The following is a 230,686-nucleotide window of genomic DNA, read 5'->3' as shown; positions in this document are numbered from 1 at the left end:
CTCCGCTTCACTGGTCACCTCAATCGTACCGCCGAGTAAGTCGAGCAGACTCTTGACGATGGAAAGCCCCAGTCCACTGCCGCCGTATTTGCGCGTCACACTGGAGTCGGCCTGAACGAAAGGATCGAATAAGGTGTCGAGTGCGTCTGCACTCATGCCCACCCCTGAATCTTGCACTTTTATCATCAAGCAGTGCTGAGCCCCCTCCATTGGGGTAAGTTTGACTTCAAGCGCCACATTACCCTGATGGGTAAACTTCACCGCGTTACTCATCAAGTTAAACAGTATTTGGGTCAAGCGTGATTGATCAGAGCGTATCACGGTGTCGTCTGCGAGGTTAGACTCAATAATCAGTCCAATACGCTTACTTTCGCATAGCGGCGTATAGATGTTTTCTACCGTACTGATGATATCGTGCAAATAAAAATCACCGTACTCGATGGTCATCTTACCTTGCTCAATTTTGGAYAGGTCCAAAATATCATTCAGAACAGTCAGTAAGTGCTCACCACTTTGGTACAAACTTCCCAATAGCTCGCTCTGCGCTTTATCTTCCACTTTATCGCTGAGTATTTGGGTAATGCCCAGAATGCCATTGAGCGGTGTCCGGATCTCATGGCTCATCTTAGCGAGGAATTCTGATTTTGCTCGGGCGGAGGCTTCTGCCGCTTCTTTGGCACGTTGGCTTTGCTGCTCTGCTTCAATCAACGACGTAATTTCCTGCCCTTGCCCGATGACAGCTTTGACTTGATTATCGACCATCAAAGGGGCAAGGTTCCAACGATACACGCGGTTATCGATATGGATATTGACGCCTTTAAGAATGGTACCATCGACGGCACGCTTGAGATACGGCGAGATAGCGCGCATAAACTGCATGTACATCCAGCTCGTTTGCTGCGCATCGGCATCATAATTCAGTTTTAATTTGGCCGCCGGGTTAATACGCGTAATCGCAAAGTCGGTATCCCAAACAATAATTGGTGAGAGCGCATAATCAAACAAATCCTGCAATGACCGCTCTTTTTCGTAAAGGGCATCAAATGTCGATTCGAGTGTCTGACCGATGTGATCAAACTCTTCAATATCAGAGCCCGCAAAAGGCAAGGTTCGCTGGCGTGAGGTCGCGCCCAAGGTATAACGCATCAATTTGTCGAGTGAACCGGCGATACGGGTTTTTACAAACCGGTTGACCCAAATAGCCGCCACTAAAATCACTAACGTGGTAAGTAAAAGGTTGATCCCCATCTGGCGCTGTAACGCGAGTACATTGTCATTGCGTTGCGCCGAAAGTACGGCGATGTTTGAGTTTTCCCCTTCAATACGCAAATTAGCGTGACTGATAAGATAGTTGCGGAACGCTTGGCTACTCCCCTTAGTGGGTAAGGTGAGTTCGTTAGCGAAATTATCATCCCCGGTCAGTGTGGAAGCGAGCGTTAACTCTTTGACCGATAACCAAACGGCTTGCGTACCACTGGCTCGCTGCAGGCTTTTGACAAAAGAAAAGTTGCCATTGAGCATCACCGCAACATACAGGTAACCGCCCAACTTACCACTAGCTTGAAAAACGATCGGGGTTTTACGCATAAGCACATACCCCTGCTCCATCTCGGTGGTAATGGTGGTCAGTGTCCAGCGGTTGATATCTCGCAGCTGCGCGCGCAAGCGCTCAAGCCCTTTGTCATCAATGCCATGAAAAAGGCTACTACCGTCGTGCCATAGCAACTCGCCATCACGGGCAATAAAACGGAAATCAGGGGTATTGGCGGCATCTTGCTGCTCTTGCTCAATGAAATAGTCATCGAGAGCAATCCGATCGCCTCGTGCCACCAAGGCTTGCAGCGTCATACTGGATGCATTGGTGTTTTGGTGGATCTGCAGCGAGTCTAGGCGGCTGTCAAATACATTCTGTAACAGGCGTGACGTTTGTGTCAGCGTGCGCGTCACTTCCTGATTAATGCCCGCCAGCGTCAGCTGATAACTCTGGACATAAACGCCCACAGTCACAAACAAGAAAAACACCACGATAAGACGTGTAAGCAGCTGTGAAAGTGAGAGTTTTTTGGAACCTGACATAGTCATGATGCGCTAATCCGAGTATCTGAAAGCCTGCTTCTTAAGCGCATTAATGCGCTCAGGACTGTCCTCTTTCGTGACAATTTCAAATCGGCCGGAGTATACCACGGGCACAGCCTGATCCTGCAGATCGCGTTTGATCGCCTCAGCCATTGCTACGCCTGTGTCATCATTCATTCGCATCACAGTAACATCTAAGTCGCCACGTTGCAGAGCATCAAGCTCTGCTGAACCGCCGCCCCAGCCATTGATCACGACCTCATGCCGATTCAACGCATCAAGCGCATTAATTGCACCGAAGGCGACGTCTGTGGCGCACGCGTAGATAAAATCAAGCTTCTCATTATTGTTGAGCATCGCTTTAGCCGCTTCATAGCCTGACGCTTGGTCACCTTTGGTGTAGTAAGCGGACAACAGGTGATTGTGACTGTGGTTATTCATCGCATCAATAAATGTATCGCCACGCGCATCACTGAGATAGCCTTGAGAAAAATACAGCACCGAATAAGAGGCGCCTTGCGGATAGCGGGCATTAAAATAATCTGCTAACGCTAAACTGCCTTCTTGGTGGTCAAAGCCAACATAAAGAAACGGTTGATTATCCTGCCACGCTCTCACTGGTGTCGTGATATTTTGTAGGATCAGCTTGGTTTTGTTTTGCGACAATACGTGGTTAATAAATTTACGATGGCGAACACTGTTGAGAGTAAAAATCAGGTAGTCTGCGCCATCACGAAGTGCAGCGAACAATGAAGCACTTTGCTCGCGAATATCGTTGTTAGGTCGTGTGGTCACTTGCTCCAATTCATACGGGATATTCAGCGCTTGCAGCCGACGTTCCAAAGCGAGGATATTGCGCTGCCAGTAATCAGAAATCTGCTCACCCGGCACGACGACCGAGATCTTAATCGTTTTCGGAGACGTCTTAAGCGGCTCCGGCTCTGCTTGCACTTGGCTATCAAGTTGCTCCGTCAGCGCATTTTGCTCAGGATGAAGACGGAGGTATTCACTGTAAGACMAGTAATCATTAAGGGCAGCCAGCGCGTTAGGCGTCATCATCCAGATAATGACGCCACATATTGCTCGAACAATATTGAGATGTGTGGGTTGCCGCTTGCTCAATTTCACGTTGGGTCTCACTGCCTTATCACTTGCCAGATACCTATCAGCTTAGCGAATACCAGCACATTGCGCAGCGCCGAACTTCAGAAGCGTGCTTCATTAAGCAAAAAAGCTGCAATCACGCATACTCCTTCTCGCAATTTATCCAACAATCAAGACAGGATGAATTCTGTCCCGATCTTGGTAGCAGATGAAATAGCAAAGAAAGAGAACGGTAGTACAAAAAAACGCCACCGTCAGGTGGCGCCTTGAACGTCTACTTTTTTATATCCGATGTGCACCTATTTCTGCAAAGAAATTAATCTACACGCAAGGTTTGTAGCATCGACTCGGGTAGCGACAGATCATCGTTCTTATTCACTGAGATCCCAGCATCAATGATCGCGCGTGCAATATCCTTCGCCTCAGAGAGCGAATGCATTGCATAGGTGCCACATTGGTACTCATTCAGCTCAGGGATTTTATCTTGCGACGGTACCGTCAATACATCTTCCATCGCCGCTTCCCAAGCGCGACCCACATCACTTTCTTGTGGTTCACCAATCAAGCTCATATAAAAGCCAGTTCGGCATCCCATCGGGGAGATATCAATGATTTCAACATCCTTGCTGTTTAAGTGCTTGCGCATAAAGCCTGCAAACAAGTGTTCCAACGTATGGATGCCTTTTTCCGTCAAGATCTCTTCATTGGGTCGGCAAAAGCGCAGATCGAACACGGTGATCGTATCACCACCGGGCGTTTTCATCGTTTTAGCCACGCGCACTGCAGGTGCATTCATACGGGTATGGTCGACCGTAAAACTATCCAATAACGGCATTTTGCCCTCCTTTAATTCGTCACTGTGGCTTAGAAAGGCCACCAGCTCAGATTGTCCTCTAAACGTTGCCGACAGCCTTTAAGCTGCCAGCCATAGTCCTTGGCTTGCTGCTCTACTTTTCGCGCGACGCGTTTGAGTCCGGGTTTACGCTCAAAAGAGCCGCGCTGAAAACCGCCGCGTCCTTCATGGTAAGCCAAATATTGTCGGTACACATCCCATTTAGACACACCGAGTTGACGATAGGTTTCGTTGGTGTACCAACCAATAAATTGCAATGCATCATCGAAGTTGGTGCGCGAGCCGCCATTACCGGTTGCCTTTTGATAGTCCGACCATGCTGGGTCTTGCGCTTGTGCATACCCATAGGCACTACTCACTCGTCCCCAAGGCAAAATGCCTAGGACATAATCGCGAGGCGGCAAAGCATCATGGACAAACGCACTCTCTTGTTTCACGAAGGCCATCGCGACTTGGATGGGTGTTCCCCACGTCTTTTCCATCTCCACCGCCGCTTCAAACCAATCTGGATTCTGATCAAAAATCGCACATAGGTTATTTGGATTATCCGGCGGGGGCGTTGCACAGCTAGACAGCAATAATACCGCCCCTGGTGCCGCGAAAATTCGGCTAAAACGCACCCAAGTCATCCTCCGATTTACCAGCTTTCTGCCATTGGCACATCTTTGAAATAGTCTTTCAAGAAGGCCTCAAAGCTGAGAGTGTCACTGGCTTCGACATCTTTTTGACGGGCGATACTGGCATCTGCTTCTTGCAAAAATTCCGCATCACTGTGGACACGATAGTCATCGCCTCTAAGCGCTGTCTTGTGCGCACTGGCTAACCCTAAGCCCACATTACCAATACCACCTTGGGCAATAATATCGGCAAGCAAGCGCCCAGAGAGGGTGAGTTCTGGGTTGTCAAAACAGGCCATCATTTTATCACAGACGGTTTCGTAGCGATTATCACCCACCGCTCGGTCCATCACGACAGCCAATTGTTTGAGCTCAGCCATCACTTGTAACCCCCACTCCGCTTGTGTGCGCTGATGGCCGTCACATCCGGTGGTCAGCAATAAGCCTGGCTTACGTCCCTCAATCACGATCTTGTTCCAGTTCTCGCGCCAGCAGTTGAGCTCCGCATCCGTCATCGGATCTGACGGTGAGAGCGCACACCAACTCACAAAGAGATCCAAGAAATGGATTTGGTCTTGTTCAATGCCAACCGGACTGTAAGGGTTAACATCTAGCGAGCGCACTTCAATGTACTCCACACCGGCACGATCTAGCGCTTCTGTGGGCTTTTCGCCACTTTGTGCATTGCGTTTCGGGCGGATAGGCGCATAGAGTTCATTCTCTATCTGCAAGACATTGGTATTGAGCTGGCGATAGCTGTCACCATCACGGATCCCAAGTTTGGCAAACTCGTGCGAAGGGGTGCGAATTGCACTGCGCAGTCCTTCCAAATATTGCTCAAGGGTATTAAAGCCTATTTTTAGCTCGGCTTGTGCGTTGTTGGTATAGCCTAAATCACTGAGACGCAATGAGGTTGCATACGGCAAATAACAGGTGCCTGAGGGCAAATGCTCAAACGGCAAGCGGGTTTGTGCATGCTTGATAAAGGTGCCACACAAGGCAGGCGATGCGCCAAACAAATACGGGATCATCCAACCGTGACGGTAGTAGTTACGGATAAGATCAAAGTAGCCTTGCGTCACTTGAGCTTGCGTCACAGAGCCCGTGTGGTAAAGGTGCTGCCAAAACGTCTCCGGGAGGGAGATGTTAAAATGTACCCCAGAGATCACTTGCATCACACTGCCATAGCGATGTTTGAGCCCTTGGCGATACAGTGTTTTCATCCGGCCGATATTCGAGCTGCCATATTGTGCCAAGGTAATATCGTCTTCAGAGGCGACCACACATGGCATAGACATGGGCCATAGCTGCTCGTCACCCATTTGCTTATAAGTAAAACGGTGAATGTCTTGCAGCTCATCGAGCATTCCGTTGACCGATGTATTGACAGGCGTAATAAATTCCAACAAAGACTCCGCAAAGTCCGTGGTGATCCATCGATGCGTTAGCGCTGAGCCAAGTGCATCTGGATGCGGCGTCTGAGCCAAGTGTCCGGTCGGCGTGATCCGTAAGGCTTCACGCTCCAGTCCTCGGCCAATCCCCTTTAATGCTTCTGGGTTTTGCGCCAAACGCGCTAACCGCTGGGTGAAATCAGTCAAAACGTTTCTCTTATCTTTGTGCTGCGTGACGGGTTAGGATAAACAAGCTATCACTCAAAAGCCATCACGCAGCGACGTGTGTTTACTCGAGGCGGCGTTAGCGATACTCAAGCATAAGCGGTTTCACCGGCAAACCAAGCGCTTTCAGCTCTGGCGCAAGCTGTTCGGCATCTCCAACGACGATGATTTGGTAGTCATTCGGATTAAACCAACGTCTCGCCGCCTGATTTAAGCGTTCAAGATCAATCGTTTGAATGATCGCTTGCTGCTCATCGCGGTAGTTGTCGGGCAAGCCAAATTCCTCAACATGGGCAATTAAACCTGCCTTTTCCCACGGAGTTTCATAGCTCAGCGCATCTTGTTGCCCGCTCGATTGGCGCAGGTAAGCGAGCTCTTGCGGTGTGAAACCGTTTTCCGCCGAATTGGCCATTTCCTGCCAAAGCTGGTTGATTGCATCAACCGTCGCGTCCGCACGGACATCAGCATCAAACTCAATGGTGCCGAGTTGACGCCCACTGTACACACCGCCACCGGCGCCATAGGTATAGCCTTTATCTTGGCGCAGGTTCTGATTAATACGGGAGTTAAAATTGCCGCCAAGGTTAAAGTTGGCCAGACGCGTGATAAACATCTCGCCGGTCGCATCATAAGGCATACCGTGGCGCACCATACGGATACTGGTTTGCGGCGCTTTCGGTTTATCTACAAGCCAAATTTGTGGCTGTTTTTCATCCCGAGGAACCGCGCGGGCGATTTGAGGCTGCGAACGAGGCGCCTCTTGCCACGGTGTCATTTGGTTCGCCAACGTCACGGCTTGATCGCGTGACACATCCCCCACGACCACGAGCTGGCTGCCTTTCAATACATAGTGTTGGCGATAAAACGCACGTACATCATCGATGGTCAGTGCCTCAATATCTTCCATTACGCCACCTCGTGGTGACCGGAATACCGCGTCTTGGAACAAGAGCTCTCGAGTAGCTTGGTCTGCAAGCCAGCTAGCATCATCGGCACGCGAGGCCATCCCTTCCAGCAGTTGCGCTTTCACCCGCATGAAGTCTTGCTCGGAGAAGGTAGGCGCACTTAACGCTTTGTGAACCAGTTGCAGGGTTTCATCCACATGTTTTTTGAGCGCGGTAATCGTGATATAGGTTTCATGCTCATCGGCTTCAATACTCGCCTGACTCCCCAATTGCTTCAAAGCTTGGGTTAACTCAGCCGCGGTCATCCCCGCCCCACCTTCGGTGACCATCTGGGCAGTAAGGTTGGCGAGACCACGCTTGTCATTCGGCTCCATTAAGGTGCCGGCAGGCAGGGTCATATATAGGGTGACAGTAGGGGTTTCGCGACTCTCCGTACCAGCGAGATGAATGCCATTATCGAGGTCCGCACGATAAATTTTCGGCACGTTCACCGTCACACTACCGGACGTTGGAGGCACTTGGGTGCGATCGATATTTTCCGGCGTACGACGGGGTGGCAGCTTCTCTTGTGAAGGCGCGACGCTTTGTGCGTAGTCGGGGCGCTGATACACAAAGTTAGCTGGCTTCGCCACCAAATCCGTGCGCTCATAAGGCACGACACTCAGATACACGGCAGGCTTACCTTTCACCCAGCGGTGGAAACTTTCCATCACGTTTTCAGGGGTCACCGCCTCAAGACGCGCTAAACGTGCTTCTAAGCGATTGGCATCACCAAATAAACTGAAGTCGCTGGCCAACTGCTCGACTTTACCGTCCACACTTTGCAGAGCGAAAATGTCATCCGCTTCAGTCATGGTTTTGATGCGGGCAATACTTGCCTTCGATACCCCTTGTTGTTCAAAGGTCGCAAGCGCGTCCATCAACAGGGTTTCAACCTCAGCCAATGATTGCTGCTGGCTACCTACACCATAAAGTTCAAACGTACAAGCAAGCTCACCGCAACGGTGAGAAGCGCCCGCGCTCAACAGCTTACCTGACTGCACCAAGGACTGATAAAGCAGGCTATCTCGATCTTGTCCAAGCACGCTAGCAAGCACACTCAAGCGGGTACTGTTATCTGTGTCTGGCGTGCCGGTTGGGAAAGTGATGACCAATACCGGTTGGGAGATTTGATCTTCCAAGGTCACATAGCGGTCCGCCTCGAGCGTGACGGGTTGTGGTTCAGGGTCAGCCACTTCTGGGCCAGCAGGAATATCACCGAAGTATTTGTTCACCCATGCCAGCGTTTGTTGTACATCAATATCTCCACCGATGGTCAAAGTGGCGTTGTTTGGTCCGTACCAGCGTAGGAAAAATTGTTTCAAATCGCCCACATCGACGCGATCAAGATCCTCGACATAGCCAATCACAGGCCAAGAATAGGGGTGTCCTTCAGGATAAAGCGCTTGATTAATGGTTTCATTAACACGGCCATAGGGCGCATTATCGATACGATAAGCGCGTTCGTTTTTCACCGTATCACGCTGCACTTCAAATTTACGTTGTGAGACAGCTTCTAGCAAAAAGCCCATTCGGTCCGACTCAAGCCATAGCACGCGCTCTAACTCATTGGCGGGAACGGTTTGATAGTACTGGGTGGTATCGCGATCGGTCGAGCCATTGTTATACCCCCCTACTTCTTTGATCCGTTTTCCATGATCATCTACATGCTTGGAGCCTTCAAACATCATGTGTTCAAAGAAGTGTGCAAAGCCCGATTTGCCTGGCTCTTCACGGGATGAACCGACGTGATAACGCATATCGACTTTCACCAAAGGATCGGAGTGGTCTTGATGCAACAGAACGGTCAGCCCGTTATCGAGACGAAACTCTTGATAAGGCACCTGTGCGCTGCCCTCAGGCGGCGACACGGTTTTAATCCAAGTAATACCTTCAGGGGTTGGCGTGGCTTGAGGGCCAAGTAACTGACACCCTGTCAATGAGGCAAGAACAAAAAACGAGACGAGCAATAAACGTTGCATATGATAATTTCCTACCCGGCTACCCAATGATATGACAAGACAAGAATAAGGTAGCGCGCTGTTTTTGCAGAAAAAATAACTAGCCAGCACCAAGACTGGCGTAAACGTAGCCACCCGGCGACGACACATAAGGGATCGCCAATGGCGGGCACCCAACTTAACAATAATGCGGCATAACCGTATCGCTTTAACCACGCCTGCGCGTGGCGATCCCAGCGCCGCTTCGGTTGATAGTCAGGTAACCAACGACCAATCGCATAGTTGGTCATACCGCCTAGCGTATTGCCCACACTGGCAATCGCAATAATGACACTTTCGGAGTAGCTATGGTGATGAAGTAAATACACCATATTGGCTTCAGAGCCACCCGGGAGCAAGGTGGCACTGAGAAAGCTGGTTGCAAACAACATAACCAGCGATGACCAATCGCCCATTCGACCGCATACTCCCCTATTGGTTCAGGCGTTTAGGCCCTGAATGACCACTCTTTTTATCCATTTATGCAGACGGCATTTCGAGGACGCGTTTACCACGCGTATGACCGTCTTCAAGGGCAATATGTGCTTGTGCAGCCTCCTCTAACGGATACACAGCCGCAATATCAATCCGTAAATCACCTTGGTCAAGCATGTCGAGTAGGCGCTGAGTTTGCCATGTATTGGGCTCCACCAGCATCCCCGTGGCTTTCAAGCCCCGCTCGGCCGCTGCTGAGGTGATCATATCGCGGGTATTGGTCGGCACGGTCACCACACGACCGCCAGTGCGCAAACTGGCGAGCGCATCAATCCCAGTTTCTCCCCCAACCAGATCAATCAGCACATCAAATTCACCATGAGCGGTCGCCCAATGGGTTTGGTGATAATCAACCGGTTTTGCATCAAGCTGACGCAAGAAATCATGATTGGACGACGACGCGGTCGCGTAAACATTCGCCCCGGTTCGAACCGCTAATTGCACCGCCAAGTGACCCACGCCACCGGCACCGGCCAAGATCAGTACTTTTTCGTCTACCCGTWATTGCGCGTGCTCGAGCGCTTGCCATGCGGTGAGGCCTGCTAGTGGTAAGGCAGCGGCATCTACCATAGGTACACTCGGTGGAACGGTCGAGAGTAATCCTGCGTCAGCTACTACGTACTGGCTATAACCGCCACCATCAGTGGGAAAGCCAATCATACCTGCAACGCGGTCGCCCACATCAAACTTGCTTTCGTTAGTGCCATTAGCCACCACAACACCCGCAACATCATATCCAGGCACCCAAGGCAATTTATCTTGGTTATGCTCTGCGGCCCAGCCGAGGCCTGCACGCGTTTTTGCGTCAATCGGATTCACACCTGCCGCTTTTACCTGAATCAGCACTTGTTCTTCAGACGGGGAGGGAATGGGACGATTAACGGCGGTTAACACCTCAGGTCCGCCAAATTGGGGGATCGCAAGAGATACATTGTTCGACATAAAGACTCCTTTCGCATGCCGTTGCCCGGTTGAGTCACCTGACTCATCGCTTCATAGCAAAGCACTGCGTAATCGCAAAGCGTAAACCTCTAGTCTTAACAAAAACGGCGATAGACACAATGCCTACCGCCGTTTTCTTTTCGCCTTTTCTCGTCACAAGACAGGGCATATTATCCGACCAACGCCAACAAGATACCCGCAGCCACCGCCGAGCCCAGCACACCGGCCACATTGGGCCCCATGGCATGCATTAATAAGAAGTTGTGTGGGTTGGCATCTAAACCAACTTTGTTGACAACCCTTGCCGCCATGGGCACTGCCGACACGCCTGCTGCGCCAATAAGCGGATTGATCGGATCGCGGCTAAAGCGGTTAAGCAGCTTTGCCATCAGCACGCCGGCGCCAGTCCCAATACTGAATGCCACAGCACCGAGTACCAAAATGCCTAACGTCTCAAACTGAAGAAACTTATCCGCTTCTAATTTAGAGCCCACCGCCAAGCCAAGGAAAATGGTGACAATGTTAATCAGCTCATTTTGCGCGGTGCCGGATAAGCGGTCGACAACCCCACATTCTCGCATCAAGTTCCCGAGGCAGAACATCCCGACCAGCGGTGTTGCCGACGGCAAGAACAAGATGGTCATCATTAATACCGCCAGCGGAAACAGCACTTTCTCAGTTTTCGACACATGGCGTAACTGCTTCATCTCGATTTGACGCTCATTTTCCGAGGTAAACAGCTTCATGATCGGAGGCTGAATAATCGGCACAAGCGCCATGTAACTGTAGGCGGCGACTGCAATGGCACCGAGCAAATCCGGCGACAGTTTGCTGGCGAGGAAGATTGCTGTCGGCCCATCCGCACCACCAATAATGGCAATCGAGGCGGCATCCTTGAGCGTAAATGCCATCCCGGGAACCAAGTTGAGCAAAATGGCGCCAAACAAGGTAGCAAAAATGCCAAACTGTGCCGCCGCACCCAATAGCAGCGTACGCGGGTTAGCAATCAGCGCGCCAAAATCGGTCATCGCGCCAACGCCCATAAAAATCAATAACGGAAAGACTCCGGTATCGATGCCGACATGATAGACGTAATAGAGCAAGCCGCCCGGCTCGTTAAATCCGGCATTAGGAATGTTAGCCAGTATCGCCCCGAACCCGATGGGCAAAAGTAACAAAGGTTCAAACCCACGGCGAATGGCCAAAAAGAGCAACAAGCAACCGACGGCGATCATCACAAGCTGAGGCCATTGGAAATTCGCCAAGCCCGTTTCTGACCACAAGATCATTAATCCTTCCATGTTGCCCTCTTACCCTAAGTGCAATAGCGGCATACCTACGGTCACCGCATCGCCTTCTTTTACTTGGACATCCTGAACTGTGCCTGCTTGCGCCGCTCGGACCTCGGTCTCCATTTTCATCGCTTCGAGCACAATCAATACATCCCCTTCTTGCACGTGCTCACCCGGTGATACCATCACTTTGAAGATGTTACCCGCCAAAGGAGCAGTGACGGGTTCGCCTTGTGGTTGAACGGCGCTAGGTTGAGGGGCTGATACCACTGGCGACGCGCTGGGCTGAATGTCCCCTAACGCGCCATCTGGACCTACATCTACGTTAAAGACTTGTCCATTCACACGCACGCTATAGGTTTCAATCTCGCCGCCTGACGTCGGCTTGGTGGCCACAGAGGCAGGCTCTGCTTCACCCGTTGGTGCCGGCTCAAAGGCATCGGGGTTGCCGCGATTTTGTAAGAACTTCCATCCCACTTGCGGAAATAACGCGTAGGTTAAGACATCATCGATTTTGTCGTCTGCCAAAGATACGTTTTCGGCGTCGGCTTTTTCAATCAGAGCCTGCGTGAGCGCATCCAGCTCAGGCGCTAATTTATCTGCAGGGCGGCAAGTAATCGGCGCTTCACCATCCAGCACTTGGGCTTGCAGCTTCGCATTGACTGGTGCGGGCGCTTTTCCATATTCGCCTTTAAGTAGCGCCGCCGTTTCTTTGGTAATGCTCTTATAACGCTCGCCAGTCAGAACATTAATCACTGCTTGCGAGCCGACAATTTGGGAGGTAGGTGTGACCAATGGAATATAACCGAGATCTTCACGTACACGCGGGATCTCATCGAGTACCTCATCCAAGCGGTCGGCCGCTCCTTGCTCTTTAAGCTGGCCTTCCATATTGGTGAGCATGCCGCCCGGCACTTGCGCGATCAGAATACGTGAGTCGACGCCCTTGAGCTGCCCTTCAAACTGCGCATACTTTTTCCGTACCGTTCGAAAATAGGCAGCCACAGATTCCAGCTTATTGAGGTCAAGCTGCGTATCGCGCTCTGTGTTCTCCAGCATCGCCACCACAGTTTCCGTTGGCGTATGACCATAGGTCTGGCTCATCGACGAAATCGCGGTATCTAACACATCGAGTCCTGCTTCAACGGCTTTAATGGCCGTTGCAGTTGATAAGCCAGTCGTGGCGTGACAGTGCAGCGATAAAGGGATATCACACGCCGATTTGATGCGACTCACCAGCTCATAGGCTTCATAGGGTTTTAGCAAGCCAGACATGTCTTTAATACACAGTGAATGACACCCTAAATCTTCCAATTGCTTGGCAAGATCTGTCCATGTGTCCAAGGTATGAACAGGGCTTGTGGTATACGAGATCGTTCCTTGTGCATGTGCCCCGACTTCTACCGCGGCACCGACCGCCGCTTTGAAATTGCGCACATCATTCATGGCATCAAAAATACGGAATACATCCATCCCGTTGGCGTGCGCACGTTCGACAAATTTATGCACCACGTCATCGGCATAGTGGCGATATCCCAGCAAATTTTGCCCACGTAACAACATCTGCATTGGCGTGTTCGGCATCGCCTTTTTCAGTTCGCGCAAGCGCACCCAAGGATCTTCCCCCAAGTAGCGAATACACGCGTCAAAGGTCGCGCCACCCCATGTTTCGAGTGACCAAAAACCAATTTGATCAAGCTCGGCGGCAATCGGCAACATATCGTCCAAACGCAGGCGCGTGGCAAACAACGACTGATGGGCATCACGAAGCACCACATCGGTAATAGCTAACGGCGTAGACATAACAAACTCCTTTTTTATATGTGCCTTACCACTCAACGCTGGCGTTGGCGATATTGCTGAACAGCGACAGTAATCGCAGCAATCACATCCGGGGATGTTCCCGGCTGAGCTTTAACGGGGGTAGACGCGACAGACGATGCTGGCGTAGGCGGGGTAGGATCGCCAAAGCGAGCAAGCTGACGTACCAGAAAAATCAGAATTGAAAGAAATACGAACACCACTGACATGCCGGTGAGCATGAGCATCAGTGCCTGTTCTAAAAGCGGGCCCAGTTCCATGGTTATCGTCCTTGTCACCTATTCCCCTGTAACGATGGTTTGATTCCTCACAGGGTTTAAAGGGGTATTTAATCGTTTGCGGTCAAAATACTAACTATTTGTACAAATGACAATCGATGTGTTGCGTTTTTGTTACCTTACAACGCGCGCCATCACCGCGCTAGACGCGATAACCTTAATTTGACGTTTACGTAAAGGTAAATATATAGATTACGCATTTTACGGTGAGTACTGAGGGTCTATCAGAATTGCGAGCTTGTCTATGCAAGGGCTTCGATGCGGGAATCAAAATGATTGTGCGAATTTTGGAAAAAACCTTTTTCTTCTCCACAGCCAATCGCGTTTAGCGTCTGATAAAAGGAGAAAGCGTTAATGAACGCATCACAAGGGTTTACCAGTAGGAAGGTCACATGAGCGAGAAAAACAGACTGAACGGTCGGTATTTACAATAACGATCGATGAGAGAATAACGCGAACTGCCGCAGTGGTGACGAGTAATAAGGAGAGATGGATTTGGGACTAAAGCAAAGAAATGGCGCGTCCGGGAGGATTCGAACCTCCGACCGCCTGGTTCGTAGCCAGGTACTCTATCCAGCTGAGCTACGGACGCGCTGACGGATTTGCATGATTGAAGATGGCGCGCTCGGGAGGATTCGAACCTCCGACCGCCTGGTTCGTAGCCAGGTACTCTATCCAGCTGAGCTACGAGCGCGTGTCTACAATCGGTTCATCCTGAACATCGTTTGCAATTCTTCCGTGAAGGGTGATGGCGCGTCCGGGAGGATTCGAACCTCCGACCGCCTGGTTCGTAGCCAAGTACTCTATCCAGCTGAGCTACGGACGCACATCAGTCTTACAAGGCAGGCTTGTAAGTCATGGCGGTGAGGGAGGGATTCGAACCCTCGATACGGCTACAAACCGTATACTCCCTTAGCAGGGGAGCGCCTTCAGCCACTCGGCCACCTCACCACAAGTAAATGGCGCGTCCGGGAGGATTCGAACCTCCGACCGCCTGGTTCGTAGCCAGGTACTCTATCCAGCTGAGCTACGGACGCACATCTATCTTGCTTGCAGCAACATGGCGGTGAGGGAGGGATTCGAACCCTCGATACGGCTACAAACCGTATACTCCCTTAGCAGGGGAGCGCCTTCAGCCACTCGGCCACCTCACCGTCGCTGCGGGGGCACATATTACTTTGAGCCACAAATATGTCAAACACTTTTCGGGCAAAAATCGCTTAGCCCCAAACAAATGGACAATTATCACCCAAAGGTCGGCTTTTTTGTTGGTTTATTGGTCGTTTAGACGTAATTATTCTGCAACTTTCTGGCATAAAAAAGGCCGACCTAGGTCGACCTTTTCTGCACTCAATTAGTAGTCGTTCTGACCACCGGCTGGGGTGCCTTTCTCTGCTTGTATACGCATGTAAATTTCTTCACGGTGTACAGAGACTTCTTTTGGTGCGTTCACACCGATGCGAACTTGGTTACCTTTCACACCCAAGACGGTGACGGTGACTTCATCACCAATCATCAAAGTTTCGCCAACACGGCGAGTCAAAATCAGCATTCTTCTACTCCTTGAGTATCAATCTTTTACTTATTCAATCAGTGTCTGAGCCAGATAACCCGCCTGCGTACCGGCCCGCTATCTGTGATCGTATGACCATTTCCCTGCTCGTGATGCTAATGCGACGGTTAAATAAACGCCGCAACACACACTATGGCTGAATTATCAGGCCATATCCAGAAAAGGGCAGAGAAATTTACTGTTTTATCATCATGCCGTTAGCGATGTTAGCGCTTGACCTGAGATAACAGTGTAAGAGAAATCTGTGTTGCACTGGTTGGCAAGGACGTAAAACCTAAGCCATATCACGTCTTCTCGCCAGCGCATTGCCTAAGGCGTTGCACTATACAGAATCAAAAAAAAAGTGCAATTATTAATCTAGATCACAAAAAAGGGTCGCCCATGGCGACCCTCTTGACTTTAACACTTAGCTGTGAGCTCGATTAGAGGCGCTCTGCCAGCCATGCATCGACAGATTGAATCGCTTGCGGTAATGCAGCCACATCACTGCCGCCCGCTTGCGCCATATCTGGGCGACCACCACCTTTGCCGCCGACTTGTTGCGCGACAAGGTTGACTAACTCACCGGCTTTGACTTTGCCAGTCAGATCTTTGGTCACACCGGCAATCAGACCGACTTTACCATCGGCAACGTTACCAAGCAGGACAATCCCGCTACCCATCTGGTTTTTCAAGTCGTCAACCATGCTACGCAGCGCTTTGTTATCTGCGCCATCGAGCTGGCTCACAAGCACTTTAACACCGTTAAGTTCTCGGACTTGATTGATAAGCCCGGCACTCTCTTGCGCCGCCAGTTTTTGCTTAAGCTGCTGAATTTGCTTCTCAAGCGCCTTGGCTTTACCGTGCGCATCGTCAAGCTTGGCTTCATAGTCAGCTTGTTGCTGATACACACGCTCAATCGCATCTTGTCCGGTGATCGCTTCAATGCGGCGTATACCCGCAGCAATGCCACCCTCAGAGGTGATCTTAAACAGGCCAATATCACCGGTACGGTTTGCGTGCGTCCCGCCACACAGCTCGATGGAGAAATCACCCATGGTCAGTACGCGTACTTTGTCATCGTACTTTTCGCCAAACAGAGCCATCGCCCCTTTTTGTTTGGCCGCATCGATATCCATCACATCAGTTTGCACGCTGTGGTTGGCGCGGATTTGCTCATTGACGATTCGCTCAACCGCTTTTAATTCGTCGTGACTGACCGCTTCTAGGTGCGAGAAGTCAAAACGCAATCCGTCTGGGCGAACCAACGAGCCTTTCTGTGCCACATGCTCACCTAAGACTTGACGCAGGGCTGCGTGAAGTAAGTGAGTGGCAGAGTGATTAAGTGCAATTGCTTGACGACGCGCGGCATCAACCTGCGCCTTCGCTGTGCTACCGACAAGCAGTTGTCCTTCTACTAAACTGCCGTAGTGAGCAATGGCCTGACCAACTTTTTGCGTATCTGTCACTGCAAAGCGGCCTTGCTCGGTAATCAGCACACCAGCGTCACCACATTGACCACCCGCTTCGGCATAGAAAGGGGTATGGTCGAGAATCACAACCGCATGATCACCCGATGCGAGCGTCTCAACAGGCGCCCCATCGACAAAGATCTCGGTAATGCTTCCTTCGCCCTCTGTGCCGGTGTAACCGCAGAAGTCTGAACCATGCTCCACTTTGATGGTTTGGTTGTAATCAGTACCGAACTGACCCGCTTCGCGCGCACGTTGGCGCTGTGCTTCCATCGCCGCTTCAAACCCGTCTTCATCGATGCGATAGCCACGCTCACGGGCAACATCATTGGTTAAATCAGCTGGGAAGCCATAGGTATCGTAAAGCTTAAAGACGGTTTCGCCGTCTAGCACATCACCTTGCACTTTATCCAAGGCCTCTTCCAGCATGACCATGCCACGCTCAAGGGTGCGACCGAAGTTTTCTTCTTCGATTTYAAGTACTTTTTCGACCATGGTTTGCTGCTCACGCAGCGCTTCGCCAGCCGTGCCCATAATCGCCGCCAAAGGGCCAACGAGCTTGTAGAAAAAGGCACCTTTCGCGCCCAGCTTATTGCCATGGCGCACCGCACGACGAATGATACGACGCAGCACGTAGCCGCGGCCTTCATTGGATGGCATCACGCCATCAACAATCAGGTACGCGCATGAACGGATGTGGTCTGCTACCACACGCAGCGATTGGTTACCCAAATCGTCGACGCCAATGTTGTCAGCCACTTGTTTGATCAGTTGCTGGAACACGTCAATTTCGTAGTTGGAATGAACGTTTTGCTTAATGGCCGCAATACGCTCGATACCCATACCAGTATCAACCGATGGCTTCGGCAAGTTTTCCATGGTGCCGTCAGCTTGACGGTTAAACTGCATGAAAACGATATTCCAGATCTCGATAAAACGGTCACCGTCTTCTTCTGGAGAACCTGGAGGTCCGCCCCAAATATGGTCGCCATGATCGTAGAAAATTTCAGAGCATGGGCCGCAAGGTCCAGTGTCACCCATTTGCCAGAAATTGTCTGACTCGTAAGGTTTACCGCCCTCTTTATCACCAATGCGCACGATACGATCAGCCGGTACACCGATAGTGTTGTGCCAGATATCGAAAGCTTCATCGTCGGTTTTATAAACGGTGACTAGTAGCTTTTCAGTCGGCAGGCCAATCGTTTCGGTCAGAAACTCCCACGCGTACTGAATCGCGTCTTGCTTGAAGTAATCGCCGAAGCTGAAATTACCTAGCATTTCAAAGAAGGTGTGGTGACGTGCTGTGAAGCCGACATTTTCTAAATCGTTGTGCTTACCGCCCGCTCGTACACAACGCTGCGCGGAGGTGGCGCGTGAGTAGTCACGTTTTTCGATCCCTAAAAAGGTATCTTTAAACTGGTTCATACCTGCGTTGGTGAACAAAAGCGTTGGATCATTGGCAGGCACGAGCGATGAGCTGGGCACAATCTGATGCCCTTTGCTTTCAAAGAACTTGAGAAACGCGGTGCGGATCTCATCAGTGCTCATATACATTGGCTAATCCTGATAATCGAGTGTTGCGTTAGCAACCGGTCGTGGTAATGACGCGATGGTAACATAATTTTATTTGCGCCATTGTAAACAACCGATCGCGTACGGAAAAGAGACAGTGCAGGATTCAGCGATAATTGATGAGGAATTTAGTCGTTGGAGAGCGCGTATTGGATTTGATCGAAGTTAAAGCCCCGTGATTGCAAAAAGCGCATCCGCTTGGCTTTGAGTTTTTGATCCGCCGGTGGGATCACACCATCAATATCGGCATATTTGCGCTGTGCGGTTTCTTTTGCCAAGGCAAACCAATCAATTTCAGCCGCTTGTTCTGCTTGAGAAAGTAACTCGCTATCGACCCCTTTACGCTTGGCATCTTGGCAGATGCGCAACCAGCCATGTTGTTTGCTGACCCCTTGGCGTAATAGGCTCGCCGCAAAACGGGCATCATCTAACCAACCACGCTCTAAGCAGGTTGYCAGGGTGCTTTCAATCGTTTCGCTATCAAAGTCACGCTGCTCAAGCTTTTGACGCAACTCTTGTACAGAATGATCGCGGCGGGCCAATAAGCCCACCGCAATCTCTTGGCACGATGACGACATTACAAATCGTCTTCTGTTTCTGCCTGCGCGTCAGCCTCTACCACTTCGTTATTCAATGCGGTTTGCAATAGCATTTCACGCAATGTGGTATCGAGCTCTTTCGCAATATGTGGATTTTCTTTGAGGTACTTACAGGCGTTAGCTTTACCTTGGCCAATTTTATCGCCTTTGTAGCTGTACCACGCACCCGCTTTCTCGACCAGCTTGTGCTTGACCCCGAGATCAATCAACTCGCCATGCAGGTTAATGCCTTGGCCATAAAGAATTTGGAATTCAGCTTGCTTAAAGGGCGCAGCGACTTTGTTTTTCACCACTTTCACACGGGTGTCGTTACCGACCACTTCGTCGCCTTCTTTGATCGCACCAATACGACGAATGTCTAGACGCACCGACGCATAGAATTTCAATGCGTTACCACCAGTAGTGGTTTCGGGGTTACCGAACATCACACCAATCTTCATCCGGATTTGGTTGATGAATACCATCAAGGTGTTGCTGTTTTTGATGTTAGCGGTCAACTTACGCATCGCTTGTGACAACATGCGTGCCTGAAGGCCCATGTGAGAATCACCCATCTCACCTTCAATTTCCGCTTTTGGTGTCAACGCCGCTACCGAGTCAATTACGATCATATCGACAGCACCGGAGCGGGTCAGTGCATCAGCAATTTCCAGCGCTTGCTCACCCGTGTCTGGCTGTGAAACCAAAAGATTATCAATATCGACACCCAACTTACGGGCGTAAACAGGGTCTAGTGCGTGCTCGGCATCGATAAACGCACAGGTTTTACCCATTTTTTGTGCTTCGGCAATCGCTTGTAGGGTCAGGGTTGTTTTACCCGATGATTCCGGACCATAAATTTCAACAATACGGCCAAATGGCAATCCCCCCGCCCCTAGCGCAATATCCAGAGACAATGAGCCGGTCGATACGGTTTCGATGTCCATGGTACGGTCATCGCCAAGGCGCATAATAGAGCCTTTACCAAATTGCTTTTCGATTTGTCCAAGCGCAGCGGCAAGCGCCTTTTCTTTGTTATCGTCCATTTCAGTCTCCAAGAAATAAAACTCAATCTATGCGACGAGAAAGCTGTCGTTAATGCGGTCAAGTATACTGTCCATTTATACAGTGTCTAGAGCTGATCAGAAAAAATCTGATGTGCCCCACAACCCAAACTCGTTACTGTAGCCGATTTAAAACATGACTAAGCGCGTGCGCAATGGTTTGTTCTCGCACTTGACGGCGGTGACCGTCAAAGTGACAAACTTCGGTCTCGGTTTCATCCTCTCGCCATGCCCACGCAAACCAGACGGTACCTACTGGCTTTTCTTCACTGCCTCCTGATGGCCCGGCCACGCCACTGACGGCAATCGCAATATCTGCGTTTGCATGCTCACGCGCACCCTCAGCCATCGCCGTCACCACAGGCTCACTCACTGCGCCATACTGCTCAAGCGCCATATCAGACACCTTCACTAAACGCTGCTTCGCGTCATTGCTGTAGGTCACGAAGGCTTGATGGAACCATTGTGAACTGCCTGCGACATCCGTCAGGCAATAGGCGATTCCTCCACCCGTGCATGACTCAGCGGTGGTGATGGTCAATTGTGCATCAGCCAGTACATCACCTAGCTGCTTTGCCAGTGAATATAAGTGGTCCACGCGTTTCTCCTTTTTCATGGCACCGAAATCCACATGACGTGGCTTTACCCTGTGCCCCGACATCACGTATTCTAAGCGGCCTTAACGTTCCATTTTGCAGGTCTAGTCGTGACAGTACAAGCGCTCGAAAAACACACGCCCATGATGCAACAGTATCTCAAGTTAAAAGCTCAGCACCCTGAGGAGCTGCTCTTTTACCGTATGGGAGATTTTTACGAACTCTTTTACGACGACGCTAAACGCGCTTCACAATTGCTTGATATCTCACTGACCAAGCGCGGTAGCTCAAATGGCGAGCCCATCCCAATGGCAGGCGTGCCTTACCATGCGGTAGAAGGATACCTTGCTAAGCTTGTCCAATTGGGTGAGCCCGTTGCCATTTGCGAGCAAATTGGCGATCCGGCCACCAGCAAAGGCCCAGTCGAGCGCCAAGTTGTGCGTATTGTCACACCCGGCACCGTTTCTGATGAAGCATTACTTAGCGAGCGAGTGGATAATTTAGTGGCCGCCATCATCGCCGATGATACTGGCTTTGGCTTTGCCACCTTAGATATTACGTCTGGCCGTTTTGTGTTGAGTGAACCACAAACACTAGAACAAATGCAGGCAGAGCTGCAACGCACTCAACCGGCCGAACTGCTCTATCCTGAGGATTTTTCCTACCCCGACCTGCTTTCGGTAAGCAAAGGCGCCCGCCGTCGCCCGATTTGGGAGTTTGACCTCGATACGGCACGTAGTCAGTTGACCGCCCAATTTGGCACCCGAGATCTGATTGGTTTTGGGGTGGAAGACTGCGCGCGCGGGCTCAGTGCCGCAGGCTGTTTGTTGCAATACGCCAAAGATACCCAGCGCACTGCCCTGCCTCATATTCGGGCGATTATCAAAGAACAACAAGACAGTGCGGTGGTGCTAGATGCTGCGACACGCCGCAACCTTGAGATCACCCAAAACCTTGCTGGCGGCCATGATAATACCTTGGCCGACGTACTGGATCGTACCACCACCCCGATGGGAAGCCGCTTGCTTAAGCGTTGGCTACACCAACCGCTCCGCGACCGAAGGGTACTTAATCAACGATTGGATGCGATAGAGACATTGCTTGATACTGGGCTTTATGGCGACCTCGCCGCCGAGCTCAAACCCGTTGGCGATATCGAACGCGTATTGGCACGCTTGGCGATGCGCTCTGCTCGTCCGCGCGATATGGCCCGTCTACGCACTGCGCTTGCACAGCTGCCGGCGATTCAGTCGCAGCTCAGTGAATTAAATCACCCTGCGTTTGCGCACTATGCTAAAGCAACCCTGCCTATGCCTGAGCTTACAGATTTGCTGACGCGTGCCATTGTCGATAACCCGCCGGTGGTGATCCGTGATGGTGGGGTCATCGCCCCCGGCTATCACGCTGAACTCGATGAATGGCGTGAGCTGTCTGACGGCGCATCGCGCTACCTTGAAGAGCTAGAACAGCGCGAGCGTGAAAAGTACGGCATTGATACATTAAAGGTCGGCTACAACCAAGTGCATGGCTTTTATATCCAGATTAGCCGCGCACAAAGCGATCGCGTCCCTGCGCATTACATTCGCCGTCAAACGCTTAAAAACGCGGAGCGCTATATCATTGCTGAGCTCAAAGAGCATGAAGACAAGGTGCTAAGCTCCAAGTCTACGGCTTTGGCGCTGGAAAAACGGTTGTGGGAAGAGCTGTTTGATTTATTGCTTCCTCACCTTGCTCAGTTGCAGGGTGCGGCTGAAGCGTTATCCGCCCTAGATGTGCTGTGTAATCTCGCCGAGCGCGCTGACACGCTCAATTATCACCGCCCTCAACTCAGTGACCAAGCCGGTGTGGAGATTGAAGCAGGTCGCCATCCGGTCGTCGAGCAAGTGATGACAGACCCCTTCATTCCTAACCCGATCTCACTGAGCCCTGAACGGCGTATGCTGATCATTACCGGCCCTAACATGGGGGGTAAGTCGACCTACATGCGCCAAACCGCGTTGATTGCTTTGTTGGCCCATATTGGTGCGTATGTGCCTGCCGACAGTGCCGTCATTGGACCGGTCGATCGCATTTTCACCCGCATTGGTGCGTCTGATGATCTCGCCTCAGGACGCTCCACCTTTATGGTAGAAATGACGGAAACGGCCAATATTTTGCACAATGCAACCGCACACAGTTTAGTCTTGATGGATGAAATCGGCCGTGGCACCAGTACCTATGATGGCTTATCACTGGCATGGGCCAGTGCTGAATGGCTGGCCGAGAAGATTCAAGCTATGACGCTGTTTGCCACTCATTATTTTGAGCTCACCGAACTACCGGGGCAAATGGCTGGCTTGGTGAATGTCCACCTAGACGCGGTGGAGCATGGTGATGAGATTGCCTTTATGCACGCTGTACAAGAAGGCGCGGCGAGTAAATCTTACGGGCTAGCGGTGGCAGGATTAGCTGGCGTCCCTAAACCGGTGATCCGCCGAGCCAAGCATAAGTTGGCTCAGTTAGAACAAAGTGGTCAACAAAAAGTTACTGGCGACACATCTAACAATCATGCCGAGCCAACACAGCTTCCTTTGCTCCCTGAGCCCAGTGAGCTCGATCAGGCTGTTGACGCGCTCAATCCCGATGAGATGACGCCTCGTCAAGCGCTTGATGCACTCTATGCACTCAAAGCCCTCCAACAGTCTCGCTAATCATCCAATAACGTATTAAAAAAGGACGGCACCTTGGCCGTCCTTTTTGTTTATAGCGATTAGTGCCGTTATTGCTCGACATTAAACAAAGATTCAATACTCAGTCCTTGCTGGGTCAGCATATCGCGCAGGCGACGCAATCCTTCTACTTGAATTTGACGCACGCGCTCACGGGTTAGACCGATTTCACGCCCCACATCTTCAAGCGTGGAGGCTTCATGACCAAGAAGGCCAAAGCGACGCGCCAACACTTCACGTTGTTTGGGATTTAGCTCTTGTAACCATTGCACGATCGACTTTTTCATATCGTCGTCTTGCGTGGTGTGCTCTGGACCATCTTGTTTTTCATCGGCGATGATATCCAGCAGCGCTTTTTCTKAGTCACCACCAATTGGGTTATCCACCGAGCCAATGCGTTCGTTCAAACGCAGCATACGATTGACATCTTCGACCGGTTTATCAAGTTGGGCCGCAATGTCTTCGGCAGTCGGTTCATGGTCCAATTTTTGCGCCAGTTCACGCGCCGTACGCAGATAGACATTCAGCTCTTTCACCACATGAATCGGCAAGCGAATAGTGCGCGTTTGGTTCATGATGGCACGCTCAATGGTCTGGCGAATCCACCATGTAGCGTAGGTAGAGAATCGGAAGCCTCGTTCTGGATCGAACTTTTCAACGGCGCGAATCAGGCCTAAATTGCCTTCTTCGACCAGATCCAATAGCGCAAGACCTCGGTTAGAGTAGCGTCGAGAAATTTTCACCACCAAGCGGAGGTTACTCTCGATCATGCGTTTACGCGCCACTTCGTCACCACGTAGGGCACGACGCGCATACAACACTTCTTCCTCGGCGGTCAGCAGGGGTGAAAAACCAATTTCACTCAAGTAGAGTTGTGTGGCATCTAGGGCTTTGGATGTCGCAGCGTGCTGTTGTACAGCCTCTTCAACCTCTTCGGCAACCTCTTCAACTTGCGCATCCAAGGTCTCGAAATCCACGTCTTGATCCAAGCCGTCCAGTTTTTTCGCGGTGTTAGTTTGGCTCATAGCGCCTCCCTTATGGCGTAGCAGCTAAGCAGAGCGCATCTCTGCTTTCACCGGCCCCGTCACACTGGTGGCTTGACGATATCACGCCTTTGTAGCGCTATCGCTTAGGCAAATAATGCAACGGATTGACCGATTTTCCTTTGTAGCGAATCTCAAAATGCAACCGAACACTGTTTGTACCTGTACTGCCCATTGAAGCTATTTTCTGCCCCTTTTTGACAGACTGGCCTTCTGAAACCAAAAACCTGTCATTATGTGCATACGCACTCAGGTAATCATCATTGTGTTTCACTATTATTAATTTGCCGTAACCTCGAAGCGCGCTTCCGGCGTACACGACCTTTCCATCTGCCGCTGCCTGAATGCTTTGTCCTCGTTGTCCAGCAATATCTATGCCTTTATTGCCTCGCTCAGTGCTAGAAAATCGCGACACCATCCGGCCTTTGCTTGGCCATTGCCAGCTTATCTGTTGGTTGGATGAGCTAGCGGTCGACTTGTTAACAGCTTGTTTACTTTTTTGTTTAGTTCGACTGTACTCCGAGGCTGATTGGGCTTCAACTGCTTTTTGCTGCGAAGTCGTCGTTTTTGCCTTCTTTTCTTGACCGAATTTACCATTTTCGGTGTTTTTACTAGAAGATACTGCTATGGCAGCAGATTTTGCAGCTGAACTTGTGGCAGAGGCCACATTCGTTGCCCCTGAGGTGGACTTTGCCACGTCCGGGCGCTGATAAGCAGGCTTCCACAACGCTAAGGTTTGACCCGGATAAATGGTGTAAGGCGGTTGGAGGTTGTTATGCTTGATGATGTCGTCAATATCACGATCGGTGATGTAGGCGATATAGTAGAGCGTATCGCCTTTCTTCACTTCGTAGTAGCTACCGCGGTAGCTGCCTCTATCGACACTGGAGTAGTCAGGCGTCACACTAGATACGGGCGCCGGGCCATGCCAAGCACACCCAGAAAGTATGACTACTGATAAAAGAAAAAACGCGATTTTCATCTGTTTTTAGTTTCTACTCCATAGATAGCGTAGTTAGGCCAGTTCACCGGCAACAAGAGGCACAAAACGCACCGATTCAATCGTTTCGGTCAGAAACTCTTCGCCCTGCCTTGTCACCTTGATAAGCGTTTGCTGGTGCTCTCCAACGGGGATTAACATCACGCCGCCTTCTGTCAGCTGTTGGCATAATGCATCTGGAATACGCTCTGCCGCCGCGGTGACAATAATCCCATCATAAGGGCCTTTCGCCGGCCAGCCTTGCCAACCATCGCCGTGCTTGGTGGCCACATTATAAATATCGAGCTGCTTGAGGCGTCGCTTGGCGAGCATTTGCAGCTGCTTAATCCGTTCAACGGAATAAACCTGATCCACCAGCTGAGCAAGAATCGCCGTTTGATAGCCAGAGCCGGTTCCTATTTCCAAAATGCGACTGTCGCGTCGCAAATTGAGCAATGTTGTCATCTTAGCCACAATATAAGGTTGTGAAATAGTTTGTCCCCACCCAATCGGTAACGCATTGTTTCCGTATGCTTGGTGAGTCATGGCTTCAGAAACAAACAGGTGCCGAGGCACGGCTTGCATTGCATCTAGAACGCTTTGGTTATCAATACCTTGTTGCTGCAAAAATTGAATAAGTGATTGCGCTTGACTCAACGTCTGCTTCCTTTATCACTGAGTATTAATCGAACGAAATAGGCTGGCGCGTTAAGTTCGCCAGCCTGTTTTCAGCAGTTATTCCGCTAACCACTGAGAAAACGCTCCGAGCGTGTCGTGAGCGGTAAGATCCACTTGAAGCGGCGTAATAGAAACGTATTGCTCCGCTATGGCGTGAAAATCCGTGCCCGGCCCAGCATCTTGCGTTTTTCCGGGCGCACCGATCCAGTATATGGGTTTCCCACGCGGATCGCCTTGTTTTATCACATCTTCGGCATGATGACGGGCACCAAGACGAGTCACTTTCCATCCTTTTAACGCATCAATCGCCACATCCGGCACATTGATATTAATCAGACGGTGACTGGGCGCGGCATGGCGTTGGTTTTTAGCCAAAAACTGCTTAACCACATGGGCGGCGGTATCAAAATGCTGATGACCACATAATGAAACCGCGATCGCAGGGGCGCCGAGAAAGAACCCTTCCGTGGCCGCGGCAACGGTGCCAGAGTAAAGCACATCATCGCCCAAGTTTGCACCGTGGTTAATTCCAGTGATCACGAAGTCAGGTTGCCACGGAACCAATTGATTCAGAGCTAAATGTACCGAGTCAGTGGGCGTACCTTGCACCGCAAAACGCCCGGGACCTAGTTCACGAACCCGCAGCGGATTTTCAAGCGTTAATGAATTCGACGCGCCCGAACAATTTCGATCCGGTGCAGCGACCACCACCTCGGCTATCTCACTCAATGCATGAGTGAGCGTTTGGATCCCTTGCGCGTGGTAGCCATCATCATTACTGATCAGTATGCGCATCCTGCTCTCCTTGTTCTTGTTGGCTAATCAGCTCACGCATCACTGTGGTGGCGAAAGCGCCGGCAGGCAGAGAAAAACGCACACACACGCTGTCTGTATCTAGTTCCCACGTCATGTTTTGCGGTAGCAAGCAGATCTCTCGACGGTCATGGCGCATGCGGTTATTGCGGATCACCGCCAGCAGGTCCGGCTCTTTATCGAGAATCGCCTGCTCAAACTGCTGTGCATTGTCTGTGGTAGGCAGTGCGTTGTCACCGGTCAGAGGGGCGGTAATACGCATCCCTTCAACGCCGGCTTGGTTGCAGGCGACCAGTTGGTCGGCATCGTCAACGCACAGATCACCCGCCAGTGTTTGGCTAAAACAGCCTGCCTCGAGACGTGCTGAAACCACGTGATTAAACAGCAATGAACGCGCCGCAGAGAGGTAAAAACTGCGCTTACTTTTATCTTTTACCTTGCGCTCACCGCGTCCCCATGCTCTCGCTGCGTCAAGGTTGTTCCCTTCTCGGCCGAAACGCTGCTCACCAAAGTAATTAGGTACGCCTTGGCTTGCAATCGCCTCTAAGCGCGGCACCAACGCACTCGGATTGGCCAGGGCGCGGATCTGTAGTACAAAATCATTCCCGATAAGATCACCGGGCCGCAGTTTTTGATGGTGGCGAGCGGTCGCTTCAATGCTCAGTACGCCGGGATGCGTGGCGACAAACTCGTTCAAATCAGGATCGGCTTTGCCCGGTAATTGTACGCTGAACCACTGCTCGGTCACCGCATGCCTATCTTTCAGGCCCGCCCAACTTACTTGTCGTGATGGCACACCGCATGCTTTAGCCAGCTCATTGGCCACATAGCGCGTATTCTCGCCACGCTTTTTGATTCGCACTAGGAAGTGTTCACCGGCTCCCGACGGGGTAAAACCGAGGATTTCCGAGACGTAAAAGTCGTCTGGCGAGTGTTTGATTTGGCCGGATTGAGTCGGCTGGCCATGCATATAAGCCAAGGGAGCAAGTACGTCTGTCATAGCGTCTCTTTTGTTAATAGCACAACGGCTTCACAAGCAATGCCCTCTTTACGACCGGTAAAACCGAGTCGCTCTGAGGTGGTTGCTTTTACATTAATGGCATCGATGGGGGCTTTTAGATCATCAGCAATCGCCGCACACATGGCAGGTATATGTGGGCCCATCTTGGGCGCTTGGGCGATGATAGTGATATCTGCATTGCCCAAACGATAGCCTTTGTCTTGTACTTTGCGGTAAACGTCGCGCAGCAACATACGGCTGTCCGCGCCTTTCCATTCATCACTGGTATCTGGGAAGTGCTGGCCAATGTCACCGGCCGCAATCGCGCCCAACAATGCATCACACAGGGCGTGCAGTGCCACATCACCGTCCGAGTGCGCAAGCAACCCTTGCTCATAAGGCACAGCGACACCACCAATGATCACCGGGCCATCACCACCAAATTTGTGTACATCAAACCCATGTCCAATTCGCATCATGATTTGCCTTCTTGTTGCGATAAGTAAAACTCGGCCAGCACCCTATCTTCAGGATGCGTCACTTTAATATTGCTGGCACTGGCAGGAACTAATAGCGGATGGCCGCCCGCCGCCTCAATCGCCGACGCGTCATCGGTTACCTGATCACCTGCGCTTGCCAATGCCGCTTTTAAGTGCAGGGTGGGGAACATTTGAGGCGTCAAGGCATGCCACAGTGCCTGTCTGTCGACAGTCTGTGCAATACAGCCATCCGGCTGTGCCCGCTTCATGGTATCGCGAACCGGAGCAGCTAAGATTGCGCCGTCAGAATGGCTTTGGGCAGCGTGAATCAACGCATCGATGTCATTGTGAGTGACGCAGGGACGTGCTGCATCATGCACCATCACCCAACGGGTCTGTACCGCCTCAAGCCCTGCTTGTACCGATTGCGCGCGCGTCGCTCCGCCTGTGACGACGGTAATATCCGGATGTTCACCCAGTCCGGTCTCAGCAAAATAGCCATCGTTCTCACCGATCGCGATAATCACGCGGTCAATCGCAGCATGGCTTAGCAGGCGTTCAACGGTGTGGGTGATTAAAGGCTTACCTGCAAGGTGTAAATACTGCTTTGGACAGTCAGCCTGCATGCGACTGCCTACCCCAGCGGCGGGCACCACCGCTGTAATTCCTGGTTGCAAAGAGGCTTTTTCTACCACGCGTTTTCTCTTTGATTAGTCCGCGAGCGTGCGGATGATGGGTTATCGCGTTGCGTCGACTAAACGAAAAAAGGTTTCGTCAGGTTTAATCATGCCCAACTCATTACGGGCGCGCTCTTCAATCGCTTCTTGTCCACGTTTGAGATCCGCGATTTCGGCATACATTTGTTGGTTACGCTTCACCAGTTTTTGGTTCGCTTGTTGTTGCACCACGACGTTTGCCTGAGTGTGCCAATAATCCATAACGCCATTCTTGCCCAGCCACAATTCATATTGCAGCCACGCGAGAGTGATAAATAGCGCAACAGATAGCAGTCTCATGGTTTCACTCCTTACGTGTTCAGTGGGTCAGCAACGCCAATTATGCTAACCGCATAGGCTAGCGGATCAGGCCGCCGGTGTCATGGTTTTCTGTTTATCTGGCGCATGAAGATGCGCTCAAACGCACCTCTTATCGATTTACACGCCCTTGAATACAAAAAAGCCGCCATAAAGGCGGCTTTTGGGATCAACAGTGAAAGGCAAGGTGCCTTTCCATCACAGCCAATCGGCTGCGACTTTTATTATTGACCTTTAACTTCTTTCAGACCGTTAAACGGTGCTTTTTCACCCAGCGCTTCTTCGATACGGATCAGCTGGTTGTACTTGGCAACACGGTCAGAACGGCTCATAGAACCAGTTTTGATTTGGCCTGCAGCAGTACCAACCGCCAAGTCAGCGATGGTAGCGTCTTCAGTTTCACCTGAACGGTGAGAGATCACGGCAGTGTAGCCGGCGTCTTTCGCCATCTTGATCGCAGCCAAGGTTTCGGTCAGAGAACCGATTTGGTTGAATTTGATCAGGATAGAGTTCGCCACACCTTTGTCGATACCTTCTTTCAGGATCTTGGTGTTGGTTACGAACAGGTCATCACCGACTAGCTGAAGTTTGTCACCCAGCAGTTCAGTTTGGTGCTTAAAGCCATCCCAATCTGACTCGTCTAGGCCGTCTTCGATAGACACGATTGGGTACTCTTCAGCCAGTTTCGCCAAGTAGTGGTTAAACTCTTCTGAAGTAAAGGTTTTACCTTCACCCTTCATGTTGTAGATGCCTTGCTCTTTGTCATAGAACTCAGACGCGGCACAGTCCATCGCTAGGGTGATGTCTTTACCTAGCTCGTAGCCTGCTTTCTCAACCGCTTCTTTGATCGCAGCAAGCGCAGCAGCGTTAGACTCTAGGTTAGGCGCGAAACCACCTTCATCACCAACTGCAGTGCTTAGGCCTTTGGCTTTCAGAACTTTGGCTAGGTTGTGGAATACTTCCGCACCAATGCGCAGTGCTTCTTTCAGGGTTTTCGCACCAACAGGTTGGATCATGAACTCTTGGATATCAACGTTGTTGTCCGCGTGCTCACCACCGTTGAGGATGTTCATCATTGGTAGAGGCATTGAGAACTGACCCGCAGTGCCGTTTAGTTCAGCAATGTGCTCAAACAAAGGCATGCCTTTCGCAGCCGCAGCTGCTTTTGCGTTAGCCAGAGAAACCGCTAGGATCGCGTTAGCACCGAACTTAGATTTGTTCTCGGTGCCGTCAAGGTCGATCATTACCTGATCGATGTCAGCTTGGGCTTTCGCGTCTTTACCTAGCAGTGCTTCTGCGATTGGGCCGTTAACCGCTTCAATCGCTTTCAGTACGCCTTTACCCATGAAACGTGACTTGTCACCGTCACGCAGCTCTAGTGCTTCGCGAGAACCGGTAGACGCACCTGATGGCGCTGCCGCCATACCAACAAAGCCACCTTCCAAGTGTACTTCTGCTTCTACAGTTGGGTTACCGCGTGAATCGATAATTTCACGACCTAGAACTTTAACGATCTTAGACATTGTGATTCCTCTCGTCTGTCATTGTATTCAAAAAATAAAAAGCGGCCGCCCGTAAGGACTACCGCTTCGCATTTGTGTTATAGCTCACCGCGCTGCTTTTTACCTGCAGCCGCAACGAACCCGGCGAATAGCGGGTGGCCGTCGCGAGGAGTCGAGGTGAACTCTGGGTGGAACTGACAGGCCACAAACCATGGATGTGCTGGGTTTTCGATGATTTCTACCAGCTTCTTGTCTGCCGACAAGCCCGATACAAGCAGACCGGTTTTTTCCAATTGTGGACGCAGCAAGTTATTCACTTCATAGCGATGACGATGGCGCTCGTGGATTTGGGTGTTGCCATATAGCTGATGCGCTTTAGACCCTTCAGACAGGTGGCAAAGCTGTGCGCCTAGACGCATGGTGCCGCCCAAATCAGAGGATTCGCTACGCTCTTCCACGTTACCTTCTTCATCGACCCACTCAGTGATCAGACCCACCACTGGGTATTTGCTGTCTTGACTGAATTCGGTGGAGTTGGCCCCTTCCATCCCAGCAACATTACGGGCGTATTCAATTAACGCCACTTGCATGCCCAAACAAATGCCAAGATAAGGCACTTTGTTTTCACGCGCATATTGTGCGGCAAGGATTTTGCCTTCGACGCCGCGATCACCAAAACCGCCCGGTACCAAGATCGCATCTAAACCGTCGAGCAGCTCAGTGCCGCGGGTTTCAAGATCTTGTGAATCAACATACTTGATGTTGACAGTCAGGCGATTTTTCAATCCGCCATGCTTCAGCGCTTCGTTGACAGATTTATACGCGTCAGGCAGTTCGATGTACTTACCCACCATACCAATGGTGACTTCGCCCATTGGATTGGCTTCTTCGTAAATGACTTGTTCCCATTCAGACAGGTCGGCTTCTGGCGCTTGGATACCAAAGCGCTGACAAACCAAGTCGTCCAGCCCTTGAGAGCGGATCAATGAAGGGATTTTGTAGATTGAATCCACATCCTTCATGGTGATAACCGCTTTCTCTGGTACGTTACAGAACAATGCGATTTTTGCACGCTCATTAGCTGGAATTGGACGCTCGCTACGGCAAACTAGGACATCCGGCTGGATACCAATCGATAGAAGCTCTTTTACCGAGTGCTGAGTCGGCTTGGTTTTCACTTCACCCGCCGCTGCCAAGTATGGCACCAAGGTAAGGTGCATAAACATCGCACGCTCACGACCGACTTCCACGGTCAGTTGGCGAATCGCTTCAAGGAATGGCAGTGATTCAATATCACCGACAGTGCCGCCAATTTCCACGATCACCACGTCGTGACCTTCGCCACCGGCGATGATGCGGTCTTTGATCGAGTTAGTGATGTGTGGAATCACCTGAATGGTGGCTCCCAGGTAATCTCCGCGGCGCTCTTTGCGCAGAACATCCGCGTATACGCGACCAGAGGTAAAGTTATTACGTTTGGTCATTTTGGTGCGGATAAAGCGCTCATAGTGACCGAGGTCAAGGTCGGTCTCGGCGCCGTCTTCCGTGACGAATACTTCCCCGTGCTGGGTAGGGCTCATTGTCCCTGGATCCACGTTGATATAAGGGTCGAGTTTCATGATGGTGACGTTGAGGCCACGCGCTTCAAGAATGGCTGCCAATGAGGCTGCAGCAATACCCTTACCGAGGGAGGATACAACACCGCCCGTAACAAAAATGTAATTCGTCGTCATGCTAAACCTGAGAGTTGGATTTAGAGGAAATTAATGGAAATCTGGACGGGAAGTCATGATACCAGACCCCACTCACTCCCACAACGTGAAAACTATCACACACCATACTGTTTTTATTTGTCGCAAATCAATGATGAAACTTACAGCGTGTTGCTTTTTTCCTGCTTTTTGACCTGTTGCCAGGCAGATTCCAGTTCATCTAACTGACATTCTTGAATATTTTTTTCATCATTGCGTAATTGAGTTTCAACTTGACGGAAACGTCGTTCGAATTTTTGATTCGCGTTACGCAACGCGGATTCCGCATCCGTGCCTACATGGCGTGCCAGATTCACCACCGAAAACAATAAATCGCCGATTTCTTCTTCCACCCGCGCGGGGTCGACCGGCGCGATTGCCAGCTCTTGCTCAACCTCGGCAATTTCTTCGCGCACTTTATCGAGCACCGGCGCTACCGCATCCCAATCAAACCCCACTCGCGCACAACGCTTTTGCAGTTTGTGCGCACGCACCAGTGCGGGAAGGCCTAACGTAACGCCGTCTAATACGCTAGTTGGTTGCTCTGACGCCGCCTTGTCGGCACGCTCCTGCGCTTTAATCCCTTCCCAGTCAGGGCCGTGCAGCGCTTCACCTTGGCTGTCTTTAGGCCCAAAGACATGCGGGTGACGACGGGTGAGCTTGTCACAAATCGCCCCCACGACGGCATCAAAATCAAAGCGATTTTGCTCGCGTCCCAATTGACTGTAGAACACTATTTGAAAGAGTAAATCGCCTAATTCATCTTTTAGGTCCGACCAGTGTTCACGCTCAATGGCATCGGCCACTTCGTAGGCTTCTTCGAGCGTGTGAGGCACGATAGAGGCAAAGGTTTGGGCTTTGTCCCAATCGCACCCTTTTTGTGGGTCGCGCAAGGTCGCCATGATAGTCAGTAAATCGTCAATCGACGCCATACTTCGTTATCCTTAAAAAAACGCCCTGTCGATAACAGGGCGTGATGTTTATCTGAGTCGTTTGGCCTCTACCACATCCTTGACTTGCTCCAACCGATTCACAATTCGGCTAAGCGTGTCGAGATCGGAAATCTCTAAATCAAAGTCCATGATAGACATCTGCTTTTTGTAATCGACGCGGCTTTGCATGCCCGCAACGCGGACTTTTTCATTGCTGAGCACGGTATTAATGTCTTTGACTAACCCGGTACGTTCATTGGCGGATAAACGAATGCGCACATGGTATTGCCCGACATGCCCTTTTCCCCAGACGGTGGCGATGATCCGCTCCGGCGCATGGTGACGAAGTTCGTTGAGCTGCTCACAATCCGCACGGTGCACTGAAATACCCCGTCCTTGGGTCACAAAGCCCATAATGTCATCACCCGGTAGCGGCTGGCAGCAACGCGCGAGGTGGGTCATCAGGTTATCAACGCCTTCAACCACCACCGCATCACGATGGGTTTTTCCACCTATGGCTTTTTGTTCGCTTTGCTGAAGTTTTTCCAGCAACTGTTGCTCTTCTTCTTCCAAGCTTGGCTTGTTGATCAGGCTGTTAATGTGATTAACCACCTGATTGATGCGTAGATCGCCACTTCCGACCCCCGCATACAGCTCTTCCAGTGAATTCACATTGAAGCGCTTGAGCGCCAAACTCGCATCTTTACTGGCACCGCCAATTTTTTGTAGTTCGGTATCGAGAATTTCTTTGCCCGCGGCAATGTTTTTATCTCTGTCTTGTTTGCGGAACCAAGCATTGATTTTTGCCCGCGCTCGGCTCGAATTCACAAAGCCTAAGCTTGGGTTCAGCCAGTCACGTGAGGGGTTAGGCTCTTTTTGGGTGATAATTTCAACCTGATCCCCCATTTGCAAGTGATAGGTGAAAGGCACAATGCGTCCTTCTACCTTGGCACCAATGCAACGATGGCCAACTTCGGAGTGAATGTGGTAGGCAAAGTCGAGCGGCGTCGCACCGCTTGGCAGGTCGACCACATCGCCACGCGGCGTAAAGGCATACACGCGATCATCAAAGACTTGGCTGCGCAACTCATCCAGCATTTCGCCTGAGTCTGACATCTCTTCTTGCCACGCCAAGAGTTTTCTCAGCCAAGTGATTTTCTCATCATAGCCACTGCGTCCACTGGCCGAGCCTTCTTTGTACTTCCAATGCGCCGCCACCCCAAGCTCCGCATCATCATGCATTTGACGGGTGCGAATTTGAATTTCGACCGGTTTGCCTTCCGGCCCCAATACAACAGTATGAATCGACTGATAACCGTTAGGTTTAGGGTTGGCGACGTAATCATCGAACTCTTTCGGCAAGTGACGATATTTGGTGTGCACCGCGCCCAATGCGGCGTAACAGTCTTGTAGTTCTTCGGCGATAATGCGCACCGCACGTACATCAAACAGCTCATCAAACTGCAGATTTTTTTTCTGCATTTTGCGCCAAATACTGTAGATATGCTTGGGACGACCATACACTTGCGCATTGATGTGTGAGGCTTCCATCGCCTGCTGCAGATCAGTGACAAACGCGGTAATGTAGTTTTCGCGATCGATGCGCCGTTCAGCCAGTTGCTTCGCGATTTGTTTATAGGTCTGCGCGTGCTGGTAGCGGAAGGCGTAGTCTTCGATTTCCCATTTTAACTGACCAATACCGAGACGGTTGGCCAAGGGTGCATAGATGTTAGCACTCTCTTTCGCCGCCTGCAGACGCACCTCTTCCGGTGCATCTTTAACTTCACGCAGATAGCAAATACGTTCCGCCAGCTTGATCACCACGCAACGGAAATCTTCGACCATAGACAGCAACATGCGGCGAACATTGTCCACCTGCGCGGAGGTCGCTTCGGCATCGGTTTGGGTATTCAAATGACGGATGGCGGCAGTTTGCTGCACGCCCTCAATCAGTTTGACAATCGCGGGCGAATAGCGCTCTTCCAAGGTATCAAGCGCCAGCAATTTGGCTTCCACCACCGGGAAGAAGAGCGCGGCGAGGAGCGTGTCGGCGTCCATACTCAGGGTCACCAAGATTTCAATCATCTCTCGGCCACGCCACAGCGGTTGGCTCAGCGCCGTTTCATCCCCTAACGTACGACAATAGTTGTACCCATCCAGCAGTGCTTGAGCGGTTGAGGCGTCTTGTCCTAACCGCGCAATCCAAGTTTGAAGATCAAAGGCTTCATCTTCATGCAGATGGGCTTCTCGTACCGCAACCATAACTGTTCCTATCCTTATCTTTCGCCTCAGCGAAAGAGGCATATCCATGTTTAACCGCGTGGCTTTAGATGTAGCACATCATTGACGACGCCTAGCGTCGAAACAGTGCCATGGATTCCAAATGCCCTGTTTGCGGAAACATATCAAGCATACTCAAGCGAGTTAGTTGGTAACCCTGTGCCAACAACACGCGACTATCCCGCGCCAGCGTTGCTGGGTTGCAGGACACATAAACAATGTGTGTAGCGCTAGATTGTGCCACAAAGTCCATCACTCCGGCAGCCCCTGCTCGGGCGGGATCGAGCAGGATTTTATCAAATGCCTGCTGTGTCCAGTTCCCATTCAGCGTCTCACCATTGAGATCTGCTTGGTAAAACTGCGCATTGCTTACTTGGTTGGCCTTCGCATTATCCTGAGCTTGCGACACCATCGCCTCAACCCCTTCTACCCCAATCACGGTTTTCGCCCGTTTCGTCATGGGGATGCTGAAGTTGCCAAGACCACAAAAAAGATCCAACACCACATCGGTTGACGCAAGCTCTAGCCAGTTTAGTGCTTGGGCGACCATCTGTTGGTTCACCGCCGCGTTGACTTGGATAAAGTCGCCAGGCTGAAAATAGAGGCGGGTTTGTTGGCTCTCGTAATACGGAGGCTCGCCCACTACTCGTTCAAGCGGCCCTTCAGCTTGCTGCCAATACAACATGCAGTCTGTCAGCTCAGCCCATGCTTGAAGCGCTTGCCTATCTTCTGCATGCAACGCCTTGGTGGTGCGCAACGACGCAATACAGCCATTGTCTGCCTCAATCAAATCAACATGGCCGAGGATTCGGCGTCCTCGCAGCCCATCTAAACAAGGCCGTAAGCTGGCAAGCAGCTGATTTAAGGGTTCACTAAGGACAGGACAGTGGTCCACATCGACAATGGCATTGCTTTGACGAGCGCGAAACCCCATGGTCAGCGCCCCTTTATTGTCGACTTTCAAGCTGATGCGCGCACGACGACGATACTGCCAAGGGCTATCGATGGCGCCATCCGACAGCTCGACCGTCTCGTCTCCGGCAAATTTTTCAATCAATTCTGTCAGCACTGCGCGCTTGTGTGCCACTTGGCCTGAGTGGCTTAAATGCTGCAAACTACAGCCGCCACATTGCTGATACAAAGGACAAGCCGGCTCAATGCGAGTTTCCGCGCGCTGATCGAGTTTAATCAGTTTGGCCCGCGCATACTGACGCTTTTGCTCGGTGAGCTGCACCAGCGCCTGTTCACCGGGCAAGGTGCCCGGAACAAAAACAGGTTTTTTCTGCCAATAGCCGACCCCATCACCGTGGTGGTCGAGGCGTTGAATCGCGAGCAGCTGATGCTTTTGTTCAACGTTTTTTTTCTTCTGAGGCTTAAAAAAGCGCGCCATGGTGGATTCCAGTGTCAAAGTGCTTGTCGTCGCAAGCGAGTCAAAGAGGTCCTGCCAGTGGGAGTTGTGATAGTTCGCTGACTATTTAGTTATTGAATCATGTACACTGGCAGCTAATTACAGCCATTATTTTCCCATAGTTTATCCAGCATGACCAAATATGGACTCCGCACCCGTGTCTCCGTGTTGACCATTGCGCCTACCTTGATTGTTGGCCTCCTGCTGAGTGCGTTCTTTACCAGCACGCGTTATCAGGACTTGGAACAACAACTTACCATCACAGGGTCTGCCATTATCGAGCCTTTGGCGATTGCCAGTGAGGTTGGATTAAAAAACGATAGCCGCGAAAATGTGCGACGCTTAATTGGCTTTGCGCACCGTCAGCACTCCCAGTTTGTGCGCAGTATTGCGGTGTTCGACCGCCACAACGAATTGTTTGTTACCTCCAACTATCACCGTGATTTGGCAATGCTATCGGTCAATAATGGCCAACCTATCCCGACACAGTTACAGGTAAGCCAACAGCAAGAGACCCTAATTTTACGGGCGCCTATTCTGGAAATTGGCCGTTTTACGCCTGGGTTAAACGTCGAGCGTCCCTTAGGCTATATCGCGATGGAGCTGGATCTAAGCTCGGTGCGGCTAAAGCAATATCAAGAGATGATCACCGCATTGGTGATGGTCGCACTCGGCGTGATCCTCTCATGCTTCTTTGCATACCGATTGATCTCAGATGTCACCCATCCTATTGCGAATATGGTGAGCTTAGTCGATAGGATCCGTCGCGGGCACTTGGATGTTCGTATTGAAGGTGAGCTGCTGGGTGAGCTCGATACCCTCAAAAATGGCATCAACGCCATGGCCATTTCGCTTTCCGAGTACCATTTGGAAATGCAGCAAAGCATTGATCAGGCTACCTGTGACTTGCGCGAAACCCTCGAGCAGCTCGAGATCCAAAACGTTGAATTAGACATCGCCAAAAAGAATGCTCAAGAAGCCGCTCGGGTGAAATCTGAGTTCTTAGCGAATATGTCTCACGAGTTGAGAACGCCTTTGAACGGGGTGATTGGCTTTACCCGGCAGATGTTGAAAACAGAGTTGAGCAGTAGCCAACGCGATTACTTGCTGACCATAGAAAAGTCCGCCAATAACCTGTTGACCATCATCAACGACATTCTCGACTTCTCCAAACTCGAAGCTGGGAAACTGCTGCTGGAAAACATTCCTTTTGACTTCCAAGACATGCTGGATGAAGTCATGCGTCTGCTCGCACCCATGGCGCATGAAAAAGGGTTGGAGCTAACCTTACGTGCCGATGCCCGTATCCCTGCTGGCGCGGTTGGTGACCCGCTACGTATTCAGCAAGTGCTGATCAACTTGATTGGTAATGCCGCCAAATTCACAGAGCGCGGCAACATTGATGTCAGTGTCGATTTAAAACAGCTACATGATGAAACCATGGAGCTACAGTTTATGGTCAAAGATACCGGCATTGGCATCTCAGAGCGCCAACAAGCCCAGCTTTTCCAAGCCTTCCGTCAGGCCGATGCCAGCATCTCACGCCGTTATGGCGGGACAGGCCTTGGGTTGGTGATCACCCAAAAATTGGTACAACAGATGGGCGGGGACATCGGCTTTACCAGTCGCCTACACCAAGGTTCTTCATTCTGGTTTACGTTGAAACTCACTCAGACTGATTTACCCGTCTCGCAGCCAATTGACATCGAGCCGTTGGTTGGACGCGATCTGGTGATTGTTGAACCCAACCCTCGTACACGGGAGATCCTTCGTCATCGATTAGGGCAAGTGGGGTTAAACATCGATACCGTCGCCGATGTCGAGATGCTCAGCGATCACGCATACACCTTTGCGCTGTTATGTTTTGACGCCGGAAAAATGCCGGAAATCGAAAGCATGAAACAAGCCGTGCTCGCCTGTGAGCAGCGAGCAAACAGCGTAATTGTGTGTCTGCCGACCACAGAGCTGGAAGCCTCCGAACACTTATTAAAAGCCGGCGTCAGCGCCTGCATTGCGAAACCAATCCCACAACGCAAGCTCCTTGAGACATTACTGGGTTCGCCCGAGCCTACGCCGCTACCACTGCCCAAACCCAGCAGCCATCAAAAAGCGCCGTACACAGTGATGACCGTCGATGATAACCCCGCCAACTTAAAGCTGATCACCGCTTTGCTGGCCGAACGGGTCGAGAAAGTGGTGACCGCCGAAAATGGGGTTAAAGCCTTAGCACTTGCCCACCAGCAAGCCTTCGACATCATCTTGATGGATATCCAGATGCCAGAAATGGATGGGGTCACGGCCTGTCAGGAAATTCGTAAAGCGGGCATGAATCAGCAAACCCCCATTGTGGCTGTCACCGCCCATGCGATGCCGGGCGAGCGCGAGCGCCTATTGGAAGCGGGCATGGATGACTATCTGACCAAACCGATTGAAGAAGCCATGTTAGAAAGCACCCTCACGCGCTGGCTACGCTTTGATGAGCTTTCCGCCGTGACAGTGAGTGATGTGGAACCCGCCCCGAAAGCGGTTTGCACCGATCAAAGTGCGCGCCACCTCGATTGGCAACGAGCGTTAAGCCAAGCCGCGGGTAAAGAAGATCTCGCCAAAGAAATGCTAGAGATGCTGATTGCCTCATTTGCTGGCGTCAAAGCCATCGTGGAGCAAGCATTGGCCGGCACCTGCTCTACCGAGGATTTATGGCAAGCGATTCATAAGTTGCATGGCAGCTGTGCATATAGCGGCGTTCCGCAACTCAAAGCGCTGTGTCATGAGCTGGAAACGCAGCTCAAAGCGGGCGCAGATATCGACACCGTCGAACCGGAATTACTGGAGCTACAAGACGAGATTGCCCATATCGAGCAGCTAGCGCCCCAGTATTTGAAGGACGAGGCGTAAAATACGTCGCGGCCTTAATCCGCCGGTGTGCCCTCAAGGATCACGTGCGCCACCGCATAGGCTTTTTCATCAGAAAGCGTCAGCCAGCAGTGGCTGACACCTCGGGCTATCGCTAGCTGTTGTGCCTTGCCAGACAGGGTCAGCACGGGCTGCCCCGACGGTTGATTGCTCACCGTAAAGTCTTGAAAGCTGACCCCTTGAGCAATCCCGGTTCCTAGTGCTTTCGCGGCAGCTTCTTTCGCGGCAAACCGTTTCGCCAAATAGCGCCCTGGCTGCTGAGTTGCCGCCATTTGAGCCCGCTCTGACTCAGTCAGAATACGATCCGCAAAACGGGCACTGCGAGACAGCGCCGCCTCAATGCGCGCTATCTCAACAATGTCAGTGCCAACGCCTAAAATGGCCATTAGCGACGCGCAGACTCCATAATCGCTTTCATATCCGCCACTGCTTTTTGCAGGCCATCAAACATGGCGCGGCCAATAATCGCGTGACCAATATTCAGCTCATGCATTTCTGGCATCGCCGCAATCGGCGTGACGTTATGGTAAGTCAGTCCGTGTCCGGCGTTCACTTTAATACCCAGATCCGCTGCGTAGCTGGCCGCAGCGGAAATCTTCTTCAATTCAGCTTGGCGGTCATTGTCGTTACTGGCATCAGCATAGTGACCCGTATGCAGCTCGATATAGGGCGCACCACACTGGTGAGCGGCATCAATCTGCTCACGGTCAGCATCGATAAAGAGCGATACTTTTATGCCCGCCTGAGTCAGAGTTTGTGTTGCCGCTTTTACTTTGTCTAATTGACCAGCGACATCTAACCCTCCCTCGGTGGTCAATTCTTCACGCTTTTCGGGAACTAAACAGACGAATTCAGGTTGGGTGTCGAGGGCAATTTTCACCATTTCATCGGTCACTGCCATTTCTAAATTCATGCGCGTTTGTAGCGTTTCTTTGAGAATGCGCACATCGCGATCCGTGATATGACGACGATCTTCACGCAAATGGACAGTGATGCCATCCGCCCCGGCACGTTCTGCCATTTCAGCCGCGTGGACAGGATCTGGGTACGCGGTACCACGCGCATTACGCACGGTGGCAATGTGATCAATATTCACACCCAAGTAAATCTTATTCATGATTATTTCCTTCTAAACAATTCTCTGCTTTTGAGCGGCTTAGGGCCTAAGTATGGCTTAAGCGCAATGCGTGTAAACCGCTTCGCAGCCCGCAATTGGTCGCTGGTGTCAAATTGACGCGTCGCCAGCGCACGCAGATCGTGACCGGTAAACTGCCGTTGTTGGCTTTTCATCAGGGACGCGACAAACCCTTGTTGTTCGCGAAACAGATACGTCATGTTATCGTCAATCGGGTCACCACTGCCAGCGCAATGAAGAAAATCAACCCCATAGCCCAGCGCCTCGAGTAACGCGAGTTCAAAACGGCGCAGTGCCGGCTCGGGATTGTTATAGCGTGCTAGTTGCGTCAGTGCAGTGACATAATCGAGGAAGACCGTCGGGTACGGTGTTTGCGGCTCAAGGACGCGCATTAAAACTTCGTTGAGATAAAAGCCAGAATAGAGCGCATTACCAGAAAGTGGTAACGCCAAACCGGTCGCTTCAGCGCTCCGTAAAGTACGCAATTCACCGCGACCGCCCCATTTTAGCAACAGCGGGGTGAAAGGTTGTAAGGCGCCTTTGAGTGCAGAGCGCTTACCGCGCGCGCCTTTAGCCAGCAAGCTAACTCGGCCCTCGCCTTCAGAGAACACATCAAGGATCAGGCTGGTTTCGCTATAGGGGCGTGAGTGAAGCACAAAACCGCGTTGAAAGCCGTCCACGCCGCCCCTCCTGTGTATGGCTACCGAGTGGGTAACTTAGAGATCGTCAATGTAGCCCAAGCTGCGCAGTGCACGTTCGTCATCTGCCCAACCGGATTTTACTTTAACCCAAAGCTCGAGGTAGACCTTGCGCTCAAATAGATCTTCCATATCGAGTCGGGCCTCACGGCCGATACGTTTGATTTTCTCGCCGCCTTTACCAATCACCATTTTCTTTTGGCCATGGCGCTCGACCAAAATCAGACCATTAATATGAAAACCATCCGTTTCTGGATTGTAATCAAAGCGCTCGATTTCGACGGTCACCGAGTAAGGTAGCTCTTCACCCGTGAAACGCATTAGCTTTTCACGAATGATTTCTGACGCCATAAAGCGTTGTGAGCGATCTGTCACGTACTCTTCTGGGAAGTAGTACTCGCACTCAGGTAAGGCATCGCGAACACGCTGCTCGACCACATCGATATTGGTACCGTGTTTCGCAGACACTGGGATCACATCAACAAACTCCATCTTTTCCGATAAGGTTTGTAGGTGCGGGAAGAGTTCAGTCTTTTCACGCACATTATCCACTTTGTTAACCAAGAGCACGGTTGGCAACTCTGAACGCGCCAGCTTGTTCAGAACCATTTCGTCATCTTTGGTCCAGTGGGTGCCATCAACCAAGAAAAGAACGAGCTCAACATCGGTCAACGAGCTGTTTGCCGCTCGGTTCATCAGGCGGTTGATCGCACGCTTTTCTTCAATATGCAGTCCCGGTGTATCTACATAGACGGCTTGATAGTTATCACGGGTATCTACGCCCATGATACGGTGGCGCGTGGTTTGCGGTTTGCGTGACGTAATCGAGAGCTTTTGCCCAACGAGACGGTTGAGCAAGGTCGATTTGCCGACGTTTGGACGCCCGACAATGGCGATAAATCCGCAGTGCTGTGCTTGTGTCATTGTGCCAACTTCTGTAATGCTAACTCTGCAGCCGCTTGCTCTGCCTTGCGACGACTGCTGCCTTTGCCTATCACAGAACGCTCCAGTCCTGCCACTTGACACTCCACCGTAAACTCTTGGTTGTGTGCCTCGCCACGTACTTTCATTACCGTGTAAGACGGTAACGGTTTACGCTTGCCTTGTAGGTGCTCTTGCAAGCGGGTTTTGGGATCTTTTTGGCTGACGCCTGGCTCAATGGTATTTAAGCGTTGTTGATACCAGTTGAGGATAATGCGCTGCACCGTATCAATATCACTATCCAAAAAGATAGCACCAATCAGCGCTTCTACCGCATCCGCCAAAATTGAGTCTCGGCGGTAGCCGCCACTTTTAAGTTCTCCTGGGCCAAGGCGCAGTACTTCGCCCAGTGAAAACTCACGCCCAATCTCAGCCAAGGTATTGCCGCGCACCAAGGTCGCGCGCATACGACTCATATCCCCCTCATCCACTTTAGGAAAACGGTGGTAGAGATCGTCAGCAATCACAAAGCTGAGAATCGAATCACCCAGAAACTCCAAACGCTCATTGTGGGTGCCATTGGCGCTTCTGTGTGTCAGTGCAAGCTCAAGTAATGCCGCGTTATTGAATTGGTAGCCAATCTCACGCTGCAGTTTATCTGTTAGTGTTGTCATCATGTTCCAGAATTAATTAATACCACCAATACGGTTAAAGCGAACGCCTGTCGGCACCCAAGATGGTAGCCAGCTATCACTGTCACGCTCGAACTCAAAGCTTATCCAGATCGCCACCGCTTTGCCGACTAAGTTGCGTTCAGGGACAAATCCCCAGAAACGGCTGTCAGCACTGTTATCTCGGTTATCCCCCATCATGAAGTAATGGCCTTCCGGCACCACCCAGCTGTTAACGCCCGGACGAGGCTGATAGGCAGCCACGCGGTCATTGCGGGATGGGTTCACGAGGATCTGGTGTGCTTGCGCGCCTAAGGTTTCTTGCGCCTGAATCAAGTTCACACCGCCTTGGGAAAACTCGCTCGGCTCAATATTATCAATGGGCACAGGCTCGCATTGTGATTGCCCTTTTGGCTGGATACACAGTCGTTTTTCTTTGGTATAGACAATGGTATCGCCCGGCAAGCCGATCGTTCGCTTGATGTAATCGATATTCGGTTGTGGTGGATACTTAAAGACCACGATATCACCGCGTTCCGGTTTGCCGGTCTCAACCAGCTCGGTATGAAACGCGGGATCGCGCAGCCCATAGGCAAACTTTTCCACCAAAATAAAATCGCCAACCAGCAAGGTTGGCATCATGGATCCTGATGGAATTTGAAAAGGCTCATAAATAAAGGATCGCAAGACCAATACCACGGCAATGACCGGGAAAATCGATACCGCGTTCTCAATCCAACTGGGCTGAGGCGCCATCTTGGCAACTTGTTCGCTATCGACATCACTGTCAGACACGTTTAGGGTTTTCGCGGCCGCTTGGCGGCGTTGCGGCGCCCAACGGTACTTGTCTAACACCCAAATTATGCCGGTGACCACAGTCACCAGCACCAGTATCAAAGAAAATGTATTGGCCATACTTTAATCCGTTATTATTTGTCTTTGCCCACATGCAAAATGGCCAAAAAGGCTTCTTGCGGCAGTTCGACGTTACCGATCTGCTTCATGCGCTTCTTACCTTCTTTTTGTTTTTGCAGTAGTTTTTTCTTACGACTCACGTCACCGCCATAACATTTAGCTGTAACGTTTTTACGTAGCTGCTTCACGGTTGAGCGTGCAACGATGTGGTTACCAATCGCCGCCTGAATCGCAATATCAAATTGCTGACGTGGGATAAACTCTTTCATCTTCTCAACCAAGTCACGGCCTCGAGGCTGGGCATTATCACGGTGAGTAATAATCGCCAAGGCATCAACACGGTCGCCGTTAAGAAGAATATCTACCCGCACCATATCGGATACTTCATAGCGCTGGAAGTTGTAATCCAAAGAGGCATAACCGCGGGACGTCGATTTAATCCGGTCGAAGAAGTCCAAGACCACTTCAGCCATTGGGATATCGTAGGTTAGCGCCACTTGGTTGCCGTGATACACCATATCTACTTGCATGCCGCGCTTCTCCACACATAAGGAGATGACGTTACCGACAAACTCACTTGGCACCAAGATGTTACAACGGGCGATCGGCTCACCGATGGTATCGATATCGTTGATCGGCGGCAGCTTCGCGGGGCTATCCACGTAAACCACTTCTCCGTCGTTTTGTGTCACTTCGTACACAACCGTCGGGGCGGTGGTAATCAGGTCGAGGTTGTATTCACGCTCAAGACGCTCTTGGATGATTTCCATATGGAGCATGCCAAGGAAACCACAGCGGAAACCAAAGCCCAGTGCCGCTGAGCTTTCTGGCTCATAAAACAGTGAGGCGTCGTTTAAGCTCAGTTTACCTAGCGCATCACGGAAGTTTTCATAATCATCCGAGGAGATAGGGAACAAGCCGGCATACACCTGTGGCTTGACCTTTTGGAAACCTTCAATGCGCTTTTCACAGCCATTTTTTGCATGGGTAATGGTGTCACCCACTGGCGCGCCAAGAATGTCTTTAATGCCACAGATCACCCAGCCCACTTCACCCGTTTTCAGCCCTTGGAGCTCTTTGCGTTTCGGCGTGAAAATGCCGATGCTATCAATGTTCCACTCTTGGCCGGTGCTCATGATTTTGACTTTATCGCCTTTTTTGAGCTCACCTTCACGGATACGCACCAATGACACCACCCCTAGGTAGTTATCAAACCAAGAGTCAATGATCAGGGCTTGCGTGGGGGCATTCGGATCGCCTTCTGGTGGCGGGATAAGACGTACAATATCTTCCAGTACATCATCCACGCCCACGCCGGTTTTCGCCGAACAGCGGGTAGCATCAATGGCTTCAATACCCACGATGTCTTCAATTTCTTGCGCGACACGATCAGGGTCGGCAGCCGGAAGGTCGATTTTGTTCAGAACAGGCACGACTTCCAAGTCCATTTCAATCGCGGTGTAGCAGTTTGCTAGGGTCTGAGCTTCCACGCCCTGTCCAGCATCTACCACCAGCAAAGCACCTTCACACGCTTTCAGTGAGCGTGACACCTCATAAGAGAAGTCGACGTGTCCTGGCGTATCAATGAAGTTAAGCTGATACTCATTGCCGTCTTTGGCTTTATAGTTCAGTGTCACACTCTGTGCTTTGATGGTGATACCGCGCTCGCGCTCTAAGTCCATAGAGTCGAGGACCTGAGAAGCCATTTCCCGGTCAGTAAGGCCCCCACATACTTGAATGAGTCGATCGGAAAGGGTCGACTTACCGTGGTCAATGTGGGCGATGATCGAAAAGTTACGAATATGCTTCATGTGTTAGTGTGACTTACTCGTTATCTACAAGAATGGGATCCTAGGATCAGGTGGGGCGGATTCTACCGAAAATAGTGGCTAGTCGCTATCCTGACGTGCTGCATTTATCACCGCGAGCTCGGAAACTGGCTCTCCCATCACGCGTAATAACTGGGGCTGCTGTTGCTCAGGCGTTCCTACCCGTGCCGCCAAATAGCGTGCAATCAGCACACCGAATGTGCCAAAACCAACACTGGTGGCAATCACGCCAGCCTCGCCGCCACTGGCAAGCTCGGCAAACACAAACTGACCAAGCAGTGCGCCTACCATCAACATTACCAACGGCACCAGATAGACAATTAACGCGGAACGCACCAAGGTGGCTTCCGCAAGACCAATTTCAACCAAGGTCCCGACCGGTAACGCTTTGGGGGCACGCACTTTGACATGATTAACCTTACCAGGCAACGCTTTAGACACGATACCGGTGCCACACTGACTTTGTGATTGGCAACTGCCACAGCTGGTTTGTTGCTGACATGCCAGTGCCAACCAGCCATTTTGATATCCAGTCACTTCCGCAAGCGCTTTAATCATTGTTCAACCTGTTGCGATGCTTTTTCTCCATTATCGGTGATACGCACCGAATTAGCGACACGTTTAGCGGTTTCAGGCGGAATATCACCCACCACGGTAATCTCTGCGTTTCCGCTAATCACACTGTGTAACGTCCGGCGCCCCTGACGGACAATTTGCTCGCGTACCGAGACATCGTCCGCTTTCGCCAAATAAACCGAAAAACTGAACAGGCCGTCGCTAAACATTTGGCTTTCAACCGCACGTTTGGTCATCATCAAGCGATGGCGATTGCTGTACACAGGCTCAAAACCATCCGGCAATTGGGTGACTTGCCAATCTAATGATGAGCGGCTGGTAGTGGGCAGTTTGAGTACAGGTGGGAGCGTGAGTTCTGCCAGTTGCTGCATCGCTTCGCTTATGCGCGGCGTGACCACGAGCGACAATGCGCGATATTGCTCCAGCGGATCACCATCTCGGTCCAATAAATCCGCGCGGACCGGCAGCTTGCTCTCTTCATCAATCCACAAAAGATACGAGTAACGCTCACCATCTTTTGGTGTGATTCGCACCACTTGGCAAGCCATACCCGCTTCACGAGATTCACCCATTGAGACAAAATCATACTGACGTGCAAGGACATCAATATCGGTTTGAATCAAGGTGGGAAGTGGCGCAACGATATGATCGCTGGCAATGGTAAAGGGGTCGTATCCCGGCTCAAAGTAGCTCACTTCATCACCGCGACGGATCACTTCTCGCGGCGGTCCACTGAGGTACATTAAGTGCCCGAATGCATTCTCACCCACACGCGCATGCCGAAAGCGCATCGGCTCTAAACTATTTTTGCCGACCATGATGTAGGACACTTCATAGTCCAATGTGTCGCTTGCGACGTCCATTTGATGTAACAAAGCCTCGGCAGAAGGTTCGGCCGAGGCTTGCGCAGACATCAAACCGACCAGCGCAAGCGCACCGATCAGAGTTTTTTTCATTGATTTGTACTGCTCATCGACGGTGCCAGTGTCTGATTCTCAGACAGCCTATCTTTATTCAAACGAAGCTGCAATTCGTAGTCTTTCAACATCGCATTAATCCGGCGACGTTGCTCCATCAACTGCGCTTCGGTGGGCGTTGAGCGAAAATCATCTCGGCTCAGACTCACCGGTTCTGCAGCACCCGAAAACGGGATGGTTTCTAGCACAGGTGGTTGCGTGGCGGTACTCGCTACCGGTGATGTGCTCTCCAGCTGGTTATACTGCTGCACACCGACAATCACGGCCAATGACACACAGGCTGCCATCCCCACTTGCGTGACTTGTTGAAGCCAGTTGGGCAAATGACGACGGGCTTTTTCCGGCGTCGGCTGCGCTTCATGCATAGGTATCACATCACTGTCGTGATGATGAACAGGGGTATGCACTGGCTCCTTGTCTAACGCAGACGCCACCGCCCCAGCAATATCCCACTGTGCGGCGCTTGGAGTTTCACCTCGCATTACGTCACGGAGGGTCCCGAAACTTTCCCATGTTTGCAGCGCGTCATTATCGTGCTCGAGTTGGTGGATCACTGCGTTATCCACGACCTCACCATCTAACAACGCTGAAATTTGTTCTCTATCCGTCATTCATGTCACCGTCATGCAGCCAGCAAAACACGTTACCGTTTCATCAGTGGTCGGATGCGCTTCTCCACCGCCTCTCGAGCGCGGAAAATACGAGACCGTACCGTACCGACTGGACAATCCATTACCTGTGCAATTTCTTCGTAGCTGAGTCCATCGAGCTCACGCAACGTAATTGCGGTTTTTAAGTCATCAGGCAGTGATTCGATCGTCGAAAAAACTACCTGCTTCAGTTCCTCTGACAACATCAAGTTCTCAGGGTTCGAAATTTCTTTTAGTGATCCGCCGCTTTCAAAATTCTCTGCATCTTCTGCGTCTATATCACTGCCGGGTGGACGACGCCCTTGCGCCACCAAATGGTTCTTTGCTGTGTTCACCGCAATGCGATACAGCCAAGTATAAAACGCACTCTCACCACGAAACCCCGGTAAGGCACGATAGGCTTTAATGAACGCCTCTTGTGCGATGTCCGGAATATCGCCACTGTGTGTTCCCACGTAGCGGGCAATAAGGTTGCACACCTTATTTTGATATTTGACGACTAACAGGTTGAATGCTTGCTTGTCACCATTCTGTACACGTTCTATTAGAACCTGATCGGTTAGCTGCTCGCTCATTCGAGCGTTTACTCCTTGGTTGTTCTTTCCGCCCGATTATCGAAATTCTGTGCCCGACGTTGTCAGAACGCGGTTAAACCCTCTTGCGAGCATTCGCACATACTACGACGAAGTGGCTGGGGAAAAGTTCCTCACCATGTTGGTTTTATTTTGGGTGTCATCACATTACTGTGACGGGATGGCTAAATTATGACAACCTAGCCCGCCCATATTGTCGCCTGAAGGATAGCATGGTTGCAAACTTTCCCCCTCCGTTCACTGTGATTTGATCCAAGTGCGCGCAGGCGTGACAAATTGGTGTAACATGGGCCGCGTAGAAAGAGGACCAGGGATCATGACGACCACAACTCAGGAACATCAATGTGATGTGCTGGTTATCGGCAGCGGTGCCGCCGGCCTATCATTGGCGCTACGTTTGGCGCCCACACATAAAGTGATTGTACTTAGCAAAGGCCCATTAAGCGAAGGAGCCACCTTGTACGCGCAAGGTGGTATTGCCGCGGTTTTTGATGAGCAGGACTCTGTCGAGTCACACGTTGAAGACACACAAATTGCAGGCGCTGGCATTTGTGATACGCAAGTTGTCGACTTTATCGCTCGAAATGCGAAAGATTGCGTACAATGGCTGATCGATGGCGGCGTGCCTTTCGACCAAGAAGATACTGAGAGTGACACGCCGAAATATCACCTCACCCGCGAAGGTGGGCATAGTCACCGCCGTATTCTTCATGCTGCGGATGCCACCGGCATGGCCGTGCAAACCTCACTGCAAGACAATGTACGCAACCACCCCAATATTACCTTGCTCGAACGCCATAATGCGCTCGACATTATTACGCGTAAAAAAATCGGCCTTGGTGGTCCCAATCATGTGTTAGGTGCCTATGTCTGGAACCGCGATCGAGAAGTGGTCGACACGGTACGGACCAATTTTGTGGTGCTGGCGACCGGTGGTGCATCCAAGGTGTATCAGTATACCTCGAACCCAGATGTGTCATCCGGTGATGGCATCGCTATGGCTTGGCGTGCGGGGTGTCGGGTCGCTAATTTGGAATTTAATCAATTCCACCCAACCTGTTTGTATCACCCTGATGCCCGTAACTTTTTGCTTACCGAAGCATTACGTGGTGAAGGCGCCCATCTCAAACGCCCAGATGGGACACGATTCATGTCAGAGTTTGATGAGCGTGGCGAGCTAGCCCCACGTGATGTGGTGGCCCGTGCCATTGACTATGAGATGAAGCGCCTCGGGGCTGATTGCATGTACTTAGATATCAGTCATAAAGATCCTGACTTTATCACCAAGCATTTCCCGACCATTTACGAGAAGCTGCAGACCTATGGGTTTGATCTCACCAAGGACGCGATTCCGATTGTACCAGCCGCTCACTATACCTGTGGCGGTGTGATTGTTGACCAAAACGGCAATACCGACTTGCCGGGCCTCTATGCAATCGGCGAAGTGAGCTATACCGGCTTGCACGGCGCCAACCGGATGGCGTCTAATTCTCTTCTGGAGTGTGTGGTCTACGCGTGGTCTGCCGCTGAACATATCAAAGCGCACCAAGACCATGTTGAGCCGCTTGCTCCGCTCCCTGCTTGGGATGAGAGCCAAGTAATTTGCTCCGATGAAGAAGTGGTTATCCAGCACAACTGGCACGAGCTGCGTTTGTTCATGTGGGATTATATGGGGATTGTTCGCTCCACCAAGCGTCTGGAGCGCGCACTGCGTCGTATTGAACTGCTCAAGCAAGAAACTCACGAGTATTACGCCAATTTCCGCGTGTCGAATAACTTGCTCGAGCTGCGTAACTTGTTGCAAGTGGCGGAACTGATGGTGCGATGTGCAATGCAGCGTAAAGAAAGCCGAGGGCTGCACTACACCATTGATTACCCAGAGCAGTTACCGGACTCTGGACCAACCATTTTGGTGCCGGATCAACCTTGCTAACCATGTGACGGTAATAATAAAGGCCAGCAAACGCTGGCCTTTTCTCATTTAACGAAACAGCACTCAATCTACCGCATTGCTTACTCAGCTTTTAAACTGACTCACCGCGCGCTCTAGGTTCGCCGCCTCTTCCGCCACCTGATGGGCTGCATCACGGTTTTGCTGTGCGCGATCGGTACTGGTTTGGGCAATATCCTGGATGGTATGCACGTTTTGGTTCACTTCTTTGGCAACCGAACTTTGCTCTTCAATGGCGGTCGCGATCTGGGTGCTCATGTCCATGATATGTTGCATATCAGCCATGATTTGCGCCAATTCTTGGGAAGCCGCCTCCACTTTAGATACAGACGTTTGCCCATCTTCGCGGCTTTGCTCCATGCGCTCCGCAACCGACTGAGTTTGGTCCTGCAACGAACCAATGATACCGGCGATTTCATCGGTCGATTCTCGCGTACGGGTCGCCAGCTGACGTACCTCATCGGCAACCACCGCAAAACCACGTCCTTGTTCACCGGCTCGAGCCGCTTCAATTGCCGCGTTCAGGGCTAGCAAGTTCGTTTGCTCGGAAATATCTTTGATGACATCAAGCACCGACCCAATGGTCTCGGACAGTTTACTCAGCTCCAACACTTCGTTGCTGGTATTGCTGAGCGTTTCTGACAGAGTCATGATCATGGTGCGGGTATCATCCACCACTTGCTGACCATTTTGCGCGCGACCCAAGCTGGTACGTGCATTGTCAGCCGCTTGGTCGGTATTGCTGGCAATATCACGAATGGTGCTTTCCATCTCGTTCATCGCAGTTGCAGCGTGGGTGGTTTCATCTAACTGGGTGGTTAGCGCAGAGCTAGTTTGATGACTACGCGACTCGACTTGCTCCGCGCTTTGATGCAGCGCTTGCACCGCAGAACGCACATCCGTCACCATGGTTTGGATGCCAGCCAGCATCTGATTGACATCTTTGGCCATCGCCGCAATTTCATCGCGACCCGCCTCATCGGCCCGCAACGTCAAATCTTTTTGCTGCGTGATCTGGCTCATTTTCTCACTAAAGCTATAAATGCGGCGCTGAATCCCTCGATTCATCCACAAAGAAACCACCGTCATCACCAGCGCTAAAATGATTACGATAGAGCCTGTTAACATCACAGTATCGCGTAACGCTTTATCAATAGCACTTTGGTATGACTCACTGAGGGTTTCAAACATCTCTTCAACTTGGTGGGTCTTGCCACGGATATTGCCCAACAGGCCTTGGTCATGCGCCAATCCCAGTTGCTCTTTTTGCGTTACCACCGCCTTTACCGTCGAGTGGTGCGCTTGGAATAACGCTAACAAATCGCCTTTTAGGTAGGCAGTCAGCTCGTTCATTTGCCGTTGATATTGCTCGATGTGGCTCATATTGCTGCTATTAACGAACAGCTTCGCTTCCGCCACCAATAGGCGCGCGCTGCTTTCCAGCACAATATCGTTTTGAGTCGCCGCGACCAACTTCTCGCTAGCTTGTTGCATATCACCACGCAAACCTTGTCCGGCCTCTAGGCCAAGACGCTGGTAACCTGCGCCAAGGTCACGAAATCCCTGCGCGTAACCCTGCATCGCTGTCGATACTTGACCAATGATTTGCGTATCGAGGCCAAGCGCTTGACTGTCCGTGCGCAGTTCACCGAGCAGGCTATTGAAGGCGTCAACATTGTTATCAAACCGGGAGAGATATTTAGGGTCCATGCGGGCAAGAAAGTCTTTTTCATTACGTCGCAAATTAAGCAGAATCACTTCAAGATCGGACACTGTGGTTAACTGGCGGTGCATGTTGCCAAGCTTGCTTTCCGCTTTCCATGCCACACCCGCCACGGCCAACAGGGCTACCACCGACATCGCGGTTAGCAGCAATAGTTTTTGCTTTATATTCATAGTCACCCTACAACCAAACTCAGAGTTTCAATAGCCCTACACATTGTGTGCACCTTTTACTATCGGCCAAGCTGGGTAAAAGTAAAGCGGCGCAAACACCTCGTCACAAAAATGTCACAAACTATCCCTAACGGCCGTACAGCAGTGACGATAAATCAGACGAAAGTGATAGTCTGGCATCCCGCCTCGCCACAGAAAGATCCGCGACTCCCCTTGAGCATTCTCGAGGACAACCAACCAAGGCGTCGCCCAGACACAGGACATTTTCTCTTTGGATTGGGTGTTCAGCTGGACATAAAAATGGCGGTCAACGGATAAGGTGCCTTGGCTAGCCAGTAACTGGTGGTAGAACCTTCGACCATCACCAATCACGTAAATAATCGCCAGGGCGCGGGCACTCAAAGGAACGGCAAGGTGAAAAGTGATCAGCCATGCCGCTATCACGCCGAACAGGATCAGGCTAATAGCGACATAGCGAGGACAGCGGAGCTGACTATGTACGAAGCTTGCTTCGGTTATGGGCAACAATCTTGTCAACGATAGATTTCATCTTAGGATCGTCAGGTTTACCATGCCCCATCAGCCACGCAAACAAGTCAGGGTCGTCACTTTCTAAAAATGCGATGAAGTCTTGCTTGTCACTGTCACTCAAGGTGTCATAGCAAGCTTCAAAGAAAGGCATAATGATTACATCAAGCTCCAACATGCCACGGCGGCATGCCCAACGGATCCGTGGTTTATCGTCGGTATTTACCATGTTTACCTCAATCACTGATGTCAGTGGATGCATAGTATCAGTGCCAGCGGAGGGCGACTACTTTTCCTCTCAACTCGGCGATTAAGATGAGAGCTATCCCCTGATGTTTATCGATTCAACGTCGGCTTGCCACCAATACCCTTACAATACAAAGGCTGACAAGCTGACAACGCACGATTAGTATACGTGTCATACTCTGTATTTTTCTCAACTGCGAGCGTGATTTCTATGAGCGAATGGTATCAAACAGTCGCCTTTACCCCAGCCGAGCGCAATGCAAATAGCCCACTGCCTGATTTGGCCTTGGTCGCGTTGGATAACTGGTCATTGACGCAAGTAAGCGGCGACGACACTCAAAGCTATCTGCAAGGACAATTGACCTGCGATCTGAGCCAACTCGACAAAAATCAATCGACCCTCGCGGCTCATTGCGATCCCAAAGGCAAAGTCTGGTCGGTATTACGGCTTTTCCACCACGGCGACGGTCTGGCTATGGTGCAGCCAATGTCGATTGCACAAACGCAACTCACTGAGATAAAAAAATACGCCATCTTCTCGAAAATCGACTTTCAGCCTAGTGAAGATGTATTGCTCGGTGTCGTTGGCCAACAAGCAGAGCAAGTGATCGCGGAACATTTCGGCGCTCACGGTGCCGTGCGCCATAGTGAACACGGCACGGCGGTGATGCTCGAGCCAACCCGCTGGTTGCTTGCCATCAGTCCTGCTGCGGCGGACCAACTGGTTGCAGCCTATCAGGAAAGTGCCCTATTGGCTGACCACACGCTATGGGAGCAATGCGACGTCGATGCTGCCTTGCCGCGCATTGAAGATGCCACCAAAAGCGAGTTTATTCCGCAATCCCTCAATCTGCAGGTACTGAATGCGATCAGCTTTACCAAAGGCTGTTATACCGGTCAGGAAACGGTCGCACGCGCGAAATACCGTGGCATCAATAAACGCGCTATGTATAAATTGGTAGGACAAGCCGATCAGGCCCCTAAGCCGGGTGATAAAGTAGAACGAGCGGTAGGAGACAATTGGCGAGCAGGCGGCACCGTCATTGCTGGCGCTGCCTACTCAGACGGTCGTGCAACCGCCTTAGTGGTTTTACCCAATAACTTGGACGACGACACTGCCTTTCGATTCGCGGATGCGCCCGACGCCATTTGGCAGCGCGTCGCACTCCCGTATTCACTCGAAGAGGAAAAATAACCCTTGGTCGCTTCTTCTGCCTCTATGCCACTACACACAGCCGTCACTGCCACGCTTGATATGGCAGGGGTGACCTATGAGGTTTTATGGCAATCGCAAGCTACCCAATCCATCACTGACACAGCGGCAGCGCGCGGGATCTTACCGGCGCGTATGCTAAAAACGCTGCTTTTACGTGATATGGGTAACCAGTACGCATTAGCCTGTGTGCCCGGTGATTGTCAGGTCGACCCACGGCGCGTGCGCGAGCAGTTAGCATGTCGGCGAATGACACTGGCCGACGCAGACAAGGTGCGCGCAATGACAGGTTATACGCTTGGCACGGTCGCTCCCTTAGGATTACCTCGGCCGCTGCCAATTGTGTTTGAAGAGCGCATTTTAGACCACGAAAGTGTCACGATAAGCAGTGGCGATCCGCACGCTGGGCTGTGGGTGAAAGTGACCGACCTAGTGGCACTTTGCCAACCTCTGCGCGCCGCCATTTGTCGCGACGATAACCCCTAGGAGTCAAGGCTAAGGATGGCTCAAAAACAGTGGCGTAAATACGACCTCAACCTGCTCGTAACCTTTATCACCTTAATGGAAACGCGCAGCGTTACCCGCGCGGCTGAGCGTTTGGCCTTAGGGCAATCGGCCATGAGCCATAGCCTGTCGCGTTTGCGTGTGATGCTCGATGACCCCTTATTTGAGCGCCGCGGCCATCAAATGGTCCCCACTGCCCGCGCGATAGATATCGCACCTAAGATTCAGGCATTACTCGATACGCTCTCCAGCGAGGTGTTGGTGCCACCTCACTTTGAGCCGCAACACTACGATGGACAGGTGCGCATCGGGCTCACGGATTATGCGGAGCTGATTTTTGCCCCCGCCTTATTTGATAGCTTTACGACTCATCTGCCTCACGCACAATTAAGCCTTCGCCCTGTCGACAAAAAAAGCTGTCAACAGGCGCTTGAGGATGATGAGGTCGATGTCGTGATTGGCGTGCTTCCAGAGGGGATGGAAAACATGGCCAGTCAGCACTTATATCACGAACAGCATGTCTGTCTGTTTGACCCACAAAGCACAGGGCTGCACGCCCCCATTAGTTTGGCCGATTTTGTCGCAACCCCACACGCGCTGGTTTCCACCCAAGGTCAGTTAACCAGCCCTATCGACCAAACACTGACCAAGTTAGGCTATCAACGCCATGTAGTGATGGGATCGCAGCGATTTCTCACCGTGAGACAATTGCTAAAACAGCGCCAATTACTTTGCACTGTTCCGGAACTGATGGCACGTATCGATAATTTCGATGATACCGACACGCTTGCTCTGAGCGCACCTCCTATTGATGTGCCTGGGTTTGATATTCATCTGGCTTGGCGACAGCAAATCAGTGCCCACCCACGAACCCAGTGGCTCATTGCCCATATCACCGAGACCGTTTTAACCCGAGTCGATGCCCTAAAAGCCGACCCAACCTACGATGGAAAGGAGTAAGCGATGCAGTTTTTACCTTTAACCGATGTGAACATCAATGACGTTGCTGAACTGGTCCGTGAGACCTTTACTCACAGCGAAGGGCCTGAAGAAGGGAAGCTTATTGGCCAACTGATTCATCAGCTGCACGACACCACACCAGAGGGTGAATGGCTTGGGTTTGTCGCGGTCGATAACTCAGTGCTGGCTGGGGCAGTCTTTTTTTCTCGGTTAAGCTATCCAACCATGCCCGAGGCGGCACTGCTTTCGCCGATGGCGGTCCACCCAAGCTATCAAAAACAGGGGCTTGGGCAGTCTTTGATCCAGCATGGCCTTAACGCACTAAAAGAGCAGGGCTATCAGTTGGTGATGACCTATGGCGACCCAGCGTTTTATGACCGTGTGGGATTTGCGCCAATTTCTCCAGAAACCATTCAACCACCGCATCATTTGAGCTACCCACATGGGTGGCTAGGGCAATCATTAACCGATGCACCATTAATTGCACTGAGAGGAAAACCCAGTTGCGTCCCCGCATTTAACTGCGCTGATTTGTGGTAAAGATCCCAAACTGAGGATGTACGATAACGCTGTCATCCCCTCGCCATAAACCCTTTGCACAATCTGCGCCGTTGTATGTCGCTATTTCCCGACATCACAACTATGGTTACCACGTTAAATATGGTTACCACCTCAGAGCCACCATGCAAAGTGGACAGGGCTCAAGGTTTATTCAACTATCCAAGAAGGGTTTATGCGCGTTTTTAATCGCTATGTACCAAGGTTGGTCGCAAAACATGTGGCGCGACTTTTTTCAGGTCGACTTTATATTGCCGGACGAGGACGCTTTGATTTTGAAAACGGTTGGCTAAAAGCCCCTCAAGACGCCACCATCACGCACTACCAAACCGTCAAAGAAGTTAATGCAGTGATACGTGAGGCCTATCAGCAAGCCATGCATGATGAGCCTCAGCCTCACGCGGTCAATACACACCGCCACTGATTCACATTCAGGGCGAGCTTAAACCAACAGGCCCCGCCAAAAGGCAGGGCCTGACGATGACGCAAAGACAGCCAACCTTATTCGTCGTCGTCTTCTTCCCCTAGGGTTTCTTCGTAGCTTTGCGCATCCAAGAGATCATCAATTTCAGACTCATCGGTAGCGCAAATTTGGAATAACCAGCCATCACCATAAGGATCGCTATTCACCAATTCTGGTGAACCATCCAGCTCTTCATTCACCGCAACCACTTCCCCAGAAATAGGCGCATAAATATCAGAGGCGGCTTTGACAGACTCTGCCACGGCACAATCGTCTCCGGCATCAAAACTGTCGCCCTCGTCGGGCAAATCAATAAATACCATATCCCCTAACAGGGCTTGCGCATGATCCGAGATACCAATGGTAAACAAGCCATCGCCTTCTGGGCGCACCCACTCATGCGTTGAAGTAAATTTTAATTCTGATGGGATATCACTCATAGTTTTGTTCCTTGTTGCACCCAGTGACACATCGTCGTTTCAACAGACTTCGTGGTTCACTAATACTTGGTTGATTAACTACACAACAACTAGCACACAGATATCGATTCGCCAATAATCTCAGCTAGACGATTCAGAAAATGTTGCACAGGCGAGCTTGGGTAGCTCGCCACTTAGCCCTAGCGCCCGTTTAATAAATGGCAGTTTAGCGCCCGGCAAATGATTCACAGCCTGCATGCCGACACCACGGATCAATTTTTTGATCGGATGCGCGCCGTCAAACAAACTTCTAAAGCCTTGCATGGCGGCGATCATTTGTGCCGCTTCTGCTTTTCGCCAGCGTTCATAACTACGCAGTGACGCATGCAGGCCAATGTCTTTTTCTTGTTCAGCAAGGTGTATCAGTGTTTCAGCAAGCGCTGCAGCATCCAGCAAACCTAAATTCACCCCTTGGCCGGCCAGTGGGTGAATAGTGTGCGCAGCATCCCCCACCAAGGCCACACGGTCAGCGGCAAATTGCTGTGCATAACGCATGGTTAATGGATAACTGGCACGTGGTCCCACAGCTTCGCAAAGCCCCAGAGTCACATCAAATTGTGCCGTTAAAGCCTGATTAAATGCCGCGTCGTCCATATCCAAATAGTGCTGCGCCAAGCACGGTGACACCGACCATACAATCGAGCAAAGGTGCGGATCACTAAGCGGTAAAAAAGCCAGTGGACCATCCGGCGTGAAGATTTGCCGTGCAACGCCCTGATGGGCAACCTCAGTGCGAACCGTCGCAACAACCGCGTGATGCCCGTAATCGCGTTGCACCAAAGGTAAACTGGCTTGGCCTCGCACCCAAGAGCGCGCGCCATCCGCCCCCACCACCAATTTAGCGGTCACGCCGCCACCAGAGGCAAGCTGTAGCCAGGTTTCTCTCTCACCCATCATCATCGATTGACACTGCTCAGGCATCAGCAACGTCACATTACTTTGCTGTTTGATTTTWTCGAGGAGCGCCAACTGAATGACACGGTTTTCAACAATATGGCCCAGATCACGCTGGCCCAGACTTTGTGCATCAAACGCGATCTCGGCAAAACTGTCTTGCTCCCAAACGTGCATGGCTTGATAACTTGCCATGCGGCGAGATTCAATGCCCGACCAAGCCCCCACGCCGCGCAATATGCGTTCACTGGCGCGGCTTAGGGCTGACACACGGTTATCCGGGATGGTATCCAAGCTGGGCTCAGGGGTTTTCCCTTCAATAACCACCACACGTAAAGCGCTGTGTTCCAACGCTGCCGCCAAGGTGAGCCCCACCATGCCGCCGCCAATGATGGCAATATCTGCATTGATCATCTTCATGTGCGCGCTACCCATCCTATGGTGCGTTGAATAAGAGGTTGTTTAAGACTCGGTAGAGCTGACATCAACCCCAGTCCGAGATTACGAGTGGCTGATAACACCGCATTTTGGTTAGAGAACAGGTGCACTAACCCGGATGTGGTGGCGATGGTGGCCTCTCGGTCCGCTTCTCTATGTTGCGCGTAGCGGGTTAAGACTGGCATTGCGCCCAAATCCTCGCCGTGTGCTGATGCTGCCGTCAGAACCTCGGCTAGCGTGATCACATCCCGTAGACCAAGATTAAACCCTTGACCCGCGATCGGATGGAGGCTTTGTGCCGCATTGCCGACCACCGCCGCACGGTGGCTGACCGGACTCACCACTTGATTAAGCACCAACGGATAGGCATGCCGAGTGCCAACATGAAGAAGTTTACCCAAGCGCCATCCAAAGGCCGTCTGCAAACCGTCCAAGAAGGTCGCCTCGTCACACGTGAGCCAATGGTCGACTTCATCCGGTGACACACACCAGACCACCGAGCACCGTCCCTGCGACATCGGCAGTAACGCCACCGGCCCTGTGCGAGTAAAGCGTTCAAATGCCACCCCTTGATGCGGCAACGCGGTGCTCACGTTGGCAATGATCGCCACCTGATGGAAGTCGTGCTGCTGACGCGCGATCTTCATCTGTTGACAGCATGGTGAGCGTCCGCCATCGGCAGCCACTAGCAGTTTTGCCTGCAAGGTCTCTCCTTGCTTGAGCTTAACGGTTACCGACGCTTGCTCACGATCGATATGTTCGACGTAATCGGGACAATAAAGATCAATGGCGCTGCGATGACTGAGCTGCTGATGAAAGACACGGCCAGCATCCGCAAGCTCAATCACCTGCCCTAAATAAGGAACACCTTGAGCGTTCGCATCAATCTGTGTCTGTCCCGCATGGCCGCGGTCCGAGACATGGATATGCTGAATCGGGGTGCCAAATGGCGCTAACGCCGACCATAAACCCAGCGATTCCAGTGCAGCACAGCTTCCCTGTGCCAAAGCAATACTGCGTGCATCATACCCAGGGTGATTGGCATGATCGGGTAACATCGCCTCAACCACGGCAATACGCAGCTGACCGCCACTTAATGTATCCAGCGCAAGTGCGGCCGTGGCACCGGCCATCGCTCCACCGGCAATGATTATATCGTAGGCTTTCATCCCACCTGTCCCTAATCCCATACTGTATGGGGTCATCGCATGTCAGCGATGTTGATTCATTGATTAATGGAGTGTCTTTGGAGTCTCATCCGCATCCGGACGCGCACCCAATTCAGCATGCACCACCATGCAGCAAACGCGAACATGCTCACAAACTTGCTCAAGCAGCTCCGCTTGTTCTTGCATGTCACCGTCTTCGTCAATGCCAAGCTGGGCAATAGCTTTAAGGTCGCTCAGCGCCTCGGTGACGTCATTGGAGAGTTGACGGCCTTGTTTACCGATCAGCCCCACACCCGCTAAAAACGCATTGATCCATTCAACAAGGGCTTCTGCTCGAGCGACTACGCCAACCTGCTCGTCGTCAGGGACATAGATATCGAGATCTAAGTCGTCCCCAGTCAATTGTGTTTTTAGCTGATGATAGCTTTGCATGGCGAGGGTTTTCGCCTCAGTCGGCCATCCCATACCTTGGTTGGTATAGTCGTAAAGCATGGTGAGCCAGCCCCCATCTTCCAGCGCCATACCTCCACTTAACATACCGGCGATTAAGCCATGCATTTCGGCGGGTGTGACGGCAAGGCTATCTGCCGATAAAGTCGTCGCGGCTTGCGCATAAAGAGGTAAACGGGTATCAGTCACAATCTTGCCCTTGGTCGTGCATGTTATAAAAACCACAGTCTACCATTTCACGCCGCGTGGCTGAATCGCTCCCGTATCAAAAGCACGCAAACACGCTTTGATACCTCTTCCGATACGAAGGCACGGATAAAATCGTTTCATCGTGGCTGGCAGTGTAAATCGACGCGCTGCGCGACGGGCATGACAAAGATCAATTCATACTCGGCTTAGCAACTGGCCATAATAAACTGCGGCTTAGCTCTCATCTGCCAACCTGTCAGAGCATTCATCGCCCGCTTCCATGTCTAAATTGACAGCAGATACACAGCTTAGGTATTTCAAAGTGGTGTATCGCTAAAAATAATTGCTAGAATAGCGGACATTGTTACTGTGTCGTTGGCCCAAGAAGAAGAGGCCGCACGAGGAGCCAGCCAACCATTATGAGCACACAACCGGTTGAAATTAAGATCCTTGATCGCTTTGTTCGGGTCAATTGTCCACCAGGACAAGAACAAGCGCTCAAAGAAGCAGCAAGTGAGTTCGATCAACGGTTGCAACAACTGGCTGAGCGCACTAAAGTAACCAACACAGAGCAGTTAATTGCCATTGCTGCTTTAAATGTTTGCCACGAGCTGAATGAAGCCAAGCAATCATTGGTCGACGTCCAAGATCAGGTTAAGCAACGGAGCGCCCTGATGGCGTCAAAGTTGGACACAGCAATGGCCACGCAAGGACCGCGTAAGTAACCCGAATTCCCTGGGGTGTTTGTCAGCGGATCTACGTCCCTGAGCCGATAAGCAAACCTAAGGGTGTGTTGTTACAAGCTACTGAGCAAGCTCGGCACGTACCGAGAAGCCTACGGTTTGTACTGCCCGCCCGCCTTGAACCAGCGGGTTCAAGGGCCTTCGATCCCGACGGCATCCCGGGGCTCTCTTCCAGACAGGCTAGCATCAAGGACAGTTATGCAGCCCAGACAGCAAATACGTCAACAAGTCCGACACGCCCGCCGGCAACTGAGCGCTGAACAGCAAGAGCGCGCCGCCCACGCGGTCATGACGCGCTTTATGGCCTTGCCGTCTGTGATCGCCTCTCAGCACATTGCCTTATATTTATCGTTTGATGGTGAGCTTGATACCGCGCCGTTGATTAATGCCTGCTGGCAGGCCGGAAAGTCTGTCTATCTCCCTGTTGTCCATCCATTCAGTCAGGGCCACTTACTGTTTTTACATTACACCCCGACTACCCCTATGCAGTCGAACCGCTACGGGATCGCCGAGCCCACACTGGATATTCGTCATCTCTTACCCACCCACCAATTGGAGGTAATTGCCACGCCCTTGGTTGCCTTTGACGACTGCGGTCAACGGCTGGGCATGGGCGGGGGCTACTATGATCGTACCTTGGCGCTCTGTGCACACCCAAATGCGACGGCGGTCGGCCTTGCTCATGACTGTCAGCATTGGGGCCAATTACCCACCGAGCAATGGGACATGCCCCTTCCCCACATATTAACGCCCAGTCACCATTGGCACTGGTCAGCCACGAATTCGCGACCTCTATCCTGACGGCGTCGACGCGCTTCGCTATAATCGCCGCCAAAACCCCCATTAGGAGTGATCATGAACCAAGACGATAAAAAAAGAGCAGCGGGCGAAGCGGCGGTGGAATATGTCAAACCCGGCAGCATTGTTGGCGTAGGGACAGGCTCGACCGTCAACTACTTCATCGATGCCCTTGAGCCGATTAAATCGCAAATTAAAGGCGCTGTTTCCAGTTCAGAAGCATCCACCGAGCGTTTGAAAGCACTGGGCATTGAGGTGTTTGATGCGAACGACGTCGCAAGTCTTGATGTATACGTGGATGGCGCAGATGAAATCAACGCGCGCAAGCATATGATTAAAGGCGGAGGTGCAGCCCTCACCCGTGAGAAGATTGTCGCGGCGATCGCAGACAAATTCATCTGCATTATCGATGACACCAAACACGTTGATGTTCTTGGCGAGTTTCCGCTTCCTGTGGAAGTGATCCCGATGGCACGCTCTTATGTGGCTCGCGAGTTGGTCAAACTCGGGGGCGATCCTTGCTATCGTCAAGGGGTAGTGACCGATAACGGCAACGTGATCTTGGATGTGCACAATATGAAAATCCAAGATCCAAAAGCGCTCGAAGATACCATTAACGGTATCGCAGGTGTAGTGACTGTCGGCCTATTCGCCAACCGTGGTGCCGACGTCGTCTTAACTGGCACTGAAAACGGCGTGCAAAAAATTGCAGACTAAACGCATAACCCATCATGCATAGTCGGTGAGAGGCTCATTCTTGCCCGCAAAAGCCAAACGTTTGCGTTTAGTGTAATCAATAAGTTAAAAGCGCCTTTTTTAAGGTGCTTTTTTTATGGTCTAGAACGGATAATTCTTACCCCTTCGCAAAATTTTTGTTATCTTGGTCACTGTTCTGATACCGGCACATCGCGCGCCCTCCTGCGGCTTCGCGAATGAGATCAGCCTAATGACAGCGCCTCTAGCCGCTTTTTCTTAGCAGACGCGTTAAGGGCACAGGGTCACGATGCGCCCCGGCACTCAGGCGCAACATTGCTACCACTATTGTTTCTAAGGAAGAGAACAGCCCGCATGTCACACTATTCACTGGACAAGAATAAGATCAAAATTCTGCTCCTCGAAGGCGTCCACCCCACAGCGTTAGAGGCCTTCAAGCAAGCTGGTTATACCAATATTGAGTATCACAAAGGCTCCCTCACCGGTGAGGCGCTGGAAGAAGCGATTCAAGATGCTCACTTTGTCGGCTTGCGTTCACGCACCCAGCTGACTGAATCGGTTTTCGCAAAGGCGAAAAAATTGGTCGCGGTCGGCTGTTTTTGTATCGGCACTAACCAAGTTGATCTCGACGCTGCCGCTCAACGTGGTATCCCGGTTTTTAATGCCCCCTTCTCAAATACCCGCAGCGTCGCCGAATTAGTGCTTGGAGAGATCCTGCTGCTGCTACGCGGCATTCCGGAAAAGAATGCCAAGGCGCATCGTGGCGAATGGCAGAAATCCGCCGAACGCTCGTTTGAAGCACGCGGAAAAGTATTGGGGATTATCGGCTATGGCCACATCGGAACGCAGCTGAGTATTTTGGCCGAAAACCTTGGCATGAACGTTTGTTATTACGATATCGATAACAAGCTGTCACTCGGAAATGCCGTACAAGTCAACTCGCTGACCGAATTATTAAACCGCAGTGATGTGATTTCATTGCACGTCCCGGAAACCGAAAGCACCCAAAACATGATTGGCAGTGAAGAATTCGCCCGTATGAAGCCCGGCGCTATCTTTATTAATGCCTCACGCGGTACAGTAGTAGACATTGATGCCCTATGTGGCGCGCTTGAGAGCAATCATTTGTCCGGGGCGGCGATCGATGTATTCCCCGTTGAGCCTAAAACTAATAATGACCCCTTCAGCTCACCGCTGCAGGCCTTTGATAATGCGCTGCTCACTCCCCACATTGGTGGCTCGACACAAGAAGCGCAGGAAAACATTGGCCTTGAGGTGGCAGGCAAGTTGATCAAGTACTCTGATAACGGCTCGACACTCTCTTGTGTCAACTTCCCAGAGGTGTCACTGCCTGAGCATCAAGGGCGTTCTCGTTTACTCCACATTCACGCGAACCGTCCCGGTGTGTTGACCAAAATCAACACCACCTTTGCCGATGAAGGCATCAACATCGCCGCACAATATCTGCAAACGTCCGCAAAAATTGGTTATGTGGTGATTGATGTCGAAACCGAACAGGCTGATAAAGCACTGAAGAAGCTTAAAGCGATTGAGGGCACGATTCGCGCCCGCATTCTTCACTAACTGAAAGCGGAAAAAAAAGCCCCATTGGGGCTTTTTTTATTTAGACACAGCTCTGTGTCGGCAGGGCTGTCGTTACTTTATTGCCAGTGCGTTACTGTTCTTCACGCAGAAAGACCAACTCATTCCCTTTGGAGTGTGCCTCGCTAAAATAGTAGCCGCCAACATCAAATGTCTTGATAGCGTCAATAGATGTCGCACGCTGATCAATCAAATAGCGCGCCATCATGCCACGGGCTTTTTTGGCGTAAAAACTGATCACCTTGTACTGACCATTCTTACAATCTTTAAAGACGGGGGTAACAATGTCGCCATCGAGTTTTTTCTTATTTACCGCTTTGAAATACTCATTGGAGGCCAAGTTCACCAGTAATCGATCACCTTGCTCTGCCAAGGTGCGATTCAATGTCTCAGTGATGATATCGCCCCAAAACTGATACAAGTTATCACCGCGCGATGTCGCCAGCTTGGTGCCCATTTCAAGGCGATAAGGTTGCATCAAATCCAATGGCCGCAATAGGCCATACAAACCCGACAACATTCGGAAATGCGCCTGCGCCCAATCAAAGTCCTGTTCAGACATTGAAGTGGCATCCAGACCCGTATAAACATCCCCTTTAAACGCCAGTATCGCAGGGCGTGCATTATCAGTGGTAAAGGTTGGTGACCATTCGGAAAAACGGACTGCATTCAGACTGGCAATTTTATCACTCACCTTCATTAACGCACCGATATCGGCGGGCGTTAATTGACGACATACCTCGATCAATGCTTGAGAGTGCTCAGTCAGCATGGGTTGGGTATGACGTTGCGTCGGCAATGGTGACTCATAATCCAATGTTTTCGCGGGGGAGACCACAATCAGCATCTTGCTAACCCTTATGTTATCTGTCTGTTGCCAAGACTATCATTCCAGCATAAAAAAGCCACCGCATCACGGTCACTGCTTGGGCAAAGGCCAAGCCTTTTCGTCCAATTGGCTGTGAAGCTCAGGGAAACGGCGACTATCAAACACAGGCACTCGTCCTAACGAACGTTGGGTGTGGTAATCAGCTGCCAAGCGCTTAACAATCCCAGACAGCAATAAGATCGCAATCATGTTCACCAAGGCCATCATGCCCATTGATGCATCCGCTAGCGTCCACACTAAGGGGAGCTCGGCCAGCGCGCCAAACATCACCATGCCCAATACCAATGCTCGAAAATAAGGCAGTGCCGGACGCAAGCGACCATTGATAAACAACAAATTGGTTTCTGCATACGAGTAATTGGCAATGATGGAGGTAAACGCAAAGAAGAAAATGGCCACCGCCACAAATTGCTCGCCCCAATCGCCGACCTGTGCACTCAAGGCTCGCTGCGTCAGTTCAACCCCCGTGACTTCGCCGCCGGGAATATACTCCCCCGATAGCAGAATAATTGCGACGGTTGCGGTACATATCACCAGAGTATCGACAAAGACTCCCAGCATTTGTACATACCCTTGAGAAACTGGATGAGGCGGATAGGGTGTGGCGGAGGCTGCGGCATTCGGCGCCGAGCCCATGCCTGCCTCATTCGAGAAAAGGCCACGCTTAATGCCCTGAATCATTCCTTGCGCCAAGGTGTAGCCCAACGCGCCAGAGGCGGCTTCATGAAGACCAAAAGCACTTTTAACCACCAGCGATATCACGGCGGGTACTTGCTCTATATTGGTCAACATCACATAACACGCCAGCGATAAATAGAGCAGTGCCATCACAGGAACTAAGACCTCAGCCGTGCGCGCAATTTGACGTAAGCCACCGTAAATGATCAACCCACTAACCAGTGCCAGTCCTGCACCGACATAGGCAGGCGGCCAGCCAAAAGCGACTTGGGCAGCCTGTGAAATCGAATTCGCTTGAACCGAGTTAAACACCAAACCAAAGGCAAGGATCAACAGCAACGAGAATAATATCCCCATCCAGCGCATCCCTAGGCCATGCTCCATGTAGTAAGCCGGACCGCCTCGGAAGTAGCCATCCGGATCGCGGACTTTATAGACCTGTGCCAAGGTGCTTTCCGCAAAGGCAGTCGCCATTCCCAGAAACGCCATCAGCCACATCCAAAAAATCGCCCCTGGTCCACCAAGAGAGAGTGCAACCGCCACACCAGCCATATTGCCTGTCCCGACGCGCGCAGCCAGTCCAGTACACAAGGCTTGAAACGACGAAATTCCCGAACTGTCGCGGCGGCGACTATGACGCATCACAGAAAACATATGGGAGAAGTGACGGAACTGAATGCCACCGAGTTTTAGCGAAAAGAAGACGCCACCGCCGATCAGCACATAAATGAGCACCGATCCCCATATCAGATCGTTAATAAAGGTTAAAAGGCTCAAATGACTGTCCCTCGTCGTGTCGTGATTGCTGTCTGCGGCGCAATCTTCGCTTGTCTGACCGGTAAGATCAATTGATGGCCGCCCTTGGCTGTGCTGGTCATCACTGTTTTTAAAAATTCAGTGATGGCGTTCTCATAAAAAGTTCATCAATCTGCCACAAATGAGAAATACTTCAATTTTACGGTAGGGCGAGCTGTGGTATTTAAAACCTAACCGCAAGGTGAACAAGGGGTGACTATGGATAACTTTGCCTTTAACGACATGTTCGAGCAAGACAAGCCACAACGCAGCGGACGCGCAAAACCAGTCAAACGTAAATGGAGAGAAATTGAAGCGCTGAAGGACAAACAGCGACTGAGAAAAGAATTGGAAGAAATCGATATGTATGGCGATTTCTCTCAACTGGACCTTGATTAACTCACCGATAAAAGGATGCGAAAAAGGTGCTCACTGAGCACCTTTTTTATTGGTCAGGTTTTATCTGACCAAGACGGCTTTGCCCCTCAATCACTTGGCTTTCTACGCATCATCCAGTGTGGGTTGCCAATCAATGGGCGCTTTACCTTGCTCGCGCAATAATGCGTTAGTTTGTGAGAAATGGCGGCAGCCCAAGAAGCCTCGATGCGCTGACAGTGGAGAGGGATGCGGCGCGGTTAAAACATGATGGCGCGTACGATCAATCGCTTTGCCTTTTTTCTGAGCATGCGCGCCCCAAAGCAAGAACACCACACCATCACCATGCTGATTGACAGCCTCAATCACTCGGTCAGTAAAGGTCTCCCACCCCAGCTTGGCATGAGAGTGCGCCTTCCCTTGTTCAACAGTCAGTACCGTGTTTAACAATAACACGCCCTGCTCTGCCCAGCTTTTCAAGTAACCATGTGAAGGGATCTGAAATCCCTCGATATCCGTCGCTAGCTCTTTATAGATATTGACCAACGAAGGTGGCGTTTTCACCCCGGGTAATACGGAAAAGCAGAGCCCATGGGCCTGATTGGGCCCATGGTAAGGGTCTTGGCCTAAAATCACGACTTTCACATCACCAAGTTCAGTAAAACGAAAGGCGTTGAATACATCCTCTTTGGGAGGGAAAACCGTGACGCCACTGGCCCGGACCTTTTCCACATAGGCTAGCGTATCGCGAAAATACGCTTGCTCTTTCTCGTTGGCTAGCACCTGCTGCCACGTTTGCGCCTGRGTCATGCTTGCTCCTTATCATCACACTGGCGCCATTTTAACGAGACAAACAGATGAAATCAGTGTGTGGCGCGATCTTTTGTTCTTTCCGTATGGGCATGGTAATGACGCTGGCAACGCCCTTGTACCGCTCGGTTCGGGGTCGGTAAGCTCGCGTGTGAACGTGGCGATAATGTTCTAGTCATGGGTCGCTCCTTATCTGTGCGTGTGCCTAGAACATCATGAAAAATCAATGCCAAGTTTAAATGGTTATATATTTCAAACAATTAAGGAGATTCAGGGAAAATCCCCCACCAAACATGTGCCAACATGGTGCAAAACTGCCTACCCATCGTTCAGTCCCGCTTTAGTTTTTGTAGTAATTTTACAACAAAATAGCACTATAAATACGAATGCTTGTCGCTGCGCGTAGTGCTCTTATCATCAAATTGATTTTGTTCACAATAATATTGATATCAAATAACTATCTTCACGATAAAGACGATTAAATATTGACCCAAATCAAAATAACCCTACAACTAAAGCGGTATATATGAGCTTCGAAAGTGATGAAATCTTACATCACTAAAGTCACTATCAGAAAAAGGGGATAGGCCATGATCACCGGCATTCAAGTAACCTCAGCGGCCAATGATGACCTCATCAATTCTATTTGGTTGATTGATAAAGAAACCGACCAAGCACGCTGTGTCTGCGCAAAACAGGGCTTTGAGGCGGATCAAGAAGTCGCGCTGTCTTCTTTGGGTGAGTTTGACTACCGTGAAGTCAATATCGAAACCCAAGCGGTTAATGAAGGGGGTCAACACCTCAACGTTAACGTGCTGAAACGTGAAACCTTAGAAGATGCAGCCAAGCACCCAGAAAAATATCCGCAACTGACCATCCGAGTCTCCGGCTATGCGGTTCGCTTTAATTCACTGACCCCTGAACAACAGCGTGACGTGATCACCCGTACGTTTACAAGCTCACTGTAAACACACAGGTTATAAAGAAACAGCCCGCTTTGGCGGGCTGTTTTTGGTTAAGCGCTCAAATTAAGAAGGTACGCTCTTAAGACCGAGAAATCGACCTCTTGCTCACTCGACAATAAATCCATCTGCGCATGTTTTGCCAATGGCCCTGGCAGCGGAATATCCTTGTGTAAAATCGCATCGACCGACTCTTTAAACTTGGCCGGATGCGCGGTACACAAGAAAATCCCCTCTTCTTTCTCACTAAGCTGTTGCGCTAACAAGCGATAGGCAATGGCGCCATGCGGCTCGCATAAATAGTCTTGCTCAGCAAGCTGCGTCAAACTTTCTGCGGTTTGCGCATCGTCCGCGTGTCCTGATGCCAATTCGCTCAGTGCCCACCCTTCACGGCGGAAAAGCTCTTCGATACGCGGCCAGTTATTCGGCTGACTCACATCCATCGCATTCGATAACGTTGCGACTGTGGTTTGCGGCTGCCACTGCCCAGTGGCCAAATAGCGTGGCACCGTATCATTGGCATTGGTGGCAGCGATAAAGCGTTTAATCGGCAGCCCCATCGCCTTGGCAAGTAAGCCCGCAGTCAGGTTGCCAAAGTTGCCACTGGGTACCGCGACAACAACTTGGTCTCGCTTGTGCTGAGGGATCTGGGCAAGCGCTTCAAAATAGTAGCAAATTTGTGCCATCAGCCGGCTGATATTGATTGAGTTTGCCGAGTTTAAGCCAATGGTTTGACGCAACTCTTGATCATCGAAGGCTCGCTTCACCATCGTCTGGCAGTCATCAAACGTGCCGTTCACTGCCACGGTGTGAATATTGCCGCCGAGGGTACAGAACAGCTTTTCTTGCAACGGGCTAATTTTGCCTTTCGGATACAAAATCACCACATTGATGTTTTCAATGCCATAAAACGCATGAGCAACAGCGGCACCGGTATCGCCTGATGTGGCGGTGAGAATCGTGATCTTGTTGCCGTCTGACACTGCCGCGAGGGATTGCGCCATAAAACGACCACCAAAATCTTTGAAGGCGAGCGTTGGCCCATGGAAAAGTTCTAGCGCATGAATACGCTCAGTGACGGATTTGAGCGGTGCCTCAAAGGTAAACGCCTGCGCCACCAGCTCATGGATTTGGCTTTTTGGCATTTCGTCGCCAATCAAGGCCGAGAGGATCTCAGTGCTACGCTCGACCAATGGCATCGACAGCAAGGCATCGATATCCTCAAATTGTGGTACGTGCTCGGGGAAAAACAGCCCTTGTCCTCGCCCTAATCCTTGTTTGACCGCTTGCGCGAACGAGACGGTTTCACTGTGATCTTTGATGTTGTAAAGCTTCATGCCTGACTTCCTATTTCTTTTGCGCCCTGTCCATCAATGCGACATACATGAACAAAGCCATCATTATTTTGTACGTAGTGCTCGCGCAGCCATTGTGCGAGTCGCTCGGCAACCTGTAAATCATCACAGATGCTAAACAAGGTCGGCCCAGAGCCTGAAATCCCTGTCGCCAATGCGCCACAGCTTTCTGCATACGTCCGCGCATCAACAAAGCCCAGCAACAGTTTTTGCCGATAGGGCTCTGCAATCACATCACAAATCAAGCTCGCCGCCAGAGCAGGTTGCTGAGTGTGACACGCGTGAATAAAGCCGCCCAAATATCGGCCGTGGGCAATGACATCTTGACGGCGATACTGTGCGGGCAAGATAGTGCGTGCTTCTGCAGTCGATACTTTAATCCCAGGATAAGCCATCACCCAATACCAGTTATCAAAATGTGGTACGGGTTGACTGATCACGCCTTGGCTTTCCAGCATCAATTGCAAGCCACCTAAGTAGCAAGGCGCCACATTGTCATAGTGTAAGCTGCCCGAAATACTGGCTTCCATCTCCCCCATTAGCGCGAGCATGGTGGTTTCATCCAGTGGGTTACCGTGAAAGCGGTTTAACGCATCAAGCGCTGCCACAATCGAACACGCGCTGGAACCCAATCCGGAGCCGATGGGCATATTCTTTTCCAGCAACATCGCCACCGGCTTTACCGCGATCCCCTTATCCTGCAGCGCATGTGCATAGGCTTGGTAGGCCTGATAGACAATATTGTCCTTTTCATCAGCAGGAAGCTTGTCGGTAAATCGCCCTTCACAGCGCAGCGAAAAGGGGCGGTCGCCGCCCGCTTTCACTTCAACCACATCCCCCAGCAAGCTGCCATCGATGGGGCTGACCGCTGCACCTAATACATCAAAGCCCACACTCACATTACCAATTGAAGCGGGTGCGTAAACGCGTACTGTCATCACTACACTCCTAGCTTCCAGCCCAAGGTGCGCATCAAATCAGCGAACACCCCTGCCGCCGTCACGGCGGTGCCTGCCCCATATCCGCGCAAGACCAATGGAATCGGCTGATAATAGCGGCTGTAAAAGGCGAGTGCGTTTTCGCCATCTTTAATTTTGTGCATCGGATCGTCACTGTCTACAGCTTGAATTTTCACGAAGCATTGACCGTCTTCAATACCGCCGATATAGCGCAGCACCTTGCCCTCTTGAGCCGCTTGCTCTGACCATTGCTTAAAGTAAGCATCCGCCTCCGGCAAGCGTGCCATAAAGGACTCCACATCACCCGATTGATCAAAGCCTGGCGGCAACGCGGGCTCAACTTCGACATCTTCCAGCTCTAAATGCATGCCAGCTTCTCGTGCCAAAATTAACAATTTACGCGCCACATCCATGCCAGATAGATCGTCACGTGGGTCGGGCTCGGTGAAGCCACTGTCACGCGCAACCTTGGTGGCATCACTAAAGCTTACGCCTTCATCTAACTTGCCAAAAATATGTGATAGCGACCCCGACAAGATCCCAGAAAATCGTGATAGCTCGTCCCCTGCAGCAATCAGGTTTTGCAGGTTTTCAATGACGGGCAGGCCAGCCCCCACCGTGGTTTCGTACATAAACTTACGATGTGTCGCGCGCGCCGCCTGACGCAGCTGTTGGTAGTAAGCCATGCTACTGGTATTGGCTTTTTTGTTAGGCGTGATCACATGGAAGCCCACACGTAAGAAGTCCGCATACTGATCCGCGACTTGTTGCTCTGCTGTGCAGTCAATCAATACTGGGTTGATGATATGATTTCGCTGCACCAGCTGGATCATACCGGCAAGGCTAAACGGTGAAAGGTGATTAGGCAGCTCATCACGCCAGCTATCTAGGTTAATGCCTTGGCTGTTCAGCCACATGCCTTTACTATTTGCCAGTCCACAGACACGCATCACAATGCCTTGCTGCTGCAGCTTCGCTTGTTGACGGCGAATTTGCTCAATCAACTCGCCACCGACACCGCCCACACCGACGATAAACACATCGAGGTGATGTTGGCTGTTAAACAAGTTTTCATGGCAGGCTTTCACCGCTTCCGAGACACGCTCTGAGGGGACAACCGCCGAGATAGCACGCTCTGATGAACCTTGAGCAATGGCGACGATATTGACATTCACTTCCGCTAGCGAGGTGAAAAAGCGCGCCGCAATCCCTTTTGAGGTGCGCATACCATCCCCTACCAAGGAGACAATCGATAGGTGATCGATAAACTCAACAGGCTCAAGCAAACCATCTTTAAGCTCAAGTTCAAAGTGGGTCCGCAACGCCTTCTCAGCTTTCACTTTATCCTGCGCTTGAATACAGAAGCTAATACTGTACTCTGACGACGATTGGGTGATCAGCACGATGGAAACGCCCGCGGATGACATGGCGCCAAACACACGTGAAGCCATACCAACCATTCCCTTCATCCCCGGACCAGAGATATTGACCATACTCAAATCGCTAAGCGTGGTGATCCCTTTAATGGCAAGCTTATCTTCACCAGTATCATCGCCAATCAAGGTACCTGCGCCTTGAGGATTGGCCGTATTTTTAATCAAACAAGGGATATGGAAGCGAGCAATAGGGGCGATGGTTTTAGGGTGGAGCACTTTGGCACCAAAGTACGACAGCTCCATCGCTTCTTGATAACTTAGCGACTTCAGCAAACGCGCATCTGGCACCAAGCGGGGATCGCAGTTATAGACACCATCGACATCCGTCCAGATTTCGCAGCACTCTGCGCGGACACAAGCGGCCAGCACCGCAGCGGAGTAATCGGAGCCGTTGCGGCCTAAAGTCACCAGCTCGCCTTGCTCATTGCCGGCCATAAAGCCCGGCATCAAGCCAACATGATTAGCGGGAATGGGAGACTGTTTAAAGCGTTGCGAAGAGGTTTCAATGTCTACTTCGGCACTCAGGTAACTGCCAGAAGCGGCAAAATAACTGACCGGGTCAATCTCAAAGACTTGATAGCCACGCGCCGCTAACAACGCCTGCATGGCTGCCACGGACAAACGCTCCCCCTTGCTGACCACCCGCGCATAGGTGCTGTCCGGGCAAAGCCCCAGAAGGTTCATACCGTGTACATATTGACGTAGTTGCCCGAGACTGCGAGAAAGCTTATCGAACAAAGGCTGGGTGTCGAGATTAGGCTGGCGTTCGGCAAGGCCTTGGAACAGCGCGGTGAAAATGGTTTCTAGCTCTTTGAGTGGCAGCTCAGCCTCTCCGTATTTAACCGTGTTATCCACCACGGACACCAGAATATTAGTGACACGCGCTGGGGCGGATAAAACAGCAGAGACGTCACTCTGACCCTGATTGCTAACAATGATGTCAGCGGCACGACTGAATCGCTCTGCATCGGCAAGCGATGTGCCACCAAATTTTAAAACTCGCATCCGTTTGGGACCTCTCTCTTAAGATAAAAAAAAGCCCGTACCGGTGAGGGTACGGGCTTTTCTTGGAAATTCTGTGCGTATCAGCCCGCACCAACACACATTGTGCCAGTAATAATGGTGGTTGTTGTGGTGGTAAGGGTGCTGATCGTCAGTTGCATGTGTGTTGCATTTATCGTTTGTTTTGTTGAGTTCTATTTAGGTGTATCGAATCATGCCGCCGAGGTCAACAAAAAAGTGACACTGATTGCTTTTTCGCCAAAACTCTGAGAGGTTGAAGAGAACAAAAACGGCATGGAAGCAGGGAAAACGAATGACACAGGACGCCATGGCGCAATTGGTCGCAAATACGATATTACAGGGCTCGGATGCCATGTACGGTCGCTTCTTAGATGTGACATCAGGCGCTCAAGAGCGCTTTGAGCAGCAAGATTGGAAAAGCGTGCAGCAGGCATTGAAAACGCGTATTCAATTTTACGATCACCATGTCGGCTTAGTGAGTCAGCAACTGCGCGCCATGCTGGGCAAAGAACACGCCACACGCTCCTTTTTGATGGCAGTGAAAGCGGCCTACATCAGGCTCCTTGATGATTACCCACGCTACGATATCGCTGAGAGTTTTTTCAATTCGGTGTATTGCCGTATTTTCGAACACCGAAATATTCGTCGTGACAAACTGTTTGTGCAAAGTTCACAAGGTGGACGTATTCCCAAGTATCCAACGCCCTTGTTGCGACGCTTTCAATCGCAAGCTGGCATTTATGCCACGCTAGAGCGCATGCTAGACAGCACGCCCTTTACCCTGCCGTGGCGAGATAAAAGTGGCGATCTTAAGCGCATTACGCAAATCCTCCAGCAACGCTTTGGTCCGCAGCTAACCATGAGCTTCACCATTGAAATGGTGCGTCAGCCGTTTTTTCGCAACAAAGGGGCGTACTTAATTGGCCGTCTGGATATGGCGAACCAACGCCGTCCTCTCGTGCTGCCCTTGCTTATCTCAGATGACGGCGAGCTGTATATTGATGCATGTATTACCGATAGCGACGATGTGAGTATCGTATTTGGTTTCGCGCGCTCCTATTTTATGGTGTATGCCCCCGTTCCAGCCGCTTTAGTCGACTTTCTCAATCAGTTGATGCCCAATAAAACCCCAGCAGAGCTCTACACCGCGATCGGCTGTCAAAAACATGGTAAAACCGAGCTATACCGCGAATTTCTCTATCATTTGGATAACTCTGATGACTTGTTTGATATCGCGCCGGGGATCAAAGGGATGGTGATGTCGGTGTTCACGCTGCCCTCATACGGCTTTGTGTTTAAGATCATCAAAGACAAATTCGCACCGCAAAAACAAATGACGCACGCCCAAGTGCGCGAGAAATACCGCCTCGTCAAAGAGCACGATCGGGTGGGACGCATGGCCGACACGCAGGAGTATCGGAACTTTATCTTTCCTCGTCACCGTTTCAGCGATGCATTGATTGACGAATTGCTAAATGTGGCGCCTTCGTGTGTGTCCGTCACTGACACAGAGGTACGGATCCGCCATTTATATATGGAGCGGCGGATGATCCCGCTCAATATTTACCTCGAGCAAGCCAGTCCTGACGCCTTAACCCAAGCAGTACAAGAATACGGTGATGCCCTCAAAGAGCTCGCAGCTGCCAATATTTTTGCCGGTGACATGTTGTTTAAAAACTTTGGCGTCAGCCGCCATAATCGGGTGATTTTCTACGATTATGATGAAATCGCCTATCTCACTGAGGTCAACTTCCGCCGCATACCGCCACCGCGTTATCCAGAAGATGAGCTAGCCGCAGAGCCTTGGTACAGCGTGGGAGAAAATGACGTGTTTCCCGAAGAGTTTCGTACCTTTTTGTTGGTCAACCCTGCACTACGTGATGAGTTTGAGCGCCTACATCCCGAGCTTTTTGAGGCCGAATTTTGGCAGCAACTGCAACATCAGGTCCAAGAGGGCTACTTCCATGATGTGCGCCCCTACAGCGATGCGCTTCAGTTAGTCAAAGCCTAAACAAGCTTAACCTGGCGTCAATTTTGCTTGTTGTTTTATTGTCGTCATCACACGCTGGCGCTTATCAGGTACGTCAATAGCATGACGTTTTTTTAGACAAAGTTGCGACCGCGCACACTTTTTTGTCTACACTGATCATCAGCGGTGACGAAACCGACAAAAATAACAACGCAAAGGAACCTAGAGTGAAACAATTCGGATTGTTCGCACTCGCCTTGCATATAGTGGCAACCCCTGCATTTGGCGAGCAAATGCTATCGTTCGAGACCGAAACGATAGCCGACTCTAATCGCTTTTTTATCCAGTCGATGCCCTCGGCAGGAGACGGATTTGATAGCTGGACCATAGAGTCAGGCTATCGCTACCCCTTGAGTAATCTCTCCGTTTATCTTGGCACGCAAATGAAAAGCGAAACCCAGACAGCCCCCACGCAACGCGGCTTGCTCAGCGGCATTGAGTACCGATTTACCGACAAATTACATGTTTCTAGCCAACTGAGCCACGGCTACCAACGTGATAAAAGCGTTAACCAATGGGGAGTCAGCAGCCGCTACCAATTGAGTGACTCTTTCGATGTCAATGCCGGGCTAGATGTGGAGTTCGATCCTGAAAAAGACACCGAGTCCATTTACCAACTCGGCGTCGGGTTACGCTTTTAACAACGTGTAACGACGGCGTAAATGCTTAATCCACGTCGCTGACCGTACTCAAAGGCTGCGCGCAAACCAGCACACCGTTTTTGTCAGCATACAGGTAGTCACCCGGGGTCACTAGCACGCCTTCCAGCGTTAGCACCACATCTACCTCTCCCCAGTCCCGTTTTTGGGTTTTAATCGGACAGACGCCGAGTGCTTTAATGCCAATAGGCAAGATGGCAAGCGTCGCCACATCCCTCACTGGCGCGGCAATCACCACCCCCGCCCAACCATTGTCGACCGCACTTTTTCCGATCATATCGCCCAATAACGCACGATCCATCGCACCGCCGCCATCAACCACTAAAACCTGACCTTGGCCGGGCGTTGCGAGAAGCTCTTTCACTTTGGAGTTATCGTGATAACAGCGTACAGTGCGTATACGTCCTTCAAAGCCGCTCACCGCGCCAAAATCTTGCCACTGAATGGGTAGCCAACGCACAGCGTCTGGGTGGTTATCGCATAAATCAGGTAGTCTATCGTCCATGATGCTCTCCTCAGTCCAGTGATGAGTTTGTCAATTCCAGCAGTGATGAAAACGTCACGCCTAGTGACTGCGGCGCAAAATCTGTCATCAGTGCAGGCAGTAACCATAATGTATCCTCCTCCACCCAATAAATCGCGTTTTGCTGCCACGTTTTCGCCAATGCAATCGCTTCGTCTTGATTCAGGGCAACCGCAAAGCCCGGCTCAAACCAGCTGCCATCAGGCGCCCCACCATGCATTGCCCAATAGCGAATCCCCGCTTTCTCCATCTCATCCGCGAGTTGACGATTACGTAATTGATTCTCTTTCTCAGATAAAGGTTGGCTGCGAGGGTTAAATGCGGTAAGAATGGCAAAAGAGCGGACACTAGGAGCTTGGGGTGCCCGAAATGCGATCTGCTGGTAAGTTTTCCACAAATCGCTGGCGTTATTCTGATCACACATTATTTACACCTGTTCGTTACTAACATTATGCTTAATTGCTAATTATGCGCTAATATTCATAAAGTTAAACGGGAAGTTGACCCTAATCACCAACAAAGATGCTTTTGATTGGGGTCAATAAAGGATGAAAAAAATCATCAACGTTCACCGTAATATATTGTTAGCGCGCTGTTAAATGAATACAATTAGCGGCAATCAATGGATGTAACAGTGATTGCCTCTGAGGCTTACGAGGGCCGATAACGCCCTGCCTCAACTGGAACACACGGTGCGTTGTCTAGCATCGACACACACCTCTCTATGGATGGCGTGCCATATGTTGATTGCGAGGTTCGCGGAAGGCATCCTCTCGCAATTTTGTAAATTTTTTTCATGGGCTAGTGGAACTAGACTGTGAAGTGCAACCGGATTCTATTTAGATATTAGGTATCGCCAATGCAAACCCCGCAAATTCTGATTGTAGAAGATGAACAAGTCACACGTAACACGCTGAAAAGTATCTTTGAAGCGGAAGGTTACAATGTCTTTGAAGCCAGCGATGGCGACGAGATGCATCAAGTCCTATCCAATCATCAAGTGCACTTGGTGATTATGGACATCAACTTGCCCGGTAAAAACGGTCTATTGCTCGCGCGTGAATTGCGTGAACAGGGCGACATGGCATTGATGTTCTTGACGGGCCGTGACAACGAGGTCGACAAAATCCTAGGGCTGGAAATTGGTGCCGATGACTACATCACCAAGCCATTTAACCCTCGTGAATTGACCATTCGTGCACGTAACTTGTTAACCCGTGCGATGAGTAGCGTGAACGGTGGTGAAGAAAAACGCAACGTTGAACAGTATGTGTTTAATGGTTGGGTTCTTGATATCAACAGTCGCTCTTTGATTAACCCTGAAGGCGAGTCGTTCAAATTGCCACGTTCAGAGTTTCGTGCCCTGCTGCACTTCTGTGAAAACCCAGGCAAAATCCAGACCCGTGCTGAGCTGTTGAAAAAGATGACAGGTCGCGAGCTAAAGCCGCATGACCGTACTGTGGATGTCACAATTCGTCGTATTCGTAAGCACTTCGAATCGCACAGCGACACCCCAGAGATCATTGCCACCATTCACGGTGAAGGCTATCGCTTCTGCGGTGAGCTCGAAGATCAATAAGCTGCACACCCAATATGAATAAGGCGCCTGATGGCGCCTTTTTTGTTTAGTTAGTTGGTGGTGTTTAGGAGGATTGCTCATCTAACCATGCTTTTAACACGGTCAGATCGTGCTGATAGCCTACTTTAATTTCATCAACCCAATCGGCAATATTCTCCCACCACGCCGGTAACTCAGGAGACTGTGCTTTTTGGGCCACTTTTTGTACATGCTTCAAGCCCACTGAGCCCGCCGCACCTTTAATTTTATGCGCTTCCGACACAATGCCATCTTGGTCGCGTGCGGTCATATTCGAATCAAGAATCGCGATGTATTCCGGCATCAATTGTTCAAACATTTCAATACTTTTGCGCACAGGCTCGGTGCCAACTAGCTCGACATAGCCGGTGAGCATGTCCATATCCAACAGCTTTTCCGCTTGCTCACTTGCGACTGGCCGCGTCGACGCACTCTCGTCAGTCACCGCTTCTTGCCCCTCCGCCAACGCATAACGCTCAATCACTTGGCTAAGTGCCGCGACACTAATCGGCTTGCTGATCGCATCATCCATGCCTTTGTCGATGTACTCGCCTTTGTCTTTGATCACATTGGCGGTTAATGCGACAAGTGGTGGTAAGCTCGACTGTGTTTCGCGTAATGTTGCTGCAATATCAAAACCGGTCATATCCGGTAATTGAATATCTAACAGCAGTAAATCAAACGCCCCCGGCATAAAGGTGTTTAGCGCCGACTGACCATCTCGCGCAACGGTCACTTCATGGCCTAGACTTTCCAATAAATTGGTAGCGACCGTGATATTCAGCTCAATATCTTCGACAAGCAAAATTCGCAAGCGGCTATCACTGCGCGTGGGCAGTTGGACCTCATCATCCGCAGGCTCACTCAAAGGCACGGAAACCGTGACGGTAAAGGTACTCCCTTCACCTTCTTCGCTATCGACGGTAATGTCGCCTCCCATCATGCGCGCTAACTGGCGAGACACGGCGAGTCCAATCCCTGTTCCCACAGCATGCAAGTTTTCTTCGCCTTGTTTTACCTGATAGTACATGGCAAAAATTTTATCTTGCTCATCAGCAGGGATCCCCACCCCGCTGTCTTCAACTTCAAAGCAAAGATGCGCGTTGTCGTCCTCCACATCTGCACTAACGGTGATGATCACACAGCCTTGCTTGGTGAATTTGACCGCATTCCCGACCAGATTCCACAAAATTTGCCGTAGTCGTGTCGCATCCACGGCGACAAATTCCGGCAAATCTGTCACCCGTTCAAGCTCAAAACGCAGCCCTTTTTGCTCCGCCATCAGGCCAGAGATGTTTTCAATCTCAGTAACAAATTCACGCAGATCGATGCTAGTGGGGTACAAGGACAGCCGGTTTCGATCGGATTTATCTAAATCGATAATATCGTTGAAAATATTACCCAAAGTGATGGCACTGACGTAAATGGTACGTAAGTAATTGCGTTGATCATCATCCAGCGGCGAGTCCAATAGCATGCGGCTCAACCCGACAATCCCATTAAGCGGTGTGCGCAACTCGTGGCTGATGGTGGAGATAAAGGCGGTTTTATCTCGGCTCGCTTTCTCCAATGCATCTTGATAACGCTTACGTTCGGTGATTTCACGGCCAAAGCCAAGCAATCCCAGATGACGACCGTCTCGCGCAAAGAAAGGGACTTTGCGCAGTTCAAAATAGGCCTTGCGTCCATCTTGATACTCAAGCCATTGCTCGTAGGTAATGGAGACATTGTTATCAAAGACTTGCTGATCGGTCTCCACCACTTTCGCGGCGATATCCTCGCGATAGACATCCCACGGCGTCAGGCCCTTCAGCGCCTTCTCTTTATAGCCGGTCAGCTCTTCCATCGCGCGGTTACAGCCGGAGAACTGCCCCTTGGCATTGCGGTAATAGATCAGATCCGGAGACGCATCAATAAACGAGCGCAGCAATGCGGTTTGCTCGGCCAGCTCTAGCTGTGCTTTTTCCCGCTGATATACCTCGTTTTCTAGATCCTTAATCGCCTCTTGGCGCGCACTCTCAGCTTTTTTACGCTCGTCGATTTCTAAATTCAGCTGCTCAATATTTTCGGTCAATTGCCGGTTAAGACGCATGTCTCGCGCACGCATCTCTTCTAATTTAGACACCAGCTTAGATAAGCGCTGCCGCGATTCTTCCAGCTGATCCACCACCACGGACAAAAAATAAACCGCCCAAGGGGTAATCACCAGGCCGAAGAAAATCGAGCGGATAATGTCGATATTTTGCACCGTGCCTTCCAGCACCAAGGTGATGCCCACTTGCACCACCACGGCCAGTGCCACAAGCGCGAGTGCAAGTAGCATGCTGAAGCGGACAATGCCCAGCTTGACCAGCAAATCAACATAATACTGCGCTAAAACTTTGAGTTGTTTCATAAAGGCTTACTACACGCCAGTTAAGAGTGGAAGTGTTCAGGCTCAGGGCGCAGCGCATCGTTCTCTATAGCGCTAGACGTTGGTCCCATTAAGCTGACTTGATTGCGCCCCAGCCGCTTCGCCTGGTACATGGCTAAGTCGGCTTGATGGATAAGCTCCCCATAATCCCCTTCGGGTGAGGGGATCATACACGCAACGCCGAGACTCGCGGTCATCACCGCTGCGACCGGGGAATACTGATGCGCGATTTCACGCTCGGCCAACGCCGCCCTTGCCCGCTCGGCAACTAAAGCAGCCCCATCAAGCTCAGTGTGAGGCAATACAATAGCAAATTCCTCTCCACCATAACGCGCGACCGCATCAAGTGGTCGATTAATCGCCGATTTAAAAGCATTCGCCACTTGCTGCAAGGCCCAGTCGCCTTGTTGATGGCCGTAATTATCGTTGTAAAGTTTGAAGTGGTCGATGTCACAGAGGATCAAGGCAAGCGGTGTTTGTTCACGGGCGTGTGACCGCCACAACTTGCGCAATTGCTCATCAAAGCTGCGTCGATTCGCCACTTGGGTCAAACTATCCACGAAGCTCATTTCTTGGAATGACATGATCGCATCCGCCAGCTGTTGTTGGGTGTGCTTACGTTCGGTGATATCGCGCGCCATCACCAGTACTGCAAAGCTGTCAGTCACCGGATCATCAATACGCGATTTCGTCACTTCAAACCAAGTTTGCTCGCCGCTGCGCCGCCAAATCACATCTTCATAGGTAACAGTTTCCCCAGTATCCAGTACATGCTGATCGCGCTGGCGATGCTGATCAAAAATATCTGCATCGACGACCTCTTGCGCTGGAGAGGTCTCAAGCGCTTCAATGGAGACCCCGAGCGCATCGGCATAGGCTTGATTACAGGCAAGGTGGTAATAGTCCTGATCAAAGATCCCAATCGGATCCACACTGGCATTAAAAATCGCGCTCAGTAAATTGCTCCGTTGCTGAAGCGCTTGCTCAGCCGATTGGCGATGATGCACCTCGCGTTGCAAACTTTGCTGCATTTGGTGCCAGTCGGTCACATCATGACTGATGCTCAAGGTGCCAACCACCTGTTGCTGATCATTTTTAAGCGCCGTGATATTGGTTTCAAGCAAACAGCTTTCGCCGTTTAACTGCGATGCCCAAGTACGCACCGTCTTTGAGCCAGACAACGGCTGATCGGCATGCCACATAATGCCCTCTTGCTCGCGGCCTCGCCAAAAGCGGTCAAAGGCCGCATTGGTTCCCACCACATTGCCATCGACATCTTGAAAGCAAACCAATTCAGCCAACGAATTAATCACGCTAAGCAAAACACCATGTTCTTGATGCTGTAACTGCCATTGCGCGTGGCGCGCCAGCGGTGCTAGCGACACTAACCATGCTTTTTTACGCCGACAACGAATGGGTAAGCCCGACAAGCGCACGCCAATGCGTACTCGATTCGCGCCGGGCGCTTTGACCTTAGCTTCGACATTAGAGAAAGGACGTGGCCACTGCTGAGCAACAATGAAGGCGCGTACCGCTTGTCGCTGGTGCTCATTGGCCGTTTTAAAGTGGTTTTTGCTGTCCACTAATGAAAATGCCTCCACACAGGCAGCATTGGCATACAAGATGTCACCATCATCGGCGGTAACAATGGCATGGGGCGTATCGAGATCAGCCATATACACTCGCCAATGGGTTAACGCGACGGTTTCTTGTCGCGCACGCCACGCGTAGCCAAGCACCGCACCTAAAACAAGAAATGTAAATAAAATGAAAAATGCCATGCGGCTCCTGTGTGATCACACCCATCCTTGATTCGCGACATCTTTTTCCGTTGCGTCGCTTATAGAAGCGCTATTTTGCCACAATTTTCTCAAAATACATGGCTACGTGCCTCACAGGTTTTTACTGTCAATTGTCATTTTTTTACATCAAATCACAGCGCATCTTGCTATGAAACTGAAGACATAAAACGCACCCTGCTTTATTTCTTTCTTTGGTTAGAATTTATGCTCGAATTTGGCCTTAAATTAATAATTATTTAACAAAACAGCATAAACGCGAATAGCTATTATTCCTGAAAAAATTGACACAAAACCTGAAAATATCAGGTGTTTAATTGACATCACACCAAGCCTCATGGTGCATAAAGGCTGCATAATAAAATTTGACCTTTAACTGCTTTGCCGTTAATTTGAAAGGTCGCTGAATAGCGCTTTCTGGATACGGCAGGCTAGGCATCGCGTTGAAAATCAGTAATTTAATTACTTACAAGCACGCGATTTTCCCGTTAAATAAACACAACATAACGGGTGAGCTGTCACAGTCCTAGACGCTTTCAGAGTGGTCAGGAGGATCACGACAATAAATGCAATCACTGCGAGTGACGCAGTAGCAAGGGAGAATTGCAATGTCGCTGTACAACCCAATGTTGGAAAAGGATAACTGTGGTTTTGGTTTGATCGCCCATCAAGAAGGTGAGCCCAGCCACAAGTTGGTTCGTACCGCCATTTCCGCACTTGATCGCATGACCCACCGCGGAGGGATTAACTCCGATGGTAAAACCGGGGACGGTTGTGGGTTATTGCTCCAAAAGCCCGACCGTTTCTTTCGCCTTATTGCCGAACAAAACCAATGGAACCTGAGCCGTTTGTATGCGGTGGGAATGCTTTTCCTGAGCACAGATCCGGTGAAAGCGCAGCGCGCCCGCGCGGTGTTTGAACAAGAAATTGGTGCCGAAACACTCTCCGTGGTTGGTTGGCGTACGGTACCAACCAACCCTGACGTGCTGGGTGAAATCGCCAAGCAGTCACTCCCCGTTATCGAACAAGTCTTTATTAACGGCCCGGCCGGTTGGCGCGCACGCGATTTAGAACGTCGCCTGTATATTGCGCGCCGCCGCGCAGAGAAAGCGTTAGTTGACGACACAGATTTCTACATTACCAGTCTGTCGACCCAAACCATCGTCTACAAAGGCTTGTGTATGCCGGCAGATTTGCCGCGCTTTTACACCGATTTGGCCGATTTACGCCTCGAGTCTTCGATCTGTTTATTCCACCAGCGTTTTAGTACTAACACGCAACCACGCTGGCCGCTCGCTCAACCGTTCCGTTACCTTGCCCACAATGGTGAAATCAACACCATTGAAGGTAACCGCCAATGGGCACGCACACGGGCATACAAATTTAACTCGCCTTTATTGCCAGACCTCCATCAGGCCGCACCTTTTGTCAATGAATCAGGATCGGATTCGTCGAGCCTAGATAACATGCTTGAGGTATTTTTGTCCGGTGGCATGGATCTCTTCCGCGCCATGCGTCTGCTTGTGCCGCCCGCTTGGCAAAACCATCCGGATATGGATGATGAGCTGCGTGCATTCTATGACTTTAACTCCATGCACATGGAGCCATGGGATGGCCCTGCCGGTATCGTGATGTCTGACGGCCGTTATGCGGCTTGTAATCTCGACCGCAACGGCTTGCGCCCTGCGCGTTATGTGGTCACTAAAGATAAATTCATCACCCTCGCCTCTGAAATTGGCATTTGGGATTACGCGCCTGATGAGGTCGCTGAAAAAGGGCGTGTTGGCCCGGGTGAATTGCTGGTGATCGATACCCGAGAAGGCAAAATTTGGCACTCAGCGGAAATCGATAATGAACTGAAAAGTCGCCACCCCTATCGGGAATGGCTCGATGCTCATGTGCGTCGCTTGACCCCGTTTGAAGAACTTGATGATGATGCCAGCGAAGGCAGCCGGAGCTTGCAAGACACCCAACTGAAGGTTTACCAAAAGCTGTTTGGGATGTCGAACGAGGAAGTCGAGCAAGTCGTCAAGGTGCTCGGGGATATCGGTCAAGAAGCGACCGGTTCGATGGGCGATGATACGCCCATGGCAGTATTATCTTCTCGTCCCCGCTGTGTCAGTGACTACTTCCGTCAGAAGTTTGCTCAGGTTACCAACCCACCCATTGATCCCTTGCGTGAAAACCACGTGATGTCACTGGCCACCTGTATCGGCCGGGAAATGAACGTCTTCTGCGAGACCGATGGCCACGCTGAGCGCGTCGCGTTTAAATCGCCCGTGCTCTTATTCTCAGACATGGTGCAGTTACTCGAGCTCGACGATACCTATTATCGCAACAGTATTCTCGATATTAACTACGATCCGAACGAGAAAGATCTGCAGCAGGCCATCTTAGATCTTTGCGATCAAGCCGAGCGCTGCGTGCGCGATGGCACGGTACTGGTAGTCCTGTCTGATCGCAGTATCAATAAAGACAAACTCCCTATCCCTGCCGCTATGGCAGTCGGGGCGGTGCAAAAGCGTCTGGTCCGCGAAAACTTGCGCTGTGATGCCAACATCATCATTGAAACCGGGAGTGCACGCGATCCGCACCAATTTGCCGTATTACTCGGCTTTGGTGCCACGGCTATCTACCCATACCTCGCCTACGAAACGCTAGCCAATCAAGTCGATATTGGCGCAATCAAAAAGCCCTATCGCGATGTGATGGTGAATTTTAGAAATGGCATCAACAAGGGCCTATTTAAAATCATGTCAAAAATGGGGATCTCGACCATTGCCTCTTACCGCTGTTCGCAGCTGTTTGAAGCGGTCGGCCTGCATGACGATGTGGTAGAGCTTTGCTTTAAAGGTGTCGCAAGCCGCATTCAAGGTGCGAACTTTGATGACTTCCAGCAAGACTTAGTCAATCTTTCGCGTCGTGCTTGGATTAAACATAAGCCGCTAGAGCATGGTGGGTTACTCAAATACGTCCACGATGGCGAGTATCATGCTTACAACCCAGATGTAGTAAAAAATCTGCAAAGTGCAGTGCGCTCTGGGGAAGCGATGGACTACAAAACCTACGCGAAAACGGTGAATGAACGTCCGGTGGCAACCTTGCGCGACCTAATGCGTTTGAAAAAAGCCGACACATCATTACCGCTTGAACGCATTGAGCCCGCCACCGAGCTATTTAAACGCTTTGATTCCGCGGCCATGTCCATAGGTGCTTTGAGCCCTGAAGCGCACGAAGCGTTAGCCATTGCGATGAACCGCCTTGGCGGCCACTCGAACTCCGGTGAAGGGGGTGAAGACCCACGCCGTTTCAATAGCGAGCGTAACTCCAAAATCAAGCAAATTGCATCGGGCCGTTTTGGGGTCACTCCCCACTACCTCACCAATGCCGATGTGTTGCAAATCAAAGTGGCACAAGGGGCGAAACCTGGTGAAGGCGGACAATTGCCCGGCCATAAAGTCACGGCCGAGATCGCCAAATTGCGTTTCTCAGTCCCCGGTGTCACCTTGATTTCGCCACCACCACACCATGATATCTACTCGATTGAAGACTTGGCGCAGCTGATTTTTGATTTAAAGCAGGTCAACCCAAGCGCATTGGTATCGGTCAAACTGGTCTCCGAACCGGGCGTGGGCACCATTGCCACCGGTGTGGCAAAAGCCTATGCCGACCTGATCACCATTTCAGGGTATGACGGCGGCACAGGGGCAAGCCCATTGACCTCCGTGAAATACGCCGGTAGCCCTTGGGAATTAGGCCTCGCCGAAACCCAGCAAGCCCTCGTGGAAAATGGCTTACGCCACAAAATTCGCTTACAAGTCGATGGCGGCCTCAAAACTGGCCTCGATATTGTAAAGGCCGCTATTTTAGGTGCAGAGAGCTTCGGCTTTGGCACCGCGCCTATGGTGGCACTAGGCTGTAAATACTTGCGTATTTGCCACCTGAATAACTGTGCAACCGGTGTAGCGACCCAAGATGACACGCTTCGTCGCGACTACTTTAAAGGCTTACCTGATCAGGTGATGAACTTCTTTAAAGGCTTAGGCGAAGAAGTCCGCGAGCTACTCGCTGAGCTTGGTGTCGAAAAGCTCACCGATCTCATTGGCCGAACGGACTTGCTGGAAGCAGTTGATGGCTTTACCGCCAAGCAGCTAAAACTCGACTTGAGCCATATTCTCGAGGCGCCCACACCCTGGCCGGGCAAAACCTTATATTGCAGTGAGCCCAATACGCCTTTTGATAATGCACCGCTCAACCAAGCCTTGCTCAGCGAACTAGGGGATGCGATTGACGCTAACCGACGAGCCAGCATCTACAAATCGGTACGCAATACCGACCGTTCAGTCGGTGCTAGCCTCTCTGGCGCGATTGCAAAACGCTATGGCAACACAGGCATGGCAGCTAACCCTCTGGATATTCAATTGCAAGGCACTGCGGGTCAATCCCTCGGGGTATGGAATGCGGCAGGGGTTAATATCACCCTTGTCGGCGATGCCAATGACTATGTCGGCAAAGGGATGAGTGGCGGTGAGATCGTGATCCGTCCGCCTGTGGGATCCGCCTTTGCCAGTCATGAGTCCACCATCATGGGCAATACCTGCCTGTATGGTGCCACTGGTGGCAAGCTGTTTGCGGCAGGGAAAGCAGGCGAACGGTTCGCCGTGCGTAACTCAGGAGCCCATGCGATCGTCGAAGGCGCGGGAGATAACGCCTGTGAATATATGACGGGCGGTATCGTCGCGATTTTAGGTCGCACTGGCGTCAACTTTGGCGCTGGAATGACCGGCGGCTTTGCCTATGTGCTCGATGAGGAGGGCGATTTTAACCGCCGCATCAATCCAGAGTTGGTTGAAGCGCTGTCGTTAGAATCTCTGGCCATTCATCAAGAGCACTTACGCGGACTGATCGCGCAACATTTAGAACTGACAGGTTCAGATCGTGCGCAACAACTGCTGGCTGATTTTGACCAATGGGTACACCGTTTCTATTTGGTCAAACCTAAAGCCGCTGATGTCAGCACCTTGTTAGGCCACCAGAGTCGCAGCGCTGCCGAGCTGCGAGTTCAGGCGCAGTAAAGGAGGGATCCATGAGCCAGAACGTATATCAGTTTATCGATGTGCAGCGTATCGACCCGCGAAAAAAGCCGATTGATACCCGCAAAATAGAGTTCGTGGAAATCTACGAGCCGTTCACCGAAAAAGAAGCGTCGGCACAAGCCGATCGCTGCTTAGATTGCGGTAACCCCTATTGTGAATGGAAATGCCCCGTGCATAACTACATTCCACAATGGCTAAAGCTGGCCAATGAGGGACGCATCTTAGAGGCCGTTGAGCTATCGCACCAAACCAATAGCCTGCCTGAGGTCTGTGGCCGAGTGTGTCCGCAAGACCGCCTGTGCGAAGGTGACTGTACACTGAATGATGACTTTGGCGCTGTGACCATTGGTAATGTCGAAAAGTACATCACCGATAAAGCGTTTGAAATGGGCTGGAAGCCCGATATGTCACATGTTGAGTGGACAGATAAAAAAGTGGCCGTAATCGGTGCCGGCCCTGCTGGGCTTGCGTGTGCCGATGTGTTGGTGCGCAATGGCGTCAAACCGGTGGTATTTGACCGCTATCCGGAAATTGGTGGCTTGCTCACTTTCGGGATCCCGTCATTCAAACTGGAAAAAGAGGTGATGCGCAACCGCCAACGGATTTTCACCGAAATGGGCGTGGAGTTTCGTCTCAACACCGAAGTCGGTAAAGATGTGGCCATGCAAACCTTGATTGATGAATTTGATGCGGTCTTCCTCGGCGTCGGGACGTACAAGTACATGCGTGCTGGTCTTGCCAACGAGGACGCACCCGGTGTGTTTGATGCACTGCCATTTTTAGTCTCCAACACCTACAAAGTGATGGAACTTAAGAACGCGCCACCCTTCATCGATATGGCAGGTAAGCGAGTGGTGGTCCTCGGGGGAGGCGATACGGCGATGGACTGTGTCCGTACCTCCATTCGTCAACAAGCCGCCAGTGTCACTTGTGCCTACCGTCGTGACGAAGCGAATATGCCCGGCTCGCGCCGCGAGGTGAAAAACGCGCGTGAGGAAGGCGTGAACTTTATGTTCAACCTTCAGCCTCTTGGCATTGAAGTCGACGAAAACGGCAACGTGCGCGGGGTTACCGTGGTAAAAACCCAGCTCGGTGAGCCTGATGCTGCCGGTCGCCGCCGCCCAGAGCCGATTGAAGGCAGTGAGCATGTGCTAGAAGCAGACGCCGTGATCATGGCGTTCGGTTTCCAACCTCATGCCATGGAGTGGCTGGAGCCCTATGATGTAGCCCTTGACGAGCGTGGTCGCATCAAAGCGCCAGCTAAAGGGGACATCTTATATCAAACCACCAATCCGAAAATTTTTGCTGGGGGTGATGCAGTGCGCGGGTCAGATTTAGTGGTCACCGCCATTGATGAAGGGCGGAAAGCGGCCGAAGGGATCATGGACTACCTCGAAGTCTGATCTTCTCCCATCCCGACTGAATAGAAGTGCCTCAAAGGAGGCACTTTTTTATTGCCTCATGTACACTAACCCCATTCTATGTGCTAACAGGATCATCAAGATGAAAATCGGCATTATTGGCGCTATGGAGCAGGAAATTACCCTGCTGCGTGATAAGCTCGCGAACCTTACCACTCATCACGAAGGAGGCTGCACCTTCTACACYGGCACACTGCAGGGCCGTGATGTGGTATTGCTCCAATCAGGCATTGGTAAAGTATCGGCAGCGGTCGGCACCACCTTGTTACTGTCACAGTTTAAGCCAGATTGCGTGATTAACACCGGATCAGCCGGCGCTTTTGAACCCTCATTAAACCTCGGTGACGTGGTTATTTCCTCGCAAGTGTGTTACCACGACGCGGATGCAACCGCATTTGGCTACCAGATGGGTCAAGTTCCTCAGCAACCGGCTCACTTTGACTCCGACGACGCACTGATGGCACTGGCCGAGAAAGCCATTGATGACGAGACACACGTGGTACGCGGGTTAATCTGCACCGCGGATACCTTTGTGCACACCGATGTACACCGTCAGCACATTCGCACCCACTTCCCTAAAGCTGTAGCGGCAGAGATGGAAGCGGCAGCGATTGCACAAGTGTGCGCCCAGTTTAAGATCCCATTTGTGGTCGTGCGCGCCATCTCTGATGTGGTGGCAGAAAAAGAATCACCGATGACGTTTGAAGAGTTTTTGCCGCTGGCTGCGAAAAGCTCGTCCGCCATGGTTGAAAAAATGGTTGCGCTTTTCGACTAACCCTTCGAACGCTTATCATGGATGATCCTTGCCATTATGGACGCACTGCTTAACCCGCAATATTGGCTAACTATGGCTGCCAACCACCCAAGCTTCTGGGCGCTGTGGTTGGCGCTATTAATCCATTGGTTACTCCCCTTATCCGCCAATTATTCTCCGTTTCAATACTGGCAACAGTACGCGCTAATTTTAGCCGACCAAGTCAACCAACCGACCGACCCGAAGCGGCAGAGAAAGCTCGCAGGGGGGCTGGCACTGGCACTCATGTGTGGCACGCTGGCGATCTTGCTGATTGCCACTCGAGAGCTGGTCTGGTTTCGCCCTTTATTTGATGCGCTACTGCTGTGGCTTGCCCTCGATTGGCGCAATATTGATACGTTTTCCCAAGCATTTGCCGATGCCATTGAACAACACGACAAAGGGACAGCACGCGCACTTTTGGCTAACCGCGTCAACCGAGAAACTGAGTCCTTGTCGATTGTCGGTCTGGGTAAGGCAGGCGCAGAAACGCTATTGCTTGGCACCGCACGTCATGGCGCCTGTGTGATTTTTTATTTTGTGCTGTTTGGTGGTGTCGGCGCCCTGCTGTATGCCAGCTTAGTCCGTCTTGCGCGCGTGTGGTCGCCAAGCCGTCTCACCTTCTACCCATTTGGCTTAGCGGTCGCACGCCTTCTCAACGGGCTCGATTACGTTCCTATGCGTCTATTTACCCTCTTGTTCGCACTGGGTCGTTCCCCATTCACGCACCTTAAAGCGTGTTGGCAACAGGGACAGCGCTGGCGCACGCCGGGGCCGGGCTGGCTATTGGCCTGCGCCAGTAGCCGCTTTCAGCTCTCCCTCGGAGGCCCTGCCATTTATCAAGGCACCAAAACATTGCGCACAAAAATCGGCAGTGGCGTGACACCGGCGTGCTACCACCTTTTGTTATTACGTCAAAAACTCAGAGTGAGCATGCTCATTTGGATCGCCTTTAGCGCATTATGCTTGCTCATCGTGTAAGGATTAAAAAACATGCTCGGTCTCTCTCCTCGCGGCGCCGGACTTTTGGTTGCCGCTTTTCTCTTTACCACGGCCGCTTATGCACACCCTGCCCCACATCGTGTGATCAGTCTGGCGCCTCATGCCACTGAGCTCGCTTACGCTGCAGGCCTCGGTGAACAACTCGTCGCCGCCAGCGCGTACAGTGATTATCCCGAGGAGGCAAAAACGCTGGAACGCGTATCGAACTATCGGGGCATCAAACTGGAGCGTATTGTGGCGCTTAAACCCGACTTAATCTTGGCGTGGCGTGGCGGCAACCCACCTAAACCACTGGAAACATTGGCGCAACTGGGCATTGAAATCCGCTATCTTGATGTCGAAAAACTCGACGACATCAGCCGCTTTATTCGCGAACTAGGCCGTTATGGCCGCCACCCCGAAATCGCGAAGAAAAATGCAGCCGCTTTCGACCAAAAACTGCATGCACTGCATACTCGCTATCAAGATGCGACGTCGGTACCTTACTTTTATTTATTAAGTGGCGCGCCACTGATGACAGCCAGTGATCAAGCTTGGCCAAGCCAGCTTTTTAGGCTATGTGGCGGCGAAAACATTTTTGCCGATAGCCCCGCGGCTTATCCGCAAGTGAATATGGAGCAAGTGATCACCCGCAAACCGCACACGGTGTTTTATACCGGTGGTGAACTGCCTGCCAGCTGGCAAAGTATGAAAGACTTACTCCCCAGCCTTGCTCAGCACTATGCGTTTCAATTAAACCCAGACTGGCTAACACGAGCAACGCCCCGTGCGTTGCAGGCTGCAACCCAAATCTGTGAGGCACTTGATACGGTGCGCCGCGCAACCTAGGACCCATGATGACCCAAACCATGATTTTGTATTTATTTGATTTATTTGGCACCGCAGTATTTGCCATCTCTGGTGTACTCATGGCTGGCCGTTTACGGATGGACCCTTTTGGCGTCGTGGTCCTTGCCTGCGCCACCGCGATTGGGGGCGGAACGGTACGCGATATGGCGATGGGAGCAACGCCCGTGTTTTGGATCAGTGACACACTATATATTTGGGTGATCCTTGCCACCTGTGTTGCCACCATGCTGCTTATTCGCCACCCCCGCCGACTCCCTTGGTACGTATTACCCTGCGCCGACGCCGTCGGTTTAGCCGTCTTCGTCGGCATCGGTGTCGATAAAGCGTTAAGCTATGGGACTTCACCACTGGTCGCGGTGATCATGGGCGTTATTACCGCGTGTGGGGGCGGCATTATTCGTGATGTGTTGGCCAGAGAAGTGCCCATGGTACTGAGAACCGAGGTCTATGCCACCGCATGTATTGCCGGCGGGATCGTTCATACACTCGCGGTTGAAGTGGGTCCAGATGCCGTCACCGCATCAATTGCAGGCATGGTCACCACCTTGCTGATCCGCTTAGCGGCGATTCGCTGGCATTTATCCTTGCCACCCTTTGCCCTTGATCGTTAAGCATAAAAGATTGGGGTTGAAAGTTCGCGCCTCTACCCTAAGGACTGTTAGACAGCCACCAGCAAGGAGCCACAATGTTACGTATCGCGATCATTTATCATTCGGTCAGTGACCACACACACGCACTCGCCACCACGATTGCAGAAGGGATCCAAGCTGGCGATGCCGATCCCCTCGTCTATCGTATTGAGCCTGATGTGATTGAACATGGCCGTTTTATCGACCAAAAGGTCTTTACTCAGCTTAAAGATGTGGATGCGATTATTTTTGGTGCACCCACCTACATGGGCGGGCCAAGCGCACAATTTAAAGCGTTTGCCGATGCATCCAGCCCAACGTGGGAGCAGCAAGATTGGCGTGGTAAGCTAGCTGCCGGGTTTACGGTAGGAAGCCAAACGGGAGGAGAGCAATCAGCGACCCTCAACTACTTCCAAACGTTAGCCAGTCAACACGATATGCTATGGCTTAGCTTAGGTCGTGCCAATATCGGGGTCGAGAACATCAACCCAACCGGCACGACGCATGGCGTCACCGCCCATGAAACCGGAGAAGGACTGAGTGAAGCCTGCTTACAAACCGCCTTCTATCTGGGCCAACACATGGTTCGCGCCTTGAAAGGGGTGTGGCACACTTAATCGCGCCTCACACCGAGCATGATACGCATCAGGATCATGCAGGCATAAAAAAGCCCTCGCATACATAGCGAGGGCTTGTCGATTCAACCAATAATTAGCCGAGCGTCACCCGAGCAAACTTACGTTTACCCACTTGGTAAACGGCTTCGCCCGCCGCTGGCACCAGCTTAGTGTCTTCGACTTTTTCGCCGTCAATTTTCACCGCGCCTTGGCGGATCATACGCAGCGCATCTGAGGTTGAGCTGACCAAACCGGCATCTTTCAAAAGGTTACCAATCGCAATGCCTTGCTCAAAGCTAAAGCTTGGCATCTCGTCAGGCATCGCCCCTTTTTGGAAACGATTGATAAAGGTATGCTCGGCCGCATCCGCATCCGCGTCTGAGTGGAAACGCGCGATGATCTCTTTCGCTAGCAAGATTTTAATGTCACGTGGGTTTTTGCCCGCTTCGACATCTTTCTTGAACTGAGTCACTTCCTCGAGAGGACGGAATGACAACAGCTCGTAGTAATCCCACATCAAATCGTCAGAGATAGACATGATCTTACCGAACATATCATCCGGACGTTCGCTCACACCGATGTAGTTATGGGCGGATTTGGACATTTTCTTCACGCCATCCAGCCCCACCAACAGCGGCATGGTCATAACAACTTGCGGTTTCTGTCCGGCTTGCTTTTGTAGCTCACGTCCCATCAGCAGGTTGAACTTCTGATCCGTTCCGCCCAGCTCTACGTCCGCTTCCAACGCGACAGAGTCATGCCCTTGTAGCAGCGGATAGATAAATTCGTGGATCGCAATTGGCTGGTTGCTGCTGTAACGCTTTTTAAAATCATCACGCTCCAGCATACGGGCCACGGTTGAGCTTGCCGCAAGGCGGATCATGCCATCAGTGCCCAACTCACCAAGCCACGTCGAGTTGAACTCAATGCGGGTTTTAGCCGGATCGAGAATTTTAAACACTTGCTCTTTGTAGGTTTCTGCGTTTTGCAACACTTGCTCACGCGTCAACGGTGGACGGGTAGTGTTTTTACCACTCGGATCACCGACCATGCCGGTATAGTCTCCGATCAAGAAGATGACTTCATGGCCGAGCTCCTGAAACGCGCGCAGCTTATTTAGGATCACTGTGTGCCCAAGGTGGATATCCGGTGCCGTCGGATCTGCACCCAATTTAATACGCAGAGGACGATCTTCTTTAAGCTTGGCAACCAGCTCGTCTTCAGGGATTACTTCATCAACGCCACGTTTTAGTTCTGCTAGCGCGGCTTCCAGGCTCGCCATAGTCTCTCGCTCCTACAAAATAGGCAAAAATGTGATAAACCGACATACTACTCGAATAGCGACAGTTTTTGAAACCAGTTAGACTTATAGCCAGTGTGCAAGGTGTGCACAGTGGCTGCCGGCAACAGATGTTTGTGGCCTTTGTGTTAACCGTGTCAAATTATTATCAGGGCATCATCCCCAATAAACCGATTGGGAATCTGACTGTCATATTTTGTATTCGCAGTGATTCAACATAGTTTTCATGCCGTTAAAAAAACTCGCAGCTTTACCTAAATTACATAAACTCACGATAGGTGCACTGAGCGCCTTCGTGGTATTACTCATCCTTGTCCCTGATGGCGCAAGCACGCCACGCCCTGAACCTAACTTTGAACTTGGCAAACATTACCCCTTACCCGTCGATGCCGTCTCTCTGCTGCCGCCTGAAGGTGAAATGCCAGCGCAGTTTAAACGCCATATCAACTGGCAAAGTTATGAAGTCCAGCATGGTGAAAGCATGGCCTTGCTGTTTAATCGCGCCGGTTTGAGTCCAACCACACTCTATCGTCTGGTTAACGCTGATGAAGGCACCAAAAGCTTGGCCTATCTCAAGCCAGGAGATGAAGTGCGTTTGGGCGTTGATGAAAGCGGTGAACTGGTGCAACTCATTCAGCCACGCGGCACCAATGAAACCCTGATCGTGAGCAAGGTCGATGACAAATATCAGTCACGCATCGAGACAAAAAACATTGATACACAACTGAACTTTGCCCGCGCTACCATCAAATCAAATTTCTGGCAGGCCGCTACCGATGCAGGGTTAGATCCGAATCAGATTATGCAGCTTGCCGGGATTTTTGGCTGGGACGTAGACTTTGCACTCGATATTCGAGAAGGCGATAGCTTCTCTGTACTGTATGAAGAAGAGTTTGTTGAAGGTGAACATATTGGGAGTGGCAACATCTTAGCTGCCACCTTTACCAACCGAGGAGATACATTCACCGCAGTACGTGCCAAGAATGGCAAGTATTACACCCCCACGGGCAAAGCGATGAAAAAAGCCTTCTTGCGCTCTCCTGTGAACTTCCGTTATGTCAGTTCGAACTTTAACCCGCGTCGCTTACACCCAGTGACAGGACGCGTAAAGCCGCACCGGGGGACGGATTATGTCGCTCCGGTTGGCACCCCTATCAAAGCCGCGGGGGATGGCGTGGTCATGAAAGCCTCATACAACCGCTTTAATGGCAACTATGTGTTTATCCGCCACAGCTCAACCTATATCACCAAGTATCTGCACTTAACTAAACGTAAAGTGAAAACCGGTCAACGGGTCAAACAAGGGGATATCATTGGCACCTTGGGCGCTACAGGCCGGGTAACAGGGGCGCACCTGCACTATGAGTTTTTGGTGAATGGTGTCCATAAAAACCCGCGTACGGTGCAATTACCCGAAGCTAAATCACTACAAGGGCAAGAAAAACAAGCCTTTGTACGCCTCGCCGAGTCACGCATGGCGCAGCTGAGTAAGTTTAATCAACTGCTTGCCTCAGTCGGGCCGCTCAGCTATCACGCCAATAACGGCGGGTAACCAGCGGTACATAAACACAAACGGCGCCTGTCGGCGCCGTTTGTGTTTGATAGTCAATAACTATCCGCTATGAACGTCTCGAGAACCCGTTATACGCTAAAGGATGCGCCACACCCACACGTCGTGGTCGCATTCGGATTATTGACAAAGAAACGTGAGCCTTCGAGCCCTTCGGTATAGTCCACCACACCGCCCATTAGGTATTGTAAGCTCATGGGGTCAACCACTAACTTCACGCCGCTTTTTTCGATTTCCATATCGCCTTCATTCACGTTTTCGTCGAAGGTAAAGCCATATTGAAAGCCGCTGCAGCCACCACCTGTAATGTAAACACGCAGTTTCAGATTTGGATTTTCTTCTTCCTGAATCAGCGTTTTAACCTTAGTCGCCGCTGCTTCTGAGAACTCTAACGGCAAAGGTGCATCGCTCATTGTTACCTCACATGCTCATCGTGCTTAGCGTTGAATTATCTAATACCTGAGTAAAGTGTTCAAGTATTACCCGATTGATCGAGGGTGTGATCAGTACGTATAAATTGCCACTCAGGGGTCAATCAAATCATACTCCATCTCGCCAGTGATCCGTATCTTTGGTTAAAATGCCCCAACGCAATTTAGGCTTACGCCTTACATAACAGGATATGTCATGACCAAATCAGCACAACTTTTCCAACAAGCAAGACGCACCATTCCAGGTGGCGTGAATTCTCCCGTACGTGCTTTTGCCGGCGTCGGCGGCGACCCTGTCTTTATGGAGCGCGCCGATGGCGCTTATATTTTCGATGCCGACGGTAAAGCCTACATTGATTTCGTCGGCTCATGGGGTCCGATGATCTTGGGTCACAATCATGCTGCTATTCGTGAGGCTGTGATTGATGCCGCTCATCGTGGCCTAAGTTTTGGCGCCCCGACAGAAAGTGAAATCACATTATCAGAATTAGTGGCAGAGCTGGTGCCGTCGATGGAAATGGTCCGCATGGTCAACTCAGGGACAGAAGCGACCATGAGTGCGATTCGTTTGGCTCGCGGCTTTACCAAGCGGGATAAGTTCATCAAGTTTGAGGGGAACTATCACGGTCACGGTGACTGCCTGTTGGTTAAAGCAGGCTCTGGCGCTCTCACCTTGGGTGAGCCTAACTCACCGGGGGTGCCTGCTGACTTTGCGAAACACACGCTGACATGTACCTACAACGACCTCGATTCTGTCCGTCAGACCTTTGAAACCTATCCAGACGATATCGCATGCATCATCGTTGAGCCTGTATCAGGTAACATGAACTGCGTCCCGCCGCAGCCAGGCTTTTTAGAAGGACTACGCGCCCTGTGCGACGAGTTCGGCGCTCTGCTGATCTTTGATGAGGTGATGACCGGTTTTCGTGTGGCACTCGGTGGCGCTCAAGCCTACTACGGCGTGAAACCCGATCTCACCACACTGGGTAAAATCATCGGGGGTGGTATGCCTGTGGGAGCGTTTGGTGGTCGTCGTGATGTGATGGAGTATATCGCTCCGACTGGTCCAGTCTATCAAGCCGGTACCCTTGCCGGTAACCCTGTGGCTATGGCAGCGGGCCTCGCCTGTCTCAGCGCATTGCGTCAGCCAGGCAACCATGATTATCTGGACAGTATCACCAAGCAACTGGCCGATGGTTTTAAAGCCCTTGCGGACAAACACGGTATTGCACTGACCACCAACCAAGCCGGTGCAATGTTCGGTTTCTTCTTCACCGATAACGACACGGTCACATGTTTTAAAGACGTACAGCAATGTGATACAGAACGCTTTAAGCGCTTTTTCCACTTAATGCTAGAGCAAGGTGTCTATCTTGCACCGTCCGCTTATGAAGCCTGCTTTACGTGCTTAGCGCACGGGCAAAAAGAGATCGACGCTACCTTGTCGGCGGCCGATCATGCCTTTGCTACCCTAGCCGCTGAGGCATAAGCATGCGCAACCTTGGATGACATCTGTGGTTGAGTCGCAATCAAAAAGCCCCGCCTGTTCTCGCGGGGCTTTTTTCACTTGCGCTGATGGTATGAGTCCTTATCATCGCCAAACACTAGAATATCGAGCGCCCAATTCTTGCTGATAAGAGCTCAAGGGCAGCCGTTCCTGCCAACGAGTTGCCAGAAGGGTCAAGCTCAGGCGACCATACTGCAATCGACATTTCACCGGGAACGACCGCAATAATGCCGCCGCCCACGCCGGATTTGCCCGGCATCCCAACACGGTAGGCGAATTCACCCGCACCATCATACAAGCCACACGTAGCCAGTAGCGCATTCAATTGTTTGCTCTGGGTTTTGGTGAGGATCGCGCGCGCCCGCCCCAACGGCTTACCCTGATTGGCAAGATAGAAAAACGCTTTCGCCAAGTCCACACAACTCATTTTCAGCGCACAATAGTGAAAATAGTTGGTCAGTACCGGCACGACCTCGTTTTCAAAATTGCCAAATGCTCGCATCAAATAGGCGATTGCGGCATTGCGATCACTGTGCTGCATTTCCGAGTCCGCGACCACTTTGTCGTAGCAAATATGAGGGTTTGCAGCGAGTGCGCGAACAAACTCCAACATCCGCTGGCGCGGTGCCGATTGGCGTGTATGCAGCATGTCACTGACCACCAGTGCCCCTGCATTTATAAATGGATTACGCGGGATACCTTGTTCCATCTCAAGCTGAATAAGCGAATTAAAGGCTTGTCCAGATGGCTCTTTGCCAACACGCGCCCAAATCTCATCCGCTTTGTAATTTTGCATCGCAAGGGTCAGGCTCAACACCTTGGAGATCGATTGAATCGAAAAGGCTTCATCCGCATCTCCGGCGCGAATAATCTCACCGTCGTTGTAACACACCGCCATGCCTAGCTTGTGATTCGGCACATCAGCCAGTGCGGGAATATAATCGGCAACTTTGCCTTTGCCGATCAGCGGACGCACATCATCTAGGATGTCAGATAATAATTGAGAACTGGGTTTCACTTGCTTGCTCCCTTTACAGCTTGGGACAAAAAAGCCAACCCAAGGTTGGCTTTCAGTGCGCATCGAAAAGTGGCGCCAACAAGGCGTCAATCAATCACGCCGTGCGTGTGTACTTAATATCCCACACACCATGACCGAGCCGATGACCTCGTTGCTCAAATTTGGTGAGCGGACGATCGTCAGGGCGCGGAACATAATACCCCTCTTCGGCGATATTTTGATAGTGTGGCGCAGCTTCCATCACTTCAATCATATGCTCGGCATAGTTTTCCCAGTCCGTTGCCATATGGAACACACCACCGACTTTAAGCTTATCGCGTACCATTTCAGCAAACGGGAGCTGAACAATACGGCGCTTATGGTGACGCTTTTTGTGCCACGGGTCCGGGAAGAAGAGTTGCACCGTATCCAAGCTTTCTTTCGGCAGCATTTGTTCAAACACTTCCACCGCATCATGGCACATCACACGAAGGTTAGTCACACCGGCCTCACGCGCCGCCATCAAGCATGCACCCACACCCGGGGTGTGTACTTCAATGCCAATAAAGTTTTTCTCTGGCGCGTTTTTCGCCATTTCAACCAAGGACGCCCCCATACCAAAGCCAATCTCTAACACCACAGGATTGTCATTGCCAAACACCTGCTGCCAATCCAATTCAGTGGCATCAAAATCAATACCCATGGTTGGCCAGCATTCATTCAGCGCTTGTTCTTGGCCTTTAGTTAACCGGCCTTCGCGACGCACAAAGCTGCGAATTTTGCGAATGACTTTTCCATCCTCGGTGAGTTCGGTTTTAGTGACTTCAGTCATGATTGTATGCCTGTGATGCAGTGATTGGGACTCAATGGTTCGCGCAAGACCCAAGATTGTTGGAAATCTAAACGGACTGCGCATTATGCAAAGTTTTCACGCCAGCGCAAGTTGGGATCAAGTGATCCTATTGGTGATCCCTGTTGTTAGTGTACCCTGTGCCCTGCATCCGTGCACGTGTGAGCAAAACAATAAGAGAGATCGCAGTGAGTCAATCCTTTTCAGACGCCATCTTGGCATGGTACGACCAATATGGGCGTAAAACCTTGCCGTGGCAGCAAAACAAAACGCCTTATAAAGTCTGGCTAAGTGAAATCATGCTTCAGCAGACACAAGTCAGTACGGTTATTCCTTATTTTGAGCGCTTTATGGCGCGCTTCCCGACCGTGACGGACTTGGCGAACGCAGATCAAGACGAAGTTCTCCATTTGTGGACAGGGCTTGGCTACTACGCGCGAGCACGCAACTTACACAAGGCCGCAAAGGTAATTGCCGAGCAATACGACGGCGTTTTTCCTACCTCCTTAGAGGCCGTGATGGCCTTACCCGGAGTGGGGCGTTCCACCGCAGGTGCGGTACTTTCCCTATCGCTTAAACAGCCACATCCCATACTCGACGGCAATGTAAAACGCACACTCGCGCGTTGCTTTGCCATCGAAGGATGGCCGGGTAAAAAACCGGTTGAAAACAAGCTTTGGGCGTTGGCTGAAACACTGACACCCACAACAGACACGGATAAGTACAATCAAGCCATGATGGATATGGGCGCCATGATCTGTACCCGCAGCAAGCCGAAATGCGAACTTTGCCCCGTCGCAGAGCGATGTGAAGCGCGTGCGCAAGGACGCCAACTCGATTTTCCCGGAAAAAAACCGAAAAAAACGCTACCCGTAAAACAAACCAGTTTTTTACTGATTCAGTATCAAGACGAAATCTGGCTAGAGCAGCGCCCACCCAGTGGCCTTTGGGGGGGACTATGGTGTTTACCCCAAGCTGACGAGCAACACGCCGAGCAAGCAATTCAAGAGAAGTTACAAGGCCTAGAGCCGCTACGCACCGAAGTGTTAACCGCGTTTCGCCATACCTTTAGCCACTTTCACTTAGATATTGTGCCGATCAGTGTCACGGTGTCGCAACGCCCTCAAATCATCATGGAAGCCAATCAAGGGCTTTGGTATAACTTGTCACAACCCGCAAAAGTTGGATTGGCGGCCCCAGTGAAAAAGCTGTTAACCTTGCTTAATCACGAACGCCAACGCCCCCAAACAGGCGATAATGAGGAACCTAGATTATGAGCCGTACCGTATTTTGCCAACGCCTCCAGAAAGAAGCTGATGGCCTTGATTTTCAACTCTATCCCGGTGAGCTGGGCAAGCGTATTTACGATAACATCTCAAAAGAAGCGTGGGCTGAGTGGCAGAAAAAGCAAACTATGCTCATCAATGAGAAAAAACTCAACATGATGGATCCCGAGCACCGTAAATTGATCGAGGCTGAGATGGTGAAATTCCTTTTCGAAGGCCAAGACGTGCAGATCGATGGTTACGTGCCACCGGAAGACAACCAATAATACGCGCTGCCCCACAAGCAGGTTGCGTTATCACTGCAAATCACCCGCATTGTGTTAGGCTAAATGCGGGTGTTTTTTTATGCTAACGCGATGAAAGATGACGCGATTACTCTGTTTACTGATTTGCTGTCTAAGTTTACTGATCACAGGTTGTAGCCGCGAAAGCGTCGAGCAGTACGTGGGCGTCAGCTATAAAACGACCAACCGATTTGCGAAAAATCTTGCCCCTCTCCCCGGTCAATTTGAAAAAGACATTGACGCGCTCAACCAATTAATCGGTCAGTTTACTGGCAACATTGAAGTGCACTGGGGTGAGAATCAAGTCTTTGTGTCTGGCAAACGTGACTACGTTAAATACACAGATAACTATAAAAGTCGGGCTCGGATTGATTTTGAACGCGGTGTTATTCAAGTTGAAACCGTCGCCACAGATAATCCAAAATCGCATTTAAAACAGGCCATTATCACCACTCTGCTAACACCTCAAGACCCAGCTTCTGTCGATCTCTACTCGGCGGCTGAGGTGCCACTTGAAGGTCGCCCCTTTTTGGAAGGACAAGTGGTGGACCACGAAGGTAAAGCCATTAGCTGGCAGTGGCGCGCAAATCGCTTTGCCGAATACTTACTCGACCACCGTCTGAAGAAAAAACAAGTCCGTTTTCAGAATATGTATTACGTCACCATCCCCATGGTAAGTGACCACGTCGCGAAGCGAAGTTATCAGTATGCTGATATCGTCCGTCGTGCCGCCAAGCGCTATGATATTTCAGAACAGCTTATCTATGCGATTATCAAAACGGAAAGCAGCTTCAACCCCTATGCGGTAAGCTGGGCGAATGCTTACGGGCTAATGCAAGTTGTCCCCAAAACCGCAGGACGAGATGTTTTTAAATTGGTGAAAAAGCGTCGTGGCCAGCCCACCCCGCAATACCTTTTTGATCCAGAGAAAAATATTGATACTGGCACTGCGTATTTCTACATTCTTAAAAACCGGTATCTTAAAGCCGTACGCGATCCACTCTCTTTGCACTACAGTATGATTTCCGCCTACAACGGTGGGACGGGAAATGTGCTACGAACCTTTGACCGCAATCGTGATCGTGCCATGCGAGACTTAAATAGCCTAAAACCTAATCAGGTGTTTTGGGCGCTCACCCATCGCCACCCTTCTTCGGAGTCTCGGCGCTACCTACAAAAGGTAACGCGTTACCAAAAAGAGTTTGCGAACTTACCCCAATAATACCTCGTGAAACCCTGAAAATTGTGCACTTTTATGGCATTTCGCTGCCTTTTTATCCAAACGACACGATTGGCGCACTTTTTTCAAAAAAACAGTTGACGGTGAGGCGGAAAATCCGTTTAATAGCGCCCCGTTGGCCCGGATAGCTCAGTCGGTAGAGCAGGGGATTGAAAATCCCCGTGTCGGTGGTTCGATTCCGCCTCCGGGCACCATATAATGAAATAATGGTGTGACACACAATATTTCGCGATTTGTGTGCCGGCTTAGCTCAGTTGGTAGAGCAACTGACTTGTAATCAGTAGGTCGCCAGTTCGACTCCGGCAGCCGGCACCATTGCCTCGATAGCTCAGTTGGTAGAGCAGGGGATTGAAAATCCCCGTGTCGGTGGTTCGATTCCGCCTCGAGGCACCATTATTCCCCCATAGTTCAGTTGGTAGAACGGCGGACTGTTAATCCGTATGTCACTGGTTCGAGTCCAGTTGGGGGAGCCACTTTTAAAGAAAACGCTAGCCGAAAGGTTGGCGTTTTTTTTGTTTGGCTAGTGCCAAATATGTCACTGGGCTAGGCGCCCCACTCCAGCATCAGCTCTATTCGTTACGCTTGTCCATTGTTAAGCTTAAAAACCGCTTCAACGGCTCGGCCTTGATCACTGTAGCTAAACTGCTCGCATATCGATTTAATCAGCGTAATCCCTCTTCCGGACAAGCTCTCCGCATCATGGTTGGTTTCTCGGATTTGACGCTCATGATCGAACCCTTTCCCTGAGTGAGCGAGCTTTAACTTGAAACGATGCGCCTTGGGCTGAAAATCTAACTCTAACTCAATATAATGCTCACCACTTAACGCATCGAGCTTTTCTTGCCGTGATAGATAGTAGTTAAAGAAGCCATCCACATCGTTTTTCGAGACAGAACGCAGTTCCAATATGCCATAGTCAAGCGCATTGGTAATAAGCTCAGACGCCACCGTACAAATTAAGTCAAGGTCGGTACTCTCCCCAACGATCCCTTTGACCCGTCCCCTCAAATCAGCGATTAAATCTGCTTTTTTCAGCAACTCGGTATCAAAACGAATTTGAGTACGGGAGGGGACGATGGAATAAGGTTGCAGTGAAACTGTATTCTCTTCCTTTTCTGGACAAACGATTGGAAAGGAAAGCTCTAACATGGAAATATCATCAGTAACGCCAGCATCCCCTGCAAAGGCTGAAAGTGTGCGCTTTACTTGCTCAATTAAGCTTCCCTGACAACCACTTAGCGCACGAATAAGTCCAATTTCAGACAGCTGCTTATCAGACTGGTTTCTTGCTTCAATCACACCATCTGTGGCCAAGAATAAACGCTGTCCTTCTCTGAACTGTAACCGTGTAACAGTCGCATCAAAGCTCGCTCTATCTTGCGCCCCTAGCGCCATGTGTCTACCTTGATGGGTTTCTAATACTTGCCCATATTGATCAAGGCTGTAAGCATCCGGCATCCCACCACTCCATACATTCACAGTTAACCCATCCGGCATCACTTCGAGTATAGAGCCTGCTAGCATAGTGCCAACCGGCATAAAGTTTCGTAGGTGTGCGTTTATTTCACTGGCAATATCGCCCACCGGTAACCCTCGATTAGCGGTTGTGATAAATGTTTTCACTGCTGGAATAGTGCTTATTGCGGCCGGAAGTCCATGCCCTGTAGCATCGGCAATCAGGATATATAGCCCACCCAGAGGCCTTGGCAATATCATGGTGACATCGCCATTAAACAGGCTGAATGAGCCTGAGTAACTATTAATCCCAGGTACACCCGATAAGCTAAATGACATCAACCGCTCAAAAATTTGGCTTGCCATCGCATGTTCATAAACTGTCGTTTCTTGGAACTGTTTGAGCTGATCTCGCTGAAAAGTCACCTCACGAAACAGACAGGTATGACGAAAGTGAGTCCGGACTTTAACGATCAGCGTCGCGACATCCACCGGCTTACTGAGAAAGTCATCACCGTATTGCATGCAATTGGCATAAATACCTTGGTCATCAATGCCGGTTAAAAATACGATAGGTAGCAATTTCTGCGGGAAACGCCTGCGTATTTCCTGCGCCATTTTAAAACCATCAATTTTAGGCATGTTGACATCGGAGATGATCAAGTCTGGAAACATTTCCGGCGAGATCGACTCCAACAATTGAAGCGCCTCGCTACCATTCATCGCCATGCTGATATTGTCAGCTTCGTCCTTTAAGGCTGCTGCAATATAGTGCACCAACGCCGGCTCATCATCGACCACCAACACGTTCATAGGCGACTCACTCTATTTTGAATTTTTTCTCAAATTTGGCGATAAACAACACACGCTTAATCGCATCCGGACAGTTGATTAGCCGAATCGAACCATCACATTTATTTAGATAATCTTGCATGTTCAATAGAATGCCGAGCCCCGCACTATCCATATAGGTTGCTTCTCGGAGGTCAACAATGACTTCTTGGCTTGTAAGATCCGCGTATGCCTCTCGAATCTCCTGCACTAAGGTAAAATTAAACTCGCCTTTAACATGCAAGATCACTTGTTTTCCATCACCTTGATCTTCGCGTCGAATTCTCATTGGCACCTCTAAAATAATTCTATTTCACCCTCATCGAGGGATTGCTGTTTAGCAGGTGCGCGTTTGGCAGAGCCTGCTTTTTCTTCAATTTCATTGACCTTTTCATTTAACGCATGCCAGTCGATATCCTTTTCCGACATGGTTTCAATGATCAATGCGTTTAACTCTTCCAAAATATGCAGGTTGTCGAGTATGTGCCCGCCTTGTTGCGTGATAATGTCGGCAAATTGAAGGTTCTTAATGCACGAGCCGATTTCTTGCTGAACCTGCTCCCCCAACATGGATACTCTCTCTATTTCTTGGCCGACCTTGTCGTTGACCGACTTCACTCCTTCGAGTAATGAGTCAATGTATTCTTTCGAACGAATCGATTCAGTCATATCTAACGAGGCGATTTCACCCACGGTATGTTTGGTTTTATCGACACTTTCTTGGGCGAGATCGATATGCTTGTGGATTTCAGTATTAAGATCTGTCGCCTTAATCGCGAGTGAGCGAACCTCTTGGGCAACGACCGCAAAGCTGCGTCCATTTTCGCCGGCGCGCGCCGCTTCAATGGCTGCGTTCAATGCGAGCAAGTTGGTTTGATCGGACATGGCTTGAACGTCATCCAACAGCTCAAACACCTCATTGAGTTTGCTCGACATTTCTTCAATGGTGTAAATCGACGACACGCTTTTATCACTGACCTTGACCATAATGTCGATGTAAGCATCAATCGCACGTTCAGTTTCGGGCAGTACTTTGGTCAGGCTGTACTCGCTTTCTTCATTGTGCAGCAATTCATTCGCCATACTGGTCGCGGTTGCAACTTGGTCCTGACAAGCGCTTTGCATACTAAAGAAGCTTCCATTTAGGCTCTCAACCGATTCATCAATCACCTCTCGTTGACGCGCTAACTGCTCACGGATTGGTACTAACTCAATCGATAAAATATGATGAATACGGCGTAACAGTTGTTCAGGTGCATCCTTTTCCACCATATATGCCCCTTCTTCCGTATCAACCGAAGAACGCTTTTTCGATAAATGAAGAAGCTGCCCCCCCATTAATGCAATGACCAACACAGCAAACACACCGGCTTGCCACGTCATCGACCATAACGCAAAGCCAATCGTGAGAAGTAACGTTAATAACGGTGGCCATATTAGGGGCTTAGAATCACTTGCCATAGACTGTCTCCACTAAGAAATTTGCCACATTAGAGAGCGGAAGGACTTGTGATGCGCCCCCGAGTTCAATAGCGACACGTGGCATCCCCCACACCACAGAGCTGGCTTGATCTTGCGCCGCGGTTAATGCACCCGCTTGGTGCATTTTTAGAAGACCGGAGGCCCCATCTCGTCCCATTCCAGTTAAAATGACCCCCACCGATTTTGCACCGACGGCTTCTGCAACAGAGGAAAACATCACATCAACAGACGGCCGGTGACGCTCGACCGGCGCTTCATCCGTCGGTTGGCAATATAAATGCCCTTGTCGATTCACCACCGTAAGGTGGCGATCGCCCGGCGCCACATAAACATGCCCTTGGATAAGCGGCATGCGATCAGCCGTTACTTCTTCGACTGACAGACGACAAGCTCGGTCTAACCGCTGAGCGAAAGGCCCACAAAAAGCGGCCTTAATATGTTGGGTTACTACGATGGGCGGCATGTGTTCGGGCAGCCGTTCAAGCACGCCACGCAGCGCTTCTGTACCGCCAGTGGAGGCACCCAGCGCAATAATTTCATATCCTTTGCGGTTGTAATGATGGCGATTAACCTGCACGGGTGCTGCTTGTTTGCCCCACTGGGGTTGACCGATGTTGGCTTGTGCCGCCGCTTTCACTTTACTCACCAGCTCATCCCGTTCTTGGGCTATGGCAGTGGCAATATTGGCAGACGGTTTAGGCACATAGTCGACAGCACCAATCTCCAGCGCCGATAAAGTGACCTCGGCCCCATGCTGGGTCAAAGTCGACACCATCACCACAGGCATTGGCCGTAAACGCATCAAATTTTTAAGAAATTGAATACCGTTCATCTTCGGCATTTCAATGTCTAACGTGATTACATCTGGGTTAAACTTTTTAATTTTTTCCCGTGCTTCATAAGGGTCTGCCGCCGCTCCAATGACCTCAAGGGCAGGGTCACTCTCCAGACACTCCCGAATCAATGTTCGATAGAGCGGTGAGTCATCCACGATCAATACTTTATAGCGATACTTACTCATCAAAACAGCTCCACATCTTGATCATCAGCGCTGTCATCTCGAGATTCTTGGAGCAAGCGTTGATTGTATTGGGCCTCTTCTGCCACCAGCTCTTTTTGACTGAGTGACTGAATTTTCTTCACCCAAGCTTTTCCRGTTCTAGGATCAAACAACACACGACGGGGAAAAGACTGGCCAAGGTCTTCCGAGACTAAGGTCAGATCTTCATTGGCAACATAGCGACGAACGAACTCAATGTTTTTTCGCCCTATAGCAATGTTCTGCCCCATGATATTGCCCCCACCAAAGAGCTTGACGCGTAACCGATTTTTTAACGCCCCTTGTTGCAACAAGGAATTGATAAGGATCTCCATGGCATAGTTGCCGTACCGCGCCGCGTGAGACAAATATTGCTCTGCACTCCATTCCTTCGCCGCTTCGCCATCTTTAAGTGGCAACATAAAGTGATTCATGCCACCAATATTGGCTAAAGGATCCCAGATACATGCAGCAATGCACGACCCTAACCCTGTCGCGATAAGCTCGTCGTCCGAGCTGACGTAAATCTCTCCCGGCTTCAATTTCACCATGTGCCTGTCATGCTCTGGACTAAAAAAACGCTTTACGGTTTTTTCTTGGGCATGATGGTGCAGTTCTAGTGCTTGGTGCATATCACTCCCGTTTGCGATACATGGTATGGCCGAGGTTGTCGAATTTATCCGCCATTTTTCCAATCCCTTCAGAGTGGCCGATAAATAAAATGCCGCCCGGCGCTAATTGGCGCCAAAAGCGCTCAATTAACCATTGCTGCGTCTCTCGCTCGAAATAAATCATCACGTTACGACAAAAAATCGCATCCATTGCATGCTTGTGAGGCCAGTCACCTTTTAGGTTAAGCTGCTTAAAACTAATAATGTCGCGTAGCGCTCGTTTGGCTTTAAACAAGTCCTGCTTAATCCCTTTTCCTTTTAGAAATCCCGGTTTGAGATACTCGGATGGGATGGTATTGACAACCTCCAAGCTGTAAGTGCCGTTGCTCGCCGTGTTCAATACTTGGGTATCGAGATCGGTTGCCAATAAATGAACATCCATTTGACCACCAATCATGCCGTGACCCGCTAATACCGACGCAATGGTGTAAGGCTCTTCACCGGTGGAGCACCCTGCCGACCACATCCTCACCCGATTTTGCTTACGTTGTTGCCACTGTGGGATCAACTGATGGGCAAGGAAATCAAAGTGATGACGCTCGCGAAAAAATTGTGTTTTATTGGTGGTGAGCGCATTGATAAAGGCCACTCGCTCATCCGCACTTTTCTCCACCAACGCGAAATAGTCATCAAAGTTTGCCACGCCCGTTCGGCGCAAACAGCGCGCCAAACGGCCATACACCATGCTCTTCTTTTTGTCCGCCAACGAAATACCGGTTTCATTCAGCATAAATGCCTGCACAAACTTAAAATGCGTTTGGCTGAATGGGTATCCGCTCGCGGATGACGAGCTAACCGGTGCACTCACGCTTAAAACTCCTCCCACTCATCACTGACTTCAGACGCCGCGCTTTTTCCCGAATTTACCGCTTTTAGCCGAGCTGCTGGTGCGGCTTCTCCATTGCGATAAGGCGCTGGTTCTTTCTTCGCCGCGACCGAAGGACGGGGGGAAGCGGGTTTCGCATTCGATTGTGCAAGTTGCTTGTCGACCAACTTTTCGGCATCAATATCGACTTGGAAGAAACCGATCAAGTTGATAAGCTCCGCGCCTTCATCACGCATTGATTGGCTCGACGCTGCCGCTTCTTCCACCAAGGCTGCGTTTTGCTGCGTCATTTGATCCATACGCGCCACCGAGCGGGTGATCTCGTCGATTCCGGTCGCCTGCTCTTGGCTCGCGGCGTTGATCTTGTCGATAAGCTGAGACACTTCCATCACAGAAGAGACAATTTCTTCCAGCATCTCCCCAGATTCATCGACCAGTTTCGAGCCTTGGGTGACTTTCTCGACACTGTCTTTGATCAGTTCTTTAATTTCTTTGGCGGCACCGGCACTGCGCTGCGCCAAATTACGGACTTCGCCCGCAACAACAGCAAAGCCTCGACCTTGCTCGCCTGCTCGCGCCGCCTCAACAGCCGCATTCAGCGCCAATAGGTTGGTTTGGAAAGCGATTTCATCAATCACGCCAATGATGTCAGCAATTTTCTTACTCGCATCATTGATTTCGGCCATGGCTTCAACGGTTTCTTTGACCACTTCACCGCCTTTACGCGCTTTTTCACTGGCTTTAGACGATAAGGTGTTGGCTGACGCCGCACTTTCCGCATTTTGCTTCACCGTAGCCGTCATCTGCTCCATGCTCGCCGCGGTTTCCTGTAAGTTGGCCGCTTGCTCTTCAGTACGTTCACTCAGATCGTTGTTACCCTCGGCAATCTCAGCGGAAGCAGACGCCACACGAGCTGAAGAATGGGTGATCTTCTCCACCATATTGCGCAAGTTATTGATTGAAGCATTCACCGCTTGGCTTAGGTCTTCAAAGTCCCCTTTGTAATCCTCCGGCRTATTGGTTTGCAAGTCGCCTTTTGATACCCCGCGCATCACGCGGATACATTCATTCAATGGATCAATAAAGCTATCGAGTAATTGGTTAATTCCGTTACCCAACTTAGCCATCGCACCACGGTACTTCTTAGTATTCATTCGATCGCTTAAATTGCCGTCTGCCGCTTTGGCAATCAATCGCTCAATTTGACGCTGACCGTCCATTTGCTCGGTAATGTCTTCCCATTGAAGCGCAGGGCCAATGTACTCGCCATCATCGTCATAAAGGGCGATACAGAGCAGGGCAAATTCCACCTCACCTACGGTAATTTCGGCTTTAAACGGCATACGTTCCGGGGAAGCAATCACCGACTGCTGGTGCGCTGGGTTTTTGTGGAATTGATCAATGCTGGTACCCACCAATTTATCGGCAGCAAATCCAGGATAAATTTGGCGCATCTCCTCTTCACGACTATTAAACAACTCTGTCACCGCAGGGTTGAGATAACGGATAATGCCGTCTTTGTCCGCTAACATGACATTGGTGGTCATGCCTTCTACCACAGCGGCCAGCAGAGAACGCTCTGCCTCTTTCTTGCGCCGTTCTGTTACGTCACGCCACTCAATGGTGGTGCCGACATGGCTACCGTGTCGGTCATAACTTGCCGTCGCATGAAACTCAAAACGGGCTGATTTAAAGCGAATATCACGATTAATGGGTAAGTTATTCGGCGACAGGAAGGTGTCACGCTGAAGCTGCGGAAACAGGTAATCGATTTGCTTACCGATAATGTCGTCACGATTCGCGACAAACGCATTGTTTTTACTGCGAAATGTCTGCTCGTGCTGCTTACACAACCGGACGGTTTGCTCATTCACATGCATGATCTCACCATGCAGCCCCAAAATAACAAAAGCACTGTGGGTGTTATCCAATGCCCCTTTTAGCAAACTGTGCTCTTCGCTTTGATGAGCACGTGCAGTGATATCACTGAGCTCAACACTAAAGCCTTGTCCATCCGTCACTTTGCTGGCAGACACGCGCAGCTTCCCAGCGCCAATTTCAATATTTTGCACCGAGGGCTTGTCGTCTAATAGCTGCTGCCATTGCTGATAATCGACTAAGTCTGATGGCAATACCGCACTCATTGGTTTGCCAAAAAGCATGTCGCTTTGAGCAGTAAATTCGGCATTGCCACGCTCTCGAATTGCCGCTTGATAACATTGCAACAACTGCAATGCCCGTCGGTTAATCAATGTGATTTGCAGTTGATTGTCGAGCATAATGAGTGCAGCAGGCGCGACATTGAGTGCCGCAAGAAGCTGCACATTCTGCTTTGTTTGATGGGTTTGTTGCTCTTGCTGTACTTCCCTTTTAAACCACGCCATATTCTAGTCCTCGTTCGCGATCTCGGGTTGTGCTGTTTGCTGTAACTGATCAAAGTCAAATAACTGCTCTAAATTAATCAGAACCACATGCCTATCATTCACCGAGGCGATCCCTTCCATGTACCACTCTTCGCGTCGATGTAGCCCAGGCGGGGCTTTAATTTGCTCTGAACTCAAGTTATGTACCTCTGCAACGGCATCGACCACGATGCCCAACGAGATACCTTGCTTGTCTCTTACGATGATAATCACGCTCATTGAGGTCAGCGTGGCTGGCGGCATACCAAAACACTGGCGAATATCCATGATGGGGATGTATTCTCCCCGCAACTCCAGCACACCTAACATGTGCGGCAACGAATTAGGAATGCGTCGCACTTGTGACCAACCGCGAACCTCTTTCACATCCAAGATGTGCACGCCGTACTCTTCGTCTTCCAATAAAAAACTCAAATACTCTCGTGATTGCTCCATATTTATTTCACCTATATCCAGTGCTCGATACGCAGCAGCTCATCAACATTGACCAATGACATCACCCGCTGATCGACATTGAGCAAACCACTTACGTAGGCAATCACTTGGGAATCACCGATAGGTGGCATAATCTGCCCTTCGCCTTGATCCACCACATCTGATACCGCATCTACCACAACGCCCATGACCTTGTGGTTCGCAGCCTCACTGGCGCGTAAAATCAGCACGACCGTTTCACGGTGGTAGTCCGCTTTTTTGGTGTTGAACCGCACACGTAGATCCATGACAGGCACTATCATGCCGCGCAGGTTAATGACGCCGAGTATGAACGCCGGTGAGCGCGGCAGTAGTGTTGGTGGCTCCCAAACTCGGATCTCTTCGACGGTTTGGATATCCACGCCATAAAGCTCACCCGCTAAATCGAAGCTCAGGTAATCGCTGCCTTGTAAACGATCGACGCGATCGTCAATGTCCACCACGTCTTCAGACTGCATCAGATTCTGCATGGCCTCTCCTTATGCCGCGGCGATATGACCGCTAGCGTCACTGACTCGCGACAAGAATTGCGTAATGAGCCCTTGAATATCGAGGATGAGTGATACCGAGCCGTCACCCAAAATAGTGGCACCGGAAATACCTGCCACGCGGGTATAATTAGACTCTAAGCTTTTGATCACGACTTGCTGCTGACCCAGTAATTCATCGAGCAACAGCCCGACTTTCTTATCGCCCGCTTCAACCAAGCAAAGCAATTGCTTATCGAGATCCTCGCCACAGTGCCCTAACCCAAACTCTTCTTTTAAAAGCAAAATTGGGATGTTTTCATCGCGTAGGCGATAAAGCTGTACGCCAGACGCGGTTTTAATTTGTTGGCTATCAATTTGAATGGATTCAATAATAGAAATAAGTGGCACCACATAAACTTGGCCCGCCACCTTAACGAGTTGTCCGTCCAAAATCGCCAGCGTTAATGGCAAACTGATTTTGAATGTGCTGCCTTTTTCAGGTGCTGAGTGCACATCGATATTACCGCCTAACTGCTCGATATTACGGCGTACGACGTCCATCCCCACACCGCGCCCTGATACGTCTGATACTTGATCAGCGGTTGAAAAGCCCGGTGCAAACACAAGATTGAACACTTGCGTGTCCGTCAACTCATCAATCGGTAAGTCATCTGAGATGAGGCCCTTAGCCAGCGCTTTTTGCCAGATTTTTTCTTTGTTAAGTCCGGCACCATCATCGCTGACTTCAATCACAATAGAGCCGCCTTGATGATAGGCATTCAAGTGCACTAGCCCGGTTTCAGGTTTGCCTTTTTCTTTGCGTTCTTCGGGGGATTCCAAGCCATGGTCGACCGCATTTCTCACCAAGTGCACCAGCGGGTCGGAGATACGCTCTAAAACCGTTTTATCCAGTTCAGTGCTTTCCCCTTCAATCATGAGCTCTACACGCTTACCCAACTGTGATGACAGGTCGCGAATCAAACGAGGGAAACGGTTAAAGGCAAAACTGATCGGCAACATGCGGATATCGAGCACACTCTCTTGTAGCTCTTTGGTGTTTTGCATCAACTGCTCGAGGCCTGACTGGAGTTGCTCGAGTTTTTCTGGAGAGAAGTTACTACTGAGTTCAGCCAGCATAGATTGTGTGATCACTAATTCGCCGACCAAATTGATCAGGTTATCGACTTTGTCGATCTCAACACGAATGGAGGAAACGCTAGCATCACTTTTCGCTGCAGGTTTGGGCGCTGTTTTTTTGCTACTAGACTTGCTGGCCGTCTGAGCCTTGTCCGATGTTTGCTCCTCAGCAGGCTGCGCTGATGCCACAGGCGCGTTGTCAGAAGCCGCTATATTCTCTGAAGCCGAAGTAGTAGCCGAAGAAGCGGATCCTGTCGATGCTTCCTCATTGCGCGTAATACTCAGCTCACACTCATCTTCGACCCAATCAAAAATCGCTTCGATATCTTCACGGGGAACATGGCCATCAACGCGCACTTGCCATTTTAAGAACAATTGCTCGGGATCGAGTTCATTAAAATCAGGCAGTGCAGAAGGGTCACACTCAATATCCGCCCCGCCGGGCAGTGCTTCGAGCTCTCGAAGAATACGCACCGGATCATTACCGGAAAACAACATGTCTGGGTGAGGCTCAAAACCAACCAGCCACTCGCCCGCTACCGAGACAGCCGGGACATCAGCGACGTCAGGCGTTTGCTCTTCGGAGGGCGCAGCAGCCGCGTTTCCCATGATGGTGTTTAGCGCTTCAGTCACCGCATCACGTTCAGAGCTGTCATAGTCAGTGTCGTTTTCATACGACTCCAACATAGACAAAATACAGTCCCCACCACGCAGCAGCACATCAATAGTGTGACTATCTAACTGACGTTTCCCTTCACGCGCTTCATCAAGCAGCGTTTCCATGTCATGGGTGAAATGACTGATATCATCGAGATTAAATGTCGCGGCCCCCCCTTTAATCGAGTGAGCAGCGCGGAATATGGTGTTAATCGATTCAAGGTCAGTGGCTTCGGGGTCGAGAGCCAATAACTCTCGCTCCAGCACTTCCAGATTCTCGCGGCATTCTTCATAAAAAATACGCCGTAGCTGGTCCATGTCCATGGCCATAGAACCCTCCGTCGATGCGCCTTACAACACGCGCTGTAGTGTTTTCAGTAAGGTGTCTGGATTAAACGGCTTAACGATCCAGCCCGTCGCTCCGGCAGCTTTACCGGCCGACTTTTTCTCTGCTGATGTTTCGGTGGTCAGCATCAAGATGGGGGTGAATTTGTACTGCGGCACACCCCGCACTTGTCGCACAAACTCCAACCCATCCATCACTGGCATATTGACGTCTGAAATAATGAGGTCGAATTTTTTGGTTTTCGCTTTCCGCAATGCGTCTGCGCCATCGTTTGCCGTTTCAACTTGGTAACCGGCTTCTTTCAAGGTATGACTCACCATTTGCCGAATGGATACTGAATCATCTGCTGCAAGTATATTTGCCATCCTCTTACCCCATCTCCATGTTTAACGATTGAGCTTTAGTAGCTCGACCATGCCTGCGGTTTGCGCCGCGCCATAAAGACTTTCAGACACGTTTTGCCATTGCAGTTGCTCTTGGGTCCGGACCAAGCAAAGTAATAACTGCAAGCCCGCCCCATCAATCCGATTGACGCTTCCCGCGTCTAGAATGCACTGCTTTTCGTCGCCGATTTTGTTTGCGATTTCTTCTTTAATTGATTGAATTTGGGTGATATCCAATGACTCGCCAAGGGTAATATCCATCACAAACCCGCTCTAACTAGTTGTTTAGAAACATATGTTTTTTGTTTCGCTTTATAAGTGTAGCAACTATCGGCTAAGTGACGGTTTTTTAGCCACGCAAATACAAAGAGAATGTTCAGAAATACAACCATCAGAAGGGGGAAAATTGGACAGTAAAGACAAAAAAATACAGTCACTTAAACACTGGATGGGACGACGAAACAAAGGCGTATGAAGAAATGCATGCCGCATGCCGGATTTGAAATTAGCGAGAATGCTCACACTTCGTACAAAACAGGGTGTAATCTGTAACGAATATTGTTTGTTAGGCGTTTGAGCTGAAATTTACTTTGACATTATGCAGTTAATACTATTAAATAGCGCTCCTTAGCCCGGATAGCTCAGTCGGTAGAGCAGGGGATTGAAAATCCCCGTGTCGGTGGTTCGATTCCGCCTCCGGGCACCATGTTTATGAAAATCCCTGCTCACACGAGTGGGGATTTTTTTATGCCGACACCGTGTCGGTGGCCTTGCAGGCCGCACCTTACAGGCCGTAATCGATTCCGCCTCCGGGCACCATGTTTATGAAAATCCCTGCTCACACGAGTGGGGATTTTTTTTATCTATTTTTTATCTCGCTATATCCACACTCACGTTTATCGTCTGTCCATCTCACCTCATATTGGTTTACCTATCTCGCTAGGGAAAAACGCTCAACGAATCAATTAAAGTCGGCTATCTTTGTAATACATCAGTGGCAACATGATTGAGTGGGGATATCAGAGATATCAATAGTCTGTGTGGCACCCCGCATTAAACCGCATACAGTACTGATAGTATGGCGTAACACCACATTCATTCACGGACCGAACAGGCGCAAATCCCCTAGAGTGAGCATGGCAGCAGGTAGCATTAAGCTTTCGACCGAACGGCTACAAGCCGGTTTGTACATAAAACTCCCACTGAAGTGGCGTGATCACCCTTTTATGCTGAATCGTTTTCAAATTGAGAGCGATGCACAAGCCAAGGTGATTCGCTCGCTCCCGATTAGTTTCGTGTATTACTACCCAGATAAAAGCATTTCGACGCCTCTGCCTGCGCTTGCTGAGAAAACGGAAAATCCTGACGAAGTGGATCCCAACGCTGTCCACCGTGAAAAAGAAGCCATGGAGCAAGAAAAGCAGAAGCGGATAGAAGAGCAACGCCGTTTTCGCGCCCGTATTCAGAAAGTACAGCAACACTACCAACGTTCTATGGCACAGCTTCGCGCTATCAACATGAAGGTGTCACAGCGCCCCCAAGCCGCCAATGAGGATGTCCGCATGCTGGTTGACAGCATGATGGTATTTGGCGGCGAAGCAAACGTCACTCTTCATTTGATGGACGACCCTTCGCTTGCGGAAGATATGTATGCGCACTCATTGAACGTCGCAGTATTGGCCCTGATGCTGGCCAGAAGCAATGGCTACGACAATGATAAAATCCGTGCTCTTTTGACCGGCGCCGTTCTTCATGATATCGGGACTAAAAAAGTCCCTTCAGCGATTATTCGTAAAAAAGAGCGCCTGACTGAACCTGAGATGAATTACTATCGCTTGCATGTCGCTTACGGCTCGGAGCTGATTACCGAGATGGATGAGTGTACGCCTAGCATTGAGAAGATCCTTGCCCAGCACCATGAATATGCAGATGGCAGTGGATTTCCCAATGCGCTCAAGGACGATGCTATTGATGAGATGGCGCAAATCGTCAGCATGGTGAACTTTTACGATCGGTTATGTCGCCCTCAATTTGGCGCACCAGCACGCATGCCATTTGCCGCCCTATCTCATCTTTTTAAAGACAACAAAGACAAGTTCAACCCGAGATTACTGGCGCTGTTTGTCAAAATGATGGGCGTGTATCCACCCGGTACCGTGGTGAGGCTTTCAAGTGGTGAAACGGGAATGATCATATCGGTCAATAGTAGTGCTCTACTGAAACCCAACGTCATGCTTTACGACCCAGAAATTCCAGCGGATCAAGCGACCATTATTGATATGCGAGAGAGTGATTTAGAGATAGACACCGCCGTGCCTATCTCTAAGTTACCGCAGGAAATTAAAGATTATTTGAAACCGAGAACACGGATTTCCTACTTTATGGATGGGGATGGCTAGTGACTGGCCGACTCGACTTTTTCTGTCTTGTCCGCGGCACGCTGTAATTCAACCACCATATTGTCAATCAAACGGGTTTGTCCCAAGTAAGCCGCCACTAAGATAACGGCTTGACGACTGTCTTCTGTGACTTGGCCAAGGGTTGACGCATCACGGATATAAAACTCATCCGGTTGCAGGCCAGCGGCACGGAGTTGATCGTGCGCATCTTCAATCAGATCGTCCAGATCACGACGGCCATTACGCATTTGTGCGCTCATCCAACGCATCGTTTTCGCGAGCACAGGCGCACGCTGACGCTCATCGACAGTCAGATTGTTATTGCGAGAGCTCATCGCCAGACCATCACTCTCACGCACGGTTGGCACACCAACAATCTCAATAGGCATCGCCATATCTGTGACCATTTTGCGGATGACAGCAAGTTGCTGGAAGTCTTTCTCGCCAAAGCACGCCACACTGGGCTGTACTAGGTTAAAGAGCTTAGTGACGACGGTCGCCACCCCACGAAAATGTCCGGGACGCGATGCGCCTTCTAACATAGTAGAGAGCCCAGGGACGTCCACCGTGGTGTGCGTATCAAGCCCTTGAGGATAAAGCACCTCAGCACTCGGGGTGAAGACAAGATCGACGCCCTCTTCGCGTAATTGGGCTAAATCGTCTTCCAAGGTTCGTGGATAATTGGCAAGATCGTCTGCACGGTCAAACTGCATCGGGTTCACAAAGATGCTCACCGCTACCACTTCACCAAGCTCACGCGCCTTACGTACCAGCGTTAAATGCCCTTGGTGTAAATTGCCCATTGTGGGTACAAACGCAATGCGTTTATCGGCTTTTCGCCACTGGCTAATCTGATCGCGCAGCGGCGCAACCTCAGAAATCACCTGCATACTCGGCCTCTCTATTTAAACGTATGTGCGGGACCCGGAAACTCGCCGCTTGCTACTTCTTTGACGTACTTAGCCACCGCTTCACGCGCGTCGCCAGTTTCCGCCAAATAGTTTTTTGAGAATTTAGGCATGTAATTGGCAGAAACACCGAGCATATCATGCATGACCAAAATTTGACCATCGGTGTCACCGCCCGCGCCAATCCCAATCACGGGTACCGACACGGTGTCAGTAATGCGCTTGGCCAGTGAGGCGGGAACGCATTCCAACAAGATAATCTGCGCGCCGGCTTTTTCTAGCGCGATCGCATCAGCGACCATTTGCTCAGCTTTATCTTCATCACGGCCTTGTACTTTAAAGCCACCGAAAATATTGACCGATTGCGGGGTGAGACCCAAGTGCACACAAACAGGTACGGCGCGCTCGGTCAGCATTTTCACCGCATCCACCAGCCATGATCCGCCTTCAATTTTTACCATATTGGCGCCAGCTTTGATCAGCTCAGCAGCATTGGCGCAGGCTTGCTCCGGTGTGGCACAGCTCATAAATGGCATATCTGCCATCAACAAGCTATTTGGGCTACCCGCACGCACGCAACGGGTGTGATAAGCCAGTTCTTCAACCGACACCGATAAGGTATCGCTCTTTCCTTGTAGAACCATTCCAAGCGAATCGCCCACAAGTAAAACAGGCACTTCCTGTTGCTCGAACAATTGGGCAAAACTCGCATCATAAGCCGTCAGTGATGCAAACTTTTGGCCCTGCTGCTTCCATGTCATCAGATCAGTGATTGTGATTTTTTTCATTATGTCTCCCAAAGCCTGAAACTGGGGCCCACCGATTAAGCGTGATCGCTAATACGGGTTAAACCATTACGATCGACGCGCGTCAGGCTCGCGGCGAGGGTGCTGCCGTCGGGCAAGCACAAGTCGGGGGCTATGTCGGCAAGTGGATAAAGCACGAACTCGCGCACTTTCATGCCGTAGTGTGGCACCGTCAGTCGCGGATGATCGATGACGCGATTGCCATAGAGCAAAATGTCGAGGTCCAAGGTTCTTGGCCCCCAGCGTTCTGCTTTGCGTTCCCTGCCATAATCAAGCTCAATCGCTTGTGTTGCATCCAATAGTGTCAAAGGGTCAAGGTGGGTGTCCAGCGCAATCACCGCGTTGATATAATCCGGTTGATCCGCTGGCCCCATAGGTTTACTCGTGTAAAGCGGAGATGCCGCAACAAACTGACTTTGCGGCAATTGCTTTAAGGCAGCAATCGCTTGGTTCGCCTTTTCTATCGGGTTCCCCAAGTTACTACCAATGGCGATGAACACACGATTCATGACGATGAATTCGATTGTGGTTTACGTCGTCGTGGCGCTTGCTTACGACGACGAGGCTTACGTGTGTTACTGACTTTATTAATGGCGCGGACCATTTTCTGTCGGCCACCTTGGTCGGCACGTTGGAAATCACGCCACCATGCACCAAGCACCTCAGTATCTCCGCCTTCAACCGCACCACGCATTTCTAACAAATCAAACGCGGCACGGAATTTGGATTCGTCAAGCAACTTGAAGGCGCGAGCCCCTGTGCGACGCGTCATGCGCATTTGCAGTTGCCAAATTTCTCGTACCATTGCCGTGAAACGGCGTGGAATTGCCACAGTTTTCACTTGCTCGTCAAGGATGTCGTTAGCGGCCACCATAAAGGCATCGTAATAACTTAAGCCACTTTCGAACGTCATCTCCTCAGCACGTGTTACCACGGGATACCAAAGCATGGCCGCAAACAAAAAGGCCGGGTTAATCCGTTGACTGTTGGCGATCCGTTTATCCGTGGAGCTTAAGACCTGCTCAAGCATTTGTTCGGTTTGACTGGTGTGCTCTTCGGTAAAGTGCGCCGCAACCGCAGGGAAAAGCTGTTCGAAGAGATGATACTCTCGCAACATTTTATAGGTTGCCAAGCCTTGACCTGCTTGTAGCAGTTTCAGACTTTCTTCAAACATGCGCGCCGACGGGATTTCTTGTAGTAACGGTGCCAACGTTTCAATCGGTGCCGCCGTGGCCGGATTGATGGTCATATCGAGCTTGACGGCAAAGCGTACCGCTCGCAACATCCGCACCGGATCTTCGCGATAGCGCGTTTCAGGATCACCAATCAAACGAATAATTCGATTATTCAGGTCGTCCACACCACCGGCGTAATCACGAATCGAAAAATCAGCGATGTTGTAATACAGCGCGTTAACGGTGAAATCTCGACGTTGTGCATCTTCATCAATGCTGCCATAGACATTGTCTCTTAGCAGCATACCGTCTTCTGAACGCGCCGTGTGCTTACTTTTCTTTGGATCTGTGTGATGACCTCGAAAGGTCGCCACTTCAATCACATCACGGCCGAACAGAATATGGGCAAGACGAAATCGCCGTCCGACAAGGCGGCAGTTTCGGAATAACTTACGCACTTCATCTGGCGTGGCATTAGTGGCGATATCAAAGTCTTTGGGGTCACGCCCCAAGAGTAAATCACGCACACCGCCACCGACGAGGTACGCCTCATAGCCCGCTTTATGCAGGCGATAGAGCACTTTCAGCGCATTTTCGCTGATACCTTTTCGCGAAATGCCATGTGCTTTGCGGGGGATAACTTCCAACTTAAGATCCTCTATTGCTCGTGATTTATTATCACGATTCAGAACCTTACGGCAAAAGCTGGTCACTCGATTAAAGATAGCTCACCTCGTCATTTACAGTTCGGGCCATGAAACAGCGGCATATAATATATCAGGGTGGGAAATTTTAGAATGCTGTCTTTACCTCTGTTTCCCGTGGCAGGGTGGCTATTGACCATCTTTTTACCGCTTCTGCCAATAATTCTCCCGGTTTCGCCGAGCGCCAATCAGGAGAAAATGGCATTCCCAAAAACGTTAATGCGGCTAGTAACGCTGGCATTGGGTCGGCACGATTAATCGCGGGAGCATGATTCTGCTTAGATAATTTGTTCCCATCGGCATTGACTGCCAAGGGCAAGTGTAGATAGCGTGGTGCCACCTTACCCAGCTTTTGATACAAGGCAATGTGACGCCCTGTGGGCATAATTAAATCCGCGCCGCGCACCACATCAGTAATGCCTTGGTCAATGTCATCTAAGACCACCGCGAGATTATAGGCATACAGACCATCACGCCGTTTGATAATAAAGTCTTCACTGGCAAGTGCCGCATCCATGTCCAGCGTACCGTGAAGCCGGTCCTCAAAAGCGAGAATCGCAGCCGGACTTTTCAAGCGTACCGCCGCTTGCTCTGGCCCCTGATGCGTCTCTCGGCATGTCCCTAAATAGATCCCACCTGCCGCTTTAATTTGTTTACGTGTGCACGTGCAATAGTACGCCTCGCCCGATGCTAACCACGCATCAATCTGCGCTTGGTAATCAAGCAAGTGATCACTTTGATACCGCACCGCACCATCCCAATGCAGTCCATAGGCTTCGAGTGTTTGCAAAATATCACTCGCCGCCCCTGCGACCTCTCGCGGCGGATCAATATCTTCGATTCTCACCAGCCATTGTCCTCCGTGGGCGCGCGCATCTAGGTAGGAGCCTAATGCCGCGACCAAAGAGCCAAAATGCAAAGGACCAGACGGTGAAGGCGCAAAGCGGCCAATATAGTGCGTGTGCGAGGTCATGATAAGCGGGTAATCAAGGGCATTAGCCAGTGGCAACAAGGAATAGCGCAAATTGTACGGGGATATAGCCGGAACACAAGCATACCAAGACACAAAAAGGGAGCCAAAGCTCCCTTTTATCCAATTGGGTATACCGCCAATTCACTGCATTGGCTGTCGGGGCAATTAGCCCGCCATTTGCTTTTCTTTAAGCTCAGCAAGCGTTTTGCAGTCGATACATAGCTCGGCGGTCGGACGCGCTTCAAGGCGACGAATACCGATTTCCACACCACACGAGTCACAAAAACCGAAGTCATCGTCTTCAATGCGTTGTAGGGTTTTGTCGATTTTTTTGATCAACTTGCGCTCACGATCGCGGTTACGCAGCTCCAAACTGAACTCCTCTTCCTGCGCCGCTCGGTCAACAGGATCGGGAAAGTTTGCCGCTTCGTCTTTCATATGGTTAACCGTACGATCGACTTCTTCCCTGAGCTGATTACGCCACGCGTTGAGGATTTTACGGAAATGCTCGAGCTGTGGCTCGCCCATATATTCCTCACCAGGCTTCTCCTGGTATGGCTCTAATCCGGCAATGGCCAGGATGCCCAGCGATTTCTTTTCTTTGCTTTCTGGCATTCAGCTTCTCCTAAAAACACCTTGACATGACCCGTGTCAGTCAAATGAGGGCGCTATCTATATCAGAAAGCCTATAGGGTGGCAATCTTTGATTTACGCCCTGCTACGCCCAGTGTGAACATGTCTACACTTTTGCTGTATTCGCAACAAAAGGTACGGAATTAACCAGTATTAGCTCACTTGGCGACAACTCAGCTTGGTAACAAATTACTTCCACACCCGCCGCCACCGCGTCATTTAATAACTGATTATAGTCCGCGTCGATATGGGGGGCACCGGTGACTTTTTCAATCCCTGAATGCAAAACAGCAAACAGTAATACGGCACGATGGCCTTGTTCGACCATTGAAATCAGTTCACGCAGATGCTTTTGCCCTCGGGTTGACACCGCATCTGGGAAGGCTCCCCAGCCGTCCTCCTCTAATAGGGTGACACTCTTTACTTCTATATAGCAGTCCGTTTTGTCATCGTCACGTAATAGAAGGTCTATGCGACTGTTTTCGCTGCCATAGCGTACTTCTGTCTGTAATTGTGCATAGCCGGCTAGTTCAGGAATACGCCCTGCCTCAATCGCCTCAACCACTAAGGTGTTGGCGCGGGCCGTATTGACACAAATCCAGTGGCCTTGCTGAGTATAATTGAGCTCCCAGCTATGCGGATATTTACGCTTTGCATTGTCCGACGTGGAATACCACACGGTATCGCCGGGAGTTGCACACCCCGTCATAGCGCCTGTATTGGCACAATGCATCGTCAAGGTATCGCCATTGGCCAGCGTGACATCGGTTAAAAAGCGTTTATAACGGCGCACTAAGGTCGCCGACTGGAGTGGTGGTGAAAACAGCATGCTCAATTCCTGCTAGTAAGATCAAACGCGTGTAAGCATTGGTATAAGGCTCTCCCCTCACTATCACGCTGGCCATGTGTGGCTTGATGAGAAGGCGAAGCGTAGAGACCAAAGCGTTGGCAAGTAAATGTTAGCGGTGGTAGCGCCGGTCCGTCCAAACCTTGAACGGTTTTAACCCCTCGACGTAAAGTGATGTGAGGAGTAAACGCATGACTATCACGCTGTGCTGGCCAAGCTGCTAACTGGCTTAAGCGATGGGCCAGATCGCACAACATAGCGGGCGGCGTCGCGACGGTGGCACAAGCGATGTTTGGCCCTGACCAGATGGCTAATTGTGATAATGTCAGGGAGAATGAGGAGAGACGAATAGCGTTGGCCTCTTCACACAACGCTGGTAACACCGCCTCTGGCACGTCCCCTAAAAATGCTAGCGTGAGGTGCAAGTTGGCGTCAGGCACGGCGCGTCCTTCCCCGGATAGCTGATTTTTATAGTCAGCCAGCGCCTCTCTGGCAGCAAGGTTCACGCTCTCATTCAAGCCCAGCGCGAAAAATACTCGCATGGGGTCTCCTTTTGCGTCTGGTTCGTTAAAATAACCGCTTTGATTCTGACACAAAGGGCAAACGCTTGTCTCAGCTTCCGATTGATGCCGTGATTCCGCCGTTAATTGACGGCTTGCGCCAGTACCCACAAATCATTTTATCGGCGCCACCGGGCGCCGGTAAGTCAACGCGCCTGCCACTCGCACTGCTCGAACGCACCGCCTTAACCGGCAAAATCCTACTCCTTGAACCAAGACGTTTAGCTGCGCGAAACATCGCTGCTTTTTTAGCGCAACAGTTAAATGAACCAGTTGGACAAACCGTGGGACTGAGAATGCGTGGCCACACACAAGTCAGTGCCAACACCCGCTTAGAAGTAGTTACCGAAGGTGTCCTGACGCGCTTACTGCAACAAGACCCCATGCTAGAAGACGTAAGCCTGATCCTATTCGATGAGTTTCACGAGCGCAGTTTACACGCCGATCTGGCGCTGGCCTTGAGCCTCGACAGCCAAGCTGGCCTGCGCGACGACTTACGTTTAATTGTGATGTCAGCGACCTTAGACAATCACGCCTTATGTCAATGTCTGCCTGACGCATTGGTACTCGCCACCGAAGGGCGAAGCTTTCCAATTCACTATCACTATCAGCCAATCGCTCGCCGTGACCAGTGGGAAAGTGCGGTGGCACGCGCCAGTCTCGACTTTATCCGACAACACTCAGGCTCGGCACTGATGTTTTTGCCCGGGATGCAGGCAATACGCCGCGTCCATCAAGCGCTACAAAACACGCTTCCCGATGACATGGATTTACACCTGCTTCACGGTAGCCTCGACTTTTCAGCGCAGCAAGCGGCTATCGCGCCTGCGCAAAAGGGAAGGCGAAAGTTGGTGCTGACCACCAATATTGCAGAAACCAGTTTGACGATTGATGGGGTCCAGCTAGTCATTGATACTGGCCTTGAACGTTTGGTGACCCACCAAGCGCAGACGGGTATCGATAAGCTCGTCACTCGGCATATTGCGCGCAGCTCTGCAGTTCAGCGCGCAGGACGGGCCGGACGACTCAGCGAGGGGCATTGCTTACGCCTGTATAGTGAAGAGCAATTCCAGCGTCTGCCAGCATCCCCTGATGCACCGATTCTGCGCGAAGACTTAACCGACTTGGCGCTTAATGTGATCCAATGGGGCTGTGACGTCCAAGATTTACACTGGCTTGACGCGCCCCCCGCGAAACATTGGCAAGCTGCCTGCCAACGACTGACACAATTGGGCCTAACGGATATACGGCAGACATTCACCGCGCTCGGGCAACGGGCTAGCCAATTGGCCGCCCAACCTCGCGCCGCAGCGATGCTCGTACGCGTAGAAACGGCAGCCACATCGACGCAGTCGACTGCTTGCTGGTTAGCCGCTTGGGTGGATAAACCGGTCAGAGGAAACGGATCATTATCGCTTATCGATCAGGTTCGCGCCGCGATGTCATCGCGAGAGCATCAATCACGGGCCAAGTCGCTGGCTCACGCACTTGGCATCCGTTTGACTCACTCGCTCGATGAGCAAGCATTGCCGTTATTGGCCGCTTTCGTTTGGCCCGATCGCATCGCGCAGTCACGTGGGCAATCGGGACGCTTTGTGATGGCAAATGGTCACGGCGTCACACTCGACAGCCAGGATCCCCTGAGCCATGCCGACACGCTGGTGATCTGTGATGTAATGGCCAGTGAGCGTAGCGATAGCCGAGCCTACTGCGCTATTGCGTTATCCCTGACGACCTTGAATGAGGCTCGTCCCGATCTGTTTACACACCGAGAAGTGATCGCGTGGGATGAACAGCGTGGCACGCTGCGCGCAGAACAACAGCAATGTTTGGGAGAGCTGGTGCTTAGCCGCCAACCGCTTGATACGCTCACCGCGGAGCAGCAAGTGCAAGGGTTGCTTGATGCGGTTCGTCAAAAAGGCCTTCAGGCATTGAATTGGCAGCCAGAAAGTCAGTCCTTACTCACACGGGCGCGCTGCGCACAAGCGTGGGGACTCGACATTGCGCTACCGCCTTTAAGCGATGCGGACTTGCTTAACACCCTCGATACATGGCTTGCGCCGTTTATGCATGGCCTATCGCGTTGGCAAGCACTTAAACAATTGGATCTAAAACCAGCACTTGAAGCTTGGTTTGGGTATGAGACGACGCAACACCTTAACGCCGCCCTACCCACTCACCTAACGGTGCCCACTGGCTCTCGCTATCGACTGCGCTACGAGTCCAACAAGGCACCGGTTTTGGCGGTGAAGATGCAAGAGATGTACGGACAAGCGCAAACACCAACGCTTGCCAATGGTAAGGTAGCGGTCCAGCTAGAACTTTTGTCCCCTGCCGGACGACCGTTACAAATAACCCAAGACTTAGCGGGCTTTTGGCAAGGGGCTTACAAAGAGGTGCAAAAAGAAATGAAGGGACGCTACCCTAAACACCTTTGGCCGGATGACCCAGCCAACCATGTGCCCACACGCAAAACAAAACGCCATTTTAACCAGAGTTAACCGATTGTATGGCCAATAAAAAAACACGCACTAGCACTAAAAAACGCGCCGCGCCGACCCGTCGGACGAAAAAAGCGACCGCCAAGCCAAGCTGGACCAAGCGCTTGCTTACCTTCGGCTTTAAATGCAGTTTGGTCGGTATAGCGGCTATCGTTATCCTCGGTATTTACTTAGATGGCAAAATCCAAGACAAGTTTAGTGGTCAAATTTGGCAGCTCCCGGGGGTTGTCTATGGCCGTGTGATTAGCCTGTCACCGGGGAGCGATTTTTCCTTGGTTCAGCTGCGCCAGCAGCTGGATACGCTCAACTACCAAAAAGTGCGTAACCCCAAGCGCCCCGGTGAATACTCAGCGTCGCAGACACGGTTAGAAATCATCCGCCGTCCGTTCGACTTTGAAGACGGTCCGGCCACTGCACGACACGCCATGCTAAGCTTTAGCGGCAACCAAGTAACCAAAATCACCGAGGTGAGCAGCAACCAACCGCTTGGGCTGTTGCGTATTGAACCCAAGTTATTGGGGATGATGGAGTCTGGGATCCATGAACAGCGTTTGTTTTTACCCCGAGAGCGCTTTCCTGAGTTTCTGGTAGAAGCCCTGCTCACAACCGAAGACCGCGACTTTTACCACCACGAGGGGGTCTCGCCAACGGGAATATTGCGAGCCTTGGTGGCCAATATTCGTGCAGGTCGCACTGTGCAAGGTGGCTCAACCCTGACCCAACAGCTCGCCAAAAACCTGTTTTTAACCCGTGACCGTACCTTGTGGCGAAAAGTCCAAGAAGCCTATATGGCACTGTTGCTCGATTTTCGGTACAGCAAAGACAAAATTCTCGAGGCTTACCTCAATGAAGTGTATCTCGGTCAAAGCCGTGGTGAGCCTGTGCATGGATTTCCATTGGGCGCCAGACTCTACTTTGGACGTCCCATCAACGAGCTGCGCGTTGACCAACTTGCGTTGTTAGTTGGCATGGTCAAGGGGCCGTCTTATTACAACCCCTTCCGTCATCCTGAGCGCGCGAAAACTCGTCGCGATCTCGTGTTACGTTTAATGATGGAGCAAAACCTACTCACCAGCGCAGACTATGATGCGGCCGCCAGCCGCCCGCTAGATATTCAAAACGCGCCCTCGCTGGCGCGCCCCCAACCGGCTTACTTTGATCAGCTCAAAGAAGAAATTCGTCAAAAGGTCGGCGACAAATACGCCGCTGGCGCTGGTCTGCGCATATTCACCACCCTCGATCCTGTCTCTCAACAGGCCATCGAACGCGCGGTGACCACTAAGGTCAAAGCATTGAAAGGACGGGCCGGTAACCAACTGGAAGCCGCAGCAGTGATTGCCGACCGTCGCAGTGGCGAAGTCCGCGCCATGGTTGGCGGCGCTAAGCCCGGCTTTGCCGGATTTAACCGCGCCCTAAACGCAAAACGCCCAATTGGATCATTGGCCAAACCGGCGGTGTATCTTGCGGCATTAAGCCATCCGAACCGTTTTCAGCTTACCAGCGACATTGACGACAAACCCATTCGTCTTGAGGGCAGTCAAGGCAGCAGTTGGCAACCACGAAACTATGACCGCCAATACCGAGGTAGTGTGTCTTTGCTCACGGCTCTGGCCAAGTCGTATAACGTGCCCACGGTGAATCTCGGCATGCAACTGGGCTTAGGTGAAGTGATTGACACCTTTGGCAAGCTGGGCGCGAATACCGATGCCATTCCACGTGTGCCATCCGTGCTGCTTGGTACATTTAGCATGAGTCCATTTGATGTTACTCAGATGTATCAAACGCTCGGCAGTGCTGGTCAGCGCGCGCCTCTCACCGCACTGCGGGCTGTGACCACCAAAGAAGGCCATAGTCTCTATCGCAACTGGCCCAAAGCGGAGCGTGTGGTACCAGAGCAAGCCGGTTGGTTAACCTTATATGCGATGAAACAAGTCGTTCAACAAGGAACGGGCCGCTACTTGCAGCAACATCATGGTCAGTTTGCGCTCGCCGGTAAGACAGGTACAACCGACGACAACCGTGATAGCTGGTTTGTTGGCATGGATGATAAGGAAGTCACCACTATTTGGTTGGGCCGCGATGACAACCAATCAACGGGACTGACCGGTGCATCAGGGGCGTTGCGTGTCTATGACGATTACCTCACGCGCCGCGGTGCGAGCAACCTCAGCGTCTCGTGGCCTGCACAAGTCACCACCGTCACCGTGCAGCATAACGCGAGTCGCTATCAACTGGACTGTTACGGTAACCAAAAACTCCCAATGTGGGATCCGAATGGTGAGTTGGCGAAACGGTGTGATAAACCAGACCCAGTCGGATGGCTGAAAGGCTTGTTTAACTGACAAAACCTAAAAGCCCCAGCTTGGATTGCTGGGGCTTTTTAACGCTCAATCAGATGGCTTCATCTTAGCCATGGATTGACCCTAGCTTAGCTGCGCAATCCGGTGCCTCGAGAAATTAATCCCCATGCCAAGGCATACAGCCCCGCAATAAACAGCAGCAAGACACCAAACGAGGTGGTAATTCCCACATCCGAGACACCCAAAAAGCCGTAACGGAAAGCGTTAACCATATACACAATCGGGTTCAGTTTTGACACGCCCTGCCAAAACTCTGGCAACAGTGATAGCGAGTAAAAGACCCCGCCTAAATAGGTCAATGGCGTGAGGACAAAGGTTGGGATCAAGCTTATATCGTCGAAGGTTTTGGCGAAGATAGCATTGATTAATCCCCCCAGCGCAAACACCGCCGATGTCAGCACTACGGTCGTAATAACAATCAAAGGGTGCGCGATTTGCAAGTCGACAAAAAAGAGCGACGTCATGGTCACCAAGGCCCCCACAGCCAGCCCGCGACACATGCCACCGCCAATGTAGCCGGCAATGATCACGTAGTTTGGAATGGGCGCGACCAACAACTCCTCAATGTTATGTTGGAACTTAGCACTAAAGAAGGACGATGCCACATTCGAGTAAGAGTTGGTGATCACCGACATCATGATAAGCCCGGGCACGATGTACTCCATGTAGGTGAAACCTTCCATTTCACCAATGCGAGAACCAATCAGATTACCGAAAATAATAAAATAGAGACTCATGGTAATCGCTGGTGGCACCAAGGTCTGTACCCAAATACGTGTAAAGCGGACCACTTCTTTGTGGATCAGGGTACGAAAAGCGACCCAATACAAGGCATTCATGCGTGGCCCTCCCCGTTTTGCTGAATCAAGGTGACAAACAACTCCTCAAGACGATTCGCCTTGTTTCGCATCGACAGCACTTGCACACCTTGTTGCGACAACTGTTCAAATACCGGCGTCAGCCCGACTGATTTATTCACCTCCACTTCAAGGGTGTTAGTGTCGGTTTTTTGCCAATTCACGCCCTCTAAGGTGCTGAGCTTATGTCCAGGCTGCAAATCAAGAATGAAGGTTTCCGCGTCCAACTTGGCAAGCAGTGCTTTCATGGACGTGTCTTCCACCAGCTCGCCTCGATTGATGATACCGATATTTCGACACAGCATCTCCGCTTCTTCGAGATAGTGGGTGGTCAAAATAATGGTGATCCCTTGGCGGTTTATCTCACTGAGAAAGTCCCACATCGAGCGACGCAGTTCGATATCCACCCCAGCTGTCGGCTCGTCCAAGATCAATAGGCGAGGCTCGTGCATTAACGCGCGGGCAATCATCAAACGACGCTTCATCCCACCCGATAAGTTCCGTGCCGGCTCATGGCGTTTATCCCACAAGTCGAGCTGAGAGAGGTATTTTTTCGCACGCTCTTTGGCCTGAGCACGCGGCACACCGTAGTATCCAGCTTGGTTCACCACAATCTGCTGCACTTTTTCAAACTGGTTAAAGTTAAACTCTTGCGGCACAAGGCCAATTTGCTTTTTGGCTTCCACCTTTTGCGTGTCTAAGTCGTAGCCAAAAATGCTCACCTGACCTTGGGTCTTGTTGACCAGTGAGCTCAAGATGCCAATGGTGGTCGATTTTCCCGCCCCATTAGGCCCCAATAGCGCATAAAAATCGCCCTCCTCCACGGAGAGCGATACCCCTTTAAGCGCCTTGACATTGGACCCGTACGTTTTCACCAGGTCCTTAATTTCGATTGCTTTCATAAGCTCCCGTTACGTTTAAGCCATAACTTCGGTCACTTTGTGCGCGGCGCGTAATGCGTCATAACGGCTATCAAAGGTGTGATCGTCAGTGAGCCAATTTTTTACATGCAAGCGCTCTAATTGGTCCCGCGTTTTTTGGTGGGGACAGAGCAAAAAGACTTGGCAATTGACGTCTAACGCATCTTTGATGGCATTTTCCAGCGCGAGACCGACAGTCATATCAATCATGGGCACGTCGCTAAGGTCGAGGATCATGACATCAAATTCCTCAATTTTGCTATGTTGACGTGCAATCGCTTTTGAGACACTGAATATCATTGGGCCTGAGAGGTAGAAAAACAACACTTTTCCGTTCGCGCTGTCTAATAAGGCACGCTCCATATCGTTAAGCGGTACATCGTCCTCATCAGCATCACTGATCGCTTTCACCTGCTTTTCTTGCTCTCGGCTCAGGTGTTCAATCGCGATAATATTGGCGATAAACACCCCAACGCCGACTGCGACAATCAAGTCCACCAGTACGGTCAGCACCATCACACCATACATGATCACGGTTTGATGCAAACTGACTTTATGCGCACGCTGAATGAAGGTGCGGTCGAGAATATTAAAACCGACATAAATAGCGATACCCGCCAGTACCGCCATCGGTATGGGCTCGGTCAGAAAGCCGGCGACTAAGATGACCGCCGCGAGCAAGAGTGCACGGATAATGGCCGACAACGGTGAGCGTCCTCCCACCTGCACATTGACGACCGTCCCCATGGTACCGCCAGCCCCTGGCAAAGCGCCGAATAACCCAGCAACCATATTCGCTAACCCTTGGCCGCGTAACTCTTTGTCCGAGTCATGTTCCTCGCGAGTGAGTGAATCGGCAATCACCGCAGACAATAAGGTATCAATACAGCCTAAGGTCCCGAGTACCAAGGCATCGACCATCATGGTGGTGAGCATTTCACGGTTAAATTGAGGCAACACCAAAGTCGGCAGCCCAGTTGGGATCTCACCAATCCGGCGAATCGCCGCCAAATCAAACCATGCAATCGACAATAAGGTAACCACAACGAGCGCAACCAGCTGCACCGGCATATAGCGCCGATAACGCTGTGGAAAGGAGAACAAAATACCCAGTGTTACCAGTCCCAACAGTAATTCGCTTTGCTGAGTGTGAGCGATCAGATCGGGAAGACTTTTGAGCGTGCCTAACACCCCACCATCAGGCGTGGCTTGGCCCAGCAATGGTGGCAATTGGAGAATAATCAGGATAACGCCAATCCCCGACATAAACCCAGAGATCACGCTGTAGGGCATTAAAGTCACGTATTTGCCCAGTTTGAGCGTCCCCAATATTACTTGGAACAGGCCCGCCATCATCACCACGGTAAAGCCCATTGCCATGCCGCCCTCGGGATAGCGCGACACCATGGTAGTGAGCACCGCGGTCATAATCACCGTCATCGGCCCAGTTGGCTCAGAGATAAGCGTTGAAGAGCCACCAAATAAAGCAGCAAACAAGCCCACTAAAATGGCGCCCCACATTCCGGCTTCCGCCCCCGCCCCTGACGCTACCCCGAACGCCAGCGAGAGGGGCAAAGAGATAACCGCCGTGGTGACGCCCCCAAACAGGTCCCCTTTGAGGGTCCAGTTTTTGAATCGTTCGAATTTCAAAACCTTTGATCCTTTCAAGTCGTATGCAGTTTCACGGCCATGACGGCTTTACTCACTGGCACGGGACTCACCCGGTGCGCGGGCGCCAGTATATAGGAATGTGTGCAAGATCAAATCAGGTAGGAAAACACGTGGTCAAGTTTCAAGCAAATGATTAGAAATGCGTAGAAATGTGGCAAATTTAAAGAAAAAGCGTTGTAAAATAAGGTTTGCCAAAAACTTAGCAACGCTAAAAAATAGCGAAAAGCGCGACATCACCCGCAAGGTCACGTCGCGCTATAAGGTTATGGCATCACTTCAACTAATCGGTTGGCCGCTTCAAGCGCGGGCTTACGTGTGGTGAAAATGTGCGCATCACGGACCCAATCACCTATGTGTAAGCGCTGCAATTGCTCACGCGTTTCGTCATGCGGGCACAGTAAAAACACCGTACAATTCGCTTCTCGTGCATCTTTAATCGCGTTTTCGAGCGCCAGCCCAACGGTCATATCCAGCATAGGCACATCACTTAAGTCCAAAATCATCACACGGAACTCATTGATATGCGCATGCTGACGCGCAATGGCTTTAGAGACACTGAAAATCATGGGCCCGGATAAATAGAAGAACAGTACTTGTCCATTGCTAGCATCTAAAAGGGCACGCTCCTCATCATTAAGCGGTACCTCGTCATCCTCGGCATCACTGATTGCGCGCACTTGTTTCGCTTGCTCGCGACTGAGTCGTTCTATTACCAGTAAGTTAGCGATAAAGACCCCTAATCCCACCGCCACGATTAAGTCAACGAACACAGTCAGTGCCATCACGCCATACATGATCCCCGTCTGCTGCAAACTGATTTTGTGGGCGCGATGCAAAAAGCTCCAATCTAAGATATTAAAGCCGACATACAAGGCGATGCCCGCCAATACTGCCATCGGGATGGGCGCGGTCAACGCGCCGGCCACCAACACCACCGCAGCCAGAATAAGCGCCCGCAAAATGCCCGATAACGGCGAACGCGCCCCCACTTGGACATTGACCACAGTGCCCATGGTAGCCCCTGCGCCGGGCAAGGCGCCAAATAGCCCTGCGATCATATTGGCAATGCCTTGTCCGCGCAGCTCACGATCCGAGTCATGCTCTTGTCTGGTCAGCGAGTCCGCAATCACGGCAGTTAACAGGGTATCAATACAGCCGAGCGTCCCGAGTACCAGTGCATCAATGACCATAGCGGTAAAATGCTCGGGGGTGATATGGGGGATCACGAGCGACGGCAGGCCGGTTGGGATCTCACCAATTCGACGAATGCTGTCCGTATCAAAGAGTACCACCGACACCAAGGTAATACTGACAAGCGCCACCAGTTGCGCGGGAATGAAACGACGGTATTTGGCGGGAAAGTAAAACAAAATCCCCAGCGTGAGCGCACCGAGAAAGACTTCTTTAATGTCGGCATTGACCAGTAAATCCGGCAAGGCTTTTAAGGTACCGAGGACACCACCCGATGGCGCAGCTTGCCCTAATAGCGGCGCAAGTTGGAGCAGAATCAATATCACGCCAATACCCGACATAAACCCAGAAACGACACTGTAGGGCATTAAGGTCACGTACTTACCCAAGCGCAAACTGCCAATCAGTACTTGGAACGCGCCGGCCATCATCACCACGGTAAAGCCCATTGCCAAGCCGCCTTCCGGGTAGCGCGCCATCATGGCAGTTAATACCGCCGTCATGATCACCGTCATCGGGCCGGTCGGCTCTGAGATCAGGGTGGACGAGCCACCAAACAGCGATGCAAAAAGCCCAACTAAGATGGCTCCCCAAAGTCCAGCTTCTGCACCGGCGCCTGAGGCGACACCAAAGGCTAACGCCAAAGGCAATGAAATAATGGCAGTCGTCACGCCGCCGAATAGATCGCCCTTTAATGACAGTTGTGCAAATCGTCCTTTATCAAACACGCACTACCTCTACTGCGGTTAAGATCATCATGGAGCGGACAGTATACGAATTTTCTCGCATTAACCTATCCGAGCAGTAGATCGCACCGTTAACAGCGTGATCCCTCGGGCGTCATAAATGTAAAAACATGTGAATATTGATCTCAGTATATTTCACGGCGTAACACTGAGGTATAGTGGCAATTGATATGTTTGCCAAAAGACACGTTGCCCATGGCCAAAATCAAAGCTTTATTCGCTAACAACAAAGCATGGTCGCAAGATATTCGCGACAGTAACCCCCAGTTTTTTGCCAACTTGGCCCAAGAACAACATCCCGAATACCTCTGGATTGGCTGTGCTGATAGCCGCGTACCCGCCGAGCGCCTGACAGGATTAGACTCGGGTGAGTTGTTTGTTCACCGCAATGTCGCCAATCAAGTGATTCACACCGATCTCAATTGTTTATCCGTGGTGCAGTACGCCGTCGATGTCCTACAGATCAAGCACATTATTGTCTGTGGTCATTATGGATGTGGCGGTGTCCACGCGGCTATTGATAACCCGGAGCTTGGTCTGATCAATAACTGGTTACTCCATATTCGCGATTTGTACCTCAAACACAAACATTATCTCGGCTGCCTGCCACCACAAGAACGCGGTAATCGCCTGTGCGAAATTAATGTGGCTGAGCAAGTGTATCATTTGGGCAATTCCACCATTTTGCGTGCGGCCTGGGAGCGCGGCCAAGACGTGAAAGTACATGGTTGGTTCTACAACACCACCGACGGTATTTTGCGCGATTTAGGCATGACCGCAGATAGCCGCGAGTCGCTGGAAGTGAACTACCAAGCGGCGATGAGTCATCTAGTGCCCGACTCTGCCGCGTCGGTTTGTTGTGAGAATTGACACAGTGCTGACACAGTCACACTTGTGATCGCGACTTAATCGTCGTACAACACCGCCATGACTCCGATCGCGCACGCTTCATCATCAACAATGCACCGCTCTCCGCTCACCATGTGGCTGATGGCGGGCATGATGCTGTTTGCGGTGCTGGTCAATGTGGCAGCGCAAGCACAGGTTTCACCGTTTCGCTCCAGCAGCCAAGTCCATGCCCTTCAGCAAACTCCGGCGCTCGTTTCTACCGCGAGAGCCAGTGTTGCCTTGCCTGCGGCATTGCCTGACGACGATACCCAACCGCCACATTTAGTCGCGATTCTTCCTCCCCCGCACATTCGCCTTGCTTGGCACCTGATTGCCTTTTTGTGCGCATTTGGGGTGTGCCTGCCACGCCAGTATCTTGCCTTTTCGCTCCCCCGTCTTGGTGGCTGGCGAGAACACAACCTGCAATATCGCTTTATTCATTCGCGTTAATCGTTCGCTTTCCTAAAGGCCGTCGCGCCTTTCCCCCAATCACAATATCGAGCTGGCGCTTGGTATTAGGTTTTGCTGTGCGTGATGCACAGCCAAGGAGAACGAATGAATAAATTATCCCCCGTTAATCGGTATTCTTTATGGCACTACGCCGCATTAGTCCTGATGTTGATCGTCCTGACCGTGCAGGCGTTACCAAGCTTTTTTGGCGACCACCCAGTGGTGAGCGTGTCGCATCACTCGCATCAGGGACTCCAAAACTGGCTTAAAGCCCATCCTGAGGCCGTGAGTGAAGTGCGTTATGACTCGCAAGGGACGGTTACCTTAATCACGCCCGATATTAGCCAGCAACAGAACGTACAACAGCAATTAAAAGGCACTCTAGGACCCGACGCGGAAATCACCCTCGATTATTTATCCGCAGCACCCACATGGCTGTCGCGCCTCGGCGCCGAGCCGGTAAAACTAGGGCTCGATCTACGCGGCGGTGTGCAATTGTTGCTTTGGGTTGATACCGACCAAGCACTCGCTCATCAAGCCGAAGCGTTAGTACAAGGCCTCAACCTATGGTTAGACAGCCAGCACTTGCCGGCCAGCGCCACGGTCAACACCAAAGATAACACCACGGTGCAATTGCCGATGCTCAGTGCCAGCGATCGCAGCAAAGCCAGCGCTTGGTTTACCGAGCATTATCCGCAATGGCGATTCAATAGCGCCGCAAATGGCTGGCAGATGACAGATACCGAGCAAGACGCGATGAGCCATCAAGCTGTGCGTCAGAATATCGATATTCTGCGCAAACGTATCGACGCCTTAGGCGTGGCTGAGGCGAGTGTACAACGTCAGGGTAAAGACTATATTCGTATCGAACTGCCCGGGGTGCACGATCCTAAGCAAGCCAAAAATGTCATTGGCGCGACAGCCTCACTCGCGTTCTATGCCCTCGATGCCACAAGCCCGAAACGCCTGTATGACGCACAGCACAATGTGGTGCCGTTAGCACGTCACGCCATTTTGGGTGGGGAACACATTATTGATGCGCGTACCAGCGTTGATGAAATGCGTCGTCCACAAGTTGATATTCGCTTGGATGGCCCCGGTGGCGAGACCATGTTGGCCTTTACCCGACGTCACTTGGGCGATCCCATGGCCACTGTGTACCGTGAGTATCAAGCCAATGAGCAGGGTGATCTGGTTGCCAATGAACGGGTGATCAACGTCGCGACAATTCAAAGTGCGCTCAGCGATCGATTCCGGATCACGGGCCTGTCGAGCCCAGAAGAAGCCCGTAACCTCTCGATGTTGCTGCGCGCTGGCGCACTCACCGCGCCAATTAAAATCGTCGAAGAACGCGCGATTGGTCCGACCTTGGGCGCCGATAATATCAAGGCAGGATTTTCTGCACTGGCCGTTGGCATGATAGGTATGGCTATCTTCATGATGCTTTGGTATCGCCGCTTCGGCTGGGTCGCGATTGTCTCACTGGTTGCCAACTTGATGATGCAAGTCGGCCTACTCGCGCTGCTGCCCGGTGCAGTGTTGACCCTACCGGGCATCGCTGGCTTAGTGTTAACCGTGGGCATGGCGGTCGATACCAATGTGCTTATCTTTGAGCGTATTCGCGATCGCTTACGTGCTGGCGCAAGCCTAGCCAATGCCATTGATACGGGTTATCGAGCGGCCTTTAGCACCATCTTTGACGCCAATATCACCACCTTAATTTCCGCGGTCTGTTTGTATGCGGTCGGCTCAGGTCCATTACAAGGGTTTGCCACCACGCTAATTCTGGGATTATGCGCCAGCATGATCAGCGGCATTGTCGGCACGCGAGCCATCATCAACCCAATTTGGGGACGCGACCGCCGCCGCGCCGTGACTATTTAAGGAGCTACAGTCATGAAACTTACACAAGTCCGCTATACCAGCTTCGCGCTCTCGGGATTGCTCACCGTGATCAGTCTCTGGGCGATCGCGTATTATGGCCTAAACTTGGGCATCGACTTTACTGGCGGTATCGTGATTGATTTCGCCCTACCCAGCCTAGCGAGCAGTGATACGCTGATCGCTGCCCTGCACAATCAGTTTGGCGAGTTGGCAACACTCACGCCAAGCACCACTCATGGCCAGTGGCAGCTCATTTTACCTCATGCGTCTCAATGGCAAGATCCGCAACAGGTCATCGCACAAATCAGCAGCGCACTCGCCATGCCCGTTAACTTGGTTCAAGCGAACGTCGTCGGCCCTCAAGTGGGTCAGGTGCTATTTGAACAAGGGGGATTGGCTCTGCTGGTTGCTTCGTTAGCTATCATGCTTTACTTGGCTATTCGTTTTGAATGGCGCCTTGCCTTGGCGGCAGTAGGGGCGTTGGTGCACGATGTGATCCTCACCTTGGGCCTGCTGGCGATACTGGCTGTGCCGATGGATCTCAATGTTATTGCCGGCCTTCTCGCCGTTATTGGTTATTCACTCAATGACTCGATTGTGATCGGCGATCGACTACGTGATGTGCTCAGAGCCAAACCAAATCAATGTGTGTATATCAGCACCAATATTGCGGTCTGTGAGACTTTCTCGCGCACCTTGATCACCGCTGGCACCACACTATTTACCATCGGATGTTTGTTGGTATTAGGTGGCGATGCCTTGTATGGTTTTGCGCTGACGCTCTTTGTTGGCGTACTCACTGGCACTTGGTCATCGGTCGCGGTGGCATCTTGTCTACAAGAAATGCTGGGATTGTCTCCCGCGCATTATCAGCGCGCGCCGGCTCCCGAGCGAGAAGGTGCCTATTAACTTGCTATGAACGTAAAAAAACCGAGCGTCTGCTCGGTTTTTTTATGGCTTATCATCGCCTGACAGCCAAAGAGGCTCAGCGCTCAGAGAATACCGTCACGATTAATCGAGCGGTACCACTTTACCGATAAATGGCAAGTGGCGGTATTTCTGCGCGTAATCAATCCCTACGCCAACCACAAACTCGTCTGGGATAGTAAAGCCAAGCCAATCGACTTTCACATCCACTTCACGACGTTCTGGTTTATCAAGTAGGGTACAAATACGCACGGAATTGGGCTCACGTAGCGATAGAATTTCGCACACTTTGCTAAGCGTATTACCCGTATCAATGATGTCTTCTACCAAAAGAATGTCTTTTCCTTTGATATCATCATCTAAGTCTTTGAGGATACGCACGTCACGCGTGCTTTCCATGCTATTGCCATAGCTTGATGCGGTCATAAAATCGACCGAATGTGGCAAGTCAATGGCACGACATAAGTCAGCCATAAAGACGAACGAGCCTCGTAACAATCCAACCAATACTAGGTCTTTGGAGTCTTTATAATGCTCGTTGATCTCGGCGCCCAGGGCTTTTACTCGCGCCTGTACGTCCTGTTCTGAAATCATCACTTCAACGGTGTGTTTCATATCTGCCCCGATGGTTTGTCCCCACATTTGCGGGGGTCAATAACAAAGGTGGCAYAGTCTAGCACTAAATCGATTGCGGATCCCAATTCCACCGATTGACCTTAGCTTGTACCCTTACACTAGTTAACTATCACACTGATTGATAAGAAAAAATAATCCATGCCTGTGTTTTTATTAATAGATGACTTTTTTTGCAGACAAAATTACCGATTTACGGCCCAGATCGGCCTTCCAGCCGTTGTCACGCCACAGAAAGCTGGTATAAACTCAACCCGCTAATTAAGAAAATTATTAGCACAAACAATAATTAATTTGTACAAACTAAATATAAGTTGGCAGGTTTTAGGATGGCTCAATCAAATGAAAGAACAAGGACGCGACTGTCACCAGAGAGACGCAAAGAGCAGTTGTTAACTTGTGGTTTGGATGTGTTTGCTAAACGGGGAATCGGTCGTGCCGGTCACGCTGATATTGCTGATATGGCGAATGTCTCTGTGGCAACCGTCTTCAATTACTTCCCGACCCGTGAAGATCTGGTCGAGGAAATTTTGGCCCAAACAGAAAAGTATTTCATTGCGTTAATCAATGATTGCACCCGCGATAGCCAATCAATGCGTGCATCGCTTAACTGCATTACCTCGCAGATTATCGATACCGCATTGGAAGACAAAGCATGGATGAAAGTCTGGTTTGAATGGAGTACATCGATTCGCGAAGACATTTGGCCACGCTTTGTAAAAGGCAGCCGCGATGCCGTCGAGCAATTTGTGCACGTGTTTGAGCGAGGCATGGCGCAAGGTGAACTCACTCACCGTCACCAACCTCGCGAGCTGGCGAGCATGCTTGCAGGGATTTGCTATGTGTTGTTTTTACAAGCGCACCAGCAACCCGATAAAGCAGCATTGAGCGAAATGGCACAAAAGTACATCGATGTACTGTGTCAGCAAGGCGCTTAAATTGCGCGCCGATGACGAAAAGCCAACCTCGCGGTTGGCTTTTTTCGTTTAAGCATCAATGAAGCTGGGTCCATCGTTAAATAACACCGGCTCATGAGGGCGAATAGTGAGACTTACCGTATCCCCCACCGATAATGGCTCTCGTGCATGCACCGACAATTTTTGACCGTGAATATCAATGGTGTAACGGCTGCTGTCACCCATAAATTGCTGAGACAATACCTGCCCCTCGCCTTGCGCATCCGCTCGGATACTCAAAAATTGCGGGCGAAGCAACCACCAATGTGGACCGGGGTGACAATGCACTGGCCGCGGCCAAGGTCCCAGCGGCGTCTGCATTTGATCTTGCGCCGACACAGTCACTGGAACATAAGAGCCTTGTCCCAAGAAATCGGCCACAAATCGGCTTTTCGGCTGGTAATACACCTCAGTCGTATCCCCGAATTGCTCGATAATCCCTTGGTTCATGACCGCTAATTTGTCCGCAAACGCAAAGGCTTCCTCCCGACTATGCGTGACCAAAATCGCCGTCACACCCTGTGATTTAAAGATCCGGCGGATCTCTTCAATCAAGTCATGACGCACTTGGGTATCAATATTGGAAAACGGCTCGTCCAACAGCAATAGATCCGGCTCATAAGCCAGCGCACGCGCAATCGCAACCCGTTGTTGTTGACCACCGGATAACTGGTGCGGATAGCGCTCGCCCAGCCCTTCAAGGCGCACGAGCTTGAGCATATCAGCCACTTTTTCATTACGCACAGACGCGGCTAGTGAGGTGAGACCAAAGCCGATATTCTCAGCGACGGTCAAGTGTGGAAACAACGCATAATCTTGAAAAATCATACCAATATTGCGCTGCTCAGGCGGCACCGAATGCTGGCCATCTTCCATGATGTTACACCCAATCGACAGCGTGCCCGCGCTCAGAGGGATTAACCCAGCCATGGCTTTCAACAAGGTGGTTTTGCCGCAGCCGCTGGCGCCGAGCAAACACACAATCTCACCCGGTGCGACTTGCAAAGACAAATCTTTGAGTACTGGCGTGCCGTTATAACTGCAGGTCAGGTTTTCTATCGACAGGGCGCACTTCATTGGTATTTCTGCTCCAGCGAACGGTTAATCAAAATAAGCGGTATCAGCCCCACCGCCACCAGCAAAATGGCAGGTAAGGCCGCGTATTCGAGGTGCTCATCCGAGGTAAAGTTGTACACGTAGGTCGCAAGGGTTTCGAAGTTAAACGGACGCAGTAAAATCGCCGCATTCAACTCTTTCATCGATTCGATAAAGACCAACAGCATCGCAATTAAGGTTCCCCGACGAATTAAGGGGAGGTGAACACGACGAATCACGCCGCTAGTCGTGCATCCCATAGTACGCGCCGCCATGTCGAGTGATGGCGGTATTTTTGCCATGCTAGACTCAATACTGCCGATCGCCACCGCACTGAAGCGCACCACAAAGGCAGTGAGCAAGGCAAACATGGTGCCGGAAAGGACCAAACCGGGACGTCCCCAGTCATACGCCTTGGCGATGTCATTGATCAGGTGATCGCCTCGGGTTAATACCAGCATCACCCCAATCGCTAACACCGTGCCTGGCACCGCATACCCCATAGAGGCGAGACGCATGGGCGCGACACTCAAACCATGACCGCGTAAGCGGCGATACACATTGACGGTCCATGCAATACCGACCGCGACCACAGCCGCAAGGCTGGAGGTATAAAAGCTGTTGTAACTAAAGGTGAGAAAATCGTCGATGGCATTTTGCGCATAGTAGTGCCACGCATAAATGATCAGTTGAAGCAGCGGCAGTATAAACGCCAGCGATAGCAAGCCCCAACACCAGACAACCACGCCCACTTTCTTCCAACCGAACAGGGGAGTTTTCTCTATCGCATCACTGCTGGATGACGGCGTAAATTGCGCTTGCTTACGTCGTCCATAGCGCTCGGCACTGATCAATACAAAAATGGCCACCAGCATAATGGCAGAAATCTTAGCCGCCGCCGTTAAGCTTGAGTAACCCAACCAAGTATCATATACCGCGGTGGTTAATGTACTCACGGCAAAATAGTTAACCGTACCAAAATCCCCCAGCGCTTCCATTGCCACCAGCGATGCCCCGACGGCAATGGCTGGACGAGCCAAAGGCAGGGAGATACGGCGAAAACTTTGCAGTGGCGAGCATCCCAACAGACGCGCGGAATGCGTCAAGGTGACACTTTGTTCCATAAACGCGGCGCGAGTCAGCAGGTAGATATATGGGTACAGCACCAATGCCAGCACAAAACACGCCCCCGGTAAGGTCCGCATATCTGGGAACCAGTAATCATTGACACTTTGCCACTCAAACCAATGGCGCAGCAGGCGCTGTAACGGCCCCGCGTAATCAAACCAATCGGTGTAGATGTAACCGATGATATAACCCGGCATGGCTAATGGCAGTACCATCGCCCATTGCAAATGTCGGCTGCCCGGCACTTGATACATGGCAAGCATCCAAGCCGTCGGCACGCCTAATGCAATCGCAATGACCACGACCCCCACCACCAATAAGCTGGTATTGAGCGTATACGTAGGCAAAACGGTCTCAAACAGATGGGAGAAAATATCATCTGTATCACCGATTGCGGTGTAGAAGATTGCCAAGATCGGCAAAACCAGCAGCAGGGCTAGGCCCCAACTGCTGGTTTTAATAACGGGTAATCTGTCTTGCATAGCCTACAACATTCAGGCGTCAGAGAAAGACAACCGGGGTGCCACGCACCCCGTGTAGAGGCTTACAGGTCGAACTGGACTTCATCCAGTAGCTTCACTGATTTGCTGTAGTTATCAGCAATGGCCTCTAGCGGCATAGGATCGTGCTTATACTCGCCCCACGATGCCACTAGCTCAGACTTTTCTACGCCAGGTTTCACTGGCTCTTCAAAGTTCACTTCAGCATACATGTGCTGCGCTTTGTCTGACGTTAGGAATTCCATGAGTTTAAGAGCGTTTTCTTTATTTGGCGCATACTTCGCCATCGCCATGCCGCTCACATTCACCTGGGTGCCGTGCGCATTTTGGCCAGGATAGTTAATGTATACCGCTTCCGCCCACGCTTTTTGTTCTTCGTCGTTCAGCATCTTACCAAGGTAGTAGCTGTTCCCCAAAGAAACGTCACACAAGCCTTCTTTAATCGCTTTGACTTGTGCACGATCATTACCTTGAGGTTTACGCGCCAAGTTAGCTTTCACCCCTTTCAGCCATTCTTTAGCGGTAGCTTCACCGTGATTTTCGATGATGGCAGACACCAAAGACACATTGTAAGGGTGTTTGCCTGAACGGGTGCAAATCTTGCCTTTCCATTCAGGTTTTGCCAAGTCGAGATAATCAAAATCATCACCCAGTTTACCGACCCGCTCACGCGATGAGTAAACGGCACGAGCACGAGTGGTCAGCGCAACCCACTTATCCTCACTGTCACGGAACTGCTCAGGAACGTTTTGATCGATCACATCGCTTTGCACTGGCTGAACCACATCGTGATTAACCAAGTCTTTGAGGCGAGAAATATCGACGGTCAGCAATACATCTGCAGGACTGTATTCGCCTTCCTGCTTCACCTTCTCCGCCATACCTTGTTTAGCAAACTTCACGTTGACTTTGATGCCCGTCTCTTCAGTAAACGCATCGAACATAGGCTCAATCAAAAAAGGTTGACGATACGAGTAGACGTTCACTTCTTCAGCGGCAAAGGCGGCGCTCGTTCCTAATAAGCTAGCCGTAACAGCAGAGGCGATTAGCAGTTTTTTCATCGTAACAGTCCTTAAATTAGACGATAAATGATAACGTTTCTCAGTTTCGTTAGTATACAGCTAATGATTTTGGGCTCAATATTCTGCCACGCAAAAAAAAACGAAACCCAACATCAAAAATGTAAGGTTTCGTTTCAGAGTTTAACTAAGTGCCGTACGAGTGACTATTTCACGCTAACGAATTCGGGATATGCATCAATACCGCAGTCATGCAAATCCATGCCTGACATCTCTTCTTCTTCGGTAACACGAATGCCCATGGTTTTCTTCAGTACCAACCACACCACAAAGCTCGCACCAAAGACCCAAGCGAAGATCACGGCCGCCCCCAGCAATTGTGCACCAAAGCTTGCGTCTGCGTTGCTCAGCGGCACGACCATCAAGCCAAAGAAACCACACACACCGTGCACCGAAATCGCACCCACTGGATCGTCGATTTTAATTTTATCGAGGCCGACGATGCTAAACACCACAATGGCGCCCGATACCGCACCGATAATAAGCGCCGCGACTGGGGTGGGGGATAAGGGATCAGCGGTAATGGCGACCAAACCGGCCAATGCACCGTTTAAGATCATGGTCAAATCGGCTTTGCCCCATAGTGTTTTACACACCAGTAAGGCAGCAATCGCACCGGCTGCCGCCGCCGCATTGGTGTTCAAGAAAATTTGTCCTACCGCCGTGGCGTTTTCAAAGTCTGACACCATCAGCTGTGAACCACCGTTAAAGCCGAACCAACCGAACCATAGGATAAAGGTACCCAAGGTCGCTAGAGGCAGGTTCGAGCCAGGAATCGGATTCACTTGACCGTTTTTGCCGTATTTTCCTTTACGTGCCCCCAGTAAGATTACCCCCGCTAATGCAGCTGACGCGCCCGCCATATGCACGATACCTGAGCCAGCAAAATCGCTAAAGCCTGCTTCGGATAAGAAACCACCACCCCATGTCCAGTAACCCTCTACCGGATAGATGACCGCGGTGAGCACCACAGAAAACAGCAAGAATACCCACAGCTTCATACGCTCTGCCACGGCGCCCGAGACCACAGACATTGCAGTAGCAACAAACACCACTTGGAAAAAGAAGTCCGATTCAAGAGAGTGATCTGCATCGGCCGCTTGCGTTCCAATCAGCGAACCAAACGAGGGCATAAAGCCACCCGCATTGTTATCGACATACATGATGTTGTAGCCCACCAACAGATACATGGTGCAGGCAATCGCATACAAGCAAATATTTTTGGTGAGGATCTCAGTGGTGTTTTTCGAGCGAACTAGCCCTGCCTCTAACATGGCAAACCCAGCCGCCATCCACATCACCAACGCACCGGATAGAAGGAAAAAGAAGGTGTCGAGTGCGTAACGTAACTCAGTAACCGTATTGACCAATTCCATTGTGATTACTCCCTGTGATTAAATTGCTTCCAGATCCATTTCGCCAGTGCGGATCCGCACGGCTTGCTGGAGATCAAAGACAAAAATCTTACCGTCGCCGATTTTGCCGGTTTGTGCCGCTTTGGAAATCGCTTCCACCACGGCATCAACACTATCGCTCTGAACGGCGATTTCGAGTTTTACCTTCGGCAAAAAATCGACTTGATATTCGGCGCCGCGATACAGTTCGGTGTGCCCTTTTTGACGGCCAAACCCTTTCACTTCTGACACTGTCATGCCGTCAATGCCGACGTCGGATAGTGCTTCACGGACGTCATCAAGCTTAAAAGGCTTGATAATGGCGCTAATCAGTTTCATATCCTTCTCCTGAGTCCTTATGTTTGCATCAGTCAATAAGTATCAAGAGATATGCCAACTATTAACCACCTAAAAATCAGAACATTACAGAAATCAACTGGGGGAAGGCGCGCATTTGCACTTTTTTAGTGCAAACTATTCACCATCTCGACGCATAGATTCATCGCGAGGAGGACGATGCACCAAAGCGAGCCACGTGCGGATGTCTTGTAGGAAGAAGGCGAGTGTCAGCGTCACTCGCCGGCAGGTTATCGCGTACGGCGTCCGTAGCGAGCAATAAAATCACGATACGCTTCGAGCATGGCCAGAAAGTCTTCATAACCACAAGCGGCACTGCTTTCTTGATCGTAAAACTGTAGGTCTTGAGCACTCAACGTATCCGTCGCCTCGTCAGAGGGCGTTTGTAACATCGCATTGGCCATCACCACCACTTCTTCAGGACTGGCCGTCAGCGTGAAGGTGTGTCCTCGCCATTGCTGCTCTTGACGCAACTGGGTAAAGGTGGCTAACCACGCATCCACCTCATTCAGGTCGGTACCCAACTCATCAAGCAACCAACGCCCCATGGCCTCATGCCCCATAGAGAACACAATGCGATAGCTGTCATCAAAACTATTGCGGGAAAATTCGTAATCCACGTCCACCTCCAAAATGAGAGGCTATTGTCCGAGTTTTTCTATCAATTGCCAACTCGAGACTGTCATCAAACTGCCACCTTCGCCATACTTAAATACTATATCCAGACAACTTGGCGTTGCAGGTAGGTAGCAAGTGAGTGAGTCCCCATGAGCATAGATAGACTATGTGATTGGAGTGAACGAACGTAGCCAACACCGCTGCGGCTTCAAGTAGGAAGGGTATATAAGCCTCATCAACGTGGTCGCGTCTGGAAAGGAGTAGCCGATGCATATAGTGATAGCCCCTGATTCGTTCAAAGAAAGCCTTTCAGCTGGCGAGGCGGCGCAAGCCATCCATGACGGCATGGCGCGTATACTACCCAAGGCGCATTTTACCTTGCTCCCCATGGCCGATGGCGGCGAAGGGACAGCGCAAAGTTTTGCCCAGCAGTTAGGCGGCGATTTTCACACTTGCCGAGTGACTGGTCCCGATTTTTCATCGATCACCGCCAGCTATGTTATCGTCCCTTCGCAGCGACTCGCGATCATCGACGTGGCCAGCGCATCTGGCTTGCCCCTGCTCGCTCACCATCAACGCAACCCACTACACACCACCAGCCTAGGGACAGGAGAGCTTATTCGTGCCGCCCTCGCACATGATGTCGATGAAATCATTATCGGCTTAGGCGGCAGCGCCACCACAGATGCGGGCGCAGGTATCTTGGTCGCCTTGGGGGCAAAATTGCTCGATAGCCAGGATGCGCCCATTCCGCCAACTGGTGATGGCTTAGGTAAGCTCGCGCACCTTGATCTGAGCCAGCTCGATCCCCGACTTAAACGCGTCCGATTAACTGTTGCATGTGATGTAGATAATCCGCTTTGTGGTCCGCAAGGTGCGGCAACTGTATTTGCGCCCCAAAAAGGCGCGTCACCGGAGCAGGTTCGTCAACTGGAGCAATACCTGCATCGTTTTGCCAGCCTCTGTCGCTATCAGCTCGGCAAATCGATTGCACAATTTTCGGGCGCCGGCGCGGCCGGTGGAATTGGTGCCACTTTGGGAGGCTTACTGGGAGCGCAATTGGTCCCCGGTGTGGCGCTCTTGCTAGAACGCAGCCAAGCCACCCCTTACATAGCACAAGCCAATTGGTTGGTAACCGGCGAAGGAAAAGTGGATGGTCAAACGCTGCATGGTAAGGTGCCCGCAGCCTTGGCACAGGTCGCGAAGCAATTTGATGTTCCGGTGATAGTACTAGCAGGCCGCGTTGGCGACGATTGTGAAACCTTATACGAACGCGGGGTTACCACTATCTTGCCGATTCAATCAGGCCCCTGTGATTTACAACATGCCTTTGAACACACGGCGGAGAATCTGCGCCGCACAGCGGAGAATATCGCCCGCCTGATTGCCGCGCAAAGTGAATAATAAGGCATTCAGACCAACAGTATCACTGGGATAAAAAAACGCCCTCCGAAGAGGGCGTTAGATAAAGCCGGCTAGACCGCGGCTTTGATAATGACGTTATCCGCTTTTTGCGTGTATTCGTCCATACGGTGGAAGTTCAGATAGCGATAGGTATCTGCTGCAGTCGCATTAATGTGCTCTGCGTATTCGAGGTATTCCTCTTTGGTAGGAATACGTCCTAGGATCGCACCTACCGCCGAAAGCTCAGCTGAGGCAAGGTACACATTGGCGCCGGTTCCCAAACGGTTCGGGAAGTTACGGGTCGAGGTCGACAATACGGTCGATTTCTCTGCCACACGTGCTTGGTTCCCCATACACAATGAACACCCTGGCGTTTCAATCCGCACCCCAGCACGGCCATAAATACCGTAATAGCCTTCTGCCGTTAGCTGATCCCTATCCATCTTCGTCGGTGGTGCTACCCACATACGGGTCGATAAACTGCCACCGAATTTATCCAGCAGTTTACCGGCAGCACGGAAGTGACCGATGTTGGTCATACAGCTACCGATAAAGACTTCATCGACGCTATCGCCAGCAACATCCGACAAGGTGCGGGCATCATCTGGGTCGTTCGGCGCGCACAGAATCGGCTCTTTGATGTCTGCCAGATCGATTTCGAGCACATGCGCGTACTCGGCATCTTTATCCGCTTCCATCAAACTTGGGTTAGCGAGCCATTGCTCCATCGCTTGGATACGACGCTCGATGGTACGACGGTCACCATAGCCTTCGGCGATCATCCACTTCAACATCACAATGTTCGACTCAAGGTACTCTGCCACTGACTCTTGTGACAGCTTGATCGTACAGCCAGCCGCTGAACGCTCTGCGGATGCATCCGACAGCTCAAAGGCTTGCTCAACAGTCAGGTGCTCCACCCCTTCAATTTCCAAGACACGGCCTGAGAATTCATTGATTTTGCCAGATTTCTCAACCGTCAGGAGACCTTGCTTAATACCAAAATATGGAATGGCATGCACTAAGTCACGTAAGGTGACTCCAGGCTGCATTTCGCCTTTAAAACGCACCAGAACTGACTCTGGCATATCCAGTGGCATCACGCCGGTTGCAGCCGCAAAGGCCACCAAACCTGAACCGGCAGGGAACGAGATCCCCAGCGGGAAACGGGTGTGTGAATCACCGCCGGTTCCCACGGTATCGGGCAGCAGCATTCGGTTGAGCCATGAGTGGATGACACCATCACCCGGACGCAATGACACACCACCACGGTTCATAATGAAGTCTGGTAGTGTGTGGTGGGTTTCGACATCCACAGGCTTTGGATAAGCGGATGTGTGACAGAATGACTGCATAGTGAGATCAGCGGTGAAGCCCAGACACGCTAAATCTTTCAACTCATCACGTGTCATCGGACCTGTGGTATCTTGAGAACCCACGGTGGTCATTTTTGGCTCGCAATAGGTACCGGGGCGGACACCCTCGACACCACAGGCTTTACCGACCATTTTCTGCGCCAATGTAAACCCTTTGTTGGAGTCCGCAACAGGACGCGGACGACGGAATACGTCAGAAGGCTCAAGGCCTAAACTCTCACGCGCTTTGTCGGTCAAACCACGGCCGATGATAAGAGGAATACGGCCCCCGGCGCGCACTTCATCGTATAAGATATCGGTTTTCAGTTGGAAGGTAGACAAGACCTCGTCGGTGCCATGCTTACATACCTTGCCGTCGGCCGGATACAAGTCAATCACATCACCCATGTTGAGCTTGCTAACATCTAGCTCAATCGGCAACGCACCCGCATCTTCCATGGTATTGAAGAAAATCGGCGCGATTTTTCCACCTAAACAAAAACCACCAAAGCGCTTGTTCGGCACATTAGGAATATCTTTGCCCATAAACCACAGCACAGAGTTGGTCGCTGATTTCCGTGACGAACCCGTACCGACTACATCACCCACGTAAACCAGTGGATGACCTTTTTCTTCCAGCGCTTTCATTTGCGCAATCGGACCAATCTCACCGGGCTTATCCGGCTGAATGCCCTCGCGCTCGTTCTTTAACATGGCCAGCGCGTGGAGCGGAATATCAGGGCGCGACCAAGCATCTGGTGCGGGCGATAAGTCATCGGTGTTGGTTTCACCTGACACTTTGAACACCGTCAACGTCACTTTTTCAGGGATTTGCGGCTTGTTTAAGAACCACTCGGCGTTAGCCCAAGATTCCATCACTTGCTTGGCGTAGGTATTCCCTGCTTTCACTTTATCTTCAACGTCATAAAACGCGTCGAACATTAGCAGAGTCTGAGACAAGGCCTTTGCCGCAATCGGTGCCAACGTCGCATCATCAAGCAGTGTGATAAGCGGTTCGATGTTATAACCGCCTTGCATGGTCCCTAACAGCTCTGTCGCGCGTTCACGACTGATGAGCGGAGAACTTGCTTCTCCCTTCGCTAGCGCGGCAAGAAAGCCAGCTTTCACATAAGCCGCTTCGTCCACGCCGGGCGGAATTCGATTTTCAAGTAGGTAGACCAGTGTTTCTTCTTCGCCAGCGGGCGGGTTTTTCAACAGTTCTATCAGACTGGCGGTTTGCTCAGCGTTCAGCGGTTTAGGCACAATGCCCTGAGCGGCACGTTCTTCGACGTGTTTACGGTAGGCTTCAAGCACGACTATTTCCTCTTTTCTCGGTCAGATCGTGTGATCCAACATCCTTGGAAAGTGTTAGTACTCGTATCACGCTTATCCGGCGAAGTTTATTAAAATTTTCCAGCAAGACGAGGGTTCGAGCACGTAACCGCTGCGTGAGGATAGCATTTTTAACTTAAAATTAAAATCTACCCCTTTTATGAAACATACGACTTAGGTCTTAGTGACGCAGCGCGCTAATCCCTATTCTTCTCACACTACTCACAGCATGTGTCGCGGTTGTGACTGATTCTACACCGCTTTTTTCCACGACGCAGTAATCAGTCTGTTATCAAGTTCACAGCTTCACATCCGCGGTAGAGAGGTATTATTCCCCTTTGCTGTTGAAACTGCGCACTAGGTGTTATTTTTATCAATAAAACCGAACTGTTCCGTTAAGTTTGTGGGGTTCTCGCCGATACGTCGTTAACCATTCACACACTTCTGCTAACTTAGACATTAGTACCATAAAAATATCTCAGTCTTTGTCACCCTATTGCGTGGCAAACCCTGTATTCATTGACTTGTAGAGAGAAGGGCATGAAGCTAAACCAACTCACTATTAAACAAAAACTCATCTTGGCCTTTGTGTCAGCCGTTATCGCCTCCACGGCGATTATCAGCTACATGAGCTTAAGCCAAGCTCGAGATATTATGGAAAAGCGGCTGTTGGAAAACGAGCTRCCGACCACCCTCACCCAGTTTCGCGATTCGATTGATAGTGAAGTCAACCAGCTACAATCCGCCGCACGCCAGTTAGCCTCAAACCCTGTAATGCTCGATATGATCAGCAGCGACATGACAGCTAATGAAGAAGCGCGTGTCATCGAGCAACTCAATATTTTGCGAGCACAATATGGACTGAATGACGCCAGTATTGCGAACCGCAAGACGGGTCAATATTGGAATCAAAATGGCTTTTTGCGGGTCCTGACCCGCGATAAAGATGGGTGGTTCTATAACTTCCTAGACAGTGGCAATGCCACCATGGCGCAAGTGTTCCAAGAGGATAATGGGGATCTCAAACTGTTCGTGAACTTCCAGCAACTTAACGGGACGGGCTTGGCTGGGTTTTCACGCTCACTGGATGACATGACGCAGTTTTTGAATCAATTCAAAATTGAGCAATCTGGATTCGTTTTTCTCGTCAATGCACAGGGCGAAATTCAGCTCCATCGCGACACCAGCCTAATGGGAGAGAAGAACCTTACCGACTTATATGGTGCTCAAGCACGTAGCCTGCTTAACAAAGGTGACTTCAATTTACTCGACACCGAAGTGAATGGTGATGAACTTTTACTCGCCTCTAGCTATGTGCCTTCCATGGATTGGTTTGTGATCGCAGACGTCCCAGCAGACGAAGTCTATGCCCCGCTGAATCAAACGCGCAACCAAATTTTAATGGTCTCTGTCGTCGTCGGCCTCTTATTCGTTGTYGTCGCCATCTGGCTTGCTGCGACCATTACCAAACCGATTCAATATGTCGCCAATGTATTCCGTGAAATAGGTGAAGGCGAAGGCGATCTGCGCCAACGTGTGGACATCAACAGCCAAGATGAAATTGGCCAACTCGCGTCTGGTTTCAATAGCTTTGTGGAAAAAATCCACCGCCTAGTCTCAGATGTAGCCGCCACGGGTGGTGAGCTAAGAAGCGCTGCCGAACAGGTCTCAGCGCAAGCCAGTGCCACGCAATCGCAAAGTGAACATCAGCGAGATCGTACCGTTCAGGTGGTGACTGCGATTAACGAGATGGGTGCTACAGTCAATGAGATTGCTGGGAATGCGGCCAATGCCGCCAGCGCTGCGAATCAAGCCTCTGATGGCGCAGCCAGTGGCCAACAGGTCGTCACCCAAGCGCGAGATACCATTGCACGCTTAGCCGATGACATGGAGAACATGTCTAAGGTCGTCAGTGCATTAGCAGWGAATACTGACTCGATTGGCGGCATTTTGGATGTGATCCGCGGTATCTCCGAGCAAACCAATTTGCTGGCACTCAATGCGGCGATTGAAGCGGCGCGAGCGGGCGAACAAGGACGCGGATTTGCGGTTGTTGCCGACGAGGTGCGCAGTTTGGCAAGTCGTACATCTGACTCTACCGATGAAATCCAAACCATGATCGATCGCCTCCAACAAGAAGCGAGCAATGCCGTGCAAGCCATGGAACAAAGCCGAGCCATGACGGCCGAAGGGGTCAATGCTTCCGACGAGGCGTCACAAGCACTCAATTTGATCAACGAGCAAATTGTCCAGATCTCGGATATGAACACCCAAGTGGCGACGGCTACTGAGGAGCAGTCCACCGTGGTGAATGACATTAACCAAAATATTGAAGAGATTAATCACAGCTCGCAGCAAACCGCTGATACCGCCAACACCATGGCAGAAGCCAGTGAGTCACTGCGCGATCTTTCCAAACGTCTTGATACCTTGGTTGGGAGCTTTAAGCTTTAAACGCTATCTTCTGACGCGCGAAGCGGGCTTTGGCCCGCTTTTTTATTGTGCTGAACGAGGCGGAGCACTAGCAACATCTCTTCCATCTTGCCATAGCTGACGCCATAAGGGTTTAACGCCCTCCTCGACCCCTAAAATAACGCACAAAAAGCCCACTCCCCCCACCAATAATAACGGTGCCAATGTCACACTCAGCAAACCTGAGTAAAGAAACAAAAATGGCACAAAGCATACATATCCAAACACGGTTTTTGTCATTTCCAATAATGTGTTCATTATTTCTCCTTACCTAAAAACAAAATTGAGCGCGCTTACCAACAATAAAATGAGCGCGCTCAATTTACAATGTTTTTAGGCTAAGAAAAGGACAAACAGTAATAAGATCGCGGAAAGGATCATGGCGAGCACCACACCAAGTCAGTATCATGAAACAAAAAAGGAGTGAATGTGGATACACCCAAAAAACAGGCGACACGCCAGAAGATCCTCGACAGTGCGTGGGCATTATTTGTGGAACAAGGGTTTGCGGATACCACTACACGTCAAATCGCGCATAAGGCGGAGGTCGCGACAGGAACTGTCTTCTCACACTTTCCGTTGAAGATTGACTTGCTAAAAGTTGGGCTGATGACACGTATTGATACCGTGCTCGAAAACGCTGCCAAATTGGATCACTCAGACACGCCAACGCAACGACTTCTCCATTATGCCGATCACCTCTATGCGTTTTATCTCGCGCATCCAGACTTCAGCCGAGAGCTCTTTCGCGCACTCTTGTGGCAGCAAAAAGCCTTGGCGCATCACATTGCGCCTTTTCAAGCTCACCTTTCTGTTGAGCAAAGTCCAAATCATCAGGCGAAAGCTGCGTTAATGATGGATGCCTATTTCATGACCTTGTTTCAAGGCTTAAGTGAACCTATCTCCACCAAAGATGCAATGCTTAGCCGCCTAGCTGATAAGCTTGCGACCATCGCGTAACCGTATCGCAGCTGTTGTAAATGACAGATATAAAAAAGCCCCGCATGGCGGGGCTTAATCAGAAAATTATAAACGCGCGGTTTATTTCTTTTTCTTTGCTTTTGGATTTGGCAGGTCAGTGATTGAGCCTTCAAACACTTCTGCGGCAAGACCAACAGACTCATGCAAGGTTGGGTGAGCGTGTACTGTCAATGCGACATCTTCGGCATCACAACCCATCTCGATAGCAAGGCCAATCTCGCCTAACAGTTCACCACCGTTAGTACCAACAACCGCACCACCGATCACGCGATGAGTGTCTTTATCGAAGATCATCTTAGTCATACCGTCGGCACAATCAGACGCGATCGCACGACCAGACGCGGCCCATGGGAAGGTAGCCACTTCGTAGTTAATGCCCTCTTCCTTACACTCTTTCTCGGTCTTACCGACCCATGCCACTTCTGGCTCAGTGTAAGCAATCGATGGGATCACTTTAGGATCGAAGTAATGCTTCTTACCAGCAATGACTTCTGCGGCAACGTGGCCTTCATGCACACCTTTATGCGCAAGCATTGGCTGACCAACGATATCGCCAATTGCATAGATATGTGGCACGTTAGTACGCATTTGCTTATCAACACGGATAAAGCCACGGTCATCAACTTCAACGCCCGCTTGGCCAGCGTCAAGTAGCTTACCGTTTGGTGTACGGCCGATGGCAACCAGAACGGCATCATAGCGTACAGGCTCTGCTGGCGCTTTTTTGCCTTCCATGGTGACGTAGATGCCGTCTTCTTTGGCTTCTACCGCGGTCACCTTGGTTTCTAGCATCAGGTTAAATTTCTTGCTAATACGCTTGGTGAAGACCTTCACCACGTCTTTATCCGCAGCAGGGATCACTTGATCGAACATTTCAACAACGTCGATTTGTGAACCTAGCGAGTGATAAACCGTACCCATTTCTAGACCGATGATACCACCGCCCATCACCAGCAGTTTCTCTGGTACTTCTTTGAGCTCAAGCGCGTCCGTTGAGTCCCAAATACGTGGGTCTTCATGCGGAATAAATGGCAGTTCGATTGGACGAGAGCCCGCCGCAATGATGGCATTATCAAAATTGATAGTGGTGGTTTCATCACCTTCAACCACTAAGGTGTTCGCGCCAGTGAAACGGCCTTTACCGTTAACAACTGTCACTTTACGCTGCTTGGCCATGCCACCCAGACCACCGGTCAGTTGACCGATAACCTTATCTTTCCAAGTGCGAATTTTGTCGATATCGGTTTGTGGCTCGCCGAAAACCACACCGTGATCCGCCATTGCTTTGGCTTCTTCGATCACTTTAGCAACGTGAAGTAGGGCTTTAGAAGGGATACAACCAACGTTTAGACATACACCACCCAGGGTGTTGTAACGTTCAACCAATACTGTTTCCAAACCTAGGTCGGCACAGCGGAAGGCGGCGGAGTATCCAGCAGGACCAGCGCCAAGGACGACGACTTGCGCTTTGATTTCTTTACTCATTCTGACCTCGTTGTAGTCTTATTCCCTGACAGGCTAAGAGCGGTAATTTTTTATTGTTGTGGGAGTTTGGAAGCCACAGTTTACAGCCATGTTAATGGGCTGAAAAATAAAAACCCATAGCCTGTGAGCTGCACAACAATTCCCAACCGGCCCGTAACGGGCCGGAGGGTGTTGTCGGTGACGCGATTACAGTACCAAACGGCGGATGTCTGACAACAAGCCGTTGAGGTAAGTAATAAAGCGCGCGCCTTCGGCACCGTCAATCACACGGTGATCGTAAGACAGAGACAATGGCAGCATTAGGCGAGGTTCAAAGTCCTTACCGTTCCATACTGGTTTCATTTCTGACTTAGACACACCCAAGATAGACACTTCTGGTGCATTGACGATTGGCGTAAATGCCGTACCGCCTAGGCCACCTAGGCTAGAGATGGTAAAGCAACCACCCTGCATATCAGAGGCAGTGAGCTTGCCTGCACGAGCTTTCTTAGAAACCGCCATCAGCTCTTCAGATAACTCGTAGATGCCTTTTTTGTTCACGTCTTTGAACACAGGCACAACCAGACCGTTTGGCGTGTCAACGGCGATACCGATGTTGACATACTTCTTCAGGATCAGGCTTTCACCGTCTTCAGATAGCGACGAGTTGAACGAAGGGAAAGCTTCTAGCGCTTTAGCAGCCGCTTTCATGATGAACACCAATGGGGTGATCTTCATGCCAGAGTCTTTCTTCTTCTCGATCGCGTTTTGTTCTTTACGGAACGCTTCCACTTCAGTGATATCAGCGTTGTCCCACTGCGTCACGTGCGGGATCATCACCCAGTTACGTGCTAGGTTCGCACCAGAGATTTTCTTAATGCGAGACAGTGGTTTAACTTCGGTTTCACCGAATTTGCTGAAGTCCACTTTTGGCCAAGGGAGCAGACCCAGTGCGCTACCGTCGCCTGAACCCGATGCTGCACCTGATTCAAGGCGCTTCAGCGCTTCTTTTACAAAGCTCTGAACGTCTTCTTTCAGTACGCGTCCTTTACGGCCACTACCTTTTACTTTCGCAAGGTTCACGCCAAATTCGCGGGCAAGACGACGAACAACAGGAGACGCATGCGCGTATTCTTTGTTCTCTACAAACTCGTCTTTACCGGCGTCAGCTTTAGCCGCTGGGGCGTCAGCTTTGGCCGCAGGAGCGGGTGCCGCCTTCTCAGCAGCAGGTGCCGCTGCAGGTGCAGGCGCTGCTGGTGCRCTACCGGCAACTTCGAAGACCATGATCAACGAACCCGTCGAGACTTTATCGCCCGCGGCCACTTTGATTTCTTTCACTGTACCCGCAAACGGTGACGGTACTTCCATTGATGCTTTGTCGCCTTCAACGGTGATCAGTGACTGCTCTTCTTCGATGGTGTCGCCTACCGCCACCATGATTTCAGTCACTTCAACTTCATCGCCACCGATATCAGGGACGTGAACGTCTTTGGCTTGTGCTGCTGCAGGCGCTGCTGGTGCCTCGGCGGCTGCAGGAGCTTGCGCTGGCGCGCTACCACCCACTTCGAACATCATGATCAGTGAGCCAGTTGACACTTTGTCACCCGCCGCGATCTTGATTTCTTTAACGGTACCCGCAAACGGTGCAGGCACTTCCATTGAGGCTTTATCGCCTTCAACAGTGATCAGTGACTGCTCTTCTTCAATGGTATCGCCAACCGCAACCATGATCTCGGTGACTTCGACTTCGTCACCACCGATATCAGGCACGTGCACTTCTTTGATTTCTGACGCAGCCGCTGGAGCAGCAGGGGCGGCGGGGGCCGCCTCTTGAGCTGGTGCGCTTTGCGCTGGCGCATCGGCTTCGAAGATCATAATCAAAGAGCCAGTGGTCACTTTGTCACCTTCGGCAATTTTGATTTCCTTGACCACGCCCGCTTGTGATGCAGGCACTTCCATGGATGCTTTATCACCTTCAACGGTGATTAACGACTGTTCTTCTTCGACCTTGTCGCCAACGCTAACAAGGATCTCAGTCACTTCTACTTCATCAGCACCGATGTCAGGTACATTAATCTCGATTGACATTATTTCAGCCTCTTACGCGAACAGCGGGTTTACTTTATTGGTATCGATGTCGAATTTCTTGATAGCGTCCGCTACCAGTTTCTTGTCAACATCGCCACGCTTAGCCAGCTCGTTAAGTGCCGCAACAACCACATAGCCTGCGTTCACTTCGAAGTGACGACGTAGGTTTTCGCGGCTGTCAGAACGGCCAAAGCCGTCAGTACCCAGAACTTTGTAAGATTCCGCTGGGATAAACGCGCGAACTTGGTCAGCGTAGTTCTTCATGTAGTCAGTCGCAGCAATCGCAGGCTCAGATCCCATTACGGTTTGGATGTAAGGAACTTGTGCGTCTGCATCTGGGTGCAACATGTTGAAGCGCTCTGCATCTTGGCCGTCACGTGCCAACTCGTTGAACGAGGTCACGCTGTATACGTCAGACGCTACACCGTACTCATCGCTAAGCAGTTTCGCCGCTTTACGCACTTCAGTCATGATGGTGCCAGAGCCCATCAGCTGAACTTTCGCTTTGTCGCCCGTGTAGGTTTCTAGCTTGTAGATACCTTTACGGATACCTTCTTCCGCGCCCTCAGGCATGGCTGGCTGATGATAGTTTTCGTTCATCAGCGTCAGGTAGTAGTAGATGTTTTCTTGGTCAGGACCGTACATGCGACGGATACCGTCTTGCATGATCACTGCCACTTCGTACGCGAAGGTTGGGTCGTAAGAAACACAGTTAGGCACAGTGCTCGCCAGAATATGGCTGTGACCGTCTTCGTGCTGCAAACCTTCACCGTTCAGGGTAGTACGACCGGCAGTAGCACCCAATAGGAAACCACGTGCTTGTTGGTCACCTGCCATCCACGCCATGTCGCCAACACGTTGGAAGCCGAACATTGAGTAGTAGATGTAGAATGGGATCATTGGCAGATCGTTGGTGCTGTAAGAAGTCGCCGCCGCTACCCACGATGACATCGCGCCTAGCTCGTTGATCCCTTCTTGCAGTACTTGACCGCCTTGGTCTTCTTTGTAGTAAGACACCACACCACGGTCTTCAGGGGTGTAAGTCTGACCATGTGGGTTGTAGATACCTACTTGACGGAACAGGCCTTCCATACCGAAAGTACGCGCTTCGTCAGCAATGATAGGTACAATGTTTTTGCCGATGTTTTTGTCTTTCAGCAATACATTCAAAGAGCGTACAAAGGCCATGGTGGTGGAGATATCACGCTTCTGCTCAGACAGCAGGGCTGAGAAATCATCCAGTTTTGGCAGCGTTAGCTCTTTAGTAAAGTTAGGCAGACGTTGCGGGGTGTAACCGTGCAGCGCTTTACGGCGCGCGTGCAGGTACTCATGCTCCGCTGACCCTTCTTCCAACTGTAGGTAAGGCAGATTTTGTACATCTTCATCAGACAGCAAGTCTTGCAGGCCAAGACGATCACGCATGGCAATGACGTGGGTCATGTCCATTTTCTTCACTTGGTGCGCGATGTTCTTACCTTCTGCCGCTTCACCCATGCCGTAACCTTTAACGGTTTTCGCTAGGATAACGGTTGGACGGTCATTGCACTCTTGTGCCGCTTTGAACGCAGCAAACAGTTTTGATGGCTCATGACCACCACGCTTCAGTGCAAAGATTTCTTCGTCGGTCATATCAGCAACCAAAGCAGCTGTTTCTGGATACTTACCGAAGAAGTGCTCACGCACGTAGGCGCCATCTTTTGACTTGAAGGTTTGGTAATCGCCGTCGATGGTTTCGTTCATCAACTGCAGCAGTTTACCTGAGGTATCTTTCGCCAGCAGTTTATCCCAGCCAGAACCCCAAACCACTTTGATCACGTTCCAGCCAGCACCTTTGAATAGGCCTTCTAGCTCTTGGATGATCTTACCGTTACCCATTACAGGGCCATCAAGGCGCTGCAGGTTACAGTTGATCAGGAAGCATAGGTTGTCCAGTTTTTCACGGGCCGCGAACGACAGCGCACCACGTGATTCTGGCTCATCCATCTCACCATCACCTAGGAACGCATAAACGCGTTGCTCTGAGGTGTCTTTCAGACCGCGACCGTTCAGATACTTGAGGAAACGCGCTTGGTAGATAGACGCAATAGGACCCAGACCCATAGAAACGGTAGGGAATTGCCAGAATTCAGGCATCAGTTTCGGGTGTGGGTAAGAAGAAATACCTTTACCGTCTACTTCTTGGCGGAAGTTGTCGAGCTGCTCAGCAGTGAGACGACCTTCAACAAACGCACGCGCGTAGATACCTGGAGAGATGTGACCTTGATAATACACCAAATCGCCGCCGTCTTTTTCATTCGGCGCACGGAAGAAGTGGTTGAAACAGGTCTCGTAGAAAGCAGCCGATGACTGGAATGATGCCATGTGGCCACCCAGCTCTAAATCTTTCTTGGACGCACGCAACACGATCATGATTGCGTTCCAACGAATGATAGAACGGATACGACGTTCCAGATTCACATCACCTGGGTAAGCAGGTTCTTGATCGGCAGGAATGGTATTTACATAGTTGGTGGTCACGCCAGTTGGCATGTCAACACCGTCTAAACGTGCTTGTCCCAGTACTTGCTCCAGAAGGAACTGGGCACGTTCTACACCTTCTTCACGAACGACTGACTCGAGGGCTTGTAGCCACTCTTGAGTCTCAAGTGCGTCCACGTCATGTTTCATGACTTCAGACATGGCGATCTATCCTTTCGTTGATTGACTCATACAAAACAAACGTTGTCGCAGCTGGAGACACCGCTTGCCCTTTCTTTTGGGCGAATCCGGTATTACTCCAACTCGTCCTTGCGTTGTTGAATTCGACGCAGAGACCGTTCTCGACGGCTTTCTTCACGGCCAAGATCCAACAGAGTTTCCTCAATGTAAGCTAAGTGTGCATGTGACGCCTGTCTGGCTTTTTCTGGTTCGCCAGCAGTAATCGCATCCACGATCTCAGCCCGGTGTCGGCTGACGTTTTCCACCGTTTCTTGGCGGCGGTAAAGTAGCTCAAAGTTTTGCAGAATATTCTGCTCCAGCAGCGGCGCAAGACTGCGCATAATATAAAGCAGCACCACATTGTGTGCCGCTTCCGTTACTGCAACTAAATACTGCATGACAGCCGAGGCTTCTGCCTCTAAGTCCCCTTGTTGCTGCGCATGACGAATCGCATCATGGCAGTCACATATCCGCTTGAAGTCTTCTTTCGTGCCGCGGAGGGCGGCAAAGTAAGAAGAGATGCCTTCCAGCGCATGACGTGACTCCAGCAAATCAAGTTGGGTTTCAGGATGGTCCGCCAATAACTCTAGCAGGGGTTCAGAGAATCGCTGCCACAGTCGTTCACTGACAAAAGTGCCGCCACCTTGTTTACGCGTCAGCAACTTTTTGGCTTCAAGTCGCTGGATCGCTTCGCGCACTGACGGACGCGACACATCAAATTGTTTTGCCAACTCCCGCTCAGGCGGCAGCTTCTGGCCCGGCGATAAAGTGCCTTCCAGAATTAAACCTTCGAGCTCTTTCTCGATAACATCTGAGAGTTTGGGTTGACGAATTCTTTGATATGCCATTGTTTTTGTTGACCATCCGTCTTAGCAGCTTTCACTGCCTTTGACAGAAACTGACTGGTTGTCAATTGGTAATACCAATTTTTTATAATCCTTTAAAGTTACCAGACAGCAGATATTGTGTCCACCAGAAGTTTGATTGACATCATGGAAACGACTGTATCTTTAAGGTGACAGTCGGCACACTCTGGCTCGCAAAAATTGGTCTGACCAATAAACACTTTATTAACAAGTCGCCTTTTTACAGCCCCACGAGCCTAAACAAGTTCGTGATGCCGACACACTATTTGGCGATCAGCAAGTCATAATAGGGCCAATCAAATGCAGGGCCCGGATCGGTTTTTCTTCCCGGCGCAATATGTTCATGGCCGGTAATACGATCACAGGTAATGGCTGGATAATACTGCATCAGCGTACGGGTGATCGTCGCTAAAGCTTGGTACTGCGGATCGGTATAAGGTAGGTCATCCGTGCCCTCTAGCTCGATACCAATCGAAAAGTCATTGCATTGTTCGCGTCCATCAAAACACGAAGCGCCAGCATGCCACGCACGCTCGTTGAATGGTACAAACTGGATCACACTTCCATCTCGTCGGATCAGTAGGTGCGCGGAGACGCGAAGATCGGCGATCTCAGCAAAATAAGGGTGCTCACTTGCGTCGAGCTGACCTTGAAAAAACTGTTCGATATAGGGTCCATCAAACTGTCCTGGCGGGAGGCTAATATTGTGGATGACCAGTAAGGAAATCTCTTCCCCATCGGGTCGTTGGTTGTAATGGGGAGATGGGCAAGCGCGCGCGCCCACCAGCCAATGCTCGTTGATGTTTGAAAAAGACATGCCGCTATCCATGGTTGGACTGGACGATTACTCTATCTCGCGGGTGTTCAGATTGGAATAGAAGCAGCAACCCGCGCTTGGATTCGCTTTGGCGTGATACATGGCCGCATCAGCTTGATTCATCAATTGTTGCAATTCCAGCCCATCGGTGGGGAAACAGCTCACCCCGATACTCAGAGAAAGCTCTAGCTCTGCGCCATTGGTCACCATTGGCGCGCGCATTTCTTGAATAATGCGCTCAATCACCTCGTGCAAGGCCTGTTTATCCGCCAATAAATCGAGCCAAACAATAAACTCATCGCCCCCTAAACGCCCGACTAAATCAGAACGTCGCACCGCAAGCTTTAACCGCTGGCTAACGACTTTTAGCAATTCATCCCCCACCCCGTGACCATAGGTATCATTCACTTCTTTAAATCGGTTTACGTCGATAAACAGTAACGCGGCTTTAGTTTGCGCGCGTGAAGCACGCATCAAGGCCACCTCCACATGTGACTCAAACGCGCGGCGATTAAACAGTCGCGTGAGTTCATCATGCTCGGCTAAATACATTAGCTGTTGCTGTTGCTCTCGCAGTTGCTGAGTTTGTTGGGCAATCTCTTCGGCAAGCTGCTCTTTGCGCACCATGGTGTTTTTCAAGGTACGTTTCATCTCGTTAACGTGGGCGGCAAGATCAGACATCTCGTCAGAGGTTTCGAGTGAAAGCTGAGTGGTTAAATCCCCTTGCTTTATTTTCGCCACATCGTCATGCAGTTCTTCTAACCGCTGGAAGAAACGTCGCCGTGTGTTGGTGGCTAATGCGGTCACTAACAGCGCCAATAAGATCAGCACACCGCCATGGAGGAGAAGCAAGGCTTTTTGTTGCTGCCCAGCTGAGTGCATCGCTTCTTGACGCATGGAGAAGGCCGCCTCACTCATGGTTTGCAATAGCATGTTATAGCGAGAAAACACCATCATTTGCGAGGTATCGTTGGCATTTGTATCGCTATGGCGCCGAGCCGATAACACTAATAAAGTGTCAATACTCTGCGCCGCTTGGCGAATCGCTTGTAACGACTGTATCGGCAATTCACGATTTTGTTCACGAACGCGTTGCAGCAATGTTTGGTTGGCATGATAAGCATCTTGGCGTGTTTCCGCGCTATGGTACTGCTGATATAACCAAAGCCTTCCCCGCACCGCATCAATTTGTGAATGTAAAGAGACAATGGCATCGAGACGATGTTGAACCTGAGTTTGTTTATAAAACAACTCGACGGTAATGAGCAAGGTGATCATAGTGAGCGCAGCACACGCATATACCACGACACTTAACTGTTGTCCTATCTTCATTTTAATAAGCTCGCCTTATGCGTCGCCTCCGTTAAAGGGCCAGGATTTAGCAAACGACGAAAGCCTGGTTCCGTCCCTGCTACTAGTCCAGCTTCTCGCGCCCACATAGCTTGATTTTTCAAGCTAAGAAGTAAGGCGTCACTCAAGGAAAGTCGAAAGAGATAATCTTGCCACAGCCATGCCAGCTGGTTGTCGGGAATCGATAAGTAGTCAGCAACGACTGCTTTTGATTCATTAGGATAAAGATGAATATAATCAATTGCGTCATCTAGCCCTGCAATCACTTGGCGCATATGCTGGTGTTGATGAATGTTTAATGGGCTTCGGCTCGCCAATAAAAAAGAGAGGTTGTGCAGTCCTTTACTGTTAAATTGCGATACGCGCTGCTGCGCCTCTTGCATGATTTGATAGCCGTAGGGCTCCCAAATGGAAATCGCATCCACTTCACCTCGCAATAACGCGCCGGGGAGTTGGTCAGGAGAGTAGTAGGCCTTTCGTATCGGTAACTCAGACAGACCATTCAAATTCAGCATTAAATCTAAGAAGAACTCACTCGCACTCGATTGCACCACGCCAACACGCGCATTCGCCAGCACATCTAACGATTGGTGAATCGGCAACGTCAATGACCAAAGCTTGACGTCGTTATTGGACTCTACAAAACTGGCGAGGATATTAAAGTCATCGCGTTGAAAGCTATTAAACATTGCCACGGTTTCGGACACCGTCGCGAGATCGGCGTCTCCCGCCATCAGCGTACTGAAGCTTTTTACCCCGCCATGAACGGGTAAAAGGTTAACATTCACGCCGTGGTCAGCAAAAAAGCCTTGTTTGTCCGCGATAATGATGGGTGCGGCAAGCGGTGTCAGCGATACCGCAATCGTCACGGTCGGCCCACTATTGGTAACAGGCGCACGCACCCCTTGCCATGCCCAATACCCAAATATTGCGATGGCTAACATGGCACATAATGCAAATAGTCGTTTCATTGTTGCGCCTCATAAGTGCGTGCTGACACCAAGTATAGTCAAGGTTTAGACAGACCATGCACAAAAAACAAGACGATAAAAAAGTTTACCGCGGCAGTAGCTGCATTTCTTCACCAGTACGGTTATCATTTCGGCAACTTTTGACTGCACCAGTGAGCCAAGATGACGTCGACAACTTCTCCATTTCGCGCGGTACACGATAGCGATAGCCGCTTTGCTTATCTCACCTCGCACCTTGATGCGGACGTAAAACGTCTAGTTTCTGAGACACTTCGAGAAGACTTGGGAGGAGAGATTGATCCCAGTCAGGACATTACCGCAAGCTTAATCTCTGCCGACTCGGTCTCCACCGCTATTTTGATCACCCGAGAAGCTGGAGTATTTTGTGGTCAGGCGTTTGCCGATGAGGTGTTTCGGCAACTCGGCGGTACCGTGTCGCTCACTTGGCATGTCAAAGATGGCGACACAGTGACGCCAAATCAGACCTTGTGCACTCTGCACGGCCCCTCGCGGATTATTTTGACCGGCGAGCGTAATGCAATGAATTTAATTCAAACCTTATCAGGGTGTGCCAGTAAGGTGGCGACCTATGTGGCGGCGCTCAATGGCACGCACACGCAATTACTCGACACCCGCAAAACCATTCCAGGAATGCGTAGTGCGTTGAAGTACGCGGTTGCGTGTGGTGGCGGCCATAATCACCGAATTGGGGTGTTCGATGCGTATTTGATTAAAGAAAATCATATTCTTGCCTGTGGTGGCATTGGCAATGCCGTGCAAGAAGCCCGTCGCCTTAACCCGAATAAGCCAGTGGAAGTGGAAACAGAAACCCTGGCCGAGCTGAAACAAGCGATTGATGCAGGTGCCGACGTGGTGATGCTGGATAATTTTACCATTCCTATGATGCGTGAAGCGGTAGCGCTCAACCAAGGCCGTGTCGCCCTCGAAGTGTCTGGAAACGTCACCTTGGACACCCTCGCCGACTATGCCGCCACCGGCGTGGATTATATTTCCGTAGGCGCACTGACCAAGCATGTTACTGCGCTCGACTTATCCATGCGCTTTCAGTAATCCTTTTGTTCGCAGGTGATGAGGCCGCTTCTGACCAGCGGCCTTTTTATAACAATTTCGTGACAAAAAATTTGTAGTCTGTCGAACGCAGCCGCACAAAAAGCCCACTATTACACCAGGGTTTTACCCTTAGCTCCCAAACTCATGTTTCCCCTCTTTTTTGCGCCACACACGAGCGTAAAGTGCTGGCACTGATTGTTGTCCACTCACTTTGCGGCAACTCATTATTACGAGGAGAGAAATAGGATGCAAAAGCAACAAGGGTTTAGCTTGATTGAGTTACTGGTGGTATTAGGCATTATTGGCGCCCTGACAGCCATCGCCATTCCGCAATACCAAAAGTATCAAGACAAAGCCAAAGTCACTGCCGCGATTGCCACGCTGACCAATATGCGCTCCGTGGTAGAAGCAAAAATTATGGAAGATGGCGAGTTCCCAAAAGACACGGACAAAGAAACTCTCGGGATTCCTTCAGAGGTAACACTCAGTACGACTAAAGGTGTTGAAGGTAGCATGTCTCTAGCCGTACAGGGGTTACCGGGAGGTGGAGACGTGAAGCTCTCACGCTCTGCTAAAGGCCACTGGAAGTGCGATCAACCATCGACAACCATAGCAGTTAATGGCTGCGATGGTCCTAATACACCAAAACCTTAACGAATACACAGCAGGGACTGACGATGATCCCGACCGCTCAGTTGTATCAAGCCGGTTTATTGACTGATGCCCAGCGCGATATGCTGGGCATTGGCGACAATACCTCGCTCAGTCTTACGCATATACTCGATGCTGGGGTTGACCCCACCGCGCTCGCCAACACCCTCGCTAACCTGCACCATCTTCCATTTGCAGAAAGCCATCAGTATCCGTTTCAAGACACCTGCTATGCCCTCGACCGGCGCGATTTGATTCAGCGTCATCAAGTGCTGCCGCTTGCTCAGCAAGGCCAAGAGCTATTGCTGGGGGTCAGTGATCCAGATTACGCAGAAGCTGTCGCTGACTTTCGCTTTTCTACTGGGCTCAATGTCCGGTTGGTGGTGCTCAGTCAGCCAGATTTGGATGCCGCTTTGCGTCACTTATACGGGGCAGATATCGATGGCACTGGCGATGGCATCACCATCAGTGATCAGGACTTAGCGGCCCTGACCGTCACCGATAGCCCACAAGAGGACAGTGCCGAGCTACAAAGCGATCAGGCGCCCATCAGTCGCTACATTCAACAGATCTTAGTGGATGCGGTGCGCAAAAAAGCCTCCGACGTGCACTTCGAGCCCTTTGAGCATCACTACCAAATTCGCTTTCGCCAAGACGGTTTATTGCAAACCTATGCTCATCCTCCGGCTGGGGTCTCGCGGCGGCTATCGACCCGGCTCAAAATCTTAGCTCAACTCAACATTGCTGAACGACGTTTGCCACAGGACGGGCGCATCAAACTGACCCTCACCGCCGATCACACCGTCGATATGCGCGTCTCTACCTTGCCAACCATTTGGGGTGAGAAAGTGGTGGTTCGTCTGCTAGATAATGGCCAACAGCAATTAACCTTGCATGATTTAGGCTTAACCGAGTGGCAACGCCAGCACTATCAAGACGCATTGGATAGACCGCAAGGCATGATTTTGTTTACCGGCCCAACCGGAAGCGGCAAAACCGTCTCTTTATACAGTCGGTTAAAATATCTCAATCAGCCCGAGCGCAATATAGCCACCGTCGAAGATCCGGTTGAGATCCAGCTAGAGGGCGTCAACCAAGTCAACGTTAATACGGCCATTGGTTTAGATTTTGCCACCGCACTCCGTGCGTTTTTGCGTCAAGATCCCGATGTGGTCATGGTGGGGGAAATTCGCGATCTCGACACCGCTGAAATCGGGATCAAGGCCGCGCAAACCGGTCATCTGGTGTTATCAACCCTGCATACCAATTCCGCCGCCGAGAGCATCACCCGTTTATCTCATATGGGCATTGCGCCCTACAACCTTGCTAGTTCTCTAACCTTGGTGGTGGCCCAACGTTTGGTCCGCCGTTTATGTCCGATGTGTAAACAGCCGCATCCAGCTGATGACCCGCACCTTCAGCACTTAGCCAACCTCTACCCGACTTTAACCCCAAACACCTTGTACCAAGCCCATCCTCACGGCTGCTATCAGTGTTATCAAGGCTATCAAGGTCGCACAGGGGTGTATGAGGTGCTTCCTGTGACCGAGACCATTGCCAGCGCTATTTACCGCAATGCCAGTGCCATCGAACTGACCCAACTGGCGACGGAGGAAGGGATGTGGCGATTAGCCGAATCCGGGATTGCCAAACTCAACCAAGGGATCACCAGCATTCAAGAGCTTACTCGCGTTATTCAGCTTGCCTAAGGAGTCTTCATGGCCAAACCTACGCTGTTTCTCTTTCATTGGCGTCAAGCCGCTGCAGGCGGCGACAAAAAAGGTCAGGTGTTCGCCTATACCGAGCAGGATGCTCGCCAACAGCTGGCGAGCCAATCGATCTTGCCCACACGCATCATTCGCCGTCGGCTATCGAGCTTTCAGCAGCGCCGTCACAAAGCCAACGCGGCGGATATCACTCAGTTTTCCCGCGATCTCACCACCCTGCTTGAGTCTGGGATCCCCATCGTACAAGCTCTCAACCTCATCGCGCTCAATCAGGTCAAAGCCGAGATGCGCTTGCTAGTGCGTCATATTCGCCAGCAACTCGAAGCCGGTACCAGTTTGAGTGATGCGTTGGCGCAAGCGAGTCCCTTGTTTGATCGCTTCTACTGCGATCTGGTCGCAACAGGCGAGCAAACCGGGCAATTGCCGCAGGTCTTTGCCCGGTTAACCTTGTATCGTGAAAAGCAGGCGCAGCTTCGCAGTAAAGTGATTAAAGCCATGATCTATCCCACCATCGTGATCAGCGTGGCCTTGGGAGTGAGTGCCTATCTGCTGGTATTCGTGATCCCGAAATTTAAACATATTTTTGACTCCTTCGGCGCCGAGCTACCTTGGCTGACCCAACAAGTCCTCGCCTTATCGGACATCGTGAGCCAACACGCATTGACCATCACACTTATAATGGCGGGCCTTGCCGCTACCCACCAGCTACTGCAGCGTAAGAACGCGACCTACCAATATTACTATGACCGCTGGCTACTGCGACTGCCCGTCATCGGTGAAGTGGTGAGTAAAGCCTGCATTGCTAAGTTTTCTCGTACCCTCGCCACCACCTTTAGTGCCGGCATTCCGTTACTTTCTGGCTTACAAGCGGCAACGAAATCCATGACCAACGCCTATTATGTTCACGCGCTCAACGCAGTTTACCAGCACACCGCGACCGGTATTCCACTCCACCAAGCATTGCGTGACAGCGAAAGCTTCCCTGTAATGGTTACGCAAATGGTGATGATTGGCGAAGAGTCGGGATCACTCGATAATATGCTCAACCGCATCGCGCAAATCTATGAAGCCGAAGTCGATAACACCGTGGACAACCTCGGTAAAATCATCGAGCCCCTGTTAATTTTAGTGCTGGGGCTATTGATTGGCGGCTTGGTGGTGGCCATGTATTTACCGATTTTCAATCTGATGTCCGTTCTTGGCTAGCCAAGATAGAGTCTCTCGCCACAAGGCGCTATGATGCGCACAAGGTTTATACCCAGAAGGTCCCATGTTGATATTCTCATCGCCGTTATTCATCGTTCTTGCCGGCCTATTCGGCCTGATTATCGGTAGCTTTTTAAATGTGGTTATCGCACGTTTGCCAATCATGATGGCGCGTCGTTGGCGCCAAGAATGCTTGGCCACGTTTCCCGATGCTAATATTGACGCCCCTGACGGGCAGCGTTTTGATTTGTGTCTCCCCGCGTCTCACTGTCCGGCCTGTGAGCAAACCATTCGCTGGTATGACAATATTCCGCTGCTCAGTTGGCTGGCTTTAAAAGGCCGCTGCCGCCATTGTCAGCACCCCATAAGTAAACGCTATCCGTTGGTGGAGCTGACCAGCGCAATACTTTGCATGCTCCCCGCATGGCTTTTCACCTCCCCGACATGGGCCATCGCCGTGATGGCGGCCAGTTTAGTCTTGCTAGCCCTAACCTTGATTGATTGGGAAACTCTGTTGCTGCCCGATCAACTCACCTTACCTTTGATGTGGGCCGGCATCGGCCTTGCTCTTATCGGCATCAGCCCAGTCACCCTCAGTGAAAGTGTGATTGGCGCCATGGTCGGTTATGTCAGCCTTTGGAGCCTCTTTTGGGCCTTTAAGCTCACCACCGGCAAAGAAGGCATGGGCTATGGCGACTTTAAGCTTTTTGCCGCCTTGGGGGCTTGGCTGGGATGGCAAGTACTGCCGCTATTGATCCTGCTGGCCTCATTGAGTGGCGCCGTGATTGGCACGATCGTACTCCGCCGACAGCAGCAAGGACTGCAACAGCCGTTTGCCTTTGGTCCTTTTATTGCGATCGCCGGCTGGGTCTGCCTCCTGTGGGGTGATGGCCTGTTACACTGGTATCTTTCACAAGTATTGGGAGTATAGGTTAATGGGATTAGTGATCGGGCTGACTGGCGGTATCGGTAGCGGCAAAACCACGGTTGCCAACCAGTTTGCTGCCAAAGGTATCGAGGTGATTGATGCTGATGTGATTGCACGCGATGTGGTGGCGGTTGGCAGTGAAGGGCTGGCGGCAATCGCCGCGCGCTTTGGTGAATCAGCCTTGCAGTCCGATGGGCAATTGAATCGCGCTTGGCTCAGAGAGCGGGTCTTTTCGCACCCTGACGACAAACGTTGGTTAGATGACTTACTGCACCCAATGATCCGCACCCAGATGATCAGCGCTTGCGCGCAAGCACGCTCTTCCTACTGTTTGCTTGTGGTGCCGTTATTGGTGGAAAATAACCTCATGGCATTAGCAGACCGTATTTTGGTGGTCGATGTTGATGAGCAAACCCAAATTGTACGGACATTAGAGCGAGACGGCGTGAGCCGCCAGCAAGTCGATGCCATTCTGGCAGCCCAAGCAACCCGTGCACAGCGACTTGCGGTCGCCGACGACATCATCAACAATGATCAACCAGAGACGGAACTCCAACACCAGATTGATGCCTTACACCAGACGTATTTAACCTTGGCCGCCCAACATCACACCGGGGAGTAACCGGATTAGGATCGCAAAACATTTATGACCAGCCTCACTTTGTATGAACACCCACTCAATGAACAGGTGCGAATTTATTTGCGCCTAGAGTACCTGCTCGATCAATTGGACGAAGTGAGCGGATTATCGGCCCCTTGCCACCATATTCAATTTTTCCGCAGTCTATTTGATTTGCTGGAAATATTAGAACAAGTGCAAGTGAAAGCGGATCTTGCCAAGGATTTGGATAAGCTCAAGAAAAAGCTCAACGCATGGGCCAATGTGCCCCAAGTCGACCAACAGCAGCTGCAACAACTGCTCGAGCAATTGGCCGAGCACCAACGTGCGGTCTTACAAGCCAAGCGTTTTGGCCAAGCACTACGCGAAGATCGCTTCTTGACCAGCATCAAACAGCGATTCTCCATTCCCGGTGGCAGCTGTAGTTTTGATTTGCCCATTTTCCACCATTGGTTACATCAGCCTTTGGCCGCCCGCCAAAACGCGATTAATGGCTGGCTCGCCACGCTATCACCGCTGCGTCATGCCTTAGCATTTTGGTTGCAACTGACCCGAGAAAGCGCACAAGGTGGGAATGTCGAGGTTAAGCAAGGCTTCTATCAACAAGACGCTGATGGCGCGTGCCTGATCCGGATTCAGGTCAACCCCGATCTCGGCGTTTATCCTTTGGTTTCAGGACACAAAAACCGTTTTGCGATCCGTTTTATGCCATTTGACGATGATCGCGAGGTCGCCGACAATATGCCGGTATTTATCAGTGTCTGTTAAGGAGATGAGCGTGAGTGATACCCCCGCGGTGGTGAAATGTCCAACCTGCCAACAACCTGTTGTTTGGGGCGAAATCAGCCCGCATCGCCCGTTTTGCAGCAAACGTTGTCAGTTGATTGATTTAGGGGAATGGGCCAATGAAGAAAAGGCGATTCCAGGCGCACCAGACAGCTCTGATGACGACCTATGGTCAGAAGGACAGGCGGAGTAATCTCCACCTGCCAAGACAAACGATCCGTGCTTAAAATCGAGCACGGATTTTCTCAAGCACCGCGTCATTCGCTTCAGGGAAAGTGTACTCGGATAAACGCGCAATCGGTGCCCACTCACCATGCTGACCCTCCTGCCCTTGCGGCTCCCCTTCAAAGCGACTGACTAAGAAAAAATCGAAGCTTAATGCTTTGTCTGGAAAATCAAAGTCTAGCGAAATAAACGGACTGACGTCGGTGGCATCAATCCCCACTTCTTCACGCAGCTCCCGCACCACGGCTTGGTGCGGTGTTTCGTTGGCTTCAATTTTTCCGCCGGGGAATTCCCACTTTCCGCCTTGGTGCACATCTGCATGGCGACGTGTAATAAATATCTTATCTTGCGCGGCATTAACAATCACACCAGCGGCAATACTTACCCGTTTCATGAATACTCCTACTTACTACCGCCTACGCGCTATCCACTGTATGTCGATATCGATGACAAACACGTCGGCGAACGCGCGTCTTGGGGTATAAAAAAAAGGCCGCTAAAACGGCCTTTTTAGTCATACATAGTCAGGGTTAGATTTTACCGTGACATTGTTTAAATTTCTTCCCTGATCCGCATGGACACGGCTCATTACGGCCAACTTTTCGGCCATCGCGCACCACAGTCTCGTTGCCTGAAGCATTCGCCTCGCCGTCACTGAGTGGATTATCGGCTTTGGCGTGGTTTACTTGCTGTTGGCGAGCCGCTTGCTCGGCACGTGCTTGACGCTCCGCTTCCATACGCTCAACGTCATCAGGCTGTTGCACACGAACGCGGCTGAGTGTGGTGATCACGTCGGTTTTTAGCGCTTCTAGCATGTCTTCAAACAGCTCGAACGATTCACGCTTGTACTCCTGCTTCGGATTCTTTTGCGCATAGCCGCGCAGGTGGATACCTTGGCGCAGGTGATCCATCGCCGCCAAATGCTCTTTCCACAGCGTATCCAACGTTTGCAGCATAACCGCTTTTTCGAAGTTGCGCAGTGTTTCAGCACCCACCGCCGCTTCTTTGCTCTTATAGACATCAATCAGCGATGACAGAATTCGCTCACGCAATAACTCTTCATACAGCTTGTCGTCTTCATCCAACCATTGTTGGATAGGCAATTCGATATCAAAGTCTGCTTTTAAGCGCTGCTCTAGGCCGGCGATATCCCACATTTCTTCCAACGATTGTGGCGGAATATATTGGCTAACCAGTGCATTCACTACATCTTCACGGTTATGCTCAATCATTTCACTGATATCGCTAGAAACCAGTAGTGCGTCGCGCAATTCGTAGACCACTTTACGCTGATCGTTGGCCACATCATCGAATTCCAGCAGCTGCTTACGAATGTCGAAGTTACGCCCTTCTACTTTACGTTGCGCGTTTTCAATTGCCTTGTTCACCCAAGGGTGTTCAATCGCTTCACCTTCACCCATCCCGAGGCGTTTCATCATGTTAGAGACTTTTTCTGAGGCAAAAATGCGCATCAGTGAGTCTTCCATCGACAGATAAAAGCGCGTCGAACCTGGGTCACCTTGACGACCGGCACGGCCACGAAGCTGGTTATCAATACGGCGTGACTCGTGACGCTCCGTACCAATAATGTGCAGGCCACCCGCCTCAACCACTTGGTCGTGGAGCTGCTGCCATTTCTCTTTTGCCGCTTCGACTTGTGCGTCTGTTGGCTCGTCAATATCACCCAGTACCTGCTTCCAGCTACCGCCTAGAACAATATCCGTACCACGACCAGCCATATTGGTCGCAATTGTCACGGTTCCCGGGTAACCGGCTTGTTCAACGATTTCGGCTTCATGGGCGTGGAATTTCGCGTTGAGGACCTGATGCTTGATGCCATCTTTTTTCAGCGCATTAGAAAGAAGCTCTGATTTTTCAATTGAGACGGTCCCGACAAGTACCGGCTGGCCTGCTTTCGCTCGCGTTTTAATGTCTTCAATAATCGCGGCGAATTTCTCACGCTCGGTCATATAAACCTGATCAGCATGATCTTTACGCACCATCGGGCGGTTGGTCGGAATAACCACGGTATCCAATCCATAAATCGACTGGAACTCAAACGCTTCGGTGTCCGCGGTCCCTGTCATCCCTGACAGCTTTTCATAGAGTCGGAAGAAGTTCTGGAAGGTGATCGAGGCCAGCGTCTGGTTCTCGTTTTGGATTTTCACCCCTTCTTTGGCTTCCACCGCTTGGTGTAATCCTTCAGACCAACGACGTCCCGGCATGGTACGGCCGGTGTGCTCATCAACGATGATCACTTCGTCTTCTTTAACAATGTAATCGACGTCGCGCTCAAACAGCACATGGGCACGGAGTGCAGCGTTAATATGGTGCAACAAGCTAATGTTTGCGGGCGAATACAGCGTATCGTCTTCTGCCATCAAGCCGTTTTTCTTTAGCAGCTCTTCGACAAATTCTTGGCCGTTTTCGGTCATGTAAACCTGTTTGGCTTTCTCATCGACGGTGTAGTGACCATCGCCACGGTATTCTTCTGAGTCTTCTTCGTCCTGCTTTTCGAGCTGAGGGATCAAGGCGTTGATCCGCTGATACATTTCTGAGCTGTCTTCTGCAGGCCCTGAAATAATCAGTGGTGTACGCGCCTCATCAATCAAGATGGAGTCCACCTCATCGACAATTGAGAAGTAGCGATCGCGCTGCACGCGATCTTCCGCACGGAACGCCATGTTGTCGCGCAGGTAGTCGAAACCAAATTCGTTATTGGTACCGTAAAGAATGTCACACGCGTAAGCGGCTTTCTTCGCTTCCGGTGGCATGTTCGGCACATTCACGCCGACCGTCATACCAAGAAAATCAAATAGCGGGCGGTTTGTTTCCGCGTCACGTTGCGCCAAGTAGTCGTTGACGGTAACGATGTGCACGGATTTGCCTGTCAGTGCATTCAAATAAGACGGCAAGGTCGCGGTCAGGGTTTTACCTTCACCGGTGCGCATTTCTGCAATCTGGCCACTGTGCAGCACCATGCCCCCAATCAGCTGAACATCGAAGTGACGCATACCAAACACACGCTTAGATGCTTCGCGGACGGTGGCAAAGGCTTCAGGAAGCAGATCGTCCAAGCTGGCGCCTTGGTCAAGACGCTCACGGAACTCGACGGTTTTCGCTTTTAGCGCATCATCACTGAGGGATTCAAATTGGGGCTCTAGCTTGTTGATTTCATCAACGACTTTTCGCAGCCGACGCAAAGTGCGGTCATTACGGCTTCCGATAACTTTAGTCAGGATTTTCGATAACATGGCGTTGCCGGTACTCTTTTTAATGGTCTTCCCACATGGGCGGCAGCTGCACAGCAATGATGCTGGTGTGCATTCAGTTCAACGCGGATAGGCTATGGTTCATCGATTCGACAGAAGATGCCAATGCGCGCATCTTTATTAGGTGGAGCCAAATCGGAAAGAATTCAAGGGCGGACAGTGCCGCTTAACAACTTATTTTCCACGAAGCTGATTGTGAAATTAACAGGCTGCATTGAAAACACTATGCCTGTCGCTTTACCCATGCGACACTTACCTGTGAATGATTCGGTCACTTATAATAAGGGAAATTGGACCGACATCCTATGAATAATCAGGGACAGATAGGATCAATTAGGAAAAATTAGACGCTGTGCGACTGTTCACGCACCGAATTGACGATAAAAAAGACAATAGCCATGCGAGATCACCGACCCCGCTCTACGTTGCACCTCTTGGAGAGCGACAACAACAATATCGCTCAACGCGCAGTTGAGCTCGCCAAGCTGAATAAGCTGATCTTGGCCTTGTTGCCAGGCGAAACCTCCAAGGCATGCCGGGTAGCCAACTATCGTGAGGGCGTACTCGTGGTTGAAGCTGGCAGCGCTGCTTGGGCTATGCGGCTCAATTACGAGCGCCAACACCTTTTGTCTGTATTACGGCAAAAAGGCCTCGCCAGTCTCACCACTATTGAAGTGAAAATTAATCCAGCCTTGGCAGCCGTGGATAGAGAAGAAGATGCCACCACACCCGCACGCCATTTGAGCAAAGCCTCGGGTGAGTTACTGCATGAGCTGGGGCAAAGTGCCTCGCCGAAGTTAAAAGCGCGTTTAGAAGCCTTAGCCAAGCTAGCGACAGACACAAAAAAGCCAGAGTCGTGACTCTGGCTTTATTTAACAGGGTGCTGAGCAACTTACCACAATGAGGCAACTCACCCCAATTTAGGTGCAAGTCTTATGCAAGCACCATATCTGGGTCAGCAAACGCAACCGGTGATTTTTCCGTTTCTTCAAACGTCACCCACTCCCACGCTTCTTGATCCGCCAATACCGCACGCAGCAGCTGGTTGTTCAGTGCATGGCCCGATTTATAGGCGCGCATTTCACCGATGATGCTATGACCACACATGTATAGGTCGCCAATTGCATCCAACACTTTGTGCTTCACGAGCTCGTTATCAAAGCGCAGACCTTCTTCGTTCAAGATGCGGTAGTCATCCAGAACAATGGCACAGTCAAAGCTGCCGCCCAAACACAGGTTCTGTGATTGCAGGTACTCAATATCGCGCATAAACCCAAAGGTTCGCGCACGACTGATATCTTTGATAAACGACTGTGTCGAGAAGTCCATCACCAAATTTTGTTGCTCTGATTCAATCGCAGGATGGTTGAAGTCGATGGCAAAATCGAGGCGGAAACCGTTATACGGCACCAGCTCTGCCCATTTGTCGCCGTCTTCAATGCGAACAGGTTTTTTGATGCGAATGAATCGTTTTGGTGCGTTTTGTACTTCAATACCAGCAGATTGCAGCAAGAAGATGAATGGGCTTGAGCTACCATCCATAATCGGAATTTCTGGCGCATTGACCTCGATAATAATGTTATCGATGCCCATACCGGCAATCGCGGCACTTAAGTGCTCGACAGTCGAGATACGCACGCCTTCATCATTGACGAGCGCGGTACACAGCATGGTGTCGCGTACATCCGCTGGATCAGCCGGAAAGTCAACCGGCGGCTCCATATCGGTACGGCGATAAATCACGCCGGTGTTCGCAGGAGCCGGACGCAGAGTAAGCGTAACCTTACGCCCAGAGTGGAGGCCCACACCGGTCGTTTCGACAATACTTTTTAATGTTCGCTGTCTTATCATCGGCTTATCTCAACTTTTTCTCAAAAAAGTGTGCTCTGCGTCACTCATTACCCTGTCACCTTAGACAAAGGGAGCGTGATGATAGCACATCGCTGGCTACAAACCAAGCACTGGCACTAGTCAGCTTGCTTACGCAAAAACGCAGGAATATCGAGATAATCATGCTCGGTCTGCGATTTTGGCGCCGCGTTTGACGACGACGCAGCTGGCTGCTCTTTTGCCGCAGGCGTTGCCGCCTGTGTTTTTTCTTGCAAAGGCTGTGCCTTTTTCGGCTCGGCCGGTGCTTGCCCAGACTGTGCGTTGGTCACCAAGGTAATATCTGGCTTACGTTCGTTGCCAATCCCCGTTGCCACCACAGTCACTCGCAGCTCGTCGCTCATTTCCGGATCCATCGAGGTACCAATCACGACAGTCGCATTATCAGAGGCGAACGCTTTAACCGTGTTACCAACCGTCTCGAATTCATCAAGACGCATATCGAAACCAGCGGTAATGTTCACCAGCACACCGCGTGCGCCTGCTAAGTCGATGTCCTCAAGTAGCGGGCTAGAAATGGCCATTTCAGCCGCTTCTTCTGCTCGGTCTTCTCCCGTAGCAACCCCGCTTCCCATCATGGCGTGCCCCATCTCTGACATCACAGTGCGGACATCCGCAAAGTCGACGTTGATGTGGCCCGGACGGGTAATCAGCTCAGCAATACCTTGCACCGCGTTACGAAGTACATCATTCGCTTTCGCAAACGCATCTAGTAAGGTTATGCCACGACCCAGTACTTTGAGCAGTTTTTCGTTAGGAATCGTGATAAGCGAGTCAACATTCTTAGACAGCTCTTCAATTCCTTGCTCAGCAAAGGCCAGTCGCTTCTTACCTTCGAAGCTAAATGGTTTGGTGACCACTGCAACGGTGAGGATACCCATTTCTTTCGCAATTTCTGCGATGATAGGTGCTGCACCTGTCCCAGTACCGCCGCCCATTCCTGCTGCGATAAATACCATATCGGCACCTTCGAGCTCAGCTTTAATCGCATCGCGATCTTCAAGGGCAGAATCTCGACCTACTTGAGGGTTTGCGCCCGCGCCTAGGCCTTTGGTGATGTCACCACCAATTTGAATGACGGTACCAACGCTGCTTTTACGCAACGCTTGGGCGTCAGTGTTAATACTAATGAAGTCAACGCCTTCGATTGACTCACGTACCATATGCTCGACAGCGTTACCGCCGCCACCGCCAATGCCAACGACTTTAATTACCGCATCGTCAGACATTTCCATCATCGGTTCAAACATGAGTTCTCTCCGTCCTTCCTGTTCGCATCAGGGTTAAAATTCTTTCTTAAACCAGCTACTCAGCTTGCTTACCCAACTGGCAACAGCCCGCTTTTGCTCTGGTTCACTCGTTTCTGTCAGCAAGTTTTCTTTGCCGTAATGCAAAAGCCCAACCGCTGTTGCATAACATGGTGCTTGTACATAGTCGGTTAATCCGGTGACACCCACAGGCTGCCCAACTCGTACTTGATTCTGAAATACACGCTCAGCACATTCGACCAAACCGTGCATCTGTGACGCACCGCCAGTCAGTACAATGCCTGCGGCTAACTGGTGCTTCACGCCTTCGCTGCGTAGCTTGTCTTGAATGGCAACCAGCTTCTGATTGACCAATCCCAACAGCTCAGAGCAGCGTGGCTCAATCACTTCTGCCAGTGTCTGGCGCTGCAATGTCCGTGATGGGCGTCCGCCCACACTGGGCACATTGACTTTGGCATCCTTGCTGACCAATTCGCTAAGTGCGCAGCCATACTTCACTTTAATGTCTTCTGCGTCGGCAAGCGGTGTTCCGAACGCGTAAGCGATGTCGCTGGTAATCACGTTCCCCGCATAAGGGATAACCTCTGCGTGGCGTAGCGCGCCTCCCGTCCAAACCGCGAGATCCATAGTACCACCGCCAATATCGACAACGCAGACACCCAGCTCACGTTCGTCCGGTGTAATCACCGCATGGCTTGCTGACAAGCCGGAGAAAATCAGTTGATCAACTCTAAGACCACAGCGTTCAACCGCTTTCTCAATATTTTTTGCCGTGTCATTGTGACATGTGATGAGGTGCACACTGGCTTCCATACGCACGCCTGACAACCCCACTGGGTTTTTGATCCCTTCTTGATAGTCAATTTTATATTCTTGTGGGATCACATGGAGCACACGTTGCTCATCACTAATCTTCACTGATTTGGCAGTATGGATCACATTGTCAACGTCATCTTGGGTCACTTCCTCATCGGAAATCGTACCCATCCCTCTTTCAGTCTGGCAGTGAATGTGCTTTCCTGACAAAGAAAGATACACAGAACTGATTTGGCAATCCGCCATCATTTCTGCTTCATTCACCGCACGCTGGACGGATTTGACCACAGATTCGAGGTCGTTAACGCCACCTTTATCCATGCCACGAGACGGGCTGGTCCCCACGCCCAATACGTTGATGGTGCCGTCTGGCAGCACTTCACTGACCAGCGCAGACACTTTGGACGTACCGATATCCAGTCCAACAATCAGTGATTTATCTGTCGCTTTATTCATTCACACCATCTCTTAATCTTGGCTAGTCGTCTCTTCCGTCTCTGTTTTCCAACCTACGGCAGCACCTGTGTCATAGCGTAAGTCCACGTAAGCGATCGGTGTTTGTTGTTGCTGTATCTCAGGGTACAGGTGCACAAACCGCGCTAAGCGCTCTTCGCGTGCTTCTCGACCCAACTCAATCCGTATGCCGCTACGTGTCACGATACGCCAAGAGCGTCGCTCGTTCAGTGATAAGGCTTGAATCGACAAGCCAATGCGATTGAGCTGCGCATTCAAAGTCTCACTGGCGGCAAGTACCTCTTTTGCACTCTCTGGCATACCATGCAAAGACACCAGATCCTGTCCTGCGACATCCGCCGGCGTGCCATCAAAAATCTCACCCTCAGGCGTTAACAGCTTCTGTCCATTCCAGATAGCCCGCGCTTGGTACTCGGTAATATGGACTTTCAAGGTGTTCGGCCACTGTTTGCGAACCGCCACGTGCTTAACCCAAGGCAGCGCCTCGATATTTGCCTGGATGCTATTCACATCTTGCAACATAAAACTTTTCAGGGTGCCGACCGACAACACTGCGTCGCGCACTTGCTGATCACTGACCTGAGTCCGATCGCCTTCGATGACCAACTGAGACAAAGGCAGCTGCTGCTCGTCGCTCATCCAATCAATCACTCGCACAAAGCCGGTCACCATCAAAAGAATGACTGCGGTAAGAAACACCAATCCCGCCCATTGCTGACGTTCAAGGTTCACTGTTTCTTGTATGCGTGTGAGCGCATTTACCATGCTCATACCTTTGTTATCGCCTGGTGTCGAGCAAGCTTGACACGTCCAGCGAAAAAACCGACTGATTATAGCGATCCCGCGCCTCGTGCTCCAACTTGATTGACGCTTTGTATCAATAAGCTGAGATCTGTTCCGAGCAATTTTGCTCTGTGATGCGAAAAAAGCCGTCTTTTTATTCGGATCGTCCGATTATGACACAGCTTTTTATCACATCAGTTTGTTTTTTGTTGTGCCATTTTTGCTTTATCCAGGGCCATTGCCGCTAAATTTCGCGCTACTTTACCAATATCACCCGCGCCTTGTGTTAAAACTAAGTCATTCGCTTGCAGCACATTGGCCAGTGCGGCCGGTAACGCCTCGGCATTTGGCACAAAAATCGGATCGAGCTTGCCTCGCGCCCGAATGCTGCGACACAAACTTCGACCGTCAGCCCCCGCTATCGGTGTTTCTCCTGCGGAATAGACATCTAACATCAACAGCACATCCACGTTTTCCAGCACATTGGCAAAATCATCATAGAGATCGCGGGTACGGCTGTATCGGTGCGGCTGAAAGATCATCACCAAACGGTGATCTTGCCAGCCAGCGCGTGCCGCTTTAATGGTGACATCTACTTCACTAGGATGGTGACCATAATCATCAACCAATAACGCCGTTCCTTGCTCGACAGGGAATTCTCCCAGTTGGTCAAAACGACGTCCTGTTCCTTCAAAACTGGCAAGCGCACGCACAATCGCAGCGTCATCCACACCGTCTTCGGTCGCGACAGCAATCGCGGCACTGGCGTTTAATGCGTTGTGTTGTCCCGGAATATTGAGTTCTATGGTCAAGGTCTCGCGTCCCGGACGGGTGACTTTAAAAATCCCGCGCTGACCTTTTTGGTGATAATCGTGCAAACGCACATCGGCATCATCAGAAAAGCCATAGGTGATCACTTGGCGACCAATCGACGGGATCAGGGCACGCACCACAGGATCATCAATACACACCACCGCTAACCCGTAAAACGGCAGATTGTGAAGAAAATCAATAAAGGTTTGCTTTAGCGTTTCAAAGTTGCCGCCGTAGGTATCCATATGGTCGGCTTCAATATTGGTGACGATGGCGACCATAGGTTGTAAATGCAAAAAGGAGGCATCGCTTTCGTCCGCTTCCGCAATCAAATATCGGCTACTCCCCAAACGCGCGTTGGTGCCAGCACTTTTGACTAATCCACCATTGACAAAAGTGGGATCTAAACCGGCTTCCGAATAAATCTGTGTCACTAATGCGGTGGTCGTGGTTTTACCATGGGTGCCGGCAACGGCAATACCGTGCCGATATCGCATCAATTCAGCCAGCATTTCGGCACGACGAACCACCGGAATGCGGAGAGATTTTGCCGCGACCACTTCCGGGTTATCGGGCTTGATGGCGGTAGAGACCACCACCACGCTTGCTTTCTCGATGTGACTGGCTTGATGACCGATAAAGATCTCTGCCCCCATGGACGCCAAACGCTCGGTGACCACATTTTGTGCAAGATCCGAGCCGGTTATTTGGTAACCTTCGTTAATCAGCACTTCAGCAATACCACACATCCCCGCACCGCCAATGCCCACAAAGTGGATCCGTTTCACCCGACGCATTTCCGGGATCATGGTGCGAAGTTTTTCTAGCTGCTGATTATCCAATTTACCCATTCATCTTTTCTCTATTATTTTGCTTGTTCGGCAATCACTTGTGCCACACGTGCATCCGCATCAATGATCGCGGCATCACGCGCGGCGTTCGCCATCGTAAGGAGGCGCGCTCGGTCTAAGCCGTCAATTGTCTCAGCCAGCGTGGTGGCTGTCAGTGATGGCTGTTCAATCATCAGTGCCGCATCACGTTCAACCAAGTAATCACCATTTAGTGCTTGCTGACGGTCGGCATGCATAAAGGGCACAAAGATCGCCCCCACACCGGCTGCCGCGAGTTCCGAGACCGTCAAAGCGCCACTGCGACAAATCACCACATCGGCCCAAGCATAAGCACTAGCAACATCATCAATAAACTCGGTCACGGTCGCATCGGTAACGCCCTCGGCGTGATACGCCGCTTCTGTGCTTTGTGCGTTTCCTTTCCCGGCTTGGTGTCTCACCATGACCGGCTGCGCCGTTTTTGCCACCGCAACAGGCACGGTTTGGTTTAAGATGCGCGCACCTTGGCTGCCGCCCATCACCAGAATACGCAATGGTCCGTTGCGGTCACGAAAGCGTGCTGTCGGAGAGGGCAAGGTGCACACATCACGGCGCACCGGATTGCCGACCACAGGCTTACCTTCAAACGCTCCCGGAAAGGCTTGCAGTACTTGCTTAGCCACTTTCGCCAACCATTGGTTGGTTAACCCAGCCACCGCATTTTGTTCATGAAGCACCACAGGTACACCACTGAGCCAAGCCGCGATGCCGCCGGGGCCACTCACGTATCCGCCCATGCCCAACACCGCATCGGGTTGGTAGCGCTTAATGATTTGGCGCGCTTGCCAAATGGCGCTGAGGATCATCCACGGCGCACGCAGCTTGCGGATCAGGCCCGAACCGATCAAGCCTTTGACACGAATAAACTCAATATCAATGCCGTGTTTGGGAACCAGATCCGCTTCCATGCGATCCGCAGTACCCAACCAACGGATCTGCCAGCCTTGTTGCTCTAAATATTTGGCGACCGCGAGGCCGGGAAACACATGTCCACCGGTTCCCCCCGCCATTACCAATAAACGTTTACTGCTCATCGTGTTGAATTTTATCCTGATAATGCTTGATTTGATGGGCTTGGGCCGTGGCTAAACGGTACTCATGGTCGATGCGTAACAGCAGGGCGACCGCCATTGCCATGATCAAAAGGCTGGAACCGCCATAACTGATCAGAGGCAGCGTCAGCCCCTTGGTCGGCAGCATGCCCGCGGCAGCGCCCACATTCACCATGGTTTGAAACGCAAACCAAATCCCGATACCAAAGGCGAGAAAGCCACCAAACAATTGTTCTTGTTCAAGGCAACGTCTGCCAATAAATAAGGCTTTAAAGACCAAGCAGAAAATTAAAACCAAAATGACACTAACGCCCACCAGCCCTAGCTCTTCGGCAATCACGGCGAAAACAAAGTCGGTATGCGCTTCTGGCAAGTACTCCAATTTTTGAATCGAGTTGCCCAAGCCTTGCCCAAACCAATCACCGCGTCCAAACGCCATTAACGATTGGGTGAGCTGATAGCCACTGCCAAACGGGTCTTGCCAAGGGTCAAGGAAAGCGGTAACACGCCGCACCCGATAAGGCTCTGCAATGATCAAGCCTCCCACCAGCGTGAGCCCTGCCACCAGCAGCGCGATAAATTGCCACAATTTGGCGCCAGCAATAAACAACATACCCACCGTGGTCACAAACATCACCACCACTGAGCCTAAATCGGGCTGGGCAAGGAGTAAGCTTGCAAATAACAACAGCACCGCAAGCGGCTTCGCAAAGCCACGAAAGTGCTCGCGCACCTCACCATGACGACGGACGAGGTATCCTGCCAAAAAAACAAATAGAGATAACTTGGCAATCTCCGCAGGCTGAACATTGATCCCAGCAATGGAAATCCAGCGAGCTGCGCCGTTGACCGAGCGCCCGATGGCTAACACGGCCAACAGCAACACCGATGACAGCAATAGCATCCAACCACTGTATTTTTGCCAAAGCCGTACGGGAATATACATCACCACCACAGCCGCTATCACGGCTACCGTGAGATAAATCGCGTGCCGTTTCGCAAATAAAAATGGGGCATCGGCCAAGCGAAGGGCGACCGGGATAGACGCCGACGTCACCATCACCAGACCAATCACCATCAATAACAGTGATACCCAAACAAGTTGACGATCATAGAGCACACCCGGCGATGGGGTGCGCAGCCAAGACCAACACTGTTTGGGCCAAGTGCGTATCATCGGGCATCACTCACGGTTAGTTGTTTGACAGCATCGGCAAAGGCATCGCCACGTGCCATAAAGTTGGCGAACTGATCGAGGCTCGAACAGGCTGGTGACAATAGCACCATATCACCCGGTGCAACGTGTTGGGCAATGACATCAATCGCCTGCTCCAAGGTCCCAAAACGATGCGACGAACGGCTCAATGCAGCCAGTTTGTCACCATCTTGCCCAAAGCAATATAGCTGGGCAGATAGCTTATCCAACACAGGTTGAAGCGCATGAAAATCCGCACCTTTACCATCACCACCGAGTAGCAGATGAAGCTGCCCTTGCAGCGTTAAGCCATCCAAAGCGGCTAACGTGCTGGCCACATTGGTCGCTTTGGAATCATTGACCCAAGTTACGCCGTTGATCGTTGCCACCGTCTGGCTACGATGAGGCAAGCCAGTATAGGTTTGCATCGCCTGAACTTGTCCATCGCGATCGACACCGACACTGTCTGCCAATGCCATTGCCGCTAAGCAATTGGCGACATTATGACGCCCAACGAGCGCCAGTTCGGCCACGGGCAGGACAGGATCACCCTCCACACTGAGCCACTCTTGGCCTTGATGGCTGATAAGACGATAGTCGCCTTGCTGAAAGCCAAATAAAACGAGAGGTTGCTCACTGTGTGTTGCTTTATCATCAGCGTTGGCAATCCGGGTGTGTGCGTGAGCGAAAATACGTAACTTGGCCGCGCGATAATCAGCCAAGTTGTCGTAACGATCCATGTGATCTTCAGAAAAGTTTAAAAACGCGGCGCCATTCAACGCCAATGACGCCGTGGTTTCCAGTTGAAAGCTCGACAGCTCCAGCACATATAAGTCATGCCCTTGGTCGAGTAAATCAAGCGCCGCGACACCGATATTGCCACCCACACCCACACGGATACCCGCCGCTTTTGCCATCTCGCCCACTAAGGCGGTGACGGTGCTTTTTCCGTTCGACCCGGTGATGGCGACCACCGGCTTATCGCAATACCACGCAAAGAGCTCAATATCGCCAACGATGGGGATGCCCGCTTGATGAACAGGGCCAAGCGCGGGCGTCGTCAGCGCAATGCCGGGGTTAGTCACCACCAGATCGGCGTCGGCTAACCACTGTTCCTGCCAGCTGCCGGTATGTAATGTCACCTGAGCCGGCAGTTGATCACACCCGGGAGGTTGAAGACGCGAATCCATTACGCGAATCGTTGCCTGAGGATGATGGCGGGCAATAAAGCGCACCACGGATAATCCAGTCACCCCCAAGCCCATCACCACGATATGATCAAACTCGGTTAACGAACGCTGGCTCACGGTTGACATGATTAACGTACCTTCAGCGTTGCCAGTGCAATCAACACTAGCATCAAAGAAATAATCCAAAAGCGGACAATGACTCGTGGCTCCGGCCACCCTTTTAATTCATAGTGATGATGAATCGGTGCCATACGGAAAATGCGCTGCCCACGCAATTTATAAGAGCCGACTTGCAAGATCACCGACACGGTTTCCATCACAAACACACCGCCCATGATGATCAACAGCAATTCTTGGCGCACCAAGACAGCAATGGTGCCTAGCGCGCCACCGAGGGCCAACGAGCCGACATCGCCCATGAATACTTGGGCTGGATAGGTGTTAAACCACAAAAAACCTAAGCCAGCGCCGACAATAGCCGCACATACCACCACCAGCTCACTGCTGTATTTGATGTAAGGGATATGCAGATAGCTGGCAAAGTTCACATTCCCCGTTGCCCACGCAATAAACGCAAAGCCTCCCGCGACCATCACCGTCGGCAAAATCGCAAGACCATCCAACCCATCGGTTAGGTTCACCGCATTACTGGTACCAACAATCACAAAATAGGTAAAGACGATATAAAACAGCCCCAGTTGAGGCATCACATCTTTGAAAAAGGGAACAACCAGTTGGGTCGCGGCGGTGTCACTACCGTGCGCATACAGCGCAAAGGCCACACCTAGCGCAATGGCGGATTGCCAAAAATACTTCCAACGTGCAATTAAGCCATCGGTGTTTTTGCGCACCACTTTGCGATAATCATCGACAAAGCCGACCGTGCCGTATCCTAGCAACACTACCATCACCGCCCACACATAGGGGTTCGATAAATCTGCCCATAAAAAGACGGTCAGGGTAATGGCGGCCAGGATAAGCACCCCGCCCATCGTAGGTGTACCACGCTTGCTAAAGTGCGATTCGGGCCCTTCTTCTCGTACCACTTGGCCAATCTGCATCGATTGCAGATATTTAATCAGTCGCGGCCCCATCCATAACGAGAACACAAGCGCAGTTAACGCACTCACAATGGCGCGAAAGGTCAAATATTCAAACAGTCGCATCGACGGGAAAAAGCCCTGCAATGCCTCAGCTAACCATACCAGCATCAGCAGGCCTCCTTAATGGCGGCAACAACCGCCTCCATCGCCATACCTCGGGCGCCTTTGACCAAAATGGTGTCGGGATTATGTGTTTTCATCATGGTTACTACATGCGCGATCAGCGCGTCTTTTGAGTCAAAATGACGGCCGTGACAGCATTCACTGATCACACGGCTATCGGTTCCTGTGGTAAACACCTGCGTCAGCCCCGCCTTGGCGGCGTGCTCACCCACTTCTCGGTGCATTTGTTCGCTGTACTGCCCTAGCTCGGCCATATCGCCTAAAATCAACCAACGCTCGCCAGAATAACTGGCAAGCACGTCGATGGCGGATTTCATCGCCGGAACGCTGGCATTATAGGTATCGTCAATCAAGCGCAGTCCGGCACGCGGCTCACTCACTTCGGTGCGACCTGCGGCATTTTTCATCGCCGCAAGTCCTTGAGTAACGTCCTCTAAGGTCACGCCCGGTAACTGCATCGCGGCACAACCTGCCATCAATGCATTAGTAATATTGTGTTTGCCGGGCAGCGGTAACGTCACCGTAGATTGCTGCTCACCGTCACTGAACACTAAGCGGTAGCAGCCCGCCTCAACTAACTCGCTCTCCACCAGTTGCAAAGGTGCAGCCGCTTGCTCAGTCACCTGAATCACGTTTTTGTCTGCCAGAACGGCTTGCCATTTCTCACCGCCATGGCTTTGCGCGTTAACCAGCGCTATACCGCCTTGAGGCAGGCCTTGGTAGATTTCACCTTTGGCGGTCGCGACGCCCTCTAGCGAGCCAAACCCTTCAAGGTGGGCAGCTGCAAGGTTTGTCACCATGGCAATATCTGGTTTGACAAGCGATGTGGTGTATGCAATTTCACCGATATGGTTCGCCCCCAGCTCAATCACGGCATAGTCATGATCGGGAGTGAGACGAAACAAGGTGAGCGGCACCCCGATATCGTTATTAAAATTGCCTGCGGTGGCCAAGGTCTTCCCTTTGCGCGACAAAATGGACGCGAGCATTTCTTTGACCGTGGTTTTGCCACAGCTGCCCGTAATCGCGATAGTAGGAACCTGACACTGCGCTTTAACCCACGCGCCCAGCTGGCCCAGTGCGATACGGGTATCGTTGACCACCAATTGCGGCAAGTCGATATCCAGCGGCGTCGATACCACCAGAGCCACAGCGCCCGCCTGCTTGGCTTGTTCTGCAAAGTCGTGCCCATCAAACCGTTCGCCTTTCAACGCCACAAATAGCGCGCCTTCAGACACCTGTCGGGTATCTGTCGTGATCGCGGCAACATCAAGCGTCGGCGGGGTGTCCACACCGTGCCATTGCGCGGCCAAAACATCAGCAAAAGTTGTGAGTGCGGTGGTAATCATGGTAACTCCTTCAGTAACGCAGCCACGGTTTCACGGTCGGAATAATGCACTTTGCCGTCGGCAAGGACTTGGTAGTCTTCATGGCCTTTGCCCGCGACCAGCACGATATCGTCAGCCTTGGCCGCCTGCATCACCCGTGACAACGCACGCGCGCGATCGTGCTCCACCCACGCGTTATCGGGGGCCTGCATCCCAGCAAGCATGTCATCGGTAATCGCATTGGGCGCTTCACTGCGCGGGTTATCGTTAGTCAATACCGCCTGATCGGAATATTGCTCTGCGATGCGAGCCATCACCGGACGCTTGCGAGTATCGCGATCGCCGCCGCAGCCAAAGACACACCACAACTTACCCCGACAGTGGCGGCGCAGTGCGATCAGTGCCTTCTCCAGCGCATCGGGCGTGTGAGCATAGTCAACCACCATGGTCGGTTTGTCAGGGGCAAGAAAAACCTCCATCCGGCCAATGACGGCGTTCAATTGATCGCTAGTGGCTAACAGGGCATCCAGTGAATAGCCTAAGCCTAATAGGGTCGCCAAGCTGACCAAGAGATTGCTGACGTTAAAATCCCCCACCAAGGCAGCATTCAACTCCCCTTGCCCCCAACTGGTTTCGACCATCACACGCACGCCGTCGGTGGCAAAATCAATCTGGGTGGCACGCACATAAGGGCCGACGTTGTGTTGCAAAGAATCTGCGTGCAGCGCGACCGCAATCGCCTCGGGCCACTCGCGTAGCCATTGGCGTCCCACCTTATCATCGGCATTAATCACTTTGAGCGGATTACCCAATGAGAAAAGCCGCTTTTTCGCCTCAGCGTATGCCGCTAAGGTGCCGTGATAATCAAGGTGGTCGTGGCTGAGATTGGTAAATACCGCCGCATCAAAGGCCAAGCTCGCAACGCGGCCTTGCACCAATCCATGCGAGGACACTTCCATCGCTACATGCTTGGCGCCTTGGTCGGCAAAGGTCGCTAACTGCGATTGAATACTAATGGCATCGCCAGTGGTATTTTCCGCGGCCTGCAGTCGGCCGATAAAGCCATTGCCTGTGGTGCCCATCACCGCGGTGGGCGCATTTAGCGCATCAAGCCATTGTGCAATTAGCTGCGAAACCGTGGTCTTACCGTTGGTGCCGGTCACGCCAATCAAACCGATTCGCCGCTGCGGATCGTGATAGAAACGAGCCGCCAACGCTGACAGCATGGTGGGGAGGTCCGGTAAAGAGATAACCGGCACCTCGTGGTGCCAATCAAGACGTGCCATTGCATCATCTGCTTGCTGAACAATCGCCACCGCACCAGCCTCGATGGCCGCAGGAATAAACCGTCGGCCATCCACTTGATGGCCGGCAATGGCAACAAACACATCTCCTGACGTCACTTGGCGACTGTCCAACGTGAGTCGGTTTACTGTGATACTCGGTGCATCAGCTAGCCAAGGGCTTAGCCACTGCTTTAAATCATTCATTCGCATCCACTTGGTTAGAACGCTGAGCTACTTGAAGCCCCGGGCCGGTCTGAGCATCCGGAGCAATATTTAAAATCTGAAGCGCACTTTTCATCACGCTCGAAAATACTGGGGCTGCCACTTGGCCGCCATAATACTTGTCACCTTGGGGTTCGTTGATCACCACCACCATCGCGAGTCGTGGGTTACTGATCGGAGCCAGCCCCGCGGTGTAGCCAATGTATTCGTCACCGTATCCTCCCGCGACCGCGACTTTTGCCGTCCCGGTTTTAGCACCAACACGATAACCATCCACCGCCGCACGACGTGCACTGCCACCTTCTTGAGTGACACCTTCTAGCATCTGCAGCACTTTATAGACATTGTCGCGGGTAGCGACTTGTTTGCCTTCTGTCACCCCTTCATGCTTGATGATGCTTAACGGACGATTCACACCCAGTGAGCCCAAGGTGGCATAAGCACGGGCAAGCTGTGCAGGCGTGACCGACAAACCATAACCAAACGCTAAGGTCGCACGTTCAAAATCGGACCACCGGCGACGGGTCGGGAAAATACCTACCGACTCCCCCACCAGCTCAACGCCAGTGCTCGCCCCCAAACCAAAGCTGCCATACTCGCCAAGTAAGGTTTCGACCGGCATTGCCAATGACAGCTTACTGACACCGATGTTGCTGGATTTTTTGAGAATGCGCGCCAGATTGGCTTTGCCGACTTTCGATACATCACGCACGCGGCTGCCGCCGATTTGCATGATGCCGTTTCCGGTATCAATCACGGTATTCATGTCGGCGACCCCATTTTCCAACGCCGTCAGTACCACAAAAGGCTTCATGGTGGAGCCGGGCTCAAACACATCGGTGATCGCACGGTTGCGCATATTAAAGCTTTTCAGATCACCACGGTTATTGGGGTTATAGGAAGGCGCATTGACCATGGCGAGTACTTCACCGGTTTTGACATCCACCATCACCAGTGAACCAGACGTAGCGCGGTAATCTGCGACCGCTTGCTTAATCGCGCGATAAGCAATGGCTTGCAGGCGCTGATCAATACTCAATGCGATGGGTTGGCCTTCTTTTTTATCTTCGGTGGCAATGTGCTCTACCACGCGACCAAAGCGGTCTTTGCGTACGGTACGTTTGCCATGTTCACCGGTAAGCCACTCATCGTAACGGCGTTCAATCCCTTCCAAACCGTGACCGTCGATACCAGTCACACCCACCAAGTGAGCACTCACTTCGGCACTAGGGTAGAAACGACGAGACTCTTCTTTTAAGCCCACCCCGGGCAGGTCGAGCTTGTTGACATAAGACGCCATGGCCGGGCGGACTTGGCGTTGCAGGTAGATAAAACGGCGGTTGCGGTTTGCTTCAATTTTGTCGATCAGAGCTTGGCGATCCAGTCCCAACACATCCGCAAGTGCGTACCAACAATCTTTTTTCGCTAATCCCTGATGCTTAAATACCGTGACAGGATCCGCCCAGACTGCTTGGACAGGCACACTGACCGCCAAAGGCTCACCATTGCGGTCGGATATCATCCCACGGGCGGAATGTACTTCTTCCACCCTGACCGAACGTAAGTCCCCTTCGTAGCGTAAACGGTCGGGCTCAATCACTTGAATAAAAGCCGCCCGAGCCACCAGTGCGGCGAACGCAAGACCAATAAACACACAAATAAGGCCAAAGCGCCACTTGATAAAAACAGGTGGCGCTTTTGGCGTGCGTCGATTTGCTGGTTTCTGGGTACGCTTTTTCACGGGTTCGTACTCAAGGGTCGTTTAACGATCACTTCATTTTTTTGCGTGGGCCGAATCATACCAAACGCGTTTCGCGCCACAGATTCGACATGGCTATGTTCCGACAGGGAGTTTTCCTCCAACAGTTGGTTTCGCCATTCCACTTCTAAGGTTTCACGCTGGTCGAGCAACGCATCTTGTTTGGCAATCAAATTGCGGGTGGATTGTGTCATCAACACCACCGCAATTGCCGACACCAGCACAGCGCCGAGCAGCAACAAAGGCACCTTGCCTACTGCCAGTAGGTCGTGGCGAATTTGTTTAGCGAGGCTCGGGCGTCTTTCCATGGTTTATCCAAGCTTTTCTGCTACACGCAGCACCGAACTGCGTGCACGGGCATTGTGTTCAATTTCTTGTGACGATGGTTTGATCGCTTTACCGATGGGTTTCATCGCCGCCGAACCAAGTTCAGCAATCTGCGCCTCAGTCAGAGGCACCCCTTTTGGCACCTCCGGCCCTTTGCTTTGTTTGCGAATAAAGCGTTTCACCATGCGATCTTCGAGTGAGTGGAAACTGATCACCGATAAGCGTCCTTGAGGCGCTAACACCGCCAATGCGCCTTGCAGGGCCAGTTCTATCTCATCGAGCTCACTGTTGATATAAATGCGGATCGCCTGAAAGCTGCGAGTCGCGGGGTGCTTTTTCTTCTCTTTAAACGGCACCGTATTATCGATCAACTTGGCCAGTTGACTGGTGGATTCAAGCGGCGGAGTCTCTTCATCTTCACGGTATTTGATGATCGCATGGGCAATCCGCTTGGCAAAGCGTTCTTCACCAAAGACTTTTAGCACCCAAGCAATGTCATCGGCGCTTGCAGTTTCCAGCCACTGCGCAGCAGACTGGCCAGCAGTCGGGTCCATACGCATATCGAGCGGCCCATCGCGCAAAAAGCTAAAGCCACGGGTCGGATCATCCAGCTGTGGCGAAGACACGCCCAAATCGAGCAACACACCATCGACTTTTCCTGCCAATCCTAAATCGGTGAGGTAGGTTTCAATGCCCGAAAATGGCCCATGAATAATTTGAAAACGCGGATCCTTGATGGTGCCGGCTTCTTCGATGGCACGAGGATCGCGATCAATCGCATACAAGCGCCCGCTCTCGCCCAACTGAGACAAAATATGTCGCGAGTGGCCGCCACGACCAAAGGTGCCGTCGACATAAATGCCGTCAGGTTTAATGGCAAGGCCGTCCACAGACTCATTTAAAAGGACGGATACATGGGTATATTGTTCTGACATAAATTCGCTTCATTAATTACAGTGACAGATCTGCTAATCGTTCACTGATGAGGTGGTTTGACTCCGCCTGTGTATCCATATCCTGACGAATTTGCTGCTGCCAAGTTTGCTCATCCCAAATTTCAAATTTGTTGAGCTGGCCGACCAACATCGCTTTGCCATCCAGTCCGGCATATTGGCGCAACGTGGACCCAAGCAGAAGTCGCCCTTGTCCGTCCATTTCGCAATCAAATGCGTGCCCAAGCAACAAACGCTGGAGACGCCGCTCTGCAGGCTGAAAGCTGGATAATTTTGAGAGCTTGTCTTCAATCACTTCCCATTCAGGGACCGGATATAAGGCCAAGCAAGGGAGTTGGTGATCAATGGTGCACACAAAGCGGCCTTCGCAATGCGCAACTAACGCATCACGATAACGGGTCGGCAAGGCAAGCCGTCCTTTTTTATCGACCGAAATGGCGCTGACGCCTCGTAACATGGCGCTATTTTCCCTTTTTCACCAAAATTATCCACTTTACACCACATTTTCCCACCCAGAAGTGTACGTAGCAGGTAAAAAGAAAGTCAAGCGAGTCACGAAAGTGATTCCGATCACACATTATGAAATAAAAGAGGCAATTCAGCTGGTTAGTCTGTGTTCACTTATCGACTATTGATAGCAATATAACTAAATCATCTGACTAATCGCTGAAAACAAGAAGGCGAGCCCAAAAAGGCTCGCCTATAAATGCGGTTGAGTTGGCCTGTAAGCCGGGTTCTGTACCGTAAAAACGGCGGTAACCATTCGTCTAGGCCTGCAATCGCTCACAGGCTCCAGCAACCTACCCGTCCCCAAACGCGGGCCGCGCCAATAGGGACCTATTTGGTCTTGCTCCGGGTGGAGTTTACCGTGCCACGAACTGTTGCCAGACGCGCGGTGCGCTCTTACCGCACCCTTTCACCCTTACCTGTGCTCCGAAGAGCCATCGGCGGTCTACTCTCTGCTGCACTGGTCGTAGGCTCACGCCCCCCAGGCGTTACCTGGCACCCTGCCCTGAGGAGCCCGGACTTTCCTCCCCTTTATCAGTCTCCCAAAGGACATCAATAAAGCAGCGGTTACCCAGCCAACTCGAGCGGGGGAGTATATAGAAGATTGTCAGCGCAAGCCAGCCAAAATCACGCCCAGTTACAGATTCTCCAAGCCCCACTTATAGAGTGCGTTCTTTTTAACCGAATACAGTTCCGCGACTAACGCCGCCGCTTTTTTAAGAGGTAGCTCAGCGGCAAGTAACCCTAATGCGTGACAGGCAGACTGTGGCAGCGCGTTTTTATCGGCACGGTGGCCAGCCACTAGCAACACCATCTCGCCTTTTAAGCGGTTAGGGTCTTCATTCAACCATTCAATTAATGTCCCCAAGGGCGCGCCGTGAATGGTTTCAAAGGTTTTGGTGAGCTCACGCGCCAGTACCACGCGACGTTCTGGCCCAAGCACTGCCAGCATATCGGCCAAACTATCGCGGATACGGTGCGGCGACTCATAAAAAATCAAGGTGCGCGGGTCATCGGCTAAATCACGGAACGTGTCTTGGCGGGCTTTCGTTTTCGGCGGCAGGAACCCTTCAAAACTAAAGCGGTCTGAAGGCAAGCCTGATGCACTCAATGCAGTCACCACCGCACACGCGCCCGGCAGCGGCACCACGCGGATCCCCGCGTCGCGGCATTGCGTCACAAGGTGATAACCTGGGTCACTGATCAGCGGCGTGCCCGCATCGGAGACCAGAGCTATCGACTGACCTTGCTGTAAGCGATTAATCAGCGCAGCCGCTTTTTGCTGCTCATTATGTTCGTGCAGGGCAAACGTTTTGGTGCTAATCGAGAAATGCGACAATAATCGAGCCGTGTGCCGCGTATCTTCGGCGGCAATCAGGTCAACATTGGCTAACACCTCTAACGCACGCTGCGTGATGTCAGCCAAATTGCCGATTGGCGTCGGTACAATATATAGCGTGGGAAGTGCCCGCTCGGATAGATTTGCATCAGTCATTTGTTTAACAACCCTTCGGCGATTAAGATAGGGGCAACGTTGTCACGGTTGAAACATGTTCATGCTTAAACTTACCCAGAAGCGTCAAAGTGTAACACGACTTGTCACGCCTGTAGCCTTGGCGTTGGCACTGGCGGCCTGTAGCTCGCCAACCACAGGACCCACAGCTCGCCATGCGATCAGTCAACCGGCGAAGGAGAACTCAACCTTCTATCTGCTGCAAGCGGAAACCAGTGAAGGCAACCAGCAAAATGACTGGTTTTTACTGGCAATCAAGGCGCTCATTAACGAGCAACAGTTCAACCAAGCAGACGTTTTGCTGCAACGCTTGGAGCGACGCCCTCTTACCGCCGATCAACAGATCGAGTGGACGCTGACACGGGCACGCTTTCTAGCGGAAACCGGCAAGCTCCCTCAAGCCGACGAAGCACTCACCCTCAACCCAAGTTGGCAGTTGAGTGCCGAGCAGCGCGCGCGTTTTTATCGTCAAAAAGCCACCATTGCGCGTCAGCAAAGCAATGCCTTCGCCGCGGTGACCAACCAACGCTTGGCCGCTGGCTATTTGGAAGGCAGCGAGGCTCGCCAAGCGTGGAATACTTTGTGGCAAGATTTGCAACAATTAAACCAGCGCGAAGTGGAACGGATTGAAAGTAGCGATGATGACATTCTCGCCGGTTGGGTTCGCTTGCTAGACATTGCACGGCGCTACAGCCGCGATCCAGCTCAAATGCAAACCGCGCTTAATGATTACTTGAGCCAGCACCCCGCGCATCCGGCCAATCGGTACTTGCCTGACAACTTGGCTGATATTCAGTCGCTTACCATCACCCAACCAACACGTGTCGGTGTGATGCTGCCACTGAGTGACAAGTTTGCCGAACAAGGGGATGCCATTCGCGACGGCTTTGTTGAAGCCATGCTCGATGATAAGAGTGAGCAAAAGCCGACGGTATTTTTCTACGACACCAATGCGCTCGATATGCAGGCCCTTGAACAGCGCATGCAAGACGATCGTCTCGACTTTGTGGTTGGCCCGCTCCAAAAACACATGGTCGCCGCGGTGAGTGAGGCAATCGCCGGTCAAGTGCCTTTGTTGGCATTGAACCAGCCCAACGATGATAGTTTCACTCCCGGTGTGTGTTATTTCACCCTTTCTCCCGAGCAAGAAGCAGCACAAGCCGCCGATCACCTTTATAACCAAGGCTATCAATTCCCGATGGTGCTATATCCTGACTCCACCTTTGGGCGTCGCATGAGCGAAGCGTTTTCCACCCGCTGGCAGGCTTTGACGGACACCCAAGCGGAGCAAGCCGCCTTTGGTGATCGCAGTGGCATGCAAGCCCGCATTCAATCCATTTTCGGATTAGACGGGAGTCAGCGCCGTATTCAGCAAATGAAACAGCTGACCGATCTGCCCTTGTTATCGCAGCCAAGAAGTCGCCGCGATATCGATGCGGTTTACATGGTAGCCGGTGCCGCCGATCTGACCTTGTTGAAACCTTTCATCGAAGTGGCGATTAATCCTGATGTGGTTCCGCCTAAACTGTATGCCAGCTCACGCAGTAACAATCGCGCCGATGGCATGGGACAACTGGGCGAGTTACAAGGCATTGAGTTTAGCGATGTCCCCCTTCTGGTCAGCCCTGACAGCGAAGCGCACCAGCAGCATGCGCGTCGCCACCCAGCACAAAGTAATAATACCGCGCGCCTACATGCACTCGGGGTAGATGCTTACGCCCTCCTAACCGGCCTGCCTCAGATGCAAGCGCTGCCCGGTTATCAGGTCAATGGTCAAACCGGGCAACTATCACTCGGTGACAATTGCGTCATTAACCGTAAAATGCAGTGGGCACGCTTTGGCAAAACCGATATCGAGCCGGTTACCCCGACAGATAACGGAGCAAGCCAGTAATGCAAGGTCAGCCAACTAAGGAAACGGGGCAAGCTTACGAGCAACATGCTTGCCAATACCTGCTCCAACAAGGGCTGACCTTACTGGATAAAAACGCCCATAGCCGCCGAGGCGAGCTGGATTTAATCATGCAAGAGGGCAAGTGCTTAGTCTTCGTCGAAGTCCGCTTCCGACGGGGGAAAGGTTTTGGCGGCGCTGCCGCAAGCATCACCGCCACCAAACGCCGCCGCTTGTACCTTGCTGCCGAACGTTGGATGCAACGTCACGGCTTTCACAGTCACCACACCGAGTTTCGCTTTGACGCTGTGACCTTTGATGGCCACGTTGAAGCAATCAACTGGATAAAAAACATCGTTGAAGGGTAAGTAATGCTAGAAAGCATCAAAGAAAGCTTTACCGAGAGTATTCAAACACAAATCGCGGCCGCAGAAGCGATTCCAGAGCATCTGTCACAAGCGGCACAAGTGATGGTGCAAAGCCTGCTGAATGGCAATAAAATTCTTTGCTGTGGCAATGGCGGCTCCGCAGCTAATGCGCAACATTTCGCCTCCTGTTTGCTAAACCGCTTCGAAACCGAACGCCCTAGCTTGCCGGCGTTAGCGCTAACCGCAGACACCACCACGTTAACGGCGGTGGCGAACGATTACAGCCACGATGAAGTGTTTTCCAAGCAAGTACGCGCGCTCGGTCAAGCCGGGGATGTGCTCCTCGCCATATCAACGAGCGGGAACAGCAAAGACATCATTAAATCAATGGAAGCCGCGGTGACGCGCGATATGACCATCATTGCCATGACGGGCAAAGACGGCGGCGAAATGGCAGGATTGCTTGGCCAGCGAGATGTCGAAATTCGTATTCCCTCACAGCGTACAGCGCGTATTCAAGAAGGTCACCTACTTGCCGTGCACTGCCTGTGTGACTTGATTGATCAGGTGCTTTTCCCTTCTCACGGAGAATAAACATGCGTGTGTTATTGACCGTTTTGCTCGCATTTACCTTACAGGCTTGTTCCGCCGTTTACTCTTCTGACCCACGTACCACTGGCGAAGAATGGCAAGATACACAAATCGGTCTCAATACCGCTGGCATTGTCAATAAACCGCCGTTTAGAAATAAGATCCGTGCGAAAGCCGCGGCTTTCCAAGGTCAGGTTCTCTTGGTGGGGCAAAGTGCCGATCCGGCATTGACCGAGGAGTTTGTTGCCCGCATTCGTGCGCTCGACAATGTGGATGTGGTCTACAACCAAATTCGCCAAGCGCCGATGCTGGGCTTGGCTGATATTAGTACCGACAGCTGGCTCACGACCCGCGTTAAAGCCGCACTTGTTGCTGATGACACTCTGCGCAGCGTGAATATCAAAGTGGTGACCGAGGCACGAGAAGTCTTTCTTCTCGGTGCCGTGACCCAAGTGCAAGCGGATAAAGCCGCCGATATCGCCCGCAATATTCGCGGCGTCAATCAGGTGATTAAAGCGTTTCAATACACGGACCAGCGTTAGCACGCATCCGCGCTCTTACCCAAGTAAAAGGCCAAGGAAATCATACCTTGGCCTTTTTTATCTTCGTCATGTATCGATGCAGTGGCTACAATTTGCGTCTAAGCAGTAGCAAGGTGACGGCCAAGAAAATCAAACTCGGCGTCACAGCCCCTAACGCTGGCGGCAGCTTATACACCAAACTCATCGGCCCAAACACTTCGTTGGCGATATAAAAACCGAACCCGAAAATCACTCCAGATAGCACTCGAGCGCCCATGGTGACACTACGAAGCGGTCCAAACACGAAGCTCAGTGCCAACAGCATCATCACCGCTATCGACAGCGGCTGCACCGCTTTTCGCCACAACGCGAGCTCATAGCGCGACGCATCCTGCTGCGAGGCTTTCAGATAGGTGACATAGCTATACAAGCCAGATAGCGGTAGCTCTTCCGGTTTTACCGTCACCACCGCCAATTTATCGGGAGTGAGCGTGGTTTTCCACACCAGTTGGTCTTGCTTCACATTGGTAAAGGCGGTGTGATTTTGCATGCGCGTAATGGTGACATCTTTGAGCATCCAACTGTCTTTATCGAGGTAGTCGGCACGTTCGGCAAACACCACATTGGTCATCACTTGGTTATCATCAAACTTCCAGATGCTCACGCCATTGAGGTTGTCTTGCTCGTCGGCCCGAGCAATATAAATAAAATCATTACCATCTTTGGCCCATACCCCGCGTCGTACCGACATGACATTCCCGCCGGATTTAGCAATCGAACGCAGCTCACGGGCGGCTTTTTGCGCATCGGGCGCGCCCCATTCACCGAGCACCATGACAATCAACATCAAGGGGATCGCGGTTTTCAGCACCGACATACCGATTTGCAGTTTCGACACGCCCGCCGCCTGCATTACCACCAGCTCTGAACTGGACGCGAGCATCCCAAGCCCAATCAAAGCGCCGAGCAATACTGCCATGGGGAAAAACATTTCAATGTCACGCGGCATGCTCAGCAGCACGTAGAAAATTGCTTTGCCCATGGTGTAGGCGCCATCTCCGACCGAACGCAGCTGTTCGACGAACTTAATGATGGCGGATAACCCAACCAGTGTGGCCAAACACAGGGATGAGGTGCCGATCAGGGTGCGGCCGATATACCAATCTAGGATGCGAAACATCAGGCGGCTCCTTTCAAACTGGCTTTGAGTTTACGCATAGGTAATGAGTCCCAACTGGCTAAAATAACCGCGAGTAACAAGGCCGCGACGTTAACACTCCACAAACCAATTTGTGCGGGTAAATCACCATCTTCGACCGCGGATTTTGCTGCACTGATAGACAAGAAATAGGCCAGATAAATTAATATCGCAGGGAAGAGCTTGGCAAAGCGCCCTTGGCGAGGGTTCACCGATGACAGCGGGACCACAATCATGGTCATCAGCGGGATACACAGGACCAGCGAGATACGCCATTGCAGCTCGGCACGCGCTTTTAAGCTGCTTTCCCCAAACAGCTGCAAAGTCGGCACCGCGTCCCAATCTCGGCTTTTTTCACGCACTTCACGCTGGCCAATCAATACCTGATAGTTTTTATAGGTCGTCACCCCATATTCAAGGCGACTAGGGATCCCTTCGGTGCGGGTGCCATCGACTAAATCGAGCACCTGACGCCCATCTGGCAACTCCGAGATATAGCCTTTATCCGCCACCACCACGTTAGGCAGCAGCGACTCGCGCGGCACAGGTTGGGCGACAAAAATATGGTTCAAGGTCTTGCCGTCGTTTTCGATGTTGTCGACAAAAATCACCGCTTGCCCAGACGGTGCACTCTGGAACTGGCCTTGTACTAAGAGCTCCAGTCCCGACTCTGCCTCCAGTTGCTCCATCACCTTCAGCTCTTGGTTATTGGCCCAAGGTGTTAGCCATAACGCATTAAAGGCGGCCACAGAACCTGTGATCAGTGCCAAATACAGCGCTGCGCGAATCAAAAATTCGTTACCAATCCCGGTGGCATTCATCACCGTGATTTCACTTTCCGCGTACAAACGACCAAAGGTGATCAATATCCCAATGTACAAACTTAGCGGCAACATCAGCATTGCCATGGACGGCATGTAGAGTCCCACCAAGGTGATAATTTGATCACTTGGAATCGACCCTTCTGTCGCATTGGCAAGAACACGGATAAACTTTTGGCTAAAAAAGACCAGAAATAACACAAATAAAACTGCAACTTGTGTCTTAACCGTCTCCCGGATCAAATATCGAACAATTATCAAAGCGAAGGCACCTATGGAAAACTTGTTTTTTTACTCGAATAACTATAGTTTCTGGTTTAATTAGTTGTTTTCTAATCTTTCGGCCATTTGTTGACCGCCGGCTGATCCGGGCGCAATAGAGCGTTCAACAACATAGAGGCGGCATTATCCAACATTTGGTCTCAATTGTCTTTAGGATCTAGGAGTACAAATGGAGTTCAGTGTAAAGAGCGGTAGCCCCGAAAAGCAACGCAGTGCCTGTATTGTCGTGGGCGTATTTGAACCTCGCCGCCTGTCACCCGTCGCCGAGCAACTCGACAAAATCAGTGACGGCTATATCAGTGCCCTACTGCGCCGCGGTGACTTGGAAGGCAAGCCAGGCCAAGTGCTCCTGCTACACCATGTCCCGAACGTCCTGTCTGAGCGTGTCCTGCTGGTCGGCTGCGGTAAAGAGCGCGAACTCGGCGAGCGCCAATACAAAGAGATTATCAAAAAAACCATCAACACCCTTAATGAAACCGGGTCGATGGAAGCGGTGTGCTTCTTAACCGAGCTGCACGTGAAAGGCCGCGACACCTACTGGAAAGTCCGTCAAGCCGTTGAAAGCACCAAAGACACCCTCTACACCTTCAACCAATTTAAGAGCGTGAAGCCAGAAATCCGTCGCCCGCTACGCAAGTTGGTGTTCAATGTGCCAACCCGTCGTGAATTGAATTTGGGTGAACGTGCGATTGCGCATGGCTTAGCCGTTTCTTCTGGTGTCAACGCGTGTAAAGATTTGGGCAACATGCCACCCAACGTGGCAAACCCGGCTTACCTCGCCTCGCAAGCCCGTCGTTTGGCCGACGACTTTGATACCRTCACCACGCGCATCATCGGCGAGCAAGAAATGGAAAAGCTCGGCATGCATTCCTACCTTGCGGTTGGCCGTGGCTCGAAAAACGAGTCGATGATGTCAATCATGGAATACAAAGGCCATCCCGACCCAGATGCCAAACCGATTGTGTTGGTCGGTAAAGGACTGACCTTCGATTCAGGCGGCATTTCCATTAAGCCCGGTGCAGGCATGGATGAAATGAAGTACGACATGGGCGGTGCCGCGTCTGTCTTTGGGGTGATGCGTGCCCTTGCCGAGCTCAACTTACCGCTTAACGTCGTCGGTGTGCTCGCCGGCTGTGAAAACATGCCTGATGGCCAAGCCTATCGTCCCGGCGATATTCTCACCACTATGTCAGGCCAAACCGTGGAAGTGCTCAACACCGATGCCGAAGGCCGTTTAGTCTTGTGTGACGCCCTGACCTATGTTGAGCGCTATGAGCCAGAGTGTGTGATTGATGTGGCCACCTTAACTGGCGCCTGCATCATGGCCCTTAGCCATCACATCAGTGCCTTGATTGCCAACCAGAACCCACTGGCGCATGAAATCATCAATGCCTCTGAGCAAGCGGGTGACCGCGCTTGGCGTCTGCCAATGACTGACGAGTTCCAAGAGCAGCTCGACAGCCCCTTTGCCGATATGGCCAACATTGGCGGCAAAGGTGGTGGCACCATCACTGCTGGCTGTTTCTTGTCGCGCTTTGCCAAGAAATACAACTGGGCGCACCTAGATATTGCCGGTACCGCATGGAAAAGCGGCGGCAAGGAAAAAGGCTCAACCGGCCGCCCGGTGCCTTTGCTGGTGCAGTTCTTATTGAATCGCTCTGGCCTCGAAGTGGTCGAGTAATTGCCAAGGAGGCCAAACGGCCTCCTTTTTTTGTCTGAACTTTAATCGACACTGGTGTCAGCGCGCACAATCCGCTATGTTGGTTGTCCCGCGCTTGACCGGACACCACACTTTTGGGACGGAGGCCGTTTCTCAACTTTAGGAGCGTATATGTCCACCGCCACCTTTTATTTGTTGGCGCCACCCGACGGCGCGTCATCTGACGATGGATTGACGCCCGAACAACAAGCGCGCGAACAACAAACGTTAATAGACACCGCGATTCATTTGGCCTTCTATTACTATCAACAGGGACAACGTATTTATCTCGCCGCCCGCGACCAACAACAGGCCCATCAACTGGATGATGCCTTATGGCAGCGTGACGCCGATACGTTTGTTCCCCATAATTTGGTAGGAGAAGGACCACGAGGTGGTGCACCCGTAGAAATCGGTTGGCCCGGTGTACGTCACTCCGGGCACCGCAGCGTGCTAATCAATTTGGCGACAGAGGCATCAAATTTTGCGCCTTCGTTTGCACAAGTGGTAGACTTCGTCCCTTGCGATGAGACGCTCAAACAGCACGCGCGTCACCGATATAAAGCATACCGACTGGCAGGCCTGCAACTTCAAACCCTTGCCATCGACCAATCGCCCAAACCTTGACGATCTTTCAAGAGCGCTATGGAAAAGACATATAACCCACAATCAATTGAAAAAGCGCTGTACCAGCGCTGGGAAGAGGCGGGCTATTTCCGACCTCATGGTGATACCAGCAAAGATGCCTATAGCATCATGATCCCGCCGCCAAACGTCACTGGCAGCTTGCATATGGGTCACGCGTTCCAAGATACCATTATGGATACCTTGATCCGTGCCGAGCGTATGAAAGGCAAAAACACCTTGTGGCAAGTGGGTACCGACCATGCCGGTATCGCAACACAAATGGTGGTGGAACGTAAGATCGCAGCCGAAGAAGGCAAGACCAAGCACGACTACGGTCGTGACGCGTTTGTCGACAAGATCTGGCAATGGAAAGGCGAATCAGGCGGCACGATCACGCAACAGTTGCGTCGTCTCGGTGCCTCTGTCGATTGGGATCGCGAGCGCTTCACCATGGATGAAGGCTTTTCCAATGCCGTTAAAGAAGTCTTTGTTCGCCTTTACCAAGAAGACCTTATCTATCGTGGTAAGCGTTTGGTGAACTGGGATCCGAAATTGCACACCGCGATTTCCGATCTCGAAGTGGAAAACAAAGACAAGAAAGGCCACATGTGGCATTTCCGTTATCCACTTGCCGATGGCGTGAAAACAGCCGAAGGCAAAGACTACATTGTGGTTGCCACCACCCGTCCGGAGACTATGCTGGGCGATACCGGTGTTGCGGTTAACCCAGAAGACCCGCGCTACAAAGACCTGATTGGTCAGCACGTGTTACTGCCAGTGGTGAATCGTCGTATCCCTATCGTGGGCGATGAGCACGCTGACATGGAGAAAGGCACCGGCTGTGTAAAAATCACCCCAGCGCACGACTTCAACGACTATGAAGTGGGCCAGCGCCACCAGCTGCCAATGATCAACATTCTCACGCTGAACGCCGATATCCGCGACAGTGCTGAAGTGTTTGATCACAAAGGTCAGCCAAACAATGCTTACCCAACCGATATTCCTGCCAACTACCAAGGTTTGGAGCGTTTTGCCGCGCGTAAAGCGATCGTGGCTGAATTTGACGCGCTGGGTTTATTGGAAGAAATCAAAGATCACGATCTCACTGTCCCATACGGCGATCGTGGCGGCGTAGTCATTGAGCCAATGCTTACCGACCAGTGGTACGTACGTACTGCACCACTGGCAGAGCCTGCCGTAAAAGCGGTAGAAGATGGCGACATTCAATTCGTACCGAAACAATACGAGAACATGTACTTTGCGTGGATGCGTGACGTACAAGACTGGTGTATTTCTCGTCAGCTTTGGTGGGGTCACCGCATTCCTGCCTGGTACGACGACCAAGGCAATGTCTATGTTGGCCGTGACGAAGACGAAGTCCGTCGTGAAAACCAACTGGCAGACGACGTAACACTGCGCCAAGACGATGACGTACTAGATACTTGGTTCTCATCGGCACTTTGGACGTTTGGCACCCTAGGCTGGCCAGAGAACACCGATGCGCTGAAAACCTTCCACCCGACCGACGTGTTGGTATCAGGCTTTGACATCATCTTCTTCTGGGTAGCACGCATGATCATGATGACCATGCACTTCATCAAAGATGAAAATGGTAAGCCACAAGTGCCCTTTAAGACGGTCTATATGACCGGCCTTATCCGCGACGAAAGCGGCGCCAAGATGTCAAAATCTAAGGGTAACGTCCTTGACCCTCTCGACATGATTGACGGCATTGGCATCGATGAGTTGGTGGCGAAGCGCACCGGCAACATGATGCAGCCAAAGCTGGCTGAAAAGATTGAGAAAGCGACCCGTAAAACGTTTGAAAACGGCATCGAAGCCCACGGCACCGATGCACTGCGTTTTACCCTCGCAGCGCTGGCCTCTACCGGTCGTGACATCAACTGGGACATGAAGCGCCTTGAAGGTTACCGCAACTTCTGTAACAAACTTTGGAACGCCAGCCGCTATGTGCTGATGAATACCGAAGATCAAGATTGCGGCATGAACGGCGGCGAGATGCAATTCTCACTGGCTGATCAGTGGATTGAATCTCAGTTCCAGCAAGCGGCGAAAGACTTCAACACCCACCTCGACAACTATCGTCTCGATATGGCGGCGGGTGTGTTGTATGAGTTTATTTGGCACCAATTCTGTGACTGGTACTTGGAACTTACCAAGCCTGTCCTGTGGAAAGGCGACGAGGCACAACAACGTGCCACCCGCTATACCCTGATCACGGTATTGGAAAAAACCTTGCGTCTGGCGCATCCAGTGATCCCTTACATCACCGAAGCTATTTGGCAAAGTGTCAAACCGCTGGTTGACGGTGTGGAAGGCGATACCATTATGCAGCAGCCACTGCCGCAATTTGATGCTAGCCGCGTGAACATCCAAGTGTCAGAAGACATTGAGTGGGTGAAGCAGTTTATCGTTAGCATCCGTAACCTCCGTGCTGAGTACGATATTGCGCCAAGCCAGCCGCTTGAGGTGATGCTGAAAGCCGCTGATGAACGCGATGCCACTCGTGCGAACACCAACAGCGCGACCTTACACGCTCTTGCCAAACTAGGCAGCTTCAAGGTACTGGATGGTAGTGAATCTCTCCCAGCCTGTGCTTCTGCCTTGGTTGGTGGCTCAGAAATCTTGATCCCGATGGCGGGTCTGATTGACAAAGATGCCGAACTGGCGCGCTTGGATAAAGAAATCGCCAAAGTAGAAGGCGAGATCAAACGCATCGAAGGGAAGCTCGGCAACGAAAGTTTTGTCTCCAAAGCCCCTGAAGCAGTGGTCGCCAAAGAGCGCGAAAAACTCGACAACTATCGTGTCAGCCTCACCAAACTGGGTGAGCAAAAAACCACGATTGCAGCGCTTTAAATCGAGCGTTGACGTCGAACGTTTTAAATCGATAGACCTTCGTGATAAACCACGCCATCTGGCGTGGTTTTTTTATTCTCTCCCATCCGTCACTCAGCACGCCGCAGCAAAAATCCACCACACTTGATAGCTCCGCCCTATCTAAAAGATAGTGAGAACCGTTTTTATTTATCGACATAAACACGACATACTATCAGTGTTGATAAAACGCGTGTTGCCGCGAAGGAGCTACACCATGAAGAAGACATTAAGCTTTGCCGCTATCCACTTTTCTATCGCCTTTACCGTGGCCTATATGCTGACGGGCGACATCATCATAGGTAGCTTGATTGCGATGACAGAGCCTACCGTCAATACCGGCGCGTTTTATCTTCATGAAAAACTCTGGCAACTGAGCCGCCGCGCACGTCCCGTGGTGAAAACCGCCAGCTTTGCGGTGGTGCACTTTAACGTTGCCTTCTTAGTGGGCTATGTGATCAGTGGCGATTGGTTAGTCGGTGGCGCACTGGCACTGGTTGAGCCAAGCATCAACACCCTTGCCTACTTCTTCCACGAAAAAGTATGGCAGCGTCGCCATACGGTAAAACCCGCTCCGCTTCACTTGAGTCATCACCATTAAAAAATCGGCACGCTAAACGTGCCGATTTTTTTGTCTGTAACTATTAGCCGACAACTAAGGCGAGCTTTCAATAGCATCGATACGCTCTTGAATACCCGGATGCGTGCTTAGCCACTCTAATGGCGTTGCATCACTATTGGCTTTACTTAGTCGCTCAAACATTGTTTTCATTGCCTTGGCGTTACCATAGATAGCGACCATGTGCCGATTCGCATACGTATCGGCTTCTCGCTCATCGTCGCGTGAATAGCCTTGCGTCAATAAAAACACGCCACCACCTAGTAGGTTATCGGCTAGGCCTGTACTTTCGCCAGTGAGCAAGGCAACGGTTGTTGAAATCAACGTAGCCCTAATCAATGATTTAAGAGTGTGTTGATGCGCTAAGTGCCCGATTTCATGTAACAGGATGCTATTCAACTGCTCCGGCGTTTCGGCTAAGTTAACTAACGAGTCCGTGACAATGACGGTGCCATCACTGAGTGCTAACGCATTCGCGGTATCTTCCCACTGCCGAAACAAAAGCCTTGGCTCAACAGGTAGAGTCGGCAATTGCGCGACCAAAGTGTCAAACTGTTGTTGCACACGCACTTGAGTTGACTGGCTCAACTGGGTTGGCGATAGCATATGTTCGTCCAAGGTATCCCGCGTTTTTTGGCCAATTTGACGTGGTACTTCATCAGGAACTAAAGGCACTAGACCACGGCTAAGAGCCGGCAGGCCGTGGCTGAATAGCAGTATGACTAATCCAACCACAACGAGTAAACTGGCTAGAATCGCTAACCAATGTTGCTCCAGCCAATGTACCACTCTTCCCTTCCGAGCCCCTCCTAGTGCATTCGCCAGCGAGAGACTCTCATCGGACGTAAATGTCTGGCCCTCAGGGAAAGTAATTACCATAGGCAAATTACCGAGTGGCACCGACACACTAATGACTGAAAGAGGCCACTCATAGTGGCCATGCATAGTTTCTAGTCGCACGACTTGATCAACCAGCGTCAATTCAGCATCTAGCTTGTCTGCACTATGGGGTGGATGGTAAGTACCTCGCCAACTCATCCAATCCCCACACCTAAATCAAAAGCACTGGCAACTTCATCAGCAATTGCATTGTTCTGCGCCACATCGTCACCCTCAGCTTGAAGCTGCGATAAGTCACCAATCACGTAAGTCACACCGGCGAGATAAGCAGCTGTTCGCACTTGCACCCACGGCTTAGCAATACCGAGAGTAATAACGAGCAAAACAAAGTTAGTTATAATTAAGTTTAATAGACCAAAGACTGTCATTCGAGACGCTAATTGATAGGTAGGACTATCGCCGAATTCAACTTGACCAAATAAGTAGTTGCGAATTTTAGTGCGAATGAATGCATTGATAATGATCATTGTCAGCCCCAAGAGCAAATAGGCACCAATAATAAATACTCGAGCACTCCCAGTACCTTTTTCCGTCCCCTGAGAGACTAAAATAGTGATATCTCCCATCGCGATTAGCGCAATAATCCCCACAATAGCCGAGACACCAAACCAAATTAGCCCCGCTTGGCAATACGTCTTAGCAAACGCTTTCCAACTTACCTCTGCCTGAAAGTGATGATTTCCATAGGTATAGTGGTTGAGGTAATAGCTCGCGACTTTCGACGCAATCCAAGAATAAGCAAAAAAACCAATAAGAATGGACAGTACAATAAGCATCATACCTAAACCAATACGACTTGATTGGAATTGAAGCCCTCCTACAACGAGTAACGCACCGACAATGGCTAAACACAACACAGGCAGCGCCAAAAAGACGACGTAAGCCGAGGATAAGTCGCCAGTAAAGCCAAAGCGAACGTTTCGATAGCTAGTCATTCTTGCGTCAAAGCGCGCATTATTACGAAGCAGCCATGGCATTAATGCAATGCCTGCCGCCAGCAGTCCCATCGATACGAGAGGAAAGAAGTTGCTAGCAATTGTCCAAATGACTACACAGATCACGGCAATAATACGCCCTACCAAAATTTGCTTTGGCAACGCATGATAACCCAATCGATCGCCTGCAATTTCTGTATTACCGTAAAAGTACCGATTTGTTCGAACTTTTGCCCACGCAGAATAAATACCCAATGTCACGATAGACAGCAATATATTTACAATCCATATGCCGAAGAACTCTTTCCCCTGCCCATGAAATTTAACCTGATTTTCCATTCACTTGTCTCTTAATCAATAATAGGTGTTAATTATCGTTACAGCGCCCAAAAAGCCGGCAGAGATTATGGCATAGCACTTAAGGATCTGGTGAATAAAATGAACAAAATACAACCATCATCTCGCTTAGGCTGAGAACAAGCGATAATGTATCGCACCGGCCTATCAACTAAACGATAACGCCGCGATGGCGGATGTCATCCGGCGCGTCTCTGCCGAGCATGGCCTCAGCGCCGATGCAGGGTTTAGCGTCGCTGACCCCACACTGGATAACCTTAGTGGGCAATATACACACCCGCACGCTGCTTATTGGGTGATTGAGGCCGATGGCGTGATCGTTGGCGGTGGCGGCGTTGCCCCTTTACCGGGCGAAAAGCGCGTGTGTGAGTTACAGAAAATGTACTTCCTACCCGCATTGCGCGGAAAAGGAATAGCGAGACGACTTGCCATCAACGCCATGGAAACCGCGCGAGCGTGGGGGTATCAACACTGCTACTTAGAAACCACCGCCAACCTCACCGCGGCCATTGCCTTATATCAATCACTCGGCTTTGTCCCGAGTGGACGAATGGGCAACACTGGTCACGATAGCTGTGAAGTCACGATGATAAAGGCACTTTAATCTCGGTGAGCCACAAAAAAGCCACGATATATCGTGGCTTTTAAAACAGGATGGATGGCCGACTTATTCGTTGTCGTCGCCGTCTTCGTCTTCACCCGACTCAAAGTACGTGCCCCAGCCGTCATAATCGATATCGTGTTTTTCAGCAAGCGTCATTAGCTTTTCTACTTGCTCATCAATACGCTCGGCATTGAGTGCCGTTTCCATCACCGCATCAAAGCAGACGATGGTTCCGCCCTCTTCCAGCTCTAGCTCTTCGGCTTCCGCCACTTCAAAGCCCAGTTTAAACGCCTCAACAGCGGCATCTTCTAACTCAGCAAACGTGGCAGCCGATAGGTGATGCTCAATGGTGTAAAGCGCATCCGGATCGCTTCCATCCGCCAGAAGCTCCTCAATAATCATGCGAGTATCTTCTTGTTGCTCTTGAATCATTTCTGCCAGTGACATGCCGCGACTCCAAATAGTGAATGTGGGGCGCAATATGGCACGGTTAAGCAAAAAATGCCACGTTGATAAAAAGGCAAACTGACCAGAAAGTCGCCAAGTTGATGAATTTTCTGTGACCTTGCTAGTCCGCTGGGATTGTTAGTGAATTGTAACATTGACCTGCTTTCAGAAGGTTGTCATTATTCGACCATCCAAGGAGGACATGAGACACGCCCGTCCCTCGAGCAAGACCTGCACTCCCCGCACCACTGGTGACACACAATGACGTGTGTAAGGCGATGTAGTCTGTCTCATTGCCTGGCCCGTAGAAAGGAAAAAGAGGACCTACCATGAGTGAGTTTTACGTTGGATCAGAAGTTGGGCAACTGAAGCGGGTATTGCTTCATCGCCCTGAACGAGCGTTAAACCACCTGACGCCATCGAACTGCCATGAGCTGTTATTTGATGATGTTCTGGCGGTGGAACGAGCCGGAGAAGAGCATGATGTGTTCGCCCGCACCTTAACCAACGAAGGGGTGCAGGTTTATTTGCTTCATGATTTGCTGGTTGAAACCCTCGCCGTGCCAGAAGCAAAACAATGGCTACTCGACACCCAACTCAACCAATATCGCCTCGGCTACCAATTTGCTAACGACGTGCGCGCCTACATGGCCGATATCGATCACAATGCACTCGCCGACATTTTACTCGGCGGATTAAGCTACATTGATTTGCCCGTGCAATCATCTTCAATGATGCAAGCGATGCACGACAAAACCGATTTCGTGATTGAGCCACTCCCGAACCACTTATTTACCCGAGATACGTCCTGCTGGGTATATGGCGGTGTCTCACTCAACCCGATGGCAAAATCCGCGCGCCAACGTGAAACTAATCACCTGCGCGCCATCTATCGCTGGCATCCCGAATTTGCAGAAAGCCAGTTCATTAATTACCTCGGTGATGAAGTGCGTGATTACGACAACGCCATGATTGAGGGCGGCGATGTATTAGTGATTGGCCGCGGCGCCGTCTTAATTGGCATGTCGGAGCGCACCACGCCTCAAGGGGTTGAACAATTGGCGCGAAGCCTGCTGTTTAGTGGTCAAGCCAAAGAAGTGATTGCGGTACAACTGCCGAAAAACCGCTCGTGTATGCACCTTGATACCGTAATGACCCATATGGATGTGCATACCTTCTCGGTCTACCCCACCGTGATGCGCCCTGATTTGCCATGCTGGCGCTTAACCCGCAAAGGGGAAGACAGCCTAAACGTGGAAGCGCAATCTTGCTACCTCACCGCAATTGAAAAAGCGCTGGATGTCGGCCCTCTCAATATCATTACCACCGGTGGTGATAGCTACGCGGCCGAGCGTGAGCAATGGAACGACGCCAACAACGTGCTAACCGTACGTCCTGGCGTTGTCATTGGCTACGAAGGCAATACGTACACCAATGAAAAATATGATAAAGCGGGTATCAAGGTGTTATCTGTGCCCGGAGATCAGCTCGGACGAGGCCGAGGCGGCGCGCGCTGCATGAGCTGCCCGCTGGAACGCGACGGTATCTAACTGCCTGTTAGCCGCTGCCTTGCCAGCGGCTTTTAAATTGTTTAATTACAAAGAGTTAAACTGAAAAAATATAAAGATTGCACAGACTTTAAACTCACTATATACTCCTGCCGCTTTTTGACACGGATCACACTATAAGCTGTCGCAGCAACCCAATGGATGGGACCCTAACCTAACCATTGAGAAAAAGAAGCAAACAATGAAAACCATTCCCTATGTTGCCTTGATTGCCGCGCTATATGTGACACCCACTTTTGCCAATTCACTCTACCTTGGCGCTGAACTCGGGCATATTCGCTATGGCAGCGAAACAAGCGGTCCTGTCACCGAACAATTGGCCGATGATATCGACGATGGCGCTATGGCGACGCTGAAAGTCGGTAGCTATTTTGGTCCTAACCTACGCGTTTATGGTTTTTTACAGCGCAATGGCGAAAGCGAAGTGTCTTACCGTGAGTTATCTGCGACAGGCTCGCAATTCACGTTAAGCCGCGACGGTTACCAATACGGTGTGGGCAGTGATTACCTGTTCCATTTAACACCCGCAAGCTACATCAGCGTAGGCGGCCGTGTGGGCTACTACTACAACACACTTGATGTAAGTGCACGTGCCAGCGGACAAACGCTCACCTCCCAAATAGACACTGACGGTATTGCCGCCGGCCTTAGCACATCGATTGGTCATCACTTTACCGACCACATTAGTCTTGAGCTTGGCTACCGCTACGAAAAACTCGAAAAAGACGACAATGTCTTGCTAGGCCAACGCATTACCTTTGAAGACACCCATCAAGCCTTTTTGGGCTTGAATTACACCTTCTAAGATTTTGTCTGACGTCACGGTGGCCGATTGTCTCGGTCACCGCTTACAGTTTTACCGTCTGCCGTCATGTTTACGTTCAGCGTGCCTTCTCATTTCTGACTTTTATTTTTTGCCAGATTTATCACCTAATAATTATCAAATCACTCAATAATTCAGCGCGTTATTCTCAACGTTTCGATTTTGATGTTTAAACAAAACCCCTACTTTTATCATTCCTTTTTTGTATTGAGTGTTTACTCCACTGCCAAAAATTACTAATTTCGCATTAGAGTTTCATGTTTTTTGTGAACTATGTTCACAGCCCTTTTTATTAGAGATAGCGTGTTTGAAGACAAGCATCGCAAGATACAAAGCGTTAGCCTCGCTAACGTCAGTTGGAACACAACAAAAAGGAAATGCGATGAATAAAAAAACACTGATTTCGCTGCTATTTGCCGGTCTTACTCAAGTTCTTGCTCCTGCTTTTGCCGGCAGTGCAGACAACACCGTGGTTGAGATCAAGCGCGATACCGCCAAACAACTGAGCCAACAGTACGAGCTGATTGCGCCGACCTTGCACCGTAGCATTAACAGCTACAGCTTAAGCGCGTCGCTCTCATCACTCACCGAGCCCCAAACGCGTAGCGCGCGTAGTAAACGCAGCATTGACTCGCAGCTATACAGCGCCGACCGTGCATTGCGTGAAGCGCAAGGCGTCGAAGAAGTGGCCGACCAATTGCTCGAAGTTCGCTTGGCCGACCCAAGCATGCTCGCACGCTGGCAAGCGGGTCAATCGCCGCTATTCGCCTTTGAACCTGCTGGCGATGAGCAAACATGGACGCAAATTGAAGCATTTGATATTGAAGGCAATACCCATTGGCTCGACGTCTACCAAATGCCAGACCGTCCTGTCTTAGTGGTCGACACCAATGGCAAAGCCTCACTGAAAGCTGGCCTAGAAGTGATGCGCCGCACCCTCGCAGAGCAAAACCCTGCACCGCGTGTCCGTCGCAGCGCCCCGATGATGGCAGCAGAGCCACAACCCATTCACACCACGGTGCTGAAAACGATTCGTCTTGAAGATGACAAAGAACCTTGGATCTCTGGTGCGGCGGAAGTGTATGCCATTGTGACCGGTGTGAACCCAAGCCGTGACGAGCCAACGCTCGACATTGTGGATATGCCTTATTTGGATTACGACAAAACCACTTATCATCCTAATCAGGTAATGATCCACTGGGAGCGTTATCGTTGGGGCGCCGCGGATGTTATCTTGATGGAACAAGACGACGGCACCAACTACAAAGAGCTGGCGCTGAAACTCAACGAAATTGCTAGCGATATCATTGCAGCAATCCCCGATCTTGAAGTGCAAGCTTATGGCGTGATCACCAAAATCACCGGTAAGATCATCGAAGCCATCCCCGACGGCTGGCTCACCAACGATGATGACTTTGTGGACGTGTATTACACCCTCCTCAAAGACCGCACCTACCAAGATCACGTCGGTGCTGGCGGCAACGCCACCGCTACGTGGGAGCCTCTGGTTATCGAGCCAACTAAATAATCCAGGCTTGGTTTCATTGAGCTAGATAGACAAAACGCAGCCTCAGGGCTGCGTTTTTTGTAGTAATAACAAGCATGGTAGTTGATAGTGCTCGTTCACATACTCCGACGTAGGAACCGGAGAACAATGGATAAATTCTTCTTCCGTAGACTAAATCTGACTTTTCTCTTCAAATGAAGCTAGGTTTGCACCTTTCATTTTAAAAAGAAGAATGAAGAAAGAGAGCGAACTCACGGCAGAAAGAAGTAGCATTGCACTTGTATATGAAGCCATAAAGCCCTTAGTGACAATCTGAGTAGCAACGCTTTCAGCTATATTTAGCTGCTCCTCTATTACCTTAATTAATTGACTAATGTCACCATCAGAAACCGCAGATACCATTGAGCTCTCTGATTTAGGCGCAAGATTGCTAAGAAACTCTTTGTTGAAAAGAGCAACACCTGCGGCAAGGCCTATAGACGCCCCTGTGTTCTGTATTGTGCCTAAGTTCCCAATCGCAGCTCCCGTATAACTTTGCGGAACAGATGTGACTGCCGCTGTCATCGAAGGGCTTAAGACACATCCCCACCCTACTCCCATACATAGGAACGCAACCAGAATAAATAGCATTGTCTCATTAGCGACAAACTGAGCTTGCAACATTGCCGATAACGCTAACAGAGCAAGTCCCGACATAATAACTGGCTTACATCCCAACCTATCCACTGCCTTACCTACAAAAGGAGAGATAATTGCTACACCGGCTGTAGTAGGTAATAACATAAAGCCAATATCTAATGCAGAGAAATTCTTAATACTATCCAAGTACAAGGGCATCAAAAAGAATGCGAGACTGTAAAACCCACCTAAAGTAAAAGCTGCAATAGCTGAAGATGAAAACTGTGAATTACGCATTACTTTAAAATTGACTATAGGATCATACGCTTTTTTTTCAACATAAATAAAATACGCAATAGATAGACCAATAGTAGCCAACAACATAAGCGACAAAGAGGACACCCAACCCCATAGCTCGCCTTGTGTGAATAAAATAGACACACATCCTAGAATAAACGTCACCAATACTGATCCTGGAAGATCTAGACTCCCCTTATTCTCCTTGCTCTCCGATTTTGGAATTGAGGATAAACAGGCCAGCACTGAAATCAAAATGATCGGAACATTGATATAAAAAATCCATCTCCATCCCATAAAACTCACAAGAAGACCACCAAGAAATGGTCCTAGAGCTAAGCCTAAACCATTTATACCAAACAATACCCCCAATGCTCTACCTTGCTTCTCTGCTGGGAATATATGGGAGATAATCGCCCCTGAATTGGTAAACAATATCGCACACGCAATACCCTGTATAAGTCTAGCTCCAATTAGAAATTCAACACTTGGAGACATTGCAGCCATAACCGATGACAAACCAAATATGATCACTCCCGAGTAGAATACTCTCTCATGGTTATATATGTCACCCAAGCGCCCCATCATTACCATCATAGATGAGAGAGCAATAACAAAAATATTCATAACCCATTGCAATACAGATAGTGATGAAGAGAACTCACTTTGTATATCAGGTAGAGCCGTATTAACAATGGTGAAATCCACACACCCTAAAAAGCTAGCTAAACCTACTCCTAGAAGAGCTAGGTTTGGTTTTTCACTTAACATAATCAGTCATCCAACAATAAAAATTATCACTTATGGTCACCATGCCAATAAGTAAAAAATAGGTACAACATTAGAGATTAATTAAAAATTACAAAGATCTAGCTCAATCACTATTATTAAACAACAAACTCGGGGCTTGCTTATGTAAGCCAAGCTCAATCCCCCTGATCATTAACTCATTACTAGATTGACATCCCAACTTATCTTTTATGAAGGAAATGTGAGAATCAAAAGTCTTTATTGATATATTGAGAGCATTGGAGATGAACTTCCTTTTGTATCCGTTCAGAAACAAGAATAATACTTCTTTTTCTTTTGAGGTTAGCTTCTTCAATGAGACACCACAACTTATATTCTTAGTTATCCCAATTGACTGCTTAAGTATTGAATCCCCATTAGAAAAATCAAATATCATTGCATTCGCTACTATGCCTGACACATTCCCTTCCTTATCTAAAATTCCCTTTTTCCTAACATAGAGATTAAACCTTTTCCCAGATACATCTATGATAGGCTCAAAAAGATCATAGCTTTCTCCTAGAAGGGTATTTTGATCATGAGAACGATATACATGGAAAAAAATTTTCCAAGGCATGTCTTCATCTGATTTTCCAACCAAATCACTAACATTGGAGTGGCCTGATAGTTTTAGAAACGCTTGGTTACATGCTACAAACCTATAGTTTTTATCCTTTATAAAGAGGAGACCATTGGGAAAATTAATCAATGGCTTATTTATAAAATCTTCAATGACTTCCATATCTTAAACTTAGTATTGTTTGGCGAGTGAAGATAGTACAGCAGTAGATGAGACATGAGAATAGGGATAACCCCTAAGCAGATGTAATCGGTGAATAACGTTTTAATATATCAATATATGTGCAATGACATCGATCAGTTAGAGCAATGAGTAAAGTTGATGGTGCCATCACTCTCATCATAGATGAAATATAGCAGCCACCTACTCTTTGGCGTTCAAGCAAAAGGCACAAAAAAAGGCTAGTAAACACTACGCTTACTAACCTTCTAGAATCTGGTGGCCCCTCCCAGACTTGAACTGGGGACCAATCGATTATGAGACGCTTTTTGGGTGTTTTTGCATGAATCGCAGTGAACAAAGAAGAACAATTTAACCCAATAATATCATGTATTTATATCGTTTTCTTTGTTTTTACTTGTTCATCAAAATTCATGGAAGTATGATTGATTTGCTACATATATGCTACACAGAAATCGATGGGTAGACACCAAGGACGCAAAGCATCATGCCTCTTAAAAAGAAGATCACCGCGAGCAGTATCAAACAGTTTTCGGTTGAGGATAAACGCATCAACGATACCGAGATTCATGGCTTTCATGCTCGTATCTCAGCAACGGGGCGCATTGTTTACTATCTCTACTACCGACATGATGGCAAACAGATTAACTTCAAGCTCGGAACGGCGTACGACCTAACCCCAGCTCAAGCGCGTGACCTTGCTAAACAAAAAGCAGGTGACGTTGCCAAAGGGAACAACGTGCATGATGAAAGGAAGCAAGCACGCCAAGAAAGCCAACGCCGCAAACACCTCAAACTCCCCGTTTACCTAGACGAGCGATACCTCCCCTACTTACAAACCCGTAACCCGAAAACGGCCCAGCGTATTGTGAACCACATAAAAAGCCGCTTTGCGTTTTTGATGGATAAAGAGCTCGACCAAATTACCGCATGGGAAGTTGAGAAATGGCGAAGTGAGCAACGGAAAAAGGGTAAAGCCGCATCGACAATTAATCACAGTGTGAACTCACTTAAAGGCGCATTATCTCGCGCTGTTGAATGGGGATTAATCGAATCACACGAACTGACCAAAGTGAAAGCCATCAAGGCCGACAATACCCGCCTACGCTATCTCACCGACATGGAAGAGAAGCGATTACGGCATGCTATCAAGCATCGAGACCAAGATATTCGCCTAGCTCGCCGTTCGGCCAATGAGCATCGGGCTATACGTAATTACTCGTTGTATCCATGCTTAGATGATGTCACGTTCGTGGATTATGTAGAGCCTCTTATCCTGCTAGCTATCAACACAGGGCTACGCCGAGGCGAACTACTCAGCCTTGAATGGCGTGATATCTATTTTTCTGAACGCTATCTTCAAGTGCGCGGCGGGAATGCAAAATCAAAAGAAGGCCGCATAGTACCACTCAACAATGAAGCCTATGACACACTGGCAAGCTGGCGAGAGCAAAATCCCGAGGCCACCTACCTCTTTGAGGGCAAAAACGGCCAACCGCTTACCGACGTTAAAAAGCCGTGGGGAACCGTATTAGGGCTTGCAAATATTGAAGGCTTTAACTTCCACGACCTCCGACACCATTTTGCCAGTAAGCTAGTGATGGCAGGCGTCGATCTCAATACCGTTCGGGAGCTACTAGGCCACGCCGACCTAAAAATGACGCTAAGATATGCCCACCTAGCACCAGAGCATAAGGCAGCGGCTGTTAGTTTGATTGGGAAAAGGTAAACAACTAGGTATGCATTTTCTATCAATCACTTATGTGAGCCTCCTAAAAAGTAATTTAGGGATAAGAGGATGATGGCCTCCGCAAAAAACACCTTTAAATTGGCTCGCATTTTCCTTTTGTACAATAATGCGGTTGTGTGTTTAGGGCATTAATGTCTCATTGATTCTAGTGATGATTTGAGTAGAATGTGCACAACTCAGAGTGAGGCTGGAAAAATGATAGAAGAAATAGCTAACAAAAGACATTTAAAATCAAACTCTTACAAGAAAAAAGAGACCAAAGAAAATACCCAGCAACCCAACGTTGTTAATCTACATTCTTACTCGGCTAAGAAAGCAGATGATCTAGCACTTGCTCGAATCCTATCACGAGCCAACAAGCAGACTTGGTAGCTCGTCACATACATCTCGTTTTCCATACATTATTATGCTCTCCATTGCTTATAAAGCTATCAAGGGAGAGCATAATAGATGGCAAGTCCTCAGAGAAAAACCACTCCTAGTGGTTCCTTGAACCAAAATAGTTCCCATAATTCAGAAAACAAAGACCCAATAGAATTAATCGAAGAACGTCAAGCTAATGATTTAATTATTGGATTTTGCGGTGCTGTTGGTTCTGGCATAAAGTCATTACGTTTAGCACTAGAAGAATCTTTAAAAGATCATGGCTACACGTGTGTTCACATACTTATTAGTGATCTTATACTGCAACTAAGTGAAGAAAAAAAGCCTTCAGATCCGAAGGAGAGATATATAAAGCTACAAGATTTAGGTGATAAATTACGTGAAAAATATAGACAGACTATTTTAGTTGAAGCTGCAGTTCAAGAAATATCAAAATATAGAGAAAAAGAAAAAAGTGAAGAAAACATTAAATCAGAAGAAAAGGTTAACTCAAAAACAGCATTTTTAATTGATCAACTTAAAAACCCAGCAGAAGTAGAGCTTCTTAGGCTTGTTTACCAAAACAACTTTTATTTTATAGGTTCGTTGAGAGAGCTCAGTCAAAGGAAAAGAAACCTCAGAGATGAAGGTATAAAACCAGAAGATATAGACAATATAATTCATAGAGATAGGAAGTCTAATGAAGGCTATGGACAACATTCTGCAAAAACAATTTTAGATGCTGACTTTTTTATCAGGAATAATCATAGTCATAAAAGTGATCTAAAAAATAAAGCAGAAAGATTTATCGGATTAATTCACGGAAAGAATGGCCTAAGCCCCACAATAGAAGAAAAAGGTATGTTTTCTGCTTTTTCTTCATCCCTCCAGTCTAGTTGCTTATCTAGACAAGTAGGCGCCTCGATATTAGATGAGGACGGTACTGTATTAGCAACAGGTCGAAATGATGTACCAAAAGCAGGAGGTGGCCTATATTTATTTGAAGATAAAGAAAACGACTTTAGGTGTATTCACAAAGGAGGGAAATGTTACAACGATTATCACAAGAATAAAAACTTTAACAAACTAAGAGATATCCTTTCTAACTCCGTTATAGAGCTAATAGATGAATTAAAGATTAATTTAATCAACACGATTACTAATGAAACAGATTTAGAAAAAGAAAAAATAACCCCATTAATAGAATCATTTATTGAAAATAAGCAAAAAACTAATCTCACATGGATTGAAGATACTGTTAATAAATTCAATAAGACACCTATTGGATCTTTAATTGAATACTCCCGAGCCATTCATGCAGAGATGGATGCAATTATATCTCTGGCAAGACACGGTAATGAGTCGACCTCTGGAAAGATCCTTTTCTCGACCACTTACCCATGCCACAACTGCGCACGCCATATTGTTGCTGCAGGGATAACGAAAGTGATTTACATTGAGCCTTATGAAAAAAGTCTTGCTCTTGACCTTCACGATGATGCAATAACAGAACAAGAGCAGTCTGGTAAGGTCATATTTCAACTTTTTGAGGGTGTTGCACCAAGAAGATACCAAAGATTCTTCATGAACGGTGGGGCTCGTAAAAAAAACGGGGAAGCCAGACGGTATACAAAAGATAAAATATCACATATAGATATTCAGTTCTTAGACAGTTATCGAGATTATGAGGATAGAGTAGTGAGACAGCATCAAGAGATACTCGTCAATAAAGAAGGCAATGATTCATAAGGTTATTTGATATAAAACACTTCCCGACAGCAATTATAAAAATGAGGTTGTCGGGTAACATTTCAATTTCCTATCGTTGGAAATAGTAAATCTATCTAATCCTTAAATACTATAGAGGCATTAAGGATGCAAAACCGTCGCTTTTACCGCCTAGATGAAATCCACGATGTCACCCCTATCACCAAAGGCGACCTATTGGCCGCTGTCGAGGAAGGGCTGCTTTCCCTGTGCGCATGGGTAGATGAAAAATCGATGGGGGCGATGCTTGCGGCCGAAGAGGGCCATAGGCCTACTCTGGCAAACCTGTTCGCCTACAAGGGCGTACTAGGCCTAACACAAGACCAGTCAATAGCCTGTATTCATTCAAAAACCGCTCCTATTCGTCACGCCCTGATACTGGAACCTGACCGCGTTAGCCACTGGCGGGAGGTCAAAAACGATTTCCCAGACGCCGAGAACGGCCCATTTACTCGGGTATCCTCCCTGCCCCAGAGGCCTATGGCCCCCTTTATGGCCTATGGGGCCATAGGCACCAAGGCGACCTATGGGCAAGAAGCGAGGCAACTGGCCCAAGCAGGCCCAGAGGAATGGAGTCGTCAGGGATTTTCAGGCCTATGGGACGCCCTAGCCAAAACAGGTAGGGCGTTAGAGGCCAAGCCATTGGCGATAGATGCTGACCAATTGCGGTTTGATTTGCAGGCCGTCAATACCGCCTTAGACCTACGCCCAGAGGGCGAAACAGGCCGAAGCATTTCCGCCCCTGATACCGGAAATATTGAAACCCACCCCATCAAAATCATGATTCGAAAAGTATTGGCAGGGGATCGCGACGCTAAAGCCCTAAAGGTTTGGCATGCCATCAAGCGAGACCATCAAAACGACGCTCACCAGATTGATGAAGACGGCCTCATTACGGGCATCAACCATGACGAAATCGAGTGGTTTGGCCGTGGGGATCATATCAATCGCATCACTTACAAAACCTTCAAAAACTACGTCTCTGATATCCGTAAAAGCCTTTAGATAAAAACTGTCCCAGCCATTATCCCAGCTAGCGTCCCAAGCTAGTTGGGACGCTTACGGTATCTCCCAACGAACACACGGAGATATCGTTATGCACACTGAACACATTCATAAACGCGCATACACAGAACAAGAAACCGCTGCTTACATCGGTATGAGCCGTTCTTTCCTACGTCAATCACGCATGGAAGGCCATCGACTCAACCGCACCGAAGCGCCACCATTTATCAAAATTGGCCGCGCGGTACGTTACCTCAAAGAAGATTTGGATAACTGGTTAGATCAGCACCGCAAACAGGCGCACCTCAGCTATGGAGAGCGTGAGCATGCCTAAGCTGAATAAACATCAACAATCGGTTATCCGTACGATGCAAGCAGGGCATTGGTTTGAGCTATGTGCTGATTATCGCGTCAATCAGGCCGGATACATTGGCTCAACAGGGTTTGATATGAAATTAAACCCACGCACTGTCTTTAAGCTCTATCGAGAAAAGCTCATCACGTACCGAACCACCTACCCCTACGGTATCAAGTGGTATGTTTTTGAGCTCACACCAGCAGGGAGGGCATTAGATGTTAGCCATTCCTGAAACTGAATTTTCTCAAATTGACTGGGATGATAAGGCGTTCGTGAAAGAGCGCCTTTGTCGCTTGCCGGATAAAGCGCAAAAAATCCTGTKCAAGCACTATCGCGCTATTTCTAACAAGCAAGCGCGAAACACCTACCTACGCGAGCTCACCGACAGCCTGATGAGCAAGCTCACCGTGTCGCCCGAAAAGTTAAACCTCAATATTTCAGAAGACGCCTTGCGAGAAGAGGCGGAAAACCTTGTTGATTCCGCACTGGCGATTAGGCGTGAATTAATGGGGGACGAACAGCAAACAATCGCTACCCTACACGCCCTATGTGCCAGCCTTGGCGTGCTGCCTCCCGATGAGGAGAAATACACCCTAGAGGGTCGGCTACGTCGTATGTCCGATAAATCATGGTGGCTGCGCAAACTTCGAAAAGCCCAGCGCAAGAACATTGAAACCGTGATGCGACACCTCAATGAGGTAAACCGTCGCAAATCTATCTACTGCTCCGAAGAAACCCTAAGCGCCCGCGCTTCTCAAAAGTTTCACCAAGAGCAATACCTTGCGAACACGACAGTTACCAATCAACTAGGGCAAAGCTTTAGCCTGCTGGAATTATCGAAAAAGGGAGTCGCTGATCCGAAAATTCGCAAAACCGAGCTCATGGTGAGGGCGCGAGGTTTTGAAGATCTAGCCAATGAGCTCGGCCATGTGGCGACCTTCCTCACCATTACGTGCCCGTCTAAATATCACCGCAGCTATGCGACAACGGGCGATGAAAACCCTAAATGGGGAGGCTATACGCCTGCTGAGGCTCAAGATTACCTCAACGACATTTGGAAACTTATGCGTGCCAAGCTACAGCGCGAGGAAGTGCGATTCTATGGCTTTCGCGTTGTGGAGCCACAGCACGACGGTACACCCCATTGGCATTTGCTGTTGTTCGTCGAACCTGCGCATTACGACACCCTCATCACTACCATGAGAGATTACGCTTTACGGGAAGATGGCGACGAAATAGGCGCTGAGCAGCACCGCTTTACGGAAGTGAAGATTGACCCTAACAAGGGCTCAGCGACGGGGTATATCGCGAAATACATCTCAAAAAACATCGACGGTGATCATCTTGATGCAGGTATCTACGGTGAAGACCCGAAATGTGCAGCGGCGCGCGTCGATGCATGGGCGGCGTGCTGGAGCATTCGCCAATTTCAACAGCTGGGAGGGTGTTCGGTGACGGTTTGGCGTGAATTACGCCGCTTAAAGGCAATGATGGCAGAAAGTCAGCTAGTGCAGGATATTCACGGCGCAGCCGACAAAGGCAACTGGAAAAGCTTTACAGATCTGATGGGGGGCGTATTCTGCAAGCGCACAGAGCAGGCTATAGCCCCTCATTATGAGCTGGCTTTTGATAGTGATACAGGCGTGGTGAAAACGTCTATGTATAGCGAAGACGAGCTTTTAAAGGTGCTTAAAGGCATCTCAGCAGGCGGAAAGGCCATCATCACCCGAACCAACGAATGGCATCTGTCATGAAGACAGATGCGCTTTTACTTGGAGTTCTGTGAATAACTGTATTTTATCGGAAATTTGATATGATCAACGCCGAACAAACTCCAACGCCTTGCACTGGCGAAGATGAAATGGGGAAGCTTTTAGATATATGCTGGCAAAGCTGAGCCCGAAAAGGCGCAGAGCGTGGATTACCTTAGCAGGACTAGTTACTCAAGCTTCTTAAGCGTTTCTTTGGATGTACGCACGAAGATGAGTCCTTGCCGTTGATTCCGGCTTAAGGCCTCTCAATTCAGTGTCTCTGGTGGTGCCATCTGGCAGATAAACCGTAAGTACATCATCAAAGATTGAATACTCTGCTGTGTGGACGACACCTTCGTGTTCTATCGATATTTCTTCGTTCATTTCTTACTCTACTATTCTTCTTGAAAAAATTGCCAGTTTTTTAGGGACTTGACCATACCAAACGCTCCATATCGATGAATATTGTGCTGTCTTTTTACTCGTTTTATAGGCTGGCATACTGACCTCCTCAGGTCGTCGATGCGTGTCCAGTAAAACGGATCAAGTCCACTGTCCCTCTTGAAGCGTTTGTTATGCTTACATTTTCAAATATTCTATACGATTGTGTAATTCTCGAACCAAAGACCAAAACTCAATAAAATGTGGAGGGATAAAAAATATATCATTCAACTCGATCAGCTCTTTACCTGTTATCCGAAGATAATGTGCACTATTTATTTTAGCCAGACAATCAAGTATGTCTTTATCGATTGCAAAATAGTAYGGTTTCAGCTCTCCGAGATACTCTATTACTGGAATTACTGTGTAGATAACAAGCAAATCTTTATAGGTCTTAGGTTCGTATTTACAGTTTGGATATTGAATAATTCCATTTGAACGATCTATGCTTACGTCTAGCGCAGAGCCTCGTTCTAGCCAACGACTAACCGTATCAATATCTGCATTAGCAGCAATATAACCTTTAGCTACTTTTTCATTAAAAATGCATGTTTCGACAGCATATTCAACTTGATCTACAAGTTCTTTCAATTTTGGATAAATAACTCTATTAATTCTTTTTTGGTTACGATTTTCTGATAATTTCGTAGTAAGAAAGAAAAACACAAAGCTCGAAAACAAAGAGAAAATAAAAGATCCAAAAAGGCTATTACCTATGGAGCTTGTTCCCAACATATAACCAAACCCAATGCAGGTGACGACTAATGCTATGAAAACTACGCCACTAGGATAATCAAAATTTTTCATCAAACCTCAATTAATGTATGCATAACGCCGTTGTCTAGCGAATCCCCTCATAAATATCAGTTGAAACAATGAGGTAGACACGCATCGCTCCCTCTGATCTAATGAATTTCGCCAAAAACACACTTGGCACAGGCAGATTCAATAGCGATGCTAACGATGCGTAATGACCAAATCCTACTACAAACACTGTCAAAGAAGTGCACCAAAATTCACAAAAAACGGCTGATTCCCCTCAACAAGTTTGGGCGTATGCTTGAGACGCAAACCTCAGTTAAACATGCGATTAAACGTATAGGCCGCCTATTAGGCAATACGCTGTTGCATCAAGAGAAAAATCTCATTTATCGCTGGCATGCGCATCTGATTACGCGCGCCAACTCTTTTCCCGTCATCTGGTTGATTGGTCGGATGTACGTGAGCAATGCGCTATGTGACACTGTGTACTTTCACTAGCTCCTACGTAAGAACGATCATTAGCGGTGATGTCTACGATGCAATGTGATCCTGTTTTTAAAGCAACGTATACTCGATAGTCGCCGCCGAAAATCCGAAAAAGTCACCATTATTGCCTGTGTACGTAAAATGATAGTGATCTTAAATTCGATGCTCAGAGACGGCGTGATGTGGGATAAAAATCTCGCTAAAATTTAGGATTGACGACATACTCGTTTGTTAGCCATACTTATGCACGCTTCATTTTGCTTGCTAATTTGTTGTTAATTTGAATTTTTTTGTCAAGTTGGTTTCGAGTAAGCTTGCGCTTTCGCATAACGTCTAAGTAAAAGCTTTTTTCCCAATCATTAATCCAACCTTTGTCGTAAGCATGAGATATTGCCTCTGCATTTAACGATTTCTCATCGTCTTTTCTAACTCGCTTTATTGCTTGGAAAATTTTATCTGATGGTAAACCAATGAACTTTTTAACACAGCAGTTTCCAACAGTCGCATAGTTAGAATTTAACTTGTTCTTAAGGTTACAAATTTCAATGATAGGGAAATGCCCACACAAACAACGCTCTGGCTCGTCTGCTTCGTATATTTCGTACAGAGTCCATTCAGATTTAGCTACATCCCAAAGCTGCGATTGAGACAGCTTAATTATTTCTTCTGTTAATTTATATTCCGACATACTTACCTCGTATGGCTAACGCCCTGTTAAGGTGTGAGCAACGCAATACCGAAGCTACCGCATACCACCTTAAACACTAAAGGCAACGCATAGTAAAAATGCCACGCGTTGCGAATCACTCTTAAACAGTTTGTTAGCAGCCAGTTTATGCATCTGGTTCTCTGTACTCGATAGACTCTGCGTCAAAATCTGTAACTGATTTAGTTTCAACACCCATTTTATAGACAGGATGTCCTTTGAACGTATAGAAAGGGTTTGTATCTTTACAATAACGAATCTCGTCAAAATCACTTTCATTTAAAAATACATTGACTGTTGACCCTCCAACTCGACGAATCGCCACGATCTTACTAGCTGGATACATCTTATATACCTTACCGTATATTTCTTGATATGCACCCAAGTAAGTTTCATTAGAAAGGTCAACTAAATAGTTTTTTGTTTCTCTATCAAATGCGACTACAGTCTCTTGACCTTTAACAGGTGAGCCAATTGATATATGGCTAACACCTCCGCTTGTACCAATACGGTTAACAATTGTTGAAACTTCTTTAAAAATGGAACTAATGAATATGCGTTTGTTAGGGTCATTTTCATTTTTTAGCCGTTGGATTACATCACCTACGTAATAACCAATAACTCCCGATATAACCCAATCTGCTACTTTTAACATAGCTTGTTGAGTATGTGGATCAGCCAGTATTGGAATGAGGGAGAATCCATCGGAGGCTCTTTTTCGCTGACCAATTTGAAGAGCTAAATGTTGTCTCTCTTCACTTGAAGGGAATGCTCCTTTTACCAAACGGTCTTCCTGAGCTAAATACGCTTTATTTATAATCCTTTGAAAGGCAATTAAAGACTCGCCAAGATCATATATACTGACTCCACGTTTATCTAGATCATCACCAATAAAACGAATGGTAAAGAGCCCATTTTCATATTTTTCTCTTTCTTGCATTTGATACCCTTATACATAACTACCAGTATGGCTGCTAACGCCAAGTTAAGGTGTGAACAACGCTAACCACCTACCTAAAGCATTGTGCCATAAACACTAAACTTGCTTGAAGTGAGAGCGATTAGCGTTGTGAATCACCCTTAAATTTTATTGTTAGTTGTGAAACTTACCACCTGCCGAGATCTACAACCTTAATCTAGGTAGTCTGGTGTATGTAAGTTTGTACCGCAGACTTTGCACTTGTAATCACCTGAATGCTCACCTTCCATTAACGCATTCGCTATTGCTGCAAATAAGCCAGAAAAGAAACCCTTAACTTCTTTTCCCGTGGCTTCATTAGATTTAGAGAAGCTTTCATACTTATGAAGCGTCACCTTTTTGCAATTACAACAGAACGCTTTGGTCTCTTCAGCGCCGTATATTTGAACCAACTTGATTATCTCCAACAACCTAATTTTTCACCTAGCAACTAACATTGTATTAGCGCGCATACTCGATTTCCCAAAATCGTTATCCGCACAATTTTCTACCTAACCGACTGATCCCACGTGGATTTTTACTCTTTAATCGATACTGTTCTTCCGCGAAAGTGTGCATGCCGCCTATCACTACTCAGGTATTCACACTATCCCCAAGCGTGAATCTGTAAACGCATGACGAATTGGCTCTTTTTGTCATCCATTCTGGGATAGTGTGCATCTGTCACGGATAAACGCGCACGCTTTTGGCTCTATCTAGCAGATAAGCTGGTCAAACATCCAGTAGTTAGCCATGCTACCGCCGATCAGTTGTCGGCACCTAACACGCCATCGTATTGGCAAATTTGTAGATGAGTGTATCAAGCCGTGTGTGGGTTTTCGTGCGCTGTTATCCAAAATGTTAGATGGCACATGTTTTGTGATATGGGTACAAAAGCGGTCTATTCGAAAGCTGTGCTCAAGCCAGCTATCACTAATATCGAACCTGAAAATGGGTATGGCAGGTGGGGAGTGCGAATCAAAAGGACGTTTAAGAGCGATTAATTTGCTACATATATGCTACACAGCAAAATAAAAAGCAAAAGGCCTGAGTGGTTACTAACCTCTCAGGCCTTTCTATAACTGGTGGCCCCTCCCAGACTTGAACTGGGGACCAATCGATTATGAGTCGACTGCTCTAACCACTGAGCTAAGGGGCCGAGTGGGTTGGGATTATAGGGGATGCCCGACAGGGTGTCTAGCTGTAAGGGGGGTGAATTCAGTATGCTTTTTGAGCACTTAGCGCGGTAAAGCCAAAACAAGCGCCGCCAATGTGGCGGCACTCACGCTTTGCTTAGGTTGTCTTCGCCTTACTGCATCGCAGGGTCTTGGCTGGTGTCGTCGGCTGGCCAAGTGTTCTCTTCTTCAGCAGGCCAAGTGCTGTTATCTTCTTCTGGCATCGGCTGGGTATCACAGTCGGTGCCTCCGTCTGGGCAGGTCACGGCAGGCTGTCCATTTGCTGGCTGCATTGGCTCATCGTTTGCCATAGCAGGACCGGCTAAACCAACCATCATCATCAATGCGCTTAGGGTGAGTGCTTTGTTGTGTGCTTTCATCACTTTCTCCTTCGTTTTTGTCGTTGCCCTTGAGGACAAAATCAGTATCTCGCGATGCCAGCGGTGTTCTGTCATTGAGGTGCTATGGGTTGGTAAAAGGCGCGCGGAGTTTGTCGCTGGTTTTTTAGGCGTGTCAGCTGTCGTTTAAAAAGCCCCTCCCCGGTCAGAAAAACATCAGAATGATAGATTTTTGGTCAACATGTTGCGCTTGCGTGGGGCAATAGGCTTGCATCCCATCGTCTCTCCCCTTACTATCCATAAGAATAATTAAACATTTTTATTGGTTTTATATTCATAAATAAGCCATAAACAGGGATAGATATGAAAAGCAACCTCTACCAACACTCACTGCTCACTCTGTTAGATCTGTCCCCGTCGCAGATCCAAGATTTGGTGGACGACGCTGCGATGTTAAAAGCGGCGAAGGCCAATGGCGAAGAAGTTGCCCGTCTAAAGGGCAAGAATATTGCGTTGATTTTTGAGAAAACCTCCACGCGCACGCGGTGTGCCTTTGAGGTTGCTGCGTTTGATCAAGGTGCACAAGTGACCTATCTTGGCCCAAGTGGTACGCAAATTGGCCATAAGGAAACCATCAAAGATACCGCGCGCGTGCTGGGAAGAATGTACGATGGCATTCAGTATCGCGGTTTTGGGCAAGATGTGGTGGAAACCTTGGCAGCATACGCGGGCGTGCCGGTTTGGAATGGACTAACGGATACCTTTCACCCCACTCAAGTCCTTGCTGATCTGCTCACCATGCAAGAGCACAGTGACAAGCCGCTTAATCAAATCGCCTTTGCCTATTTGGGGGATGCGCGCAATAACATGGGCAATTCCTTGCTGGTAGGCGCCGCTAAAATGGGAATGGATGTACGCCTGATTGGACCCAAGGCTTATTGGCCCGAAGAGAGTTTGGTTGCGCGTTGCCAAGATATTGCCGCCAGCACTGGCGCGTCGATCACCTTAAGTGAAGATACTGCCGCGGTGGAAGGCTGTGATTTTGTGTATACAGATATTTGGGTATCGATGGGCGAGCCCGAGTCGGCATGGGCACAACGCGTGGCCGCGCTTACGCCTTATCAAGTCACCCCAGCGTTGATGCAAGCGACACAAAACCCTCAGGTGAAATTTATGCACTGCCTGCCCGCGTTCCATAATGATGAAACTCAAGTGGGCAAGCAAGTGGCTGAACAATATGGATTAAATGGCCTTGAAGTGACTGAAGAGGTGTTTGAATCTGCGCAGTCGATCGTCTTTGATCAAGCAGAGAATCGCATGCATACCATCAAGGCTGTGATGGTCGCCACACTCGTAAAAGCACAGGCGTAAACGATTGCACTTTTGCTTGCACCCCACAAAAAGGCGCGTATAATTCGGCCAGATTTCATTACACGGCCAGTCGATATGTTTGTTATTCCACCCACAAACAGCGCGCTATCCGCCCCTCAGGGGGACAGCACCCGCATTGGTCGTGATCGTAAAAACCTCCGTTTCGGAGGTTTTTTTTTGCCTGTAGCACACTGCAAAGAAAGGGACTCGCGTTATGGCCAATACCCTGTATAACAAACACATTATTTCCATTCCCGAGCTCAGCCGCAACGAGCTGGAGTTAATCGTTGCCACGGCGGGCGAACTCAAGGCACGCCCTAACCCGACGCTGCTAAAAAACAAGGTGATTGCCAGTTGCTTCTTTGAAGCCTCGACCCGCACACGCTTGTCGTTTGAAACGGCCATTCAGCGCTTAGGCGGCTCGGTGATTGGCTTTCCTGATGGCGGCAATACCTCATCAGGTAAAAAGGGTGAAACCTTGGCTGACTCGGTACGGGTGATTTCATCGTATGTGGATGGCTTTGTGATGCGCCACCCCAAAGAAGGCGCGGCCCGTTTGGCCTCAGAGTTTTCGGAAGGTGTACCTGTGGTGAATGGCGGCGACGGTGCGAACCAGCACCCGACCCAAACCTTGCTGGATTTATTCTCCATTTATGAAACCCAAGGCCGTCTGGATAACCTCAACATTGCTATGGTCGGCGATCTGAAGTATGGCCGTACCGTGCACTCCCTCACTCAAGCCTTATCTAAGTTTGAAGGGAACCGTTTCTTTTATATCGCCCCCGATGCGCTCGCCATGCCAGAGTATTTGCTCGATGAGCTCACCGCGGCGGGCCACCCTTACAGCCTGCATAGCAGCATTGAAGAAGTGGTGCCTGAGTTGGATGTGCTGTACATGACCCGTGTGCAAAAAGAGCGCTTCGATGAGTCGGAATACGCCCATATCAAAGCTGCGTTTATCTTAAACGCCGCGATGTTGCGTGATGCGAAACCCAATATGAAAGTGATGCACCCACTGCCACGGGTGGATGAAATTACCGTGGATGTCGATAAAACCCAGCATGCGTATTACTTTGAGCAAGCCGAAAATGGGGTCTACGCGCGCGAAGCACTATTGGCCTTGGTGTTAAATGAACAAGTGGAAGGAGTCGCCTAATGAACACTGATAGCAAACTACAAGTAGAAGCGATTCGTAACGGCACTGTGATTGACCATATTCCAGCGCACATTGGCTTTAAGATCCTCAACCTCTTTCAGATGCATGGCAGTGAAGAGCGGATCACCATTGGCTTGAACTTGCCCTCTTCCGCGCTCGGCAGCAAGGATTTGATCAAAATTGAAAACGTGGTGATCAGCGAAGATCAAGCCAGCCAGCTGGCACTTTATGCGCCACAAGCGACAGTGAATCAAATCGAAGAGTATCAAGTGGTCGCTAAGCTGCCGCTGACATTACCCGAGGTGATTCAAGGCGTGTTCCGCTGTCCGAACAGTAACTGTATCACGCACGGTGAACCTGCAGTGGTCAGTAGCTTTCGAGTGTTAACCGAGCAGCAAGATGTCAAACTGCGCTGCAAATACTGTGAAAAGGTTTTCTCTCGCGAGATCATGACCGAAAATCACTAAACACTCGTTATCCGTGCCGACTAGCCCTTGTGTTCTTATCAAGGGCAACAAAAAAGCCAGCATTAAGCTTAATGCATGTGAATTAAGCTGAGTTGCGTCTTTTAGAAGGCCTAGTCGCATAGCGATTGGGCCTTTTCTTTACTGCTCTTGGGTATGTCCTCTCTCGCCTCTCTGGAAGTACAAAGCTCTCTGCCATGTCGAGGATATATCGGAGCACTTCTGGGTACCTTCCAGGTGCGACAGCCGGGAGCACCTGCAACTGAC

Annotated in this window: 202 protein-coding genes, 12 tRNA genes, 2 other RNA genes, 2 pseudogenes and 1 other annotated feature (1 of these 219 cut by a window edge); of the genes and pseudogenes, 77 read left to right on the top strand and 141 right to left on the bottom strand. The window is 50.6% G+C overall.

Features of this window, described 5'->3' with window-relative positions:
* The 22 genes from BZJ19_RS06785 to BZJ19_RS06680 form a co-directional block, all read right to left on the bottom strand.
* Positions 1 to 2,082, bottom strand: partial view of a LuxQ periplasmic sensor domain-containing protein gene (locus BZJ19_RS06785; protein ID WP_077675053.1) — the 5' portion only. 498 nt of this gene lie to the left of the window's left edge; 2,082 of the gene's 2,580 nt are visible here — the first part of the coding sequence; the start codon lies at positions 2,080 to 2,082; its stop codon lies off the left edge, out of view.
* A gap of 6 nt (positions 2,083 to 2,088) precedes the next feature.
* Complete coding sequence (locus tag BZJ19_RS06780) at positions 2,089 to 3,135, bottom strand: substrate-binding domain-containing protein (RefSeq protein WP_077675071.1); 1,047 nt, start codon at positions 3,133 to 3,135, stop codon at positions 2,089 to 2,091.
* 361 nt (positions 3,136 to 3,496) lie between these two features.
* Entirely contained in the window at positions 3,497 to 4,015 is a 519-nt protein-coding gene (gene luxS / locus BZJ19_RS06775) for an S-ribosylhomocysteine lyase (protein WP_077675052.1), read from the bottom strand.
* Positions 4,016 to 4,044: 29 nt separating this feature from the next.
* Positions 4,045 to 4,662, bottom strand: a complete 618-nt coding sequence (locus tag BZJ19_RS06770) for a transglycosylase SLT domain-containing protein (RefSeq protein ID WP_077675051.1) — start codon at positions 4,660 to 4,662, stop codon at positions 4,045 to 4,047.
* An 8-nt stretch (positions 4,663 to 4,670) separates the two neighbouring features.
* Positions 4,671 to 6,248: a glutamate--cysteine ligase gene (gshA, locus tag BZJ19_RS06765; RefSeq protein ID WP_077675050.1), complete on the bottom strand. Its 1,578-nt coding sequence runs from the start codon at positions 6,246 to 6,248 to the stop codon at positions 4,671 to 4,673.
* A gap of 97 nt (positions 6,249 to 6,345) precedes the next feature.
* Positions 6,346 to 9,192, bottom strand: a complete 2,847-nt coding sequence (locus BZJ19_RS06760) for a M16 family metallopeptidase (protein ID WP_077675049.1) — start codon at positions 9,190 to 9,192, stop codon at positions 6,346 to 6,348.
* Positions 9,193 to 9,203: 11 nt separating this feature from the next.
* Complete coding sequence (locus BZJ19_RS06755) at positions 9,204 to 9,626, bottom strand: YqaA family protein (protein WP_077675048.1); 423 nt, start codon at positions 9,624 to 9,626, stop codon at positions 9,204 to 9,206.
* A 64-nt stretch (positions 9,627 to 9,690) separates the two neighbouring features.
* Positions 9,691 to 10,647 (bottom strand): NADP-dependent oxidoreductase, encoded by a 957-nt coding sequence (locus tag BZJ19_RS06750; protein WP_077675047.1) that lies wholly within the window; start codon positions 10,645 to 10,647, stop codon positions 9,691 to 9,693.
* 170 nt (positions 10,648 to 10,817) lie between these two features.
* Entirely contained in the window at positions 10,818 to 11,948 is a 1,131-nt protein-coding gene (locus BZJ19_RS06745) for a sodium ion-translocating decarboxylase subunit beta (RefSeq protein ID WP_077663001.1), read from the bottom strand.
* 9 nt (positions 11,949 to 11,957) lie between these two features.
* Positions 11,958 to 13,742, bottom strand: coding sequence for a sodium-extruding oxaloacetate decarboxylase subunit alpha (gene oadA, locus BZJ19_RS06740; RefSeq protein WP_077675046.1), 1,785 nt, complete (start codon positions 13,740 to 13,742; stop codon positions 11,958 to 11,960).
* A gap of 32 nt (positions 13,743 to 13,774) precedes the next feature.
* On the bottom strand, positions 13,775 to 14,020 hold the full coding sequence (locus BZJ19_RS06735; protein WP_077675045.1) for an OadG family protein: 246 nt from the start codon (positions 14,018 to 14,020) through the stop codon (positions 13,775 to 13,777).
* Between the two features lie 533 nt (positions 14,021 to 14,553).
* Positions 14,554 to 14,630: transfer RNA gene (locus BZJ19_RS06730), tRNA-Arg, on the bottom strand.
* A 25-nt stretch (positions 14,631 to 14,655) separates the two neighbouring features.
* A tRNA-Arg gene (locus tag BZJ19_RS06725) sits at positions 14,656 to 14,732 on the bottom strand.
* 55 nt (positions 14,733 to 14,787) lie between these two features.
* A tRNA-Arg gene (locus BZJ19_RS06720) sits at positions 14,788 to 14,864 on the bottom strand.
* A gap of 32 nt (positions 14,865 to 14,896) precedes the next feature.
* Positions 14,897 to 14,989: transfer RNA gene (locus BZJ19_RS06715), tRNA-Ser, on the bottom strand.
* Between the two features lie 9 nt (positions 14,990 to 14,998).
* Positions 14,999 to 15,075, bottom strand: a tRNA-Arg gene (locus BZJ19_RS06710).
* Positions 15,076 to 15,099: 24 nt separating this feature from the next.
* Positions 15,100 to 15,192: transfer RNA gene (locus BZJ19_RS06705), tRNA-Ser, on the bottom strand.
* A gap of 200 nt (positions 15,193 to 15,392) precedes the next feature.
* Positions 15,393 to 15,590, bottom strand: coding sequence for a carbon storage regulator CsrA (gene csrA, locus BZJ19_RS06700; RefSeq protein WP_069591103.1), 198 nt, complete (start codon positions 15,588 to 15,590; stop codon positions 15,393 to 15,395).
* 443 nt (positions 15,591 to 16,033) lie between these two features.
* A complete protein-coding gene (gene alaS, locus BZJ19_RS06695) occupies positions 16,034 to 18,616 on the bottom strand; it encodes an alanine--tRNA ligase (RefSeq protein WP_077675044.1) in 2,583 nt (860 codons plus the stop codon).
* 146 nt (positions 18,617 to 18,762) lie between these two features.
* A complete protein-coding gene (locus tag BZJ19_RS06690) occupies positions 18,763 to 19,212 on the bottom strand; it encodes a regulatory protein RecX (RefSeq protein ID WP_235608162.1) in 450 nt (149 codons plus the stop codon).
* Positions 19,212 to 20,258 (bottom strand): recombinase RecA, encoded by a 1,047-nt coding sequence (recA, locus tag BZJ19_RS06685; RefSeq protein ID WP_069591106.1) that lies wholly within the window; start codon positions 20,256 to 20,258, stop codon positions 19,212 to 19,214. The genes BZJ19_RS06690 and recA overlap by 1 nt, the downstream gene beginning before the upstream one ends.
* Before the next feature lie 133 nt (positions 20,259 to 20,391).
* Positions 20,392 to 20,874 carry a CinA family protein gene (locus BZJ19_RS06680; RefSeq protein ID WP_077675043.1) on the bottom strand — a complete coding sequence of 161 codons (483 nt, stop codon included), beginning with the start codon at positions 20,872 to 20,874 and terminating at the stop codon, positions 20,392 to 20,394.
* A 141-nt stretch (positions 20,875 to 21,015) separates the two neighbouring features.
* Here BZJ19_RS06680 and mutS point away from each other — a divergent pair, with 141 nt between their 5' ends.
* Complete coding sequence (mutS, locus tag BZJ19_RS06675) at positions 21,016 to 23,562, top strand: DNA mismatch repair protein MutS (RefSeq protein ID WP_201249180.1); 2,547 nt, start codon at positions 21,016 to 21,018, stop codon at positions 23,560 to 23,562.
* 68 nt (positions 23,563 to 23,630) lie between these two features.
* Here mutS and rpoS read toward each other — a convergent pair whose 3' ends face one another.
* From rpoS to rlmD, 13 genes are all read right to left on the bottom strand, one after another.
* Positions 23,631 to 24,605, bottom strand: coding sequence for an RNA polymerase sigma factor RpoS (gene rpoS / locus BZJ19_RS06670; protein WP_077675041.1), 975 nt, complete (start codon positions 24,603 to 24,605; stop codon positions 23,631 to 23,633).
* A gap of 97 nt (positions 24,606 to 24,702) precedes the next feature.
* A complete protein-coding gene (gene nlpD / locus BZJ19_RS06665; RefSeq protein ID WP_077675040.1) occupies positions 24,703 to 25,605 on the bottom strand; it encodes a murein hydrolase activator NlpD in 903 nt (300 codons plus the stop codon).
* A 33-nt stretch (positions 25,606 to 25,638) separates the two neighbouring features.
* Complete coding sequence (locus BZJ19_RS06660; RefSeq protein ID WP_069591116.1) at positions 25,639 to 26,259, bottom strand: protein-L-isoaspartate(D-aspartate) O-methyltransferase; 621 nt, start codon at positions 26,257 to 26,259, stop codon at positions 25,639 to 25,641.
* A gap of 78 nt (positions 26,260 to 26,337) precedes the next feature.
* Complete coding sequence (gene surE, locus BZJ19_RS06655; protein WP_077675039.1) at positions 26,338 to 27,075, bottom strand: 5'/3'-nucleotidase SurE; 738 nt, start codon at positions 27,073 to 27,075, stop codon at positions 26,338 to 26,340.
* Positions 27,056 to 28,093, bottom strand: coding sequence for a tRNA pseudouridine(13) synthase TruD (gene truD / locus BZJ19_RS06650; RefSeq protein ID WP_077675038.1), 1,038 nt, complete (start codon positions 28,091 to 28,093; stop codon positions 27,056 to 27,058). Before truD ends, surE begins: the two co-directional genes overlap by 20 nt.
* A complete protein-coding gene (gene ispF, locus BZJ19_RS06645) occupies positions 28,090 to 28,569 on the bottom strand; it encodes a 2-C-methyl-D-erythritol 2,4-cyclodiphosphate synthase (RefSeq protein ID WP_102136111.1) in 480 nt (159 codons plus the stop codon). The genes truD and ispF overlap by 4 nt, the downstream gene beginning before the upstream one ends.
* The gene (gene ispD / locus BZJ19_RS06640) at positions 28,569 to 29,267 is read right to left on the bottom strand and encodes a 2-C-methyl-D-erythritol 4-phosphate cytidylyltransferase (RefSeq protein ID WP_077675036.1); all 699 of its coding nucleotides are present in this window, start codon (positions 29,265 to 29,267) and stop codon (positions 28,569 to 28,571) included. The genes ispF and ispD overlap by 1 nt, the downstream gene beginning before the upstream one ends.
* 42 nt (positions 29,268 to 29,309) lie before the next feature.
* A complete protein-coding gene (gene ftsB / locus BZJ19_RS06635; protein ID WP_069591125.1) occupies positions 29,310 to 29,588 on the bottom strand; it encodes a cell division protein FtsB in 279 nt (92 codons plus the stop codon).
* Positions 29,589 to 29,830: 242 nt separating this feature from the next.
* Positions 29,831 to 31,129 (bottom strand): phosphopyruvate hydratase, encoded by a 1,299-nt coding sequence (gene eno, locus BZJ19_RS06630; RefSeq protein ID WP_077675035.1) that lies wholly within the window; start codon positions 31,127 to 31,129, stop codon positions 29,831 to 29,833.
* Between the two features lie 77 nt (positions 31,130 to 31,206).
* Complete coding sequence (locus BZJ19_RS06625) at positions 31,207 to 32,841, bottom strand: CTP synthase (protein ID WP_077675034.1); 1,635 nt, start codon at positions 32,839 to 32,841, stop codon at positions 31,207 to 31,209.
* Between the two features lie 140 nt (positions 32,842 to 32,981).
* Entirely contained in the window at positions 32,982 to 33,791 is an 810-nt protein-coding gene (mazG, locus tag BZJ19_RS06620) for a nucleoside triphosphate pyrophosphohydrolase (RefSeq protein ID WP_077675033.1), read from the bottom strand.
* A gap of 48 nt (positions 33,792 to 33,839) precedes the next feature.
* On the bottom strand, positions 33,840 to 36,053 hold the full coding sequence (gene relA / locus BZJ19_RS06615) for a GTP diphosphokinase (protein WP_077675032.1): 2,214 nt from the start codon (positions 36,051 to 36,053) through the stop codon (positions 33,840 to 33,842).
* Positions 36,054 to 36,144: 91 nt separating this feature from the next.
* Entirely contained in the window at positions 36,145 to 37,461 is a 1,317-nt protein-coding gene (rlmD, locus tag BZJ19_RS06610) for a 23S rRNA (uracil(1939)-C(5))-methyltransferase RlmD (RefSeq protein ID WP_077675031.1), read from the bottom strand.
* A gap of 150 nt (positions 37,462 to 37,611) precedes the next feature.
* Here rlmD and barA point away from each other — a divergent pair, with 150 nt between their 5' ends.
* Positions 37,612 to 40,374, top strand: a complete 2,763-nt coding sequence (barA, locus tag BZJ19_RS06605; RefSeq protein ID WP_077675030.1) for a two-component sensor histidine kinase BarA — start codon at positions 37,612 to 37,614, stop codon at positions 40,372 to 40,374.
* 14 nt (positions 40,375 to 40,388) lie between these two features.
* Here the strand turns inward: barA and acpS are convergent, their stop codons facing one another.
* The 11 genes from acpS to rpoE form a co-directional block, all read right to left on the bottom strand.
* On the bottom strand, positions 40,389 to 40,778 hold the full coding sequence (gene acpS, locus BZJ19_RS06600) for a holo-ACP synthase (RefSeq protein ID WP_077675029.1): 390 nt from the start codon (positions 40,776 to 40,778) through the stop codon (positions 40,389 to 40,391).
* The gene (gene pdxJ / locus BZJ19_RS06595; RefSeq protein ID WP_069591306.1) at positions 40,778 to 41,509 is read right to left on the bottom strand and encodes a pyridoxine 5'-phosphate synthase; all 732 of its coding nucleotides are present in this window, start codon (positions 41,507 to 41,509) and stop codon (positions 40,778 to 40,780) included. The genes acpS and pdxJ overlap by 1 nt, the downstream gene beginning before the upstream one ends.
* Positions 41,510 to 41,511: 2 nt before the next feature.
* Positions 41,512 to 42,207: a DNA repair protein RecO gene (gene recO / locus BZJ19_RS06590; RefSeq protein WP_069591305.1), complete on the bottom strand. Its 696-nt coding sequence runs from the start codon at positions 42,205 to 42,207 to the stop codon at positions 41,512 to 41,514.
* A gap of 36 nt (positions 42,208 to 42,243) precedes the next feature.
* The gene (era, locus tag BZJ19_RS06585; RefSeq protein ID WP_077675028.1) at positions 42,244 to 43,149 is read right to left on the bottom strand and encodes a GTPase Era; all 906 of its coding nucleotides are present in this window, start codon (positions 43,147 to 43,149) and stop codon (positions 42,244 to 42,246) included.
* On the bottom strand, positions 43,146 to 43,820 hold the full coding sequence (rnc, locus tag BZJ19_RS06580) for a ribonuclease III (RefSeq protein WP_069591301.1): 675 nt from the start codon (positions 43,818 to 43,820) through the stop codon (positions 43,146 to 43,148). The genes era and rnc overlap by 4 nt, the downstream gene beginning before the upstream one ends.
* Positions 43,821 to 43,832: 12 nt before the next feature.
* Positions 43,833 to 44,732 (bottom strand): signal peptidase I, encoded by a 900-nt coding sequence (lepB, locus tag BZJ19_RS06575; RefSeq protein ID WP_077675027.1) that lies wholly within the window; start codon positions 44,730 to 44,732, stop codon positions 43,833 to 43,835.
* Between the two features lie 14 nt (positions 44,733 to 44,746).
* Positions 44,747 to 46,543: a translation elongation factor 4 gene (gene lepA / locus BZJ19_RS06570; RefSeq protein WP_077675026.1), complete on the bottom strand. Its 1,797-nt coding sequence runs from the start codon at positions 46,541 to 46,543 to the stop codon at positions 44,747 to 44,749.
* Between the two features lie 78 nt (positions 46,544 to 46,621).
* A complete protein-coding gene (locus tag BZJ19_RS06565; protein WP_077675025.1) occupies positions 46,622 to 47,119 on the bottom strand; it encodes a SoxR reducing system RseC family protein in 498 nt (165 codons plus the stop codon).
* Positions 47,116 to 48,093, bottom strand: a complete 978-nt coding sequence (gene rseB / locus BZJ19_RS06560) for a sigma-E factor regulatory protein RseB (RefSeq protein WP_077675024.1) — start codon at positions 48,091 to 48,093, stop codon at positions 47,116 to 47,118. Before rseB ends, BZJ19_RS06565 begins: the two co-directional genes overlap by 4 nt.
* On the bottom strand, positions 48,090 to 48,725 hold the full coding sequence (locus BZJ19_RS06555; protein ID WP_077675023.1) for an RseA family anti-sigma factor: 636 nt from the start codon (positions 48,723 to 48,725) through the stop codon (positions 48,090 to 48,092). The genes rseB and BZJ19_RS06555 overlap by 4 nt, the downstream gene beginning before the upstream one ends.
* A gap of 32 nt (positions 48,726 to 48,757) precedes the next feature.
* Positions 48,758 to 49,339 carry an RNA polymerase sigma factor RpoE gene (rpoE, locus tag BZJ19_RS06550; RefSeq protein WP_069591286.1) on the bottom strand — a complete coding sequence of 194 codons (582 nt, stop codon included), beginning with the start codon at positions 49,337 to 49,339 and terminating at the stop codon, positions 48,758 to 48,760.
* A gap of 334 nt (positions 49,340 to 49,673) precedes the next feature.
* Here rpoE and nadB point away from each other — a divergent pair, with 334 nt between their 5' ends.
* Positions 49,674 to 51,290, top strand: a complete 1,617-nt coding sequence (gene nadB, locus BZJ19_RS06545; protein WP_077479921.1) for an L-aspartate oxidase — start codon at positions 49,674 to 49,676, stop codon at positions 51,288 to 51,290.
* A gap of 84 nt (positions 51,291 to 51,374) precedes the next feature.
* Here nadB and BZJ19_RS06540 read toward each other — a convergent pair whose 3' ends face one another.
* The 3 genes from BZJ19_RS06540 to BZJ19_RS06535 form a co-directional block, all read right to left on the bottom strand.
* Complete coding sequence (locus tag BZJ19_RS06540) at positions 51,375 to 53,204, bottom strand: methyl-accepting chemotaxis protein (RefSeq protein WP_077675022.1); 1,830 nt, start codon at positions 53,202 to 53,204, stop codon at positions 51,375 to 51,377.
* Between the two features lie 114 nt (positions 53,205 to 53,318).
* Positions 53,319 to 53,729: a protein YgfX gene (locus BZJ19_RS17070; protein WP_131826386.1), complete on the bottom strand. Its 411-nt coding sequence runs from the start codon at positions 53,727 to 53,729 to the stop codon at positions 53,319 to 53,321.
* A complete protein-coding gene (locus BZJ19_RS06535; RefSeq protein WP_069589792.1) occupies positions 53,698 to 53,961 on the bottom strand; it encodes an FAD assembly factor SdhE in 264 nt (87 codons plus the stop codon). Before BZJ19_RS06535 ends, BZJ19_RS17070 begins: the two co-directional genes overlap by 32 nt.
* A 228-nt stretch (positions 53,962 to 54,189) precedes the next feature.
* Here BZJ19_RS06535 and ygfZ point away from each other — a divergent pair, with 228 nt between their 5' ends.
* From ygfZ to BZJ19_RS06510, 5 genes are all read left to right on the top strand, one after another.
* Entirely contained in the window at positions 54,190 to 55,173 is a 984-nt protein-coding gene (ygfZ, locus tag BZJ19_RS06530) for a tRNA-modifying protein YgfZ (protein ID WP_077675021.1), read from the top strand.
* 24 nt (positions 55,174 to 55,197) lie between these two features.
* Positions 55,198 to 55,677: an aminoacyl-tRNA deacylase gene (locus BZJ19_RS06525; protein ID WP_077675020.1), complete on the top strand. Its 480-nt coding sequence runs from the start codon at positions 55,198 to 55,200 to the stop codon at positions 55,675 to 55,677.
* A gap of 15 nt (positions 55,678 to 55,692) precedes the next feature.
* On the top strand, positions 55,693 to 56,655 hold the full coding sequence (locus BZJ19_RS06520) for a LysR family transcriptional regulator (RefSeq protein WP_077675019.1): 963 nt from the start codon (positions 55,693 to 55,695) through the stop codon (positions 56,653 to 56,655).
* 3 nt (positions 56,656 to 56,658) lie between these two features.
* Positions 56,659 to 57,195, top strand: a complete 537-nt coding sequence (locus tag BZJ19_RS06515) for a GNAT family N-acetyltransferase (protein WP_077675018.1) — start codon at positions 56,659 to 56,661, stop codon at positions 57,193 to 57,195.
* 193 nt (positions 57,196 to 57,388) lie between these two features.
* Positions 57,389 to 57,637 (top strand): DUF1107 domain-containing protein, encoded by a 249-nt coding sequence (locus BZJ19_RS06510; protein ID WP_077662292.1) that lies wholly within the window; start codon positions 57,389 to 57,391, stop codon positions 57,635 to 57,637.
* A gap of 77 nt (positions 57,638 to 57,714) precedes the next feature.
* Here the strand turns inward: BZJ19_RS06510 and gcvH are convergent, their stop codons facing one another.
* The 4 genes from gcvH to BZJ19_RS06490 all read right to left on the bottom strand — a co-directional run bounded on the left by gcvH (position 57,715) and on the right by BZJ19_RS06490 (position 61,295).
* Complete coding sequence (gene gcvH, locus BZJ19_RS06505; RefSeq protein WP_077675017.1) at positions 57,715 to 58,116, bottom strand: glycine cleavage system protein GcvH; 402 nt, start codon at positions 58,114 to 58,116, stop codon at positions 57,715 to 57,717.
* A gap of 120 nt (positions 58,117 to 58,236) precedes the next feature.
* Positions 58,237 to 59,469, bottom strand: coding sequence for an FAD-dependent 2-octaprenylphenol hydroxylase (locus BZJ19_RS06500; protein ID WP_077675016.1), 1,233 nt, complete (start codon positions 59,467 to 59,469; stop codon positions 58,237 to 58,239).
* A complete protein-coding gene (gene ubiH / locus BZJ19_RS06495; RefSeq protein WP_077675015.1) occupies positions 59,466 to 60,656 on the bottom strand; it encodes a 2-octaprenyl-6-methoxyphenyl hydroxylase in 1,191 nt (396 codons plus the stop codon). The genes BZJ19_RS06500 and ubiH overlap by 4 nt, the downstream gene beginning before the upstream one ends.
* A 63-nt stretch (positions 60,657 to 60,719) precedes the next feature.
* Positions 60,720 to 61,295 carry a UPF0149 family protein gene (locus BZJ19_RS06490; RefSeq protein WP_069589761.1) on the bottom strand — a complete coding sequence of 192 codons (576 nt, stop codon included), beginning with the start codon at positions 61,293 to 61,295 and terminating at the stop codon, positions 60,720 to 60,722.
* Positions 61,296 to 61,714: 419 nt separating this feature from the next.
* Between BZJ19_RS06490 and zapA the strand changes: the two genes are divergently transcribed.
* From zapA to serA, 5 genes are all read left to right on the top strand, one after another.
* Positions 61,715 to 62,020: a cell division protein ZapA gene (zapA, locus tag BZJ19_RS06485; RefSeq protein ID WP_069589763.1), complete on the top strand. Its 306-nt coding sequence runs from the start codon at positions 61,715 to 61,717 to the stop codon at positions 62,018 to 62,020.
* A gap of 4 nt (positions 62,021 to 62,024) precedes the next feature.
* A non-coding RNA gene (ssrS, locus tag BZJ19_RS06480) (6S RNA) lies at positions 62,025 to 62,207 on the top strand.
* A gap of 29 nt (positions 62,208 to 62,236) precedes the next feature.
* Positions 62,237 to 62,839, top strand: a complete 603-nt coding sequence (locus tag BZJ19_RS06475; RefSeq protein ID WP_077675014.1) for a 5-formyltetrahydrofolate cyclo-ligase — start codon at positions 62,237 to 62,239, stop codon at positions 62,837 to 62,839.
* Positions 62,840 to 62,893: 54 nt separating this feature from the next.
* Entirely contained in the window at positions 62,894 to 63,553 is a 660-nt protein-coding gene (rpiA, locus tag BZJ19_RS06470) for a ribose-5-phosphate isomerase RpiA (protein ID WP_069589765.1), read from the top strand.
* Between the two features lie 351 nt (positions 63,554 to 63,904).
* Positions 63,905 to 65,134 (top strand): phosphoglycerate dehydrogenase, encoded by a 1,230-nt coding sequence (serA, locus tag BZJ19_RS06465; RefSeq protein ID WP_069589766.1) that lies wholly within the window; start codon positions 63,905 to 63,907, stop codon positions 65,132 to 65,134.
* A 91-nt stretch (positions 65,135 to 65,225) separates the two neighbouring features.
* On the opposite strand, the gene yaaA is transcribed toward serA, so the two are convergent.
* The gene (yaaA, locus tag BZJ19_RS06460) at positions 65,226 to 65,999 is read right to left on the bottom strand and encodes a peroxide stress protein YaaA (protein ID WP_077675013.1); all 774 of its coding nucleotides are present in this window, start codon (positions 65,997 to 65,999) and stop codon (positions 65,226 to 65,228) included.
* Positions 66,000 to 66,071: 72 nt separating this feature from the next.
* A complete protein-coding gene (locus BZJ19_RS06455) occupies positions 66,072 to 67,496 on the bottom strand; it encodes an alanine/glycine:cation symporter family protein (RefSeq protein WP_077675012.1) in 1,425 nt (474 codons plus the stop codon).
* A gap of 237 nt (positions 67,497 to 67,733) precedes the next feature.
* Here BZJ19_RS06455 and BZJ19_RS06450 point away from each other — a divergent pair, with 237 nt between their 5' ends.
* Positions 67,734 to 67,913 carry a DUF3545 family protein gene (locus BZJ19_RS06450; protein ID WP_069589769.1) on the top strand — a complete coding sequence of 60 codons (180 nt, stop codon included), beginning with the start codon at positions 67,734 to 67,736 and terminating at the stop codon, positions 67,911 to 67,913.
* Positions 67,914 to 68,015: 102 nt separating this feature from the next.
* Here the strand turns inward: BZJ19_RS06450 and ung are convergent, their stop codons facing one another.
* Positions 68,016 to 68,699, bottom strand: coding sequence for a uracil-DNA glycosylase (gene ung, locus BZJ19_RS06445; protein ID WP_069589773.1), 684 nt, complete (start codon positions 68,697 to 68,699; stop codon positions 68,016 to 68,018).
* A 53-nt stretch (positions 68,700 to 68,752) separates the two neighbouring features.
* Positions 68,753 to 68,878, bottom strand: a complete 126-nt coding sequence (locus tag BZJ19_RS17345) for a hypothetical protein (RefSeq protein ID WP_268794307.1) — start codon at positions 68,876 to 68,878, stop codon at positions 68,753 to 68,755.
* A gap of 411 nt (positions 68,879 to 69,289) precedes the next feature.
* Here BZJ19_RS17345 and grcA point away from each other — a divergent pair, with 411 nt between their 5' ends.
* Entirely contained in the window at positions 69,290 to 69,667 is a 378-nt protein-coding gene (grcA, locus tag BZJ19_RS06440; protein ID WP_069589774.1) for an autonomous glycyl radical cofactor GrcA, read from the top strand.
* Positions 69,668 to 69,714: 47 nt separating this feature from the next.
* On the opposite strand, the gene thrC is transcribed toward grcA, so the two are convergent.
* The 3 genes from thrC to thrA are packed head-to-tail and all read right to left on the bottom strand — an operon-like array spanning position 69,715 to position 74,416.
* Complete coding sequence (gene thrC, locus BZJ19_RS06435; protein WP_077675011.1) at positions 69,715 to 70,998, bottom strand: threonine synthase; 1,284 nt, start codon at positions 70,996 to 70,998, stop codon at positions 69,715 to 69,717.
* The gene (gene thrB / locus BZJ19_RS06430; RefSeq protein ID WP_077675010.1) at positions 70,995 to 71,954 is read right to left on the bottom strand and encodes a homoserine kinase; all 960 of its coding nucleotides are present in this window, start codon (positions 71,952 to 71,954) and stop codon (positions 70,995 to 70,997) included. Before thrB ends, thrC begins: the two co-directional genes overlap by 4 nt.
* A gap of 2 nt (positions 71,955 to 71,956) precedes the next feature.
* Positions 71,957 to 74,416, bottom strand: a complete 2,460-nt coding sequence (gene thrA, locus BZJ19_RS06425) for a bifunctional aspartate kinase/homoserine dehydrogenase I (protein WP_077675009.1) — start codon at positions 74,414 to 74,416, stop codon at positions 71,957 to 71,959.
* Positions 74,417 to 74,440: 24 nt separating this feature from the next.
* Positions 74,441 to 74,558 (bottom strand) — a sequence feature (Thr leader region).
* 168 nt (positions 74,559 to 74,726) lie between these two features.
* On the opposite strand from thrA, the gene aceK reads away from it, so the two are divergent.
* Complete coding sequence (gene aceK, locus BZJ19_RS06420; RefSeq protein WP_077675008.1) at positions 74,727 to 76,445, top strand: bifunctional isocitrate dehydrogenase kinase/phosphatase; 1,719 nt, start codon at positions 74,727 to 74,729, stop codon at positions 76,443 to 76,445.
* A gap of 185 nt (positions 76,446 to 76,630) precedes the next feature.
* Positions 76,631 to 77,104 (top strand): hypothetical protein, encoded by a 474-nt coding sequence (locus tag BZJ19_RS06415; protein ID WP_077639537.1) that lies wholly within the window; start codon positions 76,631 to 76,633, stop codon positions 77,102 to 77,104.
* 25 nt (positions 77,105 to 77,129) lie between these two features.
* Here the strand turns inward: BZJ19_RS06415 and BZJ19_RS06410 are convergent, their stop codons facing one another.
* Positions 77,130 to 77,627, bottom strand: a complete 498-nt coding sequence (locus tag BZJ19_RS06410; protein ID WP_077675007.1) for a putative 4-hydroxy-4-methyl-2-oxoglutarate aldolase — start codon at positions 77,625 to 77,627, stop codon at positions 77,130 to 77,132.
* A gap of 10 nt (positions 77,628 to 77,637) precedes the next feature.
* The gene (locus BZJ19_RS06405) at positions 77,638 to 78,069 is read right to left on the bottom strand and encodes a DUF3293 domain-containing protein (RefSeq protein WP_077675006.1); all 432 of its coding nucleotides are present in this window, start codon (positions 78,067 to 78,069) and stop codon (positions 77,638 to 77,640) included.
* Between the two features lie 435 nt (positions 78,070 to 78,504).
* Between BZJ19_RS06405 and arcA (BZJ19_RS06400) the strand changes: the two genes are divergently transcribed.
* Positions 78,505 to 79,224 (top strand): two-component system response regulator ArcA, encoded by a 720-nt coding sequence (gene arcA, locus BZJ19_RS06400; protein ID WP_069589785.1) that lies wholly within the window; start codon positions 78,505 to 78,507, stop codon positions 79,222 to 79,224.
* A 64-nt stretch (positions 79,225 to 79,288) separates the two neighbouring features.
* Here the strand turns inward: arcA (BZJ19_RS06400) and arcB are convergent, their stop codons facing one another.
* Entirely contained in the window at positions 79,289 to 81,637 is a 2,349-nt protein-coding gene (gene arcB / locus BZJ19_RS06395) for an aerobic respiration two-component sensor histidine kinase ArcB (RefSeq protein WP_077480002.1), read from the bottom strand.
* Between the two features lie 20 nt (positions 81,638 to 81,657).
* Positions 81,658 to 83,436, bottom strand: coding sequence for a GGDEF domain-containing protein (locus BZJ19_RS06390; protein ID WP_077675005.1), 1,779 nt, complete (start codon positions 83,434 to 83,436; stop codon positions 81,658 to 81,660).
* Positions 83,437 to 84,062: 626 nt separating this feature from the next.
* Between BZJ19_RS06390 and gltB the strand changes: the two genes are divergently transcribed.
* The 7 genes from gltB (at position 84,063) to BZJ19_RS06355 (ending at position 93,861) form a co-directional block, all read left to right on the top strand.
* Positions 84,063 to 88,529 carry a glutamate synthase large subunit gene (gene gltB / locus BZJ19_RS06385; RefSeq protein WP_077675004.1) on the top strand — a complete coding sequence of 1,489 codons (4,467 nt, stop codon included), beginning with the start codon at positions 84,063 to 84,065 and terminating at the stop codon, positions 88,527 to 88,529.
* An 11-nt stretch (positions 88,530 to 88,540) separates the two neighbouring features.
* Positions 88,541 to 89,953, top strand: a complete 1,413-nt coding sequence (locus tag BZJ19_RS06380) for an FAD-dependent oxidoreductase (RefSeq protein ID WP_077662309.1) — start codon at positions 88,541 to 88,543, stop codon at positions 89,951 to 89,953.
* A gap of 100 nt (positions 89,954 to 90,053) precedes the next feature.
* Positions 90,054 to 90,746: a 5'-methylthioadenosine/S-adenosylhomocysteine nucleosidase gene (gene mtnN, locus BZJ19_RS06375; protein WP_077675003.1), complete on the top strand. Its 693-nt coding sequence runs from the start codon at positions 90,054 to 90,056 to the stop codon at positions 90,744 to 90,746.
* 36 nt (positions 90,747 to 90,782) lie between these two features.
* The gene (locus tag BZJ19_RS06370) at positions 90,783 to 91,745 is read left to right on the top strand and encodes a cobalamin biosynthesis protein (protein WP_157891164.1); all 963 of its coding nucleotides are present in this window, start codon (positions 90,783 to 90,785) and stop codon (positions 91,743 to 91,745) included.
* 12 nt (positions 91,746 to 91,757) lie between these two features.
* Positions 91,758 to 92,594: a vitamin B12 ABC transporter substrate-binding protein BtuF gene (btuF, locus tag BZJ19_RS06365; protein ID WP_077675001.1), complete on the top strand. Its 837-nt coding sequence runs from the start codon at positions 91,758 to 91,760 to the stop codon at positions 92,592 to 92,594.
* A 20-nt stretch (positions 92,595 to 92,614) separates the two neighbouring features.
* Complete coding sequence (locus BZJ19_RS06360) at positions 92,615 to 93,226, top strand: TRIC cation channel family protein (protein ID WP_077662391.1); 612 nt, start codon at positions 92,615 to 92,617, stop codon at positions 93,224 to 93,226.
* 74 nt (positions 93,227 to 93,300) lie between these two features.
* Positions 93,301 to 93,861: a flavodoxin family protein gene (locus BZJ19_RS06355; RefSeq protein ID WP_077675000.1), complete on the top strand. Its 561-nt coding sequence runs from the start codon at positions 93,301 to 93,303 to the stop codon at positions 93,859 to 93,861.
* 94 nt (positions 93,862 to 93,955) lie between these two features.
* Here the strand turns inward: BZJ19_RS06355 and tyrS are convergent, their stop codons facing one another.
* Complete coding sequence (tyrS, locus tag BZJ19_RS06350) at positions 93,956 to 95,143, bottom strand: tyrosine--tRNA ligase (protein ID WP_077674999.1); 1,188 nt, start codon at positions 95,141 to 95,143, stop codon at positions 93,956 to 93,958.
* A gap of 244 nt (positions 95,144 to 95,387) precedes the next feature.
* Between tyrS and BZJ19_RS06345 the strand changes: the two genes are divergently transcribed.
* Complete coding sequence (locus tag BZJ19_RS06345) at positions 95,388 to 96,713, top strand: peptidoglycan DD-metalloendopeptidase family protein (protein WP_077455306.1); 1,326 nt, start codon at positions 95,388 to 95,390, stop codon at positions 96,711 to 96,713.
* Between the two features lie 89 nt (positions 96,714 to 96,802).
* Here BZJ19_RS06345 and erpA read toward each other — a convergent pair whose 3' ends face one another.
* A complete protein-coding gene (gene erpA / locus BZJ19_RS06340; RefSeq protein ID WP_069588460.1) occupies positions 96,803 to 97,144 on the bottom strand; it encodes an iron-sulfur cluster insertion protein ErpA in 342 nt (113 codons plus the stop codon).
* A gap of 214 nt (positions 97,145 to 97,358) precedes the next feature.
* On the opposite strand from erpA, the gene hemL reads away from it, so the two are divergent.
* Positions 97,359 to 98,651: a glutamate-1-semialdehyde 2,1-aminomutase gene (gene hemL, locus BZJ19_RS06335; protein ID WP_077674998.1), complete on the top strand. Its 1,293-nt coding sequence runs from the start codon at positions 97,359 to 97,361 to the stop codon at positions 98,649 to 98,651.
* A gap of 115 nt (positions 98,652 to 98,766) precedes the next feature.
* Here hemL and glsB read toward each other — a convergent pair whose 3' ends face one another.
* Positions 98,767 to 99,687, bottom strand: a complete 921-nt coding sequence (gene glsB, locus BZJ19_RS06330) for a glutaminase B (protein WP_077662392.1) — start codon at positions 99,685 to 99,687, stop codon at positions 98,767 to 98,769.
* A gap of 94 nt (positions 99,688 to 99,781) precedes the next feature.
* Complete coding sequence (gene trmB / locus BZJ19_RS06325; protein ID WP_077478993.1) at positions 99,782 to 100,498, bottom strand: tRNA (guanosine(46)-N7)-methyltransferase TrmB; 717 nt, start codon at positions 100,496 to 100,498, stop codon at positions 99,782 to 99,784.
* Positions 100,499 to 100,704: 206 nt separating this feature from the next.
* Between trmB and mutY the strand changes: the two genes are divergently transcribed.
* The 7 genes from mutY (at position 100,705) to BZJ19_RS06290 (ending at position 103,799) form a co-directional block, all read left to right on the top strand.
* A complete protein-coding gene (gene mutY, locus BZJ19_RS06320; protein WP_077674997.1) occupies positions 100,705 to 101,793 on the top strand; it encodes an A/G-specific adenine glycosylase in 1,089 nt (362 codons plus the stop codon).
* Positions 101,790 to 102,068: an oxidative damage protection protein gene (locus BZJ19_RS06315; RefSeq protein WP_077674996.1), complete on the top strand. Its 279-nt coding sequence runs from the start codon at positions 101,790 to 101,792 to the stop codon at positions 102,066 to 102,068. The genes mutY and BZJ19_RS06315 overlap by 4 nt, the downstream gene beginning before the upstream one ends.
* 97 nt (positions 102,069 to 102,165) lie before the next feature.
* The gene (gene mltC, locus BZJ19_RS06310) at positions 102,166 to 103,308 is read left to right on the top strand and encodes a membrane-bound lytic murein transglycosylase MltC (RefSeq protein ID WP_077674995.1); all 1,143 of its coding nucleotides are present in this window, start codon (positions 102,166 to 102,168) and stop codon (positions 103,306 to 103,308) included.
* A 136-nt stretch (positions 103,309 to 103,444) separates the two neighbouring features.
* A tRNA-Phe gene (locus tag BZJ19_RS06305) sits at positions 103,445 to 103,520 on the top strand.
* 45 nt (positions 103,521 to 103,565) lie between these two features.
* Positions 103,566 to 103,641: transfer RNA gene (locus BZJ19_RS06300), tRNA-Thr, on the top strand.
* Positions 103,642 to 103,643: 2 nt separating this feature from the next.
* A tRNA-Phe gene (locus tag BZJ19_RS06295) sits at positions 103,644 to 103,719 on the top strand.
* Positions 103,720 to 103,723: 4 nt separating this feature from the next.
* Positions 103,724 to 103,799, top strand: a tRNA-Asn gene (locus BZJ19_RS06290).
* Positions 103,800 to 103,902: 103 nt separating this feature from the next.
* Here the strand turns inward: BZJ19_RS06290 and BZJ19_RS06285 are convergent.
* The 12 genes from BZJ19_RS06285 to BZJ19_RS06230 form a co-directional block, all read right to left on the bottom strand.
* Positions 103,903 to 105,594: an ATP-binding SpoIIE family protein phosphatase gene (locus BZJ19_RS06285; RefSeq protein ID WP_077674994.1), complete on the bottom strand. Its 1,692-nt coding sequence runs from the start codon at positions 105,592 to 105,594 to the stop codon at positions 103,903 to 103,905.
* 7 nt (positions 105,595 to 105,601) lie between these two features.
* On the bottom strand, positions 105,602 to 105,901 hold the full coding sequence (locus tag BZJ19_RS06280; RefSeq protein ID WP_077674993.1) for an STAS domain-containing protein: 300 nt from the start codon (positions 105,899 to 105,901) through the stop codon (positions 105,602 to 105,604).
* Between the two features lie 8 nt (positions 105,902 to 105,909).
* Positions 105,910 to 106,599, bottom strand: coding sequence for a methyl-accepting chemotaxis protein (locus tag BZJ19_RS17450; RefSeq protein WP_420876433.1), 690 nt, complete (start codon positions 106,597 to 106,599; stop codon positions 105,910 to 105,912).
* Between the two features lie 463 nt (positions 106,600 to 107,062).
* Positions 107,063 to 108,115 carry a protein-glutamate methylesterase/protein-glutamine glutaminase gene (locus BZJ19_RS06270; protein ID WP_077674991.1) on the bottom strand — a complete coding sequence of 351 codons (1,053 nt, stop codon included), beginning with the start codon at positions 108,113 to 108,115 and terminating at the stop codon, positions 107,063 to 107,065.
* Entirely contained in the window at positions 108,115 to 108,765 is a 651-nt protein-coding gene (locus tag BZJ19_RS06265) for a chemotaxis protein CheD (RefSeq protein ID WP_077674990.1), read from the bottom strand. Before BZJ19_RS06265 ends, BZJ19_RS06270 begins: the two co-directional genes overlap by 1 nt.
* A gap of 1 nt (position 108,766) precedes the next feature.
* Positions 108,767 to 109,612 carry a CheR family methyltransferase gene (locus tag BZJ19_RS06260; RefSeq protein WP_235608158.1) on the bottom strand — a complete coding sequence of 282 codons (846 nt, stop codon included), beginning with the start codon at positions 109,610 to 109,612 and terminating at the stop codon, positions 108,767 to 108,769.
* Positions 109,613 to 109,614: 2 nt separating this feature from the next.
* Positions 109,615 to 112,014: a methyl-accepting chemotaxis protein gene (locus BZJ19_RS17380; protein ID WP_077674988.1), complete on the bottom strand. Its 2,400-nt coding sequence runs from the start codon at positions 112,012 to 112,014 to the stop codon at positions 109,615 to 109,617.
* Between the two features lie 3 nt (positions 112,015 to 112,017).
* The gene (locus tag BZJ19_RS06250; protein ID WP_077674987.1) at positions 112,018 to 112,488 is read right to left on the bottom strand and encodes a chemotaxis protein CheW; all 471 of its coding nucleotides are present in this window, start codon (positions 112,486 to 112,488) and stop codon (positions 112,018 to 112,020) included.
* Between the two features lie 11 nt (positions 112,489 to 112,499).
* Positions 112,500 to 112,997, bottom strand: a complete 498-nt coding sequence (locus BZJ19_RS06245; RefSeq protein WP_077674986.1) for a chemotaxis protein CheW — start codon at positions 112,995 to 112,997, stop codon at positions 112,500 to 112,502.
* Between the two features lie 9 nt (positions 112,998 to 113,006).
* On the bottom strand, positions 113,007 to 115,121 hold the full coding sequence (locus BZJ19_RS06240; protein ID WP_077674985.1) for a chemotaxis protein CheA: 2,115 nt from the start codon (positions 115,119 to 115,121) through the stop codon (positions 113,007 to 113,009).
* 21 nt (positions 115,122 to 115,142) lie between these two features.
* Positions 115,143 to 115,502 carry a response regulator gene (locus BZJ19_RS06235; RefSeq protein ID WP_069588426.1) on the bottom strand — a complete coding sequence of 120 codons (360 nt, stop codon included), beginning with the start codon at positions 115,500 to 115,502 and terminating at the stop codon, positions 115,143 to 115,145.
* A gap of 21 nt (positions 115,503 to 115,523) precedes the next feature.
* Positions 115,524 to 115,781, bottom strand: coding sequence for an STAS domain-containing protein (locus BZJ19_RS06230; protein WP_077674984.1), 258 nt, complete (start codon positions 115,779 to 115,781; stop codon positions 115,524 to 115,526).
* A 369-nt stretch (positions 115,782 to 116,150) separates the two neighbouring features.
* Here BZJ19_RS06230 and BZJ19_RS06225 point away from each other — a divergent pair.
* Together BZJ19_RS06225 and BZJ19_RS06220 are read left to right on the top strand one after the other, a co-directional pair.
* A tRNA-Phe gene (locus tag BZJ19_RS06225) sits at positions 116,151 to 116,226 on the top strand.
* A 430-nt stretch (positions 116,227 to 116,656) separates the two neighbouring features.
* On the top strand, positions 116,657 to 117,919 hold the full coding sequence (locus BZJ19_RS06220; protein ID WP_077674983.1) for a cyclic di-GMP phosphodiesterase: 1,263 nt from the start codon (positions 116,657 to 116,659) through the stop codon (positions 117,917 to 117,919).
* On the opposite strand, the gene panC is transcribed toward BZJ19_RS06220, so the two are convergent.
* The 8 genes from panC to thpR form a co-directional block, all read right to left on the bottom strand.
* A complete protein-coding gene (panC, locus tag BZJ19_RS06215) occupies positions 117,916 to 118,809 on the bottom strand; it encodes a pantoate--beta-alanine ligase (protein ID WP_077674982.1) in 894 nt (297 codons plus the stop codon). The genes BZJ19_RS06220 and panC overlap by 4 nt on opposite strands.
* An 11-nt stretch (positions 118,810 to 118,820) precedes the next feature.
* Positions 118,821 to 119,615: a 3-methyl-2-oxobutanoate hydroxymethyltransferase gene (panB, locus tag BZJ19_RS06210; protein WP_077674981.1), complete on the bottom strand. Its 795-nt coding sequence runs from the start codon at positions 119,613 to 119,615 to the stop codon at positions 118,821 to 118,823.
* Positions 119,616 to 119,650: 35 nt separating this feature from the next.
* Positions 119,651 to 120,142: a 2-amino-4-hydroxy-6-hydroxymethyldihydropteridine diphosphokinase gene (gene folK, locus BZJ19_RS06205; protein ID WP_077674980.1), complete on the bottom strand. Its 492-nt coding sequence runs from the start codon at positions 120,140 to 120,142 to the stop codon at positions 119,651 to 119,653.
* Positions 120,139 to 121,497, bottom strand: coding sequence for a polynucleotide adenylyltransferase PcnB (gene pcnB / locus BZJ19_RS06200; RefSeq protein WP_069588471.1), 1,359 nt, complete (start codon positions 121,495 to 121,497; stop codon positions 120,139 to 120,141). The genes folK and pcnB overlap by 4 nt, the downstream gene beginning before the upstream one ends.
* Positions 121,498 to 121,600: 103 nt before the next feature.
* Positions 121,601 to 122,485, bottom strand: a complete 885-nt coding sequence (gene gluQRS / locus BZJ19_RS06195) for a tRNA glutamyl-Q(34) synthetase GluQRS (RefSeq protein WP_077675069.1) — start codon at positions 122,483 to 122,485, stop codon at positions 121,601 to 121,603.
* Between the two features lie 165 nt (positions 122,486 to 122,650).
* Positions 122,651 to 123,100: an RNA polymerase-binding protein DksA gene (dksA, locus tag BZJ19_RS06190; protein WP_069586438.1), complete on the bottom strand. Its 450-nt coding sequence runs from the start codon at positions 123,098 to 123,100 to the stop codon at positions 122,651 to 122,653.
* Positions 123,101 to 123,224: 124 nt separating this feature from the next.
* Positions 123,225 to 123,947 carry a DNA/RNA nuclease SfsA gene (gene sfsA / locus BZJ19_RS06185; protein WP_077639554.1) on the bottom strand — a complete coding sequence of 241 codons (723 nt, stop codon included), beginning with the start codon at positions 123,945 to 123,947 and terminating at the stop codon, positions 123,225 to 123,227.
* 2 nt (positions 123,948 to 123,949) lie between these two features.
* Positions 123,950 to 124,507 (bottom strand): RNA 2',3'-cyclic phosphodiesterase, encoded by a 558-nt coding sequence (gene thpR, locus BZJ19_RS06180; protein ID WP_077674979.1) that lies wholly within the window; start codon positions 124,505 to 124,507, stop codon positions 123,950 to 123,952.
* A 65-nt stretch (positions 124,508 to 124,572) separates the two neighbouring features.
* Between thpR and hrpB the strand changes: the two genes are divergently transcribed.
* Both hrpB and mrcB read left to right on the top strand, forming a co-directional pair.
* Positions 124,573 to 127,026, top strand: coding sequence for an ATP-dependent helicase HrpB (hrpB, locus tag BZJ19_RS06175; RefSeq protein ID WP_077674978.1), 2,454 nt, complete (start codon positions 124,573 to 124,575; stop codon positions 127,024 to 127,026).
* Between the two features lie 8 nt (positions 127,027 to 127,034).
* Positions 127,035 to 129,368 carry a penicillin-binding protein 1B gene (gene mrcB, locus BZJ19_RS06170; RefSeq protein ID WP_077674977.1) on the top strand — a complete coding sequence of 778 codons (2,334 nt, stop codon included), beginning with the start codon at positions 127,035 to 127,037 and terminating at the stop codon, positions 129,366 to 129,368.
* An 86-nt stretch (positions 129,369 to 129,454) separates the two neighbouring features.
* Here the strand turns inward: mrcB and BZJ19_RS06165 are convergent, their stop codons facing one another.
* The 4 genes from BZJ19_RS06165 to BZJ19_RS06150 form a co-directional block, all read right to left on the bottom strand.
* Complete coding sequence (locus BZJ19_RS06165; protein ID WP_069586433.1) at positions 129,455 to 130,225, bottom strand: ABC transporter permease; 771 nt, start codon at positions 130,223 to 130,225, stop codon at positions 129,455 to 129,457.
* Positions 130,222 to 131,145, bottom strand: a complete 924-nt coding sequence (locus BZJ19_RS06160; RefSeq protein WP_069586432.1) for an ABC transporter ATP-binding protein — start codon at positions 131,143 to 131,145, stop codon at positions 130,222 to 130,224. Before BZJ19_RS06160 ends, BZJ19_RS06165 begins: the two co-directional genes overlap by 4 nt.
* Positions 131,146 to 131,160: 15 nt before the next feature.
* A complete protein-coding gene (locus tag BZJ19_RS06155; RefSeq protein WP_077674976.1) occupies positions 131,161 to 132,813 on the bottom strand; it encodes a SulP family inorganic anion transporter in 1,653 nt (550 codons plus the stop codon).
* Between the two features lie 284 nt (positions 132,814 to 133,097).
* Positions 133,098 to 134,753, bottom strand: a complete 1,656-nt coding sequence (locus tag BZJ19_RS06150; protein WP_077662327.1) for a SulP family inorganic anion transporter — start codon at positions 134,751 to 134,753, stop codon at positions 133,098 to 133,100.
* Between the two features lie 213 nt (positions 134,754 to 134,966).
* Between BZJ19_RS06150 and can the strand changes: the two genes are divergently transcribed.
* The 4 genes from can to secF all read left to right on the top strand — a co-directional run bounded on the left by can (position 134,967) and on the right by secF (position 138,902).
* Complete coding sequence (gene can / locus BZJ19_RS06145) at positions 134,967 to 135,641, top strand: carbonate dehydratase (protein WP_077674975.1); 675 nt, start codon at positions 134,967 to 134,969, stop codon at positions 135,639 to 135,641.
* A gap of 90 nt (positions 135,642 to 135,731) precedes the next feature.
* Positions 135,732 to 136,109 carry a hypothetical protein gene (locus tag BZJ19_RS06140; protein ID WP_077674974.1) on the top strand — a complete coding sequence of 126 codons (378 nt, stop codon included), beginning with the start codon at positions 135,732 to 135,734 and terminating at the stop codon, positions 136,107 to 136,109.
* Positions 136,110 to 136,214: 105 nt separating this feature from the next.
* A complete protein-coding gene (secD, locus tag BZJ19_RS06135) occupies positions 136,215 to 137,993 on the top strand; it encodes a protein translocase subunit SecD (protein WP_102136110.1) in 1,779 nt (592 codons plus the stop codon).
* A gap of 12 nt (positions 137,994 to 138,005) precedes the next feature.
* A complete protein-coding gene (secF, locus tag BZJ19_RS06130; protein WP_077674972.1) occupies positions 138,006 to 138,902 on the top strand; it encodes a protein translocase subunit SecF in 897 nt (298 codons plus the stop codon).
* A 102-nt stretch (positions 138,903 to 139,004) separates the two neighbouring features.
* Here the strand turns inward: secF and hpt are convergent, their stop codons facing one another.
* Positions 139,005 to 139,535, bottom strand: a complete 531-nt coding sequence (gene hpt / locus BZJ19_RS06125; protein ID WP_069586425.1) for a hypoxanthine phosphoribosyltransferase — start codon at positions 139,533 to 139,535, stop codon at positions 139,005 to 139,007.
* Positions 139,536 to 139,882: 347 nt separating this feature from the next.
* Here hpt and BZJ19_RS06120 point away from each other — a divergent pair, with 347 nt between their 5' ends.
* On the top strand, positions 139,883 to 140,491 hold the full coding sequence (locus BZJ19_RS06120) for a TetR/AcrR family transcriptional regulator (RefSeq protein WP_077662331.1): 609 nt from the start codon (positions 139,883 to 139,885) through the stop codon (positions 140,489 to 140,491).
* Positions 140,492 to 140,539: 48 nt separating this feature from the next.
* Here the strand turns inward: BZJ19_RS06120 and BZJ19_RS06115 are convergent, their stop codons facing one another.
* The 6 genes from BZJ19_RS06115 to BZJ19_RS06090 form a co-directional block, all read right to left on the bottom strand.
* A complete protein-coding gene (locus tag BZJ19_RS06115; RefSeq protein WP_077662332.1) occupies positions 140,540 to 141,586 on the bottom strand; it encodes an ABC transporter ATP-binding protein in 1,047 nt (348 codons plus the stop codon).
* Positions 141,583 to 143,214 carry an ABC transporter permease gene (locus BZJ19_RS06110; protein WP_077478966.1) on the bottom strand — a complete coding sequence of 544 codons (1,632 nt, stop codon included), beginning with the start codon at positions 143,212 to 143,214 and terminating at the stop codon, positions 141,583 to 141,585. The genes BZJ19_RS06115 and BZJ19_RS06110 overlap by 4 nt, the downstream gene beginning before the upstream one ends.
* Before the next feature lie 62 nt (positions 143,215 to 143,276).
* Positions 143,277 to 144,293: a Fe(3+) ABC transporter substrate-binding protein gene (locus tag BZJ19_RS06105; RefSeq protein WP_077455341.1), complete on the bottom strand. Its 1,017-nt coding sequence runs from the start codon at positions 144,291 to 144,293 to the stop codon at positions 143,277 to 143,279.
* A 164-nt stretch (positions 144,294 to 144,457) separates the two neighbouring features.
* Positions 144,458 to 145,687, bottom strand: coding sequence for an ammonium transporter (locus BZJ19_RS06100; protein WP_077674971.1), 1,230 nt, complete (start codon positions 145,685 to 145,687; stop codon positions 144,458 to 144,460).
* Positions 145,688 to 145,705: 18 nt separating this feature from the next.
* The gene (gene glnK, locus BZJ19_RS06095) at positions 145,706 to 146,044 is read right to left on the bottom strand and encodes a P-II family nitrogen regulator (RefSeq protein WP_069586419.1); all 339 of its coding nucleotides are present in this window, start codon (positions 146,042 to 146,044) and stop codon (positions 145,706 to 145,708) included.
* 248 nt (positions 146,045 to 146,292) lie between these two features.
* The gene (locus tag BZJ19_RS06090) at positions 146,293 to 146,682 is read right to left on the bottom strand and encodes a YacL family protein (protein WP_157891163.1); all 390 of its coding nucleotides are present in this window, start codon (positions 146,680 to 146,682) and stop codon (positions 146,293 to 146,295) included.
* 265 nt (positions 146,683 to 146,947) lie between these two features.
* On the opposite strand from BZJ19_RS06090, the gene BZJ19_RS06080 reads away from it, so the two are divergent.
* The gene (locus BZJ19_RS06080) at positions 146,948 to 148,084 is read left to right on the top strand and encodes a glycerate kinase (RefSeq protein WP_077674968.1); all 1,137 of its coding nucleotides are present in this window, start codon (positions 146,948 to 146,950) and stop codon (positions 148,082 to 148,084) included.
* 71 nt (positions 148,085 to 148,155) lie between these two features.
* On the opposite strand, the gene acnB is transcribed toward BZJ19_RS06080, so the two are convergent.
* On the bottom strand, positions 148,156 to 150,753 hold the full coding sequence (acnB, locus tag BZJ19_RS06075; RefSeq protein WP_077674967.1) for a bifunctional aconitate hydratase 2/2-methylisocitrate dehydratase: 2,598 nt from the start codon (positions 150,751 to 150,753) through the stop codon (positions 148,156 to 148,158).
* 558 nt (positions 150,754 to 151,311) lie between these two features.
* Between acnB and BZJ19_RS06070 the strand changes: the two genes are divergently transcribed.
* Positions 151,312 to 153,225 carry a methyl-accepting chemotaxis protein gene (locus BZJ19_RS06070; RefSeq protein ID WP_077674966.1) on the top strand — a complete coding sequence of 638 codons (1,914 nt, stop codon included), beginning with the start codon at positions 151,312 to 151,314 and terminating at the stop codon, positions 153,223 to 153,225.
* A gap of 42 nt (positions 153,226 to 153,267) precedes the next feature.
* Here the strand turns inward: BZJ19_RS06070 and BZJ19_RS06065 are convergent, their stop codons facing one another.
* Positions 153,268 to 153,501 (bottom strand): hypothetical protein, encoded by a 234-nt coding sequence (locus BZJ19_RS06065; RefSeq protein ID WP_077662337.1) that lies wholly within the window; start codon positions 153,499 to 153,501, stop codon positions 153,268 to 153,270.
* 171 nt (positions 153,502 to 153,672) lie between these two features.
* Here BZJ19_RS06065 and BZJ19_RS06060 point away from each other — a divergent pair, with 171 nt between their 5' ends.
* On the top strand, positions 153,673 to 154,203 hold the full coding sequence (locus BZJ19_RS06060) for a TetR/AcrR family transcriptional regulator (RefSeq protein ID WP_077662338.1): 531 nt from the start codon (positions 153,673 to 153,675) through the stop codon (positions 154,201 to 154,203).
* Between the two features lie 81 nt (positions 154,204 to 154,284).
* Here BZJ19_RS06060 and lpdA read toward each other — a convergent pair whose 3' ends face one another.
* The 7 genes from lpdA to BZJ19_RS06025 form a co-directional block, all read right to left on the bottom strand.
* Complete coding sequence (gene lpdA / locus BZJ19_RS06055) at positions 154,285 to 155,709, bottom strand: dihydrolipoyl dehydrogenase (RefSeq protein ID WP_069586620.1); 1,425 nt, start codon at positions 155,707 to 155,709, stop codon at positions 154,285 to 154,287.
* Between the two features lie 186 nt (positions 155,710 to 155,895).
* Positions 155,896 to 157,776: a pyruvate dehydrogenase complex dihydrolipoyllysine-residue acetyltransferase gene (gene aceF, locus BZJ19_RS06050; RefSeq protein WP_077674965.1), complete on the bottom strand. Its 1,881-nt coding sequence runs from the start codon at positions 157,774 to 157,776 to the stop codon at positions 155,896 to 155,898.
* A gap of 12 nt (positions 157,777 to 157,788) precedes the next feature.
* The gene (gene aceE / locus BZJ19_RS06045; protein ID WP_077455347.1) at positions 157,789 to 160,455 is read right to left on the bottom strand and encodes a pyruvate dehydrogenase (acetyl-transferring), homodimeric type; all 2,667 of its coding nucleotides are present in this window, start codon (positions 160,453 to 160,455) and stop codon (positions 157,789 to 157,791) included.
* Between the two features lie 92 nt (positions 160,456 to 160,547).
* Positions 160,548 to 161,321, bottom strand: a complete 774-nt coding sequence (gene pdhR, locus BZJ19_RS06040) for a pyruvate dehydrogenase complex transcriptional repressor PdhR (protein ID WP_069586617.1) — start codon at positions 161,319 to 161,321, stop codon at positions 160,548 to 160,550.
* Between the two features lie 280 nt (positions 161,322 to 161,601).
* On the bottom strand, positions 161,602 to 162,156 hold the full coding sequence (gene ampD / locus BZJ19_RS06035; protein ID WP_077674964.1) for a 1,6-anhydro-N-acetylmuramyl-L-alanine amidase AmpD: 555 nt from the start codon (positions 162,154 to 162,156) through the stop codon (positions 161,602 to 161,604).
* 27 nt (positions 162,157 to 162,183) lie between these two features.
* Entirely contained in the window at positions 162,184 to 163,488 is a 1,305-nt protein-coding gene (locus BZJ19_RS06030) for a diguanylate cyclase domain-containing protein (RefSeq protein WP_077674963.1), read from the bottom strand.
* Positions 163,485 to 164,477, bottom strand: coding sequence for an ABC transporter substrate-binding protein (locus BZJ19_RS06025; protein WP_077674962.1), 993 nt, complete (start codon positions 164,475 to 164,477; stop codon positions 163,485 to 163,487). Before BZJ19_RS06025 ends, BZJ19_RS06030 begins: the two co-directional genes overlap by 4 nt.
* A 162-nt stretch (positions 164,478 to 164,639) precedes the next feature.
* On the opposite strand from BZJ19_RS06025, the gene nadC reads away from it, so the two are divergent.
* The 8 genes from nadC to yacG all read left to right on the top strand — a co-directional run bounded on the left by nadC (position 164,640) and on the right by yacG (position 171,658).
* A complete protein-coding gene (gene nadC / locus BZJ19_RS06020) occupies positions 164,640 to 165,548 on the top strand; it encodes a carboxylating nicotinate-nucleotide diphosphorylase (protein ID WP_077674961.1) in 909 nt (302 codons plus the stop codon).
* Positions 165,549 to 165,794: 246 nt separating this feature from the next.
* Positions 165,795 to 166,202, top strand: coding sequence for a pilin (locus BZJ19_RS06015; RefSeq protein ID WP_077674960.1), 408 nt, complete (start codon positions 165,795 to 165,797; stop codon positions 166,200 to 166,202).
* 23 nt (positions 166,203 to 166,225) lie between these two features.
* Entirely contained in the window at positions 166,226 to 167,908 is a 1,683-nt protein-coding gene (gene pilB / locus BZJ19_RS06010; protein WP_077674959.1) for a type IV-A pilus assembly ATPase PilB, read from the top strand.
* 9 nt (positions 167,909 to 167,917) lie between these two features.
* Positions 167,918 to 169,132, top strand: a complete 1,215-nt coding sequence (locus tag BZJ19_RS06005) for a type II secretion system F family protein (RefSeq protein ID WP_077674958.1) — start codon at positions 167,918 to 167,920, stop codon at positions 169,130 to 169,132.
* Between the two features lie 64 nt (positions 169,133 to 169,196).
* Positions 169,197 to 170,063: a prepilin peptidase gene (locus BZJ19_RS06000; protein WP_077674957.1), complete on the top strand. Its 867-nt coding sequence runs from the start codon at positions 169,197 to 169,199 to the stop codon at positions 170,061 to 170,063.
* 4 nt (positions 170,064 to 170,067) lie between these two features.
* Entirely contained in the window at positions 170,068 to 170,682 is a 615-nt protein-coding gene (coaE, locus tag BZJ19_RS05995; protein WP_077674956.1) for a dephospho-CoA kinase, read from the top strand.
* A gap of 24 nt (positions 170,683 to 170,706) precedes the next feature.
* The gene (zapD, locus tag BZJ19_RS05990; RefSeq protein WP_077674955.1) at positions 170,707 to 171,447 is read left to right on the top strand and encodes a cell division protein ZapD; all 741 of its coding nucleotides are present in this window, start codon (positions 170,707 to 170,709) and stop codon (positions 171,445 to 171,447) included.
* A 4-nt stretch (positions 171,448 to 171,451) separates the two neighbouring features.
* On the top strand, positions 171,452 to 171,658 hold the full coding sequence (yacG, locus tag BZJ19_RS05985) for a DNA gyrase inhibitor YacG (RefSeq protein WP_069586608.1): 207 nt from the start codon (positions 171,452 to 171,454) through the stop codon (positions 171,656 to 171,658).
* Between the two features lie 30 nt (positions 171,659 to 171,688).
* On the opposite strand, the gene mutT is transcribed toward yacG, so the two are convergent.
* Together mutT and secA are read right to left on the bottom strand one after the other, a co-directional pair.
* A complete protein-coding gene (mutT, locus tag BZJ19_RS05980) occupies positions 171,689 to 172,084 on the bottom strand; it encodes an 8-oxo-dGTP diphosphatase MutT (RefSeq protein WP_077674954.1) in 396 nt (131 codons plus the stop codon).
* Positions 172,085 to 172,220: 136 nt separating this feature from the next.
* Complete coding sequence (secA, locus tag BZJ19_RS05975) at positions 172,221 to 174,944, bottom strand: preprotein translocase subunit SecA (RefSeq protein ID WP_077455358.1); 2,724 nt, start codon at positions 174,942 to 174,944, stop codon at positions 172,221 to 172,223.
* Positions 174,945 to 175,360: 416 nt separating this feature from the next.
* Between secA and BZJ19_RS05970 the strand changes: the two genes are divergently transcribed.
* Positions 175,361 to 175,822: a DUF721 domain-containing protein gene (locus BZJ19_RS05970; protein ID WP_096630796.1), complete on the top strand. Its 462-nt coding sequence runs from the start codon at positions 175,361 to 175,363 to the stop codon at positions 175,820 to 175,822.
* A 73-nt stretch (positions 175,823 to 175,895) separates the two neighbouring features.
* On the opposite strand, the gene lpxC is transcribed toward BZJ19_RS05970, so the two are convergent.
* The 17 genes from lpxC to rsmI form a co-directional block, all read right to left on the bottom strand.
* Positions 175,896 to 176,813: a UDP-3-O-acyl-N-acetylglucosamine deacetylase gene (gene lpxC, locus BZJ19_RS05965; protein WP_069586604.1), complete on the bottom strand. Its 918-nt coding sequence runs from the start codon at positions 176,811 to 176,813 to the stop codon at positions 175,896 to 175,898.
* Positions 176,814 to 176,929: 116 nt separating this feature from the next.
* Positions 176,930 to 178,099, bottom strand: coding sequence for a cell division protein FtsZ (gene ftsZ / locus BZJ19_RS05960; protein WP_077674953.1), 1,170 nt, complete (start codon positions 178,097 to 178,099; stop codon positions 176,930 to 176,932).
* A 33-nt stretch (positions 178,100 to 178,132) separates the two neighbouring features.
* The gene (gene ftsA, locus BZJ19_RS05955) at positions 178,133 to 179,389 is read right to left on the bottom strand and encodes a cell division protein FtsA (RefSeq protein ID WP_077662348.1); all 1,257 of its coding nucleotides are present in this window, start codon (positions 179,387 to 179,389) and stop codon (positions 178,133 to 178,135) included.
* Positions 179,390 to 179,401: 12 nt separating this feature from the next.
* The gene (locus BZJ19_RS05950) at positions 179,402 to 180,172 is read right to left on the bottom strand and encodes a cell division protein FtsQ/DivIB (protein ID WP_102136109.1); all 771 of its coding nucleotides are present in this window, start codon (positions 180,170 to 180,172) and stop codon (positions 179,402 to 179,404) included.
* A 212-nt stretch (positions 180,173 to 180,384) separates the two neighbouring features.
* On the bottom strand, positions 180,385 to 181,854 hold the full coding sequence (gene murC, locus BZJ19_RS05945) for a UDP-N-acetylmuramate--L-alanine ligase (RefSeq protein ID WP_077662349.1): 1,470 nt from the start codon (positions 181,852 to 181,854) through the stop codon (positions 180,385 to 180,387).
* 14 nt (positions 181,855 to 181,868) lie between these two features.
* Positions 181,869 to 182,927, bottom strand: a complete 1,059-nt coding sequence (murG, locus tag BZJ19_RS05940; protein ID WP_077674951.1) for an undecaprenyldiphospho-muramoylpentapeptide beta-N-acetylglucosaminyltransferase — start codon at positions 182,925 to 182,927, stop codon at positions 181,869 to 181,871.
* Positions 182,917 to 184,122, bottom strand: a complete 1,206-nt coding sequence (gene ftsW / locus BZJ19_RS05935; protein WP_077639583.1) for a cell division protein FtsW — start codon at positions 184,120 to 184,122, stop codon at positions 182,917 to 182,919. The genes murG and ftsW overlap by 11 nt, the downstream gene beginning before the upstream one ends.
* Positions 184,119 to 185,456: a UDP-N-acetylmuramoyl-L-alanine--D-glutamate ligase gene (murD, locus tag BZJ19_RS05930; RefSeq protein ID WP_077674950.1), complete on the bottom strand. Its 1,338-nt coding sequence runs from the start codon at positions 185,454 to 185,456 to the stop codon at positions 184,119 to 184,121. The genes ftsW and murD overlap by 4 nt, the downstream gene beginning before the upstream one ends.
* Before the next feature lie 2 nt (positions 185,457 to 185,458).
* Positions 185,459 to 186,541 (bottom strand): phospho-N-acetylmuramoyl-pentapeptide-transferase, encoded by a 1,083-nt coding sequence (mraY, locus tag BZJ19_RS05925; protein ID WP_069586596.1) that lies wholly within the window; start codon positions 186,539 to 186,541, stop codon positions 185,459 to 185,461.
* Positions 186,541 to 187,905, bottom strand: a complete 1,365-nt coding sequence (locus BZJ19_RS05920) for a UDP-N-acetylmuramoyl-tripeptide--D-alanyl-D-alanine ligase (protein WP_077674949.1) — start codon at positions 187,903 to 187,905, stop codon at positions 186,541 to 186,543. The genes mraY and BZJ19_RS05920 overlap by 1 nt, the downstream gene beginning before the upstream one ends.
* Complete coding sequence (gene murE, locus BZJ19_RS05915) at positions 187,902 to 189,380, bottom strand: UDP-N-acetylmuramoyl-L-alanyl-D-glutamate--2,6-diaminopimelate ligase (RefSeq protein WP_077674948.1); 1,479 nt, start codon at positions 189,378 to 189,380, stop codon at positions 187,902 to 187,904. Before murE ends, BZJ19_RS05920 begins: the two co-directional genes overlap by 4 nt.
* Positions 189,367 to 191,133 (bottom strand): penicillin-binding transpeptidase domain-containing protein, encoded by a 1,767-nt coding sequence (locus BZJ19_RS05910; RefSeq protein ID WP_077674947.1) that lies wholly within the window; start codon positions 191,131 to 191,133, stop codon positions 189,367 to 189,369. The genes murE and BZJ19_RS05910 overlap by 14 nt, the downstream gene beginning before the upstream one ends.
* Positions 191,130 to 191,459 (bottom strand): cell division protein FtsL, encoded by a 330-nt coding sequence (gene ftsL, locus BZJ19_RS05905; protein ID WP_069586592.1) that lies wholly within the window; start codon positions 191,457 to 191,459, stop codon positions 191,130 to 191,132. The genes BZJ19_RS05910 and ftsL overlap by 4 nt, the downstream gene beginning before the upstream one ends.
* A 3-nt stretch (positions 191,460 to 191,462) precedes the next feature.
* Positions 191,463 to 192,413, bottom strand: a complete 951-nt coding sequence (gene rsmH / locus BZJ19_RS05900) for a 16S rRNA (cytosine(1402)-N(4))-methyltransferase RsmH (RefSeq protein ID WP_077674946.1) — start codon at positions 192,411 to 192,413, stop codon at positions 191,463 to 191,465.
* A gap of 16 nt (positions 192,414 to 192,429) precedes the next feature.
* Positions 192,430 to 192,888 carry a division/cell wall cluster transcriptional repressor MraZ gene (mraZ, locus tag BZJ19_RS05895; RefSeq protein ID WP_069586590.1) on the bottom strand — a complete coding sequence of 153 codons (459 nt, stop codon included), beginning with the start codon at positions 192,886 to 192,888 and terminating at the stop codon, positions 192,430 to 192,432.
* Positions 192,889 to 193,140: 252 nt separating this feature from the next.
* Positions 193,141 to 193,521, bottom strand: an RNA gene (gene rnpB / locus BZJ19_RS05890) — RNase P RNA component class A.
* A gap of 54 nt (positions 193,522 to 193,575) precedes the next feature.
* Entirely contained in the window at positions 193,576 to 194,433 is an 858-nt protein-coding gene (rsmI, locus tag BZJ19_RS05885) for a 16S rRNA (cytidine(1402)-2'-O)-methyltransferase (RefSeq protein ID WP_077674945.1), read from the bottom strand.
* A gap of 55 nt (positions 194,434 to 194,488) precedes the next feature.
* Between rsmI and BZJ19_RS05880 the strand changes: the two genes are divergently transcribed.
* Genes BZJ19_RS05880 through BZJ19_RS05865 form a run of 4 tightly spaced genes read left to right on the top strand, consistent with a single transcriptional unit; the run spans position 194,489 to position 197,843 of the window.
* A complete protein-coding gene (locus BZJ19_RS05880) occupies positions 194,489 to 196,345 on the top strand; it encodes a penicillin-binding protein activator (protein WP_077674944.1) in 1,857 nt (618 codons plus the stop codon).
* Positions 196,345 to 196,710 (top strand): YraN family protein, encoded by a 366-nt coding sequence (locus BZJ19_RS05875; RefSeq protein ID WP_069586586.1) that lies wholly within the window; start codon positions 196,345 to 196,347, stop codon positions 196,708 to 196,710. The genes BZJ19_RS05880 and BZJ19_RS05875 overlap by 1 nt, the downstream gene beginning before the upstream one ends.
* 3 nt (positions 196,711 to 196,713) lie before the next feature.
* Positions 196,714 to 197,304, top strand: coding sequence for a phosphoheptose isomerase (locus tag BZJ19_RS05870; RefSeq protein WP_069586585.1), 591 nt, complete (start codon positions 196,714 to 196,716; stop codon positions 197,302 to 197,304).
* Positions 197,305 to 197,306: 2 nt separating this feature from the next.
* Positions 197,307 to 197,843 (top strand): BON domain-containing protein, encoded by a 537-nt coding sequence (locus BZJ19_RS05865; RefSeq protein WP_077674943.1) that lies wholly within the window; start codon positions 197,307 to 197,309, stop codon positions 197,841 to 197,843.
* A gap of 85 nt (positions 197,844 to 197,928) precedes the next feature.
* Here the strand turns inward: BZJ19_RS05865 and lptG are convergent, their stop codons facing one another.
* Together lptG and lptF are read right to left on the bottom strand one after the other, a co-directional pair.
* Positions 197,929 to 199,002 carry an LPS export ABC transporter permease LptG gene (lptG, locus tag BZJ19_RS05860; protein WP_069586583.1) on the bottom strand — a complete coding sequence of 358 codons (1,074 nt, stop codon included), beginning with the start codon at positions 199,000 to 199,002 and terminating at the stop codon, positions 197,929 to 197,931.
* Positions 199,002 to 200,102, bottom strand: a complete 1,101-nt coding sequence (gene lptF / locus BZJ19_RS05855; RefSeq protein WP_077639590.1) for an LPS export ABC transporter permease LptF — start codon at positions 200,100 to 200,102, stop codon at positions 199,002 to 199,004. The genes lptG and lptF overlap by 1 nt, the downstream gene beginning before the upstream one ends.
* Positions 200,103 to 200,292: 190 nt before the next feature.
* Between lptF and pepA the strand changes: the two genes are divergently transcribed.
* The 4 genes from pepA (at position 200,293) to BZJ19_RS05835 (ending at position 205,945) form a co-directional block, all read left to right on the top strand.
* Positions 200,293 to 201,804, top strand: a complete 1,512-nt coding sequence (pepA, locus tag BZJ19_RS05850; protein WP_077674942.1) for a leucyl aminopeptidase — start codon at positions 200,293 to 200,295, stop codon at positions 201,802 to 201,804.
* A gap of 150 nt (positions 201,805 to 201,954) precedes the next feature.
* Complete coding sequence (locus BZJ19_RS05845) at positions 201,955 to 202,449, top strand: DNA polymerase III subunit chi (RefSeq protein WP_069587990.1); 495 nt, start codon at positions 201,955 to 201,957, stop codon at positions 202,447 to 202,449.
* Positions 202,450 to 202,467: 18 nt separating this feature from the next.
* Entirely contained in the window at positions 202,468 to 205,326 is a 2,859-nt protein-coding gene (locus BZJ19_RS05840) for a valine--tRNA ligase (RefSeq protein WP_077674941.1), read from the top strand.
* 235 nt (positions 205,327 to 205,561) lie between these two features.
* Entirely contained in the window at positions 205,562 to 205,945 is a 384-nt protein-coding gene (locus BZJ19_RS05835; RefSeq protein ID WP_077674940.1) for a DUF2061 domain-containing protein, read from the top strand.
* 54 nt (positions 205,946 to 205,999) lie between these two features.
* Here BZJ19_RS05835 and BZJ19_RS05830 read toward each other — a convergent pair whose 3' ends face one another.
* Positions 206,000 to 207,001: a M48 family metallopeptidase gene (locus BZJ19_RS05830; protein WP_077674939.1), complete on the bottom strand. Its 1,002-nt coding sequence runs from the start codon at positions 206,999 to 207,001 to the stop codon at positions 206,000 to 206,002.
* Positions 206,998 to 208,137, bottom strand: coding sequence for a YjgN family protein (locus BZJ19_RS05825; RefSeq protein WP_077674938.1), 1,140 nt, complete (start codon positions 208,135 to 208,137; stop codon positions 206,998 to 207,000). Before BZJ19_RS05825 ends, BZJ19_RS05830 begins: the two co-directional genes overlap by 4 nt.
* Before the next feature lie 187 nt (positions 208,138 to 208,324).
* On the opposite strand from BZJ19_RS05825, the gene BZJ19_RS05820 reads away from it, so the two are divergent.
* Positions 208,325 to 208,759 (top strand): GNAT family N-acetyltransferase, encoded by a 435-nt coding sequence (locus BZJ19_RS05820; protein WP_077674937.1) that lies wholly within the window; start codon positions 208,325 to 208,327, stop codon positions 208,757 to 208,759.
* Positions 208,760 to 208,822: 63 nt separating this feature from the next.
* Here the strand turns inward: BZJ19_RS05820 and rraB are convergent, their stop codons facing one another.
* A complete protein-coding gene (rraB, locus tag BZJ19_RS05815; RefSeq protein WP_077455376.1) occupies positions 208,823 to 209,206 on the bottom strand; it encodes a ribonuclease E inhibitor RraB in 384 nt (127 codons plus the stop codon).
* A gap of 329 nt (positions 209,207 to 209,535) precedes the next feature.
* On the opposite strand from rraB, the gene arcA (BZJ19_RS05810) reads away from it, so the two are divergent.
* The 3 genes from arcA (BZJ19_RS05810) (at position 209,536) to BZJ19_RS05800 (ending at position 213,125) form a co-directional block, all read left to right on the top strand.
* Entirely contained in the window at positions 209,536 to 210,756 is a 1,221-nt protein-coding gene (gene arcA, locus BZJ19_RS05810; RefSeq protein WP_077674936.1) for an arginine deiminase, read from the top strand.
* A gap of 199 nt (positions 210,757 to 210,955) precedes the next feature.
* Complete coding sequence (locus tag BZJ19_RS05805) at positions 210,956 to 211,579, top strand: outer membrane protein (RefSeq protein WP_077674935.1); 624 nt, start codon at positions 210,956 to 210,958, stop codon at positions 211,577 to 211,579.
* 400 nt (positions 211,580 to 211,979) lie between these two features.
* Positions 211,980 to 213,125 carry a DUF3103 family protein gene (locus tag BZJ19_RS05800; RefSeq protein WP_077674934.1) on the top strand — a complete coding sequence of 382 codons (1,146 nt, stop codon included), beginning with the start codon at positions 211,980 to 211,982 and terminating at the stop codon, positions 213,123 to 213,125.
* A 150-nt stretch (positions 213,126 to 213,275) separates the two neighbouring features.
* Here the strand turns inward: BZJ19_RS05800 and BZJ19_RS05795 are convergent, their stop codons facing one another.
* Entirely contained in the window at positions 213,276 to 214,790 is a 1,515-nt protein-coding gene (locus BZJ19_RS05795) for an MFS transporter (RefSeq protein ID WP_077674933.1), read from the bottom strand.
* A 103-nt stretch (positions 214,791 to 214,893) separates the two neighbouring features.
* Entirely contained in the window at positions 214,894 to 215,550 is a 657-nt protein-coding gene (locus BZJ19_RS05790; protein WP_077674932.1) for a LuxR C-terminal-related transcriptional regulator, read from the bottom strand.
* Positions 215,551 to 216,055: 505 nt separating this feature from the next.
* Here BZJ19_RS05790 and BZJ19_RS05785 point away from each other — a divergent pair.
* From BZJ19_RS05785 to BZJ19_RS05760, 6 genes are all read left to right on the top strand, one after another.
* Complete coding sequence (locus tag BZJ19_RS05785; protein ID WP_077674931.1) at positions 216,056 to 217,297, top strand: site-specific integrase; 1,242 nt, start codon at positions 216,056 to 216,058, stop codon at positions 217,295 to 217,297.
* 471 nt (positions 217,298 to 217,768) lie between these two features.
* On the top strand, positions 217,769 to 219,430 hold the full coding sequence (locus BZJ19_RS05780) for an anti-phage dCTP deaminase (RefSeq protein ID WP_077674930.1): 1,662 nt from the start codon (positions 217,769 to 217,771) through the stop codon (positions 219,428 to 219,430).
* Positions 219,431 to 219,556: 126 nt separating this feature from the next.
* Positions 219,557 to 220,453 (top strand): hypothetical protein, encoded by an 897-nt coding sequence (locus BZJ19_RS05775; protein ID WP_077674929.1) that lies wholly within the window; start codon positions 219,557 to 219,559, stop codon positions 220,451 to 220,453.
* 91 nt (positions 220,454 to 220,544) lie between these two features.
* Entirely contained in the window at positions 220,545 to 220,787 is a 243-nt protein-coding gene (locus tag BZJ19_RS05770) for a helix-turn-helix transcriptional regulator (protein ID WP_077674928.1), read from the top strand.
* Positions 220,780 to 221,043: a hypothetical protein gene (locus BZJ19_RS05765; RefSeq protein WP_077674927.1), complete on the top strand. Its 264-nt coding sequence runs from the start codon at positions 220,780 to 220,782 to the stop codon at positions 221,041 to 221,043. The genes BZJ19_RS05770 and BZJ19_RS05765 overlap by 8 nt, the downstream gene beginning before the upstream one ends.
* The gene (locus BZJ19_RS05760) at positions 221,027 to 222,565 is read left to right on the top strand and encodes a replication endonuclease (RefSeq protein WP_077674926.1); all 1,539 of its coding nucleotides are present in this window, start codon (positions 221,027 to 221,029) and stop codon (positions 222,563 to 222,565) included. Before BZJ19_RS05765 ends, BZJ19_RS05760 begins: the two co-directional genes overlap by 17 nt.
* Positions 222,566 to 223,141: 576 nt before the next feature.
* Here the strand turns inward: BZJ19_RS05760 and BZJ19_RS05755 are convergent.
* On the bottom strand, positions 223,142 to 223,810 hold the full coding sequence (locus tag BZJ19_RS05755; protein WP_077674925.1) for a hypothetical protein: 669 nt from the start codon (positions 223,808 to 223,810) through the stop codon (positions 223,142 to 223,144).
* A 473-nt stretch (positions 223,811 to 224,283) separates the two neighbouring features.
* Here BZJ19_RS05755 and BZJ19_RS05745 point away from each other — a divergent pair.
* Positions 224,284 to 224,461: pseudogene (locus BZJ19_RS05745) on the top strand (IS110 family transposase); the annotation flags it as partial.
* A 31-nt stretch (positions 224,462 to 224,492) separates the two neighbouring features.
* On the opposite strand, the gene BZJ19_RS05740 reads toward BZJ19_RS05745, so the two are convergent.
* The 5 genes from BZJ19_RS05740 to BZJ19_RS05715 form a co-directional block, all read right to left on the bottom strand.
* On the bottom strand, positions 224,493 to 224,939 hold the full coding sequence (locus BZJ19_RS05740; RefSeq protein WP_077674923.1) for a hypothetical protein: 447 nt from the start codon (positions 224,937 to 224,939) through the stop codon (positions 224,493 to 224,495).
* A gap of 145 nt (positions 224,940 to 225,084) precedes the next feature.
* Positions 225,085 to 225,897, bottom strand: a complete 813-nt coding sequence (locus BZJ19_RS05730) for a hypothetical protein (protein WP_021453195.1) — start codon at positions 225,895 to 225,897, stop codon at positions 225,085 to 225,087.
* Positions 225,898 to 226,088: 191 nt separating this feature from the next.
* A complete protein-coding gene (locus tag BZJ19_RS17250; protein ID WP_077675068.1) occupies positions 226,089 to 226,328 on the bottom strand; it encodes a hypothetical protein in 240 nt (79 codons plus the stop codon).
* A gap of 670 nt (positions 226,329 to 226,998) precedes the next feature.
* Positions 226,999 to 227,074 (bottom strand) — tRNA-Ile (locus BZJ19_RS05720).
* A 150-nt stretch (positions 227,075 to 227,224) separates the two neighbouring features.
* Positions 227,225 to 227,470 carry a hypothetical protein gene (locus BZJ19_RS05715; RefSeq protein ID WP_077481436.1) on the bottom strand — a complete coding sequence of 82 codons (246 nt, stop codon included), beginning with the start codon at positions 227,468 to 227,470 and terminating at the stop codon, positions 227,225 to 227,227.
* 321 nt (positions 227,471 to 227,791) lie between these two features.
* Here BZJ19_RS05715 and argF point away from each other — a divergent pair, with 321 nt between their 5' ends.
* The 3 genes from argF (at position 227,792) to pyrI (ending at position 230,422) form a co-directional block, all read left to right on the top strand.
* Entirely contained in the window at positions 227,792 to 228,799 is a 1,008-nt protein-coding gene (gene argF / locus BZJ19_RS05710) for an ornithine carbamoyltransferase (RefSeq protein WP_077674921.1), read from the top strand.
* A 214-nt stretch (positions 228,800 to 229,013) separates the two neighbouring features.
* Positions 229,014 to 229,955 carry an aspartate carbamoyltransferase gene (gene pyrB, locus BZJ19_RS05705; RefSeq protein ID WP_077479445.1) on the top strand — a complete coding sequence of 314 codons (942 nt, stop codon included), beginning with the start codon at positions 229,014 to 229,016 and terminating at the stop codon, positions 229,953 to 229,955.
* Positions 229,955 to 230,422, top strand: a complete 468-nt coding sequence (gene pyrI, locus BZJ19_RS05700; RefSeq protein WP_069589977.1) for an aspartate carbamoyltransferase regulatory subunit — start codon at positions 229,955 to 229,957, stop codon at positions 230,420 to 230,422. The genes pyrB and pyrI overlap by 1 nt, the downstream gene beginning before the upstream one ends.
* 82 nt (positions 230,423 to 230,504) lie before the next feature.
* Here the strand turns inward: pyrI and BZJ19_RS05695 are convergent.
* Positions 230,505 to 230,686 (bottom strand): annotated as a pseudogene (locus BZJ19_RS05695) (IS4 family transposase); the annotation flags it as partial.

Origin of the sequence: Salinivibrio proteolyticus (assembly GCF_001996165.1) — a bacterium.
GTDB classification, from domain to species: Bacteria; Pseudomonadota; Gammaproteobacteria; order Enterobacterales; family Vibrionaceae; genus Salinivibrio; species Salinivibrio proteolyticus.
This window is presented reverse-complemented; position numbering and strand designations above follow the sequence as displayed.

Excerpts from the sequence above, each read along its gene's own strand:
- luxS (WP_077675052.1), bottom strand. The coding sequence starts at position 4,015 with ATGCCGTTATTGGATAGTTTTACGGTCGACCATACCCGTATGAATGCA.
- BZJ19_RS06770 (WP_077675051.1), bottom strand. The coding sequence starts at position 4,662 with ATGACTTGGGTGCGTTTTAGCCGAATTTTCGCGGCACCAGGGGCGGTA.
- BZJ19_RS06760 (WP_077675049.1), bottom strand. The coding sequence starts at position 9,192 with ATGCAACGTTTATTGCTCGTCTCGTTTTTTGTTCTTGCCTCATTGACA.
- BZJ19_RS06755 (WP_077675048.1), bottom strand. The coding sequence starts at position 9,626 with ATGGGCGATTGGTCATCGCTGGTTATGTTGTTTGCAACCAGCTTTCTC.
- BZJ19_RS06745 (WP_077663001.1), bottom strand. The coding sequence starts at position 11,948 with ATGGAAGGATTAATGATCTTGTGGTCAGAAACGGGCTTGGCGAATTTC.
- oadA (WP_077675046.1), bottom strand. The coding sequence starts at position 13,742 with ATGTCTACGCCGTTAGCTATTACCGATGTGGTGCTTCGTGATGCCCAT.
- BZJ19_RS06735 (WP_077675045.1), bottom strand. The coding sequence starts at position 14,020 with ATGGAACTGGGCCCGCTTTTAGAACAGGCACTGATGCTCATGCTCACC.
- csrA (WP_069591103.1), bottom strand. The coding sequence starts at position 15,590 with ATGCTGATTTTGACTCGCCGTGTTGGCGAAACTTTGATGATTGGTGAT.
- recA (WP_069591106.1), bottom strand. The coding sequence starts at position 20,258 with ATGGACGATAACAAAGAAAAGGCGCTTGCCGCTGCGCTTGGACAAATC.
- mutS (WP_201249180.1), top strand. The coding sequence starts at position 21,016 with ATGATGCAACAGTATCTCAAGTTAAAAGCTCAGCACCCTGAGGAGCTG.
- nlpD (WP_077675040.1), bottom strand. The coding sequence starts at position 25,605 with ATGAAAATCGCGTTTTTTCTTTTATCAGTAGTCATACTTTCTGGGTGT.
- surE (WP_077675039.1), bottom strand. The coding sequence starts at position 27,075 with ATGCGCATACTGATCAGTAATGATGATGGCTACCACGCGCAAGGGATC.
- truD (WP_077675038.1), bottom strand. The coding sequence starts at position 28,093 with ATGACAGACGTACTTGCTCCCTTGGCTTATATGCATGGCCAGCCGACT.
- ispF (WP_102136111.1), bottom strand. The coding sequence starts at position 28,569 with ATGCGAATTGGACATGGGTTTGATGTACACAAATTTGGTGGTGATGGC.
- ftsB (WP_069591125.1), bottom strand. The coding sequence starts at position 29,588 with ATGAGACTGCTATCTGTTGCGCTATTTATCACTCTCGCGTGGCTGCAA.
- eno (WP_077675035.1), bottom strand. The coding sequence starts at position 31,129 with ATGTCTAAGATCGTTAAAGTTCTAGGTCGTGAAATTATCGATTCACGC.
- BZJ19_RS06625 (WP_077675034.1), bottom strand. The coding sequence starts at position 32,841 with ATGACGACGAATTACATTTTTGTTACGGGCGGTGTTGTATCCTCCCTC.
- mazG (WP_077675033.1), bottom strand. The coding sequence starts at position 33,791 with ATGGCGTCGATTGACGATTTACTGACTATCATGGCGACCTTGCGCGAC.
- relA (WP_077675032.1), bottom strand. The coding sequence starts at position 36,053 with ATGGTTGCGGTACGAGAAGCCCATCTGCATGAAGATGAAGCCTTTGAT.
- rlmD (WP_077675031.1), bottom strand. The coding sequence starts at position 37,461 with ATGGCGCGCTTTTTTAAGCCTCAGAAGAAAAAAAACGTTGAACAAAAG.
- barA (WP_077675030.1), top strand. The coding sequence starts at position 37,612 with ATGACCAAATATGGACTCCGCACCCGTGTCTCCGTGTTGACCATTGCG.
- acpS (WP_077675029.1), bottom strand. The coding sequence starts at position 40,778 with ATGGCCATTTTAGGCGTTGGCACTGACATTGTTGAGATAGCGCGCATT.
- pdxJ (WP_069591306.1), bottom strand. The coding sequence starts at position 41,509 with ATGAATAAGATTTACTTGGGTGTGAATATTGATCACATTGCCACCGTG.
- era (WP_077675028.1), bottom strand. The coding sequence starts at position 43,149 with ATGACACAAGCACAGCACTGCGGATTTATCGCCATTGTCGGGCGTCCA.
- rnc (WP_069591301.1), bottom strand. The coding sequence starts at position 43,820 with ATGACAACACTAACAGATAAACTGCAGCGTGAGATTGGCTACCAATTC.
- lepB (WP_077675027.1), bottom strand. The coding sequence starts at position 44,732 with ATGGCCAATACATTTTCTTTGATACTGGTGCTGGTGACTGTGGTCACC.
- lepA (WP_077675026.1), bottom strand. The coding sequence starts at position 46,543 with ATGAAGCATATTCGTAACTTTTCGATCATCGCCCACATTGACCACGGT.
- BZJ19_RS06565 (WP_077675025.1), bottom strand. The coding sequence starts at position 47,119 with ATGATTAAAGCGCTTGCGGAAGTGACTGGATATCAAAATGGCTGGTTG.
- rseB (WP_077675024.1), bottom strand. The coding sequence starts at position 48,093 with ATGAAAAAAACTCTGATCGGTGCGCTTGCGCTGGTCGGTTTGATGTCT.
- BZJ19_RS06555 (WP_077675023.1), bottom strand. The coding sequence starts at position 48,725 with ATGACGGATAGAGAACAAATTTCAGCGTTGTTAGATGGTGAGGTCGTG.
- rpoE (WP_069591286.1), bottom strand. The coding sequence starts at position 49,339 with ATGAGCGAGCAGCTAACCGATCAGGTTCTAATAGAACGTGTACAGAAT.
- nadB (WP_077479921.1), top strand. The coding sequence starts at position 49,674 with ATGACGACCACAACTCAGGAACATCAATGTGATGTGCTGGTTATCGGC.
- BZJ19_RS06540 (WP_077675022.1), bottom strand. The coding sequence starts at position 53,204 with ATGAATATAAAGCAAAAACTATTGCTGCTAACCGCGATGTCGGTGGTA.
- BZJ19_RS06535 (WP_069589792.1), bottom strand. The coding sequence starts at position 53,961 with ATGGTAAATACCGACGATAAACCACGGATCCGTTGGGCATGCCGCCGT.
- ygfZ (WP_077675021.1), top strand. The coding sequence starts at position 54,190 with ATGAGCGAATGGTATCAAACAGTCGCCTTTACCCCAGCCGAGCGCAAT.
- BZJ19_RS06525 (WP_077675020.1), top strand. The coding sequence starts at position 55,198 with ATGCCACTACACACAGCCGTCACTGCCACGCTTGATATGGCAGGGGTG.
- BZJ19_RS06520 (WP_077675019.1), top strand. The coding sequence starts at position 55,693 with ATGGCTCAAAAACAGTGGCGTAAATACGACCTCAACCTGCTCGTAACC.
- BZJ19_RS06515 (WP_077675018.1), top strand. The coding sequence starts at position 56,659 with ATGCAGTTTTTACCTTTAACCGATGTGAACATCAATGACGTTGCTGAA.
- BZJ19_RS06510 (WP_077662292.1), top strand. The coding sequence starts at position 57,389 with ATGCGCGTTTTTAATCGCTATGTACCAAGGTTGGTCGCAAAACATGTG.
- gcvH (WP_077675017.1), bottom strand. The coding sequence starts at position 58,116 with ATGAGTGATATCCCATCAGAATTAAAATTTACTTCAACGCATGAGTGG.
- ubiH (WP_077675015.1), bottom strand. The coding sequence starts at position 60,656 with ATGAAAGCCTACGATATAATCATTGCCGGTGGAGCGATGGCCGGTGCC.
- zapA (WP_069589763.1), top strand. The coding sequence starts at position 61,715 with ATGAGCACACAACCGGTTGAAATTAAGATCCTTGATCGCTTTGTTCGG.
- BZJ19_RS06475 (WP_077675014.1), top strand. The coding sequence starts at position 62,237 with ATGCAGCCCAGACAGCAAATACGTCAACAAGTCCGACACGCCCGCCGG.
- rpiA (WP_069589765.1), top strand. The coding sequence starts at position 62,894 with ATGAACCAAGACGATAAAAAAAGAGCAGCGGGCGAAGCGGCGGTGGAA.
- serA (WP_069589766.1), top strand. The coding sequence starts at position 63,905 with ATGTCACACTATTCACTGGACAAGAATAAGATCAAAATTCTGCTCCTC.
- yaaA (WP_077675013.1), bottom strand. The coding sequence starts at position 65,999 with ATGCTGATTGTGGTCTCCCCCGCGAAAACATTGGATTATGAGTCACCA.
- BZJ19_RS06450 (WP_069589769.1), top strand. The coding sequence starts at position 67,734 with ATGGATAACTTTGCCTTTAACGACATGTTCGAGCAAGACAAGCCACAA.
- BZJ19_RS17345 (WP_268794307.1), bottom strand. The coding sequence starts at position 68,878 with ATGACTAGAACATTATCGCCACGTTCACACGCGAGCTTACCGACCCCG.
- grcA (WP_069589774.1), top strand. The coding sequence starts at position 69,290 with ATGATCACCGGCATTCAAGTAACCTCAGCGGCCAATGATGACCTCATC.
- thrC (WP_077675011.1), bottom strand. The coding sequence starts at position 70,998 with ATGAAGCTTTACAACATCAAAGATCACAGTGAAACCGTCTCGTTCGCG.
- thrB (WP_077675010.1), bottom strand. The coding sequence starts at position 71,954 with ATGACAGTACGCGTTTACGCACCCGCTTCAATTGGTAATGTGAGTGTG.
- thrA (WP_077675009.1), bottom strand. The coding sequence starts at position 74,416 with ATGCGAGTTTTAAAATTTGGTGGCACATCGCTTGCCGATGCAGAGCGA.
- aceK (WP_077675008.1), top strand. The coding sequence starts at position 74,727 with ATGACACAGGACGCCATGGCGCAATTGGTCGCAAATACGATATTACAG.
- BZJ19_RS06410 (WP_077675007.1), bottom strand. The coding sequence starts at position 77,627 with ATGGACGATAGACTACCTGATTTATGCGATAACCACCCAGACGCTGTG.
- BZJ19_RS06405 (WP_077675006.1), bottom strand. The coding sequence starts at position 78,069 with ATGTGTGATCAGAATAACGCCAGCGATTTGTGGAAAACTTACCAGCAG.
- arcA (WP_069589785.1), top strand. The coding sequence starts at position 78,505 with ATGCAAACCCCGCAAATTCTGATTGTAGAAGATGAACAAGTCACACGT.
- arcB (WP_077480002.1), bottom strand. The coding sequence starts at position 81,637 with ATGAAACAACTCAAAGTTTTAGCGCAGTATTATGTTGATTTGCTGGTC.
- BZJ19_RS06390 (WP_077675005.1), bottom strand. The coding sequence starts at position 83,436 with ATGGCATTTTTCATTTTATTTACATTTCTTGTTTTAGGTGCGGTGCTT.
- gltB (WP_077675004.1), top strand. The coding sequence starts at position 84,063 with ATGTCGCTGTACAACCCAATGTTGGAAAAGGATAACTGTGGTTTTGGT.
- BZJ19_RS06380 (WP_077662309.1), top strand. The coding sequence starts at position 88,541 with ATGAGCCAGAACGTATATCAGTTTATCGATGTGCAGCGTATCGACCCG.
- BZJ19_RS06370 (WP_157891164.1), top strand. The coding sequence starts at position 90,783 with ATGGACGCACTGCTTAACCCGCAATATTGGCTAACTATGGCTGCCAAC.
- btuF (WP_077675001.1), top strand. The coding sequence starts at position 91,758 with ATGCTCGGTCTCTCTCCTCGCGGCGCCGGACTTTTGGTTGCCGCTTTT.
- BZJ19_RS06360 (WP_077662391.1), top strand. The coding sequence starts at position 92,615 with ATGATTTTGTATTTATTTGATTTATTTGGCACCGCAGTATTTGCCATC.
- BZJ19_RS06355 (WP_077675000.1), top strand. The coding sequence starts at position 93,301 with ATGTTACGTATCGCGATCATTTATCATTCGGTCAGTGACCACACACAC.
- tyrS (WP_077674999.1), bottom strand. The coding sequence starts at position 95,143 with ATGGCGAGCCTGGAAGCCGCGCTAGCAGAACTAAAACGTGGCGTTGAT.
- BZJ19_RS06345 (WP_077455306.1), top strand. The coding sequence starts at position 95,388 with ATGCCGTTAAAAAAACTCGCAGCTTTACCTAAATTACATAAACTCACG.
- erpA (WP_069588460.1), bottom strand. The coding sequence starts at position 97,144 with ATGAGCGATGCACCTTTGCCGTTAGAGTTCTCAGAAGCAGCGGCGACT.
- hemL (WP_077674998.1), top strand. The coding sequence starts at position 97,359 with ATGACCAAATCAGCACAACTTTTCCAACAAGCAAGACGCACCATTCCA.
- trmB (WP_077478993.1), bottom strand. The coding sequence starts at position 100,498 with ATGACTGAAGTCACTAAAACCGAACTCACCGAGGATGGAAAAGTCATT.
- BZJ19_RS06315 (WP_077674996.1), top strand. The coding sequence starts at position 101,790 with ATGAGCCGTACCGTATTTTGCCAACGCCTCCAGAAAGAAGCTGATGGC.
- mltC (WP_077674995.1), top strand. The coding sequence starts at position 102,166 with ATGACGCGATTACTCTGTTTACTGATTTGCTGTCTAAGTTTACTGATC.
- BZJ19_RS06285 (WP_077674994.1), bottom strand. The coding sequence starts at position 105,594 with ATGAACGTGTTGGTGGTCGATGATGAGCCGGCGTTGGTGCACTATATT.
- BZJ19_RS06280 (WP_077674993.1), bottom strand. The coding sequence starts at position 105,901 with ATGAGAATTCGACGCGAAGATCAAGGTGATGGAAAACAAGTGATCTTG.
- BZJ19_RS17450 (WP_420876433.1), bottom strand. The coding sequence starts at position 106,599 with ATGGTCAAGGTCAGTGATAAAAGCGTGTCGTCGATTTACACCATTGAA.
- BZJ19_RS06270 (WP_077674991.1), bottom strand. The coding sequence starts at position 108,115 with ATGAGTAAGTATCGCTATAAAGTATTGATCGTGGATGACTCACCGCTC.
- BZJ19_RS06250 (WP_077674987.1), bottom strand. The coding sequence starts at position 112,488 with ATGGAGCAATCACGAGAGTATTTGAGTTTTTTATTGGAAGACGAAGAG.
- BZJ19_RS06245 (WP_077674986.1), bottom strand. The coding sequence starts at position 112,997 with ATGCAGAATCTGATGCAGTCTGAAGACGTGGTGGACATTGACGATCGC.
- BZJ19_RS06240 (WP_077674985.1), bottom strand. The coding sequence starts at position 115,121 with ATGGCCATGGACATGGACCAGCTACGGCGTATTTTTTATGAAGAATGC.
- BZJ19_RS06235 (WP_069588426.1), bottom strand. The coding sequence starts at position 115,502 with ATGGCAAATATACTTGCAGCAGATGATTCAGTATCCATTCGGCAAATG.
- BZJ19_RS06230 (WP_077674984.1), bottom strand. The coding sequence starts at position 115,781 with ATGGATATTACCCTTGGCGAGTCATTGGATATCACCCAAATTCAATCA.
- BZJ19_RS06220 (WP_077674983.1), top strand. The coding sequence starts at position 116,657 with ATGGCAGCAGGTAGCATTAAGCTTTCGACCGAACGGCTACAAGCCGGT.
- panC (WP_077674982.1), bottom strand. The coding sequence starts at position 118,809 with ATGCAGGTGATTTCTGAGGTTGCGCCGCTGCGCGATCAGATTAGCCAG.
- panB (WP_077674981.1), bottom strand. The coding sequence starts at position 119,615 with ATGAAAAAAATCACAATCACTGATCTGATGACATGGAAGCAGCAGGGC.
- folK (WP_077674980.1), bottom strand. The coding sequence starts at position 120,142 with ATGAATCGTGTGTTCATCGCCATTGGTAGTAACTTGGGGAACCCGATA.
- gluQRS (WP_077675069.1), bottom strand. The coding sequence starts at position 122,485 with ATGACCTCGCACACGCACTATATTGGCCGCTTTGCGCCTTCACCGTCT.
- dksA (WP_069586438.1), bottom strand. The coding sequence starts at position 123,100 with ATGCCAGAAAGCAAAGAAAAGAAATCGCTGGGCATCCTGGCCATTGCC.
- sfsA (WP_077639554.1), bottom strand. The coding sequence starts at position 123,947 with ATGCTGTTTTCACCACCACTCCAGTCGGCGACCTTAGTGCGCCGTTAT.
- thpR (WP_077674979.1), bottom strand. The coding sequence starts at position 124,507 with ATGCGAGTATTTTTCGCGCTGGGCTTGAATGAGAGCGTGAACCTTGCT.
- mrcB (WP_077674977.1), top strand. The coding sequence starts at position 127,035 with ATGGCCAATAAAAAAACACGCACTAGCACTAAAAAACGCGCCGCGCCG.
- BZJ19_RS06165 (WP_069586433.1), bottom strand. The coding sequence starts at position 130,225 with ATGAATGCCTTGTATTGGGTCGCTTTTCGTACCCTGATCCACAAAGAA.
- BZJ19_RS06160 (WP_069586432.1), bottom strand. The coding sequence starts at position 131,145 with ATGAAAGCAATCGAAATTAAGGACCTGGTGAAAACGTACGGGTCCAAT.
- can (WP_077674975.1), top strand. The coding sequence starts at position 134,967 with ATGGCCAAAATCAAAGCTTTATTCGCTAACAACAAAGCATGGTCGCAA.
- BZJ19_RS06140 (WP_077674974.1), top strand. The coding sequence starts at position 135,732 with ATGCACCGCTCTCCGCTCACCATGTGGCTGATGGCGGGCATGATGCTG.
- secD (WP_102136110.1), top strand. The coding sequence starts at position 136,215 with ATGAATAAATTATCCCCCGTTAATCGGTATTCTTTATGGCACTACGCC.
- secF (WP_077674972.1), top strand. The coding sequence starts at position 138,006 with ATGAAACTTACACAAGTCCGCTATACCAGCTTCGCGCTCTCGGGATTG.
- hpt (WP_069586425.1), bottom strand. The coding sequence starts at position 139,535 with ATGAAACACACCGTTGAAGTGATGATTTCAGAACAGGACGTACAGGCG.
- BZJ19_RS06120 (WP_077662331.1), top strand. The coding sequence starts at position 139,883 with ATGGCTCAATCAAATGAAAGAACAAGGACGCGACTGTCACCAGAGAGA.
- BZJ19_RS06115 (WP_077662332.1), bottom strand. The coding sequence starts at position 141,586 with ATGAAGTGCGCCCTGTCGATAGAAAACCTGACCTGCAGTTATAACGGC.
- BZJ19_RS06110 (WP_077478966.1), bottom strand. The coding sequence starts at position 143,214 with ATGCAAGACAGATTACCCGTTATTAAAACCAGCAGTTGGGGCCTAGCC.
- BZJ19_RS06105 (WP_077455341.1), bottom strand. The coding sequence starts at position 144,293 with ATGAAAAAACTGCTAATCGCCTCTGCTGTTACGGCTAGCTTATTAGGA.
- BZJ19_RS06100 (WP_077674971.1), bottom strand. The coding sequence starts at position 145,687 with ATGGAATTGGTCAATACGGTTACTGAGTTACGTTACGCACTCGACACC.
- glnK (WP_069586419.1), bottom strand. The coding sequence starts at position 146,044 with ATGAAACTGATTAGCGCCATTATCAAGCCTTTTAAGCTTGATGACGTC.
- BZJ19_RS06080 (WP_077674968.1), top strand. The coding sequence starts at position 146,948 with ATGCATATAGTGATAGCCCCTGATTCGTTCAAAGAAAGCCTTTCAGCT.
- BZJ19_RS06065 (WP_077662337.1), bottom strand. The coding sequence starts at position 153,501 with ATGAACACATTATTGGAAATGACAAAAACCGTGTTTGGATATGTATGC.
- lpdA (WP_069586620.1), bottom strand. The coding sequence starts at position 155,709 with ATGAGTAAAGAAATCAAAGCGCAAGTCGTCGTCCTTGGCGCTGGTCCT.
- aceE (WP_077455347.1), bottom strand. The coding sequence starts at position 160,455 with ATGTCTGAAGTCATGAAACATGACGTGGACGCACTTGAGACTCAAGAG.
- pdhR (WP_069586617.1), bottom strand. The coding sequence starts at position 161,321 with ATGGCATATCAAAGAATTCGTCAACCCAAACTCTCAGATGTTATCGAG.
- ampD (WP_077674964.1), bottom strand. The coding sequence starts at position 162,156 with ATGTCTTTTTCAAACATCAACGAGCATTGGCTGGTGGGCGCGCGCGCT.
- BZJ19_RS06030 (WP_077674963.1), bottom strand. The coding sequence starts at position 163,488 with ATGAAGATAGGACAACAGTTAAGTGTCGTGGTATATGCGTGTGCTGCG.
- BZJ19_RS06025 (WP_077674962.1), bottom strand. The coding sequence starts at position 164,477 with ATGAAACGACTATTTGCATTATGTGCCATGTTAGCCATCGCAATATTT.
- nadC (WP_077674961.1), top strand. The coding sequence starts at position 164,640 with ATGACGTCGACAACTTCTCCATTTCGCGCGGTACACGATAGCGATAGC.
- BZJ19_RS06015 (WP_077674960.1), top strand. The coding sequence starts at position 165,795 with ATGCAAAAGCAACAAGGGTTTAGCTTGATTGAGTTACTGGTGGTATTA.
- pilB (WP_077674959.1), top strand. The coding sequence starts at position 166,226 with ATGATCCCGACCGCTCAGTTGTATCAAGCCGGTTTATTGACTGATGCC.
- BZJ19_RS06005 (WP_077674958.1), top strand. The coding sequence starts at position 167,918 with ATGGCCAAACCTACGCTGTTTCTCTTTCATTGGCGTCAAGCCGCTGCA.
- BZJ19_RS06000 (WP_077674957.1), top strand. The coding sequence starts at position 169,197 with ATGTTGATATTCTCATCGCCGTTATTCATCGTTCTTGCCGGCCTATTC.
- coaE (WP_077674956.1), top strand. The coding sequence starts at position 170,068 with ATGGGATTAGTGATCGGGCTGACTGGCGGTATCGGTAGCGGCAAAACC.
- zapD (WP_077674955.1), top strand. The coding sequence starts at position 170,707 with ATGACCAGCCTCACTTTGTATGAACACCCACTCAATGAACAGGTGCGA.
- yacG (WP_069586608.1), top strand. The coding sequence starts at position 171,452 with ATGAGCGTGAGTGATACCCCCGCGGTGGTGAAATGTCCAACCTGCCAA.
- mutT (WP_077674954.1), bottom strand. The coding sequence starts at position 172,084 with ATGAAACGGGTAAGTATTGCCGCTGGTGTGATTGTTAATGCCGCGCAA.
- secA (WP_077455358.1), bottom strand. The coding sequence starts at position 174,944 with ATGTTATCGAAAATCCTGACTAAAGTTATCGGAAGCCGTAATGACCGC.
- BZJ19_RS05970 (WP_096630796.1), top strand. The coding sequence starts at position 175,361 with ATGCGAGATCACCGACCCCGCTCTACGTTGCACCTCTTGGAGAGCGAC.
- lpxC (WP_069586604.1), bottom strand. The coding sequence starts at position 176,813 with ATGATAAGACAGCGAACATTAAAAAGTATTGTCGAAACGACCGGTGTG.
- ftsZ (WP_077674953.1), bottom strand. The coding sequence starts at position 178,099 with ATGTTTGAACCGATGATGGAAATGTCTGACGATGCGGTAATTAAAGTC.
- ftsA (WP_077662348.1), bottom strand. The coding sequence starts at position 179,389 with ATGAATAAAGCGACAGATAAATCACTGATTGTTGGACTGGATATCGGT.
- BZJ19_RS05950 (WP_102136109.1), bottom strand. The coding sequence starts at position 180,172 with ATGGTAAATGCGCTCACACGCATACAAGAAACAGTGAACCTTGAACGT.
- murC (WP_077662349.1), bottom strand. The coding sequence starts at position 181,854 with ATGGGTAAATTGGATAATCAGCAGCTAGAAAAACTTCGCACCATGATC.
- murG (WP_077674951.1), bottom strand. The coding sequence starts at position 182,927 with ATGAGCAGTAAACGTTTATTGGTAATGGCGGGGGGAACCGGTGGACAT.
- ftsW (WP_077639583.1), bottom strand. The coding sequence starts at position 184,122 with ATGATACGCACTTGGCCCAAACAGTGTTGGTCTTGGCTGCGCACCCCA.
- murD (WP_077674950.1), bottom strand. The coding sequence starts at position 185,456 with ATGTCAACCGTGAGCCAGCGTTCGTTAACCGAGTTTGATCATATCGTG.
- mraY (WP_069586596.1), bottom strand. The coding sequence starts at position 186,541 with ATGCTGGTATGGTTAGCTGAGGCATTGCAGGGCTTTTTCCCGTCGATG.
- BZJ19_RS05920 (WP_077674949.1), bottom strand. The coding sequence starts at position 187,905 with ATGATTACCACCGCACTCACAACTTTTGCTGATGTTTTGGCCGCGCAA.
- murE (WP_077674948.1), bottom strand. The coding sequence starts at position 189,380 with ATGCGAATGAATGATTTAAAGCAGTGGCTAAGCCCTTGGCTAGCTGAT.
- ftsL (WP_069586592.1), bottom strand. The coding sequence starts at position 191,459 with ATGGAAAGACGCCCGAGCCTCGCTAAACAAATTCGCCACGACCTACTG.
- rsmH (WP_077674946.1), bottom strand. The coding sequence starts at position 192,413 with ATGTCAGAACAATATACCCATGTATCCGTCCTTTTAAATGAGTCTGTG.
- mraZ (WP_069586590.1), bottom strand. The coding sequence starts at position 192,888 with ATGTTACGAGGCGTCAGCGCCATTTCGGTCGATAAAAAAGGACGGCTT.
- rsmI (WP_077674945.1), bottom strand. The coding sequence starts at position 194,433 with ATGACTGATGCAAATCTATCCGAGCGGGCACTTCCCACGCTATATATT.
- BZJ19_RS05880 (WP_077674944.1), top strand. The coding sequence starts at position 194,489 with ATGTTCATGCTTAAACTTACCCAGAAGCGTCAAAGTGTAACACGACTT.
- BZJ19_RS05875 (WP_069586586.1), top strand. The coding sequence starts at position 196,345 with ATGCAAGGTCAGCCAACTAAGGAAACGGGGCAAGCTTACGAGCAACAT.
- BZJ19_RS05870 (WP_069586585.1), top strand. The coding sequence starts at position 196,714 with ATGCTAGAAAGCATCAAAGAAAGCTTTACCGAGAGTATTCAAACACAA.
- BZJ19_RS05865 (WP_077674943.1), top strand. The coding sequence starts at position 197,307 with ATGCGTGTGTTATTGACCGTTTTGCTCGCATTTACCTTACAGGCTTGT.
- lptG (WP_069586583.1), bottom strand. The coding sequence starts at position 199,002 with ATGTTTCGCATCCTAGATTGGTATATCGGCCGCACCCTGATCGGCACC.
- BZJ19_RS05845 (WP_069587990.1), top strand. The coding sequence starts at position 201,955 with ATGTCCACCGCCACCTTTTATTTGTTGGCGCCACCCGACGGCGCGTCA.
- BZJ19_RS05840 (WP_077674941.1), top strand. The coding sequence starts at position 202,468 with ATGGAAAAGACATATAACCCACAATCAATTGAAAAAGCGCTGTACCAG.
- BZJ19_RS05835 (WP_077674940.1), top strand. The coding sequence starts at position 205,562 with ATGAAGAAGACATTAAGCTTTGCCGCTATCCACTTTTCTATCGCCTTT.
- BZJ19_RS05830 (WP_077674939.1), bottom strand. The coding sequence starts at position 207,001 with ATGAGTTGGCGAGGTACTTACCATCCACCCCATAGTGCAGACAAGCTA.
- BZJ19_RS05825 (WP_077674938.1), bottom strand. The coding sequence starts at position 208,137 with ATGGAAAATCAGGTTAAATTTCATGGGCAGGGGAAAGAGTTCTTCGGC.
- BZJ19_RS05820 (WP_077674937.1), top strand. The coding sequence starts at position 208,325 with ATGGCGGATGTCATCCGGCGCGTCTCTGCCGAGCATGGCCTCAGCGCC.
- rraB (WP_077455376.1), bottom strand. The coding sequence starts at position 209,206 with ATGTCACTGGCAGAAATGATTCAAGAGCAACAAGAAGATACTCGCATG.
- arcA (WP_077674936.1), top strand. The coding sequence starts at position 209,536 with ATGAGTGAGTTTTACGTTGGATCAGAAGTTGGGCAACTGAAGCGGGTA.
- BZJ19_RS05805 (WP_077674935.1), top strand. The coding sequence starts at position 210,956 with ATGAAAACCATTCCCTATGTTGCCTTGATTGCCGCGCTATATGTGACA.
- BZJ19_RS05800 (WP_077674934.1), top strand. The coding sequence starts at position 211,980 with ATGAATAAAAAAACACTGATTTCGCTGCTATTTGCCGGTCTTACTCAA.
- BZJ19_RS05795 (WP_077674933.1), bottom strand. The coding sequence starts at position 214,790 with ATGTTAAGTGAAAAACCAAACCTAGCTCTTCTAGGAGTAGGTTTAGCT.
- BZJ19_RS05790 (WP_077674932.1), bottom strand. The coding sequence starts at position 215,550 with ATGGAAGTCATTGAAGATTTTATAAATAAGCCATTGATTAATTTTCCC.
- BZJ19_RS05785 (WP_077674931.1), top strand. The coding sequence starts at position 216,056 with ATGCCTCTTAAAAAGAAGATCACCGCGAGCAGTATCAAACAGTTTTCG.
- BZJ19_RS05780 (WP_077674930.1), top strand. The coding sequence starts at position 217,769 with ATGGCAAGTCCTCAGAGAAAAACCACTCCTAGTGGTTCCTTGAACCAA.
- BZJ19_RS05775 (WP_077674929.1), top strand. The coding sequence starts at position 219,557 with ATGCAAAACCGTCGCTTTTACCGCCTAGATGAAATCCACGATGTCACC.
- BZJ19_RS05770 (WP_077674928.1), top strand. The coding sequence starts at position 220,545 with ATGCACACTGAACACATTCATAAACGCGCATACACAGAACAAGAAACC.
- BZJ19_RS05765 (WP_077674927.1), top strand. The coding sequence starts at position 220,780 with ATGCCTAAGCTGAATAAACATCAACAATCGGTTATCCGTACGATGCAA.
- BZJ19_RS05740 (WP_077674923.1), bottom strand. The coding sequence starts at position 224,939 with ATGTCGGAATATAAATTAACAGAAGAAATAATTAAGCTGTCTCAATCG.
- BZJ19_RS05730 (WP_021453195.1), bottom strand. The coding sequence starts at position 225,897 with ATGCAAGAAAGAGAAAAATATGAAAATGGGCTCTTTACCATTCGTTTT.
- BZJ19_RS05715 (WP_077481436.1), bottom strand. The coding sequence starts at position 227,470 with ATGAAAGCACACAACAAAGCACTCACCCTAAGCGCATTGATGATGATG.
- argF (WP_077674921.1), top strand. The coding sequence starts at position 227,792 with ATGAAAAGCAACCTCTACCAACACTCACTGCTCACTCTGTTAGATCTG.
- pyrB (WP_077479445.1), top strand. The coding sequence starts at position 229,014 with ATGGCCAATACCCTGTATAACAAACACATTATTTCCATTCCCGAGCTC.
- pyrI (WP_069589977.1), top strand. The coding sequence starts at position 229,955 with ATGAACACTGATAGCAAACTACAAGTAGAAGCGATTCGTAACGGCACT.